A 230,686-nucleotide genomic window follows, 5' to 3' on the forward strand; every position below is an offset into this window, starting at 1 on the left:
TGCCTTATTAAAGGCTCTTCCCATAGGCTTTCTCGCTTTATAAATAAACGGGATATGAACCGGTTCAGAAAAAAGCTTGACCCTTTTTTCATTATTGTTTGATACAATCGTCACTTGTATCCCGTGATCTTTCATTTCTTGAAACCATTCAATTAAGCGCGGTGTCGCACTTGGACGGTCCCATTCTACTAGTGTGTTATCTAGATCGGTAATAATTCCTTTTACATTTCGTTCTTTTAATTTTTGCGGCGAAATGTGGAAAATACTTTTCACAAATTCATCCGGTAAGAAATACTTCTTTAGCACAATTTGCACCCTTTCTTCCATTGGTTTTCAGCGATTGTGTCGAATCAAATCACAATTTGTCTGTCTATCGAATACAATGAAAAAGTTTTCGACATATGATGAGGACCTTCAACAGGTGTGGATAATTTTACACACATTATCCACCTATATTTCATCATGCTTTCATTCAATTATAAACACTCTACCCACAAGTTATCCACTTAACCATGTGGATAACAGAACGATTGTTCTTGTTTCCCATTCATGGTAGATTAAAGGTACTTCAAAGACAGTCGATCAACCTATGATGATATGTCTTTTTCTCAAATTTTATGCCAACTTTTTCAGGGGAGGTGTTTTTCCCATCATATGGGTTTCTAGTATGAAAAAGCTGTCAGATGATTTACTTATAGAATCGTATTATAAAGCAAATGAAATGAACTTAAATCGCGACTTCATTGAATTAATTGAGACAGAAATGAAAAGACGTTCGCTCGGGCATATGCTCTCTGTTTCCTCTTAATTCCATATCACAGGAACCATGCCTCCCGAGCACTCTCCTTTTTTAAACTCAGGTGACTGATATTATATCACTTGCGCTATAGGCTTACTACTATTTTCCGTAAAAAACACCCCTTCTGATGAAAGAAGAGGTGTCTTAATTGCAAGGCTGTTCATTCCAAAACCATAACCCTCCGCCTACGACTAAAATGACCACAAGGAACACAACAAGAAAAGCGTAACCGATTCCTGCTCCTTGTGCTGGATAAGGCGAACACGCAGGGTAAGGATAAGGACATCCCCACATATCAGTTACCTCCTTCTAGGAAGATATACTGTTAGACTATGCTGGATGGATGGTCTTGTTTAGGCAGATGGCCATCATTTAAAAATGTTTGATGACATCACGCTCTTTGATTTCGTTATAAATAATTCTCGCCCCTTTTGGTGTCATATGATTGCCAGAAGGGTCGATCAAGCCTGACTGAATCAGGGCATGATCACTATCTTCTCCAGCTTCTCGAATGAAAGCTTTCCAGTTGTCGACAAGCGGCACCTGCTCATCCTTCGCTACTTCTCTTGTGATGTCATTATAAGAGTTTTGCCAAGCTCTTGCCCCGCCTCTCCCGGCAAAATAAGATGACTTATATCTGGAGTAATAATACAAGCCCTTTTTCCCGCCTTCTACAACAGGCACACAGGTCATGAGAATCGGGGTAATGCCTTCTTTTCTACTTTCAGAAATGAAGTAGGTTAAATTTTCTTTAAACCGTTTTTTCGTCACTCGGGGATGTTTCCCGTCTAAAATCGCCGCATCATTCGTACCGAACATAATGAGGACGTAAGTTGGTTTCTGTTTTAAAATATCCTGCTCAAAGCGCAGTTTCGCGTCTTCAGTCGTCTGCCCGCCAATGCCTGCATTCTTCACTTGAATTTGGCCGCGCTCGACGTTTTTCATGAGATTCACCCATTTTTCAGATGTTGGATAATCTCGAAAGTCCCAGTTTGATCCTCTTGTATTGCTGTCACCAAATGCAATGACGCTTTCTTGTACTGGCTTAGAGCACCCAGCAGCAACACATAATAGGATGAAAAGGAAAACATATTTCTTCACAACATTCACCTCCAAAAGCCCTCTTCATATAGTAAACGACAAGACTTTTGGTTTCAATGAATGAATGTTTTTGACGAATGCTGCCTATTGCATCTGAACAGGCATATATGCTTTGTCGTGGTGCAGCAGTTCACTTACTTTTACAAATTCATAGCCCCTCTTTTTCAACTCAGGAATTACTTGTTTCAATGCTTCTACCGTTTGCTTGCGATTTCCCCCGCCATCATGTAAAAGGATAATATCGCCGCCTTGAATATGATCAATAATTCGGCTTGCAATTTTACGTGCGCCTGGTCTTGACCAGTCCTTCGGATCTTGCGTAAAGGACCACATGACCACATCGTACCCTTGCTTTGACAGAATGCGGAATGATTTCATTGTTAAGCGTCCACCAGGAGGGCGAAATAATAAGGGACCGCCAGGCTGGAGTGAAGCGATATGAGCCGCTGATTCTTTTAATTCCCGCTTGATCTCCTTTGACGACAAAAGGTCAAAATACGTATGATTCATCGTATGATTGCCGAGTTCATTCCCTTCGTCCACAATCCGTTCTGCGATCATTGGATAAGCATGGATTCTGCTTCCTATCACAAAAAAGCTTGCATTCACTTGATGCTCCTTCAGCACATCTAATATTTGATTTGTATACACTGGATGAGGTCCATCATCAAAGGTGATCGCAATCTTTTTCCGTTCCGCTCTCATGTCCCAAAAGGCACGTCCCGTTTTTTCAAGATCGACTCGTTTTAATGTATGTGCCTCTACTTCATTAGGAACAAAAGCACATAGCAGCCATATACACATCAAGATATGCAGCCCTCTCATTCGACCGCCTCCTCCACCGAACATCATTACCGATAAATTGCCCGCTTTCGCATCAATTCATGCAAGCTTCATAGTGATATCTGCTTCTTTTTCAAATAAAAAAAGCCGGCCATACTGGCCCGCTCTTTGTTTCACGTTTGGTTTCTCTCTTCAACTGTCGAACGTTGCTTAGAATTCATACAGACACTCTCCTTCTTGGATTTGATTTTGAGCCCATAATAATTTCTGATAATACTGGTTGGACTTTTTGTATTGTTGAGAGGCTTCTAAGGCTGTCGCAATTTCTAGTGAGATATCCTCTATATAAGAGTATAGGCTAAGTTTTTCCAAATAATCAATGGTTTTTTGCAGTTGGTCTTCATTGATTTCCTGAACATATAAAGCATCCAGATACTCAAACATATGACAGAACAGCTGGTCTTCATGCTTCTTTGCAGCCAATTTCCCATCTTCTAATATGCGCAGGGCATCCGCCTGTTCATTCTGTCTAAAAAGCAGCTTCGCCAGCGTATAGAGCGTATGCGGAAGCGTTGGGAGCAGCTCTTTGCGGGCAAGATCAGCGGATTCCGTTAAATATCGTTCCGCTTCCTCTCTATAGCCAAGCTCGCCATAACATTTTCCTAAATTATAGAGCGCTGAACTGTATATGCGCGGGTGATCAATTTGAGATGCGAGCTGTTTTGCCTTTTTTAAATGAGGCAGTGCTCGGTCTTTTCGTTTTAAATCTTGATAATTTCCTGAGATGACAAAGAGACATTGAATGATGCGAATCGTATACGCATCATGCTGATCGTATATTTCCAGCGCCTTTAAAATATGGTGCATGGAGACATGTGTTTGTTTCATGATATAGTAGGCTTCTGCCACTTTAAAATGAAACTCTGCCTGCTCAATATCATCAAATACCATGGACAGCTGCTTTTCTGCGACTCGATAATATTTGACGGCTTCTAAATATTCTTTTTGACTAAATTCATGCATGCCACGAAAAAATGCATGGTAATAATGCAGCATATCAGATAACTCATGATTGGAGTTTTCGATTTTATCGACTAGATTAGATACTGAGAAAGGTTGATATTTTGAAGGGTGTATATAGTCAAGCATGATTTGGTGCCGAAAACACATGAGCTGATAATAAATCAGTAAATGCTGGTCCTCTTCCATTTGTTCAATTTCCGCTTCAACTTCCGCTTTCAAGATTTCCGCATCTGGAACACTGAACTGCCGTATCATTCGATACCATTCATTAATTTTCATACCTACATGTGAAGATAGAACCTTCCCCATGTTCCGAAATTACCCCTTCCTTTTCGGTCTAATATTACATATTTTAGCACGCTTCTTGACCGCCAAGCACCGCAAAGAAACCGCAAACATATGAGAGGGGCTGTAAAAAGAGACGAACATTTTTCGAAAAACATGATTTTTTCATCGTACAGACACAGACAATCCCTCCTTCACATACATTTGAGGATATAGGCAGCGGCCTAAACATGGTGGAGGTGAAAATCGTGGCAGGAGTATTTACAGCGATGGGATTGATGGTCAAAGAATTGGTGTTTTTAGTGTCCTATGTCAAAAACAATGCCTTTCCACAGCCCCTTTCGGGAGATGATGAAAAAAAATACTTAGCCCTCATGGCACAGGGCGATGAACACGCAAGAAACATGCTGATTGAACATAACCTTCGGCTCGTCGCCCATATTGTAAAGAAATTTGAAAATACCGGGGAAGACGCTGAAGACCTCATCTCCATCGGGACGATCGGACTCATTAAAGCCATCGAAAGCTATTCCTCTGGAAAAGGAACAAAGCTTGCAACGTATGCAGCGCGGTGTATTGAAAATGAAATTCTCATGCATTTACGCGCGCTCAAAAAAACGAAAAAAGACGTCTCCTTGCATGACCCCATCGGTCAGGATAAAGAAGGCAACGAAATTTCATTAATCGATGTCTTAAAATCCGAAAATGAAGATGTGATCGATACCATTCAGCTCAACATGGAGCTTGAAAAAGTAAAAGAGTATATCGACATTCTCGACGGCCGAGAAAAAGAAGTGATCGTCGGCCGGTTCGGCCTTGATTTAAAGAAAGAAAAAACGCAGCGGGAAATAGCCAAAGAGCTTGGGATATCGCGGAGCTATGTGTCACGTATTGAGAAGCGCGCGCTGATGAAAATGTTTCATGAGTTTTACCGGGCGGAGAAGGAAAAACGGAAACGGGAGAAAGGGAAGTGAGCGGAAAACTTCATAGAGGACTACTTTTCAATAAAAACAGGCCCTCATAAGGTCTGTTTTTATTTTGCCCTTCAAATCTGAAAAGTATATAATTAATATACTTGTATGACAAATAACAATACCTATTGAAAGGAGTGATTTTTATGAAATTCAATCCTGTTTCTAATAAAAAATTATATATACAGATTTATAATCAAATCCTTTCAGAAATACAGTTAGGCTCTTTTAAAGTAGGAGATAAACTTCCTTCTGAAAGAGAACTATGTGAACAATTTGGCGTCAGCCGTGCACCCGTTAGGCAAGCTCTCAGTGCATTAGAAATGAATGGTGTCATTTACTCCCGTCAAGGAGAAGGTGTGTTCGTTAAAAATACGACCATCACCACTGAAGGGACTCTTTCTATGAAATCAGCATCTCCTGAAGATATTGTGGAAGCCCGAATGCACATTGAGCCTTTAATTATCCATTTTGCGGCTTTGAGAGCAACCGATCAAGAGATTGAGGAGCTTAAACAGACGATAAAAAAAATGGAAGAAGAAACACGGTCGGGTGTATATGTTCCTGAAACCGACGAACAACTACATATGGGCATTGCAAGAGCGTCACATAACGATTTATTTGTTACCTTTATGTCTTCTATTACGAATGCTATGAAACAACAGGAAATGTGGAGATTTATTCGTGATCGGACTGTTACTCGTTCAGATTATCGAGAGATCAACTTTCAAGAGCACAAAATGATTATAAAAGCACTAGAAGAGCGGAACGCATCAGAAGCCGTAACACGGATGACTGACCATATGCAAAATTTATATGATCGCTACTGGAAAAGCTAATCTCTCCGCTTATACACATTTTAAAAAAAGTTCTTTTAAAACAAATAAAGGCGTCTAACCGCAAGTCGAACTTGTGAGTTATGCGCCTTTGTTTTTCATTTCAACGTTTTTTTGATTCTAAGCATTTTTCGCATATTCCGTATAAAACCTTAACACCTTCACATCCATGAGCTGTATCAATCATTTCCTCACATTCTTTGCACACAATCGTGTTTTGCGGCACATTTGATTTCTTTTCCATCCTCATATCAGCTCCTTCGTTTTGATATTGTTTTTCGCTTAAACACTTTTACCATTGTTCTTTGTGAATGAAATGGACTCTTCGATGCTGGATTTGTTGTTTGCTTTGACGACCAGTGCTTTTCCTGACTGTTTCACTAAGAGTACAATAATAAGAGAAGCAAATATCATGCTGATACCTAAGAAAATCATACTTATGTGAAAAGAACCTGTTACATCTTTAATATATCCGACTATATAAGGTCCAAAAAATCCACCAAGATTTCCAATACTATTAATCAATGCGATGGCCCCACCCGCTGCTGCGCCTGTTAAAAAAGATGGGGGGATTGCCCAAAATGGAGAATAAGCGCCAAAAGCTCCACACAATGCGATTGTTAAAAATACAAATGACAAGATCACACTTGTGCTAGCCATAAAACTACTTATGATCATAGCAATCGCACTAACAGTTAAACAGGCAGATACATGCCAGCGTCTTTCATTTTTCTTGTCAGAATGATTCCCAACTAGCACCATGACCAAAATGGCAAAGGTGTACATAAGACCCAAAAGCCACCCCATCCCTTGAGTACTCAAAGAAATTGTGTCAGATAACCCCTTTGAGATCGTCGGTAAGAACATGTTAATACCGTAAAACCCAACCATCCAGCAGAAATAGCCTGCCGATAAAATGAGTACATCTCGATCTTTTAAAGCTTGGGCGAAGGTATACCGCTTGACTTGTTCCTTTTCAAGTCTTTCTTTTGTTGTGACATGAATAAGCCACTCTTTCTCATCATTATTCAACCACTTTACTTCTTCAATTTTGTCATCTAGATAAAAAAAGGCAATGACACCAAGAATAAGAGCTGGGATGGCTTCTAAAATAAATAACCACTGCCAGCCGGACATATCCAGCCAATTCACCTCTAAGAGAAAGGTTGAGAGCGGAGCGCCAACTGCATTTGCCCCTGGGATTGCCAGCATAAATCCAGCGATGGCTTTGGCGTGGTGTTTTGTTTGATAGAAACCGCTCAAATAAAACACCATACATGGATAAAAACTGGCTTCTGCTGCGCCTAATAAGAAACGCGCCGTGTAGAACTGCCATGGTTCTTGTACAAAAGCCATTAAAATCGCAATAATAGCCCAAGTCACCATAATTCTGCTGATCCATTTTCTAGCACCTATCTTCGACATAATCGCACTGCCCGGAACCTCTAGTAAAAAATAACCTAAAAAGAAAATTCCCGCCCCGAGCCCAAATACAGCATTTGAAAATCCTAAATCTTCATTCATTTGCAGAGCAGCAAATCCGATGTTCACACGATCTAAAATGGCGATAACAAAACATAATGACAAAAACGGGATTAGTCGAAGTGTAACCTTACGAGTCGTAGATCTCTCCAATGCTTGTTGATTCAAGCTGATTCCCCCTTAACTTAGCTTTTATCTGACTATACTTGTGAGCTCTCACATTATAAAGCGCTTACAAATGTACAACTGATAGAAAAGAGTGAGGCATAGTCTATGCCCAACTCCATTCATATCACTAGTCCATATGCGAACCACCATTAATATCTATCTCTTCCCCTGTGATATAGGAGGCTTCTTTCGCCGCTAGGAACGCAATAGCAGCCGCAATTTCTTTCGTTTCACCTGGGCGGCCAATCGGTATACTGTCAATCACCTTTTTTGCTTCGCCATTAGAAAGCGACTTCCAGATATCAGTATTCACTAGACCTGGAGCTACACAATTGACAGTGATTCCATCCTTTCCTACTTCACGGGCAAGGTTTTTGGAAAAGCCTAGGACGGCGGCTTTGGAAGCAGAGTAATGCGCACCGCCAAATACACCGCCTCCTCTTTTGGCTGATACAGAAGACAGGTTGATAATACGGCCATATCTTTGTTTTTTCATCGTTTCTAGAACTGCTTGTGTACACAAGAACAAACCGAACATATTCACACTGAATATTCTTGTCATATCCTCTAGTGTCATGTCCTGAACTGTTACTTTTTGAGAAATACCTGCGTTATTCACTAATATGTCAATTCTGCCGAATGACACAAGTGTTTCTTTCACCATCTGGTCAATCGATTCTTTATTTGTGACATTTACTTCTATACCGATTGCTTTACCACCGGCATTTTTAATCGCTTCTACAGTACACTGAATTCCCTCTTGATTGATATCTGCTACAACGACTGAAGCGCCCTGCTCGGCTAGAGTGAATGCTATGGTTCTCCCAATTCCCTTTTCAGAACCGCTGCCTGTTACGATCGCAACTTGATTTTTTAGGGTAAACATGGCTAATTCCTACTTTCCTATGAAATTGTTCAGCATTTCTTTAGCTGTTTTGATTATATTTTCGATGGTAATGCCATTGATCTCCAAAAGCTTTTCATAAGGTGCGGATTCTCCAAAACGATCTTGCACACCGATTCGTTTGACTCTCCCCCGGCCTTCCTCTGCCACTATCTCACATACAGCACTGCCTAATCCGTTTAGAATATTGTGATCCTCTATAGTAATAATAGGTCCAATATTCAGACACTCCATGACAGCTTCTCGATCTAAAGGCTTGATCGTATGCATATCTAAGAGGGTTGCATAAATACCTTGTTTTTCTAATTCCTTGACTGCTTCTAAGGCAAGATGTACTGTATCTCCATTCGCTATAATCGCGATATCTTTACCAGACTTTACTTTCTTTGCTTTGCCGATGATAAATTCTTCATTTTCATCATATATCATCGGCACAGCATCTCGGGTGAAACGCAAATACATTGGACCATATGTTTCTGCTGCCTGTTTGATCAATTTTCTTGTTGAGTAGTAGTCAGCTCCCATGATCACTGTCATATTGGGAAATGATCTTAAAACGCCCATATCTTCTATCGCTTGATGACTCCCTCCATCATTTCCTGGGGTTAATCCACCGTGGGAGCAGGCGATCTTTACATTCAAATTGGGATAACATACTTCTTGCCGAATTTGTTCTGCCATACGCAGCGACCCGAAAACTGCATAGGTGCTGACAAATGGGATTTTGCCAGTTGTTGCAATACCAGCTGCCAGGCCGGCACCATTTTGTTCAGCAATTCCGACGTTCACATGCTGATTGGGAAGCTGCTTTATAAATTCTCCTGTTTTGCATGACTTGCCGATATCAATATCTATGACATAAATTTGTTGATTCTCTTTTCCTAATGTAACTATTTCATCACCGAAAGCTTCACGTGTCGCTTTTTTCTTAGTTACTGCTTTTTCAGTTTGACTCATGATTTTAAACCTCCTGCTAGTTCCTCTAATGCCTGCTCATATTCTTCTTCATTTGGCGCAACACCGTGCCATGAACAGATATCTTCCATATAGGAAACACCTTTGCCCTTAATGGTATCGGCAACAATACATTTTGGCTTTCCATTTTTCGTTTTTGTTACTTCATTCAGTGTTTCTACAATGTCTTCCATTGAGTGTCCATCAATTCGTTTTGTTTCAAATCCGAATACTTCAAACTTCTTTTCGATGTCTTGAAGCGGCATAATTTCTTCGCAGAAGCCATCAATTTGCAGGCGGTTATTGTCTACAAACACAATTAAGTTATCCAAGCGATATTTCACTGCGGTTTGGACGGCTTCCCATATTTGCCCTTCCTGACATTCTCCATCTCCCACCATGACAAATACCCGGTAATCTTTTTCATCCCTTTTGCCTGCAAGTGCCATACCAACGCCGCAAGAAAGTCCTTGACCTAATGAGCCTGTGGAGATATCAATTCCCGGACATTTCTTCATATCAGGGTGACCTTGAAAAGGTGAACCGTACTGCCGTAATTTGTATACGTTTTCAAAAGAGACATAACCTTTTATAGCTAGAGCTGCATATTGAATAGGTGCCACATGTCCTTTTGATAAAACAAAGCGATCTCGATCTTCCCAATTTGGTTTTTGGGGATTGATATTCATTTCTTTAAAATAAAGGGCGGTAATGATATCAGCAGCTGATAAGGAACCTCCTGGATGACCCGATTGCGCTTCGTAAATCATCGTTATCGCCGTTTTTCTAAGCTCGATGGCTTTTGCTTTGAGTTCTGCCACACTTCTGTCTTTCATTCCGATCACCTCGATTATTTTTTAAGTTACAACTTGAATTCCTAGTTACTTGTTCACTTGTATGACAAGTAGTTTATGAGATCACTATACAATTCTTGAAAGCGTTTGTCTATCTATTTTTTGAATTTTTAAATAAAATATTGTTCTTCTCGGTACTTAGATTCAGCACTCCATTTCAACGAAATAAAAACACCACCCTATCATCTGGTGATGTTTTACATTTCTTCTATGCTATTCTCTTTTAAAAAACGCTCAAAAAATAATAACCATCTTCCTGTTTCTAAACTCTTAAAAAACACGCCTTCATAATCAAAACCTTATTCATAATACCCTATATGTAAATGCATACTCTCATCTAAACTATGTATTCTTTCATCTGTACACACTTTTACCTTACTCCCCTAATTTTTCTACATCATGATGAAAATCAATATTCCTCAACTCGACCCATTCAACAAGATCAGATACCTTTTTTGTCGTCAAAAAATGTTGAATGATTTGATATGCCTGATTGCGGTCGACATAGCTGCACGATGGCACATGCAATGGTGACCCAGCGATCAAATGCTCGATCGTTTCAATCTTTTCTACCTTTTGAAAAGGGACTAAAAAATCTGGATATCTGATGATAAAGAATCCATACGGTTCAGTATAAAAGAAAACTAGAGTCTCGCATTCCCAATCTTCCTCTATCTCAATGGAAGATTCTCCGTTACCTTGTTTCCAATACTCTTCACCCTCCTGAAAGAAGATCCTTTTCATGAATTCTTCTCCCGGATTTTCTACTGGAGCTCCTGTGGGGCCGTAGTATAAAAACATCCATATCGCTCCTTCATGGCTATATCAATTTGGATTTAACCAATTGTTCTATTTCCCTCAAAATCATAAAAGGCTTGTGTTTGTTGGTTTAATTTTAGCATGTGATATAGCTTTGGGTTTAGCTTTTGAAAGGTTTGAGGGCTGACCCATTTTACTTCTTCAATATCATGATCCGGATCTAGAATGTTCATCTCTCCCCCGATGATTTCCGCAAAGAACGTAATGATAAGTGCGTGATGTTTTTTATCTTGAAAGAATGCTTCTCGAACCGAATGAAGTTCATTTACTTTGACAACATACCCTGTCTCTTCTTTTACTTCACGGATGACAGCCTGCTGCAGGTCTTCACCTTTTTCCACAGCACCGCCTGGAAGTTCCCAATATCCCTTTACATTCTTGACCGTTAATAAATTTTCTTCCTCATCATAAATAATAGCTGAAACCACGTCTACACGTTTCAAATGAATCCCCCTTCACATTCTCCATTCACATCAATTGCCGAATATATGACACGAACTGTTCATTTTATACATTCTTATTATACTGTATTAGTAGTCAGCGATTGGAGGCCAGAGCATGTGGATGATCATCATTTTACTTGTTGTGCCCGTGGGATTTACAGGAAATATCGTTTCTCTTTTGAGACAAATCAAAGCGTCCAACGAGAAAATCATCCAACTGTTAGAACAGCAAAAACCGAAAAAATAAAACCTCACGCATCTAGCAGGAGGTTTTTGCCATAGGGGAAATCTTCCCGTTACTCATCAAATAACATATTTCTGATTCGCCGAATATAATGGAGCGCAATATGACCGAGACATAAGATAAGCCCAATCATCGCAAGAATATAGATGGGCAGTATCAAACCAGGTACATAGTTTACGACAAATCCCAAACTAAACGCTGTCAGCATATATATGCTGATCAACCTCATCAATACCATTCGAAGCCCTCCCTTTCTACAATCACCTCAACATATTTTCCCTTCATTCTCATAATTGGCTTTAAAAAAGATGCGAATCCATTAAGACTCGCATCTTTTTTACGTATTCAATTCACCTTTTTCGCCCGAGCTTCCTTCCACTGCTCAAGCTCCGAGACTGTTAGTAATTGATATCCTTGTTTGGTCAATTCCTTGATGATCGTGACAGCCGCGTTGGCAGAGGTGTCATAGATGTCGTGCATTAAGACGATTTCTCCGCTAGACGCATGTGTAAGAATGTAATTTGCGACGTATTGGCTGTTACGATATTTCCAGTCTTCAGGATCTACGTCCCAAAGCGTGACTTTCATGTTGACAGCCGCGTTGATCTGTCCGTTTGTTCCACCATATGGCGGTCTAAAGTGAGTCGGTGTGAACCCGCCTGCTTTTTCAATGATTTGCTGCGTATCTTCTACTTGTTTGATGGCTTGTTTTAATGGCAGTCTTGTGAGTAAAGGGTGGTTATAGGAATGATTTCCGATTTCATTTCCACCTTTTCTGATCTCACCTAGCATATCGGGATAATATTGAACCCTGCTTCCTAATACAAAAAATGTTGCATGTCCTTTGTTTTCTTTTAAAGCTGTTAAGATTTTTGAAGTTGTTGATGGATTTGGTCCATCATCAAATGTAAGGGCAATGGCTTTTTGATTTGGGTTGAATACTCCCTGTTTTGGCAGTTTTACGATCTTTCTTTTTGCGATCGGTTCTTTTTTCTCGTTTTTGTTCTTTTCTTTATTAATGTATTCTGGCTTTAACATTCCTTTAAGCAGTGTTTTCTTAATCGCCAGCACTTGAGGGCCTTTCTTGTCTGGTGCAATTTGCCCTGCTGGGAAGTAAAATTCAATAAAACGATCTTTGATGGCAAAATACTGATAATGCTCTGCCTTAGGAGACGTTCCTTGTTTGAGCAAATGTTCATTTGCAGCAAGAGAGCGATCTTTTTTCAACTCCTCAAATGTCATTTGAGACAGTTTTTGCAGACTTTCTTTTTTTGATAAAAATAGATCATCTATTGATAAAAACTGCTGTTTCTTGAAATCAAAATTGAATATCTTCGTTTCATGTGCGCCTTTTACTCCGCCTTTCCATTCATATGTATTGAATTTGATCGCAGCAGTTTGTTTGGCATAATGAGTAATCTCGTAATCTATGTTTAATTCGTATCGATGATCTTCATCGACATCACTTGCTTCACTAAACGATGTTTTGAATTTGTCCAGCGCTGTTTCTGCGAATCTTTTCATCTCTTGATCTAGCTTTTTTTGATGAAACACAGGATAGTTCACAGCATATCTCAAGTATCTCCCGTCATTCACGAGGGTTACAATTTCAACTTCTTTATAGCTCGCATCTGGTTCTACCTTCTTCTTCTCTGTCCCGCTTGCCTGCTGATTATGATAAAACGCGGCGATTCCGATGATCATCGCAAGTCCGCATAGAACAAGACTGACTTTCCATTTAATTGACACAAAAATTCTCCTCTCGTGATGCCGCCATGCCTGAATGACGTGTGTTTGTAGGATAGACTTTGCATGCACCCTTTTTAGTTTGCAAATCACACAATTGTCACATTTTCGACACATTTTTGGAGAGGAATAAAAAAAGGACTTGATTTCTCAGTCCTTTGATTACTTTTGCATATATAGTTGAAATAATTTCGTTTCTTCATCAATGGAACGCGCTCGATCAAATGCCGCCCTGACCGTCTTTGTATTGTTAATAAGCTCGTACAGCATGGTCAGCACAAAGATAAATGTTGCATTCCCATCGATGTAATCGTCCGGCGCCGAATAAGATGTAGCCCCTGCCTCTAAAAAAGCATCTGCTAACTTTTTCTCTCCTAGTGTGCAGCCTGTAGAGATGACATGAACTCCTTTTAAGGAGGCATACCGCTTGATTTCATCCGCTCCAAAGGCAGTATCTCTAGGCTCCCCATCTTCGTAAACATCTTCCCCTAATTCAGGCATGATAAATGCTCCTTCTTCACCGTGAAACGATAAAAGAAGGTATTCTATTTCTCCTCTAACTCTACCAGATAACACATGAATCAGATCATTCGGTCTTCCAATCCAATGCATATCGACTTTCACGCCGAAGTTTTCAAGTGCTGCACGCAGTGCAAAAGATTCCAGCTCACTATTGGGTCCTGCTGCTAATATGATACGCATGGCCTGTTGATCCACTTCTATCTCCTCCAGACTATGATAAAAATAAAACCATTTTTTCCTCATCTGCATATGTATCAGCCCATTTTAGCGCTTTTTCTTCGACAGCGTACGATTCAAATCCAACAGAGCGATAAAGGCGCTTGGCTGAGTGATTAGTTGTCACCACTGATAAATACATTTGCTCGATATCCTCCCGTTCTCGCGCAAAGGAAAGAGCTTTTGTCATCAAGGCCTGGCCTGCTCCTACTCCGCGGGCACAAGGTGTTACATACATCGCTGTCAGATTCGCTCGGTGCTTTAACTTTTGCAAGGTTTCTTGGATGAGCGTGACTGCCCCCACAAGCTGTCCTTGATGAAAAGCGCCAAAAGTCCACATAGATTGGGCCGAAGCAAAACGCGCTTTATATTTGTCCTTTGTATTGATTGGCTCTTCCTCATAGCTCATCGCAAAGCCCTCTGGATTTAATCGCAGTGCTTCTAGTCTGAGTGCTGCATATTCTTCAGCATCATCTGATGTTAACAATCGAATATTCAGAAAATCGCCTCCAAAAGAATGATGGATACTTCCAATTTTATCTTGAAAAGAGTTTTTGATCAAAGGATATTGGCCCCTCTGCACATATCTCTTTACCTATATGCAAATTAGACTCGCTTCCCCATCTGTAAAAACAAGGTATTTCCGATCATGTTTACGTGTTTTATTCTAGCAAAAACGATTCTTTTCTCACTTATCTTTTCACTTTATTTATATTAATCTATAACTAATTCATGAAAAAAATGAAAAAAAAGGATTGCGATGCACTAAAAGATATCTTAAGATATAATAGTAATAAAAATACAAAAAAGGGAGGAATTTGATATGACAGAAACAAAAAACGAAATCAAACTACATGTTCTTTTTGGTGCTTTAGCAGTAGGATTCCTTATGCTAGCTCTTTTTTCCTTCTCGCTACAAATGCTGCCCGTTGCTGATCTAGCAAAAGAATTTGGTATTCCGGGCAGTGTTGCAGCTGTTGTTCTGAACGTGGTTGAAGCGGGCGGTGCTGTTACAACAATTGTCTCCATTTTAACTGCTGTTGGATCGGGTGGTCTTTCTCTCATTGCAGCGGCTGGTAAAGAGACAATTCGTCAGTACCTTAAAAACGAAATTAAGAAAAAAGGCCGTAAAGCTGTTATTGCTTGGTAATTCAATTTTATGACCCAATAGAAGGAGACTTTGTTCTCCTTCTATTTAAATTTTTATGCAGGTGAGAAGATGTTATATCCATTATTATCACTACTTCTATCAATTAGAATGAAACAACAATATTCAAATCTAGCTCAGTTTATCATACGCAGGGTTCCATTTTTCAAATCGTTTTCTTCTACACAATACATATTATTTTCTTGCATTCTTGATACTTTATTAGGATGCCTGATTGTATTCGTTATTTCTTCATATCTTTACTCCCCGGTCTATCAAATAGAATGGGAAAGTGCTTTTGTGATATTTTTGTTCCTTTTCTCTATTGTCAAAGGAATTGAATCTTATAGAAGAACGCATATTCTTCCTTTTGAAGAGTTGATACAGCTTGCACCTGTTTCCGCAAGACACCTTTTTCAAACGCTTTTGTTTTCTGAGTTGGTATGGCTTCTATTTACGAGCTTGAGCACTTATTTGATCTATTTTCTCTTTCAATATTTCATTGCTCAAACACATGACTGGATATTCTGGTTGAAGCATCTCAATGTTATATTGACAGGCTTCTTACTTTTTATGGTCAGCAATAAGATATTTGGTGCTTACATCTATAACATTGTCGTAAAAAAAATTGGGATCATTCGTGTTCTTTTTTTCGCAAGCATCTCTTTACTTTCCTTCTTATTTGGAAGAGTTCTAATATCGAACATCATTTTCCCTTTTTATCACACCTTCCGACAACTTTTTCAATCAATTTCTTCGCTTGCAGAAGATGCGTTTTGGATTACACTTTCAAACAACTTGATGTCTTTATATCAGAATAATCTTCAGCAAATCCATCATGCTTTATTTTCACAGGATTCGGTATTTCTACAATTTCTAGCGCTTTTTACTTCACCTGTCACATTTTTCGTGGTGATATTAGCGGCAACACTCGTCATGAAGACCCCTGTTCGCTGGATTCCGACTGGAAAAGAGCATGATCAAAGCTCAAAACATTTTAGAGATTTATTTTATTGGTACTTTCAAGCACTTGATAAAATTCAAGGCTCGCTGTTTCAAAAGAATATGTTGATTCAAAAAGACCTTAAGGTGTTAAAAGAAAAAAGGTGGCTGCTGTCTAAAGAGTTTTTTAATTATATGTTCATGTCATATGAAGCCTTCTTCTATGTCGGGGTTATGACCAGTTTGATCTCGCTTATTGATCATCAAGCTTTGCAAATTCAGCTATTATTCACATTAAATGTGATGATTTTAGCTAATCAAACATATGAAATGAGAATACTGACCCCTTCTATATTTTCTTTGAGTGCTGAAAAAAAGAATATTTGGCTCTATGAGCTTTCTCAAACATCTCTTATGCAGTTTTTCTTATCAAAAATCCAGTTATTTTATTGTTTATTTTCTATACCATCACTCTTTCTACTTTTCATTAATCTATTAATCATGAGTGTATATCACCTTTTTGATGTTCAGATGCTCATTCAATTGGTGGCATTGGGGATTGGCTTTTTCATTTTTCCATTGATTCAGCTGTATCTGTTTCCATTCACAACGAAATTCAATTTTATTCACGAGCATGAAATAGGGACAACCAATGAAGAAATAGAAGTTATCGATAAAGGACAGGCCTTTGCAAGGAATTTTCTCGTGTTGCCTTTCATGTACTATATGATCTTGACCTCTTTTCTACCTATTTTGCAGCATTCTACAAGTCTCATAAGCGTTCTGTTTGCTTTATATTTTGTGATCGTTTCAGTAATTTGCTGGGTGTTATGCCGCAAGACCATCTATAAAGGGATTGAATATGTTGAAAAAAATAAGATGTTTTATATCGGAGAATAGACTGATTCTACGCCTCGGTTACCTCTACGCTGCTATCTTTATTGCAGCTGTGCTAATCGGAAGCCTTCTTCCTTATGATCAGATTCCTTATCTTAAAAAGGATGAAGAGATGTTTTTTCTATCTATTTTCTTAAACAATTTACAAGTTGGAATGGCAATATTAGGCATCGGAGCTTTTACAGGCGGGATCATGTCTGCAGGCATTCTTTTTTACAACGGCTACATTATCGGCAAACTCGTTCAGTATCTGATTGTCAATCACGAAGCGCAGCAGCTATTCACAGGACTCCTGCCTCATGCTTTTGTAGAAGTTCTTGGATTAATTCTGTTCTCAATCGTCAGCTCTTATCCTTTTATTTATCTTTATCGATTTATAAAAGGAGAAACGATTGAATTAAAAAAACTGACCCTAACTGTGCTTCAATTGATTTTTGCAGCAGCCGTTCTTTTATTCATAGCATCTCTTTTAGAGCAATACGTTAGCCATGTACATCTACCATAGAAGAAAGGAGAATGTGGTTCCATGGAGCTACTTATACGACCTAAGCAATTTTTCAATCAGAATCAATCGATTAAAACCATTGTAGGCCTTGTCTTACTATCATTATTTGTGTCGACTGTTTTTTTAACATTTTTTATTATTGATTTGTTAGTAGATGAACCTTTATCCACTGGGAAACAACTTGCCAGCATTGTTTTTATCTTTTTGCTGACAATCCCGCTTTATTTCATTTTAAATTTTCTCAGTACTGTCCTAACTTCTATTTATATGTATTTTTTTCATAAAGCTTTTATTTTACGCAAAATGTATCTTGTTATTTTGGTTTATAATGCATTTCTTTTATTAGTGAATAGTGCAGCGATCTATTGTGTGATGGTGTTACAATTAGATCACTATTTTCTCTTGATTCAAATAGTTTCCTTCTTATTCAACTTATATCTTTTACGTATCCTTTATGATGGAATTATTTACTATGCTGAAGGATCAAAAAAAGCTGCCTTAGCAACTGTGATCTTGTATATGCTTGTGACGACTGCGTTTGTTATTGGAGGATTCATCAATGGCTAAACTTCAAGTGTCTCAGCTATCTTTTCGCTATGAAACAACAGAAGAGAATTCTCCCCTTCTCGATCATGTGTCATTTGATCTGAAAGAAAGTGATCGAGCTTGTATTATTGGAAAAAACGGCAGCGGTAAATCAACACTTTTAAAGATTATCGCAGGTCTGCTTCCTTCAGCATCAGAAACGATTTTACTTAACGAGCAACATCATCCTGGAACCGCTCAATATAAAAGTCTGGTAGCATACATCCCAGATAAACCTTTAGTCTATGATGCGCTCACTGGTTTCGAGCATATGGAGCTTATCCAGTCTTTATGGAAAATGAAAAAGTCGGAAAAGGTTTTATACAAAGAGACCTTTCTATCGCTTTGTGATGCATTTGATTTAACTCATGCCCTAAAGATGCCTGTCAAACAGTATTCATTGGGCATGAGATATAAACTTTTCTTTAATTGTATGGTGGCAAGATCTCCAGAGCTGATTATTCTTGATGAGCCTTTTACCTCTCTTGATGAAGCCTCTCAAATACAATCGATTTCTTTATTAAAAAAAGAATTCTCACATCGATGTGTTTTATTTACAAGCCATCAGCGCTACCTTTATTCAGAATTAGGAAATCGTTTCTTTCAGCTGGATCAAGGACAATTAAATGAAATGGAGCATTAGACATACAAAAGGCATCCCATAAAAGGATGCCCCCTTCACTACCACTTACAGCGCTTCACCGGACGGCAGCAAGGGTTTTTGATATCACTGCCGCAATCGTATTCTTCTACAATATACTCGTTGTGAGTCGATTCAGTGACCGGATAGTAGTTTTCTACTCTTTTAATGTTTTTATTGACGTTTGTGATATGCGTTGGATGGATTTTTCTGATCGTTTGTTCATTCGTTCTTGTGTTGACAATTTGACGTGTGGGGAAAACAACCGTTTCTTCTCCTTCTTGGTTTCCTCTGCGAGGTCCAAAGAAGAAATCATCTAATCGATTTCGGCTCATCTTAACACCCCTTCAAGTTGTCTTTCACTTACACTCTATCGTATGTCAGAGCCATCATTCGTGATTAGATGCATGTCTATTTTTTAAAAAATCCACTTTCTATCTATTTTTCTCTTTCTTTATAAAAGGACAATTTTAACATATTATACAAATGATATCTTACGAAGACAGGTCAGCCATGAAAACAAAACATCAGCTCTTTTTATTCAATGCATTTTTTCTACTCATTATCAAATAAGAGGTGAACGATATGATCAACTCGACACAGCCATTCGAACAAAACAAGCTAGACATTGCACTTGAACTAACTCAATTGCATCTGAATCAATATCAAACAAACCATCCTGATCAGCTGAGTGAAATCTATGCGAAATATTACGCGCTGCTTGAAGTGCTGGATTTGTCTTCCTATGATCAATTGATTGATTTACTGCCAAATGAGCTCAAACAGACGCTTGAGTAAAAAACCATCTATCCACATGGGATAGATGGTTTTCTTTATTTATACACGTGCAGCCATATCGGTTTCGATTTGCTCTAAGCTTCTTCCCTTTGTCTCGACTAGCACAAATCGGGTGAATAACAGCCCGATTAAGCAGATGACTCCGAATGAGGAGAAAATGACCCCAAAGCTGAATTGATCAGCCAGAATAGGGAAAACGAGTCCAACTGCTAACGACCCGGTCCAGTTAAAGGCAGAAGAGATACCTGCTCCGATACCTCTGACAGAAAGCGGGAAGATTTCGCCGATGATGATCCAGGTGATCGGTGCCCACGAGAAGGCATAGCACAAAATAAAGCAGCAAAGTGAAATCAATGTTACCCAGTTTAAAATTCCTTCACTGACGCCAAGTGCCCCTAATGCGGCGGGAGCAAAGAAAGAAAGGGCCATGCCCGATCCTCCTACGGTGAGAATCGTTCGGCGGTCGAAGCGGTCAACAAATTGTAAAAAGATCACGGTCGTGACGACAAAAATGACACCGACAATGACTGTAAAGCCTGCGGCGACCTGCGGCGCAAGGCCTACATTCCGAGCGATACTCGTTGCATAATAGACAATGGAGTTTGCACCTTGTATTTGCTGAAGGGTTGCCATTCCAACCCCAATGAAAAGAGCCATTCTGAATTTCTTTTGAAACAATTCACGAATCCCCGAGCGTTCTTCTTTGGCGACTTCTAAAATTTCCTGCATTTCTGATTCGATTTCTTCACGGGAAGAACGCAGTGATCCTAATACTTCCCGTGCTTTATGAGCCATTCCGTGTTTAATCAAATATCTCGGAGATTCAGGAAGCTTCAGCATACCAATATAAAGCACGATCGCAAATAAAGCGGCACTTCCCAGCATCCAGCGCCAGCTGTCCGGGATGGGCTCAAACACAAACGCAACAATATAGCTGAGCAATAGACCAGTTACAATCATGAGCTGATTGAGCCCAGATAATTTCCCGCGGATTTTAGCAGGAGCGATTTCAGACATGTAAGCCGGAACCAAAGATGAAGCTGTTCCTACTGCTGTCCCTAAAAAGATTCGAGCGATGGTGAGTGAAATCTCTTCTGGTGCGACAGCTGATCCGATCGCCCCAACAAAAAAGATTACGGATGAGACCAAAATGAGTTTTCTGCGGCCAAATTTATCCCCTAAGAGACCGCTTAAGATGGAGCCAATAATGGCCCCTCCCATTAATGAAGAGACAACGATTCCAAGCCATAATGGGCTGAGCTGAAATTCTTCCTGAATATGTCCTTCTGCCCCTGCAATAATACCAATATCATATCCAAATAAGATGCCTGCAAAGGACCCGAAAAAGAAGATAAATTTGCTTGACACTTTTTTCTCCAAGTGGATGACCCCCTCACTTAATTAACCGCTTTCATTTCACTCGGTGCTTCTACTGTAACCAGCAGAAGACCTTTCCCCCTTCTATAAAACCACATATTCTGCATTGACTAGCTTTGCAAAGTGAACAATTTGATCAACCGTTAAATTGAGAGACACGACTGTATGGTGGCCTCCGCCTTCTTTAATCCATGCTTTGACGCCATCCTGAAAATTCGGTTTGATTTTCCACAATACACGCGCAACTGGTAAATGAGGTGCTGCTTCCTTTGGCTCAAAGGCTTCGACTTCTTGTATCAGCCATTTGAAATGAGTTCCAAAATCTGCTATGGAGACAACGACACCATCGCCTGCTTTTCCATCAAACACAAGACGCGCTGGATCTTCCCGGTTTCCGATCCCAAGTGGAGACACGACAATGACAGGTTTTGTATGGGCGAGCGCTGGATCTACTTCCAGCATATGAGATTGCAGCACTGCTTCCTCTCCAGACGTCATTTCATACGTGTAGTCCTCCATAAATCCAGTGGATTGATGATGACTCATCACCTTTAATAAGCGGTCCAGTGCGGCCGTTTTCCAATCACCTTCCCCAGCAAAGCCGTACCCCTTTGCCATCAGCCGCTGTACCGCAAGTCCAGGCAGCTGCTTCATCCCATGTAAGTCTTCAAAGTTTGTTGTAAAGGCATTATAGCCGCCTTCATCTAAGAAACGTTTGATGGCGATCTCATATCGCGCCTGCACCTTGACACTTTTTTCCCACTCTTCAACTGAATACGTTCCATAATTCACATCATATTGCGTTAAATACTCAGCAAATAATGCATCTACCTCTTCGTCTTCTACTGCATTTACATATTCGACGAGATCACCTATTCCAAAGTAGTCAACGGTCCATCCTAATTGAATCTGCGCTTCGATTTTATCGCCTTCTGTCACAGCCACATGCCGCATGTTGTCACCAAACCGGGCTACTTTGATGTGAAAGCTCTCATGATAGGCAGCCGCAACGTCCATCCAATCAGCAATTTGCTGCTGCACTTCCGGCTTAGACCAATGACCGGTCACAATTTGGTTTTGTTTATTTAAACGTGCATTGATATAGCCATATTCTCTGTCTCCATGTGCGGATTGATGGAGATTCATATAGTCCATGTCGATCGTGTCCCACGGAATCTTTTCATAATATTGTGTAACAAGATGCAAAAGAGGCTTTTGCAAAAGACTGGTGCCGCGTATCCACATTTTTGCTGGAGAAAAAGTATGCATCCACGTCATCACACCGACAACTTCATCGCGATAATTGACCTCTTTCATAAGCTTTGTGATTTGATCGGCACTGACAGCCAGTTCCTGCAAGATCACTGGATAAGGAAGTAAACCGCTCTCATTTAAAGCATCCGTCATCTTTTGTGCATCTGCTTTTACTTTTTGCAGTGCTTCATCACCATATAAATGTTGTGACCCAACGATAAACCAAAACTCTTTTTTCAGGCTTGTTAACATAGATATCCCTCTTTTCTTTATGTTGAAGGTTTTTGTCCGTAATACGCATGCTTTCCATGTTTTCTTAAGTAATGTTTATCTAAAATTCGCTGCGGCAATGGCTCAGCAAATTCGTTCAATTGCTTGGCAAAAAGGTTCATTTTGGCAACTTCATCTAAAATCACACTGTTCGTGACCGCACTTTTAGCATCCTTCCCCCATGTAAATGGACCATGACCTTGAAGCAATACACCCGGCACCGCCATCACATCTAGGTTTCTTTTCTCAAACGTTTCGATGATCAGCTTGCCCGTTTCTACCTCATAACCCCGATTGACTTCTTCTTCTGTGAGAAAACGAGCGCACGGAACGGCGCCGTAAAATGTATCGGCATGTGTTGTGCCCATTGCTGGTAAATCAAGACCTGCCTGCGCCCAGACGGTTGCCCACATGGAATGGCTATGTGAAATGCCGCCAATTTCCTCAAAGTGTTTGTAAAGAACTGCATGTGTAGCTGTATCTGACGAAGGACTCAATTCTCCTTCCACCACTTCACCATCAAAGTTCACCACGACCATATCTTTTGCTGATAGTTGGTCATACGCTATGCCGCTCGGCTTAATCACAAACAAACCACTGTCACGATCACATGCACTGACATTGCCCCATGTAAATTTCACAAGTCCGTATTTTGGCAAATCTAAATTTGCTTGATACACTTCTTCTTTTAAGCGATCTAGCATACCGTCGTCACTCCTTTCTTTGGCACGAGATGCGCTACCGCCGCTTCTTCAATCGCAAGCCCATTTTGATAGCGCTTTAAAAATTCATTAAAGCCTTTGACATCGAGTGGGTCGGGCTCCATGAGCTCTTCTGATGTATAGGCAAATACGCGATGGGTGAGAAATTCAGCCAATGTTTGCTGCTGATGATGGACCATATATGAAGCAAGGACAGCCATCCCAAACGCACCGCCTTCTCCCGCTGTTGAAACAACAGATACAGGTGTATTTAGCGCTGCGGCAACCATTTTTTGTCCAACGAGCGGTGTTTTAAATAATCCCCCATGCCCTAGTAAGCGGTCAATCACTACATGTTCCTGTTCCTTTAACCGGTCCATGCCTATTTTCATTGCACCAAAAGCGGAGAACAAATGGGTTCGCATGAAATTAGCGAGGTTAAAGCGGCTTTCAGGAGACCTGACAAAAAGAGGTCTTCCTTCTGGCAGTCTCGTAATATTTTCACCAGAGTAATAGCCATAGCTTAAGAGTCCGCCGCCATCTCGATCTGCTTCTAAAGCTTGCTGCAATAAGGATTCGTATAACCTTTCTGACTCCACTTGCAGGCCAAGTGCTTCAAATGCCTCTTTGAATATATTCATCCAAGCGTTTAGGTCACTTGTACAGTTATTCGCATGAACCATCGCAACTGGCAGTCCATCCGGCGTCGTAACCATATCCACTTCTGGATACACACCTTTTAGATCCTGCTCCAGCACAATCATGGCAAAAACCGACGTCCCAACAGAAATATTCCCGGTCCGTCTTTCTACACTGTTTGTCGCCACCATGCCCGTTCCAGCGTCACCTTCCGGCGGGCAAAATGGAATGCCTGGCTGCAAATGTTTTCCTTGATCCAAAATGGCTGCCCCTGCTGCCGTTAACACGCCAGCTTCTTCGCCTGCTAAATAGACACGCGGCAGAAGGTGGCGAAGCTTCCACGGATAGCCTTTTTCTGCAATCAATGCTTCAAATTGCTGGAGCATTTCTTCATTGTAGTCCTTCGTTTGTTCATCAATCGGAAACATCCCTGACGCATCGCCAATACCAATGGCCTGCTTACCGGTTAACAGCCAGTGAATATATCCAGACAAAGTGGTCATATATTCTAATCGGGATAGATGTTTTTCATCTTCTAATACCGCTTGATACAAATGGGCAATGCTCCATCTTTCTGGAATATGAAATTGAAATACGTCTGTCAGCTTTTGACTCGCCTCGATGGTCGTTCCGTTCCGCCATGTTCGGAACGGAACGAGAACCTCTCCTGTATGATCACATGCTACATAGCCATGCATCATCGCTGATACCCCGATTGAGCCTATCGTTTGAATGGTCACACCATACTTTTGCTCGGCCTGTTCTTTCATCTCTCGATACGCCACTTGCAGACCTGTAATGATATCAATTAAGTTGTACGTCCATATTCCATCCTGGAGAAAACTTTCCCATTCATATGCACCTTGTGCAATTGGCTGAAATTCCTCATCTATTAAAATCGCTTTAATTCGTGTTGAACCAAATTCAATGCCTAAAGATGTCCGTCCTTCTTTCAAGGCTTTAGCCGTCTCTTTGTGATTCACTCTACGTTCACCCCCATTTTTGATAGCGGTTTCAATTTTCTTTTTCTAGATTCATTGATTCTCTGGTACAATCACAATATAATATTTGTACGTACATATGTCAATAATAAATATAGTTGTACATACATAATGCGACAAAAACCTTCATTTTTTCTGAAGGAGTCATAACAGAAAAGGGAAGCGCCTGTTTTTGATCCGACAACCATGTTAAAATATGTCCATACAATTTCTTCTCAATCCGAGTAGATGATCAACTGAGAAAGAAGTGAAACGATGAAAAAGAAGTACCAGATCATTATTGATGATATAAAAAGCAAAATACTCACAGGGGATTATCGGATCGGGGAGCGTATTCCAACCGAATCAAGCCTGCAAGACATGTATCAAGTAAGCAGACATACAGTTCGAAAAGCCATTTTGGAATTGTCCAGCGAAGGATTTTTGCGCAGCGAAAAAGGTTCAGGCACATTTGTGACCAATCAATATCAAACAAAACCTGCGGGACATGCACATATGAAAACGATTGGGGTCATTACAACATACATATCCGATTACATTTTTCCTTCTATCATTCGAGGCATTGAAAGCCGTTTAAACGAAGAGAACTATTCCTTGTTACTGGCAAGTACAAATAACGATGTTGAGCAGGAGAAAAAAGCGCTGGAAATGATGCTGTCGTTTGGGGTGGACGGACTTATTGTCGAGCCGACGAAAAGCAATTTATATAATCCAAACATTTCGTACTACTTATCCTTTAAAGAACAGGATGTACCGCTCATTATGATCAATGCCTATTATGAGCAGCTAGAGGTTCCTTTTCTCTGTTTAGATGATGTAAAATCCAGCTATTTAGCCACAAAAGAGCTGATCACCTCGGGCCATCAACAAATTGGACTTATTTCAAAAACAGATGATTTACAAGGAAAATATCGGATGAAGGGCTATATTCAAGCGCTAGGTGAAGCTAAACTTAATTTCCTGCCTGAGCATGTGCTCTTTTTCGATACAGAATCGAAGCAGCATTTGGGGGAGCAAATTAACACATTCCTGATGGCGCACCAGCATGAGCTGACTGCCCTTGTTTGCTATAACGATGAGGTGGGTTTAGAAGTAGCCAATGTATGCAGCGAAATCGGGCTGTCCATTCCAGATGATCTCTCGATTATTGGACAGGATAATTCGTATATCGCTCAGAAAAATGCCCATGTGAAGCTGACAACACTGACCCATCCTCAGGAGCAAATGGGCCGTGATGCAGCAGACTGGATGATTAAAAAAGTACAAGGGAAAAAGAATCTCCCTGATCAAACGTTTTACGAGCCTGAATTGGTTCCAGGTGAAACGATCAAACGAATAAAATGAGCCCTTACTCCAAGTGGCTCATTTTATTTTAGATTCCAGCATAAGGCGTGAATAGGTCGGATTCCTGAAGTGAAAGACATGTGTTTCCCCTCATCCTTAAACAATAAAAAATCCCCATCTTATAAAAAGATAGGGAACATATCTATTACGCCTCTTCTTTAGGGGAAGGCACCGCACATACGCCATCTGCACATGCCGCTTCAAACGCATTGTCAGCAGCTTTCTCTGCCTGAGCTGCTTCCTCTTTCCAAGCTGTTTTAAGTGCACCCAGGAACGTATCGGCTGGCTGCGCACCTGCAACTGAATACTTGTCATTGATCAAGAAAAACGGAACAGCATTGATCCCAAGCTGTCTCGCTTCTTGTTCATCTTTTCGGACATGATCGGCAAATGCTTCGCTGCCCAAAACTTGCTGTACTTCCTTCTCATCAAGACCTGCTTTTTCTGCAATTTGTAAAAGGGTTTGACGATCACCAACATGCTTTCCATCTGTAAAATATGCGTGAAATAGCTCTCCCATAACGAAATCGCCTTTCCCCATTTGACCAGCATATTGCGCCAATCGATGGGCATCAAAGGTGTTGGTCAACACGAGCGGATCAAATTGAAAATCGATCCCTTTCTCTTTGCCGGCCTGCTTCACCTGCTCATTCATCGCCATGGCCTGGCTGCGGCTCATGCCATATTTTTTGACGAGCATATCATGAACGTCATGATCGACATCAACAGGTGCGTGGGGATCAAGCTCAAAGCTTTTAAACTCTATCTCTACCTGATCCTTCTCTGGGAATTGTTCTAGCGCTGTTTCCAGCTGTTTTTTTCCTATATAACAAAAAGGACAGGCGATATCTGACCAAATTTGTACTTTCATGTTCATCTTCCTTCCGTGCTGCACTTTTTCTTTAACGATGTAACAATTATAGTTACATCAAATAGATGATGTCAAGATTCTGTTCTTGATAAATGAAAAAACCTTTCCTTTTATGAAAGGAAAGGCTTTGAAAATATCTACTCTAAATTTGCATGGTGGCCGTACATTGTATGTGTGTCGAGCTCTTTTATTTCCATTAACCTTAAAATGACCGCATCGTATGTCAGAAGAAGCGACTGCTCAAATAGTGAGCCCATTGGCTGAATGGTATGATGGTTTCCATCCTGTTGATCCTTCGGTGCACCTGACAATAAGATGACTTCATCCGATAGATCAGCTAAAGGTGACTCAGCAGAAAGCGTGAACGCTGCCACTTTTCCGCCAATTGCTTTTGCCTTTTTTGCAAGGACAAGCAAAGACTCTGTACGGCCAGATCCGCTCCCGACAATCAAAAGATCCTCTTCTGTAAAGGAAGGCGTATTCGTTTCACCAATGACATAAGCCTTGACGCCAATATGCGTAAGTCTCATCGCAAACGATTTCCCCATCAAGCCAGACCTGCCTGCACCTGCCACAAAGACTTTTTGTGCGGATAAAATACTTGTAACCAGGTGCTCTGCTTGTTCATCTTGAATGGCTGACAAATGCTCAGAAAGCTCATTCAAAATGGCTCTCACATAGTCGCTGGTCTTCATGATTGTGCGATCAGCTGCTTCATTTGTGCAGCCACTTCTGCTTTATTGTCCTGGCTTGCGATACCGCCGCCGACAATGATTAAATCAGGGTTTAATTTCACGACTTCAGGTAACGTATCAAGCTTAATTCCACCTGCAATCGCTGTTTTCGCCTGCTTGACCACTTGTTTAATCGTCATAAGGTCAGCAAATGAGTTTTGACCAACCGCTTGCAGGTCATAGCCTGTATGCACACAAATATAATCGACTCCAAGCGCATCCAGCTCTTTTGCACGGCCTCCGATATCTTTGATGCCAATCATATCAACTAAAATTTGTTTTCCTCTTGCTTTTGCTTCTTTCACCGCTCCTTGAATAGACATATCTTCTGCCGCTGCAAGAATGGTGACGATATCTGCTCCTGCTTCGGAGGCCTGCTGCACTTCATAGCCGGCAGCATCCATAATTTTCAGATCAGCGAGTACACGTAAATTCGGAAAAGCCTGCTTGACTTCTTTTACAGCACGAAGCCCTTCGTTAATCACAACAGGTGTCCCAATTTCGACCACATCAATGGATGCTTCTACTTCTTTGATCAGCTCAATCGCCTCTGGTATATTCACTAAATCTAATGCTAATTGTAATTTCATCAACTTTCACTCCCGTTTATCATCTCATCTTCAAGAGCTCCGCGGATGATGCATCTTGAATGATGAAATGAGTATAACAACAGGAATGACGCAATGTAAGTACGCACTTTTTTTTTACATACTATACTTTTCCGCATATGGTTACAAAAAAGATACTGTCTTTTGGCCAGTATCTCAGGGTAAAGACAAAGGGCTAAAATAAAGTTATTTTAGCCCTTTGTCTACAATCGGTCATCTTTCTATTTATCATCTTTTAAGAAATTGCTGCCCAGATATTGTTTTCCCCAATCATACATCGCCTCTAAAATCGGCATTAAGCTTTCTCCTAGTTCTGTGAGAGAATACTCAACCTTTGGCGGGACGACAGGATAAACCTCCCGGTGCACAATGTGATCTTCCTCTAATTCTCTTAGCTGATTGACAAGCATTCTTTGCGTAATCCCAGGCATTAACGACTTTAACTCACCAAAACGTTTTGTCCCTTCTCTGCCTAGATGCCATAAAATCAGCATTTTCCACTTACCGCCGATAATATTCAGCGTCAGCTCTTTTTCGCAGTTGAACACTTTATTTTCCATTCGTGATGACAACAACATACACTCCTTTAATTTCAAACCACTTTATCATTATACTGCGGCAAAAAGAATTGCCCGAGCATACGGTCTTCGTTATTGATTTTGTTTTTTGACAAAAGCCATCACAGCCTCTGTCATTTTTTGTGCTTCTTTTGGCGCTCTGTCTGATCCAAACCATTTGTTCAGGTCACTATGGCTCAGCGTATGAACCCGAAAAACAAACCGAGAGCCTTTATCATGATTTAGTTTTTCTGCAAATCGGTACACCTCAGGATTTTCCCAGCCCGTCACCAAATAGACAGGCGGTACATTCTTTTCATTCATATAAGTGACAGGTGATGCCTTTGTCCAGTTCTTCTCTTGTTTGCCAAAGACTTTTTTGTACGATGGGATGGCTTGTATAAATTGATTGAGGTTTAGCGGCCCATCTAAAATCACGATGGAATTGATCGCTTTTGGCGACAGCCCCACACGTTTTAAGTAGGTCGAATCTGTGGCAACCAGCGCCGTCAAATGACCGCCCGCTGAGTGACCCATGACATTGATTTTTGATGAATCAATTTGATATTCATCCGCATGATCCTTCACCCATTTAATGGCGTTTGCTGTATCATCTGCCATCTGCTCGTAATTAGCATCAGGGTGAAGCCTGTAATTCATCGAAACAAACACATACCCTTGACCTGTAAAATAATCAGCCTTTGAAGCGACTCTATTCTTATCGCCGCCTGTCCAGCCTCCGCCATGGAGATAGATCATCACAGGATGCTTCTTCTTTTTGTCTTCATCTTTGCCCTTTGGCATATACATATCGAGTGTTTGCTGTTTATTTTGTGTGTCTGCATAATGGATATTGGTTGTCGGCTTAGGCTGGTTGAAACGGAACACAAAGAATGCGCATACCAATAAACCAGCGATGACCGCCGCAAATAAGAGCCATTTCATGATTCGATTCAATGTCATTGCACCTTTCTGTGTTGGGATGGGGGAGCATGAGTAGCAGATATGGAGAGAAACTAGCACGATTCATTCGATACTAAATTCATATGGGATGTGCAGAGCAATACAAGTGATCAAGTCGTAATATTCATTATACTCCTTAAAGTGGTGAAATTCATTGATTTGCTCTAGAGGGTTGACATCGAAACCAGGGATTTGTTTCTGGATTTTTCATCTAAAAACCAATGTCATAGCTTATCTTCCAAGAGGTTATTTTATAAATGCAATGATTCGTTTTCTTGTTTCTTCATGGTACTGGATATAGGAATGTAATAAAGGATACGATTCAAGGACGTGTTGAAATGATTTGATTTGAGGGTATTGCTCTTCAAATGACTGACGCAGCACGTTTAAATGTTTTTTGGGAATTCGTTTATGATCGATCACATAACTTAAGCTGCCTGTCACAAGAGTGAAAAATTCATAAAAACCATCGGACCACATACCAGTTTCCTCCTCAAAAGATAGGATCTCTTCAAGGGAATCTGAATGAAAACAATATTGATAGCGCTGCTTCAAATCATTGATTAATGCTGTTTTATCTTGGCTGATTTTCATGGCCTTATGCTCCTTTTATATATAGACATTACTGATAATCATTTCTTTGTCTATCATTACTAATTGATACTTCCCAATTTAAACCACAAGTAACATTACGAATAATTTGATAAGAATTGACTGAAATATTCATTGTATGTTTTTTGATCCTTCAATAACAGTTCTAACCAATTTGCTAAAACGGGATGATCCAGTGGTTTCCATCCTTTTTCTAATAAAATATTTTGGGGACAATCTTTTTTTGATACCATACCTATTATACAAATTTCCAAATCCCTATCTGCTAGAATCGCCCACTGCAAAGAACTGGATAACCAAACCACTATGTTTGAGTTCGTAATTATATTATCCGCTATAGAACCTTTTGGGTGCGTCCATAGTGCATTTACATAATCCTCACCGGAAATGTTCACACTCGCTCTCAGCCAATTGTAATAACCAAACTCCTTAAAATAATAATCAACTGGATCTGGCTTAAGGACTGCGGTCAAAAATTCTCTATCACTTGTTGAATTTAATAAATCCTTGATTGCAGGTAAAATATCATCACTTAATGCCCACTCAAACTCTTGAAACAAAAAACAATCAAAATTCTTACGGAAGACTTGTTGCGGCAGCCTTTTATTTTGATCAAATACATGATCCACCAGATTCTGATAGAACTTGAATTCTTTTTCTGAACGAACAAATAAGTGCTCAGGCTGGTTCAAGCAAAAGCCCCCTTTCTACAACACTTGACTATTATTTTCCTAAAACTAACCCATATATCATCATCTTATCAAAATATCACCTTTTATATATAAAAAAAAACATCCTAAACGGATGCTTCAATCAAATGATATTTTTTCAAAATACGATAGGTGATTTCTTTTGCTTCTAGCCCGGTGCCTTCGATATTTGTGGCGAAGATGTAGGTTTTGTTTTCATGTTTGATGAAGCCTGCGTACCAGCCGATGCCTGAGCCGGAGCCTGTTTTTCCGTATAGGGTGGCGTGTGTCTCTTCTTCTTGGATCATCATTCGTTTGACCTTTCTCATGACAGATAGGTCAAATGGGAGACTTTCTTCATATAGCTGTTTAAGGAAATGGACTTGTTCTATTGGAGAAATTTTCAATGTACTGCTTAACCAAAATTGATCGATTCCGCCTGATATGTCTTCATTCCCATAATGAATGGCTTTCACCCAATGACTCATGCGTTCTTCTCCGATGTCACGCGCCATGGCTTGATAGTACCAGACAACTGAATCTCTCATGCCTGAGCCCAGTGTATGATCCTTATTCCAGTTATCAATCTCTCTTTTCACTCCGTCCCAATATTTGATGTCATATTCATCTCTCACTGCGCCTGTTTGGAGTCCGATGAGGGCATTTGCCACTTTAAATGTTGATTGTGGAGCAAAGCGCTTGTTCGCTCTTTTTTTGTTATACACCCATGGCGATTTTTCTTTTACTTCTTGGATGACAAATGTGCCTTCCCGGTCTTTCATGAATTCATCTACTGACCAAGCTGGTGATGTTCCCTCACTTGATGAAGGCTGGCCGATACAAAGTGCCATTAGTATGAAGCCTGAAAACAGCCATTTCATATGCTTTTTCTTCAAAGAAACCGCTCCTTTTCCTATGATTTGTATCGATTGTAGCATGCCTGAGTGATGAGACATAAGGTACGCTTGTCCTCTTTTCTGCCAAATAAAAAAAGCCGGTTTCATCCGGCTTTCTGATCATATTAGCTTTCTTTTTTCTCTTCTATGGCCTGCCTCGCGATTTTTGAAATGGTCATATCATCCATTGGCGGGTTATGTAGCCCAGCACGAATATCTCGATAGTAACGCTGCAGCGGACAGTCTAGGCTCAAGCTTTTTGCACCGACTAAACGCATGGCTTTATCAACCACTTGCAGACTATGATTTACGACTGTATGCTTCACAGCACCGAATTCATTGATTAACAGCTCTCTTTTCTCAGGCTTTTCATACAATGTTGTCGTTGAATACATGACGTGGCGTGCTTGCTTTAATAGTAAATCAATTTCGCCAATCAGTGTTTGGACATTTGGCAGTTCGCTAATCGTTCCGCTGATACTGTTCGGTGAATGTGTGATGGCATACTGAACTGCATAATCTCTTGCCGCTTGCGCAATCCCCAAATAACAGGAAGGGATATGTGCGATCCAAGGGTTTAACGTACCGCCTCGAGGTCCTTTTTGCACTTCAACAAGCATATCCTCTGAAACCACAACTTGATCTAAGATTAAATCATGGCTTTCTGTTCCTCTCATGCCGACAACATCCCATGTTTCTTCTATAGAAACACCTTTTGTATCACGGTGAATTAAGAAAAATCCCATGGCTTCTTTTTCTTCGATCCATACGCCGACTAAAAAGTATGTGAGAGCTGGTGACATCGTAGTGAAAATTTTACGTCCGTTGATCACCCAGCGATCACCTGATTTCATCGCTGTTGTCCCAGGCTTGCCGCCTCTTGTTGGACTGCCTGTCTGCGCCTCACTTACAGCGCGGTTGACAAGGGCGCCCTTCTTCACTTCTTCCGCAAAGAATTGCAGCTGCTTCTCATTCCATAGTTTCTTTTCATAAATTTCACCAACAACTCCTTGGTGCCAGCCAATCGATAAGGCAGTCGCTCCGTCCATGCTGCCTAGGGTTTCTTGAAATAGAACCATATCCGTTACAGATTGACCCCCGCCTCCATATTCAGCGGGAAGAGACAGGGCTGTATATCCCATGTTTACTAATGATTCGATATTCTGTTTAGGAAAATAAGCGCCTTCATCATGTTTTTTTGCGTTTTGTTCGATCGTTTCACGAAGAGATTCCAGCTGATTAAGCCATGTTTTTTGAAAATCGGTATCGACAAATAATGCTTTAGACAAAACGTATCCAACTCCTCTGTTTCTCACAATCTATGATATCTCATTTTTCCAATCGGAATGAATAAAACACACTTTACTTATAGGATTTAATGTGTTAAATTTTATCAATATTAAGTACATCTGTCAAAGGAACGTGATGCTTTTATGATCTCAGCTACTAATCTACATAAATCTTATGGGCAGACCCATGTGTTAAAAGGCATTGATTTCACCGTACAAGAAGGTGAAGTGGTCGCAATTATTGGACCGAGCGGATCAGGAAAAACAACACTTCTCCGCAGTTTAAACAGCCTCGATATTCCAGACAAAGGAGAGCTGACTGTTGGAGAAGCCACGATTCAATTTGAACGGTATCATAAAAAAGATCTTTTAAAACTAAGGCAGCAATCTTCCATGGTATTTCAGCATTATCACTTGTTTCAAAATAAACGCGCACTTGAAAATATTACAGAGGGATTGATTGTGTCCCAAAACATGTCTAAAAAAGAAGCAGAAAAGGTTGGAGAGCATTTTTTAGAGCGGATTGGACTGCTTCATAAAAAAGATGCATTTCCAAGTGAATTATCTGGCGGTCAGCAGCAGCGGATTGGAATTGCCCGCGCTCTTGCGATGAATCCTGCGGTGCTTTTGTTTGATGAACCAACGTCCGCATTGGACCCAGAGATGGTCGGAGAAATCCTTGAAATGATCAAAGATATTGCGAGCCAAGGGATGACGATGGTCATTGTGACGCATGAAATTTCGTTTGCAAAAGACGTAGCGGATACGGTGATCTTTATGGCAGATGGAGAAATCGTTGAAAAAGGCTCACCAGAAGACGTCCTCATGAAGCCTCAGCATGAACGAACAAAACAATTTTTATCCAGGATTCATCGCGGAATGTGGCAAGGATCGGAGGAAGACATATGAAGCAAAAGACAGCATTCATGACAGCTGGTGTCCTTCTGATTCTCCTCTCTCTGATTGGCTGCAGCAGTGTGAAAACAACAACAGATGATGGAAAACAAATTGTGAAAGTCGCACTGAGTGCAGAGGTCAATCCACCCTTTTTAGCCACAAATGATCGAAACGAACCGATTGGCTATAACATTGATTATTTAAATGAAGTGGAAAAAAGACTTCCACATATACATTTTGATTACATATTTGGCGAGGAAGAAACCAATTTAATTGGTGTTGGCGCGGGGAAGTTTGAAATGGCAGCTAATTGGTTTTTCAGTAACCCTGAACGTGAAAAACGGTTTCTTTACCCTAAAGTTCCGTACGGCTATTCGATGACAGGATTAATTGTGAATGAATCAAACCGGGATATTCAATCGCTTGACGATATGACATCAAAAAAGCTCGCTCCTGTCAGTCCCAGCGGCGGATTGCGTTCAATATTAAATCAATATAATGAAGAACATGATCCAGATATTCCGCTGACAACCATTGAAAGCCCTTCAAATGAACTCAACTTAAAGCGTGTTGAAAGCGGACGGTCCGATGCGGCCTTTATGAATATTTCGACCTTCGATACCATTCAAAAGCATCTGAATCTGAAGGTCAAAGTGGGCGGGATCGTGTCAAAAGAGCCGATCTATCTTGTCTTACAGCCAAGTGAGAAGCAGCTTGCAGCAGACTTGGACCAGGTCACACAAGAGATGATTGATGATGGAACACTGCCTAAGCTTGCGAAAAAGTGGTTTGGGGTTGATTTCTTTCAAGATATTGACTACATCTCAGAGCAAGGCTATCAATATGAAGAAAGGAAGGAAGCGTCATGACGTTTACAGCTGGAGATTGGCTGCGAATTTTTTTACAGGTGCTTGAACGCCTGCCACTCACTTTTCTCATTATTGCGGTGTCATTGTTTTTCGCCATCATAATAGGGCTCTTATTTGCATGCATTCGTATAAAACAAATCCCAGTGCTAAAGCAATTGGCTGTTATCTATTTATCTTTTACACGAAGTACGCCATTAATTGTTCAGTTATTCTTAATTTATTTTGGACTTCCTCAGCTTTTACTTGTGGCAGGAATTCAAATCAATCATTGGGATCGTGTGTTATTTGTGATGATGACGTTCTCTTTACATACGGGGGCTTATTTATCTGAAGTTTTTCGCAGTGCGTATTCGTCTGTTGGGAAGGATCAGCTGGAAGCCGCCTACATTGTTGGGATGACAGATACACAGGCCTTGATCAGGATCATTATCCCGCAGGCCTTTCTCATTGCCCTGCCAAACCTCGGAAATTACACCATTGATCTTGTGAAAGACACGGCGATTGCCTTTACGATCGGACTCATCGATATTATGGGACAGGTGAAGATCATCTTAGGAAATAACTATGGAATCGGCATGTTTGAAGTGTATGTGATCATCGCGATTGTGTACTGGCTCATTTGTATGAGCATTGAACTAGTCACCATGCTGCTTGAAAAGAAATTTGTAAAAGGCCGTACCAGTCTGTCACGTTAAGGAGGCGATTTGATGCAAACCATTGATATTCCATTTGCGATTGACCAAGTACCACATATTCTAAAAGGTGTTCCTTTCACCTTATTAATTGCTCTTGTTTCCATGGCTGTAAGTCTTGTGATCGGATCTGTTTTTGCTTTCATTCGCCTCTTTCGCATCCCTGTACTTAGACAGCTTGTTACGCTCTACGTCTCCTTTTTTAGAGGAACGCCGCTTATTGTTCAACTGTTCGCTTTCTTTTATGGACTCCCTTTTCTTCTAACCAGTATGAACGGCACATTCGGACTGACCTTTCATCCGGATATGGTCTCCCCTTTAGCTGTGGCTCTTATTACCTTCAGCCTGCATTCAGCCGCTCATTTAACAGAGGTGGTCCGAAGTGCACTTCTGGCAGTAGACAAAGGGCAGCTTGAAGCGGCAAAAATTGTAGGCATGACCACACGTCAGGCGATGATACGCATTATTTTGCCGCAGGCATTTGTTGTGGCCTTACCAAACCTAGGCAATCAGCTCGTTCAGTTATTAAAAGCGACATCTCTTGCGTTTACAATTGGGGTACTCGAAATCATGGGTATTTCCCGGATCATTGCAAATGACGGCTATCAGTTTTTAGAAACTTATCTCGTCTCTGCTTTGATCTATTGGCTGCTGAGCATTGTTTTTGAATTAGCCTTTGCATTATTAGAGAAACGTGTCAGCGTATACGGAAGAACTCTCGGACGTTAAAAAGTCGATCAGGCACAAAAACCTGATCGACTTTTTTTATTCACCCTTTTTTGGTGTGTTAAACAGTTCTTTTGGTGCGGGTTTGAGCTTTGGTGCAGAGCCGAAAACGACAGGTGCAGAAATGTATCTGAACTCTCCTTTTCCATCCATGCTGCGGCCATGTGCCCATCTGCCTTGCTTACTTTCTTCCCCTCTTGAGAAATTAAACAAGTCATAAGATACTTGCTGTTTTTCTAATGAACGAGGGAAGGTGGTTGGTACGACGACATCCCCTTCTCGCTCTTCTAATTCTTTAATTGCAGCAAGCCACATATTTTGATGATATGTATCACGAGCAATGAGGAAGGAGAGCATATCTTTGACGCCGCGGTCATCTGTCATTTCGTAAAGTCTTGTGACCTGAAGACGGCCCTGGGCCTCTGCATTTAAATTGGCTCTGAAATCCGCCATTAAATTTCCGCTTGAAATGATGTATTTGGCATTCCACGGGTATCCTTGACTATCCGCTGCCATTGCCCCTAAACCGGCAACAATTGCATGCTGCGGGTTCATTCCGCCCATAACAGCCGCAAGTGCTGGATCACTTTGATACGCCTGTTCTTGGTCTTTGACGGGTGCATTATCTAATAAACGTGCGATCATCGTTGCCAGCATTTCGACATGACCAATTTCCTCGGTTCCAACATCAAATAACAGATCTCTATATTTTTGGTCTGCCCGGCAATTAAAGCCTTGAAATAAATATTGCATCATTACACTGATTTCACCATATTGACCGCCTAATACTTCTTGTAATTTCTTTGCATACACCGGATCAGGCTTTGAGGGCTTTGCTTCATATTGCAATTCTTTGATGTGATAAAACATGATGTCATCTCCCTTATCAAAAACATCTTTTCACTTATCACTATTCAACCGCAGCTCCCTTTATGAAAAAGATCTGAATACATAAAAAAAGAGAACGGCTTATGCCATCCTCTTTGTTATCTTACTTATTCAGCACTGACTAAAATTTTCACTTGATCTTTTTCATTGATTAATGCATGGAAGCCATCCTCGATCACATCGTCCAGCTTGATTTTTTTCGTGACGAGTGTATCTGCAGAGAAATAGCCTTTTCTCATTAAGTTTAATACAGATGGGAATACGTCTCTGTAGCCGATAATTCCTTTTACTGTACGTTCTTTAATGACAATGTCATTCGGCATAATTTCAGCGCCTTTTTCCCAAATGCTTACAATGACTGTTTCGCCTGAAATTCTAGTTGATTGGATTGCTTGCTTCAATACAACAGGTACACCTGTCACTTCAAAAGAAACATCGACGCCACCGTTTGTGCGGCTAGCAATTTCTTGAACAACATCTTCATACTGAGAAGGATCAACAATGATCGCTCCAAGCTCTTTTGCTTTCTCTTGACGTTCTTTTGATAATTCAACTGCATAAATATCAGTAGCACCAGCTGCTTTTAATGCTTCAATGACAAGTAAACCAATTGGTCCGCAGCCAAACACAGCCGCTGTATCCCCAGCTTGTACTTTACTAGAACGAACCGCATATAAAGCAACCGCAGAAGGCTCGACAAGCGCGCCTTGCTCATATGAGATTTCGTCTGGTAATAAATGAAGTAATTCTTCATCGACTGATACATATTCAGAGAATCCACCGCCGCCTCCGGCAAGTCCTAAAAAGCCCATGTTTTCATCTAAGTTATAAGCACCTTGATGTCCGTGAGTTGCAAAAATAGGTTCAACAACCACTCGGTCGCCTACTTTGTAATTGCTCACGCCTTCTCCTACTTCTACAACTTCACCAGAGAACTCGTGTCCCAGTGTAATTGGTGCTTTTTCTTTTGTAAGTGGATGAGGTTCATTCACAGGAATGAAGATCGGTCCGCCTAAATATTCATGTAAATCACTACCGCAAATGCCGCACCATTTTACTTTCAGTTTCACTTTTCCTGGAGCAACTGTTGGTTCATCAATTTCCTCTAGTCGAATGTCCTTTTGATCGTGCCAGCGTAGTGCTTTCATTTGTAAGACTCCTTTTCTCATCAATTTAATTAACTTACTTAAATAATGATAACATAATTTTTTTAATTTTCTAAGTAGGATGCACTATTTTTTTGACAGTCAATGGACGAAAGATGACAAAACATAACAATAGACAGATAAGAAGCATACATATACACCCAATGATGACGGAGATTCTGATCGATAAAATATGAGCGAGTCCGCCAAATATTCCTGTCATGGTCATCGTTAGAATAGCTTCAACCAAAGCATAAAAGCTGGCTACCCTCCCCATCACCTCTACAGGAATATTCGTTTGATAGAACGTCATAAATCCTGTGTTCGCAAATGCTAAAAAGAAGGCTAATATAAAAAATCCACCGGAGGCTGCAACTAGACTGCTGGAAAATGCATAAATAAGATAGCCAAACGCCACAAACAAACTGCCGATTCCAAGCATCAGCGAAACTGACAGCCTTTCAACAATGACCGAATTAAGACTTGCCCCTGCAATGATACCCGCTCCAGCTATACTGACAAGAAGGCCGTATTCTGTATCAGTCAGCATCAATACTTCTTTTGCAAAGGCTGTTTCAAGTGAGTCTATGGCCGTAGGAAGGACCGTTATCGCCGCACTAAATAATAAATATACCGTCATGATCTGGCGTGACGTCAGACTAAAACGCAGAACAAGCTTTGCATCCTCTTTTAACATTGAAAGGGAAAACCGCTTTTGGGCAGTATCTGTTTTGAGCAAATTCGGTAAACACATCGTTAACAGAGCAGATATCAACAGGCAGATGGCATTTACATAAATTGAAAGAACAGGAGTCCCAATGAGAAAGAGCAGACCTGCTGCTGCGGGCCCAAGTAAAAATCCACCGGATTGTAATAAAGAGCGAATGGCATTAAACCGTTTTCGGTTATCCGCCGGGATGAGTCCTGTCATATACACCATCGACGCTGGATGAAACATCGCTTGTGCCATCTGTATGAAAAACACCATGACATACAGAATGAACAGATGTCCTGAAAATAAGGCAAAAGGGATGCATGCAATGAGCAGAGCACGGGTAATATCTAAACTGATCATCACTTTCCGCTGATTCAGCCTCTCAATCAAACTGCCGGACCAGCTATTGGTCAAAAGAGCAGCAGCCGGTCTTAGCAAATAAACTGCTGTTACAGCAAGTACAGAGCCCGTTTCTTGAAAAATAAGCAGATGGAGGGCAATCATATAAATCCATTCTCCTATGTTCGCAATCCCGATAGCTCCAAGTAAAATACTCATATCCCGCCAATGTTTTTTCATCATTGTCCCCCCTATTTGTCATAAAAAAATCCCGCCCCCAAGACATGTCTGTCTTGAGGACGGGATTTACTCCGCGTTGCCACCTCAGTTCATTCATCTGTTGCCAGATGAACCTTAGCGGGTGATCATTCACCCTTCTCTGTAACGGGAGAAGTTCGCTGCACCACCATCCTAGGGAATCCGGTGCAGAGCTAAGAAGCTTGGTTCCATCATGCTTCCCAGCTCCTTCTCAGCTTCACGGAGTTCTCTGTGTGGGGCAGCTTTGATGTACTCTTCTCTATTTGCGCTGTGTCTTTTTTTCATCACGATCTTCAGCTGAATTGTTACATATTGTACTGCGCCTCGATCAAAGCGTCAATGTTTTTTTCATGTTAATCCGCATATATCATTTTTCTAGTCATGCCGCCATCTACGACCAAATCTGTGCCGGTCACAAATTGATTGTCTTCATCTGTTAAATAAAAACAGGCTTTCACAATATCCTTTGGCGTGCCGACTCGATTGGAAGGATGCTGCTGATGGTCAATTTCTCGAAGACTTTTCTCATCTTTCGTTTCAATCCATCCAGGGGAAATGCTATTTACCGTAATGTGATCCTGACTAAAAGAAACTGCCAAGGCATGAGTAAGCGCGGAAATGCCGCCTTTTGATGCAGCATATGCTTCTGTATGAGGCTCTGACATGGTCGCACGGGTAGATGAAATGTTCACAATGGAACCGCCGTTTGGATTCTCTTTGATATAACGTGCTGCTTCTCTAGCGCATAAAAAAGTCCCTCTTACATTTGTATGCAGCACATGATCCCACTCATCGACCGTTAACTCATAAGGCGATGCTGTGCACATGACGCCGGCATTATTAATGAGAATATCAATTGTTTTGCAGTGCTCCACCGCAAACGACATTAAGCGTTGAATATCCTTCTCCTGTTTCACATCTGTTTTAATGAAATAAACTTCAAAGGACTCTTTTCTCAGCTGCTCCTCCAAACGCTTCCCCTTCTCTTCATCTATATCCGCAAGCACCACACGCGCCCCTTCTTTTGCATAACCGCAGGCGATCGCTTCACCAATACCATTGGCTGCGCCTGTGATGATGACGGTTTTCCCTTTAAAATGTAGCATATGATTAATTCCTTTCAATGACTCGTATGAATGATTTACTTTTACCCTTTCCTGAAAAGAGCAATCCAGTCATCCACCTCTATTGATTCTATTTGATCCTCTGTCATGTTCAATCTATAATATTGCTTTATTTTCTCGTTAGCATCTAACATGTATTTTGTAACGATCTCTTCTTCCTTTAAAGTTTTCGTTGTTCGCTTGACCCATTCTTGAAAAGGGTAACGTTTTTTTCGTTCCATTGATCTTACTTCTTTTATTCCCTCTTTATAAAACAATTCCCGCCATTGTTCTGTAGATAGACAGGACACATGACTTGGGTCTCTCAATCTTTCCAGCTCATTGATAAATAGTGCAAGCTCTTCATCATTTGGCGAAACATTATCAATAAAGAAAAACAGACCATTTGACTTTAATACGCGAGATGCCTCTTTGGCAAACTGTTCAGGGTGCGGGAAATGGTGTGCTGCAATTCGGCATGTGACCATATCAAATGTGCCATCTAAAAAAGGAAGGCTTTCTGCATCCGCTACTACATAAAAAATTTGTGGATACGCTTTTAAATGAAGTGATGTATGCGAAAGCATCTCTTTCGTTAAATCCGTCGCAAATACTTGATTCACATATGGAGCCAATGCTTTTGCGGTATGCCCGCCACCAGTTGCTATATCGAGGACGGTCCAGCTTTCTTTTGGAGCTGTCCATTCAACAATTAGATCCAGGTCTGCTCCCTTTGCATGAGTTTGACTCGTCACATACTTTTCTGCATTTCTCCCAAATTGTTCTACAACCCTTCTTTTGGCTTGATCTGAATTCATCTAATTCCTCCCCCTTGAAATGGATTTGTATATTCTATGTGATTTTCCACAATAAAGAGCCGTCCCATTTTATTGAGCGGCTCCTTTCATGTTAAAAATTATCGAGAAAGCATCCCGTGCGGGTCAATGACAAATTTCTTCGCCACACCCGAATCAAAGTCACTATATCCTTTAGGGGCTTGATCAAGGTCAATGACGGTCGCATTGACGGCTTTAGCGATCTGTGCTCTGCCGCTTAAAATGGATTTCATTAGACTGCGATGATATTGCATAACAGGGGTTTGACCTGTCACAAAGGTATGAGCTTTCGCCCAGCCAAGTCCAATTCGCACTTTCAGAGAACCGACTTTTGCATCGGCATCCACTGCTCCTGGATCTTCTGTGACATAAAGCCCTGGAATTCCAAGCTTGCCGCCAACTTTAGTAATATCCATAATCGTATTTAAAACAGTTGCTGGTGCTTCTCCCTGGTCTCCATGACCCGAAGCTTCAAAGCCGACACAATCGACGGCACAATCAACTTCTGGCTCCCCTAAAATATTCGTAATTTGTTCGCCGATTCGATCATGTTTTCGTAGATTGATCGTCTCACAGCCGAAGCTTCTTGCCTGTTCCAGTCTTTGCTCATTCAGATCTCCAACAATCACAGCAGATGCGCCAAGAAGCTGAGCCGAATGTGCTGCTGCAAGACCTACTGGCCCAGCACCTGCAATATATACGGTCGAACCAGGCTTTACTCCAGCCGTATAAGCACCATGAAAACCTGTCGGGAAAATATCGGAAAGCATCGTGAGATCAAGTATTTTTTCCATCGCTTGATCTTTGTCTGGAAATTTGAGCAGTTGAAAATCTGCATATGGAACCATGACATACTCGGATTGGCCGCCAACCCATCCGCCCATATCTACATATCCATAGGCAGAGCCTGGGCGGTCCGGGTTTACATTTAAGCACACATGGGTTTTTTGTTCCTTACACATGACGCAGCGTCCGCATGCAATATTAAACGGAACGGACACGAGATCTCCTTTTTGAATAAACTCCACATCTCGCCCAACTTCCACGACTTCACCTGTAATTTCATGACCAAGGACAAGTCCTTCAGGTGCAGTCGTACGCCCTCTCACCATGTGCTGATCACTTCCGCAAATATTCGTCGTCACTACTTTTAAAATGACGCCATGCTCACATTTGCGCCCCACATTGGCTTTAGGTACACCCGGGCCGTCTTTTAAGACCAAATCAGGGTATCCAATATCCTCAACTGCTACTTTTCCTGCTCCTTTATAAACGACACCTTTGTTTCCCGACATGATTTCATTCCTCCCTTTTGTTTAAAAATGAAGTCTCTACAATTTTCTCTATTTCTTAAGCAATTTCCTTCTTCAAACAGCACATTATGTGAAAAAGAGGGAGGCACATGTCTATGTGAGAAAGAAAAATGTGTCTTTCAGCGAAATAAAAAAGAAAATATTGAAAAAAAAGCTAAACTTTTGCAGAACGGTGTCGATATAAGAAATAAGCCAGACAGGTATCCTTAATCGACAAACAAATTCCTTATATATACTATCATTCCTTACACACCTGGCTGGCGCCTATATCACATACAAAAGGCTCTTCTGATGAAGAACCTTTTTTTATTGCAGGCAAAGAGGCTCCTCTGACGAAGAGCCTCTTTTTTGAGTGCTTGTTCATTACCTGGGAAATATTTTCATCATTTTAAGGCTTTGATACAGATGTATGTATCATAGTGATAAACCGAGACTTCTCTAAAGTGATATGCTGAAAACAGACGGCTGATCTCTTCTTCACTGTACGATGAAAAAGATGTTGACCGTTTTTGTTCGTTGATCAGCTCCTGCTTTTGGAAAGATAAAAATACTTCTCCATCCACTTGAAGGACGCGGTACACTTCCTTCATGACTTGCTCAATATCCTTCAAGTAATAGATCGTCTGCACCGTAAATAATTTATTGAATGATCTGTCTTCAAAAGGTAATTGCTCAGCCTTACCAAGCGTAATGACGGCTTTGTCCTGTTCCGCAAGCTTCTTATGTTTTCTTTTTGCATATTTAATCATATGGCGAGAGGCATCCACTCCATATACTTTTCCGCGGTCAAGTTTTTCAGCTACCTTTGATAAGGTGATGCCTCTTCCAGTCCCAATTTCTAAAATTCGGTCATTTTCTTGTATATTTAAGAGTTGAATCGTCCATTCATTGATATTATGATGATTTTTTTCCATATAGCGGGCAACCCATTTTGAGAACAAGCCTTTTGGTTCCCTCATTTGTTTTCCAATCCAGCTTTGAATCAATGTTAACACCTGCTTTTCACCAGTAAATAAAACTATTTACAAATTTTCTTACTTTTCATATCGGCTCTCACCTAACAAAAATTAAGACCTAGTCCTAATTTATTTGTCTTTTATAAGACGCTCCTTTTCAGAAAATGTTTCGCAGAAAGTGAAAATTTTTTTAACCTGAATAGGCGTTTTCATTATTTGTGCTCAGATTGATTTCGTTTTCTGCATGAGCTGCATAATTTATAAATGTATCTTGATTAGATAAAGGTGGTGCTAGATTATGGGCTTTGGCGGTTATTCTGGAGGCTACTGCGGTGGCTACGGTGGCGGTTTTGCAGGCGGATTCGCATTGCTTGTTGTACTGTTCATTTTGTTGATCATCATTGGTGCAAGCTGGATTTGCTAACGTAAAAGGAGCAGGAAACGTCATGGTTTCCTGCTCCTTTTCTTTAATACCAATAAGTCCGGTACTGATACATATAACGTCTGAGCATTTCCTCTTGCTCTCTTTGCATGCGGTATGGATTGCCGTATCCGTGCTTTAAGGAATGCGGAATAGATGCATACCCGTGCCCCACAGACGGAAATCTCATATATGGTGACATCGACATTCATTGATCACCTCACAATCACCTTTTACGGTATCATATGTGCAGGTGATCAATGTGGAGCGTGTCTAAACCTGGTCCTTCTCCATCGTATAACAATCAAGCATTGCAAGCATCATAAACATGTCAATCTCCTCCTTTTCACATTTTTCATTTCCTGTTTTAGTTCATATACTTTAGTTGTTTCTGTTTCATTTCTTCATAAATTGTTTCGACTTCTTGTTCGTAAAGAACGGTCTCAATGTCCTTGTATTTCCGCTTAATCGTCAAAGTAATAAAAAATAAATGGATTGTCATATACGCTCACCTCCCTTCAGTTCGCAGCACGCGAAATAGCCCGCAGATCTTCTTTATCAGTTGACCTGCGGGCACACAAAAATGCAGATCAAAAGACAGTGTCTTCCAACCTGCAATGGATGATACGTGTGAAATCCTCGTTTACTTAAACAGTTTTGAAGCGTGCACCGTATAAGGCAAAGGAAGGACACGAACTCTTCCACAGGCTGATGACATGATGAAATTGTTGGTTGAATTGATCACAAGTAGATACGAATAACATATTCTTCAGCCTCCTTTACGTTTTTTTAATTACTTTGTAAGTATATCCAGCAAGCACCCTTTTGTAAACCTGTTTTTAGTAATATAGATGAATTTTGTGTTTTTGACTAAATTTCTACAGTTATTCTTGTCCGATTATCCAATACAATAAAAAAAGCCTCCTCAGGCAAATGAGGAGGCTTTCGAATTAATCTTCATCTAATTCTTGCAGTTTCTTTTGAAAGAAAATCGCGCGTTTAACACAAACAAAAGCTGCTAATAAGAAAACACAATCTATTCCCATCATCAGCATTTTTGGAGATGCTTCGATGTGCTGGTTCGGTAAGATCGTACCAATATATAAAAAGGTGCTGACAGCAAGCAAAATAAAAGCGTACTGCTTGTAATCTGTCACTAAATCACTCCACTTTTTCTTCACTTGTTTCACCTTCCAGTTATCAATGTCTATTCATAGCTTAACATAGTGAGAGAAAGCGAGGAGCATGTAAATCTATCCATTCGCCAGTGCGCTTAGTCCTTGCTTGATATCATGTAGTAAATCATCCACATCTTCAATTCCGACGGAAATACGAATTAAACCATCTGTGATGCCAAGCTCCTCCCGGCGGTCTTTTGGAATGGACGCATGGGTCATCCGGGCAGGGACAGAAATTAAGCTTTCAACCGCTCCAAGGCTTTCTGCGATTGTAAACAGCTTAAGTTGGCTCAAAAATACATCGACATGTTCTTCTTTTCCAATATCAAAAGAGATCATGCCGCCGAAGCCGGATGCTTGTGTTTTCGCAAGTTCATGTCCAGGGTGAGTATCGAGACCTGGATAATAAACACGTGTGACGGCTGCATGTTGCTTTAAAAACTCAGCGATTTTCTGTGCATTTTGTTGATGTGCTTCCATTCGTAGTCCAAGCGTTTTCATCCCTCTCATGAGAAGCCATGAATCCTGCGGTCCAAGAATTCCGCCTGTCGAGTTTTGAACAAAGTGCAGTTCTTCTCCAAGCTCTTTCGTCGCTGTGACGACAAGCCCACCTACAACATCACTATGGCCGCCTAAATACTTAGTCGCACTGTGCAAGACAATGTCTGCGCCATATTCAATCGGCTTTTGGAAATACGGTGTGAAAAATGTATTGTCGACAATCATCAAGATGTTGGCTTCCTTTGTCAATTCGCCGATGGCTTTTAGATCCGTCATTTTGAGTAAAGGATTGGTTGGCGATTCAATGTAAACGGCTTTTGTTTCAGGTAAAATGGCTTTTTTCACTGCTTCAGGATCACTTGTGTCAACAAAGGTTGCAGTAATGCCAATGCGGTTTAGCACCTTTGTGATGACGCGGTAGGTTCCGCCGTACACGTCATCTGTCAGCACAATATGATCTCCGCTGTTAAACAGCATCATCACAGCCGTAATGGCTGCCATCCCTGAACCAAATGCGTAGCCGCTTGCTCCTCCTTCAAGATCACGAATGACTGTTTCCAGGGCAGTTCTTGTTGGATTTGCTGTTCTGGAGTATTCATACCCCGTATGTTCGCCTGCTTTCGGCTGCTTATAAGTACTTACTTGGTAAATCGGCACAGACACGGCGCCTGTTCTTTCATCACCCGTTGTTCCGCTGTGAATCATCATTGTTTTTGGTTTCATGCTATTTTCCTCCCTCATAAATTCCTTTACTTAAATATCGCTCACTGCTGTCAGGAAAAATGGTGACAATGACTGTCCCAGGTGCTGCTTTCTTTGCTTCCTCTAAAGCGGCATATAAAGCGGAACCAGAAGAGCTGCCGATGAGAATACCTTCTTTTTCAGCTGCTTCTTTCACCATTTGAAACGCATCATCATCACTGACAGTGTAAATCTCATCAAATAAAGCCTGCTCCATATAATCTGGGATAAATTCAAGGCCAATTCCTTCCGTTCTATGCGGACCCGGGTCCCCTCCATTTAAAATTGATCCTTCAGGCTCCACAACCACTGTTTTTAACGACTGATTCTGCTCTTTTAAATAGGCGGCACAACCTTGAAAAGTTCCGCCAGATCCTGCTCCCGCCACGAATACATCGATATTCCCTTTTAAGTCGGACCATAATTCGGGACCGAGCGTTCTGTAGTAAGTCAATGGATTTACTTGGTTTTTAAATTGTAAAACACAATAGGCATTGTCAAGGCTTGCCTCTAATTCAAGGGCTCGATCAATCGCACCCTTCATGCCTTCTTTTCTCGGCGTATGAATAATCTCTGCACCGAGCGCCTTCATCAGTTGTTGTTTTTCTTGACTAAAATGTTCTGGTACACAAAAAATGGTCTGCAATTGATGCTTTCTTGCACTTAGGGCAAGCCCAATTCCTGTGTTTCCAGCAGTGGCTTCAATAATAGTTCCGCCTGGACGCAGTTTGCCAGATGCTAATGCTTCTCTGATGAGCATGTCACCTAAACGATCCTTAATACTTCCACCTGGATTCATCATCTCAAGCTTTGCATACACCTCAACGCCTTCTGGGACGCCAATCCCTGACAGCTTTAAAAGCGGTGTGCGGCCAATTAATTCAGTAATATCCTTTATGACAGCCATATATTTCCCTTCCTTTGTATGGAAAAGAAGGGGGGGAACCCCTTCTTTTATTGTGTTTGCTTTATCATACGCAAGACAAGATTGGTTGAGTGAATCGCTGCTTGCTCAAGGAATTGATCAAAGGAAATATTGGATTCTTTCCCTGCAATATCTGATAGCGCTCGAACGACAACAAATGGCGTACCAAAGAGCTGGCAGACTTGTGCAACAGCTGCGGCTTCCATTTCCACCGCATATAGCTCTGGAAACTTCTCTCTCACAAACGCTACACGATCCGGATCATTCATAAACGAATCTCCTGTTGCAATCGTTCCTTTTGCCACTTGAATATGATCAATTTCTAAAGCAGATTCTTCTGCCAGCTTCACAAGCTTTTCATCTGCAATGAAAGCAGCTGGAAGTCCCGGCACTTGTCCATATTCGTAATCAAAGATGGTCACATCTACATCATGATGTCTCACATCAGTAGAGATGACAATATCACCTACATTTAATGAGTGATGGAAACCGCCAGCAGATCCTGTATTGATCACATAATCTGGCTGAAAGCGGTCAAGCAGTAATGTTGTGCTGACCGCTGCATTTACTTTTCCAATCCCTGATTTTAATAAAATCACTTCTTTATCTTCATAAACACCTGTTGTAAATTCACACCCAGCGATGTTTTCTTGTGTAGCCTTTTTTAGTTGATCTCTTAAAATCGTCACTTCTTCTTCCATTGCACCTATAACTGCGATTTTCAAATCAAAAACATCCTTTCATTCCCTTTTCTTCGCTTCTACGATCCAAACAAAATCATTCATTTGATGAAAGGACGTGCTAAAACCTTCTTCTTCAAAGATTTGCTTTAGCACATCAATGGATGGATAATATTCCGTTTCTAAATCCTCTGCAAGCTGATCGAACCCTGCGGCTCTCGCTTTGTCGATCTGAGCTTGATGTGCTGCTTGATTTTGAAACATTGTATCAGCAAAAACTATTTTACCATCTGAGTGAAGGATGTTGCTATAGGTGTGAATGGCTTGTTTTTTTTCTTCATCCGTTAAATGGTGGAATGCATATGAACTGACGATCGTATCTGGCTCAAAAGGCGGCGCTGGAAATGATAAAAAATCCCCATCATGAAATAGATCTGGCAGTCCTTTTTGAAGAGCCGCTTTCTTCATGGCATCTGATGGTTCAACACCAAACACGTTTTTATCAGCTGCAAGGAGCAGCGCTGTTAGATTCCCCGTACCGCTTCCAAACTCAAGAACATTTTGGCCTGAAAGGCGGACAATCTCTTTTAAAATAGCCGGATACCGGCGAAACACTTCTTTATACTGCTCGTCATGACCACTTACCGTGTCGTCATAAGAGTCAGCCCAATGATCAAATAAAGAAAGAAATTCACGTCCCATTTTCTTTCCCTCCACTTTATCTATTTATTCCTATGCGTATAGTATGTTTTATTCCGTCGAACAGTTCCTATCCTACCACAACTTCTGTTTCTTTCCTACTAAAAAATACTGGGAGAGACAGAAAAACATTTGCCCTTCTGAGGGAGAGAGATTAAGATGAATGAAGAGTATAGAGAGGTGAATCAAATGGATTTTCAGCTGGATTTTTTAAAGGATAAAATAGAATTTTTTGAAGCAACATCTTTAAAAGAACTTGAACAAAAGATCCAAAAACAAATTGAACATAATCAGGCGATTCTGCTGACTGTTCATTCTGTCAGTCATCAAACGACTGTGATTGATGAGCGGATTTTGTATACAGCAGTTGTTCATTTTAAAGCAAATGTTTAAACAAAAAAGATAGCATATCTGCTATCTCAGCGTGTAGACAAACCCTCGCATTCGTTGTCAGTTCTGCGTGCCGGTGCTCACGAATGTCAAATTCGCTCCGCTCCGGTACTCGTCCTTCCTAGACTGCAAAGGTTTTCTATCACGCTGAAAAGAAGACAAAGGGCTAAAATAAACATCATTTTAGCCCTTTGTCAACAATCTGCTATCTTTTTTCGTGTTTATCTTAATTTTTCAACCTTCACAGGTTTCCAGCCTTTTTCATCTACCCACGTAATTTCCACGCGGTAGCGTTCACCTGTTGATTTATCACGGATGGTTCCTTTTGCATCTTGAGGACCTCCGTTATTTCCTAACCAAAGAACGGTCATTTGATCTTCTGAAATTCCTGTCGCATAGGACATGGCTTTGATCATTTCTTTCCAGTCTTTTGAGCTGGAATCATAGGTTGCTGTATGTGAACCGGATTGCTCTGTTCCTACAGGCTCCCAGTCATCGTTTTCGTATGTTTTGTCGACGTCACTTGTTTTGCCACCATCTGTTTCTTTGGCGTCTTTTAACGCATCTTTATTAGGTTTTTCTTCATCATCTGTCTTCTTCGTATCGTCGTCTTGATCAGATGAGTCGTCTTTTTTTGCATCTGAATCATCGGATGTGTCTTTCTTTGGATCTTTCACATCTTCTTGTGAGTTTTGTTTATTTTCACTTGTTGCAGGTGCCGTTTTTGATGGTGCATCCGCTACATCAGGATCTTTCGGCTTATTAAAAATTAACAAACTCGATGCGACAACCAAAATAAGCACCACAACGATACCAATTAATATGTTAAGCACCATATTTGCCTTTCTGCGCTTATCACGATGTTCAAATCGAGAATTTCTACTCAAAATCTCTGCACTCCTTTGCCTCTGTTCCCTAAGTCGTTACTATTCTAACATGTCATGAAGGGATGTTCTATGTCTGTTTCTTTTCAATTTCATTGACCTTTTTTACAATATCATAAAACGCATCATTTGTCTTAGCCCGGCCACTTGTCTCATCAAGGTGAACAACAACAAGGGCGTATTTTGGTTTTTCTACCGGAAAGTATCCAGCAAACCACTTATGATAAAGCGGATTCCCCTTTTTGTCTTGACTGCCGGTTTGGGCAGTACCTGATTTTCCCGCTACATCGTATGGCAAATCTTGAAACCTTCTTCCGGTTCCCTTGTCAGAGGTCACCACCTGTCTTAAGAATTTTTGCAGCTTTTGAGCTGTATAGCGGTCTATGCTGCCCCCTTCAGGCCGTTTGTTTTGAAAGGACAGCATCGTTGTTCCGTTTTGATACAGCACTTTTTCTGCGATTTTCACTTCTTTTCGTTCTCCTCCTCTTGCGATCGTAGCCATCATATTCGCGATTTGCAGAGGCGTCGTTTTCACATTTTTTTGTCCTATTGCGGTTTGTGCAATGGCTTTTTTGACATGCTTGTCTCTTTTATCTCCCCACACACTGCCTGTTTCTTCACGATCAAACTGTTTGAAGTGCTGCTTATGATAGACATCCCCTTCCCAGCCAGCTCGATCTATGAGTCCAAGCTTTGCAGCCGTCTTTTCGATGATTTGATCATCTGTTTGAATGAGCCTATCAGCAAGTGTCGCAAAGGTATAATTGCAGCTCTCTGAGAAACTGTCCGTCAGATTCAGCACTTCCTGTTTTCCTTCAGGCTCTCCATATAAATTCTTTCGACAGTCATACATGGTTTGTGGCTGGTCAAGGTTTTTTTCGATTGCTGCGGCAAGCACAGCCGTTTTAAAGACTGAGCCTGGAGCAATCGCTGTCAGCATGTAATTTCTTGCCTCATGCCGGTTTTTACTTGTGACATTTGGGGTACTCGCCATCGCGAGTACACTGCTGCTTTCAATGTCGAGCAGAACGGCACCGCCTTTTTCAACGCCTTGTTCTTTGAGCACCTTCTCCATTTCAGCCTGCATGTCTTCATCTATTGTTGTCTGCACCTGAAGTGGATAAAAGGAATGAGCTTCTGCTGTATATTTGACGTCCATACCGAACAAAGGGTTTCCCCTTCCGTCCACATGATATAACAATTTTGTGTCTTGCTCGGGTAATAGAAATTCGTCAAAGGTGCTTTCCAGCCCAAATGTGCCGATTTCAGTACGTATGGAAAGCTCTTTTTTGTCAGGATAACGCTTTCTCAATAGTTCTGGATTTTCGCTTGTGAAACCTAATGTGTGGAGGGCAAGTCTTTTTTTGCCCTTCTCTTTCATATATACGCCGTACACACCTGAATATTTCATATCATTGATGTCTTTCAGCTTTTTTTTCGTGATGTCATCTTTTAAAATGAGAGGTTTTTTCGTTTCTGTTAACTGTTTTTTCAGTTCATCCTCTTCCATCTCAAGAATAGAGGCGGTTTGCTGTAAGCGTGGAAGATCATATTGCAGGAAAGGAAATAAGATAACCGCAGGCTGTTCTTTTGTAAGAAGTGCTTGGCCGTTTCGATCTAAAAACTCACCGCGCCCGTCTGAAATAACGACTTCTTCTGTTCGCTGTTTGACACTTTCTTGTATTAAATTGATATCAAGCTTTGAAAACGATTCTGTGAAAAACAGCTGAATTTCTGCCAGTCTCATCAGAAGACCGAGCAATAGTATAAAAATAATCGCACCTGTCCATTGAATTCTTCTTTTTTTGCGCATAAAAACACCTCGTCCCTATTGTGGACGAGGTGTTTACCTGATAAACGTGATTATGAAATTTTTACAATTTGGACGAACATTTCTCCGCCAGGTGTTTGAACGGTTACTTTGTCGTCTACTTGTTTACCTAAAAGGCTTTTTGCAATAGGTGAATCGTTTGAAATCTTGCCTTCGAACGGGTCAGCTTCTGCACTTCCAACAATTGTGTAAGACTCTTCTTCCCCGTCTGGTAATTCAACGAATGTCACCGTTTTACCAAGTGAAACCACATTTGAGTTTCCTTCATCTTCGATAATTTTAGCATTACGAATCATATTATCAAGCGTTGTAATACGGCCTTCTACAAACGCCTGCTCTTCTTTAGCAGAATCATACTCCGAGTTTTCAGAGAGGTCTCCAAAACTTCTAGCGATTTTAATACGCTCTACAACCTCTTTACGTTTAACCGTTTTCAAATATTCAAGCTCTTCTTCTAATTTACGTTTTCCTTCTTCTGTCATTGGAAATACTTTCTCTTGTGCCATGAATCATTCACTCCTTCTATTAATCCTCATCATACAAACTTTCTGCACGTGAGTGACGACTGAAATATACAAGAATGAGGACATGTTCAGGCCCTCATTCCTTCTGTACCATATTCGTAAAAGTCCATCTTACATGGCGTCCCTTTTAGATGCAACTATTATGCCTTTTATTAGACAGGACCACTCGCAGCGGTCTAAAATCGCACAAACTGTGGAAAGGCACAGGAAGCTCCTGTACCTCGTTCGGCCATTTCGATCATATGTAGAAGAATAGCTTATCCATTCTCCATCTTCCAATACATAATATGGTCAGTGTACGATATGTCTATGCTATATTATTACAAAATTGCATTTTGATCAAGAATTGTTTGAAAATTTGTGATGATTTGTTTGTCGTTTTTTTAATATACTTTTTCAACTTATTCTTTCGCTATGTGGTAGTGATTTCTCCATCTCTTCTTTTCTTCATTGTTTTCTTATCATATCAAACCCTTAAGATTTTTTCCGAGAATGCTGCTCTAATAACAGTCTATAATGCTGCAGCAACACGTTATTGGACAGATAACCAGAGTGTTGCTTCTGTTAGCTCTAATGGGCTAGTGACCGCTCATTCACGTGGCGATGCCACTATCACTCTTTATAAGGAACGTCTGTCTTAGGACAAGTTTTTGTGAGAGTTTGGTAAGATGATGTTGAAAAGACCTTTACTATGTAAAGGTCTTTTTCTTCTCCACCATTTACTCTGCTCGGTTTTGAAGAATCGTTTGAATTTTTGTCACCATTAAGTCGATCGCCACATGGTTTTGGCCGCCTTCTGGGATGATGATATCGGCGTATCGTTTCGTCGGTTCAATGAATTGATTATGCATCGGTCTGACAACAGATACATATTGTTCAATCACAGAATCGATCGACCGGCCTCTTTCCTTCGTATCGCGTAAAATGCGGCGGATGATGCGAAGGTCTGCATCTGTATCAACATACAGTTTAATATCCATTAAGTCTCTCAAACGTTCGTCTTCGAGCGCAAAGATACCTTCAACGATAATGACATCCTTCGGCTCAACATGAACCGTCTCTTCTGAACGTGTATTTAGTTTAAAATCGTATATTGGTTTTTCAATGGATTCGTATCTTAGGAGCTGTTCCAAATGCTCAAACATCAGGTCATTGTCGAATGCAAGCGGATGATCATAGTTCGTGAGCAGGCGCTCTTCAAATGGCATATGACTTTGATTTTTGTAATATAGATCTTGCTGAAGCATGAGGATGGAATGTCCTTTAAATTTTTCATAGATTGAATTGGTGACGCTCGTTTTACCTGAACCCGAGCCGCCAGCAATACCAATGACAACTGGTTTACTCCTCATGTGGTTGTTATTTCCCCTTTCTCATCATGTTGCTAGGGTATACTTTTTGATCAAGCTTGAATTTGACGATTTGCAGCGGATGACGAGCGGCATCTAGTTCATTTCCTTTTTCATCCCAAATCGTTTCAATTTTGCATGTGAAATTCTCAATCTCTGGACCGAAGAATTCGACTTCGTCGCCTTGCTTAAAGAAGTTACGCTGCTGCAATGTCACGATTTGTTCTTTTTCATCATAATGAAGAACAAGACCTGCGAAATCAAATGTCGTTTTCTTCCCATGGATGCCAAACATTTGTTCATCCGTTCCTGGTACGCCTTCGAAAAAGGCTGGTGCTGTGTCACGGTTTGCGCATTTATCTAATTCATCTAACCATTCCTGCTGAATGACAAAATTGTCTGGATCAGCACAATACGCATCAATAACTTTGCGATACACACTTACAACAGTGGCAACATAATGAATGGATTTCATCCGTCCTTCGATTTTTAAGCTGTCAATTCCCATTTCGATCATTTGAGGAATGGATTCAACAAGCTTCAAATCTTTTGGACTCATTGCAAATGGCGCATCTTCCTCACCAAATAAAGGCGCTTCCTCAGAACCTTCTAGTTTATAAAGATCATAATCCCAGCGGCAGGACTGACAGCAGCCTCCGCGGTTAGAATCTCTTGCCGTCATATGGTTACTGAGCACGCAGCGGCCAGAGTATGCGATACACATTGCACCGTGAATGAATGTTTCGATTTCAATATCGACCTTTTCTTTCATTTCTCTAATTTCTAGCGCACTAGTTTCACGTGCGAGCACCACACGCTCAAGCCCTTCTTCCTTCCAAAACTGAACAGCTTTCCAATTTGAAAGAGATTGCTGTGTGCTTAAATGGACTTCAAGCTTCGGTGCAACACGTTTACATGTTTCAATGATCAGTGGATCAGCTACGATAATGCCTGCTACTCCAGCGCCTTCGATCCCTTGAAGGTATTCCTCCAGCCCGTCCATGTTTTCATTGTGGGCGAAGATATTTGTTGTCACATAAATGCGTGCGCCATATTTGTTTGCAAATGCGACACCTTCTGCCATTTCTTCAATTGAAAAGTTATCTGCATTTGAGCGAAGTCCAAATTCTTTCCCGCCAATAAAAACAGCGTCAGCTCCGTAATGTACAGCAATTTTCAGCTTTTCCAAGTTACCTGCGGGTGCAAGCAGTTCTGGTTTTTTTGTAATGACACGTTTCCCATCAATCATTTCAGAAATACCATCTTTCAATAATGCCATTTCCTCTGCCTCCTCTTATCTTAATAAACCGTTTCTTTAAAGAAGAACCCTGTATCAATCGAACGATTCACTGGCTGAATCTCTTCAATCCGCTTCACCCAGTCCTCTTTCTGATCTTCATACGCGTCTTTGTCAGTCGTTAGTAAATCAATTGCTTTTCTATAAAGTGATGTCACCTCTGTCATATAAGAAAGTGACTTTAAAATTCCGTCAATTTTAAATGAGTCAATGCCTGCGTCAACAAACTCTTCTAATTCGTCAATCATACACACATCATTTGGACTCATAATATGTGTTCCGTTTGCATCCTCGAAAATAGGATATTTGTTTTGACGCTCTTGGTCATGCAGGAATAGCCCTTCCTCCATGTTTCTGCCTACGACATCCATTTGTTTGCCCTGGTATTCAAAGTAGTTGCCGATGAGCGTACGTTTCGATTGAAACATACATGTCATGCCATGGACTTGAATTTCAATCTCCACCTCAGCATTTTCTTTGATGTCGATCACACTGTCCATATTCAGCTCTTTTGCAAGAACAGCACGCGATGCGCCTTTTCTGCCCCAGTAGTTACAAGTGTAATAGTTTGTCCCAGTCGTTTCTGTACTCCAGTGAAGATTCAGGTTCACTCCTGTTTCCTTTGCTGCCATGATCACGGCTGGGTCTCCAAAGACGACGCCGTCCACGCTTAATGAATCGAGAAAGGTTAAATAATCTCCAAGCAGCTGCACGCGGTCATTATGAAAAATCGCATTCATCGCTACATACACTTTTTTGTGATGGGCATGTGCAAGCAGAGCCGTTTGTTTCACATCTTCTCTTGAAAACTCACCTGCAAGACGAATACCGTATGTTTGTTCGCCTATTAAGAATGCATCAGCTCCTGCCTCAATTAATGGCAGTACGTCTGACACGCTGCTTGGCGTCACAAGCAATTCTGGTTTCTTCATGATTGGTCACCTCTTTTTGTACTAATGGCGATCCCGTCTCCAACTGGAATAATGCACGTTTGGAAATCAGGGTTTGACATGAGCCATTGATTGTATCGATCAATTTTTCCAATTAATTGTTTTTTTCGTTTATCTTCAATTTCTTCTTCATAATTCGTTGCCACTAAACCTTTGAATAAGACATTGTCTGTGATAATCATTCCGTCGTGAGCGAGCATCGGTTCAAACAATTCAAAGAAACGCTTGTACTGCCCTTTTGCGGCATCAATAAAGATCACATCATAGGGCGCCATCGTTTGGACCGTTTTAGCCGATTCCATCGCATCACCAAAAAACACATGTATTCTTTCTTTTAACTTTAATTCCTCAATGTTCCGTGTTGCTTCTTCATAGCGCTTTGCATTTCGCTCAATCGTATAAATCTCAGCATCTGGAAGAGCTGTTGCCATTCGAATAGCGGAATAGCCAATCGCTGTCCCGACCTCCAGAATTTTCTTCGGCTGTTTCATCGAAAGCAGCTGCAATAAAAGCTCGATGCTCACCTTTTCCATAATTGGTACATGATGCTCTTTTGCATAGATCTCTAATTGAGCGATTGCATCAGAACTTGGGTGAATTAAATGTTCAATATAATCATTTATTCGATCATCTTCGATAGTCATTATCTGTCTAGCTCCTTCATGACCTGAAAAAGAAGAGTCCTGCCTATTGCAGCTCTCTTTCTCGTCAATCTTTCGTTCATCTAAGTAAAAACAACCCGATATATTTTACCACAAAGAAGTAGCAATTGCGAACCTATAAAATGGAGATTCCAACGAAAAAAACTGCAGGCAATCTCGTATTGTCTACAGTCTTTTTCGATTCACTTGTCCATTAATTGCTGCCTGTGATGTATTTCGCTTTTGCTTTATTATGCTCATTTAACGTTTTCGTAAATACGACTTCTCCATTTTTCTTCGCAAGGAAGTAAACGTAATCCGTTTTCTCTGGATGCAGTGCGGCTTTCCAAGAGGATTCACCCGCATTTGCAATAGGTCCAGGCGGCAGCCCTTTGTTGTTATACGTGTTATAAGGAGATTTCACTTTTAGGTCTTTGTAATACACGCGGGATTTATGCTCACCAAGTGCATAAAGAACGGTTGGATCAGTTTGAAGCGGCATGTCCTTTTTCAACCGGTTATAGAATACACTTGAGATTTTTGCCCGATCTGTCTTTTCTGTTGCTTCCATTTCAATCAGTGAAGCCATCGTTAACACATCATGTATGGACATGTTTCTCTTTTTCATGTCTTTTTCATACGTTTTCACGTATTGATCTGTTTGTTTAATCATCGTTTCAATGATCGTTTCGAGCGATTCATCCTCACGATAAAATGGATACGTAGCAGGGAATAAATAACCCTCCAACGGATGTTTCACCTGTTTTCCATTCACCTGTGATGTCACGGTTTTCGGATATTTTTTCATTAACGTTTGAATAAAAGCAGGATCATCCAGCTTCGCTTCAACTTCCTTCGCTGAAAAATTCGTCTGATTTGCAATAATGGCTGCAATATCAGACAGCTGTCTTCCCTCTGGAATCACAAGCTGAAAGGCGTAATCTGTCCCGCCAGATGTCAGCTTTTTGATCAGCGTGTCTGCGTCCATTGTTTGTTTTAAATGGAAATATCCCGCTTTAAAGCCGGACGCCTTTTTGTATTTTGCATAATAAGTGAAAATCGTGTCATTCGAAATGAGCCCATTTTCTTTTAAAATGCCTGCAATTTCGCGGACAGATGTCCCATTTGGAATATGAATATTAATGGTTTGTTTGCTTTTTTGATCGACCGGTCCGAGTGCTGATTTAACATATAAAAAACCTGATAATGCTGCAATGATGATGACAGCAAGGACAGATAACAGGACGATCCCCATTTTTCTCTTGAAGAATGGTCGTTTCTTTTGTTCTGAAAACATGCATGGCCCTCCTCACATCTAGCTTTTATAGTACATGATTCGACGGAGTTCGGCAATTCCTTGCTTATGCATGTCATGACAGAACTTGACATAACACGGCTAAACCAATGCCGCCACCACTTCCAATAGCAGCCATGACATAGCTTCCATTCGATAAGGCGCGCCCTTCATAAAATAATCTCACCATCATAGCAGCTCCTGACGCGCTGTAAGGATGCCCAAGGCAAAGTGCACCGCCTCTTCTATTGATTCGGTCATATGGTATCCCTAGCGTCCGGGCAATAAGTGCAGCTTTCAGCGCAAACGCTTCATTGATTTCAAATAGCGCCACTTCCTCTGCCTTGATGTTCTCTTGATGTAAAAGCTTCTTGATCGCATCAATTGGTGAAGCAGCTGGAAAATGAGGATGTATCGCTGTCACAGCACTTCCGGCATACCGTAGCATCACCTTATATCCACTTGCTTCCGCTAGCGATCTTTCCATCACAGCGACGGCGGCTGCTCCGTCTGCTTCCTTACAGCTATTGGCGGCGGTCACAGTTCCTTTTCCCGGTAAAAATACAGGCTTTGCCCGCTTGATCAGCTTTGCCATCGGTCTTATTTTAGCAGCCGCTTCATCTATGTTCATCCCGTCAATCGAAACGATTTCTTCTGAATATGTACCATGTGTGAATGCCGCTAAACTTCTTTCCCAGCTTAAAAGGGCATAGTCATCTTGTTCTTTTCTCGTGACAGAAAATGCCGACGCGGTCAGCTCTGCTGCTTCTCCCATATGCGGATCTCCTATCCGCTCCGGTGAAAAGCGTGCTCTCTCTTTCATTGGTGAGCTGGAAATGCTCTCAGTCCCGCCAGCGATATACATCGTGCCCTCCCCCGATTGAACCATGACGCAAGCTGTTCGGATCGCTTCAAGACCAGAGGCACACTGCCTGTCAATTGTCATACCAGGAACGTGTAAAGGAAGACCTGCTTCTAAAGAGGACAGACGGGCCATATTTCCACCGCCTCCGACGACATTGCCTAATATGACGTCATCCGGTGTCATGATCTGAGACAAATGCCGAATAAGGGGAGCGGCTAATTGCTCTGGGCGATAATTTTTCAGCATCCCATTTTTGTCACCGAAGGGTGTTCGTTTTGCTTCTACGATCACTGCTTGCATGACAATTGCTCCTCCGCCCACTTTTTCATGCTCGCGCGGGCTATTTTTCCGCCGGATGTTTCAATCATTTGATCAATCACAAGCCATTTTTTTGGTACCTTGTAGGCCGCCAGCTTTTCTTTAACAGCTTGTCGAACCGCCTTTATTTGCGGCACTTGCTCCAGTATGGCAACAGGGATTTCACCCCAATATGGGTCAGGAACGCCAACCACAATCGACCGTTTTACCTCTGGCTGATCATTTAGCACACGCTCAATTTCCTCTGGGAAAATATTCAGTCCTCCATAGACAATCATGCCATTCTCACGACCGCTCATATACAGATAACCGTCTTCATCCAACCATCCCATATCGTAAACTGTCAGCCACTCCTCCGGCGGTTTCTGCTCATGCAAGTAACCTGAAAAAGTCATTGGGCTCTTTACATAAATCCTCCCTGTTTCATTTGGCTGACAGACAGATTGATCAGGCCGCCTTACTTCTACTTGAATGGAGGAGAAAGGCCGTCCAACAGAAGAAGGTTTTTGCATAAAGTCATTTGAAGACAAATAAGAGACAAAACTTAACTCTGATGTGCCATAAAAATCAAAAAAAGTGACATGTGGATAATTGGTGACGAGCTGTTCTTTTGAAGAGATGCTCCAATCTGCTCCCGATGACATGACAAGAAGCGGATTGTCTTCTCTAAAAGCTTCGATTTGCAGTAACGTTTCTGTCATTGTTGGGACAGTATACATCACGGTGATATCACCTGTCTCTAAGGCTTTCTTCGCTTTTACTGGCACAAATTTTTCTAAAAGCGTCACTGTGCCGCCAAAGTATAATGTACTGATGGCACCATATAAAAAGTGAGAGGATAAAAGTGTACCTAATATAAGAGCATGATCTTGATGAGTGATTCCAAATGAAGCGGTGGTCATTCGAAAGCTCTCGATCCAAGACTGCTGACGCCTAATAAACGCTTTCGGTGAGCCTGTTGATCCTGACGTAAATCCCATATAAAAGACAGGATCCTTCTCGGTATCGCAGCTGTTATCTGGACTGTCTGTGAGAAGGCTCATTCTTTCCTTCCATTCAGATAAAGAAATAATCGGTATGTCTACGCTGCTTTGTTCAAATCTTTTCATCAATCGATCTTCTATAATGGCGAGATCCGCCTCACTTAACAAGAGCTTTTCAACACATTCTTCATGACTCCATCTCGGATCAAGCGGAACGGCTGTCCACCCTGCACAAGCAGCGCCCGCAAATATTTGCAAAAAAGAAGCACCATTTGATAATAAAAAAGCGATTCTTTTTTGCTGATGAGCCGTTCCTTGTAACCACTGTGCTGATCTCTGTACACGTTCGTACCAATCTTGATATGTAATGCTTTCTTGCTCATCTATGATGGCAATCTGATCTGGTTTCATTTCTGCATGTACTGCATAGCTTTCCGTTATTCTGATCAAACCGCACGCCTCCCTTTATGCAGATCCCTTTTTCGATATGACATGGCCTGTATGATTTTGACCGTAAAGACAGCACACATTCCCGCTTTGATGAGATCACCTGGAAGATAAATCAAACTAAGGAAAGCGGCCTGCGACACCTTAATATGCATCATCATGGCTTGAAAGGGGATGCCGCACATATACAAAATCACAATACTGCAAACCGCATAGATCACAAAAAGACGCAGTGTGGTTACTTTTTTCAGCCGGTTCACCCATAAGCTGATCATGAAGGCAGCAACAGGATAAGCAAGAAGAAAACCACCGCTTGGACCAAAAAAGACCCCTATCCCGCCTCTCCCGCCTGACAAAAGAGGTGCGCCTGCTGCCACAACCAAAAGAAAAAGACATAAACTGATCAGTGCTTGTTTTGGCTTTAACAGCCCCCCAGCAAGCAAAAGACCTGCGGTTTGCAATGTAATCGGTACAGGTGTAAATGTAAGTAAAATCGGCGGGATCAAGCCTAACATCCCGATGACCGCTGTCATTAACGCTATTTGCATCATATCTTGTATTTTCAATCTCCATGCCCCTCACTCAATTTATTGTTAAAAACAGAGTAAAAGGTACAATTCATTATGTCAACATAAAATAAAATCAAGTTAACATATTGATCGTAAAAAAAGACCTGTGAAGAAAGATCAAGAAGATCTGTTCACAGGCCTTTTATTTGTTCTATTCTTCGTCTTCTTGATCTAAGAACGTATTTAACGTTTCTTCAATCATGTCCCATTCTTCATCCGTTTCAATCGGCTCTAGCTCGCCATCTTCACCGTCTTCATTCGGTGTGAAGCTTGATGCATGAATTTCAATTTCCTCATTGTCTTGTTCAGAAATTGGGTAGTAAAGGACATAAGATTTGTTAAAATGGTCGCTTTCAAAAGTAAATAGTACTTCGCAAAGCTGTTCATTTCCATTATCATCAACGATTGTAATTTGCTTTTCTCCGTGTTCCATTTGATTCACCTCATTTTAATTTAAGCTGTCTAAATATCCTTGCAGAATCATGACAGCCGCCATTTTATCAATGACTTTTTTACGCTTTTGTCTGCTCACATCTGCAGAGATGAGCATTTTTTCCGCTGCCATTGTTGACAGACGCTCGTCCCAAAGCACAACAGGAACATTGTACGTGTTTTCTAGCACTTTCGCAAATGATTGGCTGGCTTCGCCTCTAGGACCGACCGTACCGTTCATATTTTTTGGAAAGCCAAGTACAATTTTATCCGCTCCGTATTCCGCTATGATCTCAGACAGGCGGCTGAGACCAAAGTCTCCGCCTGCTTCATCAATTTTAATTGTTTCAATCCCTTGCGCTGTCCATCCCATTTCATCACTGATCGCAACACCAAGGGTTTTCGTGCCTAAATCTAAGCCCAAAATTCTCATGTTTTACGCCTCTTTATGTGTCTCTAAGTACGATTTAACCAATTCCTCAATTAATTCGTCTCGTTCTAGTTTACGAATTAGGTTGCGTGCATCCTGATGTCTTGGAATATAAGCAGGGTCGCCTGACAGCAAGTATCCGACAATTTGATTGATCGGGTTGTATCCTTTTTCTTGGAGTGCGTCATGAACTGTAATGAGCACTTCATTCACATTGGTTTCAGCTGAATCATCAGAGAAGTTAAACTTCATTGTCTTATCAAATGAACTCACTGCTTCTTGCACCTCTCTTCCAACATTCTACTAGCAAGCTTTTTTCTAACCGCTCATCTAATACCATTATTCTACACTACATTGCCTGATTATAAAACGGATTTGACAGATTCTTCGACAGTTGCCAGTGCTTCTTCAAGCTTCTCTGGTTGTTTTCCGCCTGCTTGTGCCATGTCTGGACGTCCGCCTCCGCCTCCGCCGCAGATTTCAGCTGCTTGCTTCACAAGCTTCCCTGCATGCAGACCTTTTTCGATCACGTCTTTTGTTACTCCTGCTGAAATGTTTACTTTTCCGTTTTGAACGGCTCCCAGGACGATGACAGCTGATCCTAATTTAGCTTTTAAGTCATCAACCATTGTTCTTAAATGGTTCATGTCTTTAGCATTTACTTTTTCAGTTAATACTTTCACTCCGCCAACTTCTGTCACTTTCTCTAAAATAGAGCCAGCTTCTGCTTGGCTTAATTTCGCAAGGAGAGATTCGTTTTCTCTTTGAGCCTCTTTTAAATCTGCCTGTAATGAAGCAATCCGTTTTGGTACATCCTTCGTATTTGACTTCAGCTCACTTGCTGCCTGTTCTAAAATCGCCAGCTGGTCATTTAATTCTTCATAAGCGCCTTTACCAGTCACAGCTTCAATACGGCGTGTTCCAGCACCAATACCCGACTCAGATGCAATTTTAAACAAACCGATTTCCGCAGTGTTTTGCACGTGACAGCCGCCGCATAGCTCGATGCTGTAATCGCCCACTTGGACAACACGGACAATATCGCCATACTTCTCGCCAAAGAGCGCCATTGCACCCATTTCTTTTGCTTCAGCAATTGGTTTCAGGTCAATGGCAACAGAGATGCCTTCCCAAATTTTTTCGTTGACGATTTTTTCAATTTGAGACAATTCTTCTTTCGTCACTTGTCCAAAGTGAGAGAAATCAAAGCGAAGTCTGTTTTCATTTACCAATGAACCTGCTTGGTTTACGTGGCTTCCTAATACATCTTTGAGCGCCTGATGCAGAAGGTGTGTCGCTGTATGGTTTTTGACAATCCCTTTTCGAAGAGCTGATTCCACTTCTGCAGTAACCTCGAGACCTTTTTGAGCCGTACCGCTTACGACGACTCCTTCATGGACATGCTGACCGTTTGGCGCTTTTTTCACATCTTTGATCTCAATGATGGCTTCTGCACTTTTTAGTGTTCCTTTATCCGCTACTTGTCCGCCGCTTTCCGCATAGAAAGGCGTTTCATCTAACAAGATTTGCACCGTGTCTCCTTCATGTGCTTCAGAGACAAGTTCACCATTTTGAAGCAATTCGATAATGCGAGTTTCCGCAGTTAAATTTTCGTAGCCAACAAAGGTACTTTCCACTTTAATATCGCCTAAAGCGCCGCCTTGAACCTGCATACTGCCGACATCTTGTCTCGCATTTCTTGCCCGTTCACGCTGCTTCTCCATTTCCGCTTGGAAGCCTTCTCGATCAACTGTCATGTTTTCATCTTCTGCGTATTCTTCTGTCAGCTCGACAGGGAATCCATACGTGTCATACAGCTTAAATACATCTTCACCTGAAATCTGTGAGCTGCCTTTGTCTCTTTCTTTTTTGATCACTTCTGACAAAATAGCTAACCCTTCGTTCAGTGTTTCGTGGAAACGTTCTTCTTCGTTTTTGATGACTTTCGCAATAAATTCTTCTTTTGCTTGTACATCTGGGTAGAAATCCTTCATGATCTCAGCAACAACTGGCACTAGATCATACATAAACGGACGGTGGATATGGATCGTTTTTGCATAACGCACAGCGCGGCGCAGCAAACGTCTTAATACATATCCGCGGCCTTCATTGGAAGGAAGCGCACCGTCGCTTACAGCAAAGGCAACTGTCCGGATGTGGTCAGCAATGACTTTGAATGCTGTATCCTTTTCCTTTGTTTCGCCATAGCTTTCTCCAGAAATGGTCTCAACTGCACGAATAATTGGCATAAATAGGTCTGTATCGAAGTTCGTCGGCACGTTTTGAATGACAGATACCATTCGTTCAAGGCCCATCCCTGTATCAATGTTTTTCTTCGGAAGTGGTGTGTATGACCCATCTGGATTATGGTTGAATTCAGAGAACACAAGATTCCATACTTCTAGATAACGCTCGTTTTCCCCGCCTGGATATAATTCTGGATCATTCATGTCGTCACCGTATGATTCACCGCGGTCATAGAAAATTTCTGTATTCGGTCCGCTTGGGCCCTCACCAATATCCCAGAAGTTTCCTTCAAGACGAATAATACGTTCTTCAGGTACACCAATTTTATCTCTCCAAAGGATATATGCTTCTTCGTCCTCTGGGTGGACTGTCACAGATAACAAATTCGGATCAAAGCCGATCCACTCGTCACTTGTGAGGAATTCCCACGCCCATTCAATGGCCTCTTCTTTAAAATAGTCACCAATAGAGAAGTTGCCAAGCATTTCAAAGAACGTGTGATGACGTGCTGTCTTCCCTACATTTTCAATATCATTTGTACGAATCGATTTTTGCGCGTTGCAAATACGCGGATTGTCAGGTACGACGCGGCCATCAAAGTATTTTTTTAATGTTGCCACCCCACTGTTGATCCATAAAAGTGTCGGATCGTCATGCGGTACAAGTGACGCACTCGGTTCTACAGCATGTCCTTTTTCTTTAAAAAAGTCTAAAAACATTTGACGTACTTGAGCTGAAGTTAAAGTTTTCATTCAAAAATCCTCCCTTATCATTCATCAATCTCCACACAAACGAAAAAACATCCCGCCCTATGCAAGCACAAAACGACTTACACAGGGACGAGATGTTCTCGCGGTACCACCCTGATTATAGACAAATTCGTCTATCACCTTCACATCCGATAACGCCGGAAGAGAGCGGCAGTGTTTATCTGCACTCGGGACTAGCTTCCGTTAAAGGTCTGATAAGGCTTTTCTCAGCAAATAAAGCCTCTCTCTGCAACAGCTTTTTAACGTACTCGGGTCCGTCATTGAATTTCAATATGTATGAATCGAAATTATTATAGACAACTCGGCTCGTCTTGTCAATGAACGCTTCGTCTCATCAGGATATATTGCACAATGATCACCCTGATAATCGCAGCTGCTGGTACGGCTAAAATCATCCCAATTAAGCCAAACAGCTCCCCTCCTGCAAGCAAGACAAGCATAATAACGACAGGATGCATATGAAGACTTCGTCCTACAATGATCGGGCTGAGGACATTGCTCTCTAAAAATTGCAGCACCGCTACTGTGATCAATACGATGATGACCGATTTCACTGAAATGGTAAACGCAATAAAGATGGCAGGCACTGCGCCAATTATCGGTCCAAAATACGGAATCACGTTCGTTGCTCCTATCAGCATGCCAAGAACGAGCGGATACGGGATATGAAAAAGCCAAAGCACAATGGCTGCTGCACCCCCGATTAAAGAACAGACAAGCAGCTGCCCTCGAATATAATCACCAAGCGATTCATCCACTGCTTTCACAAAGGCATGCCCCCTCTTCCTAAATGACGGTGGCGTTAAATACCATGCCGCCCGTTTCATCGTACTCATGTCTTTTACCATATAAAAAACAAGAAAAGGGATGAGTGCTGCAACTAAAGCGTAATCAAATAAAACTTTACAGCTAAGAATCATCCGCTCAGCGCTATTGGCTGCATATGTCTCCGATTGAACAATGAAGCGGTCCAAGCGGTCATGAAGTCCGTCAGGCCAGTGGCTCGTATGATGATGAATATGTGATAAAGCCCCATTATACGCTTCAGCGATGACAGGAATTTGTTCTGACAGCTCATTTAACTGTGCGATCATAACAGGCGCTCCTTTATATACCGCAAAACCAATCCCGCCAAAAAACAGGACATAGATGAGTAAGAGACTGACTGTTCTCGGCAGCCCTCGTGCATGCAGTCTTTCCACAATCGGATAAAGCAGATAAGAAATAAAAATAGCGATGAGAAGCGGAATGAGAACCGCCTTCAGCAATAAAAAAACAGGCATCCATAACTCGTCGAGCTGCAGTAAAATGAGCAAGGATGCAAGGACAAGCAGGACCCCTGCAGCATATATTAGAAATTGGATCGGACGTTTCTTCACCTTTTTCACCTCTTTTCTTATTGTTTAACCATCTTCTGCAATTATCCACGTAAATAAAATTTGTCCTAACTTTGTTAAAAATGAATACACATGAAACATACAGCTCCATCCAAAGTCACTGTTTGCTGTAAAATCTCGTCAGAAAATATTCCATCATTTACTTCTTTTTACACAAGTTGTGCTAGAATCCACTTTAGCTTTAGCCAATGAAACACAAGAGGAGGTTCTTCATGATCACATTCGAAGAAGTCAACAAGCATTATGGCCAGTTCCATGTACTTAAGGACATTAACCTACATATTCAAAAAGGGGAGGTTGTTGTGATCATCGGTCCTTCAGGGTCTGGTAAAAGCACGATGCTCAGGTGTATCAATCGTCTTGAAAGCATTGATGCGGGAAAAGTTCTCGTCAACCAAGTCTCTGTTCAGCATCCGAAGACCAACATCAATCTTGTCAGGCAAAATATCGGAATGGTCTTTCAGCATTTTCACCTCTATCCGCATAAGACGGTGCTTGAAAACATTATGCTTGCGCCGATGAAGGTCAAAAAAGTGAGCAAGGAAGAAGCAAAGGAAACAGCTGAATTTTATTTAAATAAAGTCGGCATTCCTGAAAAGGCAGACACCTACCCTTCACGACTCTCGGGCGGACAGCAGCAGCGCGTTGCCATTGCAAGAGGGCTTGCGATGAAGCCGGAGGTGATGCTTTTCGACGAACCGACATCTGCACTTGATCCAGAGATGATCGGCGAGGTATTAGATGTGATGAAGCAGCTGGCTCGTGAAGGCATGACCATGGTTGTCGTCACACATGAGATGGGCTTTGCCCGCGAAGTGGCTGACCGTATTGTCTTTATTGATGAAGGCAGAATTCTTGAAGAATCAACACCGGCTGCATTTTATGAAAAACCGCAAGAGAAACGTGCTCAATTATTTTTAAGCCGTATATTAAATCACTAGGGGGAATGGTTTGATGAAAAAAATGAAACGCTTTGGCCTGCTGCTCTTTATGACTTGCTGCATCGCCGCTTTGGCTGCTTGTGGATCTACTGAAAAAGGGTCAACTGATGCAAAACAAGGAAGTTCTTTAGAAGCCATTAAGAAAGACAAAAAAATCATTTTCGGTGTAAAAAATGACACACGTTTATTCGGTTTAAAAAATCCGAGCAGCGGTGATATTGAAGGATTTGATATTGACATTGCAAAAGCCATCACAAAGGAAATACTCGGCGATGAAGGAAAAGCAGAATTTAAGGAAGTGACATCTAAAACAAGAATTCCTTTGCTTCAAAAAGGGGATATCCATGCAATTGTTGCGACTATGACAATTACAGAAGAGCGTAAAAAAGAAGTCAATTTCTCAGATGTTTACTTTGAAGCAGGACAATCACTGCTTGTGAAAAAAGGAAGCGACATTCAATCCATTGATGATCTTAAAAAAGGAACGAAGGTGCTGGCCGTGAAAGGATCTACTTCTTCTCAAAATATCCGCGAGAAAGCACCTGAAGCATCCGTATTAGAATTTGAGAACTATCAGGAGGCTTTTACAGCATTAAAATCAAACCAAGGGCAAGTGCTGACAACTGATAATGCGATCTTATTTGGTATGGCAGATGAAGATTCAAATTATGAAGTGGTCGGCGGCACCTTTACAGATGAGCCTTATGGCATTGCTGTGAAAAAAGGAGATCAAGAATTAACAGATGCGATCAATAAAGCCTTAAAAACGTTAAAAGACAATGGAGAGTATGACAAGATTCTTAAAAAATGGATCAAAGAATAGCATTTGATTCGTCAAGATCAATGCCTCAGGTGAGCCTCTCAAAGGCTCCCCTGTTGATCAGGAAGGAAGTGAACTGATTGCTGCGGTTTTCCATTCTCACTGAAAATGTTCATCTTTATTTAGAAGGCTTTAAATATACCATTGGTGCAAGTGTCATCGCTCTGATTGGAAGCTTTTTGATCGGTACACTCATTGCCATTATGAGAATTGCGCCATTTAGGCCGCTCAACTGGTTCGGAACGGCTTATGTTGAATTCATTCGGAATATTCCGTTATTATTGATCACCTTTGTTTTCTTCTTTGGTTTACCGGTGCTGGGTATTGTAGCAGATGGCTTTACTGCTGGTACGATTGCTCTTGCCATTTATACGTCTGCCTTTATTGCTGAAGCCATTCGTGCAGGGATACAAGCTGTACCGCTTGGACAAATGGAAGCAGCCCGCGCCTCAGGTCTGTCATATGGCGGGACGATGCGGTATATCATTTTGCCGCAGGCGATTAAAATCGTCATTCCCCCTCTTGGAAATCAATTTATTAACCTTGTCAAAAACTCCTCGATTTTAGGTGTCATTGCAGGGTTTGATCTCATGTATCAAGGAGACCTTATTGCGTCTAGAACATTTGTGACGTTTGATGTCTACATCTTTGTTGCGATGTTCTATCTGCTATTAACCATTCCGCTCAGTCTAGGCGTCGGTTATTTAGAAAGAAGATTAGCAAGAAGCCACTAGAAAGGAGGAAACATCATGGATTTTATAGGTGCCTACCAGCCTGATCATCTCGCCTTTTTACTTGAAGGATTTGCTGTCACCTTAAAAGTGGCTTTTATCTCCATCATTTTGAGCTTTATCATTGGATTAGTCGTTGGCACATTACGGTTCGCTCAAATACCGGTTTTATCGAAGGTGCTTGCGGTAGTTGTAGAGACCATTCGAAACCTGCCGCTTTTGCTGATCATCTTTTTCACGTATTTTGCATTGCCTGAAATCGGCATCAAGCTAAGCATCACAGCCTCTGCCATTGCAGCTTTAACCGTGTTTGAATCCGCGATGCTGTCAGAAATTATTCGGAGCGGCCTTAAATCAATTGATAAGGGTCAGATTGAAGCAGCCAGATCTTCTGGCTTAACCTATATTCAAACACTGAAAATGATTATTATGCCGCAGGCTCTGCGCCGAATGGTGCCGCCAATTGTCAGTCAGTTCATATCTCTTTTGAAAGATACGTCGCTTGCCGTTGTCATTGCGCTTCCAGAATTATTACATCACGCTCAAATATTAAACGGTCAAAGCCAATCCTATTTACTGCCGATTTTCTTATTGGCAGCTATGATGTATTTTGTCGTCAATTTCAGCTTATCCATTCTTGCAAGACGATTAGAATACAGGCAGGCATAAAAAGAACATCCGCTTTTGGCGGATGCCTCAGCGTATAGACCGGCTGGCTATCACGCTGAAAAAAACAAAGGGCTAAAATGAAGATCATTTTAGCCCTTTTTGTTTACATCATTCTCATAACACGTTTTCTTAGCTTTTTCATATCCCGCTTTGATGGCATATCATATCGGCTTGCAAAGTGATATGCGAGTGCACCTGCACCAAGCGTTAATAGTGAAGAAGTCATTTTGCCCATTCGAAATTCCCCCTTAACACTTATAGTTGAATTGAACGTTCATCGTCACTAAACAGATCATCTAAGCTGCTTAGTGTCCCGTCTTCCTCCACTTGGTGTGTAGATATTTTGCCTTTTGACAGCGTCAATTCAATAAAACAGCCCCAGCAATAATATTGATTGACCCCAATTTTTCCGATGTCTTTACATTTGCAATTTGGGCAAATGAGCATAATCAGCACCTCTTTACGTTCGGTTTAGAACCAGTGCTTCCTTTTGAACGTTCATCAAGGTTCCGGCAGCCTGCAGCTGTTTCCGAATCCCTGATAGCTCTGTAAAGAAGCCGTCCGAGAGTTCATATGCTACGATTGTGCCCGAATTTGAGCAAAAGTATACATCTTCCAAAATGCCTAAATTTTCACCATCAGGCGACTGCATCATTTTCTTCTTTAATTTCGAAAATAACAAGAATGGAGCAGAGGAATCCATGCCCACTCCCTCCTGGCAGCTCACATACAAACCTTTGTCTGTCAGCTGATCAAAAGCAGAAAATGGAACGAGTGCACAGTCTTTCTTTTTCCCCTCTAACACATATCCTCCGCAGCTGCCTCCGGCTAAAAAGCAAATATCTTTTATAGAACCAAGCGATTGGGACAGCTCATCTGTATAGATCGTCATTCCTTCAAGTTCTTGGCATGTTCTCAAAATGTGCTCAACCACCTTTTGCGGAACAGTCTTATCGTGTGCGTTTGCTTCATGACTCATACGAAGAAATGGCTTCCATGAACGGAATGGGTGAAGTTCTTTTCACGCTAAAAGAAGACAAAGGGCTAAAATAAAAATCATTTTAGCCCTTTGTCAACAATCTGAACCTTCTACTCATGCATAAAATCAAATGGAGTGATTCCCTCCATGCCAATATTTGCGTCATGTACGCTAAACGGAAGCTCTTTTTGGAGCGCTTCAAGTTCTGCATCCATGATTTGTTCGGTTTGTACTAGCCGCATCGTTAAGGACGTTTGTCTGAGGGAATCCTCATTGTTTTTCACGCCCCACTCCAGCGCTGATTCCTCGCCGCACAGTATTAAAAACTTTTTACTGCGTGTAATGGCTGTGTACAGCAGATTCCGCCGAAGCATTCGGTAGTAGCTCCTGACGACTGGCAGCACAACAATCGGGAATTCACTTCCTTGTGATTTGTGAATAGAGCAGCAATAAGCATGTGTAAATTGATGAAAATCTTTTTTTGTAAAGGTGATTTCATTTCCATCAAAGGAGATCACAGCCATGTCTTCTTTTTCTGTATTTTCTTTTGCATAAAAAATCGAGACAATTTCACCGATATCGCCGTTAAAAATGTTGTTCTCCGGCTGATTCACAAGCTGAAGCACCTTATCACCTGTCCGGTACACCACATCACCAAACGGGATTTCTCTGCCCTTTGGTTTTTTAGGATTCAAAATGTGCTGCAGCATTTTGTTGAGCTCATTGATGCCTGCTTTTCCTTTATACATCGGTGCCAGCACTTGAATATCCTTTGCTGAAAACCCTTTTTGAGCAGCATTGCTGACAACTTTCTCAATAACTTCTTTCATTTGATCAGCTGAACACTGAATGAAGGACCGATCCTTTGAGCGTGCAGTGATATCCTTTGGCAGCACACCATTTTTCATATCATGTGCAAGTTCAACAATGGTTGAGCCGTCTGCCTGCCGGTAAATATCTGTCAGGGTAACAGCCGGCACGGCTTTTGAGGCAAGCAAATCCCGTAAAACTTGGCCTGGTCCGACAGATGGCAGCTGATGTTCATCCCCTACCATAATCACTTGGATATGATCAGGAATGGCTTTAAACAAATGATTCGCAAGCCAAATATCCAGCATACTTGATTCATCAATGATGACAAGCTTTCCTTCAATCGGCTGTTCCTCATCATGAGAGAAGCCCTCCGAACCGTTCCAGCCTAGCAGCCGGTGAATGGTGACAGCTGGAAGCCCTGTTGATTCTGTCATCCGTTTAGCCGCCCGTCCAGTTGGTGCCGCAAGCACAAATGGGAAGGATTCATCTTTTTTATAATCACTCGGATCAAGAGAAACACCGTGAAGATCACTGTAAAGCTCGACAATTCCTTTAATGACCGTCGTCTTCCCTGTTCCAGGCCCGCCTGTTAAAAGCAGCATCGGGGACATGAGTGCCTTTTGAATCGCTTCCTTTTGTGTCGGTGCATATTGGACGCCTAACCGCTCCTCCAGCTCGCCAAGTGCTAGCAGGAATTCTGATTCAGGAAATTGATCTGCATATTCTGTTTGGGAGACGATTTTTTGAATGCGTTTGGCGACACTTTGCTCCGCATAAAATAAGGATGGATGATAGCAGCGGTCATCTTCAATGATCATTTCTTTTCCTTCGCCAAGTGCAATGATCTGATTGGCAACATCCATTTCAGTCACTTTGTAATCATTGCCGGTTTGGTTGAGCAGCTTGCGGGTTTCGACGATCAAATCTTTCGTTTGTATGTACGTATGACCGTCTTGTAGACTGGCTGTCTCCACTGTATATAGCAAGGCGGCGCGAATCCGTTCTGGGTCATTTCCTGAGATGCCTGTTCTAGCGCCAAGCTCATCCGCCTTAATAAACCCGATTCCCTCAACATCCTTAACGAGCTGATAGGGATTTTCCTCGATTTTCTGCAGTGTTTCACTCTCGTATACTTGGTAAATCTTCATGCTGAGCTGCGGACCAAAGCCATACTGATTCAGGCTGATCATGATTTGTTCCAGCCCTTGATGCTCCTGAAGCGCTGCGGCAAGCTTATCCGCCTTCTTTTTTGATAAGCGCGGTACATCATACAAAACAGCTGGGTCACGCATAATCTTATGAAGCGTCTGATTGCCAAGCTGTCCCACAATTTCTTCCGCCGTCTTTTTTCCTATCCCCTCAAATAAATCACTTGAGAGATAATGTATGATGCCTTGCTTCGTTGTCGGCACTTCCTTTTGAAAATGAGTGGCCTGAAACTGTTCACCAAATTTCGGATGGCTTGTCACTTTGCCATAAAAGGTGTAGGTTTCCTCCTCATGAAGTGCGGGGAAGTAGCCTGTGACAGATGCAGTTTTTTCCTCTAAGTTTTCCGATGTTTCAATGACTTTTACCTTTAACACCGAGTATAAATTACTTTCATTATGGAAAATAACGGCTTGAATGGTCCCCTTTAAAAACGGTTCGTCCTCAAGCTTCATTTGATCTGGATGTTCCTGCACAGGTCTTCCCTCCTTCCATCTATTCTGCCTCTTGAATCAGCTTTTGTGCATGTAGTGCCAGCATATGGTCAGGCTGCACGTCAATGGCTTTACCCAGCATCTCAAGTGCTTCGTCTTTTTTCTCTAAGTACGCATACGCAACCCCTAAATTATAAAAAGCATCTGCATGCTGCGGATCACGCGTAATGACTTCAGTAAAAGTTGTCACCGCTTCTTCCAGCATGTGTTCATTGGCTAAACACATGCCAAATTGGAATCTTGCTTCATTATCCTCTTCGTTTAGTTCAACGGCACGCTGAAGATATGGCATCGCAAGCTTTGGCTGCTCTAATTTGATGAGCGTCTGCCCGAGCATATAAAACAAATCACTATTTTCCATGCCGGCTTTTAGTGCTTGTTCAAAATAGTCTTTCGCTTTCATAAAGTCTTCTTTTAATGTATATACATTTCCTGCTCCATAATAGGCTGCAGCTGCGGTATGATCAAGTTCAATTGCTTTTTGAAAAAAGTTTAAAGCACGTTCAAATTCATTGATACTTGAAAGTAAGTTCGCAAAGTTAATATATGGAACCGGATCCTTCGGGCTTTCTTCGATCGCTTTTGTAAAAGCTTCAGCTGCTTTTTCGATATTCCCTTGATTCAAGGCTTCTATGCCGATTTCGTTATGATTCATTCGCTCTCTCATCCTTTCATTAAAAAACCTCAACAGCGACGTTGAGGTTTTGAAACATGCTACACATACGACAGCTTTTGACCATCTTTGAAGACATCGTCAATTGTACCGCCGCCAAGACATTCGTCGCCATCATAAAAAACAACCGCTTGTCCCGGGGTAACAGCACGAACAGGTTCATCAAAGATAACCATCGCTTCTTGCTCACCTGTCATTTTGACCTTCACATGGTGATCTTCTTGACGGTATCTGAATTTTGCTGTGCAAGTTAATTCACCGTTTTCTCCGACAATATGAGGACGAGTCCAGCTGATATTAACGGCTGAAATGCTTTCAGAGTATAAAAGTGGATTGTGGAAGCCTTGTTCAACAAACAAGATGTTTTTCTCCAAGTCTTTTCCAACGACAAACCAAGGATCACCGCTGCCGCCAATGCCAAGTCCTTGGCGCTGACCGATCGTGTAATACATCAGTCCATCGTGCTCCCCTTTTACTTCTCCGTCCATTGTCTGCATCACACCAGGCTGTGCAGGCAAATATTGACTAAGGAACGTTTTAAAGTTTCTTTCTCCGATAAAGCAGATACCAGTTGAATCTTTTTTCGCTGCTGTTGCGAGCTCTGCTTCTTTAGCTAATTCACGAACCCTTTTTTTCTCTAAATCACCGATTGGGAACATGACTTTATCAAGTTGTTCCTGTGTCAGCTGATTTAAGAAATACGTTTGGTCTTTGTTTGCATCAAGACCTCGCAGCATTTTGACTTCATCGCCTGTTCTGTCAACACGGGCATAGTGTCCTGTTGCCAAGTAATCTGCACCAAGTGACAATGCATGCTCAAGGAAAGCCTTGAACTTAATTTCTTTGTTACACATGACATCTGGGTTTGGCGTTCTGCCTGCTTTATATTCATCAAGGAAATATTGAAACACTTTGTCCCAATATTGCTTCTCGAAATTCACTGCATAATAAGGGATTCCAATTTGGTTACATACGCGGATGACATCCTCATAGTCTTCCGTTGCTGTGCAAACGCCATTTTCATCAGTGTCATCCCAGTTTTTCATAAATATGCCGATGACATCATAGCCTTGCTCCTTTAGCATAAGAGCGGCAACTGATGAATCGACTCCTCCGGACATACCGACCACAACTCTTGTATCTTCTGGTCTTTTTGTCATCTTCATCAACTCCAATTTCAATGAAACAACATGCGCGTTTCGTTCTTCAGGTGCTTCGCTGTTTCATTTTTCACACACGAACAAAAAGAAGCATTTATTTGGCTAGGCGTTTGACAACAGCCGCTATCTTACGTGCCGCCTGCTTCACATGATCCTCTTCATTCCCAAGACCGAAGCTTATTCTGACTGAGGACGTCAGCTCTTTTGCTTCTTCGCCATACATGGCGCTTAACACGTGCGAAGGAAGGACAGATCCAGCCGTACATGCCGATCCGCTTGAAACAGCAATTCCTTCCATATCTAAATTCACAAGCAGCGATTCAATGGAGACGCCCGGGAAATGAACATTTAAAATGTGCGGCAATGTCTCTTTCGGATGTCCATTGATAGAGAAATTGAGAGATTCCTCTTCGAATACTTGCAGCATGGTTTCTTTGAGCTTACCATAATGCATCGCTTTTTCTCTTCTATTTTGCTTCGTTAATTGAACAGCTTCTGCAAGCCCAACAATTCCTGCCACATTTTCAGTGCCAGCACGGCGCTTTCTTTCTTGTTCGCCTCCGAATATTTGCGGAGAAAGTTTCACGCCTTCGTTTACATATAAAAAACCTGTTCCCATCGGACCATTCAGCTTATGGCCAGAAGCAGATAAAAGATCAATATGGAGATCTGCTGCATCAATGGGTACTGTGCCAAACGCCTGCACTGCGTCTGTATGAAAATGAGCAGTGTGATCACGCAGAAGTTCGCCAATGGCTTTGATTGGCTGAATCACACCTGTTTCATTATTGCCGTACATGACGGTCACAAGAACCGTATCATCTCTCAATGCTTGTTTTAATTGATCAAGATGAATCAATCCTGTTTCGTCCACATCTAAATATGTCACTTCAAATCCTAGTTTTTCTAGGCGTTCACATGTATGCAGCACCGCATGATGCTCTGTTTTCACTGTGATGATATGTTTTCCTTCATGCTGTCTTGCCATGGCAACACCTGTAATTGCCAGGTTGTCCGCCTCGGTTCCACCGCTTGTGAGGATGATCTCCTGCGGTTTACAGTGTAATTCTCCTGCAATGACTTCTCTTGCTTCATCGAGCCACTTTCTTGCCTCGCGCCCATATGAATGAATACTAGAGGGATTGCCAAATATCTCTGTAAAGTACGGCATCATCTTGTCCACAATACGCTGATCCATCGGCGTTGTGGCCGCATGATCTAAATAGATTCGTTCCATTTCCGGTACACCTCTGATCTAAATATAGAACATATACGAGTCTTGATCCCCGTCATCTGTGTAGCTTGCCAAGTCTTCAAGAGTTGTATTGTCTAGTACGTCTTTTACTGCATCACGAATACGAATCCATAGTTCACGCTTTGCTGGTTCTTCGTTTTCGATGACTTCAACAGGACTAATGGGTCCTTCTAATACACGAATAATATCACCTGCTGTGATCTCGTTTGGTTCATGTGCAAGAACATAGCCGCCATACGCTCCGCGGATACTTTTTACAAGACGGGCATTGCGGAGTGGTGATACAAGCTGCTCTAAATAATGCTCAGACAAATCATTGTTTTGAGCGATTGATTTTAATGATGTAGGGCCTTCGCCATGTTTTTTGGCTAATTCGATCATGATCGTCAGACCATATCTGCCTTTAGTTGATATTTTCAAGTTAAACACCTCTGCGTTTTCTATTCTATGTCATCAATTATTTTTCTGATTTCATATACGCTGATATATAGACCAAAAGCAATTATATCATACTTTCAGCCAACTTTCATTTACGGGTTCCGAGCATGATAGAAGGACGAATCCCTTTTCTATTTGAAGAAATTTCGGTACTCTATACAAACAAGACATTGCTATAGGAGAGATAATTATGAAACCTTTAGCGTACCGGATGCGCCCAAGTCATATTGAAGACATTATTGGGCAGGAGCATCTTGTTGGAGAAGGTCAAATTATTAGGCGAATGGTCGAGGCAAAACATTTATCCTCGATGATTTTATATGGACCGCCGGGCATCGGCAAAACATCGATTGCAACCGCGATTGCTGGCAGTACAAGCATTGCTTTTCGAACGCTGAATGCGGTCATTCATAACAAAAAGGATATGGAAGCTGTTGCCGCTGAAGCGAAAATGAGCGGCCAGGTGATCCTTATTTTAGACGAAGTCCACCGGCTTGATAAAGGAAAGCAGGATTTTCTTCTTCCTTATTTAGAAAATGGCATGATCATTTTAATTGGGGCAACAACGGCTAATCCCTATCATGCGATCAATCCTGCCATTCGAAGCCGGACACAAATATTCGAGCTGAAGCCGCTTGAAACAGAGCAAATCAAAGCTGCGTTAACAAGAGCCTTACAGGATGAACATCGCGGGCTTGGCGGCTATAAGGTGACAGTGGACGATGAAGCGATGAATCATTTTGCCAATGGATGCGGAGGAGATGTGCGGTCTGCTTTAAATGCGCTCGAGCTCGCTGTCTTATCGACAAAAGCTGATGAGACAGGGCATATCACAATTACTCTTGCCGCAGCAGAAGAATGCTTACAAAAAAAGAGCTTCTCACATGACAAGAATGGTGATGCTCATTATGATGTCCTCTCGGCTTTTCAAAAATCCATTAGAGGATCTGATACAGATGCGGCTCTGCATTACCTTGCCAGACTAATCGAAGCAGGAGACCTTGAAAGCATTACAAGGAGATTACTCGTGATGGCTTACGAGGACATTGGCTTAGCCAGTCCGCAGGCAGGCCCCCGCGTGTTAAGCGCAGTACAAACAGCAGAAAGAATCGGTTTCCCAGAAGCACGAATTCCGCTGGCGAACGCAGTGATTGAGCTGTGTCTTTCTCCTAAGTCTAATTCGGCATATAAGGCGATTGATGCGGCACTTGGTGACATTCGTACAGGGAAAATTGGAGAAGTTCCAGTTCATTTAAAGGATGCTCACTACAAAGGCGCCACAGCCCTTGGAAGAGGCGTCGATTACTTATACCCACATGATTACGAAAACGGCTGGGTGAAGCAGCAATATTTACCTGATCCGCTGAAAAACAAGCAATACTATGTACCGAAACAAACCGGAAAATTTGAAGGTGCATTGAAACAGGTCTATGAAAATTTAAAACGCCAGAAATAAAAAAAGCCCCCTGCATGTCAGCAGGCGGGCTGTTTATTTATCCTTCACACGTGTAATTGGAATATCTTTTAAAAGCTTCATAATGACATGACCACCCATGATCAGTCCGGCAACAGACGGAACGAACGCATTAGATGATGGCGGCATTTGCGCCTTGCGAATCTTCGCTTCATCATTTCCAACTTCTTTTCTGACATCTTCGCGAATGACAATTGGACTTTCATCAGAGAAAATGACTTCAATTCCTTTACGAATCCCTTCCTTACGCAAACGTGTTCTCACAACTTTTGCAATAGGATCGGTATGTGTTTTTGAAATATCATCAATTTTGAAGCGTGTCGGATCTGTTTTGTTCGCAGCTCCCATACTTGAAATGATGTTCACACCTCGTTTCAGACACTCTTTCATTAAATGAATTTTATAGTGAATGGTATCTGAGGCATCAATGACATAATCAAGCGGATACTCAAAAAATTGCTCGTATGTTTCCTCTGTATAAAACATCTTCAGTGCAACAACTTCACATTCTGGATTAATATCAGCGATTCTCGCCTGCATTAAGTCAACCTTTGGCTGGCCCACTGTTGATAGCAATGCTGGAAGCTGACGGTTTACATTTGTAATATCAATATCATCTTTATCAACAAGAACAATACGGCCAACGCCTGAACGCGCGAGTGCCTCTACTGCGAATGAACCAACACCGCCCACACCAAGCACTGCAACTGTACTGTTTTTTAGTATATTTAAGCCTTCCTTGCCAATGGCAAGCTCGTTTCTTGAAAACTGATGTAACAAGTGCCTCACTCCACCTTTATTTAAAATGAATCGAAAGAATCATATCATATTCAGACTTCTCCGTCATCCTTCTCTAAAAGAAAAAAACACAAAAAAGTCCCGATGACGCCGCCAGCATTTCCTTCGTTTTGAACCCCGCACCATGCAGGTGGGTGCTTTCTTCCTGACTTTATAAGTCCTCTAAAGAGGCATTTATGCAGAAAGGAAAGGCAAGCTCCCGTATAAAAAAATGTTCGGTCAAAACTAGGTAACCACCGTACGTATCAGGACTTTATTTATTGATTGATGAAAGCATATCATAGGCATATTTCTTTTTCAAGCGTTTACATACCTATAAACATGCGCCTATTTTACTGTTTTACTTTTGTTTTAATCGCTAAACTCAGCTCATCAAGCTGTGCCTCGCTTACATGGCCAGGGGCATCTGTAAGAACGCAGCTCGCACTTGCCGTTTTAGGGAATGCAATCGTATCTCTTAAGTTAGAGCGGCCTGCAAGCAGCATCACTAAACGGTCAAGCCCAAGCGCGATTCCGCCATGCGGAGGAACACCATGCTCAAACGCATCCAGCAGGAAGCCAAATTGTTCGTAAGCCTCTTCTTTTGAAAAACCAAGTAAGCCAAACATCTTTTCTTGAATGTCCTTTTCGAAAATACGAATAGAACCTCCGCCAAGCTCGTAGCCATTCAGCACAAGATCGTAAGCCTGGGCCTTCATGTCTTCTGGGCTTGTTTCAATTAATTCAAGATCATCGCGAACCGGCATTGTGAATGGATGATGGGCAGCATAGAAGCGGCCTTCTTCTTCATCCTTTTCAAGCAGCGGCCAATCGACAACCCATAAGAAATTGAATACAGACTCATCAATCAGTTCAAGCTCTTTACCAAGTTTTAAGCGAAGTGCACCAAGCGCATCATGGACAACAGACGTCTTGTCTGCAACAAAGAGTAAAAGGTCGCCTTCTTCAACTTGCAGCTGTTCTTTTAATTCAGCTTGCTTTGCTTCATCAAAGAATTTAGCGATTGGACCTTTTAATTCAGTCCCTTCTGCTTTTAGCCAAGCTAGACCTTTTGCACCGTAGTTCGCTGCAAAGGCACCAAGTGCATCAATGTCTTTTCTTGAGTAGTTCGCTGCAGCCCCTTTTACATTGATGGCTTTTACAGCTCCACCATTTTTCACAGCTCCGCTAAACACTTTGAAATCTGAGTCTTTTACTGTGTCTGAAATGTTCACGAGCTTCATCTCAAAACGTGTATCCGGCTTATCAGATCCATAGGAATTCATCGCTTCATCGTATGTCATACGAGGTAATGGCAATGTAAGGTCTACACCTTTGACATCTTTCATCACCTTCGCCATCATCTCTTCAGCAAGCGTCATGATGTCCTCTTGACTCATGAAGGACATTTCAATATCGACTTGTGTAAATTCCGGCTGACGGTCAGCACGCAAGTCTTCATCTCTAAAGCAGCGGGCAATTTGATAATAACGGTCCATCCCAGAAACCATCAGCAATTGTTTAAATAATTGCGGAGACTGCGGCAGTGCATAAAATTCTCCCTCGTGTACACGGCTTGGAACAAGATAGTCACGCGCACCTTCTGGCGTACTTTTCGTTAAAATTGGCGTTTCAATGTCTAGAAAGCCGTTGTCGTCTAAGAAATGGCGGAATGCTTTTGTGACTTCATGTCGCATTTTCATTGTTTCAAACATTGCAGGGCGGCGAAGATCCAGGTAACGATATTTTAAACGAACATCTTCTGATACCTCGTCTGCTTGATCTGAAATCACAAATGGAGGAGTCTTCGCTTCATTTAAAACGGTGACCGTTTCGACTTGAATTTCAATTTTGCCCGTTTTTAAATTTGGATTGATCGTTGCTTCTTCTCTTGCGACAACCGTTCCTTTAATATCAAGGACATATTCATTACGAATTGATTCTGCTGTCTCAAGCGCCTCTTTTGATAGGTCTGGATTGAAGACAACTTGTACAATCCCTGTACGGTCGCGCAAATCAATAAAGATTAATCCGCCTAGGTCACGCCTTTTTTGAACCCATCCTTTTAATACAACTGACTGACCAATTTGGTCTTCTGTTACTTCTCCACAATAAAAAGTTCTACCAAACACAAACATTCCACTCCTTCTTTACGCTTTCTGGTGGGCCTTCAACATTTGAATCAGCTCATCAAGCTTCACTTCAATTTGTTCACCCGTTGTTGTATCTTTCACATTCACAATTTGCTGCGCAAGCTCATCTTCACCAAGAACTGCAATAAATTTGGCTTTTAATCGATCAGCCGCTTTAAATTGTCCTTTTAATTTCTTCCCCGTATAGTCCATTTCACTTGAGATACCTTCTTTTCTCAGACGGTTTAATAATGAAACAGAATAATCCTTCGCTTCATCTCCAAGTGCAGCAATGTATAGATCAATACCATCTTGGAGAGGAAGCTCAATTCCTTCAGCATCGATCGCAGATAAGAAACGTTCAATACTCATCGCAAATCCGATCCCTGGTGATTCAGGACCGCCAATTCCTTCAACGAGTCCATCATAACGGCCGCCGCCAGCTAATGTTGTAATCGCACCAAAGCCTTCTGCATTACTCATGATCTCAAATGCTGTGTGATTGTAGTAATCAAGACCGCGCACTAAATTTGGATCGACGACATACTCAATGCCTATATCTGATAAGTATTGTTTGACCTTTTCAAAATACGTCCGTGATTCTTCATTTAAGTAATCTTGAATGGATGGAGCGGTTGTCATCAGTTCATGATCACGATCCTTTTTACAATCAAGAATACGCAGCGGATTTTGATGTAAACGCGTTTGACAGTCGTGACAGAATTCCTCAATTCTTGGCTCAAAGTGCTTGACCAGTGCTGTGCGGTAGTCTGCACGGCTCTCCTTGTCACCAAGGCTGTTAATGACGAGCTTTAAGTTAGAAAGACCTGCTTTCTCATACACACTCATCGCAAGCGAAATGACCTCTGCATCAATAGCAGGATCCTTGGAACCAATCGCTTCTATCCCAAATTGATAAAATTGACGATATCTTCCGGTTTGCGGACGTTCATAGCGGAACATTGGTCCGATGTAATAAAGCTTTGTTGGCTGAGCCGGCTGTGCGAACAATTTATTTTCAACATAAGAGCGTACAGTTGAAGCTGTTCCCTCTGGACGAAGTGTGATGCTGCGTCCTTTTTTGTCTTCAAATGTGTACATCTCTTTTTGAACGATATCAGTTGATTCGCCTACTCCCCGTGCAAACAGCTCAGTATGCTCAAAAATCGGTGTGCGGATTTCTTTGTATTGAAAGGCTGCACATGTATCTCTCGCAATTTGTTCAACATACTGCCAGCGTTCTGACTCTCCAGGTAAAATATCCTGTGTGCCTCTTGGAATATTAAAACTCATTTTTCGTCCTCCTACGACCATCATTCATTTTTTATGTGGACATATAAAAAACCCCCGCCTCTACTATGTGTATAGTAGGGACGAGAGTTATACCCGTGGTGCCACCCTAGTTGGAACATGAATAAGCATGTTCCCGCTCAAATCCTTAACGCAGATTCACGTTCTCCGCCTATTGACTCATTTTCAGAGCGTTCAGCAGGAAACCTACAGAGTGTTCTTTCGTGATAAATGCCATGCGGATTCGCTTTCAGCCTCAGGCGAGTCCTCTCTGCTCACGCAATTTACCCTACTATTCTCTATCATCAGTTCCACATTTTAAATTTTCAAGTGTGTTGATTTATATTATAATAAGGTCGGTGCTGCCACTCTGTCAACCCTTGCCGTGCCTCTTTTTCTTTTCCAGCTCTTCTTTTGACGTACATCCGTATTCAGATGCGGTCTCTTCAAGGAAGCCTGGCTGATCCATTTCGTCGTGCTGCCAGCGGTCGATATCACGATGTCCATTATATTGCACTCGTCCTAATTTTCTGCTTAATCTCATGTTTGTACATCCTTTTATCACATTTTTATTTAGTATAAACAGATTGATTCATTTTTATTAGGAAAACTGCAAGGAATTCATCCACTACATAACGAATTAACATTCATCGGTTTTACAAGGGAGGGGAAAACACCGTTTTGAATCTGAAAAAACACAATCAAATGATGATGCTGCTTACTTGTTTTGTTCTCATCGCGAGTTCTTTGCCTATGACACATGCTACAGCACAAACAGATCAAGCTGTTGTCGCAACAGATGAAATCAATGTGAGAACGGGCCCTGGTTTAAGCTATGGAATTGCAGCTGTTGTGAAACGCGGCGAAAGTTATCCTATTCTCACTGAACAAGGAGAATGGGTGCAGATCCAATTATCAAACGGACAAAAAGGCTGGGTCGTCTCATGGCTGATTACCACATCATCCGGCGCTCAAAAATCCGCGAAGCCAAAGGCGCAAGGTCAAAGCACGGCTGGAGGCAGTACAATTACATCGACAGCTTCCGATCTTCGCATCCGGACAGGCCCTGGGACTTCCTATCAAGTGATTGGTACTTTCCCGCAAGGCGCTACCGCTAAAAAGCTCGAGACAAGCGGCGAATGGACGAAAATTTCGTATAAACAAGCAGAAGGCTGGGTTCACTCTGATTATGTTTCAGGGGGGCAGAAAACTTCTCAATCAAGTTCCGGCGAGTCCTCTCGCTCTAACGAGACAGGCACAGTTGGCGTATCGAGCTTGAATGTACGACAATCGGCCGCACCAAATGCACAAGTCATCGCTTCACTTGCCCGCAACACACAGATCACCATTTTGCGAGAGCAGAACGGCTGGTATGAAATTGAGGGGAAAGGCGTAAAAGGCTGGGTTGCAAGCTATTACATTGTCACAGGCAAAGGAGCAGGCTCTGCACCTGAAAAGAGTTCATCCTCTTCGGCTTCTGAGCAAAAAGCATACATTGTCTATGACGGCACCAACATTCGAAAAAGCGCTTCTACCTCTGCTGGGATTGCAGAAAGAGCAACAAAAGGAGCTGCCTATCAAATTGTTCGGACGCAAGGTGACTGGTACGAGGTGACACTATCAAACGGCGGAACTGGCTACGTGGCGAGCTGGGTCGTTCAAACGAAGAAAAATAGCAGCGAAGCGCCAAGACCTCAGCAGGATTCATCGTCTGGAACTGGTTCTTTAAAAGGAAAAACGATTGTTCTTGATCCTGGTCATGGCGGAAAAGACAGCGGCACGATTGGCGCAGACGGTGCATTTGAAAAGAACATCACCATCAAAACCGCTAATTTACTGGCAGGCAAATTAAGGGCTTCTGGTGCAAATGTATATCTAACAAGAAGTGATGATACCTTTATCAGCCTGCAATCAAGGGTGGCAACCTCTCATTATCGAAATGCAGATGCATTTATTAGTCTTCATTATGATAGTTTTATGGACCAAAGTGTTAGAGGAAGTACTGCGTATTATTATCATGCAGCAAAAGATCAGCAGTTAGCGTCAAGCGTTCATTCCGAAGTCGCAAAACGCTCTCAAATCCCTGATAAGGGTGTCAAATTCGGAGATTACTTTGTTTTAAGAGAAAACAAACGCCCTTCCCTTTTATATGAACTCGGGTACTTAAGCAATCCACAGGAGGAAGCGATCATTTATAGCGCCTCTTACCAAGAACGAGTCACAGAAGGAATGACTGAAGGATTAAAACAATATTTCCGTTAAAAAGAAAGAGGCCACTGCGCCTCTTTTTTGTTTGACCGCAAAAGAAAAAGACTCTAAACAAACTCCCGCATGAGTTCATCTACAGTCTAAAGAGAATCTATTCTTTGCTGTCCATCAAGATCGTGACCGGTCCTGAATTGGTCAATGACACGTCCATCATCGCACCAAAACGGCCAGTTTCGACATGGATGCCTTTTTCTCTAAGGGTTTTATTGAAACATTCGTAAAGCGAATTGGCTGCATCCGGCTTGGCGGCTTTCATAAAATTCGGCCGTCTGCCCTTTCTCGTATCACCATAAAGGGTAAATTGAGATACAGACAGAACGCTTCCTTTTATGTCCAATAATGAACGATTCATTTTCCCGTTTTCATCTTCAAAAATACGTAAATGTGCAAGCTTTTCAGCTAAGTAGAGCACATCTTCTTCTGTATCTTCGTGTGTGACACCAACAAGCACCATATAACCTTCGTTGATGGCACCTGTGATCTCTTCTTCTACCTTAACAGATGCATTTGTCACACGCTGCACAACAAGCCTCATAGACGATATACTTCCTTTCTAATTCATGAATCGGCGAACAGAGTAAATGTCTTTGATTTGCTTAATGCGTTCGACCACTTTGTGCAAATGGTTAATATTTTGGATAAAGATCGCCATATGGATCGTCGCCACTTTGTTACGATCAGACTTCCCAGAAACAGAGGAGATGTTCGTTTTGGTTTCGTTGACTGCTTGAAGCACCTCATTGAGTAAGCCGCGTCTATCATATCCTAATATTTCAATTTCCACATTGTATTCTTTACGGTTTTGAGCAGGCTGCTCATGCTCCCACTCGACCGGAATTAACCGCTCCTGTGCTTCTCCTGTCTTTACGTTCGGACAGTCCTCGCGGTGAACAGATACACCTCGGCCCTTCGTAATAAAACCGACAATGCTATCACCAGGAACAGGATTACAGCACTTAGATAAGCGGACAAGCAGGTTATCAATCCCTTTGACCCTTACGCCAGCTTCCCGTTTTTTCCCGTGATACGTCTTTGGTTCCACCGTCACTTCTTGAACGGTTTTCTCTTGCTCTTCTTGGTCTCTTTGTTTTCTTTCTTTTTCCGTTAAACGATTGGCGACCTGCAGTGCAGTAATGCCGTTATATCCAACAGCTGCATACATGTCCTCTTCGTTTGAAAAATTAAATTTGTCAGCCACTTTTTGCAGGTTTTCAGCTGTCAGAATGTCTTTGACGTCAAACTCAAGGTTTTTAATTTCTTTTTCCACGAGCTCTCGGCCTTTTTCGACATTTTCTTCACGGCGCTGTTTTTTGAAAAACTGTCTGATCTTGTGCTTCGCTTGGGAGGTTTGGGCAAGTTTGACCCAATCCTGACTTGGCCCGTAGCTGTGCTTTGATGTCAGAATTTCAATAATGTCACCTGTTTTTAGTTTGTGATCGAGTGTGACCATTTTGCCATTGACCTTGGCACCGATCGTTTTATTCCCAATTTCCGAGTGAATCCGGTAAGAGAAATCAATCGGAACTGAGCCCGACGGCAGTTCAATGACGTCTCCTTTTGGTGTAAACACAAACACCATATCAGAGAAAAGATCAATCTTTAACGACTCCATAAATTCTTCTGCATCTGTGGACTCATTTTGGAACTCAAGAATTTCTCTAAACCAAGAGAGCTTCTTCTGGAAGACCGCTTCTTCCGTTGATTCTGCTGACTCTTTTCCTTCTTTGTATGCCCAGTGTGCCGCAATCCCGTATTCTGCAATTTCATGCATTTCCACTGTACGGATCTGAACTTCAAGCGGATCGCCTTTTGGCCCAATCACCGTTGTATGAAGAGACTGGTACATGTTCGGCTTTGGCATCGCAATATAATCCTTAAACCTGCCTGGCATCGGCTTCCAGCACGTATGGATAATCCCGAGCACAGCATAACAGTCTTTAATGCTGTCAACCAAAATACGAACGGCAAGCAGATCATAAATTTCATTAAACTGCTTATTTTGCAAGACCATTTTGCGATAAATACTATAAATATGTTTTGGTCTGCCGGAAAATTCAGCCTTGATGTTCACCTCAGACACGCGATCTTTCACTTCATTGACGACCTCGTCCAAGTATTCCTCACGTTCCGCTCGTTTGCGCTTCATCAGATTCACAATCCGGTAATATTGCTGCGGATTTAAATAGCGGAGTGCTGTATCTTCAAGCTCCCACTTAATCTTTGAAATCCCTAATCTGTGTGCAAGCGGTGCAAAGATTTCAAGTGTTTCATTTGAAATTCTCCGCTGCTTTTCCTGCGGAAGATGTTTGAGCGTTCTCATATTATGAAGGCGGTCTGCCAGCTTAATCAAGATCACGCGGATATCCTGCGCCATTGCAACAAACATTTTTCGATGGTTTTCGGCCTGCTGTTCTTCTTGTGATTTATATTTAATCTTCCCGAGCTTTGTGACACCATCAACAAGCATTGCTACTTCTTCGTTAAAATGCTCTTTTAAATCCTGTAATGTCACATCTGTATCCTCAACTACATCGTGCAGGAAACCGCCTGCAATGGTTGATGGGTCCATTTCAAGGTCAACAAGAATACCCGCCACTTGAATTGGATGGATAATATAGGGCTCACCAGATTTCCGGTATTGCTCCTTGTGTGCATTTTCAGCATATTCATATGCTCGCTCTATAAATTGAATATGTTCAGCGGACAGGTATTCTCTTGCCTTGTCAATGACCTGCTGCGCCGTTAAAACTTGTTCGTTCGCCATGGAATCACCTTTTTAAATGAAAACTGTATTGTAGTTTATTATCAAGAAAAATTCGATAGATGTAAAGAGAAGAAGTCCGCTAAAAGATTTTTGATAGGAAAAAAGCACCCTTCTTACTGAGTGCTTTTTACGAAAAACTCCATTAGTATTGCATTAACGTCATGATGTCGTAGCCGTCAAGCTTCTTTCTGCCGTCCAGATACGTCAGCTCAATCAAAAATGCAATCCCTGCCACAACGCCGCCTAATTCCTCTACAAGCTTGATGGACGCTTCAATTGTTCCACCAGTTGCCAGTAAGTCATCTGTAATCAGGACACGCTGACCAGGACGAATCGCATCTTTATGAATCGTTAATACATCTTTACCATATTCCAAGCCGTAATCGACTTTAATGACTTCACGAGGAAGCTTTCCTTCTTTACGAACCGGTGCAAAACCTACACCAAGTGCGTATGCTACAGGGCAGCCAATAATGAATCCACGCGCTTCAGGTCCAACAATGAGATCAATGTCTCTTTCCTTCGCGTATTCAACGATTTGATCCGTTGCATAACGGTACACTTCGCCTTTATCCATTAACGTTGTAATATCTTTAAATTGTACACCTTCCTTTGGGTAGTCAGGTACAACTGTCACATATTGTTTTAAATCCATCTTTTCCTTTTCCTCCTCGTACGTCAAAGCACAGGTGAGACTTCGCTCATCATGCTATTCAGCCATTCCTTCAGCTCTTTAGCTGAGGAATATGTTAGTGTTTGATCGAGTTCCATCAATCGTTGTTTTGCTGTATAGGACGCTGACGCCGTTAAATCTTTTTTAGGGGCATCAAGTACTATTGACAGCACACCATTCTCTATTTTAACAAAACCGAGTTCAAAAAACACCTTTGTCATAAAAATGATTGTATCTTTTGTCCAGCCTCTATGTTTGGCAAGCTCCATTCCTTGTTCTTTGATAGGAAAACTTCCCCGTTTAAACAAGAACCCATAAAACCATTTGAATTGGTCACGGCTTGGGAAAGAAGACATAAAATGATCTTCTTTTCTTTGAAAAACCGTATAAATTCTCGCAGGCTTTTGATTTTCTAAAAGCTGCTTCAGCAATTGCTCATCTGCGGGAACATCCGCAAAGACCACATACTTTCCTTGTACATTAAACGATGATACATTTTCTGCATGAACATGATGAATGGGGAGATCGACGTCCTGTTTTGTTGCTTCATCAAAACAGACAACCAATGATTTTTCTGAATCAAGTGTCGAAACTTTCTTCTCCCAATCCTTTTTCCCGCGCAGATCAAACAGCTGCCATTCATCAACTCGTGCATCTTTTAACATCAGCTGGGGCTTCTTCCGGTTATTCCATTCATTGACAGACATTTCTCCAATCACAGAAATGCGGCTTCCTGGAACAATTTCCTCTTTTAATTTCCCTTGGTGAAAACCAACACAGTCAAGCAGTGTGTCTTCGTCTTTCAGAGACATTTTAATATGGTTGTGATTTGCCCCAATCGTTCGGATATCTTCAAGCTTCGCATCTTCAATCATAATGAACGGTTTTGGGTTTGACATACCAAATGGTGACAGCATCCCCGCTTCTTCAATCGCTTGAACCGTCAATTCGTCTACCTTGCACACGGCATCGACCCGCTGAATTGGAATAAAATCTTCTTCCGTCAATGTTTCATTTGCATATTGATTTAATCTTTCCCTTAGTAAAGATACATCATCCGCTCGAAGTGTCATCCCTGCTGCCATCGGATGCCCGCCGAAATGCGGCAGGATGTCGCGGCATTTGCTTAGATGGAAAAATAGATCGAAGCCAGGAATACTCCGGGCTGATCCTTTTGCCATTTGCGTCTCTTCATCTATTCCAAGCACAATCGCCGGACGAGAAAAAGTATCCGTCAATTTAGAGGCAACAATTCCGACAACGCCCGGATTCCAGCCAGCTTTCGCTACAACAATCGCAGACTGGTCATCACCTGCCTCTTCCACCATTTGAATGGCTTCTTCTGTGATCGTACTGACAATCTTTTGTCGTTCTTTATTCAGTTCCTGTACAAAACGAGCGAGCTCTTCCGCTTCATCCTTATTCTCAGTCATCAGAAGATGAACGGCTGGATCTGCCTGTTCAATTCGCCCAACAGCATTCAGCCTTGGCGCAATTTGAAAGCCGACCGTTTCCTCATTGGCTTCTTCTAGAGTGGCTCCCGCTTCTTTCAATAACGCTTTCAGCCCCGGTCTATTCGACTGCCGAAGCTGCAGAAGTCCTTTTTTGGCGAGCCATCTATTCTCATCATGAAGCGGTACAAGATCCGCGATTGTCCCGATTGCTGCAAGATCTAACAGCTGAACTGGCAGCTCTCCAAGAAGTGCATGCGCCACTTTAAACGCGACACCTACACCAGCAAGTTCTTTAAAGGGATACTCACAGCCAGGCTGCTTAGGATGGACAATGGCCAGTGCCTCAGGCAGCTCCTCACTTGGTTCATGGTGATCTGTAATGATCAGGTCTAACCCTATTTCTTTTGCAATACGTGCTTCATTTACAGCAGCAATGCCTGTATCGACCGTGATGACAAGCGATGCTCCTTGCTCCTTGATATATCGAAAAGCCTGTTCATTAGGTCCATAGCCTTCTTTAAATCGATCTGGAATATAAAAGTCTACTATCGCAGACCGCTCTTTTAATGTATGTAAAAGTACAGACGTACTTGTCACACCATCTGCATCATAGTCTCCGAAGATCACAATCGATTCCTGCTCTTCGATCGCTTTGTTGATGCGCTCTACTGCTTCTTTCATTCCTTTTAATAGGAATGGATCATGAAATTCGGCTTTTTGATCAAATAAAAAAGACCTCGCCTCTTCTACTTCTTCAAGTCCTCTTTTTACGAGAAGCGATGCAGTCAGCGCTGAAATATTCAGATTTTCAGAGAGTGATTTCACTTTTTCTTCGCTTGGATGTTCATATTCCCAGCGCATTTTGGATAATAACATAAATTCACCCCTCAACCACACTATTATACTAGAGTGGCCTGAGGGGTTTCAATTTTTATTTTATGAAATTGTGCTGGAAGATTATTTTTCCTTCCGGTCAAATGATGCTGGCTGTTCTTTTAAAGGCGTGACATGAGATTTTTTTTGAAGGTCTTTGTCTGCCTTTTTCGTCGAAGCAGCAGGTGCAGCGGCTGCACGCTCAGCTTTTAATGCCTTTAGTTCACGTTTCAGTTTCACAATTTGGAAGATTCCTGCAAATGCCACAATCAGTCCGCCCATTAAAACAGAACCGATAATGACAAGGATCAGCGGCCATTCAGCCGTTCCAAATAAGTAGTGTACCTCGACAGGCCGTACATTAATCACGGCAAATACTGAGACAATTAATACGAAAATAAATGCGAGTATGATGGTCCATTGTTGTTTGTTCATCTACAAATCCCCCAAGCTTTTTCTTTTATTCTTCCCTTTTCACTGCCTTTTTTAAACACCGAAAGAAAGCAGTGGAAGAAAACCTATCAGCATGGGCATGATCAGCTGCTGAGTTTTTCTTTAATCAGATTCTTTAATTCTTTTCTTTCTCCAGAAATGACAAGGGTATCCCCTTCTTCGATAATGGTATCTGGTCCTGGATTTAAAATCTTCTCATGTGATTTTCTCACAATGGCGATGACTGTTACTTGATAGTTTTGGCGAACATTGAGGTCACCGATGCTTTTCTGAACAGCTGGTGCATTCTTTTCAATTTTAAACCATTCAATCACTAGTTCATCAATGGCTACCTCCACGGTTTCAAGCGCTTTCGGCTTATAGACCATGCCGCCTAAAATAGCCGCGATTTGTCTTGCTTCTTCATCGTTTAGCAGGATGCCAGAAATCGTTTCTTCGTGGTCGTCCTCCTGAAAATGATACATTTCTCTTCTGCCGTCATCATGTGTAATGATGGCAAGCTTCTCATTATTTCTTGTGATCATTTCGGCTTTATGACCGATACCTGGCAGTTCAGTTTCCCGAACCTTCATAACAGCCCCTCCAATGAATAAAGCCAAATGCCCTAAACAGACACTTGCTTTCTATACTGGTCTAAACGTAAGTCATTATAGCAAAAGACCATTTCAAGATCAATGAAACCCAAAATGTTTTTTCAAAGCGTCTACTTTTCGGGAAAAAACGATAGAAAAAGACTGCCGAAAAGGCAGTCTTTCTAGATTAAATATCTTGATCTGTATCTATCTTAGCTGGTTTTTTCAGCTCACGGCCTTTCCACATCAGCCAAATTTGTGCCGCGATGTAAAGGGATGAGTATACCCCTGTTAATAAGCCGACAAGTAAGGCGATGGAGAAGTTTGTAATCGACGCTGATCCGAAGATAAGCAGTGCGATAACAACGACAACTACAGTCAGCACCGTGTTGACAGATCGCGTAAAGGTTTGCTGTAAGCTTAAGTTCACAATGTACGATAGATCTTCAATGGTTTTCGGTTTACGTTTCTTCATTTGTTCACGAACCCTGTCGAAGGTAACGATCGTGTCGTTGATCGAGTATCCAATGACTGTGAGGATCGCGGCAATGAAGGTGACATCCACCTCTAAGCGCGTAATACTAAAGAAGGCGACAATAAAGAATGCATCGTACAGCAATGAGGCAATCGCCGCAATCGCCATTTTATATTCAAAGCGGATGGATACATATATAATGATCCCAATTGAAGCAATGATGACGGCATATAGCGCATTACGGGCAAGCTCTTTTCCGACAGTCGGTGATACTGTACTTACGTTCGGCTCAGTGCCGTATTTATCTTTGAAGTAATCTTTTACTTCAGCAATTTTTTCTTTATTCGGCACACCGACAAATCGAACCGCTGCCTGATTTTCATTTTGCCCCGATAGCACAACACTGTCTGCTTCAAGGTCAAGCTTTTTAAAGTCTTGCTCTACTTGTGCAGTTGTCAGCTTGTGATCGCTTTGAACATCAATTCTCGTTCCACTAGCAAAGTCAATACCAGCATTAAGCTTGAAGATCGAAAGGACGATGATTCCCGCAATGGTAACAGCTATTGAGAAAATCATAAAGCCTTTACGTTTGCTGACGAAATCCCATTTATCAAATGGCGTTTTCGGTTCGGTATTTTCTGTTGTTTCGTGGATATTCATGATGTCTTTTTTGCGGACACCAAACCAGCCTTTTTTGCGGTCGAGCGCGCGGCTCTCTACAAGCAGTCCAAGAAGGAATCTTGATAGGAAAACAGCTGTGATAAAGCTTGTTAAAATTGAGAGGATGAGCATCGTTGCAAATCCTTTTACAGAGCTTGTCCCGAAGAAGAACAGCACTCCGCCGGCAATAATACTTGTTAAGTTGGCATCAAAGATGGTCGCAAATGATCTGCGGTTCCCTGATCTAAAAGCAGACCGGACAGATTTGCCGAGCTTCAGCTCTTCTTTGATCCGCTCATAAGTAATAATGTTGGCATCGACAGCCATCGCTACCCCTAGAATCAGTGCAGCAATTCCAGGCAGTGTCATGACCGCACCCATCCAGTCAAACACTTGCAGCGTAATGTAGATATAAGCTGAGAGTGTGATGACTGCAATAAGACCAGGTAATCGGTAATAAAACAGCATGAATAAGAAGATAAATGCGATTCCTACAATTCCTGCGAACACTGTTTCGTTCAGTGCTTGTTCACCAAACTGTGCACTTACAGATGTGGAATATTTTTCTGTTAATTTTACTGGCAATGCACCAGCATTTAAAATACTTGCAAGGTCTTTTGCCTCTTGGACAGTAAATTTCCCTTCAATTTGTACGTCACTGCTGTTAATCTCTTGATTCACATTTGGTGCAGATACATACTTGTGGTTTGATTTTGAGACTTCTTTTTTGAAGGAATCTCCTTTGTCGTAATCAAGCCAAATGACAAGCTGATTATTTGGTGCCATCGCTGCTACTTTTCTTGTGACGTCACCAAATTTTTTCGCATCTTTTAGTTTAACCGTCACAATTGGCTCATTCGTTTGACTGAATGTTTGTTTTGCACTGTTTTCGACTAGGTCAGCCCCGTTAAGGAGTTCTTTATCATTCGTATCTCTGAAGGATAGCTGCGCTTCAGTGGAAAGAATTTCCCTTGCTCTGTTTTGATCTTTTACCCCCGCAAGCTGCACGCGGATACGGTTGTTGCCTTCAATCGAGATGTTCGGCTCACTTACACCAAGCACGTTCGCTCTTCGGTTAAGAGCCTCCACAGTACTAACGAGAACACTATTTGTGATCTTGTCCTCTTTTTTCACTGGATGTACTTCATACAGGACTTCAAATCCACCCTGTAAATCCAGCCCTAGCGTCATATCTTTCGCAACAGGCTTTGTCAGTAAGCCCACGCCAGTTCCGATTAACAGAACCACTAAGAAAAACGCAAGAATGCGCCCTTTTTTCATTATGTATTTCCTCCTTAAACACCTAAATCCATTAAGATGGCTTATTTCAACAGTTCATCAAGCATATTCTTGCCATCTTCACTGTCCAAAAAAGCAGACGTTTTAAACGACTGAACGGTTGCATAGTTCATAAATTCGCCTATTTTCACAGATAAAATATCTGCAACCATTTCATGAATCGGATACTCTTGTTTTTTCTTCCACTTCTTATTCTCTAAGTATGACCATAATTCCTCTAAATCTACATCTTTATAGCCCAAAACGATGAATTCTTCAAGCTTACTGAACAGAAAAGGCTTTAAATGGTCTTTGTAAATAGCAGCTGGGTGTTGTGTCATTGCGTAGCTCCCCCTTTTCAGTTTTTTATCGAGAGACTTGTCATGCTTGGACGATATACACGCATATCTTATTGTATATGATTCTATGTCGTTTGAGAAGGCAGGTGATCTGTGATTTGACGAAGCAAACGTTTTTAAAGGGGACCATTATTTTAATTTTAGCAGGTTTTATCACGAGAATATTGGGTTTTGTCAATCGAATTGTCATTGCGAGGTTCATTGGCGAAGAAGGGGTCGGGCTTTATATGATGGCTGCACCAACCTTTTTTCTCGCCGTGACGCTCACACAATTCGGACTGCCTGTCGCCATTAGTAAGCTTGTCGCAGAAGCAGAAGCCAGGGGTGACAAACAGAAAACAAAACGTATTCTGGTCATGTCCCTTGCGATAACAGGAACACTCAGTCTGATTTTCACGCCGCTCTTTTTATGGTTTGCGCCCATCATGGCAGAAAATATGCTGACAGACCCTAGAACGGTCTATCCACTGCTGGCTATTACACCTGTCGTACCAGTCATCGCCATTTCCAGTGTGTTAAGAGGCTATTTCCAGGGCAGACAGCAAATGAGTCCGCTTGCGATGTCTCAAGTTCTGGAGCAGGTCGCAAGAATTTCTCTAGTGGCGGTATGTACAACGGCTTTCCTTCCTTACGGGATTGAATTTGCGGCAGCAGGTGCGATGGTGTCATCTGTGATTGGAGAGATGATTTCCCTTGCTTACTTACTGATCGCCTTTCGCTATAAAAAGACCATTCGTATTCGAAAACGATTTTTTAAAGCGATTCATGACGGGAAGGACACATTTAAACAGCTGATGAGCATTGCCCTGCCAACAACAGGCAGCCGTTTTATCGGGAATATTTCGTGGTTTTTAGAGCCGATCGTTGTCGCGCAAAGTCTTGCTATTGCTGGTTATGCGGCTGTAGAGGCGACAAGACAGTACGGGGAGTTGACCGGGCTTGCTCTGACCCTTTTGACACTGCCTAGTTTTATTACGTATTCACTCTCCACTGCATTAGTTCCGGCGATCAGTGAAGGAATGGAGCAGAACAAACGTAAAACGGTCGAATACCGCCTGAAGCAGGCGATGCGCCTATGTTTACTCAGCGGAGGCATTTCATGTATTATTCTTTTCGTTTACGCCGAAGATTTAACGCTCTTTATGTATGGTTCATCGCACGCGGCCATTTATGTGAAATTCATGGCGCCATTTTTCCTTCTATATTATTTTCAGGGGCCCCTTCAAGCCGTGCTTCAAGCACTCAATTTAGCTGGTGCGGCGATGACCAACAGCCTGATTGGCGCTATTGTAAAAACAGGGATGATTTTTGTTCTTGCTTCACAGCCAGGCTTTGGCATTATGGGCGCTGCACTTGCGATATTAATCGGTATCATCCTTGTCACACTGCTCCATGCGGCAACTGTTGGAAAGGTGCTGCCTATTCATTTACCATTAAAGGAATATGGACTATGCGTCCTTGTGATTATCGGTACAGGTGCTGTCAGCCTTTGGCTGAAATCTCAAGTAAATGGACTCTTTTCTGCTCCTATTGAACTTGTGACGCTCATTTTTGTTACGTGCACGCTGTATGTCATTCTATTAATCTGCCTAGGTCTAGTGAAACGAGAAGAGCTGCGCCGCATCCCGTTCATTGGGAAGCTGTTTTAGCTCATCTCTTTTTGATCACTTCATCTTTCAAATCAATATAAAATGTTTTTTGATTAAAGCTGCAGTAAGAGATTTGTTCGATATCATGATAGCCTCTTTTAGCAAGCTCATCTTTCAGCCACTGTTCATTTTGATTGATTTGCTTTAGGTGGTCATGCTGCACCACACCATCCGCAACAAGTGGAAGCTCAAGCGCTGCATGTTTGCGCTTGTTTTCTTTTTCGACGACGGCGAGCTTTCCAGACGGCTCTAAAATGGCGTAAGAGACATCCTGAATGCTGTCGATGTTATTTTCTCTTAATTGAATGAGCAGGTCATCAAAATTGTATCGCTGTTTTCTCATTGCACCTTCGTCTATTTTCCCATTGATGATAAGCAGGGCCGGTTTTCCGTCAAGAAAGCGCCGGACACCTTGAAATTTTAATGAGAGGTAGGCAAGTGTGATTTGAATGAAGGTTAACAGCAGGATTGGCCATACCGTATGTAACATGTTATCCTCTACTTCTTCTATGGCGAGAACCGCAATTTCTGCGATCATCATAAAAATGACTAGATCTAAAATGCTCAGCTCGCCAATTTCCCTTTTGCCCATTAAGCGAAATATAAACCAAATAAGAAAATATAAGATGATGGTTCTCATGGAAATGATCAAGATGTCCTGCATGTGATGTAAACCCTCCTTCTCCAACATAGCTTGTGTCAAAACACTTTATTTATGTAGAAAAGAAACGTCTGAAACATGTCTATTTTTTCTTCACTGTGAATACATTTTAGTAAAAGACAAGCTTCGTTCAATTGGAGAGGAGACGAATCTACATGCAGGAAACGAAACAAATTGGAAAAGGCATTTTATCCGGCTTAATTGCCATTTTTATCGTGATGGTTGTCACCAGTTTACTTGTGTCGCTCATGCTTACATTCACAAGTATGCAGGAATCATCATTTAAATGGATGATTATGATTTTGTCCTTTGCTGCCCTTTTATTAGGAGGCATCATTTCTGGCGGGAAAGCAAAGGAGCGCGGCTGGCTGATTGGTGCGGTCACATCTATCATTTTTTCTCTCACTGTATTTTTATTTCAATATTTGGGGTTTGGAAAAACGTTTTCACCAGAGCAGTTTATCTATCATGGAGCATTTTTAGGCATTTGTATGCTGGGGGGAATGATTGGCGTCAATCTTCGAGGCAAATAAAAAAAGAGCGGTCATATCGCTCTTTTTTTATGGCTATGTATCAGAGGATTAGCCTTTGTCAGCTAATTCTCTAATAGCACGACGATCGAAAGTTAAACGGTTGTTTTCGCTTGTTTTGATGACCACTTTTGATTCATCAATTGAGTCGATTTCACCGTGTAAACCACCGATTGTGACGATTTTATCGCCTTTTGATAAAGATTGCTGCATCTGACGCACAGCTTTCTGTTGCTTTTGCTGTGGACGGATTAACAAGAAGTAAAGCACAGCAAACATGACAACAATCATAATGATTGAACCCATACCACCATCCATTCTATTTCACCCCTTTCTAAAGCATTGTAAAGCCTTTCGTTTATGCGTTAAAAGTTTTTCGCATTCGGTTTGTTAAAGCCGTAACGCTCAAAAAACTCTTCTTTAAAATCACCTAAACGATCCTCACGGATAGCTTCTCTCACTTGCTCCATTAATTTTAACAGAAAATGAAGATTATGATAAGTTGTTAATCGAATTCCGAACGTTTCATTTGTTCGAATTAAATGTCTAATATAGGCGCGTGTATAGTTTTTACATGTATAGCAGTCGCAGTTTTCATCGATTGGTCTAAAGTCACGCTCATATTTTGCATTTTTCACAACAAGACGGCCTTCACTTGTCATTAAGGTACCGTTTCTTGCAATTCGCGTCGGCAGTACGCAATCAAACATATCTACACCGCGAATGGCGCCGTCAATTAAGGAATCTGGTGAGCCGACACCCATTAAGTACCTCGGTTTGTCTGCTGGTAAGAATGGTGTTGTAAATTCAAGTACACGATTCATCACATCTTTTGGTTCCCCTACAGATAAGCCTCCGATGGCGTAGCCTGGGAAATCAAGTGAAACAAGGTCTTTTGCACTTTGTTTTCGAAGCTCTTCGTATTCTCCGCCTTGGACAATTCCAAACAGCCCTTGATCTTCAGGACGCTGGTGCGCTGTTAGACAGCGCTCTGCCCACCTGCTTGTCCGCTCCACAGAACGTTTCATGTAATCGTACTCTGCAGGATACGGCGGGCATTCATCAAATGCCATCATAATATCAGAGCCAAGTGCATTTTGGATGTCCATCGCTTTTTCAGGAGATAGGAACAGCTTGTCTCCGTTTAAATGATTACGGAAGTGAACGCCTTCTTCTTCAATTTTTCTAAATTCACTCAATGAAAAAACTTGGAATCCGCCTGAATCAGTTAGAATGGCTCGATCCCAGTTCATAAATTTGTGCAGACCGCCTGCTTCTTTTACGATATCGTGACCTGGACGGAGCCATAAGTGGTACGTATTGCTTAAGATGATGCCTGCATCCATTGCCTTTAATTCTTCAGGCGCCATTGTCTTGACTGTAGCCAGTGTACCTACTGGCATAAATACAGGTGTTTCAAAGGAGCCGTGCGGTGTATGAACGCGGCCAAGACGTGCACCTGTTTGTTTGCATGATTTAATGAACTCATAACGTATCGGTGATTGCGACAAAAATGAGCCCTCCTGTCTTCGTTGTATAATGTTATTGAATCAGCATGGCATCGCCAAAGCTGAAGAATCGGTATTCCTCTTTCACAGCCTCATTGTACGCTTTTAGTACGTGCTCTCGTCCAGCTAATGCGCTGACAAGCATAATTAACGAGGATTTTGGCAGATGGAAATTCGTGATCATGCCATCAATTGCCTTGAATGTGTAGCCAGGGTAAATAAAGATCGACGTCCAGCCGCTTGAGGCTTTGAACGCACCATCATGTGCACTTGCAATGGTTTCAAGCGTTCTTGTCGACGTTGTGCCGACTGAAATAATCCGTCCGCCTTCATTGCGAACGCGATTAAGCGCATCAGCTGTTTCTTCATTCATTTCATAAAACTCTGCGTGCATTTCGTGTTCTTCAATACGTTCTGCACTTACCGGACGAAACGTGCCAAGCCCTACGTGCAGCGTAATGAAAGCAATGTGTACACCTTTCGCTTTCAGCGCATCCAGCAGCTCGGTTGTAAAGTGGAGACCGGCAGTTGGCGCAGCAGCGGAGCCAACCTCTTTTGAATAAACGGTTTGATAGCGTTCACGGTCGTCAAGCTGCTCTTTAATATATGGAGGCAGCGGCATTTCACCAAGGGATTCAAGCACTTCATAAAAAATGCCTGTATATTGAAACTCGACTTTTCTTCCGCCATGTTCCATTTCCTCTGTACATACAGCTTGGAGCCGTCCATCACCAAACGTGATAACCGTCCCTTTTTTCACCCGTTTGGCTGGTTTGACAAGTGTTTCCCATTTGTCTCCTTCTTCTTGTTTCAATAGAAGAAGTTCAACTTTGGCACCTGTATCCTCTTTCATCCCAAACAGACGTGCAGGCAGAACGCGCGTGTTGTTTAGAACGAGACAATCACCCTTTTGAAAATAATCGATGATTTGTGAGAATGTATCATGTGTAATCGCACCCGTTTGTTTGTTTAAGACCATCAGTCTTGATGCATCTCTTTTTTCAAGCGGCACTTGTGCAATTAATCTTTCTGGTAAATCAAAATCAAATAGTTCTAGCTTCATTTCCTTCACCTATTCTGTAGTTAACTAGTTAACGTTATTTCATCCGTCCAAAGATATTCAGTAATATGGTCAGTACGATACTAATGACAATGCATGTAATGACAGGAAAAAAGAACGTTACATTCCCTTTTTTCACAAAAATATCACCTGGAAGCTTACCAACCAATTGAAACACTAATCCTGCGGCAAAAAGGACACCACCTAAAATCATTAATATTTTAGGGAATTCAGTCACGAATCGGAACCTCCATTTGAAAATGTTCATACGCTTCTCTTGTGACGACCCGTCCTCTTGGCGTTCTTTGCAGGAAACCAATTTGCAGTAAGTACGGTTCGTACACATCTTCAATCGTATGTGATTCTTCTCCAATTGTCGCTGAGATCGTATCAAGCCCAACAGGACCGCCTCTAAATTTTTCGATCATACTTAAAAGGAGCTTATGGTCTATATGATCGAGGCCTAGCCTGTCGACTTGAAGACGCTCAAGGGCATCTTCCGCAATGTCCTGCGTAATGGCATGGTTCCCAAGCACCTGCGCAAAATCTCTTACTCTTCTGAGCAAACGATTGGCAACCCTCGGTGTTCCCCGGGAACGTCTCGCAATCTCTTCGGCAGAGCGAATGTCGATCCCAATCTCAAACAGCTCGGCTGTTCTTGCCACAATGTGAGCCAAATCTCTTTGCTCATAGTATTCCAATCTTGCATGTACCCCAAACCTATCACGAAGCGGCGCTGTTAACAGCCCGACACGAGTCGTTGCACCTACAAGCGTAAATGGCGGTAAATCAAGCCGTACAGAGCGTGCTGTATCTCCTTTTCCAATAACAATATCTAAACAAAAATCCTCCATTGCCGGGTACAGCACTTCTTCTATTGAGCGCTGCAAGCGGTGAATTTCATCAATAAACAATACATCACCTGGCTCAAGAGATGTTAAGATGGCCGCCAAATCACCAGGACGCTCAATCGCTGGTCCTGACGTTGTACGCAGCTGAACATTCATTTCATTGGCAATGATCGACGCAAGCGTTGTTTTCCCAAGTCCAGGAGGCCCATATAAAAGGACGTGATCAAGCGTTTCCTGCCGCATGCGGGCAGCTTCAATAAATACGCTGAGGTTATCCTTTACTTTTTGCTGACCGATATATTGGCTAAGTGTCTGTGGCCGCAGACTTTGCTCAATGGCTGATTCATGGTTGTCTGCTTCAGTTGAGACGAGCCGTTCATCCATGAGACATCACCCTATTTCAACATTTTTTGTAATGCTTTTTTCACATATTGATCGGTTGTAAGATTCTTTTCTTCTTTTAATAATGGAAGAACCTTTTTGATTTCACGATCACCGTATCCAAGGACACTTAAGGCTTCAAGCGCTTCATCTAATGCAGTTTGCTGCGTTTCGACCTGAATGTGGTCCTCGTGATTAAATAAGTTGCCAATCATTTCTGGCACCACATCTGCCAGTTTTCCTTTTAGATCCAGAATGATTTGACGTGCTGTTTTTTTGCCCACACCAGGGAATTTAATCAGGAAGGCTTCATCTTCACGCTCTATCGCTGAAATGACAGCGCCAGGATCACCGGAAGCAAGAATCGCGAGTGCACCCTTTGGCCCAATTCCTGTGACATTTAACAGTTTTGTGAACAGCGCTTTTTCTTCTCGTGTTTGAAAACCGTATAACGAAAAGGCGTCTTCCTTTATGTAATGATACGTATAAATCGTTTCTTGTTTATTTACTCGATAGATAAACGGGTTTGGGGTATAGACTTGATATCCCACTCCGCCGTTTTCAATGACAACATATTGCGGGCACACATAATCAATGGTCCCTTTTACAAACTCTATCACCGTTTTCACCTCTTTGACTGTTCTTCATTGTAACATAAATCGAAGAGAAAACCGCAATAAAAGTTAACATACGTTCGCTCAGTACATTTTTATGATGAAACCACGAAAAACAGCTTGCGGTCTTCACACCAGCAAGCTGTTACACGCTTTAAAACGATATTTCATTTCGATAAGGCTTCATGACTTCAAGCACATGCTCAAATTCATCCTTTGTTCGAAAAGGAATGCCTTGCTCAAGCTGCTTTTCCACATGGCTTTCTAAACGGGACGTATCAATTTGAAAAAAGAGATGAATAGGCTCCGCCCAGCCGTCAGGCCTTCCATGAAACGTAGAAATCACACCGTCCTCTGATAATCCGATATATCCATTTGCTTTACTTAATGGAGAAATATCATCAATTTGCTTTCTAAAAAGGGCAAAATCCTCTTTTTGTTCTACCAGCGTCCAGCCTTTATACTGCGCCCAGAATGTGTCTTTATCTTCTAATGATGCCCGGTGTCTTTCAATACTCACATCGCCGTCTAGATAGACTTTTTCAAGCTGGACGGTAATAGAGTTTGACTGCTTTTGCAAGTGTTCTTTTCCTTCCATATCCGCAGCGAAAAAAAGCACACTTGTCATGATAAGTCCTGTAACGAAACATTTCATCTTCACTTTCACTATTTACACCTCTTTAGAACATGAGATCGATGCATGACATATGTAGTTTGACCCATTTTTCTAAACATTAACCAAATCGATGATTCAAATGTATGTTAAGAGTCTTTCGTTGTATCCTTCATTCGTAAATGTTATGTTTTATACAATCCATTGCTTTATCGAATGACACGGTTTTTTCATCATTCGTTTTTCAGCCGCATAAACTGAAACCAAAGAAGGTGAAGTCAATGTCAGATGTCAAAAGATTAGCCGAATCGATTCAGTATCATGAAGAGAAACGTTTTCATAAGCTTTCCTATAAACCGGCAGAGCTTGAACTGTGCGGCAAAGGAAGAAGTGCCTATGTCTTTTTATACAAAAAAGACGGCAAGAAAATGGCACTAAAAGTCTTTTTCCCTTCTTATCAGCATATTGCCCGCAAAGAGGCTGCCATTTACGAAAAACTTTCTGGTTCGTCTTACTACCCTGAGATTTATGAGTCTGGGGATCAGTATATTTTAATGGAATATATTAAAGGCTACACATTCTATGAATGCCTTACAAAAGGAATTCCTATTAAAAAACAAATGATTGAACAAGTCGATGATGCGCTGGAGGAAGCGCGTGAGAAAGGATTGAATCCTTCTGATATTCATCTGCGCAATCTGATCTTAACAAAAGAAGGGCGGATCAGGGTCATTGACGTTGCCAGGTTCACGCAAACGAAAGCATGTCATCAATGGGATGATTTAAAAGCCGCTTATGCCTATTACCAAAAACCTTTTTTCCCTAAAAAAGCACCGCGTCTGTGGCTTGAAGTCATTGCTTATTTGTATAAAAAGAACTGGCTGTCCCGCGGGCAGCTTAATAATCGAAATGATTTTTCTGCATAACGAAAGCCGCTCTATCTGAGCGGCTTTCTGCGTTATTCTGTTTCTACATGGATACTATTGACGTTTAATAGGTTAATGATTTCATTATTCAGCTTAAACCAATGATTGGCTTCTTCAATTTTTTTATACACATCATAGGTAGCTGGACGTTTGAGCTCGAAATCAAGCACTTCCCCATTGTTCATATGAAATGTTACCTTAAATACTTTCATCATAAGATCACCTTCCACTCTTCTTGTTCGCTGGTCAAATAGATCAGCTCTTTTCATTCATTCTCTATTGAACTCGTTTCCCCTCCTTGTTTCCATTCAAACCCAAGAAGTTTAAATTTTGTTTAAATTCATACAAAACATCTATCTCTCAAATCTGCAAAGAAGTATATTGGTTAAAAAGGAGGCTGCCCTTGATGAAGCAGAAAAAGAAACGAACATCTCCAGAAAGAAAAACAGTCTTTTTTCATTTAACAGATGCCCTCATTCCGAGTGTGGACATGATGGCATATGCAGCAAAGGCATTTTTTCACCTTTTAAGAAAAGCCTTCTCAGCCGTTTGATAAAACCCCGCACAGCATCGTGCGAGGTTCTTTTTTTAGGGCTGATAAATTTGACTTCCCTGGCTGACAAACTCCTTCGCCTTCTTTTCCATCTCTCTTTTCACTTCTTCAGATTGATTGCGGATATCATGAGAAATTTTCATACTGCAAAACTTCGGTCCGCACATCGAGCAAAAGTGAGCGGTCTTAGCGCCTTCGGCAGGCAATGTTTCATCATGGAACGCCAAGGCTCTTTCAGGATCAAGTGACAGGTTAAATTGGTCCCGCCACCTAAATTCAAATCTCGCTTTCGATAAAGCATCATCGCGCTTTTGAGCCGCAGGATGTCCTTTTGCTAGATCAGCCGCATGTGCGGCAATTTTATAGGCGATCACGCCTTCTCTCACATCTTCTTTATTCGGCAGACCTAAATGCTCTTTTGGCGTTACATAGCATAGCATGGCTGTTCCGTACCAGCCGATCATGGCCGCACCGATGGCGGATGTAATGTGATCATACCCCGGCGCAATATCTGTTGTAAGAGGCCCTAATGTATAAAATGGGGCTTCCTTGCAAATGTCCATTTGCTTGTCCACATTCTCTTTAATTTTATCCATTGGCACATGACCGGGCCCTTCAATCATCACCTGCACATCATGTTTCCAAGCGATCTCTGTTAACTCACCTAACGTTTCCAGCTCTGCAAACTGCGCCTCATCATTGGCATCAGCAATCGAACCTGGTCTAAGTCCATCTCCAAGAGAAAAGGCGATATCATACGTTTTCATAATTTCACAAATGTCTTCAAAGTGTGTGTAAAGGAAATTCTCTTGATGATGAGCAAGACACCATCTTGCCATAATCGCACCGCCTCTTGAAACAATTCCGGTTACCCGATCGACTGTCAGCGGAATATATCTTAATAGCACGCCCGCATGAATCGTGAAATAGTCTACACCTTGCTCTGCTTGTTCAATTAATGTGTCTCTATACACTTCCCACGTCAAATCTTCTGCGACTCCATTCACTTTTTCAAGGGCCTGATAGATAGGAACGGTTCCTACTGGGACTGGGCAATTCCGAATGATCCATTCTCTCGTTGTATGAATATCCTTTCCAGTAGACAGATCCATCATTGTGTCTGCCCCCCATCTGATTGCCCACGTCATCTTTTCTACCTCTTCATTAATGGATGATGTTACAGCTGAATTGCCAATATTCGCATTGATTTTGACATGAAAATTCCTTCCGATAATCATTGGTTCACTTTCTGGATGGTTAATATTCGAAGGAATGACGGCTCTTCCGCTCGCTACTTCCTCTCTAACGAACTCAGGGCTTAGCTCTTCTCTTATTGCGATAAACTCCATTTCAGGCGTAATGATGCCTTTTTTGGCATAATGCATTTGCGTCACGCACGCTCCTTGTTTCGCGCGGAGCGGCTTATGATGAAAATCAGTTTGGACAGAATGGAAGGACTCCTTCTCCCTTGACCGATATCCGTTATCTTCCGGTTTTACATGACGCCCTTCATAGCTTTCTGTATCTCCTCTTTCTTCTATCCATGCTGCTCTAAGACGCTTTAATCCTTTTGTGACGTCAATATGAACGTTCTCATCAGTGTACGGTCCACTCGTATCGTATACACGGACTGGTTCATTTTTTATGTCGCCCGCCTCTGTCACAGTATGTGAGAGTGCAATCTCTCTTTTCGGCACTAAGATATCGGGCCTTGATCCTTTCTCATACACCTTTCGGCTGCCGTCAAAGCTGGATAATAATGATTGGTTGGATGGGACACTTTTCTTTTCCTTCATTTGCTGTTCTCTCCTTTTCTTCTTGTCACCGGACAGGATGGAATCAGCACCAGCAAAAAACCAGGCTCTATTTAAAGAACCTGGTTTCGTCGTCAGAAATAACATGCATATCATTGATAGGATACATGCATCATCTTTAACTTCCCCACGCTGGTACGAGCCAGATCAGGTCCAAAGGGTTAAGAAGTTTATGCTTCTCTCTCAGCCCATTTACGGGCACCCCTAGTCACTTTTATTGATTTCCACATCAGTGTAGCATAGAGACATCATGAAGAAAAGAAGATTCAGGAAAATAGTTCCTTTCCCCTACAAGCGTTATGGATCATGTTGATATACAGTCTTCTATACATCATCTATCTCTATCATTTCAATAAAATCTGAAATAAACATTGATCCTTTTCTCCTATTATGTATAATTAATCTAAACGGAGAATTTTTATACAATTTATTCAAAGGAAGTTCTAGTCGATTGCAAACATTTCTCACATTTATCGTCGTAGGATTCTCAATTGCTCTGCCTGTTGGAGCAATCACGGTTGAAATGACAAAACAGGGACTCAAAAACGGATTCTTTCATGGTTTAACTGTCGGAGCAGGCGGTATGACCATAGACTTATTACTTATTATGGCTTTATATGCTGGATTTGCTCAGTTTTTATCTTTGCCGTTTGTTCAAATCCCGCTCTGGCTGATCGGAGCTGTATTTTTAATGATTCTCGCATACGATTCCATTAAAAATGCGGATCAAGATATCCATTTAGCAGGAGAAAAGGTCAATAAATCATTCGCAAAAACATATCGAAACGGCTTGCTCGTGGCGGTATCTCCTGGAAATCTTGTGTTCTGGGTTTCTGTTTTTGGTGCTGTACTTGCGGATGCGTATACAAAAACAGATTCATCTGAATTTATGCTGGCTGCCGGCGGTATTTTGGCAGGGATTCTCCTTCATGACATCGGTCTTCTCACACTTGTATCCTTAACAAGAAAAGTGATGAATCGAACGATGATCAAGTGGACATCCATTATTGCTGGTATTTTATTACTAGGGTTTGGCTGTTATTTCTTTTACGAATTTTATATAGGCATCAAGGTTTATTTTTAAGAAAAGGCTAAAGTTCGTAATGAACTTTAGCCTTTTTGTGTCAAACTATCGGGTCATGCCTGTTTGGCCTGTTTCAAATTGCGTTCTTCTCATGTCTCTAAAGCGTGTGAACGCACCTTCATCTTTTATGACTTGGACTGCTCTTCCATCCGCATAACGAGTCGCTGCTTCTTCTACTTGTGATACGCCTTCTGACGTCAGGCGGCCATCTGATTTAATGGCAATATACACATTCTCATCCGTCACCATGACTTGAGAGTCTGCCACGTGATTCATTTTATTGATGCGGTTGGCAATTTTTCTTGAACGCTGGATGTTCTCTTGTTTATCGTAGCCTGAGAACGACATTTGGTTATGATAGTTCATATCTCCATGACTGTAGCGTCCATCTCCACCTGTGAGAGGCATTCGATCATCAGCTTGAGGACGTGTACGGTAATCAACATTTGTTGTATTTCTCCCGTTCATTCCCTCCATGAGTTCAGAAACTGGTCCTTGATGATCTTGGTTGTTGTCTTCCGCTCGTTGATTCGAATGATAACCAACCGGCTGGCCTGATTGATTATGACGTGTATCGACACCTGCGTTATTATTTGCACCACATGCCGTTAAACCAATAGGAAGAAGCACTAATGCGATTGTTTTTTGCCATTTTTGTCTCAAACGAAAAACCCCCTGTACAAATTCAATCTCATGAGCGCGAAACAGGCTCTGTTTTAGCATGTACAGTTAGGAAAAAAATCAAGCTGTCAGTTATAAACAAAAAAAGGAACGATTGAGATCGTTCCTTCTGATTGGTGACAAATGGCTAAAATGTTTTTGATTTTAGCCATTTGTCTTCTTTTCAGCGTAATAGAAAACCTTTGCAGTCTAGGAAGGGCGAGCACCGGAACGGAGCGAATTTGACATTCGTGAGTACCGGCGCGCAGACCTGACACCGAATGCGAGGGTTTGTCTACACGCTGAAAGGAACGATTGAGATCGTTCCTTCTGTCATTAATCTTCTTCTTCTTCCTCCGGCCTTGCAAAAACGGATTGACCTGGATATGGCTGCATGTAAGGCTGAGCTGGATAAGCCCCCATTTGGCCATAAGGAACAGGATTCGGATAATGTCCTGGCCAAGGCTGATGATGCTTCATGCCATCATCGCATCCGCAATCTTCCTTGCCATATGCTGCATTTGAAACGTTTGGAAAAAAGCCTTGATTTGCGTTGGCATTTGCATTGGCGTTTGGATGCGTATGGTGATGCCAGTGATGTTCGTCGTTTGCATGGTGCTCATGATTTTCTCCGTAGTAAGCAGGCGCTTGATACGCAGGATAATAAGGATGAGCCGGGTATGGATATGGCATCATATGATGGTGATAATATGGATGGATAGGATAACATAAGCCTGATCCCGGTAAAATTGGCGATGCCGGCACCATTTGCTGCGGATATGGATACATCGCCGGCATGTAATGACCATGACCATAACCAAAATAAGGATCATATGGTTCATGATGATGATGTTGGTGATGATGCTCGTTATTTTCAGCCACTCCCCCTACCGCTGCCCCTCCCACATTTGGCATTTGCGGGAAGTTAGGAAGGTTCGGATAATTGCCATGCTCCATGTCTTTTCCCTCCTCTTTTTGATGCGGAATATGAATAAACGGATCATACCCCTTTGCCACTTCATCTTTTAGATGACCTTTATTTTCATGATGAAAATGGTCCTTGTGATCTTTATGTTCCTTATTTTCATGATGGACATGACCCTTGTTATCTTTGTGGTCTTTATTTTCATGATGAAAATGATCCTTGTGATCCTTTTTGTCATGAACATGATCTTTCTTCTCATGAACGTGATCTTTTTTCTCGTGATGATCTTTTTTGGGAGGAGGTGTGAATGGCTGGTAGAGATTGGTCTGATAATAGTTCACATCCACTTGCGGAAAAACTGGCTGCTCGATTTTTGGCACTGGCGGTACATATGGTACCGGTTCATTTGGCTTTTCCTTCGGTTTCGTATCTTGCACTTGCACGACATCTTTTGGCTTTTCTTTCACATACGGATGTTCTTTCGTTTTTGGCATTTCTTTTGCTTTGTGATGATCTGTTTTTACAGGAACACCACTAGATGGAATTTTAATCTTCATACCCGGCATGATTAAATCAGGATTACTGAGCTGTGAATTTAGTTTTTTCAATTCTTGAAAGTCGACTCCGTATTTCTTTGAAATTTTCCAAAGGGAGTCTCCTTTTTGCACAATATGAATTTTCAACGTTTTCCCCTCCTATGCAAAACGTGAACGTAACGGTTATGTCAGAAGTACAATATGTTTCAACATAAATTTATGCCTATTTACAAGCCGATATGATAAAAACTTGTTTTCTGATAGGAGGGGCTGATTCATTATTTAATGGCGAGCATTTTCTCAAGTGCAAGCAAAGCGTCTTTCGTGATGTCTTCATTGACCTGTATCAACCCGGCCGGCTGACCCTTCTCAATGCTTTCCAGTGACCATAGCAAATGAGGCAGATCAATCCGGTTCATAGTCAAACATGGACACATATCTGGGTTAAGGGATTCAATTTGTTTATCTGGGTGCTGCGCTATGATCCGTTTGACTAAATTCATCTCTGTTCCAATCGCCCATTTGCTTCCTGCTGGCGCCTGTTTGATCGTATCAATAATAAATTTCGTTGAACCTGCTAGGTCAGAAGCCCTTACGACCTCATGCGTGCATTCAGGATGAACAAGAATTTGAATGTCACGATCTTTTTTTCTCATTTCTTCTATATTCCGAACGGTAAACTTCTCATGTACAGAGCAATGGCCTTTCCATAAAATCATCTTGATCCGGGAAAGCGGCTGATCGGTGATAAGCTTTTCTTCTATCTGATCCCAGACAGCCATTTCTTCTAGCGGAATACCTAAATCAAAAGCCGTATTACGCCCTAGGTGCTGATCAGGGAGAAATAGAATCCGCTCTTTTTGTGTCAGCGCCCACTCAAGTACTTTTTTAGCATTTGATGAAGTCACTGTTGCCCCGCCATGTTTGCCGACAAATGCTTTAATGTCTGCTGTTGAATTGACATACGTAAGCGGAAGTATTGTATCCCCAAACAAATCAGTGAGCTGCTCCCATGCTCTGTCTGTTTGTTTCATATTTGCCATATCTGCCATTGAACAACCTGCCCTCATATCTGGCAATACAACGCTCTGATTCTTGTTTGACAGCATATCTGCCGTTTCTGCCATAAAATGAACACCGCAGAATACAATGTATTCAGCCTCATGATTGTCAGCCGCTATTTGTGCCAGCTGCAATGAATCTCCTGTTGCATCTGCAAATTCAATGACCTCATCCTTTTGATAATGGTGGCCTGGTATAAAAAGCTTTGAACCAAAAGCCCGCTTAATGTCTAACACTCGCTGCTTCATCTCATCATCAGAGCGGTGTTTATATTCATCTGGCATCATGACTGCATGTTGATTGGCTAATACATTAAGCATGGACATGAGTTGTTCCCCCTTTATGACTGAATTCCATATTCATACTAAAATCAAATGCTGGAGCAGAATGTGTCAGAAAGCCAAGTGAAATAAGGTCGACTCCTGTGCCCCTGTAGCTTGGCAATGTCTCTAGCGTGATGCCTCCTGAAGCCTCTGTCAGAATGGACTCTGGCGTCATTTGTTTAAAACGTTTTACTTCGTCTGGAGAGCAGTTATCAAACATGATGACATCCGCTTTTGCATCAATGGCTTCTATAAGCTGCGTTTCTGATTCAATTTCCACTTCAATTTTCACCATATGACCGGCATATGCTCTTGCTTTCTCTACAGCTTCACGAATAGAACCGCATGCGGCAATATGATTATCTTTAATCATCACCCCATCCGATAAGCCAAAGCGATGATTCTTTCCACCGCCTGTCTTCACTGCGTATTTCTCTAACATACGCAGGCCGGGTGTCGTTTTTCTCGTATCACAAATCGTAATAGACGGGTCGCCTAATCGCTGCACCGCCTCATGTGTTAAGGTGGCGATACCTGTCATTCGCTGCAAAAGATTTAAAATGACCCTCTCTCCCTTTAATAAGTCGTTGACTGGGCCCTTTATTTTCGCCAGTACAGCGCCTGAATGAATCCAATCACCTTCTTGAAAATACAGCTCCGTTTGAATCTGTTCATTCAACAGGCGGTACCCTAGATCAATCACTTGTGATCCTGCCAATACACCAGATTGTTTCGCAATGATAAAAGCTGTTCCCTTCTTGTCCCCAAAGATAGCATCTGCTGATACATCTCCAAAGCCAATATCTTCTGTGAAAAAATGAGTAAGCATTTGTTTTAACTGTAAACGTTCCATTTGGCACCGATCCTTTCATTTTTCATGATATGAATGTGACCTTTTTCATGAACAATCTGCCTGCCCCGCCACAACGCATCGCTCCGCTCTGGATAATCCATTCGATAATGGCCGCCTCTGCTTTCTGTACGGAGTAATGCAGATTTGGCAAGGCAAACCGCTAATGCCCATTGATTGCTTAATTCGATCTGTTCATTTGTGATATCCTTCACATTAATTTGCTGAAAATTGACACGCTGTAACGAATGAAGCAAGGTCTGCAAGCCTTTTTCATCTCTCACAATGGCCGCAAATGTAGTCATCCATTGTCTCAGCTGAGTTGTTGAAATCATTGGAACCATCCATATTTCTTGAATTGAAAAAGGTGGACTTGTTTCTTTCTGTTTAGGCAGTTGTTCAATTCTCTGTGCCGCTTTGCTGCCTAACACGAGACCTTCCAGAAGAGAATTACTCGCCAATCGATTCGCACCGTGTAAGCCAGTACAGGCCGCTTCTCCAATGGCAAATAGCGCTGGAACAGTCGTTTCTCCATATTCATTGACGCTGATGCCGCCCATTAAAAAGTGCATACCAGGGGAAATTGGCAGCCTGCCGCTTTCCATATCGACGCCTGCACGCTGGCACATCTGAGCTATGGCCGGAAAACGAGCTGAAAAATGCGGGATATCATGGATGTTAAGATACAATTGATGACCTAATTGCTGCTCATGAAAAATAGCTCTAGCGACCACATCTCTAGGTGCTAAATCAGCTTGTGGGTGAATACCTTTCATGATCCGCCTGCCTGTTTCATCTTCTAAATAAGCTCCCTCTCCCCGTACTGCCTCTGAAATGAGGCCAACTGCTTTTCCAGCGATTGTTAAAAGAGTTGGATGGAATTGAACAAATTCGAGATCCACTAATTGTGCCCCGGCTCGATAGGCCATCATCAGTCCGTCTCCTGTTATAGAAGGATCATTTGTGTTTGTCTCATATAGGGAGCCGCAGCCGCCAGTTGATAAAACAACGGCATCTGCGGTCATCGTATGTACGTGTCCTGTCTCGTCTTTCCATACAACACCCGTACATGTCCCTTCATGAATCAATAGATCAATGACATGATGATATTCGTATAAGTGAATATGTGAGCCGAGCTGACTTTTCAGAAACTGTACAAGGGTTTTACCTGATTGATCTCCTCCTGCATGCAAGATGCGATGAGTGGTATGTGCTCCCTCTTTGCCTAATTGCGGCTCTCCCGCCTCATCTTGATCAAATGGACAGCCTTCTGCTACGAGCTGCTCCACAAGGTGTTTTCCAAGTCTCACAATTTCTTGTACCGTTCTTTCATCATTGTGATCACAGCCGGCAGCTAGTGTATCTTGCACATGCTGCTCAGCTGAATCATGTGCTGAAAAGGCAGCAGCGATTCCTCCTTGTGCCAGCATGGAATTACTAGATGAACATTGTTTTTTTGTCATCATGATGACCTGGCAGCTTTTCGAAATGGTTTTTGCAAAGGAAAGCGCTGCAATGCCTGACCCCACCACAATAACTTTTTTGATTGATGACACCATCGCCCCTCCTGTCATTTACACCTGTCTTGACACATATCATTACACAACACTAAAATAAATACAAGAAAAAATTTTCACACGGGAGATGGATGGGTTGGTTTATTTAGATTACGCAGCTTCTACACCTGTTTCAGAGGAAGCGCTGCATGTTTTTGAGCAGCTAAGCAAAAATTTCTACGGAAATGCAAGCAGCCTTCATGATGCTGGGGGAAAAGCAAATGACATATTGACTTACAGCAGACAATCACTCGCTGCCATGATCGAGGGTGAACCGGATGGGATCTATTTTACAAGCGGTGGAACTGAATCCAATCTCCTTGCGATTCAATCGATCATCAATGGACTGCCAGCACATCAACAGCATGTCATCACAACTTCAGTTGAGCATCCTTCTGTTCATTATGCAGTTAGCAGCTTAGAGCGTTTTGGCGTAAAAGTCACGATCATTGAACCGAATCAGGATGGAATCATAACAAAGGACATTCTCAAAAAAGCATTATTGCCTGAAACAGGACTAGTATCTATTCAGCATGCTAATTCAGAAACAGGGATTATCCAGCCGCTTGCTGAATTAGCGCCTCTTTTAAAAGAAAGGAACATTCTTTTTCATACAGATGCTGTGCAAACATTTGGAAAGATTCGTGTGTCCATCAAAGAACTTGGAGTCGATGCTGTGTCCATCTCAAGTCATAAAGTGTATGCTCCTAAAGGCGCTGGTGCCGTTTATATGGGTGCTCAGGTTCCTTGGAAACCTTTATATACAGGAGCAGTTCAGGAAAATGGCTTACGTCCAGGGACAGTAAACGTTCCATGTATCGGTGCTTTTGCTGCCGCAAGTGAACAAGCGATGCTTAGGCTGGATGAACAGCAAAAATTAGATAAGCAGCTGCGTGATTATTTTCTTCAGCAGTTAAAAATAAGACAGCTGCCAGTTCGTACGCTTCAGGACAATGACAATCGCCGCACGCTTCCTCATATTATTGGTTGTTTTTTTGAAGGGTTTGAAGGACAATATGTAATGTTAGCATGTAACCGGCATGGGATTTGTCTATCTACTGGAAGCGCATGTGCTTCCGGTTATCACCATCCTTCCCCTGCTGTGAAGGCATTGCGTGTATCAGATCGTGATGCCCTACAATTTATTCGACTATCATTTGGATATCAGTCATCAAAAGATGACATCGATCAGCTTTTGCATACATTTGAGCATTTGCAAAAGGAGAAGAAGGGAGCTTAGGACGTGGAGCAAGAGAGGAAACTCATTGGCGAAGAAAGAAGAAACGCCATTTTAGAGTGGCTGAAAGAAACAGACACACCGCTTACTGGAAGCTTTTTAGCTAAAAAGGCGGCTGTCTCTCGGCAAATCATTGTACAAGATATTTCATTATTAAAAGCAAAAAACGAACCCATTATTGCCACAAGCCAAGGCTATGTGTATATGGCAGCGCAGCATGCGCCAGAAAGAGAAATTGAACAAATCATCGCCTGCAAACATGATCCTGCTCGTACAGAAGAGGAACTGACCTTGATTGTAGACTTTGGAGTGACGGTGAAAGATGTGATCATTGAGCACCCTGTTTATGGTGAACTGACGGCCTCTATTCGCGTCAGCACACGGAAACAAGTCGCTGATTTTGTCCATCATATTTCTAACACCGGCGCGTCCTACTTGTCAGAACTAACAGACGGCGTGCATCTGCATACTCTCACTTCTTACAGCCAAAAGCAGCTTGACCAAGCCATTCAAGCGCTGGATGACGCTGGGTTTTTAATAAAAGACTAAAAAAATAGTGTCCTGCACGGGACACTATTTTTCATTCGTTAATTCATATGTTTGATAGCTGCCAAGCAGCTTGACCTCACAGCCAATCGCTTCTAATTCTTGAATCGCACCAGGGACGAGGACATCATCCAATTCTTTTTCAATGTCAATAATAAATAAATAATGTCCAAGACCTGTTTTTGTCGGACGAGATTCAATTTTTGACAAGTTAAGATTCCGCCAAGAAAAAGCAGACAGCACGCGGTGCAATGCGCCTGATTGGTCATCCTTAGGCAGACTGACCACAATGGTCGTTTTTGGCTTTGATGAGAAACCAGAATTCATTGGGAACGATGCGTTAGGATCTTTATGTAAAATCACAAAGCGTGTATGGTTGTGCGGATAATCATGAATGTCTTTTTTTGCAATCGCCAAACCATACGTTTTTGCGGCAATTTCATTGGCAATAGCCCCGACAGCTTCATCTGGATGCTCACTGATGTATTTTGCTGCATAGCCAGTTGACTCCACTGGCCGATGAGGAATATGAGGGTACTGCTTTTTCAGAAATTGATGACACTGGGCAATCGCGTGAGGATGCGATTGAATGACATCTAACGTCTCCCAGCTCTCCGCTCTTGCTGGGTGGACAAGCAAATGCTGCCGAATTGGTGCTGTCATCTCCCCCACAATGGACAGCGCTTCTTCATGAATTAAATAATCAATCGTTAAGTTCACAGAGCCTTCGAGTGCATTTTCAAGTGGAACGACCGCCAAATCGACTTCGCCTTTTGACACAGCATCCATACATTGCGGAATCGTTGCATAGGCACGCTGCACCGCATCTTTTGGAAAACAAGAGCATACGGCCAAATGAGTAAATGTTGCTTCTGGTCCAAAATAACCTACAGTTAATTGCTTCATCTGCTATGATCTCTCCTTTTACGCCCCAGAACCGAGAATTTCGACTTTTTCGACAAATTCAAGCTTTCTTAATTGATTCATGACGGTGTTGATATCATCTGCCATACCAGCTGTACTAATTGATAAGGTGACATTCGCTCTTCCTTGCAGCGGAATCGTTTGGTGAATGGATAACACATTACAGCCAGAGTCAGCCACAATTTGAAGCAGTCTTGATAAAGCCCCAGACCGATCCTCAAGGTGGAAAAACAATGTGATGATCTGCTCTTTCACCATTGTATAAAATGGAAAAACAGCATCTCGGTATTTATAAAAAGCACTGCGGCTTAAATCCGCTTTTTGAACAGCATCGGCAACTGAATCCGCTTTTTTGCGATCGAGAAGCTTTTTGACTTCAAGCGTTTTTCGCATCGCATCTGGAAGTACATCCTCTCTTACTAAATAGAACGTTTCTTCTTTCACCTGTTTTCTCCCCTTTTAAAAACGGGAGAGCCCATGGTCTGGACCCTCCTTTTGATCAATCAATAAATTCGAATTCAAATTCAAGCAGACGAATGATGTCGCCATCTTTTGCTCCGCGCTCACGCAAGGCATCATCGACACCCATTCCGCGCAGCTGTCTAGAGAATCGTTTAACAGATTCATCTCTTGAGAAGTCTGTCATCTTAAACAGACGCTCAAGTGCTTTACCCGTTAAGACAAATGTGCCATCAGGATCTCTAGAGATCTCAAATGGTGCATCGCCTTCATCAAACCTGTACATCACGCGGTTATCCGACAGCTCCTCTTCATTATAGAGCGGGAATTCCGGTGTTGTTTCAAGCTGATTGGCGATTTCAAATAAGAGCTCACGAAGCCCTTCTCTTGTGATCGCACTAATCGGGAACACTTTATAGTCATCCGTTAATTTTTCTTTAAATGCCTCTAGATTGTCAGCTGCATCTGGCATGTCCATTTTGTTTGCAACAATGATTTGCGGACGCTCTGTCAATCTCATATTGTACTGCTCAAGCTCTTCATTAATCGTCACGTAGTCTTCGTATGGGTCACGCCCTTCAAGTCCAGACATATCAATGACATGGACAATGACACGTGTACGCTCAATATGACGTAAAAATTGATGACCTAAGCCAACGCCTTCGTGCGCTCCTTCGATCAGTCCTGGCAGATCCGCCATAACAAAGCTTCGGTTATCGTCTGTTTCAACAACCCCGAGGTTCGGTACAAGCGTTGTAAAATGATAATCCGCAATTTTTGGTTTCGCAGAAGAGACAATCGAGAGCAGCGTTGACTTCCCGACACTTGGGAAACCAACAAGTCCAACATCTGCAAGTACTTTTAATTCTAAGATGACGTCACGTTCTTTACCTGGCTCACCGTTTTCAGACAGCTGTGGTGCAGGGTTTGCTGGTGTTGCGAAGCGTGAATTCCCACGTCCGCCACGTCCGCCTTTGGCAATTACAGCCCGCTGCCCATGCTCTGTCAAGTCAGCTAGTACTTGTTCCGTCTCTGCATCTGTCACAACCGTACCCGGCGGAACTTTGACAATCATTTCTTCCGCATTTCGGCCATGCTGGTTTTTACTCATTCCGTGCTCGCCGCGGTCAGCCTTGAAATGGCGCTTATAACGAAAGTCCATTAACGTTCTAAGTCCTTCGTCTACTTCAAATACAACATCTGCACCATTTCCGCCGTCGCCGCCTGCTGGGCCGCCCTTTGGTACATATTTTTCACGACGGAACGCCACCATACCGTTTCCGCCGTCACCGCCTTTAACATACACTTTAACCTGATCTACAAACATAACTTCCTCCGTTTCTCTGCATCACATATCTCGTTCTTGCCTCAAACAAAGCTCAATCATGGACTCATGAGGCGTCACATGAAATTGCGTTATACTCATACATGGATAGTTTGCGTCATGAAACGCATTTAACGCATCCAAACTTGTTAATTTTCCTTTGAAATCAAAATATAAGATCACATCATTTTCTTCATGATCTGTTTGGAAAGTGACCGTTAAATGATTTTCAGTTTTTTGGCAAACTGATTGATCGAATATCGAAAACAACTCCTGTGATACCGTTAGCAGCTGCGATTCATATGCTGATAAGTCTCGGGTTTCACCAAGCACTTCATATTCTAAGGTGATAAAATGCGACTCCCAATTAAATGTTAGAAAGTAATAGGCCAATTGGGGAATTTTTAAATTTGAGAGTTTGGATTCATGCTGTGCTTCAATGACCATTTCTTCTATAATTTCAAACACGCGGTCATATTTTTCTAATGTCAAGTTGCCTTTGATCAGCTGTAATTTATTCATCCAGTCGTGTCTTGAACGACTGAGCAGATAGATCAATTCATTTGTTAATGCAACGTGAGTTAATTTTTCATTTTCTTTACTTGGTATCTCTTCCATTATCGCACTCCCAATCGTTTGGTCTCTCTTTTAGGAGTCTTATCATCAATATGTCTCCCTGAATTATAACAGAGAAGACAGCATAGAAAAACACTAGTTATGTGAGGAAAGGTTGTTTTTTCTGATCGTATAGGAGAAAATGAGGCAAAGTCAGCAAACGTTCTTTGATATTTATGGAGTGCATCTTCTTTTATCATCTTCGGTACTGCTTGTAAAAAGTGAAAAAAACTCCAGTCAATGACCGGAGTTTTTAGCAATTATTGTGCCGCAGGATATACGCTCACTTTTTTACGGTCACGACCGAAACGTTCGAATTTAACCGTTCCGTCGATTTTAGCGAAAAGAGTGTCGTCGCCTCCGCGTCCAACGTTTTCACCTGGATAGATTTTCGTTCCACGTTGACGATAAAGGATAGAACCACCAGTTACGAATTGACCATCAGCACGTTTAGCGCCTAAACGTTTAGACTCAGAGTCACGTCCGTTCTTTGTAGAACCTACCCCTTTTTTAGATGCGAAAAATTGAAGATCTAATCTAAGCATGAAGTTCACCTCCTATTTTTTTGTTGATATTCTCACATAATCGTGATAATCTCGTTCAATTGTCTCTAAGGAAACGACCATGCCTTCTAAAAGCAGCTGGGCTTTTTCAAAGGATACTGGATCTGTATCAGCCGGCAGTTCAAAAGAGAAGTAGCCGCCATCTTCACCAATATCAAGCAGTGGGTCCAATCCTGTCAGTGCAATAATTGAATTGACTGAGCCGAAAACAACAGCAGATACACCTGCACAAACGAGATCCTGACCTTTTTCAGCAAACTCGGCATGTCCAGTCATCTGAAAAGACGTAATGCTTTCATCTGCTGAAGACCGAGTAATGGTTGCTTTGATCATATCACTCACACGCCTTAAGCGTTGATTTTTTCGATAACAACTTTAGTGTAAGGTTGACGATGACCTTGTTTCTTGTGGTTGTTTTTCTTCGGTTTGTACTTGAACACAGTAATTTTCTTACCGCGACCTTGTTTTTCAACTTTAGCCGTTACTGTTGCTCCAGCAACTGAAGGGTTACCCACTTTGACAGTGTCTCCGCCGACAAACAATACGTTTTCGAAAGTTACTGTTTCACCTGCTTCAGCAGCTAGTTTTTCAACATAAACAGTTTGACCTTCTTCAACTTTTACTTGTTTACCACCAGTTTCGATAATTGCGTACATCTCTGCACCTCCTAATAAACTCAGACTCGCCGAATACAGGGGGCCATTGGCACTTTACACCTGCTCCGCGCGGTTGTAGCACGGGTGCTACATATCCATAACATTAAAAAATATATCAAACTAGACGCAGAATGTCAATGTATTTTCACCATTAGTACGGTAAAAGAAGCTCTTCCATCGAGGAGGTGGTTCTGCGATCTGAAAAATACGCATGGAGCAGTTCATTTTCATCAAGCTGGCTCATCTTCACGCCATCTCTTTCAATAATAATCGGATGCTTGCAGCCCCTTTGAAATCGTGCCATCACTTCGTATACTTTTTCCTCTGCACTTGCTCTCAGCGGAATCAGTTTTTCTACCTTCTGCTCTTTTTTACCGTAATACCGTTCTAGTAAGAAGCGAACCCTGACGTAATGCCGCTGCCTGTGCTCCATCACGAGTGAATAAGCTAAAAAAGTAAGCAGCACCCAGCCATTGAATTGCAGCGGTGCAAACAAAAGTAACCCTCCTGTCAATAGACCGAAAAAGACAAGTGAGCCTTTTATTGCTAGGGCATGCGCACGTTGGAAAGGGTAAAAAACAGATAAGAGCAAAAAGAATAATTTTCCGCCATCAAGCGGCCAAACGGGCAAAAGATTCACAAGGAAAATCGCCATATTATAAAAGGTAAACATCGTAAAGACGTCGTGCGAGATAAGAGAAGCCTCCATGAAAAGCCATGCCATGAGCTGGAGCGGTACATGCTGAAGCGGCCCGCACAAAATGACCGCAAGCTCTTCTTTTAACGGACGGTTCCCATGTTCCTCTACTTCCACCGTTCCGCCAAATGGCAGTAAAAAAATCCGCCGAATGCGCCAATGATAATAGCAGGCAGCCGCTGCATGTCCAAGTTCATGGACACAGACAATCACGAGCAGACAAAGCAGCGGCTTGATTTGACCTGACAAAATCGCAAACGCCATCACAATCCACAGCAGCGGATGGATGTGAATTTTCGTCAGCATGAGCAGCCATCTATTCAAAGGTCATCACCTGAATAGGATCGATAAATTGTTCATTTTGCTTAATAGCAAAGTAATACGTGCCCTTCCCTTGATCATCAAGCGAAATCTGGCCAATTTTTTCACCCTTATCGACAAAATCGTATAAGGCCACATCGGCTTTCTTTAATTGACCGTACCAGCTATAGCTGTTATCTGCATGCTGCACTACAACGGTAAGCCCTGTATCGCTTTGTTTTTTCACCTCGACCACATAGCCTTCCTTCATACTATCAATGGCTTCAGCGGATGTCTCCACTTTGACACCTGCTCCATTTTGCGTAAAGGATTCCTGCACTTTACCAGAGGCAGGAACAGCTAGTTCTTGATTCGCTTGTACGTCCTTTTGGCCATCTTTTTTCTCTGTTAAAAAAGCCAGCGGATGTCCAACTGTTTTTTCAAACCAGCGGTTAGCAGCAGCAAATTGAAAATCTTGCTCAAAAGTCTGAGTAATCATCGGCTTCAGCTGTTGAAACGGACCTGTCTGACCTTTAAATGAAATGGCTGCAATCAAAACAAGGGACGCTGATAATAAGCATTTAAGCACAAAGGTATTCGGGTTAAATAAGGGATGACGATATTTCTTTGGCTGATGGGACGCCGGTTCATAGGAGGTCGAGCCAGAATGCTTTTCTTCCTCTGTCAGCATAACCCATGGCGGGATATCTTCTTTTTTCTTGAAAGCCGTCTTCTTAGGGGGAGCAGCTGGCTGCATCATTTTGCGGCGCTGCGCGATTTTCTTTCGGTACTCGTCCACTCTTTTCATGAGATCACCCTTTACATACAAACAGTTTGTACATTTTATGTGACAACCCCATCTGATATGCAACAAAAAGACCGATTCTAAATCGAATCGGCCTCAGCGTGCAGACAAACCCTCGCATTCGGTGTCAGGTCTGCGCTCCGGTACTCACGAATGTCAAATTCGCTTCGCAAAGGTAGCCGTCTTTCCTAGACTGCAAAGGTTTTCTATCACGGTTCAGTGATTATGCTCTTACACCAAAAAATGCTTTGAGCTTTGCAAACATTCCCTTGTTTTCTTCTTCAAAAGATTGAAGCGGAACAGATTCGCCTAGTACCCGGCGGGCAATATTGCGATAGGCAATCGATACTTTATTTTTAGCATCCATAACAATCGGTTCACCATTGTTTGAAGCCTTAATCACATCATCATCATCTGCTACAATGCCAAGTAAATCAATTGATAAATGATGTACCACTTCATCTACATCCATTGAATCGCCATTTTTCGCCATGTGTGTACGAATACGATTGACAATCAAACGAGGCGGTTCGATATCTTCTTGTTCTAACAAACCGATGATTCGGTCCGCATCTCTTACAGCTGAGATTTCAGGCGTCGTCACGACAATGGCCTTGTCTGCACCGGATACAGCATTTTTAAAGCCTTGCTCAATTCCAGCAGGGCAGTCAATAACAACATAATCAAAGTCTTGTTTCAATGATTGAATTAATTCTTTGATCTGTTCCGGCTCTACAGCCGTTTTATCACTTGTTTGAGCAGCAGGTAAAAGATACAAAAGATCCTCGAAACGCTTATCTTTTACAAGCGCTTGATGAATTTTGCATCTTCCTTCTACTACATCGACTAGATCATAAATAATGCGGTTTTCTAGCCCCATCACGACATCCAGATTCCGAAGGCCGATATCGGTATCAACTAGACACACTTTTTTCCCTTGAATTGCTAGTGCTGTGCCTAAGTTTGCAGATGTTGTTGTTTTGCCAACGCCGCCTTTTCCTGAGGTAATCACAATAGCCTCGCCCAATTTCACATTCCTCCCTCAAGCCTTGTCAGATTAGGTCTTATATGAGCCAATTGCTGCAGGCGTTCAATGATCATATTGCCATCTATATCTAAATAAGCACATTCCATTTCATTTCCATCTTCTTTTTGGTCTGGCGCGCGGTTAAAAACTTGTGCGATGCGAAGCTGTGTTGGAATCATATGAGATGCCGCAATAACAGCCTGTTTGTTGCCATTACATCCAGCATGCGCCACACCTTTTAAAGCGCCAAGCACAAAAATATTTCCTCCTGCGCGAATCGTTCCGCCAGGATTGACATCTCCTATTAATAAAAGATCTCCTTCGACATGCAGCACCTGTCCAGAGCGCACAATTTTTGCTACAGAAGTAATTTCAGCCTCTGCTTTTAATCGTCTCGCCTCTTCAGTTGACATGACTTCACTTTCAATGGAGTGGATGACGAGATGTTCATTTTCAGACACCGCTTCAGTCAAACGCGTCTCCTGATCCTCTGTTAAATACCGAAAACCAAGCTTAATATGCACATTGACCTTATGTCCTTCTCTTCCATCTGTATATTGCTCAAGTAATAGAACCTCTCGCAAGCCGGAAAGAAGGTCATCAAACGAACAGTCATCATTTAACTGTAATGTTAATCCGTTTTTTGTACCTTTTATCGTCACATATTGCTGTTTTTGAGTTTTCAAGATGCTCACCTCAACAACATACTCATTTCGCCGTAATTGGACAAACTCCTGCTTTTATTCGTCGATCAGTCCTTGTTTCACGTGGGTGAAAAAGAGCCTAAACGGCACAACAAGTATGAGAGACGCAGCAGTATTTAAAAGAATCGTTGGAATAAAGCGTTCGATGACATACGTATTAAACGGCATAATCCCTGGTTGAATTGTCGCTTGAACGCCGTATACATAAAACTCCATCACGGAAACAGCAATAATCGACAGAAAGACAACGACTAACATATTCGTTTGCAGAACTTTAAAGGCTTTTGCTAACAAATAGCAAAGCGCCCCAAAGCCAAACATATGAACACCAAGTATGCCTGTATATGAAATATCATATAAAAGTCCAAAGATAAATCCGTAAATCACACCATATTTTTGATTCACAAAAGCAGTCATAAATGCAAGTGCGAGTAAAATGAAATGAGGAGCTAAAATTTGATTCTCTGAAACAAATGGGAGCTTCACTAAATCAACAAAAATGCTGTCAAATACGAAGATAAACAACATGACGAAAGCAAGAAGGACACGTTTCACGAGCCTTCCTCCTTCGTCAATTCAGATGCATCTGCTGTACTTGTGCTGCGATTCACCACAATCACACGGTCTAAATTGTTGAGTTCAGCCGCTGGTTCTACGTAAATGATCTTTGTCAGGCCGTAATGGTCTGGCTCGATTTCACTTACCTTACCAATCGTTAAGCCTTGCGGGAATACGCCCCCTGCTCCAGATGTTTCAACAAGATCTCCTTTTTTGACATCCCCATCTGCATCGGATTTCAGAATATTCATAGTCAGCATTTTTTTCTTGCTGTCATAACCGTTAATGATTCCATTGAGTTCTTCTTTGCCCTTTTTCGCAAAAATTTTCGTTGAAATTCTATTATTTTGGTCAGTAGAGCTTAGCAATCTTACAGTCGAAGTAAAATTGTTAAGCTTATCACTTTCAATCTTCCCAATTAATGCGCCACTCTCATTAGTGACTGCCATATCTTTTTCCACGCCTTGTTTTTTCCCTTTATCAATCATCACAAAGCTATCCCAAAGAGAAGGGTTTCTTGCGATAACAGTTGATAGAATTGGCGTGTAGTCACGAATAGAGTTCACATAGCCAAGCTGTTTGCGAAGCTTTTTGTTCTCATCTTCTAGTTCTTGAAGTTTCGCCTCATACTGAGTTTGTCCATCAAGTTTTTTTCGAAGACGCTCGTTTTCATCATATGTGTTCTTTAAATCTTGTACGTTCCCATAAATACCGGCAATAAATTGTGATGGTTTATGAAAGACACCTTGAAAAAAGCCTGTCGTATCCCCCACTAATTTTTCCGGCCATGAAGCACCTCTGCCGCTTTTCACTGAAAAACCAATCATGGCCACCAGTACGATGACACAGACAAGGAGCAACATTAATCTTTTATTCATAAAAAACTGCGGCATGTCTTACACCTCTTTAATTACGCCCGATTATCGATTATCTTTTGATTTTCCTTTGAACAAATGAATATGTTCTAGTGCTTTCCCTGTCCCGATTGCCACACAGTCAAGCGGGTCTTCTGCAATAATGACTGGCATTTTCGTTTCATCGCTAATGACTTTGTCAAGATTACGCAGCAGTGCACCGCCTCCTGTTAAAACAATTCCGCGGTCCATAATATCTGCTGCGAGCTCAGGCGGGGTTTTTTCAAGAGTCATTTTCACTGCATCGACAATTGTTTCCACCGTATCGCGAAGCGCTTTTGCAATCTCTTCTGCCGTAATAGAGATTGTTTTTGGCAGACCTGTTAAAAGGTCACGTCCGCGAATGTCCATCTCATCATGTACGTCAGGCTGCGCAGAACCGATTTCCATTTTAATCGCTTCTGATGTACGATCACCGATCATTAAGTTATACGTTTTACGGATGTAGCTGCTGATCGCATCATCCATCTCATCTCCTGCCACACGGATTGATTGTGATGTCACAATGCCGCCAAGAGAAATAATCGCTACTTCTGTTGTACCGCCGCCAATATCCACAACCATACTTCCTGTTGGTTCCCATACAGGAAGGTTAGCACCGATTGCCGCAGCAAATGGTTCTTCAATAGGGTATGCGTCACGTGCACCAGCTTGTCTTGTTGCATCAATGACTGCACGCTCTTCTACAGCTGTAATACCAGATGGTACACATACCATGACGTAAGGTTTACGAGCAAAAAGCCCTTTGCCTTTTAATGCTTGATTAATGTAATATTTCATCATTGTTGCTGTCGTCTCGTAATCTGCAATGACACCGTCTTTCATTGGGCGTAGTGCCACAACATTACCAGGTGTACGGCCAATCATGTTTCTAGCATCATTTCCGACTGCCACTATAGACTTCGTATCAGTTTCCAAGGCTACGACCGAAGGTTCTCTTACAACAATGCCTTTTCCTTTAATAAAAACAAGCGTATTCGCTGTGCCAAGATCTATTCCAAGGTCTTTTGTACCAATTCCAAACATATGTATGTATCTTCCTTTCTTAAACCAAAATTCCCTTAGGGAAAAACTCATAAACTCTATTATATCGTAAAACATTGAAAAAAAAAGTGTTACAAATACCCTTTTTCCTTCAAACTCACAAATTTTTGATCACCTATGACAAGATGATCAAGCAGCTGTATTCCAATCAGCTGTCCACATTCAAAAAGTCGCTGTGTGACTTCAATATCTTCCCTGCTCGGCGTCGGATCTCCAGATGGATGGTTGTGCACACATATAAATGAAGCAGCGGACCGTTTAAAGGCCTCTTTGAAAATTTCACGCGGGTGAACGATGGATGAGTTCAAACTTCCAATAAACACGGTATGTTTATGAAGGACTTGATTTTTAGTATTGAGATAAAGACAAACGAAATTTTCCTGTTGTAAAAACCTCATATCTTCCATCACAAAGTTTGCCCCATCCTCTGGTGTGCGGATCACATAGCGGTTGTCCGTCGTTTGATGGTGTAATCTAGTGCCGAGTTCTAAAGCAGCTAAAAGAGAGACCGCCTTCGCCTTTCCAACTCCTCGAATCTTCGACATTTCTTCAATTGAGGCTTCTCTTATAGTACGAAGACCGCCAAATGTTTGCAGAAGTCTTGCGGAAATTTGAAGAACTGATTCCTTTTTTGTGCCTGTCCTTAAAAGAATCGCAACTAGTTCATGGTTTGACAGACTGCCGGGACCATATTTGATCAATCGTTCTCTCGGCTTTTCATCTTGAGGGAAATGCTTTAGCAACATAGGGAAATCGTTCATGATGCCCACTCCTTTTAGATTCCTTCCTGTCATCAAAAAGGGGTGATTCCAAATGTTTCGAGCACTCTAACTGTTTTGGCAATAGGGAGACCTACAACGGAAAAATAATCACCATCTATTTTTTGAACAAACAGTGCGCCTTTTCCTTGAATGCCATAGCTTCCCGCTTTATCAAGCGGTTCTCCCGTTTCGATATAGCGGTCTATTTCATTTTGCGTAAGTGTCCAAAACGTCACTTCTGTCTGTTCATAAAATGTTTCTTTTCTATTCTCTGACTGAATCGTGACACCCGTCAAGACTTGATGTGTCTTTCCTGACAATAATTGAAGCATTGAGGCCGCTTCTTCCTTGTCTTTTGGTTTCCCAAGACATTTGCCGTCAATTGCAACAATCGTATCTGCACCAATAATCACAGCTTCGGGATATAATCTTTGAATATCACTTGCTTTTTGTTCTGCCAACCATTGGACGTTCTCTGCAGGAGAAAAGTTTCGATTTATTTCTTCTTTTAATTGACTTGCTTGAATGTCATAAGAAAACCCTGCTAGATCAAGCAATTCTTTTCTTCTAGGGGATTGAGATGCGAGAATCAATTGGTTCATGTTTGTTCATCCTTTCAGGGTTTAGCCTAAGAAGTAAGATACCCATTCATCCTATCAAATGTACATCTTACCGACAATTTACGAAAATTCATTTTTCATGTTCCTTCATCATTATGTTGGATGCAAAAGAAAAAAACTAGTCATTTTTTGACTAGTTTGGTTTCTTAAAATATGATTTTACGTATTTAATTGATCAAGCAATGCCTGCTGAGATTTCCACCCGTTTTCAGCAGTAGGTTCATTTAACAGCTGCACCGCTTTCAGCAAACTGCTTTTAGCTGGTGCGTCCGTTGTTTTGGCACTTTCAAGCTCAGAGATCAGCTGCGCAACGTCCTTTTGATCCACATCATCCCCTGCAATGACCTTAGAGGATAAAACAGATGCCTTTTCTATTAAACTTGTCAGCTCCTCCGGTACTTGAAATGAGAGCTCCTTGCCTCCCCACGCCTCAAAGTGCTGATCAATCAGCTTCTTCCCAACAGCACTTGTCATGCCCTGTTCTGTCGCAAGCCCGGCAATGACATAATAGCCATCATCCATCGAGACCTTTTTCCCCGCATATCCTGCTTCTTTTAAACTGCCAACTAATTCATCTGCTCCTTTTTCAGAGGAAAACTTTCCAGCCTGTACGACATAGGTTGAAAAGCTGCCAGAGGCGCTTTTTTCATCCTTATTCTCTTTTGATTCATCAGCAGTATCTGCTGGCGGCGCATCCCCGCCCGCTTTCATTGATGATTGATTTCCGGACGCTGAAACGCTGATATCTCCCCCTGATGGATTCTGAGAACCATCTTGACTTAAGCTAAGTGCAAACACACCAAGGCCTGTCCCAAGAACCACTGCAAACACAATCGTTGTCATCACTCTCTTAAACGGGCCGCGGTTTTTACCGAACTTCTGGTCAAAGGAGCCTTTTTTCTTTTGATAAGGTGTGACGACCTTTGGGTCAGAATGATAAATATGATCAGCTGCGTCATCCCACTGGAAGTCTTCTTCTTTCGGTTTAGCCGGTTCTTCCTCGGAAGCAGCTGTCTCCTGTTCTGACTGCCTTTTTTCCTCCCAATTCGAAAATGTCACTTGATCATCCTCTTGCTGTTTTGGCGGCTGGTGGTCATCTTCATGAAGCATTTCTTCTTTGCCATTAATATTGACTTTTAACCCTTGTTTTTTTGCCTGCCTTTTTTTCACTGTCATTCCCCGCTTTCTGACATTGTTTGTAAGAAAGACCTTTTTGTCCAATGAATCAGCGCGAATGTAACCCGTCCTTCTTTCTGTTTCACACTTTAACATAGCGGATAAAAAAAAGAACAAGACTTTTGTCGGCAGGGAAAAAAAGTGTTCGCCAATTTTTTCAACCGATCGACCCGGCCAACGGGAGCATGACATGAGCTCCATAGAGATACAGCCAAAAAGAAAAAGAGATCGCAGGAACAAAGGGAAATGGCTCATCTAATCGAAAAGAAAAAACCTTCGCATAGACGATTCCAGCGATACACGAGAGGAAAAGAATGAGAAGGAATGGCTTGAATCCTAAGCAAAATGCAAGCACACCGAACAGCTTCATATCAGCTCCACCCATGCTATTTGGCTTGAAACGATCTAAACTATAAAACAAGAGAAAGCAAAAAAGAAGCGAAGCCGCTCCTTCCCACCAAATAAGAAGAGGTTCAAGCGTGCGGTATATGACGAAAAGAGGGAAAAAGAAGAGAAACAGCTCGTTTGGCACCCTCATATAAAGGAGATCGCTCACGACAGCAATCACAAATAAACTACAAAGAATTACAAGAAAAAGACCTTCAAACGAAATACCAGCGATTCTATACATGAGCAAAAAAAGACTGCCTGACAGCAGCTCAATCAGTGGATATAGCATTGGCAACCGAGTGCCGCAATGTTTACAAGTCCCCCTCAATAATGCATACGAAACTAGCGGAATCATCTCGCGCAAGGAAAGCGGCTGTTTACAGGCTGTGCAGTGAGAACGAGGAAAAAGAATAGACCGCTTCAGTGGCAGCCTTTCACCGACTAGATGAAAGAATGACCCCATGGTGACGCCCGCAAGAAACACAAAAATGCCTATCATATATCGTGACCCCTTCCGAGAATAAGATAGACCGGATTTTACCATGACCGTATTCATTGTGCACATAGCAAAAATATGATTTTACTTCCCTTCTGCGTATCAAAAGAAAAAAACGCAAGAGGCATTGAAGCCATTTGCGTTTTTTTGTTATCCGATCATACGATTTCTTATATCTGAAATAAAATAAAGAGAGCCAGTCACAAGAATCACCGCTGAAGGATCATCACTTTTTTTCTGAATGAACTCAAGCACTGTACGAGGGTCATCATCATACGACTTTGCGTCTAAATGACTGCATACATAAAGCTTTTCAGCTGATTCGGCTCTTGGAAAATCAAATGAAACAAAATGGATAGAAGAACTTACAGCTTCAAGCTTTTGAATCATTTTCTTGTACGGCTTATCTTTTAAAGCACTAAAACAAATATGCACCTGTTTACTAGAAAAATGAGCTTGTACGGTTTCAATTAAACGGTCGATCCCTTCTTCATTATGTGCGCCGTCTAAATACACTGGAGGATGATCTTTGACCTTTTCAAACCTCCCAGCCCAAACTGCCTGCCGAATGCCTTCATATATTTGCTCTTCTGTCACGCTAATATAGTCTTCTTGCTCCAGCCATTCAATGAGTAAAACAGCAAGGGAAGCATTTTGCCTTTGATGCGTTCCAATTAATCCTGTTTCAAGCTGAGGATACTGCCTTTTTGATGTGCGTAACGTGAAACGTTCACCTGTTTCTGTCGGCTGCTGCTCATCAAAGCTGCAAGTATCATGCAAGGAAATACATTCGGTATTCTTTTCTTTTGCTGTGTTTTGAATGACAGCAAGAGCTTCTGGCTGGTGAACTGCCGTAATCATTGGAATACCCTCTTTGATAATACCCGCTTTTTCAGCTGCAATCTGTTCAAGTGTGTCACCTAAAATGGTCATATGATCATGACCAATCGACGTAATCGCTGTTAAGATTGGCACAGCAATATTTGTAGAATCAAGCCTTCCGCCAAGCCCTGTTTCCAAGAGGACAAAGTCTACTTGGTGCACATGAGCAAAATAAGCAAATGCACATGCTGTAATGATTTCAAATTCTGTTGCTGCGCCAAGCTCTGTTTGATCTAATTCATCAACAAGAGGCTTGATTTCATTCACCAAACTCAGCCATTCTTCATCCTCTATAGGCGCTCCGTTCACGCTGATTCTTTCATTGAACGTTAGTATAAACGGAGAGGTGAAGGTTCCGACTGAATAGCCGGCTCCCTGTAAAACAGAACGTGTAAACGCAATGGTTGATCCTTTGCCATTTGTACCTGCAACATGTACTGCTTTTATGCTTTGTTCCGGATTTCCTAGTCTGTTCATCAGCCATTTCATTCGTTCAAGACCCGGTTTTACGCCAAAGGCCAGTCTGCTGTGAATCCACTCAATCGCTTCATGGTAGGTTGTAAACAATGTCATCTCTCATTTCATACGAAATTTTCAAAAAAGACGACTCCATTTCATTAGGAGCCGTCTTTTTAACCTTATGCTTTCAGCTCTTCAATACGCTTTTGAACAGCTTCGCGTTTTGCGACATAATCACGTTCTTTCGCACGCTCTTCTTCTACGACACTTTCAGGCGCTTTTTTCATAAAGCCTTCATTGCCAAGCTTTTTCTGAACTCGTTCCACTTCTTTTGTCAGTTTATCAAGCTCTTTTTGCAGACGAGCAATTTCTTCATCTAAGTTGATTAAGCCTTCAAGCGGCAGAATGAGTTCTGCTCCAGAAATGACAGCCGTCATCGCTTTATCACTAGCTGGGACATCTGTGCCAATTTCAAGAACACTTGGGTTCGTGAATCGCTCAATATATGAACGATTTTTCTCTAAACGTTCCTGAATATCAGACGTAGATGCTTTAATGTAAAGCTCAACTTGTTTGCTCATTGGCGTGTTCACTTCACTGCGAATGTTACGAACAGAACGAATGAGTTCAACAAGCAGCTTCATATCAGCAGAAGCTTGTTCGTTGGAAAGCTCCGGCTTCACTTCAGGCCATGCCGCTACAGTAATAGACTCACCTTCATGCGGTAGATGCTGCCAGATTTCTTCTGTTAAGAACGGCATAAACGGATGTAAAAGTCTCATTGTTTGATCTAATACATACGCAAGGATCGAACGAGTCGTTTTCTTTGCTGCTTCGTCTTCACCATAAAGCGGAAGCTTCGCCATTTCAATGTACCAATCACAGAAATCATCCCAAATGAAGTTGTATAAATGTCTGCCCACTTCACCGAATTCATACTTGTCAGCAAGCTGTGTGACACTTTCAATTGTTTCATTTAAGCGTGTTAAAATCCATTGATCAGCAACTGATTTTTCTCCTGATAAATCAAGCTCATCATACGTTAAACCATCCATATTCATTAAAGCAAAACGGGATGCGTTCCAAATTTTGTTCGCAAAGTTCCAAGTGGATTCAACCTTTTCAAAGCTAAAACGAAGATCCTGGCCTGGTGAGCTTCCAGTCGCTAAGAAATATCTTAATGAATCCGCACCGTATTTGTCGATGACCTCCATTGGATCAATTCCGTTGCCAAGCGACTTACTCATTTTACGTCCTTGTTCGTCGCGGATGAGCCCATGAATGAGGACATCTTTAAACGGTTTTTCTCCTGTGAATTCAAGACCTTGGAAGATCATGCGGGATACCCAGAAGAAAATGATGTCATAGCCTGTTACAAGCAGATTGGTTGGGTAGTAGCGCTTGAAGTCTTCACTGTCTGCATCTGGCCAGCCCATTGTAGAAAACGGCCACAGCGCTGAACTAAACCATGTATCAAGTACATCGTTATCCTGTTCCCAGTTCTCAATATCTTCTGGTGCTTCAAGTCCAACGTATACTTCTTTCGTTTCTTTATGATACCAAGCCGGAATGCGGTGTCCCCACCATAGCTGACGAGAAATACACCAGTCACGGATATTTTCCATCCAATGTAAATATGTCTTTTCAAATCGGTCTGGAACAAATTGAACTTGGTCGTCCCCTTTTTGCAGATGAATAGCTTCGTCTGCCAGCGGCTGCATTTTCACAAACCATTGTGTCGATAAATACGGTTCAACGACAGCTCCACTTCGCTCACTATGACCAACTGAATGCATGTGGTCTTCAATTTTGAACAAAATGCCTTCCTCTTGTAAATCCTTCACAAGCTGTTTGCGGCATTCGAAACGGTCCATTCCTTTGTATTTCAGGGCATTTGCATTCATTGTGCCATCTTCATTCATGACAAGAATACGCTCTAGCCCGTGGCGGTTTCCAAGCTCAAAGTCATTCGGATCATGAGCAGGTGTAATTTTCACAGCACCTGAGCCAAACTCCATATCGACATAGTCATCACCGACGATTGGGATTTCACGGCCTGTAATTGGTAAAACCACTGTTTTTCCAATCAGATGCTGATAGCGTTCGTCATCAGGGTGTACAGCTACGGCTGTATCCCCCAGCATAGTTTCAGGTCTTGTTGTCGCAATTTCAATTGAACCTGTTCCATCTGAAAGCGGATATCTCAAGTGATAAAACGCACCTTGAACATCCTTATAAATCACTTCAATATCAGAAAGTGCCGTTTTCGTTGCTGGATCCCAGTTAATGATGTACTCTCCGCGATAAATAAGCCCTTTTTCATACAATTGAACAAACACTTGGCGAACGGCTTTATTCAGACCTTCATCTAAAGTAAAACGTTCACGGGAGTAATCGAGGCCAAGTCCCATTTTCGCCCACTGGCTGCGAATAAAATCTGCATATTCTTCTTTCCACTTCCACGTTTCTTCCACAAATTTCTCCCTGCCAAGGTCATATCGGCTTACACCTTCTTCGCGAAGCTTTGCCTCGACTTTTGCTTGAGTCGCAATACCGGCATGGTCCATACCTGGAAGCCAAAGAACGTCATAGCCCTGCATCCGTTTCATACGTGTCACGATGTCTTGGAGTGTAGAATCCCATGCATGCCCAAGGTGCAGTTTTCCTGTCACGTTTGGTGGAGGAATGACGACTGTATATGGATCTTTCGTTTTGTCATTTTGTGCTTCGAAGAATTTCCCTTCAAGCCAGTACGTATAGCGGTCTTTTTCAATCGCATTTGGATCGTACTTTGTTGGCATTTCTTGATTATTTGTTCCCATTTGTGTAACCTCCACATTTTTTCGGCTGATGAAACATAAAAAAAGCCTTTCCATCCTTATAAAAGGACGAAAAAGCTTTTTCGCGGTACCACCTTTTTTCACGAGACACATCCACGTGTCCCATACACTCTAAAGGATAACGGGGTTCTCCCGAATTTCTCTACTTGTTCATTCAAGAAATTAAGCTCACAGGCGACCTTCCAAACAAGTACATCCTAGGAAACCTTTCAGCTCTTGGCTTCCCTCTCTTTAGGGTCTTGCTCGTACTCTTCCTGATCCACGCTTACGATATATCACGTTCATCAGCACATACTCATCTTTTATTAATATTACTAAATGCCTTTTGTTTTCGTCAATCATCTTTTCCGCTTTTCTTCTTCTTTATACAAATTGGGCAGGCACCCTTCGCCCTTTTGCCCATATGATAATAACAAAATGAAGAAGGAGGGCGTTTGATTTGAAGAAGATCAATCCTTACACACTTCCCCCCTGGCTGAGACAAATTCGGGCAGTTGCTTCCCAAGTCGTTCTCCCGATTGCTATATTTCAAGGATTTCGTACGATCATTTTCCCTACGACATTTGACGTCCTCATTCTAGGTATTCTTATTTTTCTCGCCTGTGCCTTTCATCTTGATTGGTTTTAAAAACTCATCATTATGTACCTGCCCATATAAAGCCAACGCAGCATAACCTCGTCATTCCGCCGATGACGAGGCACTTTGTTCTTCTTCAAGCCGTCTAGCCTGCTCAATTTCGTGAATCTTCATGACGGTCGGCTCAGAATTTTTCATCTGCCAATACGCTCTTAACAGCTGCTGGCAGCTTTCCATTTCATCCTGCCCGCCTGCTTCATAGGCTTTTACTGTATCAAACAGCCCTTGCGGATAAGCGAGGTAGCTTAGGAACAAATGCAGTTCTTCCTCCCGAAGAGGGTTTCCTTTTTGATACGTATAAAACAAGGAAGTGCATTCAGGACAAGACGTAGGATAGGTTTTGAAAGTCCGAAAGTAAAAGGTCAGAAGATCATAAATAGGGGAGGCTTTTTTAGACCGCTCGAAATTGGTGAAATGTCCTGTCCCTACATCATTATACAAAAAGTGATGGATCGATAGCTGCCCATGATTTAGCACAACACGCGTTGTCTCTTTGTCTTTCATTTCTTCATGCCAATCTTCTAAACGTTCAAGCGCAAATTCACTGGCAGACATCGCCTCTGAAAAATACATAGCAGCGGCCAGCTCAAATGGCGACATATACCACGTTTGTTCTGCCCGCTCTATGAATCGTTCATACATGTCTTTCTCTGTTTCCCATTTGGTCTTGATTTGTGTGTAATGTGCTTCTATCTCTTGCTCTGTGATATCCATCATGACTTCAGTCCGCTTATGAAGTCTTGCAATCTCTTGAAATAAATATTCGTGCTTATCGTCCTGCTCTTCTCTCTTTTCATTCGTCAGCCACGGCATCAGATAATATGCATACTGGCTTTCTCGATGACTTGAGAAAAAGGAACCGCTCGTCGTCCGATAAATCGGCACAAAGGAGCGATAGCCCTTTGATTCCAGTTCAAGCATTTGTTCTGTAAATTGCATATGCCGGCTGGCTTTTACTCGTTTCAGGGCAAATACACCCTGCTTTGTATATACCTTGATGACAGCAGGACTGACAGGTTCAATATATTCAGCCTCAAGTCCGTATTCGTATAAGACAGATTGGATTTCATCCACGTTCACTCACCACATTTTCTCGGTCAGTCATCGCTTGCTATGCATTGCTTTTTTGATATTCAGGAATATAAAGAATCTGCCCTTCCTCAAGCTCCGCATCAATCGATAATGAGTTTGTGCGAAGAAGCTGCTGCACATTCAACTGATATCTCTCACAAATACGATCGACCGTATCTTCTTGCTGAACTATACATATTTTCATGCGGGAAAAATCTTCCTCCTCCTGCTTAGCGAACAGCTTTGTTAAATAAAGAGAATTCTCACTGCCAGACGTTTCTCTCACGTCTTCTTCAAGCTCCTCTTCTTCTTGAGCTGACTCATATATTTTAGGTGCTTCCCGTTCATATAACCGCCCGAGCTGATATTCATCATCGTGCGCCTCATGCTCAGGCTCCTCTTGATCAGCAGGTGATTCAAAAGCCGGATACGACTGTACCGTTTCTTCCTGCTCTTCAGCAGCTTCAGGATCCTTTCTTACTTCCACTTCAAAGAACGGCTCTTCCCGCTCCTCTTCTTCTAATAGCTTTGGCGGTTCAAAAAATGGCGGTTCCTGCACCTGAGCTTCAGGGATGGATCGATAACCAAGCGCCACAGCTTCTTCTTGATTATTCGGCTGTTCCGGCTCTTCAGGTTCTTCTAATTCTTCAGGTTCTTCTAATTCTTCAGGTTCTTCTAATTCTTCAGGTTCTTCGGACGCCTCTTCTACTTCCCTGTTCACCAGTTCTATCTCAATTTCTTCTTCCTCTTCTTCTTGTACTTCCTGCACTTCCTGTTCCTCTTGCTCCGCGCGCGTGTCATGTTGGAATACAGGCTGATTCTCATCATGCTCACGTTCTTCGCCTTGCAGCTCTTCTTGTTCTTCATGTTCCGGCTGCAATTGATAATCGTAGGCCATATCGCCATAATCCACTTCAGGACGATGGACAAATTCATACGGCTCCTCTACAGGCGCTTGAGGCGTTTCCTTGTCTAACAAGCCCTCAATGGCTAAATCAGCCTGAATGGTGAGCAAACGATTCTCTGTCAGCTGGTAATCAAACGCATCAATAAACACAAACACATCATTTAAATGACTAATTTTGTTCTTCGGAATGGTGATATCGACTGGAAATTGATGCAGAAGCTCCGCCGTTCCGTCTTCTCTGACCTTTACCTCATCTGCTTCCCTGTATGTTGGAAAGGAACTCAATTCACCCAATAGCTCCTCTTGATTTATGTTGTATTCTCCTGTTAGCTCGAGTGAACCTCTAATAGAAACATAATCATTCACTTCTTGAACGAGAATGTCAGGGTCGAGAGAAATTGACAGCAGCTCACTGACTTCCTGTCCGCTTTTGAAATAAATGGATTCTTCTACCGAAAACTGTAATCGATTGTTTTGAGACAAGTCGGTGTCCTCCTTTCATCTAATCCTTAAAAAATAAAATTAGATGTCAATACAGTTGTATGAAGGAGGTAGTGAAAATATGATTGGTTTTCTCTAATGCAAAAAAGCCGATATGTCTCCATATCGGCCTTTTGTTTTATCGACGTAGTTTTTGAAAAACCTTTTCCACTGTCTCAATCGTATATTCGATGTCTTCATCTGTATGAGCTGTTGACAGGAATAGTCCTTCAAATTGAGAAGGCGGGAGGAAGATGCCGTGATCGGCCATTTCCTTGTAAAATTCAGCGAATAAAGCAAGATCAGCTGTTTTCGCTTTGTCATAATTGATCACTTCTTCATTTGTAAAGAAGAATCCGATCATGGAACCCGCACGGTTAAACGTTAATGGAATTCCGTATGCTTTTGCCGCTTTCGAAATGCCTTCTTCTAAACGGTCACCTTTTCGTTTAAATTCTTCATAAGACTCAGGTGTCAGCTGTTTTAGGGTTTCTAAGCCTGCTGTCATCGCAAGAGGGTTACCAGATAACGTTCCTGCTTGGTATATTGGACCACTTGGCGCAATTTGTCTCATAATATCCGCTCTTCCGCCATAAGCACCGACCGGAAGACCGCCTCCAATCACTTTACCAAGGCACGTCAGATCAGGTGTGATGCCAAAATAGCCTTGCGCGCAGTGATAATCCACACGGAAGCCTGTCATGACCTCATCAAAAATAAGCAATGATCCATATTGCTCCGTGATGTCTCTCAGTCCTTGCAAGAAACCTTCTTGCGGAGGGACAACCCCCATATTTCCTGCGACCGGCTCTACAATAACACCAGCGATATCATCTCCAAATTCTTGAAAAGCAACTTGAATACTTTCTAAATCATTGTACGGTACTGTGATTGTGTTACTTGCAGTCCCTTCAGGAACACCAGGACTATCCGGCAGTCCAAGCGTTGCTACTCCAGAACCCGCTTTAATGAGCAAAGAATCACCGTGGCCATGATAGCAGCCTTCAAATTTCACAATTTTATTTCTGCCTGTAAAACCACGAGCTAGACGAAGTGCACTCATCGTCGCCTCTGTACCAGAGCTGACCATGCGAATAACTTCGATGGAAGGAACCCGTTCTGATACAAGTTTAGCTAATTCATTTTCAACTAACGTAGAAGCACCGAAGCTTGTCCCATTTTCCGCTACTCGCTGAATGCTTTCAACGACACGGTCATTCGTATGTCCTAAAATAAGCGGTCCCCATGATAAGACATAATCGATGTATTCATTTCCATCAATATCATAGATCTTGGCGCCTTTGCCCCGTTCCATAAAAATCGGGTCTGTGTTGACTGATTTAAATGCACGCACAGGGCTGTTGACACCACCAGGCATTAAATGCTGTGCTTCTTCAAATGCTTGCTTTGATTTTTCATAGCTACGTCCCATTTCAACGTCCTCCTGTCTATCCGTTCTTTATTCTGAGAGCCATTTTGCTGCATCTTTTGCATGATACGTAATGATGAGTTCTGCTCCTGCACGTTTCATGCTTGTCAGCATTTCAAGAACAAGCTCTTTTTCAGAAATCCAGCCATTTTGAGCGGCGGCTTTCACCATCGCATACTCTCCGCTCACATTATAAGCAACAACAGGGAGTGTAAATTCATTTTTCACATCACGCATAATGTCTAAGTAAGAAAGAGATGGTTTGACAATCAAGAAGTCAGCTCCCTCTTCTACATCAGATTGCGCTTCTCTTAGTGCCTCTAAACGGTTTGCAGGGTCCATTTGATATGTTTTACGATCTCCAAACTGCGGTGTACTATGTGCAGCATCACGAAACGGACCGTAAAAAGCACTTGCATATTTCACCGCATATGACATGACAGGTACATGAATAAAGCCTGCTTCATCAAGTGCCTCACGAATGGCAACAACAAATCCGTCCATCATATTTGAAGGCGCGATGATATCTGCACCTGCACGCGCTTGGCTGACAGCCGTCTTCGCTAATAGCTGAAGAGATTCATCATTTAAAATTTCTCCATCTTCAACGATTCCGCAATGTCCGTGATCTGTATATTGGCATAAGCAAGTGTCTGCAATGACCACGAGCTCTGGGAAATGCTTTTTGATTTCGAGCGTTGCTCTTTGAACAATGCCATGATCGTGATACGCCTCACTGCCTACATGATCTTTATGATCCGGCACACCAAATACAATGATCGATTTGATGCCAAGATCAACAAGCTCTTGGACTTCTTCTTTCACGAGGTCTACAGAAATGTGATATACACCTGGCATTGAAGAGACTTCTTTTCGGACATTTTCTCCCTCTACAAAAAAGATCGGGTAAATGAAATCAGATGGTCTTAAAAAGGTTTCTCTGACTAATTCTCTCATTCCTGCGCTTGTCCGCAATCTGCGGTGTCTGTTAAATTTCATCAATGGTTCAACTTCCTTTCAGATAAACGGCACATTAAATCAAGCATTCCGTCTATCGTATAAGTATCTGGGGTTTCAGAAGAAATCCCGTATTGAAGCAGTGCCTCTTTTGTCAGAGGACCGATCGTCACAAAACAGGTGTCAGATGCAGCAAGCTTCGCTGCATCTGCTTCCATCACATGCATAAAAGAATGAACAGTGGATGAGCTCGTAAATGTAATAAAATCAAATGATTGCTTCGTCATTGCCGATTTAAGTGCAGCAATTCCATCCTCATCCTTGACTGTTTCATATAAAATCCATTCTTTTACTTCTATGCCGAGCGGAACGAGGGTCTCTTTCACCACATCTCGTGACAGATGCCCTTTTGCTACAAACACACGCTCTCCTGGGCATACATGATCAAGTAATGCATCTGCCAGTTCTTCCGCTATAAATCGTTCTGGCACCACATCCACCTTCAAGCCATGCTGCTCAAGATAGGCAGAGGTTTTCTCTCCTACAGCAGCCACTTTCAAATGGGATAAGCTCTTATGTAAATGATGATCTTTTATATAGTTTAGAAAAAAAGACGCACCATTCACACTCGTGAAAACAAGCCAGTGGCTATTTTGTAAGTCCTTTACAAAGGCCTGCGCTTTTTCTTTTGTGAGCGTAGGCTCAAACCGAATAAGAGAGGTTAAAACCGCATGGCCGTTCAGCGCTTCAATCTTTTGCTGAAACACGCCCGCTTGACGTTCATTTCGAGTGACAAGCACCGTCTGTCCGTGAAGCGATTTGCCTATGCTCATTGAGACAGATCCTTTTTCACCTTGTCGATCAAATCCTTTGCTCCCTTATCGGCCATCTGCTTCGCACACGCTGTTCCAATGGCTTCAGGGTCAGTGCCTGTGACGGTTTCTCGAATAATCGTGTGCCCATCAGCAGATGCAACAAGACCTGTTAGTTCAATTTCATTATGCTCATTCATCGTTGCATAGCCAGCGATCGGCACCTGACAGCTTCCATCCATTTGTTTGAGGAAGGCTCTTTCTGCAAGGACCGTTTTCTTCGTATATTCATTCGTAAATTGAGCGAGAAGCTTAAGCAGTTCTTCATCATCCCCGCGGCACTCAATCGACAGCGCGCCTTGTCCAACGGCAGGCAGACAAGTCTCAGGAGATAAAAATTCCGATACGACCTCTTTGCTCCATCCCATTCTGGACAGACCGGCAGCCGCTAGAATAATGGCATCATACTCTTCATTTTTCAGCTTTTCTAACCTCGTATCAATGTTTCCTCGAATCCATTTAATCTCAAGATCTGGTCTTTCCTGAAGAAGCTGGGCGCTGCGCCGTAAGCTGCTTGTTCCCACAATTGCGCCCTTAGGCAGTTCGCTGAGACTCAGATGATCCTTCGAAATAAGTGCATCCCGTACATCCTCACGCTCAGGAATACAGCCAATAACTAAACCTTCCGGAAGAGCAGCCGGCATATCCTTCATGCTGTGCACCGCCATATCGATGTCATGATTCAGCATCGCCTGCTCGATCTCTTTAACAAACAGTCCTTTTCCGCCAACCTTAGATAAGGTCACATCTAAAATTTGATCACCCTTTGTCACAATTTCTTTTATTTCAAAAGAATAAGAAGGGTTTAGTTCAGACAGCTTTTGAATGACCCATTTTGTTTGTGTAATTGCCAGCTTACTTCGTCTAGAACCTACTTTAATTGTACGCAATACGTCTTCCTCCCGACAATGCCTTTAAGACTCATCATTATTGAAACCAATGAAAGGTTGATAAGCTACCAAGCAGAAAATAATTGATCATCAGCACAAGAAATGAAGCGACATTCCATAGTGCCACGATTTTGCCCTGCATATTTCTCACCAATCTGATATATAAGTAAAAGCCGTATAAAAACAGCATAATAAACGAACCAAGCACCTTTGCATCTGTCCAGTACAACGTATCATACGAAATATATGCCCAAATGATGCCAAGAATTAAACTAAGCAAGAGCATAGGCACACCAATAATGTTTAATACGTACGCCATATGATCCAGCTTTGATAAATCTTCAATTCTCAGAAGCCATTTTCCCCATTTTTTCTTTTTCAGTAAACGATATTGAAAGAGATAAAGCAGTGAAAACGCAAATGAAAGTGAAAAGGCACCGTAGGATAAAATCGCCATCGTAATATGAATCACGAGCAGTTCACTCGTCAGCTTCCCCGTCAGTTCTGCTGAATGGAGGTCAGATGGTGTAAAGGTGTGAATCGCCATCATGGAAAAACCGATCACATTTGTAAAAAAGACAATAAATTCAACGCGCAATACCTTTGTGAGCACAAGAGAAAGTGTCACAAGCACCCACGTATAAAAATATAACCCCTCTGCTACATTCAACACAGGGAATCGGTCTGTTTCCATCATAATATAGAACATGTAGACTGTTTGCAGCAGCCAGACAATAGAAAGCAACCAGAAAGCCATTTTTCCAGCCTTCCGGTTGTGTTGAAGAAAATCTATGAAATAGAACAAGACACTTAGTGCATAGATTAAGATCGTCGCTTCATTGAGTCTCGCTACAATGGATTCCATCATCGCTTAATCACTCACTGGCAACTGTAGCAAAGCCTTGCGCCATATTTGGTTTGAACAGCTGAAATGATCCTTGCTCCACCTGCATTGGCTCGACCTTTTGCTCTTCATCTTCAACCTGTAAATCAAAGATTTCTTTAAAGAGTAAAAGCTTTTCCTCTGCATTCGGCTCCGCGGCAATTTCTTTTGCCTTTAAGATAGGATCTTTCAGCATTTGGTTGATGATGCTTTTCGTATGTTTATTTAACAGCTTCATTTCACGATTTGTGAGGTTTGGAAGCTTCCGCTCAATACTCTGCATCGTATCGGCTTGAATTGTGAGTGCTTTTTCTCTAAGTGCAGAAATGACCGGAACAACACCTAACGTATTCAGCCATTGCTTAAATTCCACAATTTCTGCTTCAATCAGAAGCTCAACCTGCTCAGCCACTGCACGGCGCTCTTTTAAGTTGGCAGCCACGATGCCTTCAAGGTCATCAATGTCATACAAAAAAGCACCTTCTACTTCAGAAATAGCTGGATCTAAATCACGGGGTACAGCAATATCCACCATAAATAGAGGTCTGCCCTTCCGCTTTTTATTCGCACTTTCGACCATTTCTTTTGTAATGACAAATTGTTTCGCTCCCGTTGAGCTGATTAAAATGTCCGCTTCGGATAATGTTTTTTCTAATTGGTTTAAGCTCTTAGGCTCTCCTGAAAAACGCCCCGCCAATTCCTTTGCCTTCTCAAACGTTCGGTTGATGACCGTTACTTGGCCAATTCCTTGACCTTGAAGGTTTTGAGCCGCCAGTTCGCCCATTTTGCCCGCACCAAGAATCAGGACATGCTTATCAGAAAGACGTCCAAAGATTTTTTTGGCAAGCTCAACAGCTGCATAGCTGACAGACACGGCATTAGACGCAATATCCGTTTCCGCATGAGAGCGTTTTGCAACGGTTACCGCCTGTTTAAATAAATAATTGAAAACGGTACCAATGGTCTTCTCCTCTTGAGCTACTTTAAAGCTGGAACGTACTTGACCGAGTATTTGCGTTTCACCAATGACCATGGAATCAAGTCCACAGGCCACACGGAATAAATGCTCAACTGCTCCATCGTTTTCATAGAACTTCAAATATGGAGAGACATCTTCCTTTTCTAAACCGAACCAATCGGCTAAAAATCTTTTTATATAAAACCGTCCAGTATGAAGCTGATCTACTACTGCGTAGATCTCTGTTCGATTACATGTTGAGATGACGATATTCTCTAGAATGCTTTTTTCTTCTTTAAGCTTGGACATCGCTGTTCCGAGCTCACTCGGTTCAAAGCTCAGCTGTTCCCGTATCTCAACAGGGGCTGTTTTATAATCTAAACCCACAACAAGAATATGCATAACTTCAGCTTGCACCCCCAACGCCCTGTCTAATTTATAATAATTACAATATAGAATTTATTATTTATAATGATTATAACATATATTCATTTTTAACTGGATAAAAATTGTGAACAGATTTCAAAAATGTTGTGATATAGTAGAAAAATGTTCGACACCAATTATGCCATATCATCACTTCAAGCAATTTACCAGATTTGGCGCGTGCGGACAAATGATCTGCTTAAAAGAAGGTGACATCTTTGAAGAAGAAATCCATTTTGCTGCCGCTCACTTTATTGGCTGTAGCGCTATATGCCATTCTCTCAGGAGGTCAATTTGACATTTGGAAGGATCAAGAGAAATGGTATACACTTGTACTGCTTTTTGGCCTCGCGTTCTTATATCAAGGAAAAAAGGAGCAAGAAAGCGCTCATGTATTTATCGGTATGCTCATGACAGGCCTTTCGCTACACTTTATTCTACAGCCTAAATTGGACCACTGGCCTGACACATTTACAATGATTGTGTTCATCGTAGGACTTGCACTCTTTGTGAAATCATCTCAGAAAAAAGAATATCGAATTGAAAGTGTTGTGCTGATCGCACTCGGTTTGTTCCTTTATTTCTTTCAGCAAATTACAAAACAGCTAAGTTCCCTTTCGATCCCTACTTCCGGCTTTGAATTGTACTGGCCTTATGTACTGATTGCTGTCAGTCTCCTCTTATTATTTTTAAAAAGGAAATAACTTATACAATAAAAAAGGCATCTGCTCATGGCAGATGCCTTCAGCGTAAAGACAAACCCTCGCATTCGGTGTCAGTCCTGCGTGCTGGTGCTCACGAATAACAAATTCGCTCCGCGCCAGTACTCGTCCTTTCTAGACTTCAAGAGTTTTCTTATCACACTGAAAAGAAGACAAAGATAAAAAAGCATCTGCTCATCGCAGATGCTTTTTTTAGCCGTTTACCTTCGCAAGGATCGCATTCCAGGCTTCATCTTTTCCCTTTTTTGTTTCAGAAGAGAATAAGATGAGTTCATCTGATGGGTCAATGTCGAGCGTCTTTTTGACGACTTTCGCATGTTTTTCCCATTTGCCTTTTGGAATTTTATCCGCTTTTGTTGCGATGACGATCACTGGAACTCCGTAATATTTAAGGAACTCATACATGTTCACATCATCTACTGATGGCTTATGGCGCAGATCCACAATTTGGACGACTGCTTTTAATTCTTCACGCATTGTAATATACGTTTCGATCATTCTACCCCAGGCTTCGCGCTCTGTTTTTGATACTTTGGCAAAACCGTAGCCCGGAACGTCCACAAAATGGAGCATATCATTAATAATGTAGAAATTAAGCGTCTGGGTCTTACCTGGTTTAGAAGACGTACGCGCTAAATTTTTACGATTAATCAATGAGTTGATGAACGAGGACTTTCCAACATTTGATCGTCCAGCAAGCGCAATTTCAGGCAGTCCGCCGCTCGGGTACTGCTCTGGTTTCACCGCACTAATGACGATATCTGATTTTGTTACTTTCATCTTCCCTCTCCTACCAATGCTTTCTCAAGCACCTCATCTAAATGTGAGACCGGAATAAAGGTTAGTCCTTCTCTCACACTTTCAGGAATATCATCAATATCCTTCTCATTGTCCTTTGGAAGAATAATGGTTTTCAATCCTGCACGATGTGCGCCTAATGCTTTTTCTTTTAGTCCGCCAATCGGAAGCACTCTTCCTCTTAACGTTATCTCTCCTGTCATACCAACCTCTTTTGACACAGGACGTCCTGTGAGTGCTGATACAAGAGCCGTCGCAATGGTGATACCAGCTGATGGCCCGTCCTTTGGAACCGCACCCTCTGGAACATGGATATGAATATCGTGCTTTTCATTAAAATTAGGATCAATGTTCAGTTCATCTGCTTTGGATCGAATATAACTGAATGCCGCCTGTGCAGATTCTCTCATGACATCACCAAGCTTACCTGTTAACAAGAGCTTGCCTTTACCAGGAGAAAGCGATACCTCAATTGATAAGGTGTCTCCGCCAACAGTCGTATACGCAAGTCCTGTGACAACCCCGACTTGGTCTGTCGTTTCAGCCTGACCATAACGGTAAAGTCTTTTTCCGAGAAATTCAGATAAGTTCTTTTCCGTCACTGTGATGCGCTTGCGGTCTTCAGCCACAATCGCTCTTGCCGCTTTTCGGCAAATGGCCGCAAGCTGACGCTCTAATCCACGAACTCCTGCTTCTCTTGTGTAATAGCGAATCATATCATAAATCGCTGCTTCACGAAGCTGCAAGTTCCCTTTCTTTAATCCGTGCTCCTTTAGCTGCTTCGGCAGAAGATGATCTTTCACAATCTCTGCTTTTTCAACCTCTGTATACCCTGCAATCGTGATAATCTCCATTCTATCACGAAGTGGACCTGGAATGGTTGCTAAATTGTTGGCAGTGGCAATAAATAACACCTGCGATAAATCAAATGTCTCTTCAATATAGTGATCGCTAAAGTTGTGATTTTGCTCTGGATCCAGCACTTCAAGCATCGCAGAAGACGGATCACCTCTAAAATCAGAGGACATCTTATCGATTTCATCTAAAAGAAACACTGGATTCATTGTGCCTGCCTTACTCATCCCGCGAATGATACGGCCTGGCATCGCCCCTACATACGTTCTTCTATGTCCGCGAATTTCAGATTCATCACGCACCCCGCCAAGAGAGATACGGATAAACTTTCGATCAAGTGATTTAGCAATCGATTTGGCAAGTGACGTTTTCCCTACCCCAGGAGGTCCTGCTAAGCAAAGAATCGGTCCTTTTAATGAATTGGTCAGCTTCTGTACAGCAAGGTATTCAAGCACACGTTCCTTGACTTTTTCCAGCCCATGATGCTCATCATCTAAAATTTCACTTGCAAGCTTTAAATCTAGACGATCTTCTGTATAGATGCCCCATGGAAGATTGATCAGCCAATCAATATAATTTCGAATGACAGAGCTCTCCGCAGAGCTTGAAGGAATTTTTTCATAACGGTTCAATTCTTTTAACGCCGTTTCACGAACAGACTCAGGCATGCTGGACTCTTCGATTTTAGACATTAATGAACTGACTTCGCCTGTTTTTCCTTCCTTGTCTCCAAGCTCCTTTTGAATGGCTTTCATTTGTTCACGCAAATAATATTCTTTTTGCGTTCGTTCCATTGAACGTTTGACGCGCTGGCCAATTTTCTTTTCAATTTCCAGCACTTCTTTTTCATTGTGGATTAAGCTGATGACACGATTCAGACGTTTTTTGACATCCACTGTTTCCAGTACTTCTTGTTTGTCCTTTAATTTGAGCGGCAGGTGAGAAGCAACGATATCTGCCATTCTCCCCGGTTCCTCAATATCCGTCACCGTTGCATATGTTTCAGCTGAGATTTTTTTTGAAATTTTTATGTACTGATCAAAATGATCTAACAAAGTGCGCATGAGTGCTTCTGCTTCTGCGTCCTTTAACTCTTCTTCTGCCAATTCTTTAATATCGACGGACGTATAGTCCTCAAGCTCCACATATGACTCGATCTGCGCTCGATTTAAGCCTTCAACGAGTACACGAATCGTTCCATTCGGCAGCTTCAGCATTTGTTTGATTTTTGTGTAGGTGCCGACTTTGAAAATTTCCTCTTCACCTGGTTCATCTATTGAAATTTCCCGCTGTGTTGCTAGAAAAATCATATGATCGTTCATCATCGCCTGTTCTAATGCTTGAACAGACTTCTCGCGTCCAACGTCCAAATGCAAGACCATTGTTGGATAAACAAGCAAGCCTCGCAATGGGAGGAGCGGAACATTCTTTTTGATTTCATCTGCCATGTTGATTGACACCTCCGTCACTAGTATGAATCATTATAATATACCTGTTTCAGTCTTGTACAATGTAAAAGACTTAAGAAATGATGATCTTACCGTAGTATACCCTTTCTTTTTATCTTGAAAAAGAAAAAAAGATCTATTTCACTAAAAAATCCCCATATGTGATGGGGATTAAACAGATTTTCTTTTCATTTCCTCTTCTAGTCCATCTTTCTTCTCGTCTGGCGGGTTGACCAAACACTGATCCAGCACCTCTTGGAAGTGCTTCACAGGCACAATGGTGACGCCTTCAATCTCTTTTAAGATCGACTGCTGGTTGTCATAAGGAATAATCACGGTTGTGGCACCAGCTTGTTTCGCCGCCTTAATCTTCGGTATCACACCGCCGATCGGCTTCACCTGACCCTGCAATCCGATTTCACCTGTCATTGCTGTCAGATGATCAATCGGGATTTGATGAATGGCAGAGAAAATCGCCGCCGCCATGGCAATCCCAGCAGACGGTCCATCAATAGGGGCACCGCCTGGAAAATTAATATGGATGTCATATTCATTTGTCCGTATCCCTAAGTTTCTCAGCACTGTTAATACATTTTCAACAGATCCTTTTGCCATACTTTTTCGTCGAATAGATTTAGACTGACTGCCAATGCTTTCTTCTTCTGCAATGCCTGTAATGTTGATACTTCCTTTTTCGAGTGCCTTACATATATTCACTTCAATCTCGAGCAAGGCACCGCTGTTTGGTCCGTAGACTGCCAGACCATTCACTACACCGACTTTTGGCTTTTCCGGTACTTTTTGTTCATATCTTGGTGTCAGCTGGCTTGAGTGAATGACCCACTCGACATCGGCGATCGTGATGTCTTTTCTGTTTTCCGTGACGGCCATTCCAGCGGCGATCTGCACCATATTGACTGCTTCACGGCCATTTTTCACATAAGAGGTTAACAGGTTCAGCCCTTCATCACATAATTCCTTTTGGATTTTCTGGACAGCCTTAGCAGCGACAATTTTCAGTTCATGCTGGTCAAGGTCCTTAAAGAAAATTTCCAAACACCTCGATCGAATCGCTGGTGGAATTTCTTCAGGTGTTCTTGTCGTGGCGCCAATCAATCGAAAATCAGCCGGAAGTCCATTTTGAAAAATGTCATGAATGTGATTCGGAATTTGAGTGTTTTCCTCACTGTAGTAGGCGCTATCTAAAAATACTTTCCGATCTTCAAGGACTTTCAGCATTTTGTTCATTTGAATCGGATGCAGTTCCCCAATTTCATCGATAAACAGAACCCCGCCATGCGCATGCGTAACGGCTCCTTGTTTTGGCTGCGGAATGCCTGCCTGTCCCATCGCTCCCGCCCCTTGGTAAATTGGGTCATGCACAGAACCAATGAGCGGGTCTGCGATGCCCCGTTCATCGAATCTTGCGGTTGTGGCATCGAGCTCCACAAATACCGCATCTTTCTTAAACGGTGAATCAGCATGACGTTTCGCTTCTTCCATGACAAGACGGGCAGCGGCTGTTTTTCCAACCCCCGGTGGTCCATAGACAATGACATGCTGAGGGTTCGGTCCGCACAGCGCTGCTTTTAGAGCACGAATGCCGTCTTCCTGCCCTACAATATCTTGAAACCCCTTTGGCCGGACTCTCTCTGATAAAGGCTCACTCAGCTTGATTGACCGCATCTTTCTGAGTGCTTCCATTTCTTTTTTTGATTCTTTATCTATCGTCACCTTTTGTGTGCGCTGATTTCGCAGTAAGTTCCAAAAGTACAGCCCGATGACGATACCAAAGAACAGCTGTATAAATAATACGATTCCTGTCCAGCTCAATCGGTGCTCCCTCCTTCATCTATCGTATGTATTGGTTTCTGTCTGCTAGTATTTCCTAGAGCTGGACGGAATAAACACGTCTTCTACGATAAATAAAAAACTCCTGAATCAAAATGATTCAGGAGTGAAACTTCTCTTATGCAGATGTTTTAGTATCTTTGTTGACAACTGTGCCATCCTTTAACACAAGACGCGGCGGCTCACCATCAGCAACCGTTGCACCAGTGATGACACATTTTTCAATATCATCACGAGATGGAAGGTCAAACATGACATCAAGCATGATGCCTTCAATGATCGAGCGAAGACCACGAGCTCCTGTTTTACGCTCAATTGCCTTTTTCGCAATTTCGCTAAGAGCATCTTCTTCAAATTCAAGCTCTACATCGTCAAGCTCAAGCATTTTTGTATATTGCTTAACAAGCGCATTTTTAGGCTTCGTCAAGATTTCTACAAGTGCTTTTTCATCTAACGGCTCTAGGCTTGCAATAACCGGCAGACGACCGATGAATTCTGGAATTAAACCGAAGCGAAGCAAGTCTTCTGGCAGTACTTTTGATAGAAGGACTTCTTTTTCAAGATCTTCGACTTTATTTTCCGCACCGAATCCAATTACTTTTTGACCTAAGCGGCGTTTGATGATTTGCTCAATCCCGTCAAAGGCTCCTCCACAAATGAAGAGGATGTTCGTCGTATCAATTTGAATGAATTCTTGATGCGGATGCTTACGTCCACCTTGAGGCGGTACACTAGCGACTGTTCCTTCAAGAATTTTCAAAAGGGCTTGCTGGACGCCTTCCCCAGATACATCGCGAGTGATAGAAGGGTTTTCTGATTTTCTTGCTACTTTATCGATCTCATCGATGTAGATAATGCCTTTTTCCGCTTTTTCTACATCATAATCCGCTGCCTGGATCAGCTTTAGTAAAATATTCTCTACGTCTTCACCAACATAACCTGCTTCAGTTAATGATGTTGCATCTGCGATCGCAAATGGCACATTTAAAATACGTGCAAGTGTTTGAGCAAGTAATGTTTTACCGCTTCCTGTTGGTCCAATCATAGAAATATTACTTTTCGAAAGCTCAACATCATCAATCTTGCTGTTGGAATTGATCCGTTTGTAGTGGTTATACACCGCTACAGCTAAGGATTTTTTCGCATTGTCTTGTCCGATGACATATTCATCAAGAATCTCCCGAATTTCATGAGGCTTCGGAACATCCTTGAATTCAACTTCTTCCTCTGTGCCGAGCTCTTCTTCAACTATTTCCGTGCAAAGCTCGATACATTCATCACATATATATACGCCAGGTCCTGCGACCAGTTTACGCACTTGATCTTGCGTTTTTCCGCAAAACGAGCATTTTAATTGACCTTTTTCCTCGTTGAATTTAAACATTCTTTCACCCCTTATTCTTCTTCACTTGCCTGTAGCTAACAGTCAGCTACCTTTCTGGGTCCAGTATGTATGCATTTTACCATACTTTCCTAAAAGACGGTAACGATGTGTTTCTAACACTGCACATTGAGATATGTATGACAGAAAGATGCGACTTACACTATCGTTTCCAAAAGAAGCGATGATAAGTCAAAAATTGTACAAAACAAGGCACGAGTCACTCGCGCCCTGTTTTATTATTATGCACCATATTAACGGTTTTCTACAAGAAAATCAATTGCTTTACGAACTTTTAGATCTTCTTTCATTGCTTCAGTAGATCCGATCGCTTGTTTGATATTTTCAATTGGCATGTTGTATGCTTCAGCCATTTTTGAAAGTTCTTCTTCCACTTCTTCGTCAGACACTTGTAAGTTTTCTGCAGCAGCAATTGCTTCAAGTGTTAGGTTAGATTTTACGCGTTTAGCAGCATCTTCTTTCATTTGCTCTTTCAGCGCATCTTCATCTTGTCCAGAGAATTGGAAGTAAAGCTCAAGGTTCATTCCTTGCATTTGAAGACGTTGTTCGAATTCTTTCATCATGCGGTCTAGCTCAGTGTCAACCATCGCTTGTGGGATGTCAACTTCCGCATTTTCAGAAGCTTTCGCAACTAGCTCTTCACGAAGTTTTCCTTCTGCTTCGTTTTCTTTTGCTTCTTCAAGACGTTTCTTCGTTTTTTCAGTTAACTCAGCAAGCGTTTCTACTTCTTCATCAACATCTTTAGCGAACTCATCGTCAAGTGCTGGAAGTTCTTTTGCTTTGATTTCATGAATTTTCACTTTGAATACAGCTGGTTTACCTGCAAGGTCTTCAGCATGGTATTCTTCTGGGAATGTAACTTCTACGTCTTTTTCAGCGCCAGCTTCAAGACCAACTAATTGCTCTTCGAAACCAGGGATGAATGAACCAGAACCTACTTCAAGAGAGTAGTTCTCAGCTTTTCCGCCTTCGAATGCTTCTCCATCAACGAATCCTTCGAAATCAAGAACAACTGTATCGCCGTTTTCGATTGCGCCTTCTTCTTTGACAACAAGCTCAGCTTGACGGTTTTGCATGCCTTTAAGCTCTTCTTGTACATCTTCATCAGTAACAGCTGTGTCGTCTTTTTCTACGTTAAGACCTTTGTAGTCACCAAGTTTTACTTCAGGCTTCACTGTTACTTTTGCAGTGAAGATTAAGTTTTCGCCTTTTTCGATTTTCTCAACATCGATTTCAGGGCGGTCAACTGGCTCGATACCAGCTTCGTCGATTGCTTTTGGATATTCAACCGGAAGAAGAATATCTAATGCATCTTGATAAAGAGATTCTACACCAAAACGCTGCTCGAAAAGACCACGTGGTACTTTCCCTTTACGGAATCCAGGGATCGATACTTGCTTAACCACTTTCTTAAATGCATCATCAAGTGCTTTGTTAAATGTTTCAGCGTCAACTTCTACAGTTAGTACGCCTTCGTTACCTTCTTGTTTTTCCCATTTTACTGACATGTGTGTTTCCCTCCAAAAATCTATTCAGATTGTGCGTTGCTCCATTCTAAAGCATCATAAAGACTTCGTCCAATCAAAAACCACGCACTCCGCTAAGAAGCTTGCATTATGTATACAACATTTGACTTGATTATACATATCGTCTTTCAACCGTTGGAATCTGACAACTGCACTATATATGCACAAATACAACCATTATATTATAACATAACAAGTCCGTCTTTCAACTAAATCGACAAATTACAAATAAGAAATTTCTTCAATATCTTTCAGCATTGTGCAAGCTTCTCTCAGCTCTCGTTCGTTAAATTCATACAATAGATGCAATTCTTCGAGTTCAATCTCAATCCCATGCATTTCATAGCCGACTTTATGAAGTGCCGCTGCCCAAAGACTAGGATCTGTGTATTTAGGAAGAAATGGATACAGCACAAATAAGTGCCGGCGCCATAACTCTTCCACGGCTTGGTAAAGGGTCGGATTCTCATTGCCAAGCGTGTCATCAAGCATACGAAGGACTTGCTGAAGAAGCGGCATCTGCTCTGGCTTTACAGCCTCAGAAGGAATAAGGGTTAAAGAATCACCGAATTTTGTCACATGAACCGGTTTTGCCACATCATGCTCTGCCAGAAGCTGCAGGATCATTGATTTGACCATAGGGTTCCCATCAGGATTTTGTAAGATGGTATTTAATAGACCCATATGCGGTGTAATATTCCGGTCTTTCAATGAATGAATGAACTGGACCTGTTCTTCCGGACGCTTCAGCATATCATCTATGTTGACCTCACTTCCGGCGTCCTCATCTTCATCTAAAATCTCTTCAGGTGATTCGATCATTTTTCCGCTAAATTCGAGCAGCTTGTAAAAATGCTCCGCACTTTCTGCCGGAAGATGGTTTTCTTCGAGCACAGCCTCAATTGTCTGTTTGACTTCTTCATATTCTTTCAGCTGAATGAGGATCGTCATATACACTTGGAGCACAGTGAAATAGTGGCCATATCCTTCATGCAGCATTTTTTCACAAACACGCTTTGCATCCTGTAGCTCACCCAGCTCCAGAAAACAAATGGCCATTCCAAGGTGAATATCGGATTCTTCATCGTCATCGTACGATTTAGCTTCTGAAAACAAGTGAAGCGCCTCTTGATACTGTTTATCTTTTAATGCTGCCATTCCTTTTTCAATCAGTCTTTCTTTCAGACCAGGAAACAAAATGACATTATCTTTCTTCTTGTCATGCTTCATGCTTACGTTCCTTTCGGGCGCATATTTTTTATCAGTTTACCAACGAAGATTAGTAAACACAAGTAACGAGAGGTTTTCATGCAAAAAAGAAGCCGTCACACCTCGGGCGGACAGCTTCTCGTTGCTTAAGCGCGCAGCCAGCTGCTGCGCTTTTCTTCAAATGCTTGAATGTCATCTTCTAGAAGTAATGTTAATGAAATCTCATCATAACCATTTAGGAGCATTTCTCTCCAGTGAGGGTCGACTTGGAAAGGGGTGATATTCCCTTCATGATCTTCTATCTGCTGTTTTTCAAGATCAACCGTCATCTCATACCCTTTGTTCTCATATGACGCAGCGAAGGTTTTCCACACATCATAATCAAGGCGAATCGGAAGCATCCCATTTTTAAAGCAGTTTTGATGAAATATATCTGCGAATGATGGTGCGATGACAATTTTAAAGCCATAATCATCAAGCGCCCAAGGAGCATGTTCCCTAGATGATCCGCAGCCAAAGTTCTCCCCTGCGATCAAAATGGATGCTCCTTCATAGATCGGCTGATTTAGTTCGAAATCTGGATTTGGGCTGCCATCGGCTAAATAACGCCAGTCGAAAAAGGCAAAGCGGCCATATCCTGTTCGTTCTATTCTTTTTAAAAATTGTTTCGGAATAATTTGATCTGTATCTACATTGATACGGTTAAGCACAGCGGCTTTTCCTTTATGAGTGACTAAAGGCTCCATCTATGACAACTCCTTACACGACTGTTTTCTCTTGATTAAACTTCCTGACATCGACAAAGCGGCCATGTATCGCAGCCATTGCAGCCATTGCCGGGCTGACAAGATGCGTTCTCGCACCCTTCCCTTGACGCCCTTCAAAGTTACGGTTTGATGTGGACGCGCAGCGTTCGCCCTCCGGTACCACATCGTTATTCATACTAAGGCACATACTGCAGCCTGATTCTCTCCATTCAAATCCAGCTTCAAGGAAGATTTCATGAAGACCTTCTTTTTCTGCTTGCAATTTGACACTTTGAGAGCCAGGCACCACAATCGCTCTGACATGATCTGCTACTTTTTGTCCTTCAATCATAGAAGCGGCTTGGCGTAAATCAGTCATTCTTGAGTTCGTACATGAGCCGATAAAGACATGCTCAATCGTAATATCTTCTATACGCTGATGCGGGTGGACACCCATGTATTCGTAAGCACGAATCGCTTCTTTTTGATCATCTTCTTGTGCAAAGTCCTCAGGTCCTGGGATTGATGCATCCACAGGCAGTACCATTCCTGGGTTAATTCCCCACGTAACCATTGGTGAAATCTCATTTCCATCTAACACAATGGTTTTATCGTAGGTTGCACCTGGATCTGTTCTAAGTTCTTCCCATTCTTTAATAGCTGCTTCGAAGTCTTCACCCTGCGGTGCATATTTGCGGCCGCGGCAATATTCGAAGGTGACTTCATCAGGTGCAATCAATCCTGCTCTTGCGCCTGCTTCAATTGACATATTACAAACGGTCATCCGCTCATCCATCGTCATGTTTCTGAATACTTCCCCAGTGTATTCAATGACATAACCTGAGCCGAACTTCACGCCGTGCGCACCAATGACGGCTAAAATGACATCTTTGGCGGTTACCCCTTTTTGAAGCTTTCCGTCTACTCTAATTTCTAGCGTTTTCGGACGCTGCTGCCAAAGTGTTTGTGTAGAAAGTACATGTTCAACCTCACTAGTACCGATCCCAAAGGCAAGTGCACCAAACGCGCCGTGAGTTGATGTATGACTATCTCCACAAACGATTGTTTTCCCCGGAAGTGTCAATCCAAGCTCAGGTCCAACGACATGGACGATTCCTTGGTCAACACTGTGAAGGTCAGCAAGACGAACGCCAAATTCCGCACAGTTGCGCTCTAAGGCACTTACTTGCTTTTTAGCAATCTCATCTTTGATCACAAATCGATTCACAGTTGGGATGTTGTGATCCATCGTCGCAAACGTGTTTTGAGGTCTTCTCACCTTGCGCCCTTTTTGTCTTAATCCTTCAAATGCTTGAGGTGATGTCACTTCATGCACCAAGTGCAGATCAATATATAAAAGGTCTGGTTTTCCCTCGCCGCTTTTGACTACATGCTGATCCCATATTTTTTCGATGATTGTTCGAGGCATAACCCTTTTCCTCCCTCTACCTAATTCCACAAGATTCTATTTACACAATGGTTTGCACGCGCTGCTTGAGTGCGTCTACAACCGCATTAGTGATTTCTTCAGTCGTTTGATAAGTTCCCTCTTTTGCTGCTAAATCTTTTGTTCGTTTGCCAGAGGCAAGAACAGCTTCGACAGCTTCTTCTATTGCAGCCGCTTCTTCTTCTAATGCAAAGGATGTTCTAAGCAAGCTTGCTGCTGATAAAATGGTTGCCAGAGGGTTTGCAACGTTTTGCCCCGCAATATCGGGTGCTGAACCATGAATTGGCTCATATAAATGAAGGCCTGTGCTTGATAAACTAGCAGATGGCAGCATGCCGAGTGATCCAGTAATCATAGAAGCTTCGTCACTTAAAATATCACCGAACATATTCTCCGTCACAATGACATCAAATTGAGCGGGCTTGTAAATCAGCTGCATGGCAGCATTGTCGACGAGCATATGCTCAAATTCAACTTCTGGATATTGAGCAGCAACTTCTTCTACTGCATCCCGCCATAGTTTACTAGAAGCAAGGACATTCGCTTTATCCACAGACGTCACTTTTTTCCGTCTTGTTAAGGCCATGTCGAACGCTTCTTTTAATACGCGGACAATTTCTTCCTTTGTATAAAGGAGCGTATCAACGGCAGCTTCTTTTCCTTCATCATCCGTATAGCGTTCGCTTGGTTCACCAAAATAGAGACCGCCTGTTAATTCACGAACGATGACGAAATCAACTCCGTTAATGTGATCCTGTTTTAATGGAGATGCCTCGCTTAAACTATCGAACACCTTTACAGGACGGATGTTTGCAAATAAGTCCAGCTGTTTACGAATGGCAAGTAAGCCTTTTTCTGGACGAAGCTCTGGCGGGTTTTGATCCCACTTTGGTCCGCCGACTGCTCCTAATAAAATCGCATCAGCGCTTTTGCATACATCTACTGTTTCCTTTGGAAGCGGGTTGTTTTTTTCATCTATTGCGATACCGCCAATGAGCGCAGTTTCGAATTCGAATTCGTGCTTAAATTGAGCCGCTGTCTCTTGAAGGACTGCGACTGCAGATGTCACGACTTCCGGTCCGATTCCATCGCCGGGCAAAAGTGCAATTTTCTTTTTCATGAGAACCTTCCTCCTTTCCTATGAGATCGCGTGATGTTTCTCAATTTCAATCAGATTTGATTTGAAGATTAAATGTCTGTTCACCGCATTGACATAAGCTTTCGCCGATGCTTCAAGTACATCTTGCGCTACACCGCGTCCTGCTGTTTCTTTTCCTTCTATTGAAACAGTGACATATACTTCTGCTAGTGCATCTCTGCCTTTTCCATTTGATTGAATGCGGTAGTCCAGCAAATGAATTCTTTCTTCCATACAGCGCTCAAGCGTGTTGTACACAGCCTCTACACTGCCTGCACCTGTGGCTGCTTCTTGAATGACTTCCTGTGTTTCTTGATTTTTCAGAGAAACTGTTGCTGTTGGCATTTGTTCTGTTCCATAATGCACTTGCAGACTTTCAAATTCGTAGCCAATTTTTCGGTCTGCTACTTTTTCTTCTAATATAATAGAGATCAAGTCATCATCTGTAATTTCTTTCTTCTTCTCTGTCAAGTTCTTGAAAGTCTCAAAGAATTTATTGATTTCGTCTTCCGTTAGTTTAAAGCCTAGTGTTTTCATGCGGTCTTTAAACGCGTGTCTTCCGGAGTGTTTTCCAAGGACAAGCACATCTGTTGTCACGCCGACAAGCTCTGGAGAAATAATTTCATAGGTTGTTTTTTCTTTGAGGAAACCATCTTGGTGAATACCTGATTCATGTGCAAATGCGTTGTTTCCAACGACTGCTTTATTACGCGGCACAATCATTCCTGAGTATTTGCTCACTACATCACTTGTACGCTTAATTTCATTCAATTGAATCGTTGATTCGACCTGGTAAAAGTCTTTTCGAATATGAAGAGCTACTGCAATTTCTTCTAACGCGGCATTTCCAGCGCGCTCGCCAATTCCGTTGACAGCCGTTTCAATTTGATCTGCTCCATTTTCAATAGCAGCAAGTGAGTTTGCCACAGCCATTCCTAGATCATCGTGACAGTGAGCGGACAAGTTGACACGGTCGATATTCGGAACATGTTCCTTCATATACTTAAAGATATTTCCGTACTCTTTTGGCGCTAGGTATCCAACTGTATCTGGCAAGTTAATGACACTCGCCCCCGCGTCAATGACCTTTTCTACAATTTCTGCTAAGAAAGCAAGATCTGTACGGCACGCATCTTCTGCTGACCATTGGACAACTGGAAAACGTTCTTTCGCATATTTCACCATTGCGACAGTCTGTTCTACGACTTCTTCACGTGTTTTCTTTAGTTTATGCTTCAGGTGAATGTCAGAAGTGGCAATAAAGACATGAAGCCTTGGCTCCACTCCATCTTTTAATGCTTCCCATGCAGCATCAATGTCACCTTTCACACAGCGTGCAAGACCAGCAACAGAACAGTTTTTAATCGTTCTTGCAATTTCTTGTACGCCTAAGAAATCCCCTCGGGATGAAGCGGGAAATCCCGCTTCAATGATATTAACCCCAAGGCGCTCAAGCTGCTTTGCAATGATTAGCTTTTCTTGTGCATTTAAGTTCACTCCTGGTGATTGCTCTCCATCCCGAAGTGTTGTGTCAAAAAAATTAATTTTCCGCACCGACGCTCACCGCTTCCTTTTTCTTTCCTTGTTTAACGAAAGGCATCATTTCACGAAGCTTTCTACCAACGATTTCAATTTGGTGCTCATTTTCATTTGCATTGATCGCATTGAAACGTGGACGATTCACTTGGTTTTCAACAATCCATTCTTTTGCAAATGTTCCGTTTTGGATATCAGTCAAAACAGCTTTCATTGATTCTTTTACCTTTGCATCTACAACGCGTGGTCCTGATACGAAATCACCCCATTGTGCTGTATCAGAGATTGAATATCTCATGCCTTCTAATCCTTCTTCATACATAAGGTCAACGATCAATTTTAGTTCATGCAGACACTCGAAGTATGCAAGCTCTGGCTGATAACCAGCTTCTGTTAACGTTTCGAATCCTGCTTTTACTAGTGAAGTAAGGCCTCCACAAAGAACTGCCTGCTCACCGAATAGATCCGTTTCTGTTTCTTCTTTAAATGTTGTTTCAAGAACGCCCGCTCTTGCTCCGCCGATCGCTTTTGCATAAGCAAGTGCTTTGTCTTTCGCTTGGCCAGATACATCTTGATAGATAGCAAATAGGGCAGGTACACCAGCGCCTTGCTCATATGTTCTTCTCACAAGATGTCCTGGACCTTTTGGAGCTACAAGATACACGTCTACGTCACTTGGAGGAACAATTTGATGGAAGTGAACGTTAAATCCGTGTGCGAATACAAGTGAGTTGCCAGCTTCTAATTGATCTTTGATTTCTTCATCATATACTTTCTTTTGCTGCTCATCTGGAAGTAGTACCATCACGACGTCTGCTTGTGCTGCTGCTTCTTTTACTGTGAATACTTGATGGCCGTCTTCTTGTGCTTTTGTATAAGATCCACCTTTTCTCACGCCGACGATCACATCTACGCCGCTTTCTTTTAAGTTCAATGCATGTGCATGACCTTGTGATCCGTAACCAATGATAGCTACCTTTTGACCATTTAATACGTTTTCTTGAATATCACCGTTATAATATACTTTTACCATTTGACTCTCTCCTTTTGTTTAGACAATTGAAATTGTTTTATTTGTTTGCGGCTTTTGCTGATTATCTCTTGCAAAGGCCGTAGTGCCAGTTCTGGCGACTTCTTTAATGCCGTATGGCTTAAGTAATTCAATGAGTGCTTCAATTTTTGAAGACTCACCTGTCACCTGAATGACGACACTCTCTCTGCTCACATCTACAATAGAAGCTCTAAACGGTTCAATGACCCCTGTGATCTCCATTCTAGATGCTGGTGCAGATACGACTTTTATCAAAGCCAGCTCTCGCTGAACGATTGATTGGTTTGTAATGTCTGTTACTTTCAGAACATCGATTTGTTTGTTCAGCTGTTTTGTCAGCTGCTCGATGTCTTTCTCCTGATCTACATGGACAACGAACGTGATGCGTGATACATCTTGAATCTCAGAATGGCCGACCGTAATGCTTTCAATGTTGTAGTGTCTTTTAGTAAAGAGGCCTGTGATTCTGTTCAGTACGCCTGATCGATTTAATACAGTCAACACAATAATTCTTTTCAAGGTTTCACCCCCACCATCTCATGAAGTCCTTTCCCCGGTGCTACCATCGGGAATACTTTTTCATCTCGCGCTACATTGACATCGATGAAAACAGGCTCTCTAGAGGTTAAGGCTTCTTCAAGCTTTTCTTTCGCCTCTTCGTCTGATGAGATTCTGATTCCTTTAATGCCATAAGCTTCAGATAATTTGACGAAGTCTGGCTGCTCTGAAAATTTAGAATGTGAGTAGCGTTCTTCGTAGAAAATTTCTTGCCATTGTCTTACCATTCCAAGACTGTGATTATTGAGTACAATCACTTTGACTGGAAGGTTCAGCTCACGGATAACGGCAAGTTCTTGCAGGGTCATTTGGAAACCTCCGTCTCCTAAAATTGCCACAACAGTTGCCTCTTGATCAGCCAGCTGAGCGCCAATGGCTGCTGGTAATCCGAAGCCCATTGTGCCAAGGCCTCCAGATGTGACCCACTTATCAGCATTTTCAAATGGATAGAACTGTGCTGCCCACATTTGATGCTGTCCGACATCAGTTGCGACAATGGCTTCACCTTTAGTGAATTGATGAATGTATTCAATCAGCTTTTGAGGCTTAAAGCCTTCTGCTTCGTTTTCAACGTACCAGAGTGGATATTCTTCCTTCCACTGATCTAATTGATTTTTCCATTCGTCTGATTCCCCTTGCTTCCCGTCTTGCTTGATCAGTTCTTCAAGAACGAGCTTACTGTCGCCAACAACCGGGATATGGGTATGAATGTTCTTGCCGATTTCCGCTGGGTCAATGTCAATATGAGCGACCTTCGCATGTTTCGCAAAATGATTGAGGTTGCCTGTTACCCTGTCATCAAATCTTGCTCCGATTGAAATGAGCAGATCACATTGATGAAGAGCCATGTTCGCTGCATATGTGCCATGCATACCAGCCATCCCTAGGAAAAGAGGGTGCTTTGCCGGGAATCCGCCAAGTCCAAGCAATGTATGAGCGACTGGGATTTGCTGCTGCTCTACATACTGTCTTAATTCTTCAGATGCTTTGCCATGAAGTACGCCGGCTCCTGCTAGAATGACTGGTTTTTTCGCTCTGCTGACAGCTTCTACTAATTTGCGAATTTGCAAATAGTTCGGCTCTACTTTTGGTTGATAACCAGGTAAATCAATTGGCTGATCATATTCAAAGGTTCCTTCAATGCCTGCGACATCTTTTGGAATATCAATCAAGACTGGACCAGGTCTGCCTGTTGTTGCGATATGGAATGCCTCTTTAATGACACCCGGTAATTCCTCTGGATTCCTTACTTGGTAGCTGTGCTTTGTAATTGGCATTGTGATGCCGAGTACATCTGCTTCTTGGAATGCATCCGATCCAATGACTGACGTTGCCACCTGCCCTGTGAATACAACAAGGGGAAGTGAATCAATCATCGCATCTGCAATTCCTGTCACAAGGTTTGTCGCTCCCGGCCCTGATGTGGCAATGACAACACCCGGTTTACCAGATACTCTTGCGTATCCTTCTGCTGCGTGAATCGCTCCCTGCTCATGTCTTGGCAGGACATGAAATAAACCAGAATCGTAAATTTTATCGTAGATTGGCAAAACTGCTCCGCCCGGATAGCCGAAAATGACTTCTACTTTTTCTCTTTTGAGTGCTTCAATTAACATGAGTGCACCGTTCATCGTTTGTGGTGCTTTTGATTTTTCCGTCTCCATTTGTACATTTGTCCCCATTTGATTTCCTCCTCTTTGTCTTGCTTCAGTCAAGTCCTTTCACCCTTTTCCATTCAAGATAGAGATATGAGACCATATAAAAAAGCCTTCTCACCCCACAATGACACTACTTTTCACTAGGTCAAAGGGGCGAAAAAGCTTTGTTTTTCGCGGTACCACCCTTGTTCACGGCAATCCTGCTGCCGTCTCATGGACATCTTTCGTCCATTTTGGTAACGAGTGAGCAATGTCACTCGGTCTGCCCTACTATCATTTCAAGCAGACACTCAGAGGTGAGTTCACTTTAGAAAGTAACACCGGTTTCCAGCTAGCACCGGCTCTCTGTAGATACTGACTCTAAAGCTACTAGTCCTCTTCAACGTTTATCGATATCTATTTAACTTGCATGAATGTTTTCATCTGCAAAAACGACTTTTTCTCCCTCTTCAACTACTCGCTTACGGAATTGTTCAAGAAGTTTGTTTGTGTGGAACCCAGGTTTTCCTTCACCGATTGTACGGCCGTCAACTTTTACAACGGCGATAACTTCGGCTGCGGTTCCTGTTAGAAATACTTCTTCAGCTGTATACACATCATGTCTTGTGAATGGTTCTTCTTTCACTTCGTAGCCTAAGTCTTCTGCAATCTCCATGATGGCATTTCTTGTAATGCCTTCAAGTGCGCCAATATAACCTGGCGGTGTAAAAAGCTTACCTTTTTTATAAATAAACACGTTGTCTGCAGAACCTTCCGCCACGTACCCTTGATCGTTCAGCATCAGCGCTTCACTCACACCGGCCATATGGGCTTCGATTCGGACAAGAATGTTATTCAAATAATTTAATGATTTCACTTTTGGGCTAAGGACATCTGGACGATTTCGTCTTGTTGGAACCGTCACAATATCAATACCCGTTTCATATAGGTGCTTTGGAAAAATGGCCAGCGGCTCTACAATGATCACTGTATTGGCTCTCCCGCAGTTGTTAGGATCTAACCCAAGATCACCTGCTCCTCTTGAGACGACAAGGCGGATATAGGCATCCTTTAAGCCGTTCCTTTCAACTGTATGAATCATTTTTTCCGTGAGCTCCTCAAGTGAATATGGAATGTTCAGCATAATGGATCTAGCGGAATCATACAGGCGGTCTAAATGTTCTTTCATTCGAAAGATATTTCCGTTATACACGCGAATCCCTTCGAAAACACCGTCGCCATATAAGAAGCCATGATCGTAAACTGAAATTTTCGCATCCTCTTTTTTCACGAGTTCATCGTTTAAAAAGATCCACTGTTCCTTTTGGTCTTCCATTTTCAGTGAGCACCCTCTCTTTCAAACAAAAAGTAGTTGAATTTTCAGACACTTTATATTGAAGTGTCTTTCGCTTGCACTGCGTGTTTGTTTAGCTTTTGTTGAACCCATCTTACGCCGCTTTCCATACAGTGTCAACAGCATTTTTAAAATTATTAGACAATTTAGACTAATCAAAATTAAATGTATACGCTTACACCTTTGCTAGACAAGGAATGAAAAAACTTAAAATTTTTTGTATTTTTTCTTCAATTTATTTACTTTACATGAACGGTTTTCTTTTGAGAAGACTTTTGTGATATTTTTTCACAACATTTTTGATGAATATTGTGAGATTTCTTTGACTTTGTTTTTCTTTCGGCATGCCTTTCTAAAGCGTTTTCCTATGAATTTATGATAGAATGAGAGCATCTAATAGAAGGAGGGCAATACATGGCTAACATCAGAGGTTATATCGGTACGTATACAAAGGGAGACAGTAAAGGTGTTTATACGTTTACATTAAATACGGACAAGCAGCAGATTGAGCAAATAGAAGTCGCTGCTGAGCTTGAAAATCCTACATATTTAACCGTGTCAGAGGATCAAAAGTTTGTTTATGCTGTTGTGAAAAAAGGATCACAGGGCGGCCTTGCTGCGTATCAAATTGATTCAACAACAGGCAGACTTCACTTCATCAACCAAGAGCTTGCCGATGGAGCTTCTCCTTGCCACGTCAGCGTGGACAGTCAAACGAAAACGGCGTATACAGCGAATTATCATAAAGGAACAGCAGAGATGTATGAAATCGATGCTGAAAATGGATCAGTGATCCGCACGCTCTCACAGGCGCAGCATGAAGGAACTGGCCCTAACGAAGATCGTCAGGAAAAGCCGCACACTCACTTTATGGGTCTCACGCCAGATGAACAATTTGCAGTGGCTGTTGACCTTGGAACAGATGGAATTTATACGTATAAGAAAGAAGACGGCAAACTTGAGCTTGCTCATACATTTGAAACAAAGCCAGGCAGCGGACCTCGTCATATCACATTCCACCCAACGAAACCTGTGGCATATGTAATGACAGAGCTAAGCTCAGAGGTCATTGTGCTTCGTTACTTTGAAGATGGTCATTTTGAAGAGATCCAAACAATCGCGACCATTCCAAGCGATTTTACGGAGAACAATCAAGGAAGTGCCATTCATGTCTCTTCAGACGGACAATTTGTTTATGCAGGAAATCGCGGTCATGACAGCATTGCGATTTTTAAAGCAGACGCTGACGGCCAATTAAGCCTTGTCGAGATTGCTTCTTCTGAAGGAAACTGGCCTAGAGATTTTGTACTTGATCCAACAGAAGAATTCCTCGTCGGTTCAAACCAAGAATCTAGCAACCTTGTGTTATACAAACGCGACAAAGAAACAGGACGACTCACTGTCTTACAATCAGACATTACCGTCCCTCATCCAGTTTGCGTGAAATTTTTAGGGTAAAGAAAAAAGCCTCCAATAACGGAGGCTTTTCTTTATACAGACGGCATACCGCCATCCTCAAGCTTTTGATCAATCAAAGACGTATCGGTTTTTTCGCCGAACCATTTTGACAGCCTGTCTTTTGCTTTCCCTTTCACATCATCATCAATGTACATTGCTACTTGAAGCAGAGCAAATGTAATGGCTCCTAAATCATCTGTATAGCCGACACCAATCAATGTATCCGGAATGAGATCAAGTGGAAGGATAAAGTAGCCGAGTGCTCCAATAATTAGGGTCTTTGCTTTGACCGGCACTTCGGGTTTTTGCAATGTATAGTAAAGTAATAGCACAGCATAGACAAGAGAGACACCAGCTTTTTGTGCCGTCTTTTTTAACTTTTCCCAAAAGGCATGATCATTAAAATGCTTCTTCGAACGCTTTAATAGTTCTTTTTTCTCAGAACGATTCATCATATCGCCTCCATCTACAGCATAGCCCTTTTCCCTTAGTTATACAAGATATCCGCTGATTCGACAAACAAAAAGCAGCAGAAAGCTGCTGCATTCTACTGCTCTTTGTAAAACTTTTCAATTGCCTTATCGATGTACACCCATCCTTTATAAGACACATGAATCGTATCTTTAAAGAAATATGGATCGTACTCATGCTTAGTCAAATCTGCGACTTCATACCCATTATCTCGAATTTGACGATTGATTTTTTCATAATAACCTGTACGGCCTTCTTTCGGAAAACCTGTGTAATCATACCACTTTCCGTTGACAGGAATCGTCACAAACAAAGGCTTTGCCCCTGCCTGTTTTAAAATATCCAGCATGATCTGAAAATCTTTGTATTCTGGTGATTCCGCATAAGAATGACCTTCACGGGAATCCTTCATCTTTTTCATGATCGGTTTCAGCTTGTGGTCAAACAGTTTTTGATTAATATAAAACGGGTTGTCCCCTGCTCTTTTCGCACCAAAAATACTCGCTTCTTTTTCAAGCTCAGCCCATGTTTTTCCTTTGACTGAAGGAGACGGTTGAAGCTTGCGCTCATGCCCCGATCCAATCGTATAGTACATGTCTTTCTTTTGAAGCATGCCATAATACATTTTCGCAATAGGAGAAATCGCGCCATAAGCGAACTTGTTCCCAGATAGCTCTGCTTTAAAAAGCTCTGTAATCACCATGTCATTTTTGACTGCTTTAAACTTCATGATTCTTTTGATGAGCTCTTTTTTCACAGTTGGATCAATTTCTTTATTATAGGCGAGATTCAGCGCTTGAAGAGCTGAATAGTTCGGTGCAAAGTGATTCTCGTCAGATCCCCATTTCACAAACCACTGCGGGGACACGATAAATACAAGCTTCTTCCCTTTTAATTCATCCATATGCGCTGCGAAGTTCATCGCATGAATTAATGATTGCGATCCACCTTTTCCAATAAGATAAGGTGTAAACCCTTGAGGATTCTCATGAAAGAAATTCGAAGGGTGATATGGATCAAAACGTGATAGTTCAGAAGATCCATAGATCGGCAAATAAGTTGGATCTTTTAGCATTTCATCTTGTAAATAAAGCCCTTGAAACATCCCTGGATCTAATTCTGTGGCTGACTTTTGTAATTTGTCTTTTGGGATCAGGTGTGAGAGCCATGCATTTGGTACAAGAAGAACACCAATGAATAGAACAGCCGCTAAAATAAGCGGCCCAAAAAAACGCTTTTTCATTACTTCATCTCTGCCAGCTGCTCAGCAATATGATTCGGCGTATCCCACACATCACGATCGAATTCTGTAATCGGAACAGTGATTCCGAGTTGACTTTCAATTGCCATAAGCAGTTCTACTGTACCAAATGAATCAAGAAGACCTTCTTCAAAAATCGCAATCTCTGGATTTTCTTTCACAACGTCGTCCTGACAAACCTCTGCAATAATACCGTATACTTGATTTTTAAATTCCATAATTTTCTACTCCCTTAATCATTAATGATGAAATGGTTTTCCTGAAAAAATATAAAATCCGAAACAAATCACATGGAATGTAATAATGATAGACACAACCATTGTGACCTTATTATCCGGCCACCACTTGTGCTTTTTATTCCATTTCTCAAATAAATTGTAACCGGACATAACAACTGCATGATATAGTCCGTAAATAATATATTGAAGGGCAAGACCATGCCAAGCACCCATCAATAGAAAGAGGACAAAGTACCCGATATTTGATACAGCCATTCGGTTCTTGATCCACTTCTTTTTAGTCATGAAGAACACAAATCTCATAAACACGTAGTCTCTGAACCAGAAGGACAGGGACATATGCCAGCGATTCCAGAAGTCTTTAATATTTCGGCTGATAAACGGTTTATTAAAGTTCTCTGGCGACTTAATGCCCATAATATAACTCACACCTACAGCAAACATTGTATATCCAGCAAAGTCAAAGAACAAATACATGCTGTAAGCATACATATACGTTAACTGCTGAACAAAGTGACTGCTGCTAATATGATGAATATTCATCAGAATATATGTGTGAATTAGATAACCAATAATGAACTTATATAAGAAGCCAATGAAAATTTTATGAATACCGGCATATAGAAGATCACTGTATGCTTCCTTTTCAGGCGGTGTATCCATATCTTTTTCAAATCGGCGGTAACGGTCAATCGGACCTGATGAAATCGTCGGGAAAAAGACAATGAAATAGACCAAACGGTGAATCGGAATTTTCTTCTTAATCAAGCCGTCTCTTGTCTCGATAATTAACTGAACACCTTTAAATGTTAAGTACGAGATCCCCAAAAAGCTCAGCCAGTTCATTGGCGGCGGCTGGTGCGGCTGATGAGTTAAAAAGAACGGTAAAATCTTAGACAGCACAAGCGGCAAAATAGATGCCACCACTGCTGCATAGAAAACAGATGCCTGATTCGCCTTTAACCTGTATGCAAGGTACAGGCGGATGATGAAGACTTGCCACACCGTGAACAAGAAGAGCAGCAGCGCGCCATGGGCATCCTTTGAGAAAATAAGTGCCAGTGCCACAACCGTTGCAAACATGTTGTAGCCCTGCATTTTTTTGCCGCGAAGACCAAGAATGATCGTCGGCAAAAGAAGAATACCAATTAGAATGAAGAAAAAGAATGAACTAAACGGAATCATAGAAGAACCTCTTTCGCGATTCTCTTACGGTCAACCTTCCCGTTTGGCGTCATGTACAGCTGCTCAAGATAGACAAACTTTCTTGGGATCATGTACGCTGGCAGTGAATCCGCCATTTCTTTCTTAATCGCACTTGTCAGCTGATACTCTTTTTCAAATGAATGAGCTGCTGGAACAATCGCTGCAATCAAGTACTCAACATGACCGTTTGGCTGGAATGGCACAATCACACAAGCATTGACATAGGTTGTCTCGCTCACATGATATTCAATTTCTTCAAGCTCCATTCGGTATCCATGAAGCTTAATTTGATAGTCGAGACGGCCATGGCACGTAATTAAACCATCATGCGCCACACCCGCGTCACCTGTACGGTAAGCAGGACGTCCTTCGTATTCAAAGAACACTTTATCTGTCAAGGCTTGTTCACCTAAATAGCCACTCGTGACGCTTGGCCCCACGATGACAATTTCGCCTTTTTCACCATCAGGAAGTGTCTTGCCTTCTTCATCTAAAATGACGATATCTGTATCAGGTTTGGCATAGCCGACTGGTAAAGAATCGTGCTGATCAAGAATCGCCTGCGTCACTTCAATCGATGTGATCGCAACAGTTGCTTCAGTTGGACCATACGTATTAAAGACCTGCGCCTTTGGAAAACGCTCCAGAAGTGAACTTGCTACAGCTACAGGAAGCGCCTCACCGCAGAACAAGAAAACTTTCAGCTCAGGTAAAAGCTCCCCTGTAAAGGAAGGGTCCATTAAGCACATTTGCACAAAGGATGGTGTTGATGTCCACACTTCAACGTCAGATTGACCAAGTGCTGCAAACATATCCTTTGGCTTATTGACAAGATCTTTTACTAAACAGTAAAGCGTGCCGCCTGATTGAAGCGCTGGATAGAGATCCATCACTGATAAGTCAAAAGAAAATGGTGCTTGATTTAAGAATGTGCGTCCCTCACCAATTGGGAAATCCCGGCACATCCACTCTGTAAAGCTTTCTAAATTATTGGCGGTTACCTGAACGCCCTTCGGTTTTCCGGTACTGCCAGACGTATAAATAATGTAGAAAACATCATCTTGTTGAACCCACTGCGTGGATGGCGGTGCTTCTTTTTCAAGTGCTAAAAGCGATGCCGCACTCTTCACTTCAATGTGCTCTTCTACATCTAATACATTCTGCTCATTTGCACATATCAATAGACTGGCTTTTGAGCTTTCAATGATTGAGACGATGCGCTCGACAGGTATCGAGATGTCGACCGGAATATAAGGTCTGCCTGATTTTACACTGCCTAAGAAAGAAATCAGCATCTCTGGCTCCATATGACCGTATACAATGACAGGTTCACTGCCAGTTGCAATTGCATCGATCGCACCAGCCATTTGGTCTGATAAATGCCAAAGCTCATCATATGTGATCGACGCATGTTGAGAAACAAATGCTGGCTGTGTTGGTTTCGTTTGCTGGTATTCATGAATCGTTTGTAATAGTTTCATAATTTAATCTCCAATTAAAAATCGTTGTAAATGAATGATCCCGTATTTGCTGTGTGGAATCCGTAAATAAAGAACAATAATAGCAAAATAAGTAAGTAAAAGCTTGTATATCCTATCCATTTTACAGACTTATTTTCTGATAGCTTTTTGAATAGCATATTGATAACCTCTTTTCTTTTGACACTTATAGAGACGCATGACTCAATCAAAGAGTTTCATATCAAACCATAAAATTTTTAAGAAATACTAAAAAAATGTCGAACCTTGGAACGTCTCTTTTGAGCAAAGCTGTCTTATTGTAACAAAGATTTAATACATTTGAAATGAAATCCGATCTTAAATTTGCCTTAAAATTGCTGAAAGCTGTCGAGAAGCAGCATATTCTTCTTTAGATTTATTCATTAACAGTTAAACCATTAAATAGAGTTCCATATTCATCTGAATTAAGTTACATTAAGTCATATAATCATTAATCTTCTAAATGGGGGTTCTTCTATTGTCAAAAGGACTTATTCATCATATTGAACTAAATGTTTCGAATTTAAAGAATTCGATTATTTTTTGGGGGTGGTTTTTAGAGGAGTTAGGCTACGAGCCGTATCAAACCTGGGAAAGCGGTCGAAGTTGGAAATCGGGAGAAACTTATATCGTTTTCGTACAAACTGAGGAACGATTTATGGACATACCCTATCATAGACGCAGGTCAGGTCTAAACCACCTGGCTTTTCATGCCAGTTCCCGGCAGCAAGTAGATGATATGACTGAAAAATTAAAAAGCATGGGGGTTAAAATTCTTTATGCCAATACACACCCCTTCGCAGGCGGCGATAAACATTACGCAGTTTATTTCGAAGATCCTGATAGAATGAAAGTTGAATTGGTGGCACCTTAATTTAGTTTGACTAGAGAAATAAAAGAACCCATGATTTCATGGGTTTCTCGTCATTGCATGATAAGAAAATCCGTCACAAGGCAAGCGGGTTCTCCGTTTTGATCTTATACATCTTACTTTTTTTAGTTTGAGAAAGAATATTCTCTCTTTTGAACATTTACCGCTTTACAATGCCTTTTTCATTAGGGAGGTTAATTTAAAAACGCCCTTCCAATGGAGGGCGGTGCTATTAACTATTTTCTTTTAAGTATTTCTTAATCAATGATTCGCTAATCCTGCTTACGATATAGATCGCAACCGCTAAAATCAGCATCAACGGAAACATGCTTAAACGATTATCTGCAACATATACAATGATCCCCACTATGATAGCCACTACTATTGCCGTTAAAAGATGCTTCCCCGCCAACTCACCCCTTTGTATAAATCATATACATTTTATTACACAAAAGGTTTAATTTAAATGATTTCCATAAAATCAGCAAGTTTCGTTTGTCCGCTCTTAAAGTAGATTGCTCCCCCTTATATTGTTCGCACAATCTCCATATGTTAAAATCAACTAGAATATCTATTTAATGGATCAATCAGGAGGTCATTAAGTGTCCCATCAAAGCACGCCATCCAAAATGTTATTAATTACTTTACCCGGCGCTATTATTGCCCTTGTGATGATCTTAGGGAAAATTGATACACCTGTAACAAATGTTTTATTTTATCTTGTGGCTTTTAGTGTGATGGGTTTAGTTGTTTCAAGCTTAGTAAAAGACTACAGGAAAAAGAAAAACTAACTCCTCATTTTGGGGGCTGTCGTTTATGCAGCTCCCTTTCTTTATGTGGACTCTCTCAAAGTTCGAAATCAGAGCAAAAACATTTGGAATTAAAAAGATATTAGAGAAATCAAAATAGATGCCAGTGAAGTGAGAAAACATTAAAAAACACGCACATCCATTTAGCACTTCCAAAAACCTTAAACAACTTGCACAAACAGAAGAAGCCGTTAACACCATGATGGAAACAGTCAAAGCAATTGCTGCGAGTACTAACAGAAAGTAAAGGAGAACGGAATGAAAACCCTTGATGTCTTTGAGTTGAAGAATGGAATTGACCAAACGCTGAACAAGTTGAAGCAGCAATCACAGAATGTGAAGTCCCTAGAAAAACAAATCAATCAAATTATCTCCTTAGATGGCGCATTAAAGGGAGAAGCTGGACAAGCGATAAAAGATTTTTATACGGAGTGTCACATTCCCTTTTTGCAATTCTTTCAGATCGTCATTGAAGAATACAGCGGTGCGCTAAAAAAGACAAAACAGGCACTTCATGCTTTTGAATCAAACCCGAATGGTTTTATCTCTCAATCATTCATTGAACACGAGCTTGACCAAGGGTTAAAAAAAGCCGAACGGACTATTTCTGATATTGTATCCGATGCGAATCAAGCCCTCAGCAGGGTCAGCCATATTGCGCATTTGCCTCATGTAGATGAATCTGCTTTTCAACAAAGCTATCAAAAAGCATGGCTTGAGACGTCCAAAACCATCGGATTACTTCATGCATTTGACAGAGAACAAACAAGTGCTCTAAATGAAACAAAAAGTTCCCTTCACACAATGAAGCAATACATAGATACTTTAAGCAAGATGTTCACTGGCCCGAAAATTGAAATTACTAGTTATCAAAAAGGCTCTATTTTCAAAGGTGGAAAAGAAGAAAAAATCAACAGTACCATCAGTGGAATGAATAAAAATATAGATTCCCCTAAAGAAAATCCAATGACAATCATGCTGAAGAAGCTGAATGATAAAGAGCGATCAAATGTGGATACGATTTTAAATAGGAAACCGTCTAATAAAATCAATCAAAACGCCGTGTTCGTAAATGGAAAAGTATATAATACAAATGAAAAGATTGACTTCGCAAATGCCAAAACAGTTGAAGTTATTCGAGATGGAATGCTATATCGGTTACGAATATCGGATCAAAACAAAGTGAATATTGAAAGCATCACAAAGATTTCTGATGTGAAAACGGGTGAACAAACCTCAAACATCTTAAATACAGCGGTTGAATTTACAGGAATAAATGATGCCATTCGAGTCATCACAGGGAGAGACCCTGTAACAGGAGACAAAGTCGCTGACATGGACCGTCTAGTATCAAGCTTGTACATGATACCCGGAGCTAAAATCACTAAAGTTGGAAAATACGTATTTAAAATAATGAAAGGAGAGAAAGTAGCCAAGAAGATTGTCAAAACACCTTCCTTCGGCAAACACTCCGTACCAAAAGGTCCTTATCGTGAAGTAAATGGTTTCCCTGTAAAAATAAAACCAGGCGCTCAAGAAAAGCATATTCCTGATGCACCTAACTATAAACAGGAGATAGCTAATGGTAAAACAAAGAGTATCTTCTTTGGAGATAATAAAAAAGCACAAAAATTGCTTGATAAACATGCAGGTACTGGTGATATGTTAAAAACAAAAAATAAAGAAAGAGTGGATTTTGGTCAAGTCATAGGAAAGCATTACAATACAGAGACCAATAAGTATGAAGAGACTACAAGAGGTATTATACATTATAGTAAAAACGGCGCTCACATCGTGCCTTCACAACCATCATAAATATGAGAAAAGAGGATTGACATGGAAGCTGATTCATTATTTAAAACATTATCAAAATACAAAAACAGAGACCTTACATTGGAATATGAAAATGGATTAAGACTAATCGGTAGAACTGATACATTTTTTGAAACTGATAACGGTCTAGAAGATGATGACATCAATTATAAAGAATATTACGCTACAGTCTTTCAAGTAAATAAGATTTTATCTCCTCCCCTTAATAATGAAAAAGACAGTTTATATACTTGGTTAATTGAGGGAAACACTTTGTTTGAGATTTCTCTTTATGAAGATACACCACGTGCAGTTTATATGGCAGACGGTCAAAAAATATGGGAATTGGCCAGTGATGAATAACTAAGAAAAGCCCCTCCTGTCGGAAGGGCTTAACTTCAACATAAGTCTTTTGGTAAGTAAGAAGGAGCTTTCACTTGTCATCTGGCGCCTTTATTTCCTGCTCTGCGTCTTGGACTTATGCTTGAAATATGTCTAACTAGTGGACTTTTTCCATTTCGACAAAATAATACATTCAACCCATTTCTTTAAAGGCATTATTTAAACAGCTGATATTTATCTTTATTAGGAAACATTTCAATTAGAGGAATGCCGATGTCCATATAAATGTGAAGTTATGTACCAAGATTGCTGCTACGTAATAAATTAAACTTATTACCATCTCATTGTACAAGCATATATAGATTGGAATGAGACGGAATTTCTCCTACGATAGTTCAGCCACTTAAGTTCCAACAAACAAAAAGCCTGAAATCCTTTATAGTAAAGGGTTTCAGGCTTTTTTCTTATTACGTTCAGATTGCTGACACGTGTTCAAACACCTGTAAATTCCAACCTACTCATAAAAGCTTACTGCAACCCTTCAAATAACTCCCTCACAAGTTTATTCATTATTAATACTTGGATTAGCAGTAAACAACATAGATATTAAAAGGGAATAAGTACGTTTGGAGGGAATTAAATGGCACAAGAATCTGATGAGCATAAGTTGCAACAAATAAAACAAATGCAACAGATGTTTCTAGAGAAAATGAAAACTCAACCTTATCCCATGTACCCTAATTACGGAAAAATCACACGCTATGAAGAAATCCCAATTAATTTACCTGAACAACGTCAACTTCGTCATCCTGGTGTAGAAGGCTTAATGGTACCACTTCCAATTATTGAAAATACAAATTACAAAGGGAGTGGTAAGTTAGCGGGAAAAGTTGCTCTTATTACAGGAGGGGATAGTGGTATTGGTGCAGCCGTAGCCATTGCCTTCGCAAAGGAAAGTGCTGACGTTGCGATTGCATACTTAGATGAACACGAAGATGCTAATAGAACAAAAGCAAGAATTGAAGAACTTGGGCAACGTTGTTTGTTGATGCCAGGAGACTTGCGAGATAAAAGGCAATGTATCACCATTGTAGAGAAAACAGTAAAAACCTTCGGACGTCTAGATGTTCTATGTAACCACGTTGGTATCCAATTTCAACAACCAAGCCTTCTTGACATTACAGACGAACAATTCGATGACACCTTTAAAGTCAACATATACTCACATTTTTACACAACCAGAGCAGCTCTTCCTTACTTAAAACCAGGCAGTTCTATTATCGGTACTTCTTCAGTCGTAACGTATGTAGGTGAGCAACAAATGATTGATTATACAGCCACAAAAGGGGCAATTGTTGGCTGGACGCGTGCTTTGGCTAAAAATGTTGTAAAAAAAGGAATTCGTGTAAACGCCGTTGCTCCAGGTCGAATCTGGACGCCGCTTATTGCAGCAAGCTTCTCGTCAGACCAAGTGGCTGTATATGGAGCGTTTAACCCAATGGAACGAGTTGCCCATCCATTTGAACTCGCACCAACATTTGTTTATCTTGCTTCTGATGATTCACGTTTTGTTACAGGTCAAGTGCTGCATGTTGATGGTGGGGAATCCACACATTCCTAATATAAGGAGGTCATTGGATTGAGATATGAATATAATCCAGAAGTAGAGTTATTACTTGTGAATCATTCAATGGAAAAAGTCACTATGGTTTATCTGGAGCATTCATGGCTAATGCCTAAAATTGGACGTAGACCGCCTTATTATTGCTACCCACATTATGAACTGAATTATCCAGTAATTTAAATAAATCGCAGACAAAAAAACTTCCGAAACAACGACGGAAGTTTTTTCTTTATTTCAGAACGGGTAAATGGGCAAATGAGTAAAAGGTGGTTACTTTTCATAAAATCACAGTTTTATTAATCGTTGTGTAATGATGACTGACCGGCCCCTCTAGTAGCCCCTTTACATCAATTTTAACATCTAATCGTCCTTTTCTTTTGATCACAACAAAAAACCTCCTATACCGAAAGTGATATAAGCCAATAACAGGTGCAATTTCTCACGTCACTGTTATACTGACCGTTTCACTATACAATATAGGAGGTTGATTTGATGGGTTTTATCACCCGATTTAATTACGTCCCAGGAGAGATTCGAACTCCCGACCGACGGCTTAGAAGGCCGTTGCTCTATCCTGCTGAGCTACTGGGACATGTTGTTATGTAGTGTGCTGCGGTGTATTACCTCAGCGACAAGATTTATTATATTACTATTGTTCTTTAAAGTCAACGGTTTTTCGAAAGTTTTTTCATAAGGGGCAAATGCTGCACCCTTATGAAATACCTTCCAATGTGACAGTGTTTTCGAGGTCTTGTATGGCCTGACCTTCGTCCGTGAAAAACTGTACGTTTGCTTCGCTTCCATCTAGTGACAGTATAGCATAGCTGCGCTCTTTTCGCACTCTTGGCAAGTGCACGCTGCCTGGGTTAATGAGGAGTTTTCCTCTTAGCAGTTCACTGCCTGGAATGTGCGAGTGGCCAAAGCAGATAATGTCTGCGCCCAGCTCTTCTGCACGGTAGTAGACTTGAAGCAAGGATTGTTTGATGCCATGCAGATGTCCGTGAGTGAGAAATAGTTTTCCGCCTCCATCAAGTGGGAGCAGGAGCTCTTCTTCAAAATCGCCCATAAAGTCACAATTTCCTTTGACGAATTTGTATCCTTCAAGTGCTGGGTGGTTCGTTTCGAGTTCTGAATCTCCGCAGTGAATCATCATGTCAACTTCAGCCGCATGCCGTTTGGCAATGGTTTGAAGTTCGTCTGTGAGTCCATGACTGTCACTAATGATGAGTATCTTCATGGCTTCATTCCCCCTTATTCATTTGCGTCTAGCAGTGATGAAAGCTTTTGAAGCGCGACCGCTCGATGGCTGATCTTGTTTTTCTCCTCTGGTGATAATTCGGCCATCGTCTGGTCTTTGTCTTTGACGATAAAAATTGGGTCGTATCCGAAGCCATTTTCGCCGATTGGTTTTTCTGCGATGAAGCCTTCTACTGATCCTTCTACCGTCTTTGTTTCTTTTCCCGGTATGCTGACAGCAAGGGCACATCTGAATCTGGCTGTGCGGTCTTCTTTTTCAATGCCTTGAAGTTCGCTCAGCACTTTTTCCACATTCTCCGCATCGTCTTTATGCTCACCTGCGTATCTCGCTGAATACACGCCAGGTTTTCCGCCCAGATAATCAATCGACAGACCGGAATCGTCTGCAATGACCATTTCACCTGCTTTGGCTTGAATGGCCTCCGCTTTGATGATGGCATTTTCTTCGAAGGTTTGTCCTGTTTCTTCAATTTCTTCAGTAAAGCCAATGTCTGCTAGTGTTTTGACCGTGAATCCTTTTGGCTCAAGAATGGCTTTGAATTCTTTCGCTTTGCCCGCATTGTGCGTTGCAATGATGGCTGTTTTCATCCTGATCAAACCCTTCTCTTTATTCGATGACTTCTCCTGTTACTGCTTTTTGCTTTTCGATTAATTCTTTGATGCCCTTTTCGGCTAAATCAAGCAGTCCGTTTAGCTGTTCTCTTGAGAATGTCGCTTCTTCGCCTGTTCCTTGAAGTTCAACAAAGCGACCAGCGCCTGTCATGATGACATTCATATCTACTTCAGCAGAAGAATCTTCTTCATAGTTTAAATCTAACAGAAGACCTTGCTGAGAATCAATTCCGACGGATATCGCCGCTAAATAATCAGTAATCGGGTTTTCTTTGATGACTCCTTCAGCTCGCAGCTTTTGAATCGCAAGTGTCATGGCAACAAAAGCACCTGTGATGGATGCTGTGCGTGTGCCGCCGTCTGCTTGAATAACATCACAATCAATCCAAATCGTGCGTTCGCCAAGCTTTTCTAAGTCAACGACTGCGCGGAGTGCTCGTCCAATTAAACGCTGAATCTCCATCGTACGTCCTGTGACTTTTCCTTTAGATGATTCTCTTATCGTTCTTTGTGCAGTTGCTCTTGGAAGCATGCTATATTCTGCTGTGATCCAGCCTTTTCCTTCTCCTCTTAAAAAAGGAGGTACGCGGTCTTCGATCGATGCGTTACAAATCACCTTCGTATTTCCCGCTGAGATTAAGACAGAGCCTTCTGGGTGCGTGATGTAGCCTGCCTCTATTTCAATTTTTCTCAATTCGTCATATTGTCTTTCATCTAATCTCATGTTTTACCTCCGTTACGATATACATTCCTCGCGAGTGCCAGCGGGGTTCTCCTACTAACTTTGACAACCTCAGCTCGTTCTAATCGCTTGGAATAAAAAAGAGGCAGCGAATATGCATGCCTCTTTTTCTCCATTATATCAATGTGTGACGTTAAAAACTACCTGTATTCACTTGTTCTGGTCGTGAAACCGGCTTTGTGAGCTCTGCTCCTTTTTCGTTCACAAGCTCAGCCTTGCCGTTCACCTTGACAGATACGCTTTTGACGTCCGGCAGCTCGGTTAATGTGAGCACAATGCTATCAAGAACTTTTTGTGAAATGACCTTTTTCTTTTCATCCGCACTGCCAAAAATAGATTCGTTGAAATCAAGTGTCACATGGCCATCTTTTACTTTTGGTACATCATTCAGCTTCACATCTTGATCAAAGTCTGTAAGCAGATGGCTTTTTTTGCTTGGTCCAGAAACGAGCTCATCAATCGCTGCTGTAATCGGATCATCCTCGTCTTTTGGCGCTCTTTTGGTCACTGGAACGTAGTACGTCTGTTCATCAGATTCAGCTAAATAGTAAACCGTCACTGGCTTTGTCGCTGTCATATCAGCAGCAGCCTCGTGCTGGATATTAATACCGTCTTCTCTGCTTAAATCATCTGAGATAGGTGTACCGTTCACAGGCATTTCTTTTAGTTCATGTCCATTCATCTTCAATTTGACTTTGGCTATGGAATCAAACTGAGTTAACGTCCAAGTGACTGATTGCAAAATGCGCTGCTCGTCTTCTTTTTTATAGTTTTTAAATTCATTTGAAAAATCGACAACCGCCGTTCCGTCTTTAATATCGACAGATACGCGCGTATCCGCTGGCAGCACTGCTCTGAAGCCATTCGGCATTAAGTTAGAAATAGGTCCCCCGTCCACGAGATATTCAAGGGTTTGTTTGGCACTTCCTTCATTTTTCGGCAGTGGAATGGATTGAGAGACGACATACCCATTTTTATCAATTAAATATAATTCTCTCATGACCGTATCTGCCTGCTTCTCTTCTTTTCCTTCTTTGGCTGTTTGTTTATCTTTATTTTCTTTCACATATGTGACGTTTTGTGGTGGATCAATCTCTGTTTTCGCTTGGTCTGTTTGAAACAATCCGCATCCTGACAAAAGCATGGCTGACGCGATACACGTAACAGCTGCTGTAGATCCTTTTTTCAGCATACTTCACCCTCCTCTAGTAGTTTGTACTACTATGTATACGAGCTCCCCCAGAGGATTAGACCCTTTTCATAAAAAAATAACCCACTTCAAATAGAAGCGGGTTATTGCTGATAGATGTGTTCAAGTGACACGGTTTCGACCTTCCCTGGCAGGTAGCCAAACCAGTCACGAGCGATGTTTTGAAAATTTTGCTGCTGCCCTGTTGTGTAAAATGTATGGACAGGCGTTTCTTTAGAGGTATTTAACAGCCCTTTATATGAAAGAATCGTACTTGCTTCTCTCGCTGTCTCATCTCCTGATGAAATGATGCTGACATCACTGCCCATAAAGCGCTGAATCGGCTCTTTTAAAATCGGATAGTGTGTGCAGCCAAGAATAAGTGTATCAATTCCTGTTTCTTTCATCGGTTCAAGGGAATCTTTCACCACTGCCTCTGCTGTCTGATCTAAAAACGTACCACTTTCCACAAATGGGACAAGGAGCGGACACGCCAGACCTTGAACCGTTAGACCTGCTTTTAGTGACAGCAGCGCTTCTTTGTATGCCTCGCTTTTGATCGTATTGATTGTGCCAATAACGCCAATATGCTGGTTGTTTGTCACCTTGATCGCTGTACGGGCACCAGGCTGAATGACGCCAATAACCGGAATATCAAGCGTTGCTTTAATTTCATCCAGTGCGATCGCCGTTGCTGTGTTGCATGCAATGACGAGCATTTTAATATGGTGGTGTTTTAGTAAGTAGTGTGCCATTTCCCACGTATATTGAAGAACTTCTTCTTCTTTCCGCGGGCCATATGGACATCGTTTTGTATCGCCTACATAAATGATTTTTTCTTTTGGCAGTTGTCTCATGATTTCCTTTGCAACGGTTAAACCGCCGACGCCGGAATCAATGACGCCGATTGGTTGATCCAACAAAATCGCCTCATTTTCTTTTCATTTGCTGCTGTAGTTTCGTTAAGGATTGGTTGAAAACGATGGCTTCTTCTTCTGAGAAAGCCCCTAGAAGTTCACTGACGTATTCTTGGCGTTTAGCAATCACTTCTTGAATGATCCGCTCGCCTTCAGGCAATAAATGAATGCGAACCACGCGGCGGTCAGATGGATCTTTCACCCGTTCGACAAGTTCACTTTTTTCCATTCTATCAATTAAATCAGTGGTTGTGCTGCAAGCCAAGTACATCTTTTGTGACAGCTCACCTATTGTCATATCTCCGAATTCATAAAGCCACTGAAGCCCGATGAATTGTGGAGGTGTAATCGTATATTGATTGAGGATTTCTCTGCCTTTTTGCTTAATAATTGCGGCAATGTGGCGTAATGATTTTTCAATCTCTGCAACATGGCCTGATTCATTCGTTTCCATTTTATTGATACCTCACTATAGCATCTCACTTTGATTAAAACGTATATGTCTATTTTCCTCGTTTTTTAAAGAAAATGCAAGAAGAGACTCATGGAAACCATATAGAAATAACCGGTTCCTCCCCAATATGGAAGGAAAACCGGCTGACTTTAGAGCTCTAGCTCACCCATACGCAGAAGCTCGACTACGGCCTGTGAACGGCCTTTGACTCCTAGCTTTTGCATGGCATTCGAAATATGATTTCGAACAGTCTTTTCGCTAATAAAAAGCTCGCTTGCAATTTCTTTTGTTGTTTTATCTTGGACGAGCAATTCGAATACTTCTCTTTCTCTTTTGGTTAATAGCGGCTTGGATTGAAACTCTTTCTCCTTCAAGTATTGTAACCCTCCTTGCTAAGGTGAGAGCTCTAGTCTCTATAGAATGGGATTCTGTATAGTCGAGATATCATATGCCGGGTGCCTGAGGTAGGTGACGTTAAAATCAAGAAATCCCGCATATCAGCGTCCAATTTCTGCGCTTTCATCCACGCAAAAAAGGACGAGTCTCCTCCCCGAGACATCGTCCTTTTTTGCGTGGTATTTAAAAGATTGAAATGGCACCTGTTAACAATGCAATAAGTGTTGTAAAAAGGGCAGTTAACACGGTCCATAGCAGTGCATATTTTTGCAAATCACCAATATCTTTGTTCAGCATACTGACAAGCAGCAGTGTTGAAGCTACAAGCGGACTCAGTAAGTGAACAGGCTGCCCTATGATAGAGGCACGTGCAATTTCCACCGGATCAATCCCATAAGCTGCGCCGGCTTCAGCCAAGATTGGCAGCACTCCGAAATAGTAAGCATCGTTTGAGAGCACAAATGTAAATGGCATACTCGTCAAAGCAACAATCAGCGGGAAAAATGAGCTGTAGGAATCCGGAATCATGTAAATGACCAAATTGGCAATGGACTCAACCATTTTTGTTCCAGAAAAAATCCCTGTGAAAATCCCTGCTGCAAATACAAGTGTGATAACCGTTAATGCGTTTCCTGCATGAGATAAAATTCGCTCGCGCTGATCTTCAACCTTTGGATAGTTGATCATCAGAGCGATGACAAATCCAATTAAGAAGAGTACAGGAATTGGGATGATATCCATGACGAGAGTGACCATGACAGCAATTGTTAAGAAGAAGTTAATCCAAATCAGATTCGGTCTCTTGATATCGGCTACTCCATCTTCAATTGACGCAGCCAATTCAGGAGAAATGGACGGCTCTTCTTTGTACTGAATCTCTGCAATCCCAATCCGTTTTCTTTCTTTTTTCCCAAGTACATAAGCAGTAAAAAGTATAAAAAGACCGCCTCCAACCATCGTTGGGAGTAATGGAATGAAAAATTCGCCTGCATCTAATCCAAGCGCCGCGATTGCACGAGTAGCTGGACCGCCCCATGGCGTCATTCCGCTCATAATTCCTAATGATAATAATGAAATTGTTCCTAAAATTAATGGGTTCATCCCAATTCTTAAGAAAAGTGGCAGCATAGCTGATACGGTAATCATGTACGTTGTTGTTCCATCACCATCTAATGCAACAAGCATAGACAAAATCGCTACCCCAAAAGCAATTTTGACAGGATCACCTTTTACAATACGTAGAATGAGTTTAATCAGAGGATCAAACAATCCAGCATCCAGCATGACACCGAAGAATAAAATCGCAAATAACAATAAAGCAGCTGATGGTGCAACAGTTTTCAGTCCATCAAGCATCATGTCCCCTAACCCTTTGTTAAAGCCGCCGATCAATGCAAATATGATAGGTACAACGGTTAGAGCCACCACCGGATGCATACGTTTTGTCATAATGAGAAATGTAAATGTCAAGACCATCAAGATCCCTAAAATAGCTAGCACTTTATATCCCTCCATCCTCTTCTTTACATGATCTGCAAGCGCCCCCTTGCACTTGCGATCTATATGTTAGCGCTTTCTATTTCAAGGATATAATAGCTTTTTTTATAATGAAAATATCGATTTTTTCGTATATTCAATAAATTTCTTTTATAATCAACCTTGCTGATTTCTTAAAAACTCAATGAACGCTTTCACCACAGACAAATGAAGTGAGTCTGGCTGGTACATGAGCCATGTATCTCTTAAAACAGGCTGTCCATCTTTATACGAAAGTCCTTTTACAAATAACTCATCACTTGGTCTGAGGCAAATTTCTGGGACAATGGCATAGCCTAAACCATGCTTCACCATCTCTTTTGATGTATCCTGACGGTCTGTCTCCATCGTGACAAGCGGAGGCATTGTGAATGTTTCCTGCCACCATCTGTTAATCAGCCGTTTTAATGAACTGTCTGTATGATAGTCAATGAGCGGCAGATTCGGGAGATCCTTTAGCTGAATTTCTGATTTTGAAATAATGCAAAGACGCTCTTTATCAAGCAAAAAACGCTCTCCATTCCAGTCATAATCACCTCTTAAAATCCCTAAATGCACACTTGATGTTCCTAATAAATCCATTACCTTTGTGCTCCAGCCTGTGTTGACCATAAATTGAACATGTGGATACTGCTTAGAAAATTCTTTTAATATTTCTGGCAGTTTATACTGGGCAAAGTTACTTGAGACCCCTAACCGGATCGTTCCTTTGACCTTTTTTTGCATATTGAGCATGCCATCTTTCGTTTGCTGCAGCTGTTTGAGCATGTCATTTGCGTATTTAGCCAAGTATTCGCCCTCTGATGTAAATTCAATTCCTCGTTTTCTTTTAAAGAAAAGTTTCATATCAAACTCCTCTTCAAGCTGTTTCAATCGATAGCTTAAGGCAGGCTGAGAGACAAATAATTTTTCTGCCGCTTTTGTGATGTTCTTTTCTTCATAAAGTACCTTTAAAAACCGCCAATCTTTTTCATCCATTGTATGCCCTCCTTTTTTACTAATTATAAAATATTTTTATCGATTCCTCTCAAAATAATGTATTTAACTTATTTCTTATTATACTTTACCATTTTGGTTAGATAAACAGTTAATTAAAAATTGAGGGTGAGAGTCATGAGAAAAGTTCCAATCACAATCATGCGAGGCGGTACAAGCAAAGGAGTATTCATTCACGCTGACAATGCACCATATGAACACGATGAGCTCGAGGCATTTCTATTAGACATTATGGGCAGTCCTGACCGGCTGCAGGTCGATGGGATCGGCGGCGGTAATTCTTTAACAAGTAAAGTGGCAATTATCGATAAAGCCACACGCCCGGATGTGGATGTGAACTATACATTTGCACAGGTCAGTATTAATGAGAGATATGTCGACTTTAAAGGAAACTGCGGGAACATCTCATCAGCCGTTGGACCATATGCGATCATTAAAGGACTTGTTGAAGCAGTTGAGCCCATTACGACTGTACGTATCCTCAATACCAATACAAATAAAGTCATTACGGCAGAGGTCGAAGTTGAAAATGGGGAAGTAAAATTTGAAGGACAGGCAGAAATTCCAGGCGTAAAAGGAACTGGTTCTCCCATTTATTTATCCTTTGAGAAACCTGAAGGAGCTGTCACAGGTAAAACCTATCCGACTGGAAACAAAATTGATACGATTCAAACAAAGTTTGGGGAGATTCCAATCTCGATCGTTGACATTGCAAATCCAATTGCCTTTATTCGCGCGAAAGATATTCAATTAAAAGGAACTGAATTACCTGAAGAGTTTACAGACGAATTACTGGATGATTTAGAAGAAATTCGTTCTCTCGCTGCTGAAATGTGTCATTTTGCACCAAAAGAAATGGCCACATTACAGTCTCCAGCTGTTCCAAAGCTTGCGCTCATCAGCGAGCCTGCTGATTATGTAGATACAAATGGAATCTTGAGACGAGCAGAAGATATGGACATCATCGTTCGTATGCTATCGATGCAAAGGCCACACCAAGCACTTGCCATTACTGGTTCTGTCTGTGTGACGGCCAGCTGTTTCTTGGATGAAACGCTTCCTTCTCAGCTGTTCCAAGGTCAAGATGACACCCTTCGTATTGGGCATCCTGCCGGGATTATGCAAACGGAAATTGACATCTCTCAAAACAGAGTCAAAGTCATTCGAACTGCAAGAGAAATTCTAGACGGAGTTGTTTTCACAAAACAAGACTATGTGATTCAGCCTCATATTAAAAGAGAAGCTTAAGCAGACGAGAACATCGTCTGCTCAGATTGTTGACAAAGGGCTAAAAGGGTTTTCTTTTAGCCCTTTGTCTTCTATTCAGCGTGATAGAAAACCTTTGAAGTCTAGGAAGGACGAGCACAGGAGCGGAGCGAATGTGACATTCGTGAGCACAGGAGCGCAGACCTGACAACGAATGCGAGGGTTTGTCTACACGCTGAGCAGACGAGAATATCGTCTGCTTTTTTTAATGCTGTAGCGGTGCATCGATATCTCCGGCAGAATGAGCTTTTATTTGCCCTTTCTCATCTTTGAGCTGGAGATGACCGTAGCGGTTGACTCCGCAGCAAATGCCCTCTTCCCATGTTTGTTTTTCACGGTCTAACGAGATCCGCAGCGGTTTATGAAGACGATATAACCGTTTGTTATAGAGGGAAGTGAGTGCTTCAAACCCTTCATTCTTCCAGCGTGTATGATATTTTTCAAAAGCGGCGGCAAGTTCCTTCACAAGCTGATCGGCTTTTACCTCTGTAAGCTCTGATAGGCAAATGGTTTTGTACGGAACATGCTCCGGCTTTGTCTTCACATTGATGCCAACCCCGATATAAATGGCGGTACGGTCCGCTTCAATCAATGTGCCTGATACCTTTGCTTCATTGATGAGAATATCATTTGGCCATTTGATCGCAAGCTGATCCTCAGCCCTTATGAGAGGTTTGAGTACATCGTAGATCGCTAGTGCCGTCAGCGGAGCAATCGTTGACTGGGTGGAGAGTTCTTCTGGCGGCAAAACCGTCATGGTCAAAGCGATATTCCCTGCTGGCGTTTCCCACGGCCTGCCTAGCCTGCCTCTCCCTTCTGTCTGCTGATGTGCATAGACAGCAAATGAAGGTTTTTCTCCTTGCTGAATGAGCCTTTTCGCTTCATTATTTGTACTATCAATGGTGTCATATTGAAAAATCTTCATGTGTTCTCCTTTTGTTCTTCTTAATATGCTCTTTTTATTATAACAAAATGAAGCTTACACGTTGCTGAGGCTGCATGCTACCCATTTCGCTGAGCTTGAAATGTCTCTTTTTCTTCTTCTGTAAATGGGACTGCTGCGCCTGTTTCTTTATTAATTTGCACCATGGTAACTGAGCCTGTAAAGCATGGTTCCTGCTGCTCGTTTTCTCCTAAATAATGAAGGATAAGTGAGCTTGATCCGACTTTTTCCGGCTTTACATACACACGAAGCCTCTCCCCAATCTCCACCTGTTTGATGTAGTCACATTGCAGGTTTGCCACGACTGTAATTGTCTCTTTCACACGTTTTATTCGTTTATCCACAATTCCTGTTTTTTGAAAAAAGGCAATCCGTGCTTCTTCAAAATACACAAAAGGGGTGACATTGTTCATATGGCCGAACATATCCGTTTCTGAAAAACGGACAGTCGTTTCGACATAAAATCGAAAGGATGCCCTCCATTCTTCAAATGGTTCCTCAATATATGATGGAAGTCTCACTTCATCATCTCCTTATTCATCAATAAACGCCTCTCCCATATTGGAAGAGGCGTTTATTTTGTGTTCCATCCAGCCTCTTGTAAACACTCATCATGATTGGCAAAGAGGACTGAATGTGATGTTATTCTGCGTGATCGCTTCCGAAGAAGTTACGGAAAGCTTGTAATGTTGTATCTCGGTTAAGTGCTGCAATTGACGTTGTCAGCGGGATTCCTTTCGGACAAGCCTGCACACAGTTTTGAGAGTTCCCGCAGTTCGCAAGACCGCCGTCTCCCATAATTTCTTCTAGACGGTCAGACTTATTCATCGCACCTGTCGGATGTGCGTTAAATAGACGAACTTGCGAAAGCGGAGCAGGGCCCATAAAGGAAGACTTATCATTTACGTTTGGACAAGCTTCAAGGCAGACACCACATGTCATACATTTAGAAAGCTCATACGCCCATTGACGTTTTTTCTCAGGCATTCTTGGTCCAGGTCCAAGATCATATGTGCCATCGATCGGCACCCATGCTTTTACTTTTTTCAAGGAGTTGAACATGCGGCTTCTATCAACCTGCAAGTCTCTCACGACCGGGAATGTCTTCATCGGCTGGAGACGAATCGGCTGATCTAACTGATCAATTAGTGCTGTACATGACTGGCGCGGTGTTCCATTAATAACCATGGAACAAGCTCCGCACACCTCTTCAAGACAGTTCATGTCCCAGTTGATCGCTGTTGTTTTTTCACCTTGTTTATTGACCGGGTTACGTCTAATTTCCATGAGTGCAGAAATGACGTTCATATTCGGACGGTAAGGGATTTCGAATTCCTCATCATAAGACTTTCCATCTGCTGTATCTTGACGTGTGATTATGAAATGAATTGTGTTTTTTTCACTCATCTTATTTCTCCACCTTTTTCTTCGAGTAATCTCGTTTACGAGGTGCAATTAACGATACATCGACGTCCTCATAGTGGAATGCAGGCTTTTGATTTTTCCCTTTGAACGTAGCCATCGTTGTTTTAAGGAATTCTTCATCGTTTCTTTCTGGGAATTCCGGTTTATAGTGTGCGCCTCGGCTTTCATTCCGGTTATATGCCCCGATCGTAATGACTCTTGCCAGCTGAAGCATATTGTCAAGCTGACGTGTGAAGGCAGCGCCTTGGTTGCTCCATGATGCGGTATCATTGATGTTGATCTTCTTGTAGCGCTCCATTAGTTCTTCGATCTTCTGATCTGTTTTTAAGAGTTTGTCATTGTAACGAACCACTGTAACGTTATCCGTCATCCATTCTCCAAGCTCTTTATGAAGCACGTACGCATTTTCTGTTCCGTCCATGCTGAGGATGTTGTCCCATTTCTCCTGCTCTTTCTTCACGGCGCTGTCAAATAGTGCAGAAGAAAGGTCTTCCGCAGATTTTTCAAGACCGTTAATGTACTTCACCGCATTTGGTCCAGCGACCATTCCGCCGTAAATCGCAGAAAGAAGTGAGTTTGCACCAAGTCTGTTTCCGCCGTGCATTGAGTAATCACATTCTCCGGCAGCGAATAGACCTTTGATATTCGTCATTTGATCATAATCGACCCATAATCCGCCCATAGAGTAATGAACAGCCGGGAAGATTTTCATCGGCAGCTTACGCGGGTCGTCACCCATGAATTTTTCATAGATTTCAATGATTCCGCCAAGCTTAATATCAAGCTCTTTTGGATCTTTGTGAGAAAGATCAAGATATACCATGTTCTCTCCGTTGATGCCAAGCTTTTGCTCGACACATACGTCAAAGATTTCACGCGTTGCAATGTCACGCGGTACAAGGTTCCCGTATGCTGGGTATTTTTCTTCAAGGAAGTACCAAGGCTTCCCGTCTTTATATGTCCAAACACGTCCGCCCTCACCACGAGCTGATTCACTCATAAGACGAAGCTTGTCATCTCCTGGGATCGCTGTCGGGTGAATTTGAATGAATTCTCCATTTGCATAATGCGCACCTTGCTGATAGACGATAGATGCTGCAGATCCAGTGTTAATCATAGAGTTTGTTGATTTACCGAACACGATTCCAGGACCGCCTGTTGCCATGATGACTGCATCTGATCGGAAGGATTCAATTTCCATTGTCGTCAAGTTTTGCGCGACAATCCCGCGGCATACTTCCTCGTCATCTAAAACAGCGCCAAGGAATTCCCAGCCTTCATATTTCGTGACAAGTCCTGCTACTTCATAGCGGCGAACCTGCTCATCCAGTGCGTATAATAGCTGCTGGCCTGTTGTAGCTCCAGCAAACGCTGTACGGTGGTGCTGTGTTCCCCCGAAGCGGCGGAAGTCCAATAATCCCTCTGGTGTTCTATTAAACATAACACCCATACGATCAAGTAAGTGGATAATGGACGGCGCTGCTTCACACATTGCCTTTACTGGCGGCTGGTTGGCTAAGAAATCTCCGCCGTATACCGTGTCATCAAAATGCTCATAAGGTGAATCCCCTTCACCTTTTGTATTGACCGCTCCGTTGATTCCGCCCTGTGCACATACAGAATGCGAACGTTTCACAGGTACGATTGAAAATAGTTGAACAGCTGTTCCCGCTTCTGCTGCTTTAATAGTTGCCATGAGACCAGCTAAGCCGCCTCCGACAACGATGATGCTAGAATTACTCATTGTAGCCCCTCTCCCTCTTCTACTAATCTATTTCCTCTTAAACAAAAGCGAAAATTGCTCTTAGCCCTACATATGAAAGCGCTATAAATATACCTAATGTCACATATGTGGAGATTCGTTGTGAGCGTGGTGAAACGGTAATTCCCCAGCTGACAGCAAATGACCACAAGCCATTAGCAAAGTGGAAAATAGTAGATAAAACGCCGACAATATAGAAGCCTAGCATAAATGGAGAGCTTAAAATATTCGCCATCATGTCATAGTTGACTTCAGCTCCAAGCTGAGCTTGAATTCGTGTTTCCCATACGTGCCAAGAGACAAAAATCAATGTGATAATACCTGAAATCCTTTGCAATCTGAACAGCCAGTTTCTTAAGTAACTGAAGCGAGACGTGTTGTTTTGTGCCGTAAAGGCTATGTACACCCCATAAACAGCATGATAGATCAGTGGTAAGAAAATCACGAACAGCTCAAGTGCATATCTGAAAGGAAGCTGTTCCATAAAGTGTGCAGCTTTGTTAAACGCCTCTGGTCCATTTGTCGCAAAGTGGTTAACCACTAAGTGCTGTATTAAAAATAGACCGACCGGAATGACGCCAAGCAAAGAATGCAATCTCCGATAAAAAAATTCTTTGTTCCCCGACATTACTTTACCCCCTAGTAAAAAAAGTGCAATTGCTTGAAAATTGTCTTACCCCCGCTTCTTTCAAATGTAAGCACTTTATTCAAATTTATTGACAATTTCATTTTACTCCTATGTCAAAAAAGCGTCAAGAAACCGCGTACATAAATTAAAATTTTCCGAAATTTAAAAGTTTTAAATCAAAATTCGTTTTACTACAATAAGAATTTCTTAGACTTCAGGGAAAACTCTGTCATCATATGCCCACATAAGCTATAATAAATTGTTGAAAGAGGGGAGCCGTACAATGAATAAATTCGAATCTAACTTAGAACAGCTAAAAGAAATTGAAGTCAATGGATTTGCCTACGAGCTGATACGCGAAGTTCTGCTGCCTGATATTCTTGGTCAGGACCATTCATCTATGATGTATTTTGCGGGTAAACTGCTTGCTCGTAAATTTCCTCAAGAGTCATGGGAGAAGATCCCCGAATTTTTCCATGATGCCGGATGGGGGACTCTCACGATGGTCCATTCGAAAAAACAGGAAATTGAGTTTGAGCTCGAAGGTCCACTAGTATCAAATCGACTCACCTATCAAAAGGAGCCATGCTTTCAGATGGAAGCGGGTTTTATTGCTGAACAAATTCAGCTTCTGAATGAGCACGTGGCTGAATCCTACGAACAAGTGAAAAAGCGTGCTGAGAAAGTCATTTTAACCGTTAAATGGGATTTAAGAGACCCTAGCTAATACTCTTGATAAAAGGCGCGGACTTCAGGTCACGCCTTTTTTATATGTCTACATCTATCATAGCATACTTAATGAATGGGTTTACGCCCGTTTCAGCCGTTTCCATATAGAAAAAAGAGGCGACCCTCTTTCATGAGATCACCTCTTTACCTTTTTAAGAGTGAGCAGCGGCGCTCACCTTTGATAAATCAAACGCGTCATGCAGCGCTTCAACAGCTTTGACCATATCATCACGGCCAACGACCGTTGAGACTTTGATTTCAGACGTACTGACCATTTTCACTTGAATGTCTTTTTGCGCTAACACAGCAAACATTTCAGCAGCTACTCCTGGATTTGAGACCATTCCAGATCCCACGATGGATACTTTCGCTAATTTGCTTTCTGTCTCAATCTGCTCGTAGCCAAGCGCCCCTTTATATTCTTCTAATACTTCAACTGTTTTGGACAAATCATCCGTTTTGACAGAGAAAGAGATCGACGTCTGATTGGTGCTTGTGACAGACTGAATGATGATATCGACATTGATATTCTGTTTCGCAAGCGTCGTAAAAATGGTCGATAATGTTGTTAAACCACTTGAAAGCCCGCAAACTGTCACACGTGTAATCTGATCTTCAAATGCAATGCCTCTGACGACTAAGTTTTGTTCCATGGATGATTCCTCCTCAATTAACGTACCCGATTCATTTTCAATACTAGAACGGACTTCTAGTGGGACTTGATAATTTTTCGCAAATTCAACAGCTCTTGGATGCAGAACCCCAGCTCCTAAATTAGCCAGCTCAAGCATCTCATCGTATGAAATGCCTGCAAGTTTCCGCGCAGATGATACATAACGCGGATCTGTCGTAAACACTCCTGGTACATCTGTGTATATATCACATTTATCAGCTTTTAGTGCGGCAGCCAGTGCCACAGCTGTTGTATCTGATCCGCCGCGGCCAAGAGTTGTGATATGTAAGTCATCTGCAATTCCTTGGAAGCCTGCCACAACAACGACTTTCCCCGCACTTAATTCCTCTTTTATTCTTGATTCATCAATGTCCACGATTCTTGCATTTCCGTGTACGTGCTCTGTTTTCATACCAGCCTGCCAGCCTGTAAAGGAAATGGCATCATAGCCTCTTGCTTGTAGCGCCATCGATAATAATGAAATGGTCACTTGCTCACCAGTTGCGAGCAGCATATCCATTTCTCTTTTGCTTGGATCGTCTGTAAGTTCTTTCGCTAGGTCTACTAGAACATCCGTTGATTTGCCCATCGCTGATACAACCACAACCACATCGTGTCCTGCCTCGCGTTCAGCGATCACTCTCTCTGCGGCATTGCGAATTTTTTCTGTCGACCCAACGGAAGTTCCGCCAAATTTTTGTACAATTAGTCCCATGTCTACCACCCTTTTTCAAAAGTTCACGTGTGAGAGAAGAGGCAGCTTGGAGACTGTCCGCTCACTGCAAATAAAAAAGCAATGAGAGAACAAATCTCCCATTGCTTTAAAATCATCATTAAACGATGCAAACAATGAGATAGCCCTCCAAGAAATGAATTCTTGACAGCCCTACATTTCTTCAATGTACAGCCAGCGAATAAAATGAGTGGATTTTATTCACTTCGGCGACGCTCCCCTTTCAGCCCTCTTCTTAGATCCCATCGATCTCCGAAGGCTTACTCTTGAAGTTCGCACCTCTATCTTCAACAAACAACACGTTCATTTATTAAATTAGTCACATCTTAACAGACTTTTGGTAAAAGTACAATCTATTTTTTTAATGCTTCCATTAAAAGTTCAGCCGTCTGTTTCGGAATGCCAGCCTCCTGAAAGTCTTGGATAGAGGCTTCTTTCATCTTTTTCACAGAGCCAAAATGTTTGAGGAGCTGCTTTTTACGCTTTTCTCCGATACCTGGTACATCGTCTAAAATAGACTGGAATGCATTTTTTCCGCGCAGCTGCCGGTGAAAGCTAATGGCGAACCGGTGCACTTCATCTTGAATGCGCTGCAATAAGTAAAAGGCCTGGCTATTCCGCTCCAGCGCAACAATTTCAAGTGTATCTCCCATCATGAGATTCGAAGTCCGGTGTTTTTCATCTTTTACAAGACCTGCGACTGGGACAGACAGATTCAATTCATTTTCAAGCACATCGATAGCTGCGTTGATCTGTCCTTTTCCTCCGTCAATTAAAATTAAATCCGGCAGCGGCAGTTCATCCTTTAACACGCGGGTATATCGTCTTCTAATGACTTCACGCATGGATGCATAATCATCTGGCCCTGAGACGGTTTTAATTTTGTATTTTCGGTATTCCTTTTTATAGGGCTTCCCGTCCTGAAAGACGACCATGGCAGAAACCGGGTCTGCTCCTTGAATATTTGAGTTATCAAATGCCTCGATTCTGTATGGCATATAAATATTAAGCGCATCCCCGAGCTGCTTCACCGCACCAATTGTCCGCTCTTCATCACGCTCAATGAGCGAAAACTTTTCTTTTAAGGCGATTTTGGCATTTTGATGCGCAAGTAAAAGCAGATCCTTTTTCTTTCCTTTTTTCGGCTGGTGAACGTTCGTCTCAAGCAATTGCTCAATCATCTCTTGATCGACACTGTCCGGAACCAGAATTTCCTTCGGCAGAAAATGGTTGTTCTTTTCATAAAATTGCCCCATGAACGTGAGGAACTCCTCTTCAGGGTCCTGATACATTGGAAACAGGCTCACGTCACGTTCAATCAATTTCCCCTGTCTGATAAAGAAGACTTGGACACACATCCAGCCTTTATCATAGGCATAGGCAAAGACATCTCGATCTGATAAATCACTCATCGTCATTTTCTGTTTTTCCATCGTTGAGTCGATATATGCGATTTGGTCTCTCAGTTCTTTTGCCCGTTCAAACTCTAAATTTTCAGCAGCTTCCTGCATCTTTTCGGTGAGTTCTTTTTTGATTTGCTGATGTCCCCCGTTTAGAAACCTTGTGATTTCGTCCACGAGCTGCTTATTCGTTTCCTCGGAAATGTCATACACACATGGCGCAAGACATTGTCCAAGATGATAATAAAGACAGACGCGGTCAGGAAGGGTGGCGCATTTTCTCAGTGGATATAAGCGGTCGAGCAGCTTTTTTGTTTCTCGAGCTGCTTGTACGTTTGGGTATGGACCGAAATATTTTCCTTTGTCCTTTTTTACATTGCGGGTGACGATCAGCTTAGGATGGCGTTCATTCGTAATTTTTATAAAAGGATATGTCTTGTCATCCTTGAGCATGACATTGTATTTTGGGTCATATTTTTTGATTAAATTCAGCTCTAAAATGAGCGCCTCGATATTAGAAGAGGTGACAATGTATTCAAAGTCTTCAATTTCACTGACAAGCCGCTGCGTTTTGGCGTCATGTGATCCAGTGAAATAAGAGCGCACCCTGTTTTTTAAAACCTTTGCCTTTCCTACATAAATGATCGTATTTTGTCTATCTTTCATTAAGTAACAGCCTGGTTGATCCGGCAGGACTGACAGCTTTTCTTTAATTAGTTTGTTCATATTTTCATCCGTCCTTGTTTTCCTCTTTCACTCCTTCTAGTGTATCACGAACATTTGTTTTATACCATGTTGAAAGAAAAGCGGCTCTCGTCTTTACGAGAACCGCTTCAATGATTATGTCGCTTGGACATAGATCGGTTTATAGATGTTTGTTGACAAGCTCAGCAAGTGCTTCTTTTGGTTTGAAACCAACAGAAGTTTCTACAACTTCACCGTCTTTTAAAACAAGAAGTGTTGGGATACTCATAACGCCGTATTTACCAGCAGTTTCTTGGTTATCGTCTACATCAATTTTTACAATTTTCATTTTGTCGCCCATTTCTTGATCAAGTTCTTCAAGAACTGGAGCAATCATTTTACAAGGTCCACACCATGGTGCCCAAAAGTCTGCAAGAACAACACCTTCTGCAGTTTCTTGTGAAAATGTTGCGTCAGTAGCTTTTACGATTGCCATTATTCATTCCTCCAATGTAAATTATGCTTTTTAGTATAGCATCTACCAATGTGACTTGCGAATGAAATGCTTACGAATCATTTTTTAGGAAATGAATTAAAAAACAAACCGTATAATCGCACCAATAACAACAATCGCACCGATGATCATTAGAATGGTTCTAAGCATATGACATGACACCCTTTCCGCTTCATTTACAATGTATGATGCCCCAACATTCTTCTCATCAAACATCGAAATATGCAATTAAGCGAGGTCGACAGTTATCATGACCACTGACATTGGCGGCAGCTCCACCGTTAGTTCGCCGGACTTTACAGTCATTTTGTGAAAGTCTTTTGGCTGAACAGAATGAGGTTCATCGAATGTATTATGGGCATTCATGCGATCGGCCGTCAGCACACGTCCAATGACTTTCGTTTGTTCATCAATCCCTGCAATGGCAAGGGATATCTCTATTTGTTCATGCGGATTCAGGTGACAGTAGCTAATATGCATCTTCCCTGATGAACGTGAGGCTGACACACTGACCTGAGGAATTTTTTCACCTCTTCGTTCATACGGGGGTGAAACGAACTCTACTTCAAGCGCTTCTTCCTCTTGATGCTCTTGAAACATGTGAAATACATGATACGTAGGCGTCAGAAGCATCTTTTCGTCCTTTGTTAATACCATCGCTTGCAGCACATTGACCGTCTGAGCAATATTTGCCATATGAATCCGCTCGCAATGGCGATGAAAAATATGAAAATGGAGGGCGGCCACAAGGGCGTCTCTTAGTGTGTTTTGCTGATATAAAAACCCAGGATTTGTCCCTGGCTCTGGGTCATACCATGTCCCCCATTCATCAATAATCATCCCGATTCGCTTGTCTGGGTCATAACGATCCATGATTTCTCCATGGTCTTCGACAAGCCGTTCCATCTCATAGGCCTTTTTCAGCGTGATAAACCATTCATCTTCATCAAATTCAGTTGCTGACCCCTTTTTCTCCCATGTACCAGGTACGGTGTAATAATGTAAACTGAGCCCATCCATCCACGGTGCAGCCTGCTCCATCAATACTTTCGTCCAATTCACGTCATTAGAGTTCGCGCCGCAGGCGATTTTATAAATACGCTGCCCTGCAAATTCTCTTACGTACGTTTGATAGCGTTTATATAAATCTGCATAGTATTCAGGCGTCATATTCCCGCCGCAGCCCCAGCTTTCATTGCCTACACCAACATAGGTCAGCTTCCAAGGCTCTTGTTTTCCATTTTGAATGCGCCAGTCTGACATAGGTGTCCCATTTGGAAATGTCATGTATTCGACCCAATCGGCTAATTCTTGAACAGACCCGCTTCCCACATTGCCGCAAATATAAGGCTCACATTCAAGCAGCTCACACAATGTCATAAATTCATGCGTACCAAATGCATTGGATTCAACCGTACCACCCCAATGGGTATTGACCATCGGCTTTCGTTCACTGAGATCACCTACACCATTTGCCCAGTGATACTCGTCTGCGAAACAGCCTCCCGGCCACCTCAGCACCGGAATATGTAATGCTTGAAGGGCCTTCAGCACATCGGTACGAATTCCCTCAATATGATCAATCTCTGAGTCTTTTCCTACCCATATCCCGTCATAAATCCCTCTTCCTAAATGCTCCTGAAAGTGCCCATAAATGTGTTTAGAAATGTGTCCGATCACGTCATTGACTTTGACTGTCCCCTTCACTTGTCAACCGCTCCTTTTCTGCTTGATCACATACAAAAAAACCCAGAATACCTAGGCATTCTGAGTGTATGAGCGTTACGAGTGGATATTCATCTTTTTTAACTCTTCATTCAAAAGCGGTACCACTTCAAACAAGTCACCAACGATTCCGTAATCGGCGATTTTGAAGATTTCCGCTTCGGGGTCTTTGTTGATTGCCACAATGACTTTACTGTTAGACATTCCCGCTAAATGCTGAATCGCTCCTGATATCCCGCATGCAATATAAAGGTCAGGTGTGACGACTTTTCCCGTTTGACCAATTTGCAGGGCATAATCACAATAGTCAGCGTCACAGGCGCCACGCGAGGCTCCGACTGCTGCCCCCAGCGTCTCAGCGAGTTCATTCAGCGGTTCAAAGCCTTCCTTGCTCTTAACCCCGCGCCCTCCAGCAACAATGACCTTTGCTTCCGATAAATCTACACCTTCTGACGTTTTTTTAATGACTTCCTTCACGATCGTCCGAAGGTTCTGAATATCGACAGAAACCGGTGTGATTTCTCCGCCTCGTGACGCATCCCGCTCAAGTGGTGCCACGTTGTTTGGCCGGATGGTTGCTAGAAGCAGACGGTCTGTCGAAATGACTTTTTCAAAGGCTTTTCCAGAGTAAATCGGTCTAGTGAAAACAAGATGTTCACCGGTAACGCTTACATCGATCGCATCTGAAATCAAGCCAGTCTGGAGACGTGCAGCTATTTTCGGCGACAAGTCTTTTCCGATCGACGTATGGCCAAAGAGCACAGCATCCGGATCGACCTGATCTAATATGGCTTGAAGTGCCTGCGCAAAACCATCTGACGTATAATATGAAAGGTGCGGATGCTCCACAATCATGACATGATCCGCTCCATAGTAAAGCAGTTCATCTGCTAGGTCTTTGACGTCATCCCCTATTAACACGCCAATGACCTCACCGCCATCTGCCACTTTGTGAGCGGCAGCAATGGCTTCAAATGTCACATTTCTTAACTTACCGTCACGACTTTCTCCAAGTACAACAACTTTTTTACTCATCTTCAAGCTCCCCCTTGTTCTCGTGATATCGTAAAGTGGATGTTTAGATGACTTTTGCTTCATTTCTGAGTAGATCTGTCAGTTCTTTGACTTGATCCTGAAGCTCGCCGCTCAGCACCTTGCCACCCTCTTTTTTCTCCGGTAAGAAACGTTCAATTGTTTTGATTTTATGTGGTACATCGTCTTCATCCAGATCTAAATCATCAAGTTCCAATTCTTCTAAAGGCTTTTTCTTTGCCTTCATAATGCCTGGTAATGATGGATAGCGAGGCTCATTGAGTCCTTGCTGAGCTGTGACGACAAGCGGGAGTTCGGCAGAAATGACTTCCACATCCCCCTCTGCATCTCGTTCAATCGATACAGAGCCGCCGTCAATTTGAATACTTGTTATCGTAGTCACATATGAAAAACCGAGTAATTCAGCAAGACGCGGGGCTACCTGTCCAGAGCCGCCGTCAATTGCTACATTCCCTGCTAAGATCAAGGAAGCTTCTTTGTCTTTTAAATAGTGATAAAGAATGGTAGAAGCTGAATATTGGTCCCACTCTTCTAAGTCATCCTCCACATTTAATAAGACGGCCCTGTCACAGCCCATAGCAAGCGCTGTTCTCAGCTGTTTCTCTGCATCCTCACCGCCAACTGTCACAACGGTCACTTCTCCCCCGTGCTCATCGCGAAGCTGAATGGCTTCTTCAATGGCATACTCGTCATAAGGGTTAATAATGAACTCTGCTCCATCTTCTTGAATTGCACCAGACTGAATCGAAATTTTCTCTTCCGTGTCAAACGTACGCTTCATCAAAACAAATATATTCATTTATTTCTCCCCCTTGTGTCGTACTTATCCCTTATTCCCCTTTAAAGTTCGGTTTGCGCTTTTCGATAAAGGCCTGGATGCCTTCTTTGGCGTCATTTGATTGGAAAACCTCACCAAACTTTTTGGCTTCAAGCTTCATTCCGCCGTCATATGAATACAATTTTGTGGCGTTCAATAAATCAAGCACATATTCAAGTGATTTTGGGCTTTTCGCGGCAAATTTCCCCGCAAGTGTTTTAGCCGCTTCGAGCGCTTCTTCCTCTGTTTCTGCCAGCTTTGTAACAAGGCCGCACGTAAATGCTTCTTCACCTGTAATCGGTTCAGCTGTTCCCATCATTTCAAGTGCTTTAGCAGAACCAACGTAGCGCGGGAGGCGCTGCGTGCCGCCGAATCCTGGAATAATGCCAAGGTTTAGTTCTGGCAGTCCAAGCTTTGCATCTTTTGTTGCGATTCGGATATCACAAGACATAGCAAGCTCAAGGCCCCCGCCTAATGCTGCTCCGTGAATCGAGGCAATGACTGGCTTTGGACACTGTTCAATCCGTTCAAAGACTTGCTGTCCTCTATCAGCGAGGCTTGCATAATCAGACTCTTCCTGTAAAGTCGTAAATTCTTTAATATCAGCACCTGCTGAGAAGAATCTGCCTTCTGCGTGGATCACAATCGCTCTTACTTCTTCATTCTGTTCGAGCTTATCAAACATGTCATTAAGCTCAGTAAGCAGCTGAGAGGATAAGGCATTTGCAGGCGGGTTCTGAATCGTGATGAGCGCTGTCTTTCCTTCATGATGTAAGCTGAGTATTTTTTCCATGTCAATCATCCTTTTTCACATTGTCTTTAGGATTGATGTATTCCGTTTAACAGCAGATCATGTACACTTTCTGCGAGTGCAGGCAGATCATACTTTTGATCATTCATGACCCATGTTGTTGCGGTTTCATCAATCGTCCCAAATACCATTTGTCTTGCTAAGCGGACATCTAAATTTTGTCTGAATTCTCCTGTTTTCTTTCCTTCTGTTAAAATCGACTCGAGCATATTTAAATACCCTTTTAGCACCTCATTGATTTTTTGCCGCAGCTCAAGGTTTGACTGCCTGAGTTCAAGCTGTGTCACAAGAGCCAAATGATGATTTTGCGCCAGCATGCGAAAATGCTCCTCAATCAGCAGTAGTAGCTTTTCTTTGGCAGACGGCTTCTTTTGAATATCTGTCTCCATCCGTTCGATGAATTGTCCCATTTTTTCTTTGAACAATGAGATGAGAATATCCTCTTTGTTTTTGAAATAAAGATAAATGGTTCCGTCTGCCACCCCTGCTTGTTTCGCAATCTTTGAAACTTGTGATTGATGATAGCCGTTCTCCGCAATCACCACAACTGCTGCATCAATAATTTGCATGTACTTCGGTCTTTTCTGCTTCAATGTGCTTCGTCCCTTTCTAAATTGAATGAGCATTCATTCATAACTTTATGTTAAAAAGAAACGGGTGATTTGTCAAGTGATCTTCTTCTTTCTTTTCAACCTTTATCATACCAGAGCAGACTGTCATCATTCAAATCATCCGGTCGCTCGACCGGATGATGAAGGTCGTTATTTCTTCAATTGATCGACAGGTGTCTCAGATGATGAAGCTTGCTTTCTTTTTTCTTCTTCAATTAATACTCTGCGCAAAATTTTTCCGACAGCCGTTTTAGGCAGTGATTCTTTAAATTCATACACGCGCGGTACTTTAAATGAAGCAATTCTCGTTCTGACAAAGCGATCGAGTTCATCCTCTGTTAAATAAGCATCCTTTTTCGGTACAACAAACGCTTTTACTGTTTCGCCTCTATAAGGATCTGGTATACCTGCGACAACGACTTCTTGTACAAGCTCATGCTCATATAGGGCTTCTTCGACCTCTCTTGGGTAAATATTATAACCGCTCGCAATAATGACATCTTTTTTCCGGTCAACGATATAGAAAAAACCGTCCTCATCCATATACCCAATATCTCCGGTGAAAAACCATCCATCCCTTAATACAGCTGCTGTCTCCTCTGGCTGATTCCAATAGCCTTTCATAATTTGCGGCCCTTTGACGATAATTTCTCCGTGCTCATACGGCTCTTTAAGGCCACCCGTTTCCTCGCAATAAATGCCTGCGTCTGTCCCAGGCCACGGACAGCCAATGCTGCCTGTTTTGTTCGCTCCCCACAAAAAGTTAGAATGGGTCACTGGCGAAGTTTCTGAAAGACCATACCCCTCTACTAAACGCCCTCCTGTTAATTTCTCAAAGCTCTGTTTAACTTCAACAGGAAGAGCCGCCGAGCCGCTTAAACATGCAGTGATGGACGACAGGTCATATTTTTCAATGTTCGGATGATGCAGCAAGGCAATATACATGGTGGGTGCACCTGGAAAGAGCGTCGGTTTCTGTTTTTCAATCGTTTTGAGGGTATCAGCTGCGTCAAATCGCGGAAGGAGAATCATTGAATGCCCTTCTTTGACAGCAAGATTTAATACGGTCGTCATTCCGTATACATGAAAAAACGGAATGATGCCGAGGATTCGTTCTTTGCCTCTTGTCGTTTTATACATCCAAGAAGCGCACATTTCAGTATTCGCTAAAATATTTTCATGCGTCAGCATGACCCCTTTTGGTAAACCGGTCGTTCCGCCTGTATATTGCAAAACAGCGACATCCTCTTTCGGTTCAAAGGCAAGCGCCGGAATCTGTTCTTCTGACGATTCTTTCATAATTTGTGAGAAGTGATGAATGGTCTCACTTTTCTCTACTTGGATGACCATTTTATTTTTTCTTTTTTGGACGATAGGAAACAGAATGTTTTTCGGAAATGGTAAATAATCCTGTAGTTTGGTGATGATCAAGCGCTCCATACTTGTCAGCGCTTTCATTTTATAGGCCTTTGGATACAATAAATCCAGTGTAATCAGCACTTTTGAGCCGCTGTCCTCCATTTGATATGCCAGTTCTTTCTCCGTATAAAGCGGGTTCGTTTGAACAACGATGCCGCCTGCAATTAAAACAGCATAATAAGAAATGACAGATTGAGGACAGTTTGGCAGCATGATCGCTACTCTGTCGCCTTTTTTCACGCCAATTTTCATCAGGTGACCAGCTAGTTTCAATGCTTCTTCCTGGAGCTGTTCATAGGTGATGTTTTTTCCTAGAAAATGAATGGCTGTATGCTCAGGTGCAGCCTCTGCGGAGCTGAATAAGTAAGATTGTAACGTCTCATTTGGGATGGTGAGTTCGTGGGGAATTTGATTCGGGTAATGCAGAAGCCAACGTTTATCTGACTGCATAAAAACCCTCCTTCCTGAACTTTCGTACTATTTTATTATAGCAAACTTTTCCTTAAGGCAGTTTGCTTTTTTCAAATAGAGCTTGGTTCCATGCCATCTTTATTTCTTCGCTGGTGTTTCGATCGATGCTCTTTTTCCTTCATGATGCCACTGTTCATATAATCCACCAATTGCACGAAATGACTCATTTACTCTCTCCACGATTTGTTGATGGATACTCGGATCATTAGGTAAATGCGTCTGGATATTGTCGACTTGATACTGCCTCATCATGTCTATGTAGACTGTAAGAAAGATCGTGTCTTCTAAAATCCAGTAAATGACTTCATCCGCCGCTTTTGTCCTTTTATGCAGCATTTGGATTCCTCGTTCATATTGAATGAGAATATAGCCGCTCGAATCGATTTGAATATAAGGGCTCAAATCATCAAAAAATCCAGTCGTTTGAAATGGACGTGCAATATACGGTTCATATATGTCTCTTGGCAGGGAAGTCATTTGGAGACAAGTATCAATACGCTTTATGAGTTCGTCTTTTTGCAGAATTTTCTTCATGTGTTTCGCCGCCTTCGGGTGAGATAAAAGCTGCCAAGGAATCCCTGACAGCTTTCTCACTTTGTCTTCTTCATTTCACAGGAACATGTAAACGGCACCAATGACCGCAAAAGTGCAGGCAACTACGATTAATACTTTTGCTAGCTTTTCCATGTCGTCTCCTTAAATGCCGGCTGCTACTACGTAAGACAGCCCAACTGAAATAATGAGTGAAATAAACCCGACCGCTCTATTATCATTCTCAATCTCTTTGTCTACTTTAAATCGTGGTGTTAAAAATTCAAAAATGAAATAGCTGACAAGCAGCATCACAAAGCCGTATACGCCCCATCCAACCATTTGCAGAAGGGAATTGTGCTGTGCGATTGAATGCTGAAACACATTCGCAATCCCAAAAATCTTTCCGCCTGTTGCCATGGCAACAGCTAAGTTCCCACGCTGGATCTCTTCCCAGTTTTTATAGGAGGTAACGAGTTCAAAAATGGTTAGAAATAAGACAAGACATAGGACGGCCACGCTGTAATAAGCGGCAATTTCCACAAGTTCATTTTCCCAAAAGGCTTTCATGCGTTTTCTCCTTTTTACTTTAATTCGACGATGGTAACGCCTGATCCTCCCTCGCCTTGTTCCCCAAAACGAGCATTTTTCACACTTCGGTGCTGTTTCAGTAATTCCTGAACCCCTTTTCTAAGGGCGCCAGTTCCTTTTCCGTGAATGATTGACACTCGCGGATAACCAGCTAAGACAGCATCATCTAAATATTTCTCGACTCTGCTTAAGGCATTTTCATAACGCTCGCCCCTTAAGTCAAGCTCAAGCGATACATGATAGTCTTTTCCTTTGACTGCCGTAATGGCTTTTTCCTGCTTAAATTCAGGTGCTGATTTGATAAATTCCATATCTTTTTCTTTTACTTTCATTTTCAGAATGCCCATTTGGACACTCCATTCTTTGTCACCTGTTTGTTCAAGCAGCGTTCCTTTTTGCCCGAAGGTGAGCACTTTCACTTCGTCGCCTGATTTTAGCTGTCTTGCTGCTTTTTTCACCGGCTCTGGCTTTTTCTTCCGGTCAAACTCAGGAACTGCTTCTTCAAGACGCTTTCTCGCATCGATGAGTTCATGCTCTTTGAATGAGCGATGCTCATTTTTTATCGACCGAAGCTCTTGAATGATGTCTTCTGCTTCTTTTGAGGCTTGTTCAATTTTTTCTGCTGCTTTTTGTTCAGCTTCTTCAAGCAGTTTGTCCTTTTGCTCATTCCATTCAAGAATTTGTCTCTGCAATTCTTTATGAAGCTTTTCTGCTTCTTTTCTATAGATTTCTGTCTCATGCAGCTCTTCTTCTGCTTGTTTCTTGCTGTCTTCTAATGAAGCAATCATTTGGTCTACTTCATTATGTTCGGCATGCATATCCGCTTTTGCCCGGTCAATGAGGTGATCTGGCAATCCAAGACGTTTAGAAATTTCAAATGCATTACTTCGTCCGGGCACACCGATGAGCAAGCGGTACGTTGGTGATAAGGTTTCAATGTCAAACTCCACACTCGCATTTGTGACACCTTCTCGGTTATATCCGTAAGCCTTCAGCTCAGGATAGTGAGTCGTTGCGATGACGCGTGCATTTGTTTGATGCACTTCATCTAAGATACTCATGGCCAGCGCGGCACCTTCAGCAGGGTCTGTTCCTGCCCCTAATTCATCAAATAACACGAGTGAGTTAGATGTCAAATTCTTTAAGATATCCACAATATTGACCATATGAGATGAGAACGTACTCAAGCTTTGCTCAATCGACTGTTCATCTCCAATATCAGCAAAGACTTGGTCAAACACCGCCACTTCCGATCCTTCTTCAACTGGAATATGAAGGCCTGACTGCGTCATCAGCGTCAGAAGACCAAGCGTTTTTAAGGTAACTGTCTTACCCCCTGTATTTGGGCCAGTAATGACGATGGTTGAAAAATCTTTGCCGAGCTCGATGTCATTTGCCACAACCTGATCCCTAGGCAATAGAGGATGTCTTGCCCGCTTTAAATAAATCTCCCCTTGATCGTTCACAGCAGGCTTTGTGGCTTTTTCTGCCTTTGCATATTTTGCTTTAGCAAAAATAAAATCTAACGTCTGAAGCTCCTTTACATTGTGAAGCAGTTCCTCAATGTGTTCTGACACACTCTCTGTCAGCATTTGCAGGATCTTTTCGACCTCTTGTTTTTCTTTTAAACGGGTTTGCTGCAAGGTGTTATTTAAATCCACGACCACTTGCGGCTCGATAAAAAGGGTTGCCCCAGATGATGACTGATCGTGAACAATTCCGCCGTAATTCGAGCGGTACTCCTGCTTTACCGGAATCACAAACCGATCATTACGAATAGTGACAATCGTGTCTGACAGCATTTTCGAAGCAGATTGTGAGCGAATCATGGATTCTAATTTATCTCGAACTTTTGATTCAAGTGAACGTAATTGTATGCGCAATGAACGAAGTGCCGGGGTGGCATGGTCGAGAACTTCTCCATTATCACCAATACAGCTTTCGATTTCTTTTCTGACTTCAGGCAGTAAAATCAGTGTCTCAGCATATGTATGAAGTCGTGGTATGTCTACACCATCTTCATACATGGACTTGAGAAAATGCTTCATATTCTTCACAGCATATAATAGTCCTGCAATTTCCATGAGCTCAGACGGGCTTAATGTACTGCCGATTTCTGCCCGTTTGACCCCGCGTCTAATATCCGTCAGCCCGCCAAATGGCGCCGATCCCTTTAAGCGGATAACATCCTGTGCTTCTGCTACCTCTTCCAGCAAATGCTGAATGGTTTCTATATCCGTCAGCGGCGTTAAATCCTGCGCTCTTTCTTTTCCTAATGAGGATGCGGTATAGGACATGACTTTTTCTTTTACTTTATGAAATTCTAATGATGCTAACACTTTTTGTTGCAGCATGGTCCAGCCTCCTAACGACTACCTGTCACGCGTTAAAAACTTTTTGATCTCGTTTAGAGAAAAAGTATTCACGACATTTGCTTTTGGTGTCCAGCCTTTTCTTGCAGCTGTTACACCAACTTCCATATGATCCAGCATGGCGATATTGTGTGCATCTGTATTGATCATGATGTTTACACCTGCTTCGTTTGCTTTCATTAAATGCTCTGTTCTCAAATCAAGTCTTGACGGGTTGCTGTTGAGCTCTAGTGCAGTTCCCGTTTTCTTCGCAAGCTCTATAAGCTGATCTATATTTAAGGCATAGCCGTCCCGTCTGCCGATCAAACGGCCTGTTGGATGTGCAATTAAATCCACATGCTGATTCCGCAGCGCATTTTCAAGGCGCTCCATAATGACTTCCTCCGGCTGAGAAAAGCTCGAATGGATGGACGCAATCACAAAATCCATGTCTGATAAAAAGTCATCATCATAATCTAATGATCCATCCGGGAGAATATCCATTTCGACCCCTTTAAAAATGTGAAAATGCTCAAATTCTTGATTCAGCTTGTCAATTTCTTTTGCTTGCAGACGTAAACGTTCTTTTGTTAAACCGTTTGCTACTTTTAAATATTGCGAGTGGTCTGTAATCGCCATGTATTCATAGCCTTTTGCGATACATGCCTCTGCCATTTCGCGAATAGAAAATGCGCCGTCACTCCAAGTCGAGTGCATATGAAGGTCGCCTTTAATATCTTTTAACTCTACAAATTGCATACTTTCTTTATACGTATCAATCTCCGCTCCGGTTTCACGAATTTCTGGCGGAATGAGCGGAAGTTCAAAATGCGCATAAAAAGCGGCCTCGTCTTCAAACGTTTTGACTTCTCCAGTTTCAATTGTTTCTACACCATATTCACTAATACGCTCTCCGCGTTCCTTCGCCAGCTGGCGCATGCGAATATTGTGATCTTTTGAGCCGGTGAAATGATGCAGTGTTGTGGCAAATTGATCTGTTGTCACAAGCCGGAAGTCTACACTGATCTCAAAATCAAGGGCAAGAATGACAGATACCTTCGTATCACCGCTTGCGATAACGTCTTTGACATCATCGAGTGCAACGAGCTGCTCTCTGACTTGTTCAGGATCGCTGGTTGCAATGATATAATCTAGATCTTTGACAGTTTCCCGTGCACGTCTTAAACTGCCAGCTCTTGAAAAACGAAGAATACCCTTCATCTGTTCAAGCGCATGATCAATCCGCTCTGCCACATCTAATGCAAAGCCAATTGGCAGTCGTTCTGGCTGCTTACCGGCCTCCTCAAGAGCAGCGAGAATCTTTTCTTCTGTTTTTTTACCGAAGCCTGCAAGCGCTTGTACTTTTTCCGCTTCACATGCTTCCTTTAATGACTGTGCATCATAGACTCCAAGCTCTTGGTAAAGCTTAGCAATCTTCTTCCCACCAAGTCCTTGCAATTTTAAGAGCGGGACAAGTCCTTCAGGCACTTCCTTTTTTAATTGTTCAAGTGTTTCTGATTGTCCTTTTTCGATATACTCTGTGATCACAGCAAAGGTTCCTTTTCCAATGCCGGGTAATGCTAATAGATCATCTATTTGAGAAAGGCTGCGGTCGTCTTGTTCCAGTGCCGCTGCTGCTTTACGAAAGGCAGAAATTTTAAAAGGATTATCTCCTTTTAGTTCCATATATACTGCAATTGTTTCAAGAAGTTTGATAATATCTTTTTTATTCATCTCTCATCCTCCAGCCGCTTTGGCATCTTCCTATATAAATATACAAACTTTCCCTTCATCCTACAACTTTCTGTCATGGAATGAGAAAAAACTTCTCCAGGAAAGGAGAAGTTTTTAAACTCCATACGTCGACCATAGGTCTTTGACAAGACCGGACAGGTAAGGGGTGTTGTTTACGATCACATCTGCTAACATTGATTTGCTCATCATTGTTTGCAGCGCATCTACTGGAAGTAATGCAGCGACAAACAATAGAATAAACACAAATAAATAGGTTTCAAGAAATCCTAAAACACCGCCAAGCAGTTTGTTCACCTGTTTAATCACAGGTATACTTGCAATGGTTGTGAGCAATCCGCCAATGATGGCGAGCAGGATTTTGGTCAAGATAAACAGAATGATAAACGCAATGGTATTATAATAAGCTGTTTCTAGATTCCCGCTAAAGAAAGCGAGCTGCGGTTGACCGCCGCTAAAATTAGGTGCAGGAATCCACGTAAGCTGTGGTGCCAGTGACTGATAAAACATGGACGCCACTAAGATAGAAACAACAAAGCTGATCAATTTAATAAATTGAAGAATAAACCCGCGTTTTAGACCGACAAGCGTTCCCATAAGAAGCAAAAACAAAATGATGATATCGATCACGGTAATTTCATTCCTTTTCTTTTAGCTGAATCTCTAATTTTTCGTATTGCTCTTTTAATTTCAAGTAGTCGTGGACGACATTGACTGCTGTCAGTACAGCTAATTTGTTTATATCAAGGTATGGATTTTTTTCATTTATTTCTCTCATTTTATCATCAACAATTGACGCAACATGCCGCATATGCATCTTCGTTTCTTGACCGATGATCGTATAGGACTGTCCGTATATCTCAACTGTTGTTTTCGTTTTACCGCCGTCAGACAACGTTTCTCCTCCATTCCACGAGAATCCTAGTCTCTATCATAACATGTTTAGACATTGAATGGAAAGACGAGCCCTTACCTGTTATGGTACACTTTAGAAATCAATGATATCAAGGTAAAAAGGAGTTATCCACTGTGCCCCAATCCGTTTTAAAAGCAACATCAGAAGACCTCAAAAAAATGAAGAGCGCGTATGCGCACCATTTAACAGACACTTTGCCGCCAGGCGCCCTCTTTCAAGCAAAAGTCCCTGGCTGTACGATTACAGCTTATCGATCTGGGAAAGTGCTCTTTCAAGGACAAAAGGCAGAAGCTGAAGCCAGTCAATTCAGCCATTTACAAGCAGCTGATACGAAAAGTCAAAAATCACCTGCTGTCACAAAATACAGTCCGCCGCCTGGCATTGCTTCCATGTCGGTCGTCGGTTCAGACGAAGTAGGTACAGGTGATTATTTCGGACCGATCACAGTCTGTGCGGCCTATGTTGATGCCAGCCAGCTTGCTTTAATGAAAGAGCTTGGCGTAAAAGACTCAAAAGGATTAAAGGATCCGCAAATTATCAACATTGCCAAGGATCTCATCAAAACCATTCCGTTCAGTCTTCTCGTTCTCCGAAATGAAAAATACAATACGATGCAGGAAAAAGGCATGAGTCAAGGAAAAATGAAAGCACTGCTTCATAACCAAGTCATCACCTCTGTGCTAGAAAAACTCGATGGAAAGCAGCCAGAGGCCATTTTGATTGACCAATTTGCAGAACCAGGCATTTATTTCAAGCATCTTGCCGGGAAAAAAATTATTCGGGAGCGGACGTATTTTAGTACAAAAGCAGAAGGCATCCATTTGTCAGTCGCTGCAGCTTCCATTATCGCAAGGTACGCCTTTTTAATTGAAATGGACAAATTATCACAGGCTGCAGGCTTTGACATCCCAAAAGGGGCCGGTCCTCATGTAGATAAGGCCGCCGCCAAGCTCATCAAAATGCATGGTGAAGATGCTTTACGTCAATTTACAAAGCTGCATTTTGCCAACACACAAAAAGCAAAAAAATGCTATAAAAAAAGCTAGGGCCCAGGGACTGACCCCCGTTTTTGAGACAGGGATCAAAACACCTTTATACAGCCAATTGCCGATAGTTGATCGGTGATTGGTTGTTTAGTTTTGTTTGAATACGAATGTTGTTATAATAATAAATGTATTCTTTGACAGTGCGTTCTACGATGGTGGTCGTAGTTCGATCAATGCTGTTAAGATAGAACGTTTCAGACTTTAGCGAGGAATGAAACGATTCGATGGAGGCATTATCAGCGGGCGTCCCTTTACGGGACATGCTCATGGTAATGCCTTTTATATGAACAGCTTTCTGATACTCGTAAGATGTATACACAGAACCTTGGTCGCTATGTAACACACAGTTTTCAGGCAGTGCTGGGAGCTGATCAAGTGTGTTTAAAATAAAGTCTGTGTCCTGCTTATCACCAATCGTAAACGCAATCACTTCTCCATTATATAAATCCAATATACTGGAAAGGTACAATTGTTTCTGTCCATAAGGCAAATACGTGATGTCCGTTACTAGTTTTTCAAGAGGGCGATCAGACTGAAAGTTCCGATCCAGTATATTACCAGCCACAGCATAGGGCTGCCCATTTTTCTTACGCTTTTTCATTTTAACCCGGCACTGCCACTGGTTTTTCTGCATGATACGTTGAACAGTTTTATGGTTAATAAGCATTCTCACTTTTAGTAAGGCTGTGATTTTTCGGTATCCATATCGATACTTGTGCTCTCGGCACAACGTGCCGATTTGTTCCTCTAGTTGTTTTTTAGAATGATTCTGAGTCAGATCTTTTTTCCATCTATAGTACGAAGCGAGAGATGCCTAAATGGACACAAATGTTCTGTACTGTCATCATTTTGCACAATTCTTCTACTAGTTTGATTGACGTTTCCTTATCAACTTCCTTTCCAATTCGTTGTACTTTTTTAAAACTTCATTCTGTTGACTCAGATAGCGATTTTCTGCCTGCAGTCTCTCTAAATCGGAAGAATACTCGGGACCCTTTCTATGGGTATATTGTTTTCCAACAGGCTGTTCGAACCGGTGTGTATCCCCAGCCTTATGCCACCTCACCCATGTCTGAACCTGCGTTTTATTTTTGATATTCAATTCCCGCAAAATCTCTTTCATTGATACGCCTGCCAATCTCATTTCTACAGCCTTCTGTTTGACTTCAACCGGATAACTCACTCTTGTCCCCATAGAAAAAACACCTCCATGTTTTATTTCGGATCACAACGATCCGTTTTCAAACTTGAAGGTGTTTTTTATTTGTCTCATCTTATGGGGTCAGTCCCCCATGAGGCCTTAGCTTTTTTTCTTTAACCGCGTAAGACGGCTTGATACGTATCTTCTAGTGCTTTCAATACTTTTGTATGAACAGCTGTGACTTCTTCCTCGGTCAATGTTTGTTCAGGGTTTAAATATTGAAGTGAGAATGCAACAGATTTTTTGCCTTCTTCCATATGTTCCCCTTCGTATACATCAAATACAGATAGGTTTGTGAGTAATTGACCGCCTGCTTCATAGATCACACGCTCCAGCTGTCCGCTTGAGATATGCTGATCGACAACAAGTGCAATATCTCTTGTCACAGCAGGGAATCTCGGAATCGCTGTATATTTCATATCCTTCGTTTCAGATGTCATCACATCTGTTAAATCAAACTCGAACACATACGTTTCTTTTAAATCCAATTCTTTTTCAACGACTGGATGCAGTGCGGCAACAAAGCCAATGACTTGACCATTTAAGTGAACATCTGCTGTTCGCCCTGGGTGAAGACCCTCACGTTCTGCTTGAACATATGTGATTTGGTCTGACACACCAAGCTTTTCAAACAATCCTTCAGCAATTCCTTTCGCTACATAAAAGTCGACAGCTTTTTTCTCGCCCTGCCAAAGATTCTTATGCCATAAGCCTGTCAGCGCACCAGCGACATGTTCTTTTTCCACTGGTTTTGCCCCTTCAGCTTCTGCTAAGAAAACAGAGCCCGTTTCATAAAATCCGAATGAATCAGCTTGTCTTGCCAAGTTATATGCTACAGAATCAAGTAAGTTTGGCAGAAGACTTTGTCTTAGCACACTGCGTTCCTCACTCATTGGCAGAGAAAGTCTCGTTTCATAAGCTGGATGCAGGGCAAAAGCTGTGGACTTATGCTGATTCGTCAATGAATACGTAATCGCTTGAGAAAGTCCTGCGCCCTCTAAGAAACGTCTTACCTTTCTGCGCTTTACTTGGTATGGCGTGAGACCGCCAACGGTGCCGGCTGTCGCAGGCAGTGTAGATGGAATATTATCGTAGCCGTATAATCTTGCGACTTCTTCAATGAGGTCTTCTTCAATCGTAATATCCATTCTGCGGGAAGGAACTGTTACGACAAGAACATCATTTGATTCGCCCACTGTAAAGCCTAATTTGTTGAAAATCTGAATCATATCTTCTTTTGAAATGCTCATTCCAAGCACCTTGTTCACACGCTCAGTTGAGACGTGAATGACATTCATACTTGCTTCAAGGTGATTTTCCTCAACTGTACCACTTAGCACTTCACCGCCTGCATACATACTGATCAATTGAGCTGCTCTTTCTGCTGCCGGCTTCGTACGCTGCGGATCGAGCCCTTTTTCAAATCGTGTGCTTGATTCACTGCGAAGCCCTAAGTCTCTAGATGCTTGACGGACTGTTTGACCGTTGAAATATGCCGCTTCTAAAAGAATCGTCGTTGTCTCATCACGCACCTCTGATTCAAAGCCGCCCATGACGCCAGCTACCGCGTGCGCTTTCGTTCCATTCGTGATGACAAGATGCTTTGATGATAATGTACGCTCTTGCTCATCGAGTGTTTGAATGATTTCGCTGTCAGACGCTTTACGTACAACCACCTGCTTTGAACCAAAGCGGTCATAATCAAAGGCATGAAGCGGCTGGCCGTATTCAAGCAGTACAAAGTTTGTAATATCCACGACGTTGTTAATTGGACGGATGCCTGCATTCATCAATCTTGTTTGCATCCAAAGCGGTGCTGGTCCAATCTTTACATGTTTAATGATCTTCGCTGCATAAAGTGGATTCGCTTCTTGATCCTCAATTTTAACAGAAATATAGTCTGCTGCTTTTTCGGAAGAAGTGTCATGTGCTGTATCAGGAATCTTGATGTCTCTCCCTAAAATGGCGGCAACCTCATAAGCGACACCCAGCATATTCAGGGCATCGGCACGGTTTGGTGTTAAGCCAAGCTCAAGCACCGCATCATCTAATTGAAGTGCTTGGAGGGCATCATCCCCTGGTTTCACGTCATTCGGGAAAACAAAAATCCCTTCTGCATATTCCTTTGGTACGAGCTTGCTCTCTACGCCTAATTCTTGCAGAGAACAAATCATGCCATGAGACTCTTCACCGCGCAGTTTTGCTTTTTTAATTTTAAAGTTGCCAGGAAGGACTGCGCCAACAGTTGCAACGGCCACATACTGTCCTTTCTCCACATTCGGCGCCCCGCAAATAATTTGCACCGGTGCGTCTTCGCCGATATCAACAAGACATTTGTTTAATTTATCCGCATTCGGATGCTGTTCACGCTCAATAACGTGTCCAACGACAACTCCTTTGATGCCTTCGCCTTTATATTCAACGGCTTCCACTTCAATTCCGCTTCTTGTGATTTTTTCTGCTAATTCAGCCGGCTTGATGCCTTCTAAATCGACATAGTCTTCTAACCATTTATATGAAACAAACATGTTGATTTCCTCCTCTTAGTCCTGCTTGAATTGCTTTGTGAATCTAATGTCATTTGTGTAGAAATGGCGAATATCATCAATGCCGTATTTCAGCATTGCAATCCGTTCCACACCCATTCCAAAAGCAAAGCCTTGATAAGTTTCTGGATCAAATCCGCTCATTTTCAGGACATTCGGATGAACCATTCCTGCACCTAAAATCTCAATCCAGCCTGTTCCTTTACATACAGAGCAGCCCTTCCCGCCGCATTTAAAGCAAGACACATCGACTTCGACAGATGGTTCTGTGAATGGGAAAAAGCTTGGACGCAGTCTAATTTCACGATCTTCCCCAAACATTTTTCTTGCGACTGTCTCCAGCGTTCCTTTTAGATCACTCATGCTAATATTGTGATCGACGACAAGCCCTTCAATTTGCATAAATTGATGTGAATGAGTCGCGTCATCACTGTCACGTCTATATACTTTCCCAGGACAGATGATCTTCACAGGACCTTGTCCTTTATATTTCTCAAGTGTACGTGCTTGTACTGGTGATGTTTGTGTTCTCATCAGTGTATCTTCGGTAATATAGAAACTGTCCTGCATATCACGTGCCGGATGCTCCTTTGGGAGATTCAGTGCTTCAAAGTTATAATAATCCGTTTCCACTTCAGGACCTTCCTCAACGGTATAGCCCATTCCGATAAATAAATCTTCAATATCTTCGACAACTATCGTTAATGGATGTCTTGCTCCCATTTTGATTGGACTTGCCGGCAAAGTAACATCGATCGTTTGAGAGGCAAGTTTTTTCTTCACTTCTTCTGCTTCCAGCTGTTCATTTTTTTCAGCAATGGCATTAGCAATCTGCTCTCTTACTTCGTTTGCGAGTGCCCCCATTTTCGGTCTTTCTTCTGCGGAAAGCTTGCCCATTCCGCGAAGTACTTCTGTAATCGGCCCTTTTTTCCCTAAGTATTGAACACGAATGTCATTAACCTCTTTGAGCGAGCTGGCTGCTTCAACCTTTGCTATCGCCTCTGTTTCAAGCTGTTTTAACGTTTCTTGCATGAGTGTGATCCTCCTTTTGATATACAAAACCGCTCGGATAAACGGCTGTTTGATCGTTTGAAGACAATAAAAAAACTCGTTCCTCCATAAAAGAAGGGACGAGTTGTGGTCGCGGTACCACCCTTGTTAAGCACAAATGCATGTGCGAATAAGCTTCATTGACATAACGGAATCAAACGAATCCGGTTCACCTTTACGCAAAACCTGCGGTCCCGGTGACAACTCCAGAGGTGAATTCTTGTTTCAGCATTCCTTAAATGCACTTTCAGTCTACGATGCATTCTCCCTAAAAGGCCGCTTCTTGAAACAATCTTCCTCTATCATGGTTTTTAAAATATTAGTTTTATTATAGTGAAAATAAACGCATGTTGCAACATTATCCACGCAAATGATAAACAAGAACAGCGGCTGCAACAGCTACATTTAATGATTCTGCCTGCCCATACATTGGTACATATAAATTTTGATCTGTCATTTGCAGAATCTCTGGATCAATACCAGCTCCTTCATTTCCAACAATTAATGCAAACGGACCTTCTGCTGTTACGCTTTTATACTCTTTCGCATCTTTTAAGGCACTTCCGTATACAGGTATGCCTCGTTCTTTCAGCTCCGTGATCGCCTGTTGAAGGGGTTGCTTTAAGATAGGCAGGTGGAAATGAGACCCTTGTGCCGAACGGAGCGTTTTTCCGTTAAACGCATCAACTGTTCCTTCTCCTAAGATCACGGCATCAAGACCAGCGGCATCTGCTGTTCGAATGAGTGTGCCTAAATTCCCCGGATCCTGCACTGCGTCTAATAAAAGAAGCCGTTCAACCTTCTTTTCTTCAAAAACAGGAACTGTACAGACTGCCGCAATGTGCTGAGGCGTTTCTGTTTCTGTCATGGCAGAAAAGGCCTCTTCGCTCAGTTCATAAAGCTCAATGTCAGGCTGGATATGAGAAGGAAGCATATCGGGCGAGGTGACCATTAATTCCTTCACGATCCCGCTCTTTAATGCTTCTTCGACTAAGTGTATTCCCTCAACGAGAAACAGCCCCGTTTTCGTTCGTTCTTTTTTCGTATGGAGCTTCTTCCACTGTTTAATGTTTGTGTTTTTAGCTGATTCTATATATTTCAAGCGACGTTAACTCCTTTAATTATCATGAATTTATTATATCTCATGCACACTACATAATAAACCTGTCTTTGAGACAGAATAGGGCTATTACCATCAAAAAAGGAGTGTGGGCAATGGATTTTAATTTAAGAGGCGCAGTCATTCAAAACATTACTGGCCATAATCAAGAACAGCTTGAACATACGATTTTAGATGCTATTCAAAGCGGCGAGGAAAAAATGCTGCCAGGCCTTGGCGTGTTGTTCGAAGTGCTATGGCAAGAAGCATCAGAAAACGAGAAAAATGAGATCCTTGAAACATTAGAACAAGGCTTAAAGCCTCAGCAGCAGCAATAAAAAGAAGCCGGTTTGCTTATAAAAGCAAGCCGGCCTTTTTCATTTAACCAGTGATAGGCGTTTCCATTCGAAGTGCTGGATCACGCCAGATTTCGACCCATTTTTTAATCGCAAACACAATAATCACAAAACCTAAGATCAGCATGATGATCGACAGCACCGCATTCAGCACGCTGTAACCGGATGCTTCAGGATTAAGATATACATTTGCTACCATCCAATAGCCTGCATAATTCACCGTCACATATAAGTAAGCAAGCGGAATTAAACAAGTCAGCATATATCGCCTTTTATCTGCAATTTTTAATACAACGGTTGCCCCGATGATTAACCCAACCGAGGCCATTAACTGATTTGAAACCCCAAACAGCGCCCAAATAGACCCGATGTCCCCTGAGTAAAGTAAGTATCCCCACATAAAACAAGCAAGCGCACTTGCAAACACCGAACCAGGTACCCAGTCAGTTCGTTTAAGCGGCTTATATGCTTCACCTAAGAAGTCTTGAATCAAATAGCGTGCCACACGTGTCCCCGCATCAATAGCAGTTAAAATAAAGACAGCCTCAAACATAATGACGAACTGGAAGAAGTAAGAAGCCAAATGACTAAAGAACGGAATCCCCGTAAAGATATACGCCATCCCTACCGCTAATGTTACGGCACCACCCGTTCTTCCTTCTAAGTCGAGGCCGATTTCCTTACTCAGCTGCGGAAGGTTTTCGACACTCATACCGAGTGTACGGAACACTTCTGGCGTACTGTTTATCGCAAAATAATCCCCTGGATGCAGGGCAGTAGCCGCAATTAAAGCCATAATCCCAACTAAGCATTCCACAAGCATTGCGCCAAACGCAACAGGCTTCATATCACTCCATCGGTCCAGCATCTTAGGTGTTGTCCCTGAACCAACAAATGCGTGGAAACCAGAAATAGCACCGCAAGCAATGGTAATCGAAATAAATGGCCAGACAGGACCAGCTAATACAGGTCCTCCTCCATTCACAAACTCTGTAAACGCCGGGAATTGAATAGACGGATTCACGACAAAGATTCCGGCAATCAGCGCAATGAATACACCAATTTTCATAAAACTACTTAAATAGTCCCTCGGTGCAAGCAGCAGCCAAACTGGCAGAGCCGCAGCAAAAAAGGCATAGATCGGCAGGGCAAGAGCAAGCGTTTTTGTATCAAGTGTTAAAAAATCACCTAGTGCCGTTCCTTGAATATTTGGTCCAAGGAATACACCAAACATCAGCAAAATAAATCCCGCAGATGTCGCCAGCTTTAAATTGCCTGTTTTTTTATAATACAGACCAACCCCCATTGCAATCGGAATCGTGATTCCAACTGCAAATGTCCCCCAAGGGTTACGTTCTAAAGCATGAAGCACAACCATAGACAAACCTGCCATTGTGATGGTAATAATAAACAGCATCGCAAGCCCTGTACAAAACCCGGCAACAGGTCCCAGCTCTTCCTTCGCTACCTCTGATAATGATTTCCCCTTTTTTCGCATCGACGCAAATAAGACGACTAGATCATGTACAGCTCCGCCTATGACTGCACCAATTAAAAGCCAAAGGAGACCAGGTAAATATCCAAATTGAGCGGCTAAAATCGGACCCACTAACGGGCCAGCAGCTGCAATCGCAGCAAAGTGATGCCCAAATGTGACCCATTTATTTGTCGGCACATAATCTTTCCCGTCCTCTAGCGTGTGAGCCGGTGTAGGATGATCATCTGTGACCTTTAATACCTTGACCATCATAAATGTGCCATAAAGACGATAGGCAATCGCTAAAATACACATAGATCCTATTACAATTGTAACCGCATTCATTTAACCATCCCCTTTGTATAAACAATTTGTTACAAATATAACATAAATTGATTGATTTTTCTTTCTTTTAAAACCAAGTTGACAAATAAGAATAATGTGTTTATTCTTAAGGTAGCTTCACCTACTTCCATAAACTCTCTTTTGACAGGGCATTCTAGCTCTGTCCTTTTTATTGCTTTCATCTTACAAAAATAAACGCTCGATCACATGTGCCTTATTCACTAGGAAACACTCTCTTCTTTTACCAAAAACAGTTCTTTTGGCTCAACTTGGACACACCGTTCATTTCCTGGGAAATTCAATAAAAAAAGCCTTTCCCCTGTACTGAGGAAAGGCATTCTTACTTAAGAACCGTACGTAATCTGTTCAACGGTTTTTTGATCAAGTCTTTTGATCACTTCTGTTAAAAGCTTCACTGCATTTTCATAATCATCTCGGTGAATCATTGCGGCATGGGTATGAATATATCTGCTCGGAATCCCGATAGATAGTGATGGAACTCCATGACCTGTTAAATGAATACCGCCTGCATCTGTCCCACCGCCAGGCATTGAGTCATATTGATAAGGAATGTTCAGCTCATCAGCTGTTTGGACAACAAAATCACGAAGTCCTTTATGAGAGACCATTGAAGCATCAAATACAACAATCGTTGGGCCTTTGCCAAGTTTGCTAGTTGCTTCTTTCTCAGTGATGCCTGGTGTATCTCCTGCTACACCTACATCAATGGCAAATCCAATATCGGGCTGAATTGTAGCCGCTGCTGTTTTGGCTCCGCGCAGGCCTACTTCCTCTTGGACAGTTGCGACGCTGTAAGCAATATTCTCATGCTGAGCATTGTGTAAGTTTTTCATGACATCAATGGCCACTGCACAGCCAATGCGGTTGTCCCATGCTTTTGCAAGGAGCATTTTTTCATCATTCATGACTGTAAACTCAAAGTAAGGAACGATTTGATCTCCAGGCAGCACGCCCCACTCCATTGCCTGTTCTTTGCTTGACGCCCCAATATCAATAAACATATCCGTAATCTCAATTGACTTTTTACGAGCTTCAGGTGACAAGACGTGTGGTGGCTTTGAACCAATTACCCCTGTGATCTCTCCCTTTTTCGTCACAATGGTGACACGCTGGGCGAGCATGACTTGTGACCACCAGCCGCCGACTGTTTGAAAACGAATGTAGCCTTTGTCATCAATTTTTGTCACCATGAATCCTACTTCATCTAAGTGACCAGCGAGCATAATTTTAGGTCCGTTTGCGTTTCCTTCCTTTTTAGCGATCAAGCTGCCAAGGCGGTCTGTAGAGACTTCATCTGCATATGATTCTATGTATGTCTGCATGACTTTTTTGACATCACGTTCATTTCCTGGAATCCCTTTTGCATCCGTTAGGTCTTTCAGCATAGTTAATGTTTGATCGAGCTTTGTCATTCCATTTATCCTCCTTTATCTTCATGGTGCATTCTTATTATACAAAACCTCTTTCGTTCAATACGATATTTTTATGAATATTTTTTCGTTTTACGAAATATTTTTTTAAAAAAAGTTGAAACCTTTTGGCGTTTTCATTCGTAGTACATCAGATAACGGTATTGGAGGTGCATCCTGTCATGTTTGTAATCCTCATGAGACTAGCTCTTGTTGCACTGCTTGTCTACATCTTCTACATGGCGGTAAAATTCTTCTCAAATCCGAGAAGAAAGCTGAAACAAGCACAATTAAAAGAAGGCTTTTATTTTATGGACGAACAGCAAAATGCGCGCAAAAATTTTAATTTCGTCTATAAAGGTGTCTTGTTTGAAGGGGAGAAGCATGTTCCTTCTAAGGATCATCCTCTGTTTGTCCACTCCATTTACGTTTGGACGGAGTCACCTGAGAAGCTGAGTGAATTTACATTAGAAGACTTTGAAAAACTGGAGGAAAACATTATCGAGCGTTATCCTCAAACAAAAATTGATTGGGATCAGCCTATTAAAAAAATCAAACAAAAAAAAGGAGCAGACACGCCGTCCTAATGGCGTCTGCTCCTTTTTCAAATAACTTGGATATATCCCAATAGAATCAACTGCAAAATCATTAATACAGGCATGCCAATTTGAAAGGCAGGATGCTTTGTTTTATGCCGGAAATACTGCATTCCTAGATACGATCCGGCAGCGCCAAAAAGAACCGCAGCACTCCATAAATGCGCCTCTGAAATTCTCCATTTATGTGCTTTGGCCCGGCGTTTGTCCTCACCCATGAGAAAAAAGCCGTAGCCATTCACTAAAATAAGCAGCAGGATCAAAGCCATATTCATTCATTTCACCTCACATGATGAGAAAAAAAGATCACCCCTCGAAGGAATGATCTTTTATAAAACTTACTTGTCTAGTTGTGCTTTTGCAGCATCAGCAAGCTGATTGAATGCATTTAGGTCATTCACAGCAAGGTCAGCAAGCATTTTGCGGTTTACTTCGATACCAGAAAGCTTTAAGCCATGCATTAAACGGCTGTAAGAAAGACCGTTCATACGAGCTGCAGCGTTGATACGAGTGATCCATAGTTTACGGAAGTCACGTTTTTTCTGACGACGGTCACGGAAAGCGTAGTTTCCAGATTTCATCACCTGTTGGTTTGCTACTTTGTATAATCTATGTTTTGAACCGAAATAACCTTTTGCTAATTTAAGAACCTTTTTACGACGCTGACGCGACACAGTTCCGCCTTTTACTCTTGGCATTGTAATTCCCTCCTATGATTCCTATTCCAAATTACTTGATGTTTGCAAGTTGTTGTTTGATACGTTTGAAATCTCCAGCACTTACGATTGCGCTCTTACGCAATTTACGTTTTTGCTTTGTAGATTTGTTAGCGAACAAATGACTTGTGTACGCATGAGAACGTTTAAGTTTACCAGAACCTGTTTTTTTGAAACGTTTAGCAGATCCGCGGTGAGTTTTCATTTTTGGCATTGGATGTTTCCTCCCTCTGTTACTTTACTTTTCGACTTTTGGTGCAAGCATGAGGAACATGCTGCGTCCGTCCATCTTAGGTTTTGTTTCTACTGTTGCTACTTCAGCGCAAGCTTCAGAGAAACGGTCTAACACGCGCTGTCCGATTTCTTTATGCGTAATCGCACGGCCTTTAAAGCGGATAGAAGCTTTCACTTTATCTCCCTTTTCAAGGAATTTGATTGCATTACGGAGCTTCGTGTTAAAATCATGTTCATCGATTGTCGGGCTCAACCGAACTTCTTTTAAGCTAATGATTTTTTGATTCTTACGTGCCTCTTTTTCCTTCTTCTGCTGTTCGAATCGGAACTTACCGTAGTCCATGATTCGGCAAACAGGTGGTTTTGCATTTGCAGCAACTAACACAAGGTCAAGATTAGCTTTAGCAGCAATTTCCAGAGCTTCCTGGCGGGTTTTAATCCCAAGCTGATCGCCATTTTGTCCGATCAAACGAACTTCACGCGCACGAATACCTTCATTAACTAATTGATCTTTGCTAATAGTGAGCCACCTCCATGAGATTTTGAATTGAGTTCACAATTCATTTTGACCATTTCGTTGTATGTTTTACAGGCAAACAAAAAAGTGTGGGCATATAAAACACCCACACTGCGAACATTTGCATGAAAAAATAAATGTACGGTCAACCTGTCAACTACAAACATGTGTCAATCAGGTGAGAAGCGGGTGCTTCTGCTTGTGATATCTATTCAATTCGTTAACTATTCTACACAATTTTCATTTGTCCGTCAAGTAACGGAACTCTTGAAACAACTTTTTCAGTGTAACATGATGAGACGAATTGGGCAAGCTTTTTCACACAATGACGCCATCAAAGAATCAATTGCATAAAGATTGGGATGACGATAACGGTCACAACTCCTACGACCACAACGGCGATACTTGCCATAGCTGCTTCTACTTCTCCCATCTCAATTCCAACAGAAACTCCAAGTGCATGTCCTGATGTACCAAGTGCAAGACCTTTTGCCACTGGGTTTTTAATGCGGAACAATTTTAAGAAGAAGGCACCTAGTGCATAGACAATGACGGCATTAAATATGACCGCAAAGGCTGTGATATCTGCAATTCCGCCAATATCTTTTGCAATCGGGAGAGCAATCGCTGTTGTCGCTGCTTGTGGAAGCATGCTTTTCATCACAGCCGCATCTAAATGAATTCCTTTTGCTACGAGATATACGATCGTAATGGAACAAAGTGAACCTACAAAAATAGCGGATAAAATTTGCCACCAATATTTTTTAAGCAAGGCTCTCTGCTTATAAAGCGGGATAGCGAAAGCAATCGTGGCAGGCTCTAAGAAAAATTTGATAATCTTGCCGCCCTCATTATAATCTGCGTAGGAAAAACCGCCAACTTTCAAAAATAAAATGCCCAGTACCATCGCCACAAACAGCGGGGTAAACAAGAAGAAACCTTTTGATTTTTTAAATAAGAATGTCCCTATTCCAAAAGCGACTAATGAGACGACAATGCCAAAATAAGGACTCATTGTACTTGTACCCATTTTGCATCTCTCCTTTAATGCGTACTTGAAGCTGGTTTATTTGAATGAGAAGGAGCAGATTTACTCTCCTTTGTCTCTTTACGTTTCTGTGGTCTTTCTGATAATTGCATGAGAAGCTGCGAAAACAGCCCTGTCGCTGCAAGTAGCATAATGGTTGCAATGATAATGACGCCGACTACTTGCACACCTACTTCTTGCATGACACCTAGTGATTGAATAACTGATATCCCAGAGGGAACAAATAGAAAGCTAATGAGTCCTGTCAATGATGTACCTAATTGCTCCACCTGCTCCAGTTTGACGATTTTCGTTGTTAACAAAACAAATAATAGAACCAAACCAATCACGGATGCGGGCATCGGAATCGGTAAATACATTGAAATGAGATTAGAAACGAACATTACGGTTGCAAAAATAAATGCTTGAGATAAAAATCCATATACTTTCGTGGCACTCATGCCCCTTCACCTCTTTCTTCGACTGCCCTCAGTATAAGACATGAAATAAATGAATGAAGCGTTTACAATAAAACTCGCTGAATTCAATGACTGAAATGCAAAAAACGAGTATTGAAATACAAACAAAAAAAGCCCTCCTACTCTAGCAGGAGTGACTTCTTTAATTCTTTGGCATATGTGCGGCTGACAGGAATGATGGACCCGTCTGTCATATGCAGATTGTACGTCGAATTAAACCACGGCTGTACTTCTTTCATATGAGAGGTATTCACGATATAGCTGCGATGGACCCTCATAAAGTAAGCCTCAGGAAGTTTCTTTTCAATGACCACCAGCGGTTCTGTGACCTCATACATGTGATCCTTTGTTTTCACAACCTTTTTCCCCTCGCTGAGTCCTACATACATGATCTCTTCCACTTGCAGGATCACAATTGAGTCATCGACTAAGATCGCTAATTTTTGCTGGTGGGGTATTTTCTCATCTGGCAGCTGATGCTCTTGCGTTTCAACGGATTTCCATTTTTTAAACTTTTGGATGGTCTGGAGCAGCCGCTCTTCGTCAAATGGTTTTGTTAAGTAATCAAGCGCACTTACCTCAAACGCCTTTAGCGCATATTGATCAAAGGCTGTCGCAAATACAATCGCTGGCGGATTAGACATCCGGTTGAGCCTTTTGGCAATATCAAATCCGTTTTCACCAGATAAATCAATGTCTAAAAAGAGCAGGTCCGGCTTATGATCGACCATCCGGTCAAAAGCCGATTCTATATTTTCTGCTTCCTCTATTTGAACATCCTCTTTCGTTCTTCGTAATAAGTATTTTAATTCATCTCTTGCTAACACTTCATCATCTACGATTAATACCTTCATCAACGAGAATCATCCTTTTTTACATAATCCATTGGAATGCGAAATGAGATGTCAGTGCCTTGGTCACTATGAATGGATAAAGCGGCTTGCCTGCCAAAAATCCCTCTTAACCGCTGATCCAAATTATAAAGGGCCGTACCCGTTCCTTCTAGAGATTCAACAGGCGCTTTTAATAGCTGCCCCTTCTTGTCCTCTTCGATCCCCTGTCCATTATCTGCCACTTTCATATAGACATGTCCATCGTTCATCAAAGCGGATACGATGACTTCACAATTCGTTTGATGTTTAGGGAAAGCATGTCTCACTGCGTTTTCAACAAGCACCTGAAGCACAAAGGGCGGAATCATCACCTGCTCCAGCTCCTTTTCAATTTGAAAGGTCACATGGTATTTATTTGGAAACCTCGCTTGTTCAAGTGACAAATATGCCTCTACATGCTGAATCTCTTTATGCATTGGAATCAGGAGCTGACGGGCACCTTGCATATTTGAGCGAAAATAAATACTCAGCTGCAGCAGCAGCTTCCTTGCCATCTCCACATTGGTTCTGCATAAAACAGAGATGGTATTAATGGCGTTAAATAAAAAGTGCGGGTTCACTTGTGCTTGAAGAGCTTTGATCTCTGCATCTTTTAGCAGGCGGCTTTGAGTTTCCGCCTCTCCAAGCTCAAGCTGTGTGGAAAACAGCATCGCCAAACCTTCTGCAAGCTCCTCTTCCACCCTGCTTAATCCGACCGGAGAATTGAAATACATTTTTAACGTCCCGATCGTTTGACCGTTAGAAGTGAGCGGCAGCACGATTGCGGCTTCAAGAGGGCAATGAGCGACGGAACAATTGATTTCGCCCTTCGAATGTGCCTTCATAATCTTGCCGCTCATCAAGACTTGTTTCGACAGCCCCGTAATCAGGCTTTTAGATGGAATATGATGATCTGTTCCATCTCCGACATGCGCTAAAATCTTTTCTGTATCTGTTAAAGAGACCGCATCTGTTTCAGTCAACCGATGAATGATCTCCGCCACACTTTTACAAGACTGTTCATTTAACCCTTGGCGGAAAAAAGGCAGTGTTTGATCGGCGATCAAAAATACACGATGCGTCTGCATCGCCTTTGCCTGCTCTTCTTGCCGAATGACTGACTGTAAAATAGATAAAAAGATAAAGCTACCGATTCCATTCACAAAAATCATCGGCAGGGCAATGATACTGACTAGCCCCCATGCATCGGCGAATGGCCTTGCAAACAGAAGGATAATGATCATCTGTAATGATTCCATCGCCACACCAAAAAAAGCTGCTTGGCGAGGTGTCACCATTCGATTCCTCCGCTTAAACCTGCTGCCGACATAACCTGCAATGACACCGGCTAAAATGGAAGAAATCGCACAGCTGAGCGCGGTGCTTCCTCCAAGGGAATAGCGATGAATTCCAGCTAAAAGCCCTGCACCAATCCCTACAAACGGCCCCCCGATCAAACCGCCCATTTCGATCCCCATAATTCTCGTATTGGCGATAGAGCTTGACGAGCCGAGATGATAAGAAAACTCATGATTCATGACAATTTGCTGCTGGATTTCAATTCCTGTGTAATTGCTGATAATGCTAAAAGAAGCAAAAATGAAGACAAGGATTGCCTTTTTCCGAAATCCTTGATTATGTAGCAATAGATTGCGAAAGCCCTTCACATGAGCAAGCACAAATCCTAGAATAACGATGATCCCTACACGCTCGATCATCATGATAATTAAATGAAGCAAACCGGCCACCTCAATTGATGTATGTCTTCTCTACTGTCTTTCTATTCTATCATGTGCGGTCAATGATCAAAGATCTCTCAAATCTTTTCTTTATTGGCCTCTTCTTCTATTGTAAAATGAACATGAGCCTGTCACTTGCAATTGAAGGTAACACATACATAACAAGGGAGAAGATCATGAAAGCCGTATTTTTCGATTTAGATGATACTTTGCTTTGGGACGAAAAAAGCATTCACACAACTTTTCAGGAAACTTGCCGGGAAGCGGAAAAGAAATATGGACTCGATCCAGAATCGTTTGAACAGATTGTACGTGAAGAAGCAAGAAAGCTGTACTCTTCCTATGAAACATATGATTATACTGTCATGATCGGCATTAATCCTTTCGAAGGACTGTGGTCCAATTTTAGTGAACCGATTAGCGAAGGCTTTCAGAAGCTGAACGCCATTGCACCAGAGTATCGTAAAAACGCTTGGACCAACGGCTTAAAGACAGCGGGAATTGACGATGAGGCATTTGGACAATATTTGGCTGATTTCTTTGCAGCAGAACGCAGAAAACGCCCATATGTCTATGAAGAAACATACCCTGTTTTAAACCGCCTGAAAGGCAGCTACGAATTGCTCCTTTTAACAAACGGAGATCCTAGCCTTCAAAAGGAAAAACTGGCAGGTGTTCCTGAGCTTGCCCCTTATTTTAACGAAATTGTGATTTCAGGAGATTACGGAAAAGGCAAACCCGATCCTGGTATCTTTGAGCATTGCCTTCAGCTGTTAAATTTAACAAAAGACGAAGTGATCATGGTTGGAGATAATCCAAAAACAGATATTCTCGGCGCATCTCGCGTTGGTATCCAAACGGTTTGGATCAATCGCCATGACAAGAAAAATGAAACAGATGTGACGCCTGATTACGAAATCAAAGACTTACATGAATTGTTTGATATATTAAAATAGAACAAAAAACACCCTTCTCCTGACGAGATTGGGTGTTTTTGTATTCTTAGAGCTAAATGATTGCCGCTAGACTTTGCGCTTGCCGGTCTAAGTCGCGTGCTGCTTCTCCTACAATAATGAATTCCTCACTTGCCTGCTTTACAAGATCCCGGTTAGTAAACACGGTTGTCTTTGCCCGGCTTGTTCCGCTGCTGACTTTCTCTACTTCTGCATGGATCGCCTTCACTTATTGATCTACCTTAACGATCGCTTCTTTTGAATTTGTCGCTAGCTTTCGAATTTCTGCTGCCACTACACTAAAGCCATTTCCATAGGAACCCGCATGTGCCGCTTCTATTGCCGCATTTAAGGCGAGCAGCTGGGTTTGTGAAGAAATGCTGTTAATGCTTGCAGCAATGGAGCTGATGGACTCTACCTGCTCGGTTAATCCTTTTAGCAAGCTCATATTTTGATCGGTTTCGTTTGCTATATGATCAAAGGAGGCATTGACACTTTGACTATGCTGAATGCCAACTTCTGCTCGTTCCATTAATTTTGCAGACATCTCCTTTAAGTCTTCTACGACTTGCTTCATTGTATGTTCTCTCTCCGTAATATCTGTTGCCACTTTCACAACACCCACTACAGTTCCTTCTTCATCTTGAACAGGTGAATATGTCGCTTCAAGCCATAAGGTGCTGCCGTTTTTTGTGATCCGCTGCACTTTTTCCTGAAAGACTTGACCTTCTCTCAAACGCTTCCAAAACATATGATAGCTCGTGTGTTCTGTAATATGCGGAGGACAGAACTGTCTATGTTTAAGACCGATCATCTCTTCTTTAGAATATCCCATGGCTTTTGCAAAAATATCGTTCACCCATAGAACTTCACCTGTCACATTAAATTCAATCATTGCCAGCGAGTGCTCTAATGCACGAAGAACAGCTGATTGCTCCAATACATGTGACGATAAATTGTTTGTTGTTTGCATCATCGCTTTCATTCCCCCAATTTGTCTCGAACCAATAGTACATACTTACCCTTACTTTTGTACTATCTAAACGTCTCTTTTTAGGAATTGGATCACTAGTGGAGGTGTTCTCCAAAAAGAAAAAGCCAGTGACCTAAAGAGAATCACTGGCTGTGCTTATTATTTCTTTGCTTCTGCTACTGCATGTTTCACAAAGGCTTCAAGATCCATTGTTTCTGAATCTTGTTCCCCGTATTTTCTTACATTGACAGCGCCATTTTCTGCTTCTTGATCTCCGACGACAAGCATGTACGGAATCTTTTGCATTTGCGCTTCTCTAATTTTGTACCCAATTTTTTCATCGCGGCTGTCAAGCTCTACACGAAGACCTTCAAGCTGCAAACGTTCTTGTACTTTTTTCGCATAGTCTAAATGAACAGACGGTGAAACTGGGATGACTTGGAATTGTACAGGTGCCAGCCATGTTGGAAGGGCTCCTTTGTACTCTTCAATTAAGAAGGCAACGAAACGTTCCATTGTAGAAACAACGCCTCTATGAATGACGACTGGACGATGGTGCTTTCCATCTTCTCCGATATATGTGAGATCAAAGCGTTCTGGTAGTAAGAAATCAAGCTGTACAGTGGATAATGTCTCTTCTTTTCCAAGAGCTGTCTTCACTTGTACATCAAGCTTCGGCCCATAAAATGCCGCTTCGCCTTCTGCTTCATAGTAGTCGTGACCAAGCTCGTCCATTGCATCCTTCAGCATCGATTGTGCTTTATTCCACATCGCATCGTCATCGAAATACTTCTCAGTATCTTCCGGATCACGATAAGATAAGCGGAATGTGTAGTCATTCAAGCCAAAGTCTTGATACACCTCTTCAATTAAGCGAACTGTACGGATGAACTCGTCTTTGATTTGATCTGGACGAACAAAGATGTGTGCATCGTTTAATGTCATACCGCGAACACGCTGAAGGCCGGATAAAGCACCTGACATTTCATAGCGGTGCATTGTACCAAGCTCTGCAATACGAATTGGCAATTCGCGATAGCTGTGCGGCTCGTTTTTGTAAATCATCATATGATGCGGACAGTTCATCGGACGAAGAACAAGATCTTCGTTGTCCATTTCCATTACTGGGAACATGTCTTCTTGATAATGCGCCCAGTGTCCTGATGTTTTATACAATTCAACACTCGCAAGAACTGGTGTGTACACATGTTCATAGCCAAGACGCACTTCTTTATCGACAATGTAACGCTCAATGACGCGGCGGATTGTAGCGCCTTTTGGCAGCCAAAGCGGAAGACCTTGACCAACCTTTTGGGAATTCGCAAACAGTTTCAGCTCTTTTCCAAGCTTACGGTGATCGCGTTCTTTCGCTTCTTCCAGCAGACGTAAGTGCTCATTTAAATCTTCTTTGCTGAAGAAAGCTGTTCCGTAAATACGCTGAAGCATTTGGTTGTTACTGTCACCTCTCCAGTATGCACCGGCAAGGCTTAACAGTTTAAATTCTTTGATTTTCCCTGTAGACGGCAAGTGAATCCCGCGGCAGAGGTCAAAGAATTCACCCTGCTCATAAATCGTCACAGCTTCACCTTCTGGAATCGCCTCTAACAGCTCAAGCTTCAATTCATCACCAATCGCTTCAAAGCGCTTTTTCGCTTCTTCTCTTGATACTTCAATTCGCTCAATTGACAAATTGCTGTTAATGATTTTCTTCATTTCTTTTTCAATCTTTGGTAAGTCTTCAGGTGTGATGGCAACATCGATGTCTACATCGTAGTAGAAGCCATTTTCGATGACAGGACCTACGCCAAACTGAACGTGATGCTCTTTTCCATACAGACGTTTGATCGCCTGCGCTAGCAAATGAGCTGTGCTGTGGCGCATAATGTCGAGTGCTTCTTCACTTTTATCTGTGATGATCTCGATTGTTCCACTTTCTAATAGCGGCGTACGCAGATCTATTTCTTTACCGTTCAATTTACCGGCAAGTGCTTTTTTCTTTAGGCCCGGGCTAATTGATGCCGCGATGTCTTCTGTTGTAGCTGTTTTGTCAAACTCCTTGACTGCTCCATCTGGAAATGTAAGTTGAATTTGTTCTGACATCTCTGGTCACTCCTTTTTTTGGCAATATAAAAACCCCGCCCCCTGGAAAGGGACGAGGTTGAATAAACGGAATCGTGGTTCCACCCTTTTTCCCGTATTTGCAGCTTGCTTTTTCATAAGCAAATACGGCTTGCGGTTCGATAACGGGAATTCCCGTCAGCCATTACTAAAATTTCACAGCTGATGTTCAAAGGTGGTAAAGCAAATGGTCCTCTGCTAGGAAGCTTTCAGCCGCGGCTTCCCTCTCTTTAAGCGGGTGTTCATTTGTTCATGTCCTTATCAATACGGTCTCTGTATGAAGTTACACCGTATTATAAAACGTTTTTTCGTGAAAATCAAGAAAGCTTTTCACTTTTCTTGTTGAAATGAGCATGTACAAATTGAACATTCTGCTCTTGGAATGAATGAGACGGGAACACCTCGACCCTTTCTTGAAAAATATTTTGAATGGTTTGCACCATCGAGTGACCTGTATCATTTGTAAATAGGTCAATTTTTTGCGGTGCAATGGAGACAAGCGGTGCAATCAGCTGCGAATCAATATACATTGGATGCTCTCTTACAAATTGTCTGTCTATGTATTGTTTTTGATCACGCTCAGAAGCGTAGCGAAATTCCCAAATCACCAGGCGGTCCTGATGCACAACATGTACTTTTTCGAGCCTAGGCTCTCTTGCCATCACATAGTCTCGAAGCGATTGAATGAAATTTTGATACTCCTGCTCCATTTTGTATTCTTCAATGGACACTTCAACATAGTTCTTCAGCCTTCGGTCATACTCTGACAGCCTAAATGTCATAAATGAACCAATTGAAAAAACGCCTTGCTGTAAAGAAATCGCTTCAAGCTCCTTTTTTAAAAGGGCTTCTCTTGACGGGTCTTGCTGAATGCCGGGAATATCATCTAAATCCCCGTTCATGATACTGTGTGCGATGGAAAGAATTTGGTGCTGCTCTTCAGGATCTTTAAACAAATAGGTGTTTTCAAGGATGCTGCGCATGCGCTCATTTTCTTTGCATTCCAAAAAAAAGTGAACCAATAATGGCCGCACAATGTGCTCAAGTGCTTCTTCGGATTCCTTCGCCTCTATGAGAAGCCGGTCTTTCCCTTGTTGAATTGACATGTGATGCCGACTGTCTAAGTGTTCAGCAAGATGTAAAAAAGCGGCGGTATCATATTCATCTTCAAAGATTATTTCAAGCATGTTTGTCCCCCCTAACGACATCTGTTACATATATATGGGGGGAACATAAAAAATAGACGCCTAAAATAAATCAGGCATCTTTCTTTTTAAAATGAGTGGAACAGAGATAAAGATCAAATAAATCAAACAAACAACCACTAAGGCGGCATAATTGCCGCTGACAAAGCTTGAGCCGAGAACATTTAACGCAATTGTACCCGGTATTAAGCCTAAAAAGGTGGCTGTCACAAATGCACGATAATTTGCACGTGAAGCAGCTGCCGCATAGCTGACAAAATCAAAGTGAATAGGTGCAATACGCAATAACAAAATATAAAGAAATCCATGCTCCTGAATGCGGGACGTCACCGCTTTCAGCTTTCGGCTGTTTGATTCCGTTTCCTTCTTTTTCGCACGAAAGGTTGAAGCAATCATGAAAGAGCCTGTTGCCCCGGCTGTCGCTCCAATGAGGGCATAAATCGTCCCAAGGACACTGCCGAATGCCAAACCTGCCGCCAAAGAAAAGACCGTAATTGGGACGAGAACAAACGGGCGGAAAAGAGATAAGAAAAGAAAAACAAAGGGAGCCAGCATCCCAAATTGAAGCACCCAATTCTTCACATCTTTCGGCGCCAGCTGAAGATGCTGTTTATTCAGCCACCACAGCGCAGCAGCAAGAATGCCAATCCCAAGAAAAAGCAGCCATTTTCTTTTGTTCATTTCATTTGCTCCTCCTTCAGGTGACATACGCTTTTATAAATGACGGCGGTTTTCTCCTTCGAGCAACACTGGCTCTGCTAAATAGAGAATCCGTTCCATTAAACGAGCGGCTTTGACCTCTTCTTTTTCTCCCCGCTGTGAGTACGTAAAGTGATGCTTCAGCTCGTTTGGTGAGAAATTAGAAGAGAAAAATGTCGGCAGCTGCTCTGCCATACGGTATTGTAAGATCGTACCGAGCAGTTCATCCCGCACCCAGCTTGTCATCGATTCTGCCCCAATATCATCAAGCATTAAAATAGGAGTGGACTTGACCATATTCAGCTTTTCTTCTAGCGTATGATCGGCTAATGAATTTTTTAACTCTCTTACAAATTCAGGCACGTAAACAAGGAGAGATGGGTATTCTTTCTCCGCTAGCTGCTGCGCAATAGCTGCCAGTATATACGTTTTTCCTACTCCAAACTTTCCGTGTAAATACAAGCCTTTTCCTTTTCCAGTCTCATCATAGCTTTGGAGGAATTGACCTACTTTTTGAATGACCTCTTGTCTCCCCACAACGTTCAGATCAGCGAACGTCGCTTGAAGGACATTTTGCGGAATATACATGCTTTTCATCAGCTCTTGCTGTTTCTTCTGTCTATCGAGCCGCAGCTTGACTGGGCAAGGAGAATATTCAATATCAATACTCTGACCTTTGATCACAAGCTTCGGGTGATACCCATCTAAAATCGCATTAACGTTTTCGTCATCTAAGCAGTAAGAGCAGCCCTTCGACTGCTGCACATATTCAAAGAGCCGGTTCAAGCTGCGATTGATCATGTCTTCATGTATCTCTTCTTGATGCTTCTGTAAAAAAGCCTTCACATCTTCATCAGATAACACACTTTCTTTAATCTGATTGTATCTCACGCGAAAATCTACTCGTCCTTTTAGCTGTTCAAATGAACGACCGATCGGTTTCATCCCATCTCACCTCACCTTAATGTGCATTGTACTTTTTCATATTTTTAAACTGATCTAACAGTTTTTCTTTTTCTCGTTCGAGGTCTTCTGTAGACAGATTGTCCGTTTGCTCTTTTGCCGGCTGTTCTTTTGTTTCAGTTTCTTTCATCCAGTCAGGCAGTTTCTCTTCCCGGACAACTTTTCCTGTACCATATGGGCTGCGCTGCTTTTTCTGCTGCGCCCACTCTGTCATTTGTCTGTTTTCTTCTTTGGCAATTTTCATGGCCGCTGCTACGGTTTTGATTTTCTTCCTCACCCAATGAGCGGCGATTTTTTGCATATATGTTTTTGACAGCTTCATATCTGTTTTAAGTAATGTATAGTAGATGAGAACATTCATGACACCTGGCTCTAGCTGCTGCTCGAGCATGATATCTTCGACAATTCTTAAGTCGGCATACGTTGGCTCAATGCCATCTGCCATGTCTTTTAGCAGCTCTCTAGGCGAAATATGATCCAGTTTTTCAATCAATTTTGCATCTGGAGTATCCGCTGCCGGCGTCTTTGAAGCATCTTGTCGCAAGTGTCTTGGCTGTTTTTGATCAATCAGCTTTGGCTGTTCGCCTCTGTATTCAATTTGGTACCAGTCTCTTGCCGCTTTTCTCAGCTCTTCTGTTGAGATCATTTGATCCGAACCGCATGCACCTGCTACAATATTTTGCATTTGAAGCGGGGTGATGCCGTATACAACAGCTAACTTCTTAATTGTTTCTTTTACCTGCTTTGTCAAAGCCTTCCTCGGAATCATCATATCAGACATACCGGCTAATAATAGATCGAAATCAAAGGATTCGTCTGAGAGCGGTGCCGGCTGACTCGATCCAACGGTCACATATTCATAGCCTTGCTCAAGCGATGACGCCTGATGAATTTCTTCTGTCATCTTGCGTTCGCCTGGCTGCAATACGTGAAAGACTTCTTCAAACGACCGTGAAATGTTCTTTGCTTCTGCAGGAACACCTGGATAAGAGAAATAATCACGCAGCTGCATATATTTTGCTTTTTCTACACGATGGTACAGCAGGACATTCAGCATACCATCTTGGAAAAATTCATCTGGTCTTAGCGGCGGTACAAGCTCATATGTAAACAGTCTGCCTTCTTCCGTTTCCTGTTCATATGTGCGGAGTAAGCCGATCGCTTCAAGCTTTAAACGTTCCTCAAAAATATCATTTAAATTCGTCTGCAGCATGACCATGAGCTGCCGATGAGGTGCAGGTTTCCCCCACATACGATTTTGTTCCAGCTCACCCCACAGCGTCATGTATAAGCTGAAAGCGGACATGCCAATAAGCGGCTGATATAAAAGAGTGATGAGCTGTCTATCGATGTCACCGAGCAATGAAGCGCTTTTGACGACATACGGATCGACGGCTAGCACTTCCTTCCAATGCTCTGTCATATGCTGATCCTCCCCATGAATTGCGATTGTTTCCATTGTACACTCTTTTTACGTTTTACGCTTTACGCAGGAAAAAGAGCATGAAGAATCTCCAGCTCTTTTTAGCGTTCTTTCTTTAATAGATCTTTTAATTCATCAATAAAGACATTGATGTCTTTAAACTGCCGGTAAACCGAGGCAAACCTGACGTAAGACACTTCATCAATTTTCGCCAGCTCGTCCATGACCATTTCACCTACAAGCTCGCTTTTCACCTCTGACATGCCTTGATTGCGTAATTCTTTTTCGATATTAAAGCAGACATCCTCCAGCTGCTTTAAAGCGACAGGACGCTTTTCACACGCTTTGATGAGTCCTCTCAGCATTTTTTCCCGGCTGAATTCTTCTCGAATCCCTTCTTTTTTCACCACAATCAGCGGTAATTCTTCTAATTTTTCAAACGTCGTAAAGCGATATTGGCAGCTTTCGCACTCTCTTCTACGACGGATGGATTTCCCTTCATCTACTGGTCTTGAATCAAGCACCCTTGTGCCAA

At 42.0% G+C, this 230,686-nt stretch carries 235 protein-coding genes, 1 tRNA gene, 1 other RNA gene, 4 pseudogenes, 2 riboswitches and 8 other annotated features (2 of these 251 running past the window's edge); of the genes and pseudogenes, 45 read left to right on the forward strand and 196 right to left on the reverse strand.

Annotated elements, in window-relative coordinates:
• A protein-coding gene (locus tag MHI08_RS11820; RefSeq protein WP_008356191.1) for a YqeG family HAD IIIA-type phosphatase crosses the window boundary here: on the reverse strand, positions 1 to 306 show its 5' portion. The gene continues 216 nt to the left of window position 1, outside the view; 306 of the gene's 522 nt are visible here — the first part of the coding sequence; its start codon is at positions 304 to 306; its stop codon lies beyond the left edge, outside the window.
• A 361-nt stretch (positions 307 to 667) separates the two neighbouring features.
• On the opposite strand from MHI08_RS11820, the gene MHI08_RS11825 reads away from it, so the two are divergent.
• Positions 668 to 808, forward strand: a complete 141-nt coding sequence (locus tag MHI08_RS11825) for a sporulation histidine kinase inhibitor Sda (protein WP_003217327.1) — start codon at positions 668 to 670, stop codon at positions 806 to 808.
• 135 nt (positions 809 to 943) lie between these two features.
• Here the strand turns inward: MHI08_RS11825 and MHI08_RS11830 are convergent, their stop codons facing one another.
• The 4 genes from MHI08_RS11830 to MHI08_RS11845 form a co-directional block, all read right to left on the reverse strand.
• On the reverse strand, positions 944 to 1,093 hold the full coding sequence (locus MHI08_RS11830) for a hypothetical protein (RefSeq protein WP_162842499.1): 150 nt from the start codon (positions 1,091 to 1,093) through the stop codon (positions 944 to 946).
• A 78-nt stretch (positions 1,094 to 1,171) separates the two neighbouring features.
• Positions 1,172 to 1,900, reverse strand: coding sequence for a GDSL-type esterase/lipase family protein (locus MHI08_RS11835; protein WP_024423053.1), 729 nt, complete (start codon positions 1,898 to 1,900; stop codon positions 1,172 to 1,174).
• An 84-nt stretch (positions 1,901 to 1,984) separates the two neighbouring features.
• On the reverse strand, positions 1,985 to 2,725 hold the full coding sequence (locus MHI08_RS11840) for a polysaccharide deacetylase family protein (protein ID WP_025092934.1): 741 nt from the start codon (positions 2,723 to 2,725) through the stop codon (positions 1,985 to 1,987).
• Positions 2,726 to 2,893: 168 nt separating this feature from the next.
• Positions 2,894 to 4,015 (reverse strand): tetratricopeptide repeat protein, encoded by a 1,122-nt coding sequence (locus MHI08_RS11845; protein WP_024427938.1) that lies wholly within the window; start codon positions 4,013 to 4,015, stop codon positions 2,894 to 2,896.
• A 221-nt stretch (positions 4,016 to 4,236) separates the two neighbouring features.
• Here MHI08_RS11845 and sigK point away from each other — a divergent pair, with 221 nt between their 5' ends.
• Entirely contained in the window at positions 4,237 to 4,965 is a 729-nt protein-coding gene (gene sigK, locus MHI08_RS11850) for an RNA polymerase sporulation sigma factor SigK (RefSeq protein ID WP_034738387.1), read from the forward strand.
• A gap of 134 nt (positions 4,966 to 5,099) precedes the next feature.
• Positions 5,100 to 5,801 carry a FadR/GntR family transcriptional regulator gene (locus tag MHI08_RS11855; protein ID WP_024423055.1) on the forward strand — a complete coding sequence of 234 codons (702 nt, stop codon included), beginning with the start codon at positions 5,100 to 5,102 and terminating at the stop codon, positions 5,799 to 5,801.
• Between the two features lie 100 nt (positions 5,802 to 5,901).
• Here MHI08_RS11855 and MHI08_RS11860 read toward each other — a convergent pair whose 3' ends face one another.
• The 7 genes from MHI08_RS11860 to MHI08_RS11890 form a co-directional block, all read right to left on the reverse strand.
• Positions 5,902 to 6,042, reverse strand: a complete 141-nt coding sequence (locus MHI08_RS11860; RefSeq protein WP_117590472.1) for a GapA-binding peptide SR1P — start codon at positions 6,040 to 6,042, stop codon at positions 5,902 to 5,904.
• Positions 6,043 to 6,080: 38 nt separating this feature from the next.
• The gene (locus tag MHI08_RS11865; RefSeq protein WP_342499638.1) at positions 6,081 to 7,448 is read right to left on the reverse strand and encodes an MFS transporter; all 1,368 of its coding nucleotides are present in this window, start codon (positions 7,446 to 7,448) and stop codon (positions 6,081 to 6,083) included.
• Between the two features lie 127 nt (positions 7,449 to 7,575).
• Positions 7,576 to 8,334 carry a 3-oxoacyl-ACP reductase family protein gene (locus tag MHI08_RS11870; RefSeq protein ID WP_044332162.1) on the reverse strand — a complete coding sequence of 253 codons (759 nt, stop codon included), beginning with the start codon at positions 8,332 to 8,334 and terminating at the stop codon, positions 7,576 to 7,578.
• Positions 8,335 to 8,343: 9 nt separating this feature from the next.
• Positions 8,344 to 9,309, reverse strand: a complete 966-nt coding sequence (locus MHI08_RS11875; protein ID WP_073206384.1) for a transketolase C-terminal domain-containing protein — start codon at positions 9,307 to 9,309, stop codon at positions 8,344 to 8,346.
• A complete protein-coding gene (locus MHI08_RS11880) occupies positions 9,306 to 10,142 on the reverse strand; it encodes a transketolase (RefSeq protein WP_234107237.1) in 837 nt (278 codons plus the stop codon). The genes MHI08_RS11875 and MHI08_RS11880 overlap by 4 nt, the downstream gene beginning before the upstream one ends.
• A gap of 393 nt (positions 10,143 to 10,535) precedes the next feature.
• Positions 10,536 to 10,961: a hypothetical protein gene (locus MHI08_RS11885; RefSeq protein WP_041106957.1), complete on the reverse strand. Its 426-nt coding sequence runs from the start codon at positions 10,959 to 10,961 to the stop codon at positions 10,536 to 10,538.
• Between the two features lie 35 nt (positions 10,962 to 10,996).
• Entirely contained in the window at positions 10,997 to 11,422 is a 426-nt protein-coding gene (locus MHI08_RS11890; protein ID WP_041106959.1) for an NUDIX hydrolase, read from the reverse strand.
• A gap of 115 nt (positions 11,423 to 11,537) precedes the next feature.
• On the opposite strand from MHI08_RS11890, the gene MHI08_RS11895 reads away from it, so the two are divergent.
• Positions 11,538 to 11,669, forward strand: coding sequence for a hypothetical protein (locus MHI08_RS11895; protein ID WP_277813830.1), 132 nt, complete (start codon positions 11,538 to 11,540; stop codon positions 11,667 to 11,669).
• Between the two features lie 49 nt (positions 11,670 to 11,718).
• Here the strand turns inward: MHI08_RS11895 and MHI08_RS11900 are convergent, their stop codons facing one another.
• From MHI08_RS11900 to MHI08_RS11915, 4 genes are all read right to left on the reverse strand, one after another.
• On the reverse strand, positions 11,719 to 11,904 hold the full coding sequence (locus tag MHI08_RS11900; protein WP_087975779.1) for a hypothetical protein: 186 nt from the start codon (positions 11,902 to 11,904) through the stop codon (positions 11,719 to 11,721).
• A gap of 107 nt (positions 11,905 to 12,011) precedes the next feature.
• Positions 12,012 to 13,415, reverse strand: coding sequence for a polysaccharide deacetylase family protein (locus tag MHI08_RS11905; RefSeq protein ID WP_342499639.1), 1,404 nt, complete (start codon positions 13,413 to 13,415; stop codon positions 12,012 to 12,014).
• Positions 13,416 to 13,574: 159 nt separating this feature from the next.
• Complete coding sequence (locus MHI08_RS11910) at positions 13,575 to 14,129, reverse strand: delta-aminolevulinic acid dehydratase (RefSeq protein ID WP_342499640.1); 555 nt, start codon at positions 14,127 to 14,129, stop codon at positions 13,575 to 13,577.
• Between the two features lie 16 nt (positions 14,130 to 14,145).
• A complete protein-coding gene (locus tag MHI08_RS11915) occupies positions 14,146 to 14,712 on the reverse strand; it encodes an N-acetyltransferase (protein WP_254806173.1) in 567 nt (188 codons plus the stop codon).
• A 261-nt stretch (positions 14,713 to 14,973) separates the two neighbouring features.
• On the opposite strand from MHI08_RS11915, the gene MHI08_RS11920 reads away from it, so the two are divergent.
• The 5 genes from MHI08_RS11920 to MHI08_RS11940 all read left to right on the forward strand — a co-directional run bounded on the left by MHI08_RS11920 (position 14,974) and on the right by MHI08_RS11940 (position 18,869).
• Positions 14,974 to 15,300: an uberolysin/carnocyclin family circular bacteriocin gene (locus MHI08_RS11920; RefSeq protein ID WP_024423066.1), complete on the forward strand. Its 327-nt coding sequence runs from the start codon at positions 14,974 to 14,976 to the stop codon at positions 15,298 to 15,300.
• 933 nt (positions 15,301 to 16,233) lie between these two features.
• Positions 16,234 to 17,139: a hypothetical protein gene (locus tag MHI08_RS11925; protein ID WP_342499641.1), complete on the forward strand. Its 906-nt coding sequence runs from the start codon at positions 16,234 to 16,236 to the stop codon at positions 17,137 to 17,139.
• On the forward strand, positions 17,102 to 17,641 hold the full coding sequence (locus MHI08_RS11930; RefSeq protein ID WP_226014623.1) for a stage II sporulation protein M: 540 nt from the start codon (positions 17,102 to 17,104) through the stop codon (positions 17,639 to 17,641). Before MHI08_RS11925 ends, MHI08_RS11930 begins: the two co-directional genes overlap by 38 nt.
• Positions 17,642 to 17,662: 21 nt before the next feature.
• The gene (locus tag MHI08_RS11935; RefSeq protein ID WP_202738807.1) at positions 17,663 to 18,208 is read left to right on the forward strand and encodes a hypothetical protein; all 546 of its coding nucleotides are present in this window, start codon (positions 17,663 to 17,665) and stop codon (positions 18,206 to 18,208) included.
• Positions 18,201 to 18,869 (forward strand): ABC transporter ATP-binding protein, encoded by a 669-nt coding sequence (locus tag MHI08_RS11940; RefSeq protein ID WP_087975777.1) that lies wholly within the window; start codon positions 18,201 to 18,203, stop codon positions 18,867 to 18,869. Before MHI08_RS11935 ends, MHI08_RS11940 begins: the two co-directional genes overlap by 8 nt.
• Before the next feature lie 38 nt (positions 18,870 to 18,907).
• Here MHI08_RS11940 and MHI08_RS11945 read toward each other — a convergent pair whose 3' ends face one another.
• The gene (locus tag MHI08_RS11945; protein ID WP_202738806.1) at positions 18,908 to 19,201 is read right to left on the reverse strand and encodes a spore coat protein; all 294 of its coding nucleotides are present in this window, start codon (positions 19,199 to 19,201) and stop codon (positions 18,908 to 18,910) included.
• A gap of 250 nt (positions 19,202 to 19,451) precedes the next feature.
• On the opposite strand from MHI08_RS11945, the gene MHI08_RS11950 reads away from it, so the two are divergent.
• Positions 19,452 to 19,664, forward strand: coding sequence for a hypothetical protein (locus MHI08_RS11950; protein ID WP_202738805.1), 213 nt, complete (start codon positions 19,452 to 19,454; stop codon positions 19,662 to 19,664).
• A gap of 39 nt (positions 19,665 to 19,703) precedes the next feature.
• Here the strand turns inward: MHI08_RS11950 and MHI08_RS11955 are convergent, their stop codons facing one another.
• The 4 genes from MHI08_RS11955 to MHI08_RS11970 form a co-directional block, all read right to left on the reverse strand.
• On the reverse strand, positions 19,704 to 21,044 hold the full coding sequence (locus MHI08_RS11955) for a sugar porter family MFS transporter (RefSeq protein WP_034280034.1): 1,341 nt from the start codon (positions 21,042 to 21,044) through the stop codon (positions 19,704 to 19,706).
• A gap of 81 nt (positions 21,045 to 21,125) precedes the next feature.
• The gene (gene araA / locus MHI08_RS11960) at positions 21,126 to 22,547 is read right to left on the reverse strand and encodes an L-arabinose isomerase (RefSeq protein ID WP_041106971.1); all 1,422 of its coding nucleotides are present in this window, start codon (positions 22,545 to 22,547) and stop codon (positions 21,126 to 21,128) included.
• A 17-nt stretch (positions 22,548 to 22,564) separates the two neighbouring features.
• The gene (locus tag MHI08_RS11965; protein WP_056767886.1) at positions 22,565 to 23,269 is read right to left on the reverse strand and encodes an L-ribulose-5-phosphate 4-epimerase; all 705 of its coding nucleotides are present in this window, start codon (positions 23,267 to 23,269) and stop codon (positions 22,565 to 22,567) included.
• Entirely contained in the window at positions 23,263 to 24,888 is a 1,626-nt protein-coding gene (locus tag MHI08_RS11970) for an FGGY-family carbohydrate kinase (protein WP_342499642.1), read from the reverse strand. The genes MHI08_RS11965 and MHI08_RS11970 overlap by 7 nt, the downstream gene beginning before the upstream one ends.
• A gap of 273 nt (positions 24,889 to 25,161) precedes the next feature.
• On the opposite strand from MHI08_RS11970, the gene MHI08_RS11975 reads away from it, so the two are divergent.
• The gene (locus MHI08_RS11975; protein WP_034622791.1) at positions 25,162 to 26,250 is read left to right on the forward strand and encodes a GntR family transcriptional regulator; all 1,089 of its coding nucleotides are present in this window, start codon (positions 25,162 to 25,164) and stop codon (positions 26,248 to 26,250) included.
• 145 nt (positions 26,251 to 26,395) lie between these two features.
• On the opposite strand, the gene MHI08_RS11980 is transcribed toward MHI08_RS11975, so the two are convergent.
• The 9 genes from MHI08_RS11980 to MHI08_RS12020 all read right to left on the reverse strand — a co-directional run bounded on the left by MHI08_RS11980 (position 26,396) and on the right by MHI08_RS12020 (position 33,469).
• Positions 26,396 to 27,121, reverse strand: a complete 726-nt coding sequence (locus MHI08_RS11980) for a DsbA family oxidoreductase (RefSeq protein WP_342499643.1) — start codon at positions 27,119 to 27,121, stop codon at positions 26,396 to 26,398.
• 137 nt (positions 27,122 to 27,258) lie between these two features.
• Positions 27,259 to 27,816, reverse strand: coding sequence for a 6-phospho-3-hexuloisomerase (gene hxlB / locus MHI08_RS11985; protein ID WP_342499644.1), 558 nt, complete (start codon positions 27,814 to 27,816; stop codon positions 27,259 to 27,261).
• On the reverse strand, positions 27,813 to 28,445 hold the full coding sequence (gene hxlA, locus MHI08_RS11990) for a 3-hexulose-6-phosphate synthase (RefSeq protein ID WP_342499645.1): 633 nt from the start codon (positions 28,443 to 28,445) through the stop codon (positions 27,813 to 27,815). The genes hxlB and hxlA overlap by 4 nt, the downstream gene beginning before the upstream one ends.
• A 239-nt stretch (positions 28,446 to 28,684) precedes the next feature.
• Positions 28,685 to 29,041 carry a winged helix-turn-helix transcriptional regulator gene (locus tag MHI08_RS11995; RefSeq protein WP_029706158.1) on the reverse strand — a complete coding sequence of 119 codons (357 nt, stop codon included), beginning with the start codon at positions 29,039 to 29,041 and terminating at the stop codon, positions 28,685 to 28,687.
• Between the two features lie 72 nt (positions 29,042 to 29,113).
• On the reverse strand, positions 29,114 to 29,983 hold the full coding sequence (locus MHI08_RS12000) for an alpha/beta hydrolase (protein ID WP_133744232.1): 870 nt from the start codon (positions 29,981 to 29,983) through the stop codon (positions 29,114 to 29,116).
• A 246-nt stretch (positions 29,984 to 30,229) separates the two neighbouring features.
• A complete protein-coding gene (locus tag MHI08_RS12005) occupies positions 30,230 to 30,577 on the reverse strand; it encodes a YxiJ family protein (protein WP_342499646.1) in 348 nt (115 codons plus the stop codon).
• Between the two features lie 95 nt (positions 30,578 to 30,672).
• Entirely contained in the window at positions 30,673 to 31,287 is a 615-nt protein-coding gene (locus tag MHI08_RS12010; RefSeq protein WP_342499647.1) for a hypothetical protein, read from the reverse strand.
• 104 nt (positions 31,288 to 31,391) lie between these two features.
• Complete coding sequence (gene blaBPU, locus MHI08_RS12015) at positions 31,392 to 32,180, reverse strand: BPU family class D beta-lactamase (protein ID WP_342499648.1); 789 nt, start codon at positions 32,178 to 32,180, stop codon at positions 31,392 to 31,394.
• Between the two features lie 125 nt (positions 32,181 to 32,305).
• A complete protein-coding gene (locus tag MHI08_RS12020) occupies positions 32,306 to 33,469 on the reverse strand; it encodes an acyl-CoA dehydrogenase family protein (RefSeq protein WP_286098658.1) in 1,164 nt (387 codons plus the stop codon).
• Between the two features lie 144 nt (positions 33,470 to 33,613).
• Between MHI08_RS12020 and MHI08_RS12025 the strand changes: the two genes are divergently transcribed.
• The 4 genes from MHI08_RS12025 to MHI08_RS12040 are packed head-to-tail and all read left to right on the forward strand — an operon-like array spanning position 33,614 to position 36,656.
• A complete protein-coding gene (locus MHI08_RS12025) occupies positions 33,614 to 34,378 on the forward strand; it encodes an amino acid ABC transporter ATP-binding protein (RefSeq protein WP_342499649.1) in 765 nt (254 codons plus the stop codon).
• Complete coding sequence (locus tag MHI08_RS12030) at positions 34,375 to 35,235, forward strand: amino acid ABC transporter substrate-binding protein (RefSeq protein ID WP_342499650.1); 861 nt, start codon at positions 34,375 to 34,377, stop codon at positions 35,233 to 35,235. Before MHI08_RS12025 ends, MHI08_RS12030 begins: the two co-directional genes overlap by 4 nt.
• The gene (locus MHI08_RS12035; RefSeq protein WP_025092844.1) at positions 35,232 to 35,930 is read left to right on the forward strand and encodes an amino acid ABC transporter permease; all 699 of its coding nucleotides are present in this window, start codon (positions 35,232 to 35,234) and stop codon (positions 35,928 to 35,930) included. The genes MHI08_RS12030 and MHI08_RS12035 overlap by 4 nt, the downstream gene beginning before the upstream one ends.
• 12 nt (positions 35,931 to 35,942) lie before the next feature.
• Positions 35,943 to 36,656: an amino acid ABC transporter permease gene (locus MHI08_RS12040; RefSeq protein WP_025092843.1), complete on the forward strand. Its 714-nt coding sequence runs from the start codon at positions 35,943 to 35,945 to the stop codon at positions 36,654 to 36,656.
• A gap of 36 nt (positions 36,657 to 36,692) precedes the next feature.
• Here the strand turns inward: MHI08_RS12040 and MHI08_RS12045 are convergent, their stop codons facing one another.
• From MHI08_RS12045 to MHI08_RS12075, 7 genes are all read right to left on the reverse strand, one after another.
• Positions 36,693 to 37,523 carry a manganese catalase family protein gene (locus MHI08_RS12045; protein ID WP_034622807.1) on the reverse strand — a complete coding sequence of 277 codons (831 nt, stop codon included), beginning with the start codon at positions 37,521 to 37,523 and terminating at the stop codon, positions 36,693 to 36,695.
• Between the two features lie 125 nt (positions 37,524 to 37,648).
• Complete coding sequence (locus tag MHI08_RS12050; RefSeq protein ID WP_025092841.1) at positions 37,649 to 38,689, reverse strand: 2,3-butanediol dehydrogenase; 1,041 nt, start codon at positions 38,687 to 38,689, stop codon at positions 37,649 to 37,651.
• 70 nt (positions 38,690 to 38,759) lie between these two features.
• Positions 38,760 to 39,980, reverse strand: a complete 1,221-nt coding sequence (locus tag MHI08_RS12055) for an MFS transporter (protein WP_342499651.1) — start codon at positions 39,978 to 39,980, stop codon at positions 38,760 to 38,762.
• 52 nt (positions 39,981 to 40,032) lie between these two features.
• Positions 40,033 to 40,273: a binding site (T-box leader), on the reverse strand.
• Between the two features lie 78 nt (positions 40,274 to 40,351).
• Positions 40,352 to 41,104 (reverse strand): glucose 1-dehydrogenase, encoded by a 753-nt coding sequence (locus MHI08_RS12060; RefSeq protein ID WP_342499652.1) that lies wholly within the window; start codon positions 41,102 to 41,104, stop codon positions 40,352 to 40,354.
• A 41-nt stretch (positions 41,105 to 41,145) separates the two neighbouring features.
• Positions 41,146 to 41,919: a methyltransferase domain-containing protein gene (locus tag MHI08_RS12065; RefSeq protein ID WP_342499653.1), complete on the reverse strand. Its 774-nt coding sequence runs from the start codon at positions 41,917 to 41,919 to the stop codon at positions 41,146 to 41,148.
• Between the two features lie 98 nt (positions 41,920 to 42,017).
• Entirely contained in the window at positions 42,018 to 43,232 is a 1,215-nt protein-coding gene (gene fdhA, locus MHI08_RS12070; protein ID WP_024423097.1) for a formaldehyde dehydrogenase, glutathione-independent, read from the reverse strand.
• A gap of 401 nt (positions 43,233 to 43,633) precedes the next feature.
• Positions 43,634 to 44,236 carry a methyltransferase domain-containing protein gene (locus MHI08_RS12075; protein ID WP_024427897.1) on the reverse strand — a complete coding sequence of 201 codons (603 nt, stop codon included), beginning with the start codon at positions 44,234 to 44,236 and terminating at the stop codon, positions 43,634 to 43,636.
• 319 nt (positions 44,237 to 44,555) lie between these two features.
• On the opposite strand from MHI08_RS12075, the pseudogene MHI08_RS12080 reads away from it, so the two are divergent.
• Positions 44,556 to 44,630 (forward strand): annotated as a pseudogene (locus tag MHI08_RS12080) (YjcZ family sporulation protein); the annotation flags it as partial.
• A 43-nt stretch (positions 44,631 to 44,673) separates the two neighbouring features.
• On the opposite strand, the gene MHI08_RS12085 reads toward MHI08_RS12080, so the two are convergent.
• The 7 genes from MHI08_RS12085 to MHI08_RS12115 form a co-directional block, all read right to left on the reverse strand.
• On the reverse strand, positions 44,674 to 44,829 hold the full coding sequence (locus MHI08_RS12085; RefSeq protein ID WP_223251019.1) for a hypothetical protein: 156 nt from the start codon (positions 44,827 to 44,829) through the stop codon (positions 44,674 to 44,676).
• A gap of 165 nt (positions 44,830 to 44,994) precedes the next feature.
• Positions 44,995 to 45,129: a YrzI family small protein gene (locus MHI08_RS12090; RefSeq protein ID WP_065214597.1), complete on the reverse strand. Its 135-nt coding sequence runs from the start codon at positions 45,127 to 45,129 to the stop codon at positions 44,995 to 44,997.
• 448 nt (positions 45,130 to 45,577) lie between these two features.
• The gene (locus MHI08_RS12095) at positions 45,578 to 45,808 is read right to left on the reverse strand and encodes a YrhC family protein (RefSeq protein ID WP_034279976.1); all 231 of its coding nucleotides are present in this window, start codon (positions 45,806 to 45,808) and stop codon (positions 45,578 to 45,580) included.
• Positions 45,809 to 45,880: 72 nt separating this feature from the next.
• On the reverse strand, positions 45,881 to 47,029 hold the full coding sequence (locus MHI08_RS12100; protein WP_024423100.1) for a bifunctional cystathionine gamma-lyase/homocysteine desulfhydrase: 1,149 nt from the start codon (positions 47,027 to 47,029) through the stop codon (positions 45,881 to 45,883).
• Position 47,030: 1 nt separating this feature from the next.
• Positions 47,031 to 47,954 (reverse strand): cysteine synthase family protein, encoded by a 924-nt coding sequence (locus tag MHI08_RS12105; RefSeq protein WP_103131907.1) that lies wholly within the window; start codon positions 47,952 to 47,954, stop codon positions 47,031 to 47,033.
• A 47-nt stretch (positions 47,955 to 48,001) separates the two neighbouring features.
• On the reverse strand, positions 48,002 to 48,697 hold the full coding sequence (gene mtnN / locus MHI08_RS12110) for a 5'-methylthioadenosine/S-adenosylhomocysteine nucleosidase (RefSeq protein ID WP_342499654.1): 696 nt from the start codon (positions 48,695 to 48,697) through the stop codon (positions 48,002 to 48,004).
• 15 nt (positions 48,698 to 48,712) lie between these two features.
• The gene (locus tag MHI08_RS12115; RefSeq protein WP_024423102.1) at positions 48,713 to 49,354 is read right to left on the reverse strand and encodes a class I SAM-dependent methyltransferase; all 642 of its coding nucleotides are present in this window, start codon (positions 49,352 to 49,354) and stop codon (positions 48,713 to 48,715) included.
• 186 nt (positions 49,355 to 49,540) lie between these two features.
• Here MHI08_RS12115 and MHI08_RS12120 point away from each other — a divergent pair, with 186 nt between their 5' ends.
• Positions 49,541 to 49,744, forward strand: coding sequence for a YrzA family protein (locus tag MHI08_RS12120; RefSeq protein ID WP_024423103.1), 204 nt, complete (start codon positions 49,541 to 49,543; stop codon positions 49,742 to 49,744).
• Positions 49,745 to 49,962: 218 nt separating this feature from the next.
• Here the strand turns inward: MHI08_RS12120 and MHI08_RS12125 are convergent, their stop codons facing one another.
• From MHI08_RS12125 to greA, 3 genes are all read right to left on the reverse strand, one after another.
• Positions 49,963 to 50,628 carry a YrrS family protein gene (locus MHI08_RS12125; RefSeq protein WP_342499655.1) on the reverse strand — a complete coding sequence of 222 codons (666 nt, stop codon included), beginning with the start codon at positions 50,626 to 50,628 and terminating at the stop codon, positions 49,963 to 49,965.
• Between the two features lie 67 nt (positions 50,629 to 50,695).
• Entirely contained in the window at positions 50,696 to 52,438 is a 1,743-nt protein-coding gene (locus tag MHI08_RS12130) for a penicillin-binding protein 2 (protein ID WP_342499656.1), read from the reverse strand.
• Between the two features lie 50 nt (positions 52,439 to 52,488).
• Positions 52,489 to 52,962: a transcription elongation factor GreA gene (gene greA / locus MHI08_RS12135; RefSeq protein ID WP_008358505.1), complete on the reverse strand. Its 474-nt coding sequence runs from the start codon at positions 52,960 to 52,962 to the stop codon at positions 52,489 to 52,491.
• Positions 52,963 to 53,486: 524 nt separating this feature from the next.
• On the opposite strand from greA, the pseudogene MHI08_RS12140 reads away from it, so the two are divergent.
• Positions 53,487 to 53,647, forward strand: a pseudogene (locus MHI08_RS12140) (Ig-like domain-containing protein); the annotation flags it as partial.
• Positions 53,648 to 53,699: 52 nt separating this feature from the next.
• Here the strand turns inward: MHI08_RS12140 and udk are convergent.
• The 13 genes from udk to MHI08_RS12205 form a co-directional block, all read right to left on the reverse strand.
• A complete protein-coding gene (udk, locus tag MHI08_RS12145) occupies positions 53,700 to 54,332 on the reverse strand; it encodes a uridine kinase (RefSeq protein WP_024423106.1) in 633 nt (210 codons plus the stop codon).
• A gap of 7 nt (positions 54,333 to 54,339) precedes the next feature.
• Positions 54,340 to 55,608: a U32 family peptidase gene (locus tag MHI08_RS12150; protein WP_024423107.1), complete on the reverse strand. Its 1,269-nt coding sequence runs from the start codon at positions 55,606 to 55,608 to the stop codon at positions 54,340 to 54,342.
• A gap of 20 nt (positions 55,609 to 55,628) precedes the next feature.
• Positions 55,629 to 56,558, reverse strand: coding sequence for a peptidase U32 family protein (locus MHI08_RS12155; RefSeq protein WP_034622436.1), 930 nt, complete (start codon positions 56,556 to 56,558; stop codon positions 55,629 to 55,631).
• Positions 56,555 to 57,220 (reverse strand): O-methyltransferase, encoded by a 666-nt coding sequence (locus MHI08_RS12160; protein ID WP_133744244.1) that lies wholly within the window; start codon positions 57,218 to 57,220, stop codon positions 56,555 to 56,557. The genes MHI08_RS12155 and MHI08_RS12160 overlap by 4 nt, the downstream gene beginning before the upstream one ends.
• Before the next feature lie 211 nt (positions 57,221 to 57,431).
• Positions 57,432 to 58,514 carry an endolytic transglycosylase MltG gene (gene mltG, locus MHI08_RS12165; protein ID WP_025092416.1) on the reverse strand — a complete coding sequence of 361 codons (1,083 nt, stop codon included), beginning with the start codon at positions 58,512 to 58,514 and terminating at the stop codon, positions 57,432 to 57,434.
• A gap of 73 nt (positions 58,515 to 58,587) precedes the next feature.
• A complete protein-coding gene (locus MHI08_RS12170; protein WP_135032983.1) occupies positions 58,588 to 59,676 on the reverse strand; it encodes an acetyl-CoA C-acyltransferase in 1,089 nt (362 codons plus the stop codon).
• Positions 59,664 to 61,124, reverse strand: coding sequence for an acyl-CoA synthetase (locus MHI08_RS12175; protein ID WP_197203097.1), 1,461 nt, complete (start codon positions 61,122 to 61,124; stop codon positions 59,664 to 59,666). The genes MHI08_RS12170 and MHI08_RS12175 overlap by 13 nt, the downstream gene beginning before the upstream one ends.
• Positions 61,124 to 61,690, reverse strand: coding sequence for a biotin transporter BioY (locus tag MHI08_RS12180; protein ID WP_151862641.1), 567 nt, complete (start codon positions 61,688 to 61,690; stop codon positions 61,124 to 61,126). The genes MHI08_RS12175 and MHI08_RS12180 overlap by 1 nt, the downstream gene beginning before the upstream one ends.
• A gap of 154 nt (positions 61,691 to 61,844) precedes the next feature.
• Positions 61,845 to 62,126 carry a DUF1292 domain-containing protein gene (locus MHI08_RS12185; protein ID WP_024423112.1) on the reverse strand — a complete coding sequence of 94 codons (282 nt, stop codon included), beginning with the start codon at positions 62,124 to 62,126 and terminating at the stop codon, positions 61,845 to 61,847.
• 15 nt (positions 62,127 to 62,141) lie between these two features.
• Positions 62,142 to 62,558, reverse strand: a complete 417-nt coding sequence (gene ruvX / locus MHI08_RS12190) for a Holliday junction resolvase RuvX (protein WP_024423113.1) — start codon at positions 62,556 to 62,558, stop codon at positions 62,142 to 62,144.
• Between the two features lie 3 nt (positions 62,559 to 62,561).
• Positions 62,562 to 62,828: an IreB family regulatory phosphoprotein gene (locus MHI08_RS12195; protein WP_008358522.1), complete on the reverse strand. Its 267-nt coding sequence runs from the start codon at positions 62,826 to 62,828 to the stop codon at positions 62,562 to 62,564.
• A gap of 89 nt (positions 62,829 to 62,917) precedes the next feature.
• The gene (gene alaS, locus MHI08_RS12200) at positions 62,918 to 65,554 is read right to left on the reverse strand and encodes an alanine--tRNA ligase (RefSeq protein WP_197202990.1); all 2,637 of its coding nucleotides are present in this window, start codon (positions 65,552 to 65,554) and stop codon (positions 62,918 to 62,920) included.
• An 80-nt stretch (positions 65,555 to 65,634) separates the two neighbouring features.
• Positions 65,635 to 65,842: a binding site (T-box leader), on the reverse strand.
• A 44-nt stretch (positions 65,843 to 65,886) separates the two neighbouring features.
• Positions 65,887 to 66,951: an AI-2E family transporter gene (locus tag MHI08_RS12205; protein WP_254806164.1), complete on the reverse strand. Its 1,065-nt coding sequence runs from the start codon at positions 66,949 to 66,951 to the stop codon at positions 65,887 to 65,889.
• 230 nt (positions 66,952 to 67,181) lie between these two features.
• On the opposite strand from MHI08_RS12205, the gene MHI08_RS12210 reads away from it, so the two are divergent.
• The 4 genes from MHI08_RS12210 (at position 67,182) to MHI08_RS12225 (ending at position 70,130) form a co-directional block, all read left to right on the forward strand.
• Entirely contained in the window at positions 67,182 to 67,910 is a 729-nt protein-coding gene (locus MHI08_RS12210) for an amino acid ABC transporter ATP-binding protein (RefSeq protein ID WP_024423116.1), read from the forward strand.
• A 13-nt stretch (positions 67,911 to 67,923) separates the two neighbouring features.
• On the forward strand, positions 67,924 to 68,733 hold the full coding sequence (locus MHI08_RS12215; protein WP_025092422.1) for a transporter substrate-binding domain-containing protein: 810 nt from the start codon (positions 67,924 to 67,926) through the stop codon (positions 68,731 to 68,733).
• A 77-nt stretch (positions 68,734 to 68,810) separates the two neighbouring features.
• The gene (locus MHI08_RS12220; protein ID WP_024423118.1) at positions 68,811 to 69,464 is read left to right on the forward strand and encodes an amino acid ABC transporter permease; all 654 of its coding nucleotides are present in this window, start codon (positions 68,811 to 68,813) and stop codon (positions 69,462 to 69,464) included.
• A gap of 15 nt (positions 69,465 to 69,479) precedes the next feature.
• A complete protein-coding gene (locus MHI08_RS12225) occupies positions 69,480 to 70,130 on the forward strand; it encodes an amino acid ABC transporter permease (protein ID WP_024427867.1) in 651 nt (216 codons plus the stop codon).
• A 103-nt stretch (positions 70,131 to 70,233) separates the two neighbouring features.
• Here MHI08_RS12225 and MHI08_RS12230 read toward each other — a convergent pair whose 3' ends face one another.
• The 8 genes from MHI08_RS12230 to MHI08_RS12265 form a co-directional block, all read right to left on the reverse strand.
• Complete coding sequence (locus tag MHI08_RS12230; RefSeq protein WP_003216198.1) at positions 70,234 to 70,365, reverse strand: YrzQ family protein; 132 nt, start codon at positions 70,363 to 70,365, stop codon at positions 70,234 to 70,236.
• A gap of 20 nt (positions 70,366 to 70,385) precedes the next feature.
• The gene (locus MHI08_RS12235; RefSeq protein ID WP_003216308.1) at positions 70,386 to 70,577 is read right to left on the reverse strand and encodes a hypothetical protein; all 192 of its coding nucleotides are present in this window, start codon (positions 70,575 to 70,577) and stop codon (positions 70,386 to 70,388) included.
• 13 nt (positions 70,578 to 70,590) lie between these two features.
• A complete protein-coding gene (locus tag MHI08_RS12240) occupies positions 70,591 to 71,109 on the reverse strand; it encodes a hypothetical protein (protein WP_056767970.1) in 519 nt (172 codons plus the stop codon).
• A gap of 110 nt (positions 71,110 to 71,219) precedes the next feature.
• Entirely contained in the window at positions 71,220 to 73,604 is a 2,385-nt protein-coding gene (locus MHI08_RS12245) for an ATP-dependent RecD-like DNA helicase (protein ID WP_024423121.1), read from the reverse strand.
• A gap of 19 nt (positions 73,605 to 73,623) precedes the next feature.
• Positions 73,624 to 74,277, reverse strand: coding sequence for a tetratricopeptide repeat protein (locus MHI08_RS12250; RefSeq protein ID WP_025092425.1), 654 nt, complete (start codon positions 74,275 to 74,277; stop codon positions 73,624 to 73,626).
• 59 nt (positions 74,278 to 74,336) lie between these two features.
• Entirely contained in the window at positions 74,337 to 75,455 is a 1,119-nt protein-coding gene (mnmA, locus tag MHI08_RS12255) for a tRNA 2-thiouridine(34) synthase MnmA (protein WP_024423123.1), read from the reverse strand.
• 94 nt (positions 75,456 to 75,549) lie between these two features.
• Positions 75,550 to 76,692 (reverse strand): cysteine desulfurase family protein, encoded by a 1,143-nt coding sequence (locus MHI08_RS12260; protein WP_024423124.1) that lies wholly within the window; start codon positions 76,690 to 76,692, stop codon positions 75,550 to 75,552.
• Positions 76,693 to 76,710: 18 nt separating this feature from the next.
• Entirely contained in the window at positions 76,711 to 77,130 is a 420-nt protein-coding gene (locus MHI08_RS12265; RefSeq protein WP_024423125.1) for an Rrf2 family transcriptional regulator, read from the reverse strand.
• Between the two features lie 208 nt (positions 77,131 to 77,338).
• Here MHI08_RS12265 and MHI08_RS12270 point away from each other — a divergent pair, with 208 nt between their 5' ends.
• Positions 77,339 to 78,604, forward strand: a complete 1,266-nt coding sequence (locus MHI08_RS12270; RefSeq protein WP_056767979.1) for a replication-associated recombination protein A — start codon at positions 77,339 to 77,341, stop codon at positions 78,602 to 78,604.
• A gap of 33 nt (positions 78,605 to 78,637) precedes the next feature.
• Here the strand turns inward: MHI08_RS12270 and MHI08_RS12275 are convergent, their stop codons facing one another.
• The 5 genes from MHI08_RS12275 to MHI08_RS12295 form a co-directional block, all read right to left on the reverse strand.
• Entirely contained in the window at positions 78,638 to 79,402 is a 765-nt protein-coding gene (locus MHI08_RS12275) for a tRNA threonylcarbamoyladenosine dehydratase (RefSeq protein WP_024423127.1), read from the reverse strand.
• Positions 79,403 to 79,494: 92 nt separating this feature from the next.
• A non-coding RNA gene (ssrS, locus tag MHI08_RS12280) (6S RNA) lies at positions 79,495 to 79,675 on the reverse strand.
• 77 nt (positions 79,676 to 79,752) lie between these two features.
• Positions 79,753 to 81,531: an aspartate--tRNA ligase gene (aspS, locus tag MHI08_RS12285; RefSeq protein WP_024423128.1), complete on the reverse strand. Its 1,779-nt coding sequence runs from the start codon at positions 81,529 to 81,531 to the stop codon at positions 79,753 to 79,755.
• Positions 81,532 to 81,549: 18 nt separating this feature from the next.
• Entirely contained in the window at positions 81,550 to 82,824 is a 1,275-nt protein-coding gene (gene hisS / locus MHI08_RS12290; protein ID WP_024423129.1) for a histidine--tRNA ligase, read from the reverse strand.
• A 73-nt stretch (positions 82,825 to 82,897) separates the two neighbouring features.
• Positions 82,898 to 83,136, reverse strand: a binding site (T-box leader).
• Between the two features lie 58 nt (positions 83,137 to 83,194).
• The gene (locus MHI08_RS12295) at positions 83,195 to 83,365 is read right to left on the reverse strand and encodes a YrzK family protein (protein WP_003216250.1); all 171 of its coding nucleotides are present in this window, start codon (positions 83,363 to 83,365) and stop codon (positions 83,195 to 83,197) included.
• A 137-nt stretch (positions 83,366 to 83,502) separates the two neighbouring features.
• Between MHI08_RS12295 and MHI08_RS12300 the strand changes: the two genes are divergently transcribed.
• The gene (locus MHI08_RS12300) at positions 83,503 to 85,083 is read left to right on the forward strand and encodes an SH3 domain-containing protein (protein ID WP_024423130.1); all 1,581 of its coding nucleotides are present in this window, start codon (positions 83,503 to 83,505) and stop codon (positions 85,081 to 85,083) included.
• 97 nt (positions 85,084 to 85,180) lie between these two features.
• Here MHI08_RS12300 and dtd read toward each other — a convergent pair whose 3' ends face one another.
• The 8 genes from dtd to MHI08_RS12340 form a co-directional block, all read right to left on the reverse strand.
• A complete protein-coding gene (gene dtd, locus MHI08_RS12305; RefSeq protein ID WP_024427859.1) occupies positions 85,181 to 85,624 on the reverse strand; it encodes a D-aminoacyl-tRNA deacylase in 444 nt (147 codons plus the stop codon).
• 18 nt (positions 85,625 to 85,642) lie between these two features.
• On the reverse strand, positions 85,643 to 87,853 hold the full coding sequence (locus MHI08_RS12310) for a bifunctional (p)ppGpp synthetase/guanosine-3',5'-bis(diphosphate) 3'-pyrophosphohydrolase (protein WP_024427858.1): 2,211 nt from the start codon (positions 87,851 to 87,853) through the stop codon (positions 85,643 to 85,645).
• Between the two features lie 142 nt (positions 87,854 to 87,995).
• Positions 87,996 to 88,508, reverse strand: coding sequence for an adenine phosphoribosyltransferase (locus tag MHI08_RS12315; RefSeq protein WP_024423133.1), 513 nt, complete (start codon positions 88,506 to 88,508; stop codon positions 87,996 to 87,998).
• Positions 88,509 to 88,531: 23 nt separating this feature from the next.
• Entirely contained in the window at positions 88,532 to 90,856 is a 2,325-nt protein-coding gene (recJ, locus tag MHI08_RS12320) for a single-stranded-DNA-specific exonuclease RecJ (protein WP_056767985.1), read from the reverse strand.
• An 81-nt stretch (positions 90,857 to 90,937) separates the two neighbouring features.
• Positions 90,938 to 91,288: a lipopolysaccharide assembly protein LapA domain-containing protein gene (locus tag MHI08_RS12325; protein WP_024423135.1), complete on the reverse strand. Its 351-nt coding sequence runs from the start codon at positions 91,286 to 91,288 to the stop codon at positions 90,938 to 90,940.
• Positions 91,289 to 91,389: 101 nt separating this feature from the next.
• Positions 91,390 to 91,878, reverse strand: a complete 489-nt coding sequence (locus MHI08_RS12330) for a cation:proton antiporter regulatory subunit (RefSeq protein ID WP_024423136.1) — start codon at positions 91,876 to 91,878, stop codon at positions 91,390 to 91,392.
• Between the two features lie 187 nt (positions 91,879 to 92,065).
• Positions 92,066 to 94,294 (reverse strand): protein translocase subunit SecDF, encoded by a 2,229-nt coding sequence (gene secDF, locus MHI08_RS12335; RefSeq protein ID WP_024423137.1) that lies wholly within the window; start codon positions 94,292 to 94,294, stop codon positions 92,066 to 92,068.
• Positions 94,295 to 94,335: 41 nt separating this feature from the next.
• Positions 94,336 to 94,632 (reverse strand): post-transcriptional regulator, encoded by a 297-nt coding sequence (locus MHI08_RS12340; RefSeq protein ID WP_003216788.1) that lies wholly within the window; start codon positions 94,630 to 94,632, stop codon positions 94,336 to 94,338.
• A 116-nt stretch (positions 94,633 to 94,748) separates the two neighbouring features.
• Here MHI08_RS12340 and spoVB point away from each other — a divergent pair, with 116 nt between their 5' ends.
• Complete coding sequence (spoVB, locus tag MHI08_RS12345) at positions 94,749 to 96,299, forward strand: stage V sporulation protein B (protein WP_056767987.1); 1,551 nt, start codon at positions 94,749 to 94,751, stop codon at positions 96,297 to 96,299.
• Between the two features lies 1 nt (position 96,300).
• On the opposite strand, the gene MHI08_RS12350 is transcribed toward spoVB, so the two are convergent.
• The gene (locus MHI08_RS12350; RefSeq protein WP_024423139.1) at positions 96,301 to 96,963 is read right to left on the reverse strand and encodes a DUF421 domain-containing protein; all 663 of its coding nucleotides are present in this window, start codon (positions 96,961 to 96,963) and stop codon (positions 96,301 to 96,303) included.
• 152 nt (positions 96,964 to 97,115) lie between these two features.
• Between MHI08_RS12350 and MHI08_RS12355 the strand changes: the two genes are divergently transcribed.
• Positions 97,116 to 97,493, forward strand: a complete 378-nt coding sequence (locus MHI08_RS12355) for a TIGR04086 family membrane protein (protein ID WP_024423140.1) — start codon at positions 97,116 to 97,118, stop codon at positions 97,491 to 97,493.
• Positions 97,494 to 97,541: 48 nt separating this feature from the next.
• On the opposite strand, the gene yajC is transcribed toward MHI08_RS12355, so the two are convergent.
• The 7 genes from yajC to MHI08_RS12390 all read right to left on the reverse strand — a co-directional run bounded on the left by yajC (position 97,542) and on the right by MHI08_RS12390 (position 102,559).
• A complete protein-coding gene (gene yajC, locus MHI08_RS12360) occupies positions 97,542 to 97,808 on the reverse strand; it encodes a preprotein translocase subunit YajC (protein ID WP_008360993.1) in 267 nt (88 codons plus the stop codon).
• 47 nt (positions 97,809 to 97,855) lie between these two features.
• Positions 97,856 to 99,001: a tRNA guanosine(34) transglycosylase Tgt gene (gene tgt / locus MHI08_RS12365; protein WP_025092430.1), complete on the reverse strand. Its 1,146-nt coding sequence runs from the start codon at positions 98,999 to 99,001 to the stop codon at positions 97,856 to 97,858.
• A 31-nt stretch (positions 99,002 to 99,032) separates the two neighbouring features.
• Positions 99,033 to 100,061 carry a tRNA preQ1(34) S-adenosylmethionine ribosyltransferase-isomerase QueA gene (gene queA, locus MHI08_RS12370; protein ID WP_198457059.1) on the reverse strand — a complete coding sequence of 343 codons (1,029 nt, stop codon included), beginning with the start codon at positions 100,059 to 100,061 and terminating at the stop codon, positions 99,033 to 99,035.
• A gap of 34 nt (positions 100,062 to 100,095) precedes the next feature.
• A complete protein-coding gene (locus tag MHI08_RS12375) occupies positions 100,096 to 100,296 on the reverse strand; it encodes a DUF2905 domain-containing protein (RefSeq protein ID WP_012010741.1) in 201 nt (66 codons plus the stop codon).
• Positions 100,289 to 101,293, reverse strand: a complete 1,005-nt coding sequence (ruvB, locus tag MHI08_RS12380; RefSeq protein WP_024423143.1) for a Holliday junction branch migration DNA helicase RuvB — start codon at positions 101,291 to 101,293, stop codon at positions 100,289 to 100,291. Before ruvB ends, MHI08_RS12375 begins: the two co-directional genes overlap by 8 nt.
• 11 nt (positions 101,294 to 101,304) lie before the next feature.
• Positions 101,305 to 101,910, reverse strand: coding sequence for a Holliday junction branch migration protein RuvA (gene ruvA / locus MHI08_RS12385; protein ID WP_024423144.1), 606 nt, complete (start codon positions 101,908 to 101,910; stop codon positions 101,305 to 101,307).
• 148 nt (positions 101,911 to 102,058) lie between these two features.
• Complete coding sequence (locus tag MHI08_RS12390; protein WP_073979823.1) at positions 102,059 to 102,559, reverse strand: intercompartmental signaling factor BofC; 501 nt, start codon at positions 102,557 to 102,559, stop codon at positions 102,059 to 102,061.
• Positions 102,560 to 102,798: 239 nt separating this feature from the next.
• On the opposite strand from MHI08_RS12390, the gene MHI08_RS12395 reads away from it, so the two are divergent.
• Positions 102,799 to 103,443 carry a protein kinase family protein gene (locus tag MHI08_RS12395; protein WP_149126424.1) on the forward strand — a complete coding sequence of 215 codons (645 nt, stop codon included), beginning with the start codon at positions 102,799 to 102,801 and terminating at the stop codon, positions 103,441 to 103,443.
• A gap of 32 nt (positions 103,444 to 103,475) precedes the next feature.
• Here MHI08_RS12395 and MHI08_RS12400 read toward each other — a convergent pair whose 3' ends face one another.
• Positions 103,476 to 103,658, reverse strand: coding sequence for a hypothetical protein (locus MHI08_RS12400; protein WP_008342761.1), 183 nt, complete (start codon positions 103,656 to 103,658; stop codon positions 103,476 to 103,478).
• A 191-nt stretch (positions 103,659 to 103,849) separates the two neighbouring features.
• Here MHI08_RS12400 and MHI08_RS12405 point away from each other — a divergent pair, with 191 nt between their 5' ends.
• On the forward strand, positions 103,850 to 103,996 hold the full coding sequence (locus MHI08_RS12405) for a hypothetical protein (RefSeq protein WP_167364625.1): 147 nt from the start codon (positions 103,850 to 103,852) through the stop codon (positions 103,994 to 103,996).
• A 35-nt stretch (positions 103,997 to 104,031) separates the two neighbouring features.
• On the opposite strand, the gene thiC is transcribed toward MHI08_RS12405, so the two are convergent.
• Complete coding sequence (gene thiC, locus MHI08_RS12410) at positions 104,032 to 105,792, reverse strand: phosphomethylpyrimidine synthase ThiC (protein WP_149126423.1); 1,761 nt, start codon at positions 105,790 to 105,792, stop codon at positions 104,032 to 104,034.
• 125 nt (positions 105,793 to 105,917) lie between these two features.
• Positions 105,918 to 106,026, reverse strand: a riboswitch (TPP riboswitch).
• Between the two features lie 235 nt (positions 106,027 to 106,261).
• On the opposite strand from thiC, the gene MHI08_RS12415 reads away from it, so the two are divergent.
• On the forward strand, positions 106,262 to 106,894 hold the full coding sequence (locus MHI08_RS12415) for a LysE family transporter (RefSeq protein ID WP_056767994.1): 633 nt from the start codon (positions 106,262 to 106,264) through the stop codon (positions 106,892 to 106,894).
• 45 nt (positions 106,895 to 106,939) lie between these two features.
• Here the strand turns inward: MHI08_RS12415 and MHI08_RS12420 are convergent, their stop codons facing one another.
• From MHI08_RS12420 to nadB, 5 genes are all read right to left on the reverse strand, one after another.
• The gene (locus MHI08_RS12420) at positions 106,940 to 107,557 is read right to left on the reverse strand and encodes a YhcN/YlaJ family sporulation lipoprotein (protein ID WP_024423149.1); all 618 of its coding nucleotides are present in this window, start codon (positions 107,555 to 107,557) and stop codon (positions 106,940 to 106,942) included.
• Between the two features lie 333 nt (positions 107,558 to 107,890).
• The gene (gene safA, locus MHI08_RS12425; RefSeq protein ID WP_342499657.1) at positions 107,891 to 109,162 is read right to left on the reverse strand and encodes a SafA/ExsA family spore coat assembly protein; all 1,272 of its coding nucleotides are present in this window, start codon (positions 109,160 to 109,162) and stop codon (positions 107,891 to 107,893) included.
• A gap of 131 nt (positions 109,163 to 109,293) precedes the next feature.
• Positions 109,294 to 110,403, reverse strand: coding sequence for a quinolinate synthase NadA (gene nadA / locus MHI08_RS12430; protein WP_135032973.1), 1,110 nt, complete (start codon positions 110,401 to 110,403; stop codon positions 109,294 to 109,296).
• A complete protein-coding gene (gene nadC, locus MHI08_RS12435; protein ID WP_125586684.1) occupies positions 110,390 to 111,253 on the reverse strand; it encodes a carboxylating nicotinate-nucleotide diphosphorylase in 864 nt (287 codons plus the stop codon). Before nadC ends, nadA begins: the two co-directional genes overlap by 14 nt.
• Positions 111,235 to 112,809 (reverse strand): L-aspartate oxidase, encoded by a 1,575-nt coding sequence (gene nadB / locus MHI08_RS12440; protein ID WP_342499658.1) that lies wholly within the window; start codon positions 112,807 to 112,809, stop codon positions 111,235 to 111,237. The genes nadC and nadB overlap by 19 nt, the downstream gene beginning before the upstream one ends.
• A gap of 85 nt (positions 112,810 to 112,894) precedes the next feature.
• Between nadB and MHI08_RS12445 the strand changes: the two genes are divergently transcribed.
• Positions 112,895 to 114,046 (forward strand): IscS subfamily cysteine desulfurase, encoded by a 1,152-nt coding sequence (locus MHI08_RS12445; protein WP_342499659.1) that lies wholly within the window; start codon positions 112,895 to 112,897, stop codon positions 114,044 to 114,046.
• Between the two features lie 3 nt (positions 114,047 to 114,049).
• Positions 114,050 to 114,592, forward strand: coding sequence for a transcription repressor NadR (locus MHI08_RS12450; protein WP_327823131.1), 543 nt, complete (start codon positions 114,050 to 114,052; stop codon positions 114,590 to 114,592).
• A gap of 24 nt (positions 114,593 to 114,616) precedes the next feature.
• On the opposite strand, the gene pheA is transcribed toward MHI08_RS12450, so the two are convergent.
• From pheA to MHI08_RS12550, 20 genes are all read right to left on the reverse strand, one after another.
• The gene (gene pheA / locus MHI08_RS12455) at positions 114,617 to 115,495 is read right to left on the reverse strand and encodes a prephenate dehydratase (RefSeq protein ID WP_268414561.1); all 879 of its coding nucleotides are present in this window, start codon (positions 115,493 to 115,495) and stop codon (positions 114,617 to 114,619) included.
• A gap of 18 nt (positions 115,496 to 115,513) precedes the next feature.
• Positions 115,514 to 115,957, reverse strand: a complete 444-nt coding sequence (locus MHI08_RS12460) for an ACT domain-containing protein (RefSeq protein WP_008342790.1) — start codon at positions 115,955 to 115,957, stop codon at positions 115,514 to 115,516.
• Positions 115,958 to 116,012: 55 nt separating this feature from the next.
• Positions 116,013 to 117,299 carry a GTPase ObgE gene (obgE, locus tag MHI08_RS12465; protein ID WP_024423156.1) on the reverse strand — a complete coding sequence of 429 codons (1,287 nt, stop codon included), beginning with the start codon at positions 117,297 to 117,299 and terminating at the stop codon, positions 116,013 to 116,015.
• 21 nt (positions 117,300 to 117,320) lie between these two features.
• Positions 117,321 to 117,914 (reverse strand): sporulation initiation phosphotransferase B, encoded by a 594-nt coding sequence (locus tag MHI08_RS12470; protein ID WP_024423157.1) that lies wholly within the window; start codon positions 117,912 to 117,914, stop codon positions 117,321 to 117,323.
• Between the two features lie 257 nt (positions 117,915 to 118,171).
• Positions 118,172 to 118,456 carry a 50S ribosomal protein L27 gene (gene rpmA / locus MHI08_RS12475; RefSeq protein ID WP_003216586.1) on the reverse strand — a complete coding sequence of 95 codons (285 nt, stop codon included), beginning with the start codon at positions 118,454 to 118,456 and terminating at the stop codon, positions 118,172 to 118,174.
• Positions 118,457 to 118,468: 12 nt separating this feature from the next.
• On the reverse strand, positions 118,469 to 118,807 hold the full coding sequence (locus MHI08_RS12480) for a ribosomal-processing cysteine protease Prp (protein ID WP_034621123.1): 339 nt from the start codon (positions 118,805 to 118,807) through the stop codon (positions 118,469 to 118,471).
• 14 nt (positions 118,808 to 118,821) lie between these two features.
• Entirely contained in the window at positions 118,822 to 119,130 is a 309-nt protein-coding gene (gene rplU, locus MHI08_RS12485) for a 50S ribosomal protein L21 (protein WP_003216781.1), read from the reverse strand.
• Between the two features lie 12 nt (positions 119,131 to 119,142).
• Positions 119,143 to 119,215, reverse strand: a sequence feature (ribosomal protein L21 leader region).
• Between the two features lie 66 nt (positions 119,216 to 119,281).
• Entirely contained in the window at positions 119,282 to 120,151 is an 870-nt protein-coding gene (locus tag MHI08_RS12490) for a M50 family metallopeptidase (protein WP_024423159.1), read from the reverse strand.
• Positions 120,144 to 120,935: a M23 family metallopeptidase gene (locus MHI08_RS12495; RefSeq protein ID WP_024427844.1), complete on the reverse strand. Its 792-nt coding sequence runs from the start codon at positions 120,933 to 120,935 to the stop codon at positions 120,144 to 120,146. Before MHI08_RS12495 ends, MHI08_RS12490 begins: the two co-directional genes overlap by 8 nt.
• A gap of 220 nt (positions 120,936 to 121,155) precedes the next feature.
• Positions 121,156 to 121,959 (reverse strand): septum site-determining protein MinD, encoded by an 804-nt coding sequence (gene minD / locus MHI08_RS12500; RefSeq protein WP_017358134.1) that lies wholly within the window; start codon positions 121,957 to 121,959, stop codon positions 121,156 to 121,158.
• A gap of 2 nt (positions 121,960 to 121,961) precedes the next feature.
• On the reverse strand, positions 121,962 to 122,645 hold the full coding sequence (gene minC / locus MHI08_RS12505; RefSeq protein WP_024423161.1) for a septum site-determining protein MinC: 684 nt from the start codon (positions 122,643 to 122,645) through the stop codon (positions 121,962 to 121,964).
• Positions 122,646 to 122,699: 54 nt separating this feature from the next.
• Positions 122,700 to 123,218: a rod shape-determining protein MreD gene (gene mreD / locus MHI08_RS12510; protein WP_280149394.1), complete on the reverse strand. Its 519-nt coding sequence runs from the start codon at positions 123,216 to 123,218 to the stop codon at positions 122,700 to 122,702.
• Positions 123,215 to 124,114: a rod shape-determining protein MreC gene (gene mreC, locus MHI08_RS12515; RefSeq protein ID WP_024423163.1), complete on the reverse strand. Its 900-nt coding sequence runs from the start codon at positions 124,112 to 124,114 to the stop codon at positions 123,215 to 123,217. Before mreC ends, mreD begins: the two co-directional genes overlap by 4 nt.
• 27 nt (positions 124,115 to 124,141) lie before the next feature.
• On the reverse strand, positions 124,142 to 125,161 hold the full coding sequence (locus MHI08_RS12520) for a rod shape-determining protein (protein ID WP_007501538.1): 1,020 nt from the start codon (positions 125,159 to 125,161) through the stop codon (positions 124,142 to 124,144).
• Positions 125,162 to 125,250: 89 nt separating this feature from the next.
• Entirely contained in the window at positions 125,251 to 125,925 is a 675-nt protein-coding gene (gene radC, locus MHI08_RS12525; RefSeq protein WP_044331749.1) for a DNA repair protein RadC, read from the reverse strand.
• Between the two features lie 47 nt (positions 125,926 to 125,972).
• A complete protein-coding gene (locus MHI08_RS12530) occupies positions 125,973 to 126,542 on the reverse strand; it encodes a Maf family protein (protein ID WP_024423165.1) in 570 nt (189 codons plus the stop codon).
• A 177-nt stretch (positions 126,543 to 126,719) separates the two neighbouring features.
• Complete coding sequence (locus MHI08_RS12535) at positions 126,720 to 127,736, reverse strand: SPOR domain-containing protein (RefSeq protein WP_241218561.1); 1,017 nt, start codon at positions 127,734 to 127,736, stop codon at positions 126,720 to 126,722.
• 157 nt (positions 127,737 to 127,893) lie between these two features.
• Complete coding sequence (locus MHI08_RS12540) at positions 127,894 to 128,625, reverse strand: prepilin peptidase (RefSeq protein WP_342499660.1); 732 nt, start codon at positions 128,623 to 128,625, stop codon at positions 127,894 to 127,896.
• Positions 128,626 to 128,772: 147 nt separating this feature from the next.
• Positions 128,773 to 130,077, reverse strand: coding sequence for a folylpolyglutamate synthase/dihydrofolate synthase family protein (locus MHI08_RS12545; RefSeq protein WP_248350901.1), 1,305 nt, complete (start codon positions 130,075 to 130,077; stop codon positions 128,773 to 128,775).
• 65 nt (positions 130,078 to 130,142) lie between these two features.
• Positions 130,143 to 132,785 carry a valine--tRNA ligase gene (locus tag MHI08_RS12550; RefSeq protein WP_151862633.1) on the reverse strand — a complete coding sequence of 881 codons (2,643 nt, stop codon included), beginning with the start codon at positions 132,783 to 132,785 and terminating at the stop codon, positions 130,143 to 130,145.
• Positions 132,786 to 132,844: 59 nt separating this feature from the next.
• Positions 132,845 to 133,074, reverse strand: a binding site (T-box leader).
• Between the two features lie 168 nt (positions 133,075 to 133,242).
• Here MHI08_RS12550 and MHI08_RS12555 point away from each other — a divergent pair.
• Positions 133,243 to 133,431 carry a hypothetical protein gene (locus MHI08_RS12555; protein ID WP_003216497.1) on the forward strand — a complete coding sequence of 63 codons (189 nt, stop codon included), beginning with the start codon at positions 133,243 to 133,245 and terminating at the stop codon, positions 133,429 to 133,431.
• A gap of 51 nt (positions 133,432 to 133,482) precedes the next feature.
• On the opposite strand, the gene ysxE is transcribed toward MHI08_RS12555, so the two are convergent.
• The 8 genes from ysxE to hemA form a co-directional block, all read right to left on the reverse strand.
• The gene (ysxE, locus tag MHI08_RS12560) at positions 133,483 to 134,514 is read right to left on the reverse strand and encodes a spore coat protein YsxE (protein WP_034621137.1); all 1,032 of its coding nucleotides are present in this window, start codon (positions 134,512 to 134,514) and stop codon (positions 133,483 to 133,485) included.
• Between the two features lie 37 nt (positions 134,515 to 134,551).
• Entirely contained in the window at positions 134,552 to 135,901 is a 1,350-nt protein-coding gene (locus MHI08_RS12565; RefSeq protein ID WP_342499661.1) for a LysM peptidoglycan-binding domain-containing protein, read from the reverse strand.
• Positions 135,902 to 136,037: 136 nt separating this feature from the next.
• The gene (gene hemL, locus MHI08_RS12570) at positions 136,038 to 137,330 is read right to left on the reverse strand and encodes a glutamate-1-semialdehyde 2,1-aminomutase (RefSeq protein ID WP_039180405.1); all 1,293 of its coding nucleotides are present in this window, start codon (positions 137,328 to 137,330) and stop codon (positions 136,038 to 136,040) included.
• Positions 137,331 to 137,357: 27 nt separating this feature from the next.
• Positions 137,358 to 138,326 carry a porphobilinogen synthase gene (gene hemB, locus MHI08_RS12575; RefSeq protein ID WP_029706177.1) on the reverse strand — a complete coding sequence of 323 codons (969 nt, stop codon included), beginning with the start codon at positions 138,324 to 138,326 and terminating at the stop codon, positions 137,358 to 137,360.
• Complete coding sequence (locus tag MHI08_RS12580; protein ID WP_342499662.1) at positions 138,326 to 139,117, reverse strand: uroporphyrinogen-III synthase; 792 nt, start codon at positions 139,115 to 139,117, stop codon at positions 138,326 to 138,328. The genes hemB and MHI08_RS12580 overlap by 1 nt, the downstream gene beginning before the upstream one ends.
• Positions 139,114 to 140,046 carry a hydroxymethylbilane synthase gene (gene hemC, locus MHI08_RS12585; RefSeq protein WP_024423173.1) on the reverse strand — a complete coding sequence of 311 codons (933 nt, stop codon included), beginning with the start codon at positions 140,044 to 140,046 and terminating at the stop codon, positions 139,114 to 139,116. Before hemC ends, MHI08_RS12580 begins: the two co-directional genes overlap by 4 nt.
• Before the next feature lie 37 nt (positions 140,047 to 140,083).
• On the reverse strand, positions 140,084 to 140,914 hold the full coding sequence (locus MHI08_RS12590; RefSeq protein WP_024423174.1) for a cytochrome c biogenesis protein: 831 nt from the start codon (positions 140,912 to 140,914) through the stop codon (positions 140,084 to 140,086).
• A 7-nt stretch (positions 140,915 to 140,921) separates the two neighbouring features.
• Complete coding sequence (gene hemA, locus MHI08_RS12595) at positions 140,922 to 142,289, reverse strand: glutamyl-tRNA reductase (RefSeq protein WP_024427831.1); 1,368 nt, start codon at positions 142,287 to 142,289, stop codon at positions 140,922 to 140,924.
• A gap of 242 nt (positions 142,290 to 142,531) precedes the next feature.
• Between hemA and MHI08_RS12600 the strand changes: the two genes are divergently transcribed.
• Complete coding sequence (locus tag MHI08_RS12600) at positions 142,532 to 143,017, forward strand: hypothetical protein (RefSeq protein ID WP_034279808.1); 486 nt, start codon at positions 142,532 to 142,534, stop codon at positions 143,015 to 143,017.
• Between the two features lie 210 nt (positions 143,018 to 143,227).
• Here MHI08_RS12600 and yihA read toward each other — a convergent pair whose 3' ends face one another.
• The 14 genes from yihA to ilvE form a co-directional block, all read right to left on the reverse strand.
• Complete coding sequence (gene yihA / locus MHI08_RS12605) at positions 143,228 to 143,815, reverse strand: ribosome biogenesis GTP-binding protein YihA/YsxC (protein ID WP_285709152.1); 588 nt, start codon at positions 143,813 to 143,815, stop codon at positions 143,228 to 143,230.
• The gene (gene lon / locus MHI08_RS12610; protein ID WP_024423178.1) at positions 143,812 to 146,136 is read right to left on the reverse strand and encodes an endopeptidase La; all 2,325 of its coding nucleotides are present in this window, start codon (positions 146,134 to 146,136) and stop codon (positions 143,812 to 143,814) included. Before lon ends, yihA begins: the two co-directional genes overlap by 4 nt.
• Before the next feature lie 171 nt (positions 146,137 to 146,307).
• Positions 146,308 to 147,969, reverse strand: coding sequence for an ATP-dependent protease LonB (gene lonB / locus MHI08_RS12615; protein ID WP_024423179.1), 1,662 nt, complete (start codon positions 147,967 to 147,969; stop codon positions 146,308 to 146,310).
• A 136-nt stretch (positions 147,970 to 148,105) separates the two neighbouring features.
• Entirely contained in the window at positions 148,106 to 149,371 is a 1,266-nt protein-coding gene (gene clpX / locus MHI08_RS12620; RefSeq protein ID WP_024423180.1) for an ATP-dependent protease ATP-binding subunit ClpX, read from the reverse strand.
• Positions 149,372 to 149,622: 251 nt separating this feature from the next.
• On the reverse strand, positions 149,623 to 150,897 hold the full coding sequence (tig, locus tag MHI08_RS12625; RefSeq protein WP_024423181.1) for a trigger factor: 1,275 nt from the start codon (positions 150,895 to 150,897) through the stop codon (positions 149,623 to 149,625).
• Between the two features lie 240 nt (positions 150,898 to 151,137).
• A complete protein-coding gene (gene ddcA, locus MHI08_RS12630) occupies positions 151,138 to 152,145 on the reverse strand; it encodes a DNA damage checkpoint antagonist DdcA (protein WP_342499663.1) in 1,008 nt (335 codons plus the stop codon).
• Positions 152,146 to 152,270: 125 nt separating this feature from the next.
• Positions 152,271 to 152,870 carry a 3-isopropylmalate dehydratase small subunit gene (gene leuD, locus MHI08_RS12635; RefSeq protein ID WP_024423183.1) on the reverse strand — a complete coding sequence of 200 codons (600 nt, stop codon included), beginning with the start codon at positions 152,868 to 152,870 and terminating at the stop codon, positions 152,271 to 152,273.
• A 13-nt stretch (positions 152,871 to 152,883) separates the two neighbouring features.
• Positions 152,884 to 154,299: a 3-isopropylmalate dehydratase large subunit gene (gene leuC / locus MHI08_RS12640; protein ID WP_024423184.1), complete on the reverse strand. Its 1,416-nt coding sequence runs from the start codon at positions 154,297 to 154,299 to the stop codon at positions 152,884 to 152,886.
• Positions 154,300 to 154,339: 40 nt separating this feature from the next.
• Positions 154,340 to 155,437, reverse strand: coding sequence for a 3-isopropylmalate dehydrogenase (gene leuB / locus MHI08_RS12645; RefSeq protein ID WP_098677014.1), 1,098 nt, complete (start codon positions 155,435 to 155,437; stop codon positions 154,340 to 154,342).
• Positions 155,438 to 155,455: 18 nt separating this feature from the next.
• The gene (locus tag MHI08_RS12650) at positions 155,456 to 157,009 is read right to left on the reverse strand and encodes a 2-isopropylmalate synthase (RefSeq protein ID WP_342499664.1); all 1,554 of its coding nucleotides are present in this window, start codon (positions 157,007 to 157,009) and stop codon (positions 155,456 to 155,458) included.
• Positions 156,996 to 158,024: a ketol-acid reductoisomerase gene (ilvC, locus tag MHI08_RS12655; protein ID WP_024423187.1), complete on the reverse strand. Its 1,029-nt coding sequence runs from the start codon at positions 158,022 to 158,024 to the stop codon at positions 156,996 to 156,998. The genes MHI08_RS12650 and ilvC overlap by 14 nt, the downstream gene beginning before the upstream one ends.
• 18 nt (positions 158,025 to 158,042) lie before the next feature.
• Entirely contained in the window at positions 158,043 to 158,561 is a 519-nt protein-coding gene (ilvN, locus tag MHI08_RS12660; protein ID WP_007501584.1) for an acetolactate synthase small subunit, read from the reverse strand.
• Positions 158,558 to 160,282 carry an acetolactate synthase large subunit gene (gene ilvB, locus MHI08_RS12665; protein WP_025092480.1) on the reverse strand — a complete coding sequence of 575 codons (1,725 nt, stop codon included), beginning with the start codon at positions 160,280 to 160,282 and terminating at the stop codon, positions 158,558 to 158,560. The genes ilvN and ilvB overlap by 4 nt, the downstream gene beginning before the upstream one ends.
• A 122-nt stretch (positions 160,283 to 160,404) precedes the next feature.
• Positions 160,405 to 160,650, reverse strand: a binding site (T-box leader).
• 8 nt (positions 160,651 to 160,658) lie between these two features.
• Complete coding sequence (ilvE, locus tag MHI08_RS12670) at positions 160,659 to 161,573, reverse strand: branched-chain-amino-acid transaminase (protein ID WP_122631800.1); 915 nt, start codon at positions 161,571 to 161,573, stop codon at positions 160,659 to 160,661.
• Positions 161,574 to 162,005: 432 nt separating this feature from the next.
• On the opposite strand from ilvE, the gene MHI08_RS12675 reads away from it, so the two are divergent.
• Positions 162,006 to 163,049 carry a lactonase family protein gene (locus MHI08_RS12675; protein WP_342499665.1) on the forward strand — a complete coding sequence of 348 codons (1,044 nt, stop codon included), beginning with the start codon at positions 162,006 to 162,008 and terminating at the stop codon, positions 163,047 to 163,049.
• Positions 163,050 to 163,081: 32 nt separating this feature from the next.
• On the opposite strand, the gene MHI08_RS12680 is transcribed toward MHI08_RS12675, so the two are convergent.
• The 6 genes from MHI08_RS12680 to MHI08_RS12705 all read right to left on the reverse strand — a co-directional run bounded on the left by MHI08_RS12680 (position 163,082) and on the right by MHI08_RS12705 (position 167,871).
• Positions 163,082 to 163,501: a YkvA family protein gene (locus MHI08_RS12680; RefSeq protein WP_024423190.1), complete on the reverse strand. Its 420-nt coding sequence runs from the start codon at positions 163,499 to 163,501 to the stop codon at positions 163,082 to 163,084.
• 95 nt (positions 163,502 to 163,596) lie between these two features.
• A complete protein-coding gene (gene dltD / locus MHI08_RS12685; RefSeq protein WP_025092477.1) occupies positions 163,597 to 164,763 on the reverse strand; it encodes a D-alanyl-lipoteichoic acid biosynthesis protein DltD in 1,167 nt (388 codons plus the stop codon).
• Positions 164,763 to 164,999: a D-alanine--poly(phosphoribitol) ligase subunit 2 gene (gene dltC / locus MHI08_RS12690; protein ID WP_024423191.1), complete on the reverse strand. Its 237-nt coding sequence runs from the start codon at positions 164,997 to 164,999 to the stop codon at positions 164,763 to 164,765. Before dltC ends, dltD begins: the two co-directional genes overlap by 1 nt.
• A gap of 21 nt (positions 165,000 to 165,020) precedes the next feature.
• Positions 165,021 to 166,205 carry a D-alanyl-lipoteichoic acid biosynthesis protein DltB gene (gene dltB / locus MHI08_RS12695; RefSeq protein ID WP_342499666.1) on the reverse strand — a complete coding sequence of 395 codons (1,185 nt, stop codon included), beginning with the start codon at positions 166,203 to 166,205 and terminating at the stop codon, positions 165,021 to 165,023.
• Positions 166,202 to 167,707, reverse strand: a complete 1,506-nt coding sequence (gene dltA / locus MHI08_RS12700) for a D-alanine--poly(phosphoribitol) ligase subunit DltA (protein WP_342499667.1) — start codon at positions 167,705 to 167,707, stop codon at positions 166,202 to 166,204. Before dltA ends, dltB begins: the two co-directional genes overlap by 4 nt.
• Positions 167,708 to 167,721: 14 nt before the next feature.
• Complete coding sequence (locus MHI08_RS12705) at positions 167,722 to 167,871, reverse strand: teichoic acid D-Ala incorporation-associated protein DltX (protein ID WP_024427820.1); 150 nt, start codon at positions 167,869 to 167,871, stop codon at positions 167,722 to 167,724.
• Positions 167,872 to 168,203: 332 nt separating this feature from the next.
• Between MHI08_RS12705 and MHI08_RS12710 the strand changes: the two genes are divergently transcribed.
• Positions 168,204 to 168,599, forward strand: coding sequence for a VOC family protein (locus MHI08_RS12710; protein WP_270127564.1), 396 nt, complete (start codon positions 168,204 to 168,206; stop codon positions 168,597 to 168,599).
• Positions 168,600 to 168,828: 229 nt separating this feature from the next.
• Here the strand turns inward: MHI08_RS12710 and MHI08_RS12715 are convergent, their stop codons facing one another.
• Positions 168,829 to 169,008: a hypothetical protein gene (locus MHI08_RS12715; protein ID WP_342499668.1), complete on the reverse strand. Its 180-nt coding sequence runs from the start codon at positions 169,006 to 169,008 to the stop codon at positions 168,829 to 168,831.
• 190 nt (positions 169,009 to 169,198) lie between these two features.
• Here MHI08_RS12715 and MHI08_RS12720 point away from each other — a divergent pair, with 190 nt between their 5' ends.
• The 4 genes from MHI08_RS12720 (at position 169,199) to MHI08_RS12735 (ending at position 173,180) form a co-directional block, all read left to right on the forward strand.
• A complete protein-coding gene (locus MHI08_RS12720) occupies positions 169,199 to 169,387 on the forward strand; it encodes a hypothetical protein (protein ID WP_342499669.1) in 189 nt (62 codons plus the stop codon).
• A gap of 276 nt (positions 169,388 to 169,663) precedes the next feature.
• Complete coding sequence (locus MHI08_RS12725; RefSeq protein ID WP_342499670.1) at positions 169,664 to 171,220, forward strand: T7SS effector LXG polymorphic toxin; 1,557 nt, start codon at positions 169,664 to 169,666, stop codon at positions 171,218 to 171,220.
• Positions 171,221 to 171,241: 21 nt separating this feature from the next.
• The gene (locus tag MHI08_RS12730) at positions 171,242 to 171,580 is read left to right on the forward strand and encodes a hypothetical protein (protein WP_342499671.1); all 339 of its coding nucleotides are present in this window, start codon (positions 171,242 to 171,244) and stop codon (positions 171,578 to 171,580) included.
• Positions 171,581 to 172,199: 619 nt separating this feature from the next.
• Positions 172,200 to 173,180, forward strand: coding sequence for an SDR family oxidoreductase (locus tag MHI08_RS12735; protein WP_087978455.1), 981 nt, complete (start codon positions 172,200 to 172,202; stop codon positions 173,178 to 173,180).
• Between the two features lie 521 nt (positions 173,181 to 173,701).
• On the opposite strand, the gene MHI08_RS12740 is transcribed toward MHI08_RS12735, so the two are convergent.
• The 10 genes from MHI08_RS12740 to MHI08_RS12785 all read right to left on the reverse strand — a co-directional run bounded on the left by MHI08_RS12740 (position 173,702) and on the right by MHI08_RS12785 (position 181,264).
• Positions 173,702 to 173,775 (reverse strand) — tRNA-Arg (locus MHI08_RS12740).
• A 120-nt stretch (positions 173,776 to 173,895) separates the two neighbouring features.
• Positions 173,896 to 174,420, reverse strand: coding sequence for a metallophosphoesterase (locus MHI08_RS12745; protein WP_342499672.1), 525 nt, complete (start codon positions 174,418 to 174,420; stop codon positions 173,896 to 173,898).
• A gap of 14 nt (positions 174,421 to 174,434) precedes the next feature.
• A complete protein-coding gene (locus MHI08_RS12750; RefSeq protein ID WP_162860205.1) occupies positions 174,435 to 175,037 on the reverse strand; it encodes an XTP/dITP diphosphatase in 603 nt (200 codons plus the stop codon).
• Between the two features lie 10 nt (positions 175,038 to 175,047).
• Complete coding sequence (rph, locus tag MHI08_RS12755; RefSeq protein WP_024427165.1) at positions 175,048 to 175,776, reverse strand: ribonuclease PH; 729 nt, start codon at positions 175,774 to 175,776, stop codon at positions 175,048 to 175,050.
• Between the two features lie 151 nt (positions 175,777 to 175,927).
• Positions 175,928 to 176,986 carry a GerMN domain-containing protein gene (locus tag MHI08_RS12760; protein WP_277722940.1) on the reverse strand — a complete coding sequence of 353 codons (1,059 nt, stop codon included), beginning with the start codon at positions 176,984 to 176,986 and terminating at the stop codon, positions 175,928 to 175,930.
• 101 nt (positions 176,987 to 177,087) lie between these two features.
• Complete coding sequence (gene racE / locus MHI08_RS12765) at positions 177,088 to 177,903, reverse strand: glutamate racemase (protein ID WP_342499673.1); 816 nt, start codon at positions 177,901 to 177,903, stop codon at positions 177,088 to 177,090.
• 10 nt (positions 177,904 to 177,913) lie between these two features.
• A complete protein-coding gene (locus MHI08_RS12770; RefSeq protein ID WP_024423206.1) occupies positions 177,914 to 178,354 on the reverse strand; it encodes a MarR family transcriptional regulator in 441 nt (146 codons plus the stop codon).
• Positions 178,355 to 178,503: 149 nt separating this feature from the next.
• Positions 178,504 to 178,728: a spore germination transcription factor GerE gene (gerE, locus tag MHI08_RS12775; protein ID WP_003184172.1), complete on the reverse strand. Its 225-nt coding sequence runs from the start codon at positions 178,726 to 178,728 to the stop codon at positions 178,504 to 178,506.
• Positions 178,729 to 178,933: 205 nt separating this feature from the next.
• The gene (locus MHI08_RS12780) at positions 178,934 to 180,250 is read right to left on the reverse strand and encodes a citrate:proton symporter (protein WP_025092462.1); all 1,317 of its coding nucleotides are present in this window, start codon (positions 180,248 to 180,250) and stop codon (positions 178,934 to 178,936) included.
• 153 nt (positions 180,251 to 180,403) lie between these two features.
• A complete protein-coding gene (locus tag MHI08_RS12785) occupies positions 180,404 to 181,264 on the reverse strand; it encodes a LysR family transcriptional regulator (protein WP_024423208.1) in 861 nt (286 codons plus the stop codon).
• Positions 181,265 to 181,399: 135 nt separating this feature from the next.
• On the opposite strand from MHI08_RS12785, the gene MHI08_RS12790 reads away from it, so the two are divergent.
• Positions 181,400 to 182,530, forward strand: coding sequence for a PrpF domain-containing protein (locus MHI08_RS12790; RefSeq protein ID WP_025092461.1), 1,131 nt, complete (start codon positions 181,400 to 181,402; stop codon positions 182,528 to 182,530).
• 223 nt (positions 182,531 to 182,753) lie between these two features.
• Here the strand turns inward: MHI08_RS12790 and MHI08_RS12795 are convergent, their stop codons facing one another.
• The 5 genes from MHI08_RS12795 to MHI08_RS12815 all read right to left on the reverse strand — a co-directional run bounded on the left by MHI08_RS12795 (position 182,754) and on the right by MHI08_RS12815 (position 187,306).
• Positions 182,754 to 183,473 carry a biotin--[acetyl-CoA-carboxylase] ligase gene (locus MHI08_RS12795; RefSeq protein WP_342499674.1) on the reverse strand — a complete coding sequence of 240 codons (720 nt, stop codon included), beginning with the start codon at positions 183,471 to 183,473 and terminating at the stop codon, positions 182,754 to 182,756.
• Between the two features lie 77 nt (positions 183,474 to 183,550).
• Positions 183,551 to 184,012, reverse strand: coding sequence for a thioesterase family protein (locus MHI08_RS12800; RefSeq protein ID WP_024427168.1), 462 nt, complete (start codon positions 184,010 to 184,012; stop codon positions 183,551 to 183,553).
• Between the two features lie 121 nt (positions 184,013 to 184,133).
• On the reverse strand, positions 184,134 to 184,898 hold the full coding sequence (gene sdhB, locus MHI08_RS12805; RefSeq protein WP_111292405.1) for a succinate dehydrogenase iron-sulfur subunit: 765 nt from the start codon (positions 184,896 to 184,898) through the stop codon (positions 184,134 to 184,136).
• A 1-nt stretch (position 184,899) separates the two neighbouring features.
• Positions 184,900 to 186,660, reverse strand: coding sequence for a succinate dehydrogenase flavoprotein subunit (gene sdhA, locus MHI08_RS12810; RefSeq protein ID WP_024423212.1), 1,761 nt, complete (start codon positions 186,658 to 186,660; stop codon positions 184,900 to 184,902).
• Between the two features lie 37 nt (positions 186,661 to 186,697).
• A complete protein-coding gene (locus MHI08_RS12815; protein ID WP_024423213.1) occupies positions 186,698 to 187,306 on the reverse strand; it encodes a succinate dehydrogenase cytochrome b558 subunit in 609 nt (202 codons plus the stop codon).
• Between the two features lie 283 nt (positions 187,307 to 187,589).
• Between MHI08_RS12815 and MHI08_RS12820 the strand changes: the two genes are divergently transcribed.
• Positions 187,590 to 188,033, forward strand: coding sequence for a YslB family protein (locus tag MHI08_RS12820; RefSeq protein ID WP_024423214.1), 444 nt, complete (start codon positions 187,590 to 187,592; stop codon positions 188,031 to 188,033).
• A gap of 154 nt (positions 188,034 to 188,187) precedes the next feature.
• Here MHI08_RS12820 and MHI08_RS12825 read toward each other — a convergent pair whose 3' ends face one another.
• The 15 genes from MHI08_RS12825 to zapA form a co-directional block, all read right to left on the reverse strand.
• Positions 188,188 to 189,423, reverse strand: a complete 1,236-nt coding sequence (locus MHI08_RS12825) for an aspartate kinase (protein ID WP_048239045.1) — start codon at positions 189,421 to 189,423, stop codon at positions 188,188 to 188,190.
• A gap of 132 nt (positions 189,424 to 189,555) precedes the next feature.
• Positions 189,556 to 189,733: riboswitch (Lysine riboswitch) on the reverse strand.
• A gap of 61 nt (positions 189,734 to 189,794) precedes the next feature.
• On the reverse strand, positions 189,795 to 191,567 hold the full coding sequence (gene uvrC / locus MHI08_RS12830) for an excinuclease ABC subunit UvrC (RefSeq protein WP_024423216.1): 1,773 nt from the start codon (positions 191,565 to 191,567) through the stop codon (positions 189,795 to 189,797).
• 139 nt (positions 191,568 to 191,706) lie between these two features.
• On the reverse strand, positions 191,707 to 192,021 hold the full coding sequence (trxA, locus tag MHI08_RS12835; RefSeq protein WP_007501629.1) for a thioredoxin: 315 nt from the start codon (positions 192,019 to 192,021) through the stop codon (positions 191,707 to 191,709).
• A gap of 246 nt (positions 192,022 to 192,267) precedes the next feature.
• On the reverse strand, positions 192,268 to 193,746 hold the full coding sequence (locus tag MHI08_RS12840) for an alpha-N-arabinofuranosidase (RefSeq protein ID WP_339240091.1): 1,479 nt from the start codon (positions 193,744 to 193,746) through the stop codon (positions 192,268 to 192,270).
• Between the two features lie 75 nt (positions 193,747 to 193,821).
• Positions 193,822 to 194,799, reverse strand: coding sequence for an electron transfer flavoprotein subunit alpha/FixB family protein (locus tag MHI08_RS12845; protein WP_044335323.1), 978 nt, complete (start codon positions 194,797 to 194,799; stop codon positions 193,822 to 193,824).
• Positions 194,800 to 194,842: 43 nt separating this feature from the next.
• Positions 194,843 to 195,616 (reverse strand): electron transfer flavoprotein subunit beta/FixA family protein, encoded by a 774-nt coding sequence (locus MHI08_RS12850; protein WP_248350924.1) that lies wholly within the window; start codon positions 195,614 to 195,616, stop codon positions 194,843 to 194,845.
• 31 nt (positions 195,617 to 195,647) lie between these two features.
• Positions 195,648 to 196,427 carry an enoyl-CoA hydratase gene (locus MHI08_RS12855; protein WP_339240094.1) on the reverse strand — a complete coding sequence of 260 codons (780 nt, stop codon included), beginning with the start codon at positions 196,425 to 196,427 and terminating at the stop codon, positions 195,648 to 195,650.
• A gap of 26 nt (positions 196,428 to 196,453) precedes the next feature.
• Complete coding sequence (locus tag MHI08_RS12860) at positions 196,454 to 197,038, reverse strand: TetR/AcrR family transcriptional regulator (protein ID WP_024427175.1); 585 nt, start codon at positions 197,036 to 197,038, stop codon at positions 196,454 to 196,456.
• A 168-nt stretch (positions 197,039 to 197,206) separates the two neighbouring features.
• Positions 197,207 to 198,925, reverse strand: coding sequence for an AMP-binding protein (locus MHI08_RS12865; protein WP_248350925.1), 1,719 nt, complete (start codon positions 198,923 to 198,925; stop codon positions 197,207 to 197,209).
• Between the two features lie 99 nt (positions 198,926 to 199,024).
• On the reverse strand, positions 199,025 to 199,480 hold the full coding sequence (locus MHI08_RS12870; protein ID WP_034621218.1) for an immunity 63 family protein: 456 nt from the start codon (positions 199,478 to 199,480) through the stop codon (positions 199,025 to 199,027).
• A 162-nt stretch (positions 199,481 to 199,642) separates the two neighbouring features.
• Positions 199,643 to 200,047, reverse strand: a complete 405-nt coding sequence (locus MHI08_RS12875) for a DUF350 domain-containing protein (protein WP_007501637.1) — start codon at positions 200,045 to 200,047, stop codon at positions 199,643 to 199,645.
• 14 nt (positions 200,048 to 200,061) lie between these two features.
• Complete coding sequence (locus MHI08_RS12880) at positions 200,062 to 202,419, reverse strand: endonuclease MutS2 (protein WP_024423224.1); 2,358 nt, start codon at positions 202,417 to 202,419, stop codon at positions 200,062 to 200,064.
• A 21-nt stretch (positions 202,420 to 202,440) separates the two neighbouring features.
• Entirely contained in the window at positions 202,441 to 204,153 is a 1,713-nt protein-coding gene (gene polX, locus MHI08_RS12885) for a DNA polymerase/3'-5' exonuclease PolX (RefSeq protein ID WP_342499675.1), read from the reverse strand.
• Positions 204,154 to 204,267: 114 nt separating this feature from the next.
• Entirely contained in the window at positions 204,268 to 204,801 is a 534-nt protein-coding gene (locus MHI08_RS12890) for a CvpA family protein (protein WP_024423226.1), read from the reverse strand.
• Between the two features lie 7 nt (positions 204,802 to 204,808).
• Positions 204,809 to 205,066 (reverse strand): cell division protein ZapA, encoded by a 258-nt coding sequence (gene zapA / locus MHI08_RS12895; RefSeq protein WP_012010831.1) that lies wholly within the window; start codon positions 205,064 to 205,066, stop codon positions 204,809 to 204,811.
• Positions 205,067 to 205,200: 134 nt separating this feature from the next.
• Here zapA and rnhC point away from each other — a divergent pair, with 134 nt between their 5' ends.
• The gene (gene rnhC, locus MHI08_RS12900; protein ID WP_163114887.1) at positions 205,201 to 206,133 is read left to right on the forward strand and encodes a ribonuclease HIII; all 933 of its coding nucleotides are present in this window, start codon (positions 205,201 to 205,203) and stop codon (positions 206,131 to 206,133) included.
• Positions 206,134 to 206,179: 46 nt separating this feature from the next.
• Here the strand turns inward: rnhC and MHI08_RS12905 are convergent.
• The 4 genes and pseudogenes from MHI08_RS12905 to MHI08_RS12920 form a co-directional block, all read right to left on the reverse strand.
• Positions 206,180 to 207,328 (reverse strand): annotated as a pseudogene (locus MHI08_RS12905) (IS3 family transposase).
• 119 nt (positions 207,329 to 207,447) lie between these two features.
• Positions 207,448 to 209,862, reverse strand: a complete 2,415-nt coding sequence (gene pheT, locus MHI08_RS12910) for a phenylalanine--tRNA ligase subunit beta (protein ID WP_342499676.1) — start codon at positions 209,860 to 209,862, stop codon at positions 207,448 to 207,450.
• Between the two features lie 15 nt (positions 209,863 to 209,877).
• A complete protein-coding gene (gene pheS / locus MHI08_RS12915) occupies positions 209,878 to 210,912 on the reverse strand; it encodes a phenylalanine--tRNA ligase subunit alpha (protein WP_024426124.1) in 1,035 nt (344 codons plus the stop codon).
• 376 nt (positions 210,913 to 211,288) lie between these two features.
• A complete protein-coding gene (locus MHI08_RS12920) occupies positions 211,289 to 212,032 on the reverse strand; it encodes an RNA methyltransferase (protein ID WP_342499677.1) in 744 nt (247 codons plus the stop codon).
• Positions 212,033 to 212,145: 113 nt separating this feature from the next.
• Between MHI08_RS12920 and sspI the strand changes: the two genes are divergently transcribed.
• Positions 212,146 to 212,367 (forward strand): small acid-soluble spore protein SspI, encoded by a 222-nt coding sequence (gene sspI / locus MHI08_RS12925; protein ID WP_024425725.1) that lies wholly within the window; start codon positions 212,146 to 212,148, stop codon positions 212,365 to 212,367.
• A gap of 43 nt (positions 212,368 to 212,410) precedes the next feature.
• Here the strand turns inward: sspI and cstA are convergent, their stop codons facing one another.
• Together cstA and MHI08_RS12935 are read right to left on the reverse strand one after the other, a co-directional pair.
• On the reverse strand, positions 212,411 to 214,207 hold the full coding sequence (gene cstA, locus MHI08_RS12930; protein WP_024425724.1) for a carbon starvation protein CstA: 1,797 nt from the start codon (positions 214,205 to 214,207) through the stop codon (positions 212,411 to 212,413).
• Positions 214,208 to 214,551: 344 nt separating this feature from the next.
• The gene (locus tag MHI08_RS12935) at positions 214,552 to 215,640 is read right to left on the reverse strand and encodes a M42 family metallopeptidase (protein WP_024425723.1); all 1,089 of its coding nucleotides are present in this window, start codon (positions 215,638 to 215,640) and stop codon (positions 214,552 to 214,554) included.
• Positions 215,641 to 215,819: 179 nt separating this feature from the next.
• Between MHI08_RS12935 and MHI08_RS12940 the strand changes: the two genes are divergently transcribed.
• Complete coding sequence (locus tag MHI08_RS12940; RefSeq protein ID WP_024426127.1) at positions 215,820 to 216,224, forward strand: hypothetical protein; 405 nt, start codon at positions 215,820 to 215,822, stop codon at positions 216,222 to 216,224.
• Between the two features lie 17 nt (positions 216,225 to 216,241).
• Here the strand turns inward: MHI08_RS12940 and MHI08_RS12945 are convergent, their stop codons facing one another.
• The 8 genes from MHI08_RS12945 to MHI08_RS12980 all read right to left on the reverse strand — a co-directional run bounded on the left by MHI08_RS12945 (position 216,242) and on the right by MHI08_RS12980 (position 221,817).
• A complete protein-coding gene (locus tag MHI08_RS12945; protein ID WP_075611749.1) occupies positions 216,242 to 216,508 on the reverse strand; it encodes a DUF1294 domain-containing protein in 267 nt (88 codons plus the stop codon).
• Positions 216,509 to 216,571: 63 nt separating this feature from the next.
• The gene (gene rplT / locus MHI08_RS12950) at positions 216,572 to 216,931 is read right to left on the reverse strand and encodes a 50S ribosomal protein L20 (protein ID WP_007501659.1); all 360 of its coding nucleotides are present in this window, start codon (positions 216,929 to 216,931) and stop codon (positions 216,572 to 216,574) included.
• A 31-nt stretch (positions 216,932 to 216,962) separates the two neighbouring features.
• Positions 216,963 to 217,163, reverse strand: a complete 201-nt coding sequence (gene rpmI / locus MHI08_RS12955; RefSeq protein ID WP_003216324.1) for a 50S ribosomal protein L35 — start codon at positions 217,161 to 217,163, stop codon at positions 216,963 to 216,965.
• Positions 217,164 to 217,187: 24 nt separating this feature from the next.
• A complete protein-coding gene (gene infC, locus MHI08_RS12960; RefSeq protein ID WP_024425720.1) occupies positions 217,188 to 217,703 on the reverse strand; it encodes a translation initiation factor IF-3 in 516 nt (171 codons plus the stop codon).
• Positions 217,704 to 217,775: 72 nt separating this feature from the next.
• Positions 217,776 to 217,907 (reverse strand) — a sequence feature (ribosomal protein L20 leader region).
• A 127-nt stretch (positions 217,908 to 218,034) separates the two neighbouring features.
• A complete protein-coding gene (gene lrgB / locus MHI08_RS12965; protein ID WP_024425719.1) occupies positions 218,035 to 218,730 on the reverse strand; it encodes an antiholin-like protein LrgB in 696 nt (231 codons plus the stop codon).
• 14 nt (positions 218,731 to 218,744) lie between these two features.
• The gene (lrgA, locus tag MHI08_RS12970; protein ID WP_024425718.1) at positions 218,745 to 219,188 is read right to left on the reverse strand and encodes an antiholin-like murein hydrolase modulator LrgA; all 444 of its coding nucleotides are present in this window, start codon (positions 219,186 to 219,188) and stop codon (positions 218,745 to 218,747) included.
• Between the two features lie 137 nt (positions 219,189 to 219,325).
• Entirely contained in the window at positions 219,326 to 220,063 is a 738-nt protein-coding gene (locus MHI08_RS12975; protein WP_163114889.1) for a LytTR family transcriptional regulator DNA-binding domain-containing protein, read from the reverse strand.
• Positions 220,060 to 221,817 (reverse strand): sensor histidine kinase, encoded by a 1,758-nt coding sequence (locus MHI08_RS12980; protein WP_163114890.1) that lies wholly within the window; start codon positions 221,815 to 221,817, stop codon positions 220,060 to 220,062. Before MHI08_RS12980 ends, MHI08_RS12975 begins: the two co-directional genes overlap by 4 nt.
• A 176-nt stretch (positions 221,818 to 221,993) precedes the next feature.
• Here MHI08_RS12980 and MHI08_RS12985 point away from each other — a divergent pair, with 176 nt between their 5' ends.
• Positions 221,994 to 222,773, forward strand: coding sequence for an HAD family hydrolase (locus tag MHI08_RS12985; protein ID WP_163114891.1), 780 nt, complete (start codon positions 221,994 to 221,996; stop codon positions 222,771 to 222,773).
• A gap of 52 nt (positions 222,774 to 222,825) precedes the next feature.
• Here MHI08_RS12985 and MHI08_RS12990 read toward each other — a convergent pair.
• From MHI08_RS12990 to nrdR, 7 genes and pseudogenes are all read right to left on the reverse strand, one after another.
• Positions 222,826 to 223,746, reverse strand: a pseudogene (locus tag MHI08_RS12990) (methyl-accepting chemotaxis protein).
• Positions 223,747 to 223,902: 156 nt separating this feature from the next.
• On the reverse strand, positions 223,903 to 225,843 hold the full coding sequence (gene thrS, locus MHI08_RS12995; protein WP_248351553.1) for a threonine--tRNA ligase: 1,941 nt from the start codon (positions 225,841 to 225,843) through the stop codon (positions 223,903 to 223,905).
• Positions 225,844 to 225,888: 45 nt separating this feature from the next.
• Positions 225,889 to 226,135, reverse strand: a binding site (T-box leader).
• Between the two features lie 43 nt (positions 226,136 to 226,178).
• Positions 226,179 to 227,048: a putative sporulation protein YtxC gene (ytxC, locus tag MHI08_RS13000; RefSeq protein ID WP_024425712.1), complete on the reverse strand. Its 870-nt coding sequence runs from the start codon at positions 227,046 to 227,048 to the stop codon at positions 226,179 to 226,181.
• Positions 227,049 to 227,108: 60 nt separating this feature from the next.
• On the reverse strand, positions 227,109 to 227,747 hold the full coding sequence (locus MHI08_RS13005; protein ID WP_025092250.1) for a TVP38/TMEM64 family protein: 639 nt from the start codon (positions 227,745 to 227,747) through the stop codon (positions 227,109 to 227,111).
• A gap of 33 nt (positions 227,748 to 227,780) precedes the next feature.
• Complete coding sequence (gene dnaI / locus MHI08_RS13010; protein ID WP_024425710.1) at positions 227,781 to 228,710, reverse strand: primosomal protein DnaI; 930 nt, start codon at positions 228,708 to 228,710, stop codon at positions 227,781 to 227,783.
• Positions 228,711 to 228,726: 16 nt separating this feature from the next.
• Entirely contained in the window at positions 228,727 to 230,151 is a 1,425-nt protein-coding gene (locus MHI08_RS13015) for a replication initiation and membrane attachment family protein (RefSeq protein WP_056768328.1), read from the reverse strand.
• Positions 230,152 to 230,252: 101 nt separating this feature from the next.
• On the reverse strand, positions 230,253 to 230,686 hold the 3' portion of the coding sequence (gene nrdR / locus MHI08_RS13020; protein ID WP_003216720.1) for a transcriptional regulator NrdR. 25 nt of this gene lie beyond the right edge of the window; the window shows 434 of its 459 coding nt (coding positions 26–459); its start codon lies off the right edge, out of view — the gene reads right to left on this strand; the stop codon is at positions 230,253 to 230,255.

Source organism: Bacillus sp. FSL M7-0791 (genome assembly GCF_038627085.1).
Classification (GTDB): Bacteria; Bacillota; Bacilli; order Bacillales; family Bacillaceae; genus Bacillus; species Bacillus safensis.

Excerpts from the sequence above, each read along its gene's own strand:
- MHI08_RS12225 (WP_024427867.1), top strand. The coding sequence starts at position 69,480 with ATGGATTTTATAGGTGCCTACCAGCCTGATCATCTCGCCTTTTTACTT.
- MHI08_RS11995 (WP_029706158.1), bottom strand. The coding sequence starts at position 29,041 with ATGTTGTTGTCATCACGAATGGAAAATAAAGTGTTCAACTGCGAAAAA.
- MHI08_RS12790 (WP_025092461.1), top strand. The coding sequence starts at position 181,400 with ATGAGAAAAGTTCCAATCACAATCATGCGAGGCGGTACAAGCAAAGGA.
- hemB (WP_029706177.1), bottom strand. The coding sequence starts at position 138,326 with ATGAAATTTAACAGACACCGCAGATTGCGGACAAGCGCAGGAATGAGA.
- MHI08_RS11895 (WP_277813830.1), top strand. The coding sequence starts at position 11,538 with ATGTGGATGATCATCATTTTACTTGTTGTGCCCGTGGGATTTACAGGA.
- queA (WP_198457059.1), bottom strand. The coding sequence starts at position 100,061 with ATGAAGCTAGAACTATTTGATTTTGATTTACCAGAAAGATTAATTGCA.
- uvrC (WP_024423216.1), bottom strand. The coding sequence starts at position 191,567 with ATGAACAAACTAATTAAAGAAAAGCTGTCAGTCCTGCCGGATCAACCA.
- nadB (WP_342499658.1), bottom strand. The coding sequence starts at position 112,809 with ATGGTGTCATCAATCAAAAAAGTTATTGTGGTGGGGTCAGGCATTGCA.
- obgE (WP_024423156.1), bottom strand. The coding sequence starts at position 117,299 with ATGTTTGTAGATCAGGTTAAAGTGTATGTTAAAGGCGGTGACGGCGGA.
- fdhA (WP_024423097.1), bottom strand. The coding sequence starts at position 43,232 with ATGTCGGGAAACAAAGGTGTCGTTTATAAAGGAGCAGGAAAAGTAGCA.
- MHI08_RS12865 (WP_248350925.1), bottom strand. The coding sequence starts at position 198,925 with ATGCAGTCAGATAAACGTTGGCTTCTGCATTACCCGAATCAAATTCCC.
- yihA (WP_285709152.1), bottom strand. The coding sequence starts at position 143,815 with ATGAAAGTAACAAAATCAGATATCGTCATTAGTGCGGTGAAACCAGAG.
- dtd (WP_024427859.1), bottom strand. The coding sequence starts at position 85,624 with ATGAGGCTTGTTGTGCAGCGTGTGACAAATGCATCTGTTAAGGTAGAA.
- MHI08_RS12230 (WP_003216198.1), bottom strand. The coding sequence starts at position 70,365 with ATGGGCAAAATGACTTCTTCACTATTAACGCTTGGTGCAGGTGCACTC.
- MHI08_RS12590 (WP_024423174.1), bottom strand. The coding sequence starts at position 140,914 with ATGATGGAATCCATTGTAGCGAGACTCAATGAAGCGACGATCTTAATC.
- pheT (WP_342499676.1), bottom strand. The coding sequence starts at position 209,862 with ATGTTTGTTTCATATAAATGGTTAGAAGACTATGTCGATTTAGAAGGC.
- greA (WP_008358505.1), bottom strand. The coding sequence starts at position 52,962 with ATGGCACAAGAGAAAGTATTTCCAATGACAGAAGAAGGAAAACGTAAA.
- MHI08_RS12935 (WP_024425723.1), bottom strand. The coding sequence starts at position 215,640 with ATGACAAAGCTCGATCAAACATTAACTATGCTGAAAGACCTAACGGAT.
- ilvE (WP_122631800.1), bottom strand. The coding sequence starts at position 161,573 with ATGGAAGACCAAAAGGAACAGTGGATCTTTTTAAACGATGAACTCGTG.
- MHI08_RS12030 (WP_342499650.1), top strand. The coding sequence starts at position 34,375 with ATGAAGCAAAAGACAGCATTCATGACAGCTGGTGTCCTTCTGATTCTC.
- radC (WP_044331749.1), bottom strand. The coding sequence starts at position 125,925 with ATGTTGCTAAAGCATTTCCCTCAAGATGAAAAGCCGAGAGAACGATTG.
- hemA (WP_024427831.1), bottom strand. The coding sequence starts at position 142,289 with ATGCATATTCTTGTTGTGGGTTTAGATTATAAAACAGCCCCTGTTGAG.
- MHI08_RS12170 (WP_135032983.1), bottom strand. The coding sequence starts at position 59,676 with ATGCAAGCAGTGATCGTAGAAGCAAAACGAACACCCTTCGGTGACAAA.
- dnaI (WP_024425710.1), bottom strand. The coding sequence starts at position 228,710 with ATGAAACCGATCGGTCGTTCATTTGAACAGCTAAAAGGACGAGTAGAT.
- MHI08_RS12875 (WP_007501637.1), bottom strand. The coding sequence starts at position 200,047 with ATGAAAGCCTTTTGGGAAAATGAACTTGTGGAAATTGCCGCTTATTAC.
- MHI08_RS11845 (WP_024427938.1), bottom strand. The coding sequence starts at position 4,015 with ATGGGGAAGGTTCTATCTTCACATGTAGGTATGAAAATTAATGAATGG.
- MHI08_RS12520 (WP_007501538.1), bottom strand. The coding sequence starts at position 125,161 with ATGTTTGGAATTGGTACAAAAGACCTTGGAATAGATCTTGGCACAGCG.
- MHI08_RS12745 (WP_342499672.1), bottom strand. The coding sequence starts at position 174,420 with ATGAAGATACTCATCATTAGTGACAGTCATGGACTCACAGACGAACTT.
- tig (WP_024423181.1), bottom strand. The coding sequence starts at position 150,897 with ATGTCAGTAAAATGGGAAAAACAAGAAGGTAACGAAGGCGTACTAACT.
- MHI08_RS12315 (WP_024423133.1), bottom strand. The coding sequence starts at position 88,508 with ATGGATTTAAAACAATATGTGACAGTTGTACCTGACTACCCAAAGGAA.
- MHI08_RS12795 (WP_342499674.1), bottom strand. The coding sequence starts at position 183,473 with ATGAAGATTTTTCAATATGACACCATTGATAGTACAAATAATGAAGCG.
- ilvC (WP_024423187.1), bottom strand. The coding sequence starts at position 158,024 with ATGGTAAAAGTATATTATAACGGTGATATTCAAGAAAACGTATTAAAT.
- MHI08_RS12940 (WP_024426127.1), top strand. The coding sequence starts at position 215,820 with ATGTTTGTAATCCTCATGAGACTAGCTCTTGTTGCACTGCTTGTCTAC.
- MHI08_RS12540 (WP_342499660.1), bottom strand. The coding sequence starts at position 128,625 with ATGATAGGCATTTTTGTGTTTCTTGCGGGCGTCACCATGGGGTCATTC.
- MHI08_RS12850 (WP_248350924.1), bottom strand. The coding sequence starts at position 195,616 with ATGAATATATTTGTTTTGATGAAGCGTACGTTTGACACGGAAGAGAAA.
- MHI08_RS12160 (WP_133744244.1), bottom strand. The coding sequence starts at position 57,220 with ATGACTATCGAAGATGATCGAATAAATGATTATATTGAACATTTAATT.
- MHI08_RS12310 (WP_024427858.1), bottom strand. The coding sequence starts at position 87,853 with ATGGCGAACGAACAAGTTTTAACGGCGCAGCAGGTCATTGACAAGGCA.
- leuB (WP_098677014.1), bottom strand. The coding sequence starts at position 155,437 with ATGAAAAAGAAAATTGCACTTTTGCCCGGCGATGGAATCGGACCGGAA.
- MHI08_RS12035 (WP_025092844.1), top strand. The coding sequence starts at position 35,232 with ATGACGTTTACAGCTGGAGATTGGCTGCGAATTTTTTTACAGGTGCTT.
- clpX (WP_024423180.1), bottom strand. The coding sequence starts at position 149,371 with ATGTTTAAATTCAACGAGGAAAAAGGTCAATTAAAATGCTCGTTTTGC.
- ytxC (WP_024425712.1), bottom strand. The coding sequence starts at position 227,048 with ATGCTTGAAATAATCTTTGAAGATGAATATGATACCGCCGCTTTTTTA.
- MHI08_RS11860 (WP_117590472.1), bottom strand. The coding sequence starts at position 6,042 with ATGGAAAAGAAATCAAATGTGCCGCAAAACACGATTGTGTGCAAAGAA.
- MHI08_RS12155 (WP_034622436.1), bottom strand. The coding sequence starts at position 56,558 with ATGAAGAAACCAGAATTGCTTGTGACGCCAAGCAGCGTGTCAGACGTA.
- MHI08_RS12355 (WP_024423140.1), top strand. The coding sequence starts at position 97,116 with ATGCAGGAAACGAAACAAATTGGAAAAGGCATTTTATCCGGCTTAATT.
- thrS (WP_248351553.1), bottom strand. The coding sequence starts at position 225,843 with ATGTCAGAACAAATTCAACTTACATTTCCAGATGGAGCAGTCAAGGAG.
- pheS (WP_024426124.1), bottom strand. The coding sequence starts at position 210,912 with ATGCAAGAAACGTTAAAACAGCTTGAAACAGAGGCGATAGCAAAGGTT.
- MHI08_RS12535 (WP_241218561.1), bottom strand. The coding sequence starts at position 127,736 with ATGACAGTGAAAAAAAGGCAGGCAAAAAAACAAGGGTTAAAAGTCAAT.
- MHI08_RS12945 (WP_075611749.1), bottom strand. The coding sequence starts at position 216,508 with ATGAATATGGCTTTGATCCTGCTGCTTATTTTAGTGAATGGCTACGGC.
- thiC (WP_149126423.1), bottom strand. The coding sequence starts at position 105,792 with ATGAAGGAAAAGAAAAGTGTCCCATCCAACCAATCATTATTATCCAGC.
- MHI08_RS12150 (WP_024423107.1), bottom strand. The coding sequence starts at position 55,608 with ATGGCATTATTGAAAGATGGTATTTCTGAAATGATTGATGGGAAACGT.
- nadC (WP_125586684.1), bottom strand. The coding sequence starts at position 111,253 with ATGGAACGTTTACAGTTAAAACAAATGCTTACTCATTTTTTCACAGAA.
- MHI08_RS11980 (WP_342499643.1), bottom strand. The coding sequence starts at position 27,121 with ATGAAAGTACAAATTTGGTCAGATATCGCCTGTCCTTTTTGTTATATA.
- MHI08_RS12060 (WP_342499652.1), bottom strand. The coding sequence starts at position 41,104 with ATGCTACATTTTAAAGGGAAAACCGTCATCATCACAGGCGCAGCCAAT.
- MHI08_RS12580 (WP_342499662.1), bottom strand. The coding sequence starts at position 139,117 with ATGAGCATAGGCAAATCGCTTCACGGACAGACGGTGCTTGTCACTCGA.
- MHI08_RS12130 (WP_342499656.1), bottom strand. The coding sequence starts at position 52,438 with ATGCGCAAAAAAAGAAGAATTCAATGGACAGGTGCGATTATTTTTATA.
- MHI08_RS12495 (WP_024427844.1), bottom strand. The coding sequence starts at position 120,935 with ATGAAAAGAGTGGACGAGTACCGAAAGAAAATCGCGCAGCGCCGCAAA.
- MHI08_RS12405 (WP_167364625.1), top strand. The coding sequence starts at position 103,850 with ATGAAGCAGAAAAAGAAACGAACATCTCCAGAAAGAAAAACAGTCTTT.
- rpmI (WP_003216324.1), bottom strand. The coding sequence starts at position 217,163 with ATGCCAAAAATGAAAACTCACCGCGGATCTGCTAAACGTTTCAAAAAA.
- MHI08_RS12005 (WP_342499646.1), bottom strand. The coding sequence starts at position 30,577 with ATGAAAATCAGCCAAGATAAAACAGCATTAATCAATGATTTGAAGCAG.
- MHI08_RS11920 (WP_024423066.1), top strand. The coding sequence starts at position 14,974 with ATGACAGAAACAAAAAACGAAATCAAACTACATGTTCTTTTTGGTGCT.
- dltC (WP_024423191.1), bottom strand. The coding sequence starts at position 164,999 with ATGGAATTTAAAAATCAAGTATACGGTATTATTGCAGAGGTTTGTCAG.
- MHI08_RS12340 (WP_003216788.1), bottom strand. The coding sequence starts at position 94,632 with ATGACACAACACCCAGCTGCTATTTACAAAGACCATTTAAAGCCTTTT.
- MHI08_RS12105 (WP_103131907.1), bottom strand. The coding sequence starts at position 47,954 with ATGGCTGTCATAAAGGATATTACTGAATTAATTGGCCGCACACCGCTT.
- mreC (WP_024423163.1), bottom strand. The coding sequence starts at position 124,114 with ATGCCGCAGTTTTTTATGAATAAAAGATTAATGTTGCTCCTTGTCTGT.
- ilvB (WP_025092480.1), bottom strand. The coding sequence starts at position 160,282 with ATGGGGACAAATGTACAAATGGAGACGGAAAAATCAAAAGCACCACAA.
- pheA (WP_268414561.1), bottom strand. The coding sequence starts at position 115,495 with ATGAAGCAATTAACTGTAGGTTATTTTGGACCAGAAGCAACATTTACT.
- sdhB (WP_111292405.1), bottom strand. The coding sequence starts at position 184,898 with ATGAGTGAAAAAAACACAATTCATTTCATAATCACACGTCAAGATACA.
- yajC (WP_008360993.1), bottom strand. The coding sequence starts at position 97,808 with ATGGATGGTGGTATGGGTTCAATCATTATGATTGTTGTCATGTTTGCT.
- MHI08_RS13015 (WP_056768328.1), bottom strand. The coding sequence starts at position 230,151 with ATGACAGAGCATTGGAAGGAAGTGCTAGCCGTCGATCCGTATGTCGTC.
- secDF (WP_024423137.1), bottom strand. The coding sequence starts at position 94,294 with ATGAAAAAAGGGCGCATTCTTGCGTTTTTCTTAGTGGTTCTGTTAATC.
- MHI08_RS11875 (WP_073206384.1), bottom strand. The coding sequence starts at position 9,309 with ATGAGTCAAACTGAAAAAGCAGTAACTAAGAAAAAAGCGACACGTGAA.
- MHI08_RS12390 (WP_073979823.1), bottom strand. The coding sequence starts at position 102,559 with ATGAAATGTTTCGTTACAGGACTTATCATGACAAGTGTGCTTTTTTTC.
- MHI08_RS12185 (WP_024423112.1), bottom strand. The coding sequence starts at position 62,126 with ATGGAACACGGAGAAAAGCAAATTACAATCGTTGATGATAATGGAAAT.
- MHI08_RS12400 (WP_008342761.1), bottom strand. The coding sequence starts at position 103,658 with ATGATGAAAGTATTTAAGGTAACATTTCATATGAACAATGGGGAAGTG.
- MHI08_RS12325 (WP_024423135.1), bottom strand. The coding sequence starts at position 91,288 with ATGAACAAACAACAATGGACCATCATACTCGCATTTATTTTCGTATTA.
- rplT (WP_007501659.1), bottom strand. The coding sequence starts at position 216,931 with ATGCCAAGAGTAAAAGGCGGAACTGTGTCGCGTCAGCGTCGTAAAAAG.
- MHI08_RS12680 (WP_024423190.1), bottom strand. The coding sequence starts at position 163,501 with ATGAATCGTTCTGAGAAAAAAGAACTATTAAAGCGTTCGAAGAAGCAT.
- MHI08_RS12350 (WP_024423139.1), bottom strand. The coding sequence starts at position 96,963 with ATGCAGGACATCTTGATCATTTCCATGAGAACCATCATCTTATATTTT.
- MHI08_RS12395 (WP_149126424.1), top strand. The coding sequence starts at position 102,799 with ATGTCAGATGTCAAAAGATTAGCCGAATCGATTCAGTATCATGAAGAG.
- MHI08_RS12215 (WP_025092422.1), top strand. The coding sequence starts at position 67,924 with ATGAAAAAAATGAAACGCTTTGGCCTGCTGCTCTTTATGACTTGCTGC.
- MHI08_RS12065 (WP_342499653.1), bottom strand. The coding sequence starts at position 41,919 with ATGAATTCAGATCAAGCCAAAAGAAGGGTTGTAGAACAATTTGGGAGA.
- MHI08_RS11825 (WP_003217327.1), top strand. The coding sequence starts at position 668 with ATGAAAAAGCTGTCAGATGATTTACTTATAGAATCGTATTATAAAGCA.
- MHI08_RS12480 (WP_034621123.1), bottom strand. The coding sequence starts at position 118,807 with ATGATCAAAGCAACCATTACTCGGTCTTCAGCAGATGAAAGCATTACG.
- MHI08_RS12045 (WP_034622807.1), bottom strand. The coding sequence starts at position 37,523 with ATGTTTTATCACATCAAAGAATTGCAATATGAAGCAAAGCCCTCAAAG.
- MHI08_RS11930 (WP_226014623.1), top strand. The coding sequence starts at position 17,102 with ATGTTGAAAAAAATAAGATGTTTTATATCGGAGAATAGACTGATTCTA.
- dltA (WP_342499667.1), bottom strand. The coding sequence starts at position 167,707 with ATGAAACTATTACAAACGATTCATGAATACCAGCAAACGAAACCAACA.
- MHI08_RS11870 (WP_044332162.1), bottom strand. The coding sequence starts at position 8,334 with ATGTTTACCCTAAAAAATCAAGTTGCGATCGTAACAGGCAGCGGTTCT.
- MHI08_RS11880 (WP_234107237.1), bottom strand. The coding sequence starts at position 10,142 with ATGAAAGACAGAAGTGTGGCAGAACTCAAAGCAAAAGCCATCGAGCTT.
- ddcA (WP_342499663.1), bottom strand. The coding sequence starts at position 152,145 with ATGAAGCATGACAAGAAGAAAGATAATGTCATTTTGTTTCCTGGTCTG.
- nadA (WP_135032973.1), bottom strand. The coding sequence starts at position 110,403 with ATGTCCATGCTTAATGTATTAGCCAATCAACATGCAGTCATGATGCCA.
- MHI08_RS12845 (WP_044335323.1), bottom strand. The coding sequence starts at position 194,799 with ATGAGTAAAAAAGTTGTTGTACTTGGAGAAAGTCGTGACGGTAAGTTA.
- MHI08_RS11840 (WP_025092934.1), bottom strand. The coding sequence starts at position 2,725 with ATGAGAGGGCTGCATATCTTGATGTGTATATGGCTGCTATGTGCTTTT.
- MHI08_RS12295 (WP_003216250.1), bottom strand. The coding sequence starts at position 83,365 with ATGAGATTAAGCAGAAAATTAGGACGAGTGCAATATAATGGACATCGT.
- lon (WP_024423178.1), bottom strand. The coding sequence starts at position 146,136 with ATGGCAGATGAAATCAAAAAGAATGTTCCGCTCCTCCCATTGCGAGGC.
- MHI08_RS12770 (WP_024423206.1), bottom strand. The coding sequence starts at position 178,354 with ATGGAAACGAATGAATCAGGCCATGTTGCAGAGATTGAAAAATCATTA.
- hxlA (WP_342499645.1), bottom strand. The coding sequence starts at position 28,445 with ATGAAATTACAATTAGCATTAGATTTAGTGAATATACCAGAGGCGATT.
- MHI08_RS12115 (WP_024423102.1), bottom strand. The coding sequence starts at position 49,354 with ATGGGACGTGAATTTCTTTCTTTATTTGATCATTGGGCTGACTCTTAT.
- MHI08_RS11885 (WP_041106957.1), bottom strand. The coding sequence starts at position 10,961 with ATGTTTTTATACTACGGCCCCACAGGAGCTCCAGTAGAAAATCCGGGA.
- mltG (WP_025092416.1), bottom strand. The coding sequence starts at position 58,514 with ATGTTTTCAGAACAAAAGAAACGACCATTCTTCAAGAGAAAAATGGGG.
- MHI08_RS13005 (WP_025092250.1), bottom strand. The coding sequence starts at position 227,747 with ATGAACAAAAGAAAATGGCTGCTTTTTCTTGGGATTGGCATTCTTGCT.
- MHI08_RS12725 (WP_342499670.1), top strand. The coding sequence starts at position 169,664 with ATGAAAACCCTTGATGTCTTTGAGTTGAAGAATGGAATTGACCAAACG.
- rplU (WP_003216781.1), bottom strand. The coding sequence starts at position 119,130 with ATGTACGCAATTATCGAAACTGGTGGTAAACAAGTAAAAGTTGAAGAA.
- MHI08_RS12760 (WP_277722940.1), bottom strand. The coding sequence starts at position 176,986 with ATGCTGAAAAAAGGATCTACAGCAGCTGTTACGTGTATCGCGTCAGCC.
- MHI08_RS12240 (WP_056767970.1), bottom strand. The coding sequence starts at position 71,109 with ATGAGTCATGAAGCAAACGCACACGATAAGACTGTTCCGCAAAAGGTG.
- MHI08_RS12210 (WP_024423116.1), top strand. The coding sequence starts at position 67,182 with ATGATCACATTCGAAGAAGTCAACAAGCATTATGGCCAGTTCCATGTA.
- MHI08_RS12330 (WP_024423136.1), bottom strand. The coding sequence starts at position 91,878 with ATGAAGGTTCGGGAAACTGAACTGCCAGGTATCGGTCATAAAGCCGAA.
- MHI08_RS12470 (WP_024423157.1), bottom strand. The coding sequence starts at position 117,914 with ATGGAAGAGATACCAAGTAAAGAAAATGAAAAATTAACTCACGTTGCA.
- MHI08_RS12550 (WP_151862633.1), bottom strand. The coding sequence starts at position 132,785 with ATGGGAACAAATAATCAAGAAATGCCAACAAAGTACGATCCAAATGCG.
- ruvX (WP_024423113.1), bottom strand. The coding sequence starts at position 62,558 with ATGAGAATTTTGGGCTTAGATTTAGGCACGAAAACCCTTGGTGTTGCG.
- MHI08_RS12260 (WP_024423124.1), bottom strand. The coding sequence starts at position 76,692 with ATGGAACGAATCTATTTAGATCATGCGGCCACAACGCCGATGGATCAG.
- MHI08_RS12250 (WP_025092425.1), bottom strand. The coding sequence starts at position 74,277 with ATGAATCATAACGAAATCGGCATAGAAGCCTTGAATCAAGGGAATATC.
- MHI08_RS12050 (WP_025092841.1), bottom strand. The coding sequence starts at position 38,689 with ATGAAAGCACTACGCTGGCACGATCAAAAGGACATTCGACTAGAGGAA.
- MHI08_RS12815 (WP_024423213.1), bottom strand. The coding sequence starts at position 187,306 with ATGTCGGGGAACAAAGAATTTTTTTATCGGAGATTGCATTCTTTGCTT.
- MHI08_RS12735 (WP_087978455.1), top strand. The coding sequence starts at position 172,200 with ATGGCACAAGAATCTGATGAGCATAAGTTGCAACAAATAAAACAAATG.
- sdhA (WP_024423212.1), bottom strand. The coding sequence starts at position 186,660 with ATGAGTAATTCTAGCATCATCGTTGTCGGAGGCGGCTTAGCTGGTCTC.
- MHI08_RS11950 (WP_202738805.1), top strand. The coding sequence starts at position 19,452 with ATGATCAACTCGACACAGCCATTCGAACAAAACAAGCTAGACATTGCA.
- MHI08_RS12235 (WP_003216308.1), bottom strand. The coding sequence starts at position 70,577 with ATGCTCATTTGCCCAAATTGCAAATGTAAAGACATCGGAAAAATTGGG.
- MHI08_RS12855 (WP_339240094.1), bottom strand. The coding sequence starts at position 196,427 with ATGGAAAAAATACTCAGCTTACATCATGAAGGAAAGACAGCGCTCATC.
- hxlB (WP_342499644.1), bottom strand. The coding sequence starts at position 27,816 with ATGAAGACCAGCGACTATGTGAGAGCCATTTTGAATGAGCTTTCTGAG.
- MHI08_RS12270 (WP_056767979.1), top strand. The coding sequence starts at position 77,339 with ATGAAACCTTTAGCGTACCGGATGCGCCCAAGTCATATTGAAGACATT.
- MHI08_RS12825 (WP_048239045.1), bottom strand. The coding sequence starts at position 189,423 with ATGGGACTAATTGTACAAAAATTTGGCGGAACTTCCGTTGGGTCGACA.
- leuD (WP_024423183.1), bottom strand. The coding sequence starts at position 152,870 with ATGGAGCCTTTAGTCACTCATAAAGGAAAAGCCGCTGTGCTTAACCGT.
- MHI08_RS12000 (WP_133744232.1), bottom strand. The coding sequence starts at position 29,983 with ATGACATTGAATCGAATCATGAAATGGCTCTTATTTGCGGCGGTCATC.
- polX (WP_342499675.1), bottom strand. The coding sequence starts at position 204,153 with ATGAATAAAAAAGATATTATCAAACTTCTTGAAACAATTGCAGTATAT.
- mnmA (WP_024423123.1), bottom strand. The coding sequence starts at position 75,455 with ATGACAAAAAGACCAGAAGATACAAGAGTTGTGGTCGGTATGTCCGGA.
- MHI08_RS11965 (WP_056767886.1), bottom strand. The coding sequence starts at position 23,269 with ATGCTAGATCGCTTAAAAGAAGAAGTGTATCAAGCAAATTTAGATTTG.
- dltD (WP_025092477.1), bottom strand. The coding sequence starts at position 164,763 with ATGAAAAAGCGTTTTTTTGGGCCGCTTATTTTAGCGGCTGTTCTATTC.
- lrgA (WP_024425718.1), bottom strand. The coding sequence starts at position 219,188 with ATGAGTGCCACGAAAGTATATGGATTTTTATCTCAAGCATTTATTTTT.
- leuC (WP_024423184.1), bottom strand. The coding sequence starts at position 154,299 with ATGCCTCGAACAATCATCGAAAAAATATGGGATCAGCATGTAGTCAAA.
- MHI08_RS12100 (WP_024423100.1), bottom strand. The coding sequence starts at position 47,029 with ATGAAACCAAAAACAATGATGATTCACAGCGGAACAACGGGTGATGAA.
- cstA (WP_024425724.1), bottom strand. The coding sequence starts at position 214,207 with ATGAATGCGGTTACAATTGTAATAGGATCTATGTGTATTTTAGCGATT.
- hemL (WP_039180405.1), bottom strand. The coding sequence starts at position 137,330 with ATGGGACGTAGCTATGAAAAATCAAAGCAAGCATTTGAAGAAGCACAG.
- MHI08_RS12985 (WP_163114891.1), top strand. The coding sequence starts at position 221,994 with ATGAAAGCCGTATTTTTCGATTTAGATGATACTTTGCTTTGGGACGAA.
- alaS (WP_197202990.1), bottom strand. The coding sequence starts at position 65,554 with ATGAAAACTTTAACTTCAGCTCAAGTACGTCAAATGTTTTTAGACTTT.
- MHI08_RS12120 (WP_024423103.1), top strand. The coding sequence starts at position 49,541 with ATGGATTTTCAGCTGGATTTTTTAAAGGATAAAATAGAATTTTTTGAA.
- MHI08_RS12530 (WP_024423165.1), bottom strand. The coding sequence starts at position 126,542 with ATGAACCAATTGATTCTCGCATCTCAATCCCCTAGAAGAAAAGAATTG.
- MHI08_RS11935 (WP_202738807.1), top strand. The coding sequence starts at position 17,663 with ATGGAGCTACTTATACGACCTAAGCAATTTTTCAATCAGAATCAATCG.
- MHI08_RS11975 (WP_034622791.1), top strand. The coding sequence starts at position 25,162 with ATGAAAAAGAAGTACCAGATCATTATTGATGATATAAAAAGCAAAATA.
- MHI08_RS12870 (WP_034621218.1), bottom strand. The coding sequence starts at position 199,480 with ATGAAGAAAATTCTGCAAAAAGACGAACTCATAAAGCGTATTGATACT.
- MHI08_RS11940 (WP_087975777.1), top strand. The coding sequence starts at position 18,201 with ATGGCTAAACTTCAAGTGTCTCAGCTATCTTTTCGCTATGAAACAACA.
- MHI08_RS12090 (WP_065214597.1), bottom strand. The coding sequence starts at position 45,129 with ATGACAATCCATTTATTTTTTATTACTTTGACGATTAAGCGGAAATAC.
- dltB (WP_342499666.1), bottom strand. The coding sequence starts at position 166,205 with ATGATTCCGTTTAGTTCATTCTTTTTCTTCATTCTAATTGGTATTCTT.
- sspI (WP_024425725.1), top strand. The coding sequence starts at position 212,146 with ATGGATTTTAATTTAAGAGGCGCAGTCATTCAAAACATTACTGGCCAT.
- MHI08_RS12055 (WP_342499651.1), bottom strand. The coding sequence starts at position 39,980 with ATGAAAAAACATTGGCGGGATATGAGTATTTTACTTGGAGCTATCGGG.
- udk (WP_024423106.1), bottom strand. The coding sequence starts at position 54,332 with ATGAGGAGTAAACCAGTTGTCATTGGTATTGCTGGCGGCTCGGGTTCA.
- ruvB (WP_024423143.1), bottom strand. The coding sequence starts at position 101,293 with ATGGATGAACGGCTCGTCTCAACTGAAGCAGACAACCATGAATCAGCC.
- recJ (WP_056767985.1), bottom strand. The coding sequence starts at position 90,856 with ATGTTATTATCCAAAATGCGCTGGGAATATGAACATCCAAGCGAAGAA.
- MHI08_RS11900 (WP_087975779.1), bottom strand. The coding sequence starts at position 11,904 with ATGGTATTGATGAGGTTGATCAGCATATATATGCTGACAGCGTTTAGT.
- lrgB (WP_024425719.1), bottom strand. The coding sequence starts at position 218,730 with ATGGGTACAAGTACAATGAGTCCTTATTTTGGCATTGTCGTCTCATTA.
- MHI08_RS12025 (WP_342499649.1), top strand. The coding sequence starts at position 33,614 with ATGATCTCAGCTACTAATCTACATAAATCTTATGGGCAGACCCATGTG.
- araA (WP_041106971.1), bottom strand. The coding sequence starts at position 22,547 with ATGTTAACAAGCCTGAAAAAAGAGTTTTGGTTTATCGTTGGGTCACAA.
- hisS (WP_024423129.1), bottom strand. The coding sequence starts at position 82,824 with ATGAGTTTTAATATTCCAAGAGGCACACAGGATATTTTACCTGGAGAG.
- MHI08_RS11945 (WP_202738806.1), bottom strand. The coding sequence starts at position 19,201 with ATGAGCCGAAATCGATTAGATGATTTCTTCTTTGGACCTCGCAGAGGA.
- MHI08_RS12545 (WP_248350901.1), bottom strand. The coding sequence starts at position 130,077 with ATGACATTGTTTACAACCTACCATGAAGCGATTGAGTGGATTCACAGC.
- MHI08_RS12675 (WP_342499665.1), top strand. The coding sequence starts at position 162,006 with ATGGCTAACATCAGAGGTTATATCGGTACGTATACAAAGGGAGACAGT.
- MHI08_RS12730 (WP_342499671.1), top strand. The coding sequence starts at position 171,242 with ATGGAAGCTGATTCATTATTTAAAACATTATCAAAATACAAAAACAGA.
- trxA (WP_007501629.1), bottom strand. The coding sequence starts at position 192,021 with ATGGCAATCGTAAAAGCTACTGACGCAACATTTTCACAAGAAACTGCA.
- rpmA (WP_003216586.1), bottom strand. The coding sequence starts at position 118,456 with ATGCTTAGATTAGATCTTCAATTTTTCGCATCTAAAAAAGGGGTAGGT.
- MHI08_RS12040 (WP_025092843.1), top strand. The coding sequence starts at position 35,943 with ATGCAAACCATTGATATTCCATTTGCGATTGACCAAGTACCACATATT.
- MHI08_RS12785 (WP_024423208.1), bottom strand. The coding sequence starts at position 181,264 with ATGGATGAAAAAGATTGGCGGTTTTTAAAGGTACTTTATGAAGAAAAG.
- MHI08_RS12445 (WP_342499659.1), top strand. The coding sequence starts at position 112,895 with ATGGATGGGTTGGTTTATTTAGATTACGCAGCTTCTACACCTGTTTCA.
- rph (WP_024427165.1), bottom strand. The coding sequence starts at position 175,776 with ATGAGATTAGATGAAAGACAATATGACGAATTGAGAAAAATTGAAATA.
- MHI08_RS11830 (WP_162842499.1), bottom strand. The coding sequence starts at position 1,093 with ATGTGGGGATGTCCTTATCCTTACCCTGCGTGTTCGCCTTATCCAGCA.
- MHI08_RS12085 (WP_223251019.1), bottom strand. The coding sequence starts at position 44,829 with ATGTCACCATATATGAGATTTCCGTCTGTGGGGCACGGGTATGCATCT.
- MHI08_RS12820 (WP_024423214.1), top strand. The coding sequence starts at position 187,590 with ATGAATAAATTCGAATCTAACTTAGAACAGCTAAAAGAAATTGAAGTC.
- MHI08_RS11925 (WP_342499641.1), top strand. The coding sequence starts at position 16,234 with ATGAAGACCCCTGTTCGCTGGATTCCGACTGGAAAAGAGCATGATCAA.